215 protein-coding genes and 2 pseudogenes (2 of these 217 only partly in view) are annotated in these 224646 nt (G+C 64.5%); 108 read left to right on the top strand and 109 right to left on the bottom strand.

The genetic code is table 11. The features are described 5' to 3' along the window. Positions 1–199: the 3' end of a ligase-associated DNA damage response endonuclease PdeM gene (pdeM, locus tag R2N16_RS11395; protein WP_316665779.1), read on the top strand. 461 nt of this gene lie to the left of the window's left edge; 199 of the gene's 660 nt are visible here — the last part of the coding sequence; its start codon lies off the left edge, out of view; the stop codon is at positions 197–199. Positions 200–353: 154 nt separating this feature from the next. Here the strand turns inward: pdeM and R2N16_RS11390 are convergent, their stop codons facing one another. After that, positions 354–1556 carry a DUF2252 family protein gene (locus tag R2N16_RS11390; protein ID WP_316665778.1) on the bottom strand — a complete coding sequence of 401 codons (1203 nt, stop codon included), beginning with the start codon at positions 1554–1556 and terminating at the stop codon, positions 354–356. Between the two features lie 193 nt (positions 1557–1749). Between R2N16_RS11390 and R2N16_RS11385 the strand changes: the two genes are divergently transcribed. Further along, a complete protein-coding gene (locus R2N16_RS11385) occupies positions 1750–2157 on the top strand; it encodes an HU family DNA-binding protein (protein WP_316665777.1) in 408 nt (135 codons plus the stop codon). Between the two features lie 117 nt (positions 2158–2274). Here the strand turns inward: R2N16_RS11385 and R2N16_RS11380 are convergent, their stop codons facing one another. From R2N16_RS11380 to R2N16_RS11365, 4 genes are read right to left on the bottom strand one after another with little or no spacing between them, the layout of a single operon-like run. Then, entirely contained in the window at positions 2275–2919 is a 645-nt protein-coding gene (locus R2N16_RS11380; RefSeq protein WP_428984114.1) for a DUF2894 domain-containing protein, read from the bottom strand. Beyond that, a complete protein-coding gene (locus R2N16_RS11375) occupies positions 2897–3568 on the bottom strand; it encodes an OmpA family protein (RefSeq protein ID WP_316665775.1) in 672 nt (223 codons plus the stop codon). The genes R2N16_RS11380 and R2N16_RS11375 overlap by 23 nt, the downstream gene beginning before the upstream one ends. Further along, positions 3565–5871: a DUF802 domain-containing protein gene (locus R2N16_RS11370; protein WP_316665774.1), complete on the bottom strand. Its 2307-nt coding sequence runs from the start codon at positions 5869–5871 to the stop codon at positions 3565–3567. The genes R2N16_RS11375 and R2N16_RS11370 overlap by 4 nt, the downstream gene beginning before the upstream one ends. 18 nt (positions 5872–5889) lie before the next feature. Then, complete coding sequence (locus tag R2N16_RS11365) at positions 5890–6624, bottom strand: DUF3348 domain-containing protein (protein WP_316665773.1); 735 nt, start codon at positions 6622–6624, stop codon at positions 5890–5892. Between the two features lie 216 nt (positions 6625–6840). Here R2N16_RS11365 and R2N16_RS11360 point away from each other — a divergent pair, with 216 nt between their 5' ends. Continuing rightward, positions 6841–7986 (top strand): methyltransferase, encoded by a 1146-nt coding sequence (locus R2N16_RS11360; protein ID WP_316665937.1) that lies wholly within the window; start codon positions 6841–6843, stop codon positions 7984–7986. Between the two features lies 1 nt (position 7987). On the opposite strand, the gene R2N16_RS11355 is transcribed toward R2N16_RS11360, so the two are convergent. Beyond that, entirely contained in the window at positions 7988–9259 is a 1272-nt protein-coding gene (locus R2N16_RS11355) for a TIGR03862 family flavoprotein (RefSeq protein WP_316665772.1), read from the bottom strand. A 216-nt stretch (positions 9260–9475) separates the two neighbouring features. Between R2N16_RS11355 and R2N16_RS11350 the strand changes: the two genes are divergently transcribed. Then, positions 9476–10312 carry a class I SAM-dependent methyltransferase gene (locus R2N16_RS11350; RefSeq protein WP_316665771.1) on the top strand — a complete coding sequence of 279 codons (837 nt, stop codon included), beginning with the start codon at positions 9476–9478 and terminating at the stop codon, positions 10310–10312. An 84-nt stretch (positions 10313–10396) separates the two neighbouring features. Here R2N16_RS11350 and R2N16_RS11345 read toward each other — a convergent pair whose 3' ends face one another. After that, positions 10397–11869 (bottom strand): sensor domain-containing diguanylate cyclase, encoded by a 1473-nt coding sequence (locus R2N16_RS11345; RefSeq protein ID WP_316665770.1) that lies wholly within the window; start codon positions 11867–11869, stop codon positions 10397–10399. A 568-nt stretch (positions 11870–12437) separates the two neighbouring features. Between R2N16_RS11345 and R2N16_RS11340 the strand changes: the two genes are divergently transcribed. Further along, complete coding sequence (locus R2N16_RS11340) at positions 12438–14678, top strand: M1 family metallopeptidase (protein WP_316665769.1); 2241 nt, start codon at positions 12438–12440, stop codon at positions 14676–14678. 114 nt (positions 14679–14792) lie between these two features. Here the strand turns inward: R2N16_RS11340 and R2N16_RS11335 are convergent, their stop codons facing one another. The 15 genes from R2N16_RS11335 to R2N16_RS11265 all read right to left on the bottom strand — a co-directional run bounded on the left by R2N16_RS11335 (position 14793) and on the right by R2N16_RS11265 (position 33596). Beyond that, complete coding sequence (locus tag R2N16_RS11335) at positions 14793–15116, bottom strand: P-II family nitrogen regulator (RefSeq protein WP_316665768.1); 324 nt, start codon at positions 15114–15116, stop codon at positions 14793–14795. Further along, positions 15113–18262: an efflux RND transporter permease subunit gene (locus R2N16_RS11330; protein WP_316665767.1), complete on the bottom strand. Its 3150-nt coding sequence runs from the start codon at positions 18260–18262 to the stop codon at positions 15113–15115. The genes R2N16_RS11335 and R2N16_RS11330 overlap by 4 nt, the downstream gene beginning before the upstream one ends. Then, positions 18259–19479 carry an efflux RND transporter periplasmic adaptor subunit gene (locus tag R2N16_RS11325; RefSeq protein WP_316665766.1) on the bottom strand — a complete coding sequence of 407 codons (1221 nt, stop codon included), beginning with the start codon at positions 19477–19479 and terminating at the stop codon, positions 18259–18261. The genes R2N16_RS11330 and R2N16_RS11325 overlap by 4 nt, the downstream gene beginning before the upstream one ends. Beyond that, complete coding sequence (locus tag R2N16_RS11320) at positions 19476–20846, bottom strand: TolC family protein (protein ID WP_316665765.1); 1371 nt, start codon at positions 20844–20846, stop codon at positions 19476–19478. Before R2N16_RS11320 ends, R2N16_RS11325 begins: the two co-directional genes overlap by 4 nt. 113 nt (positions 20847–20959) lie before the next feature. Then, entirely contained in the window at positions 20960–21487 is a 528-nt protein-coding gene (locus R2N16_RS11315; RefSeq protein ID WP_316665764.1) for a hypothetical protein, read from the bottom strand. Positions 21488–21551: 64 nt separating this feature from the next. Then, a complete protein-coding gene (locus tag R2N16_RS11310; protein ID WP_316665763.1) occupies positions 21552–21965 on the bottom strand; it encodes a winged helix-turn-helix transcriptional regulator in 414 nt (137 codons plus the stop codon). 70 nt (positions 21966–22035) lie between these two features. Further along, positions 22036–23505, bottom strand: coding sequence for an NAD-dependent succinate-semialdehyde dehydrogenase (locus R2N16_RS11305; RefSeq protein ID WP_316665762.1), 1470 nt, complete (start codon positions 23503–23505; stop codon positions 22036–22038). Positions 23506–23532: 27 nt separating this feature from the next. Further along, positions 23533–24621, bottom strand: a complete 1089-nt coding sequence (locus R2N16_RS11300; protein WP_316665761.1) for a tartrate dehydrogenase — start codon at positions 24619–24621, stop codon at positions 23533–23535. 18 nt (positions 24622–24639) lie between these two features. Then, positions 24640–26277: an ABC transporter ATP-binding protein gene (locus tag R2N16_RS11295; protein ID WP_316665760.1), complete on the bottom strand. Its 1638-nt coding sequence runs from the start codon at positions 26275–26277 to the stop codon at positions 24640–24642. A 2-nt stretch (positions 26278–26279) separates the two neighbouring features. Continuing rightward, entirely contained in the window at positions 26280–27194 is a 915-nt protein-coding gene (locus tag R2N16_RS11290) for an ABC transporter permease (protein ID WP_316665936.1), read from the bottom strand. A 28-nt stretch (positions 27195–27222) separates the two neighbouring features. Beyond that, complete coding sequence (locus R2N16_RS11285; RefSeq protein ID WP_316665759.1) at positions 27223–28179, bottom strand: ABC transporter permease; 957 nt, start codon at positions 28177–28179, stop codon at positions 27223–27225. Between the two features lie 45 nt (positions 28180–28224). Then, positions 28225–29844 carry an ABC transporter substrate-binding protein gene (locus tag R2N16_RS11280; RefSeq protein WP_316665758.1) on the bottom strand — a complete coding sequence of 540 codons (1620 nt, stop codon included), beginning with the start codon at positions 29842–29844 and terminating at the stop codon, positions 28225–28227. A 77-nt stretch (positions 29845–29921) separates the two neighbouring features. Beyond that, on the bottom strand, positions 29922–31211 hold the full coding sequence (locus R2N16_RS11275) for an NAD(P)/FAD-dependent oxidoreductase (protein WP_316665757.1): 1290 nt from the start codon (positions 31209–31211) through the stop codon (positions 29922–29924). 33 nt (positions 31212–31244) lie between these two features. Next, positions 31245–31910 carry a haloacid dehalogenase type II gene (locus R2N16_RS11270; RefSeq protein ID WP_316665756.1) on the bottom strand — a complete coding sequence of 222 codons (666 nt, stop codon included), beginning with the start codon at positions 31908–31910 and terminating at the stop codon, positions 31245–31247. 204 nt (positions 31911–32114) lie between these two features. Then, positions 32115–33596 (bottom strand): aldehyde dehydrogenase family protein, encoded by a 1482-nt coding sequence (locus tag R2N16_RS11265; RefSeq protein WP_316665755.1) that lies wholly within the window; start codon positions 33594–33596, stop codon positions 32115–32117. A gap of 242 nt (positions 33597–33838) precedes the next feature. Here R2N16_RS11265 and R2N16_RS11260 point away from each other — a divergent pair, with 242 nt between their 5' ends. The 6 genes from R2N16_RS11260 (at position 33839) to R2N16_RS11235 (ending at position 39946) form a co-directional block, all read left to right on the top strand. Further along, positions 33839–34726: a GNAT family N-acetyltransferase gene (locus tag R2N16_RS11260; protein WP_316665754.1), complete on the top strand. Its 888-nt coding sequence runs from the start codon at positions 33839–33841 to the stop codon at positions 34724–34726. Positions 34727–34754: 28 nt separating this feature from the next. Further along, the gene (locus R2N16_RS11255) at positions 34755–35687 is read left to right on the top strand and encodes a 2-hydroxyacid dehydrogenase (RefSeq protein ID WP_316665753.1); all 933 of its coding nucleotides are present in this window, start codon (positions 34755–34757) and stop codon (positions 35685–35687) included. Positions 35688–35843: 156 nt separating this feature from the next. Then, a complete protein-coding gene (locus tag R2N16_RS11250; RefSeq protein ID WP_316665752.1) occupies positions 35844–37244 on the top strand; it encodes an aspartate aminotransferase family protein in 1401 nt (466 codons plus the stop codon). A gap of 92 nt (positions 37245–37336) precedes the next feature. Continuing rightward, positions 37337–37831, top strand: a complete 495-nt coding sequence (locus R2N16_RS11245; protein WP_039599256.1) for an Lrp/AsnC family transcriptional regulator — start codon at positions 37337–37339, stop codon at positions 37829–37831. A gap of 49 nt (positions 37832–37880) precedes the next feature. Further along, complete coding sequence (locus R2N16_RS11240) at positions 37881–38600, top strand: cupin domain-containing protein (protein ID WP_316665751.1); 720 nt, start codon at positions 37881–37883, stop codon at positions 38598–38600. A 20-nt stretch (positions 38601–38620) separates the two neighbouring features. Next, positions 38621–39946, top strand: coding sequence for an NAD(P)/FAD-dependent oxidoreductase (locus R2N16_RS11235; RefSeq protein ID WP_316665750.1), 1326 nt, complete (start codon positions 38621–38623; stop codon positions 39944–39946). Positions 39947–39984: 38 nt separating this feature from the next. Here R2N16_RS11235 and R2N16_RS11230 read toward each other — a convergent pair whose 3' ends face one another. Together R2N16_RS11230 and R2N16_RS11225 are read right to left on the bottom strand one after the other, a co-directional pair. Then, positions 39985–41178: a M20 aminoacylase family protein gene (locus R2N16_RS11230; protein ID WP_316665749.1), complete on the bottom strand. Its 1194-nt coding sequence runs from the start codon at positions 41176–41178 to the stop codon at positions 39985–39987. Next, complete coding sequence (locus R2N16_RS11225; protein WP_316665748.1) at positions 41175–41873, bottom strand: HAD-IA family hydrolase; 699 nt, start codon at positions 41871–41873, stop codon at positions 41175–41177. Before R2N16_RS11225 ends, R2N16_RS11230 begins: the two co-directional genes overlap by 4 nt. Before the next feature lie 311 nt (positions 41874–42184). Here R2N16_RS11225 and R2N16_RS11220 point away from each other — a divergent pair, with 311 nt between their 5' ends. From R2N16_RS11220 to R2N16_RS11205, 4 genes are all read left to right on the top strand, one after another. Then, complete coding sequence (locus R2N16_RS11220; protein ID WP_316665747.1) at positions 42185–42514, top strand: DMT family transporter; 330 nt, start codon at positions 42185–42187, stop codon at positions 42512–42514. A gap of 19 nt (positions 42515–42533) precedes the next feature. Next, the gene (locus tag R2N16_RS11215) at positions 42534–43178 is read left to right on the top strand and encodes an FMN-dependent NADH-azoreductase (RefSeq protein ID WP_316665746.1); all 645 of its coding nucleotides are present in this window, start codon (positions 42534–42536) and stop codon (positions 43176–43178) included. Between the two features lie 73 nt (positions 43179–43251). After that, entirely contained in the window at positions 43252–43689 is a 438-nt protein-coding gene (locus R2N16_RS11210; RefSeq protein ID WP_316665745.1) for an Rrf2 family transcriptional regulator, read from the top strand. A 98-nt stretch (positions 43690–43787) separates the two neighbouring features. Beyond that, positions 43788–44399, top strand: coding sequence for an NAD(P)-dependent oxidoreductase (locus R2N16_RS11205; protein WP_316665744.1), 612 nt, complete (start codon positions 43788–43790; stop codon positions 44397–44399). Here the strand turns inward: R2N16_RS11205 and R2N16_RS11200 are convergent, their stop codons facing one another. From R2N16_RS11200 to R2N16_RS11190, 3 genes are read right to left on the bottom strand one after another with little or no spacing between them, the layout of a single operon-like run. Further along, positions 44400–45020 (bottom strand): hypothetical protein, encoded by a 621-nt coding sequence (locus R2N16_RS11200; RefSeq protein ID WP_316665743.1) that lies wholly within the window; start codon positions 45018–45020, stop codon positions 44400–44402. It abuts the gene before it with no gap. Continuing rightward, on the bottom strand, positions 44980–46467 hold the full coding sequence (locus R2N16_RS11195; RefSeq protein WP_316665742.1) for an ATP-binding protein: 1488 nt from the start codon (positions 46465–46467) through the stop codon (positions 44980–44982). The genes R2N16_RS11200 and R2N16_RS11195 overlap by 41 nt, the downstream gene beginning before the upstream one ends. Further along, positions 46464–47141: a response regulator gene (locus tag R2N16_RS11190; protein WP_316665741.1), complete on the bottom strand. Its 678-nt coding sequence runs from the start codon at positions 47139–47141 to the stop codon at positions 46464–46466. Before R2N16_RS11190 ends, R2N16_RS11195 begins: the two co-directional genes overlap by 4 nt. A 233-nt stretch (positions 47142–47374) precedes the next feature. Between R2N16_RS11190 and R2N16_RS11185 the strand changes: the two genes are divergently transcribed. The 3 genes from R2N16_RS11185 to R2N16_RS11175 all read left to right on the top strand — a co-directional run bounded on the left by R2N16_RS11185 (position 47375) and on the right by R2N16_RS11175 (position 51121). Beyond that, on the top strand, positions 47375–48694 hold the full coding sequence (locus tag R2N16_RS11185) for an Nramp family divalent metal transporter (RefSeq protein ID WP_316665740.1): 1320 nt from the start codon (positions 47375–47377) through the stop codon (positions 48692–48694). 140 nt (positions 48695–48834) lie between these two features. After that, positions 48835–49935, top strand: coding sequence for a GGDEF domain-containing protein (locus R2N16_RS11180; protein ID WP_316665739.1), 1101 nt, complete (start codon positions 48835–48837; stop codon positions 49933–49935). A 52-nt stretch (positions 49936–49987) separates the two neighbouring features. Beyond that, positions 49988–51121: a mechanosensitive ion channel family protein gene (locus R2N16_RS11175; RefSeq protein WP_316665738.1), complete on the top strand. Its 1134-nt coding sequence runs from the start codon at positions 49988–49990 to the stop codon at positions 51119–51121. Here R2N16_RS11175 and R2N16_RS11170 read toward each other — a convergent pair. The 8 genes from R2N16_RS11170 to R2N16_RS11135 all read right to left on the bottom strand — a co-directional run bounded on the left by R2N16_RS11170 (position 51099) and on the right by R2N16_RS11135 (position 62938). Next, complete coding sequence (locus tag R2N16_RS11170) at positions 51099–51998, bottom strand: hypothetical protein (protein ID WP_316665737.1); 900 nt, start codon at positions 51996–51998, stop codon at positions 51099–51101. The two genes, R2N16_RS11175 and R2N16_RS11170, sit on opposite strands and share 23 nt — an antisense overlap. A 3-nt stretch (positions 51999–52001) precedes the next feature. Continuing rightward, entirely contained in the window at positions 52002–53714 is a 1713-nt protein-coding gene (locus tag R2N16_RS11165; RefSeq protein WP_316665736.1) for a DUF2334 domain-containing protein, read from the bottom strand. A gap of 23 nt (positions 53715–53737) precedes the next feature. Further along, positions 53738–54196, bottom strand: a complete 459-nt coding sequence (locus R2N16_RS11160; RefSeq protein WP_316665735.1) for a hypothetical protein — start codon at positions 54194–54196, stop codon at positions 53738–53740. Between the two features lie 9 nt (positions 54197–54205). After that, positions 54206–55465, bottom strand: a complete 1260-nt coding sequence (wecB, locus tag R2N16_RS11155) for a non-hydrolyzing UDP-N-acetylglucosamine 2-epimerase (protein ID WP_316665935.1) — start codon at positions 55463–55465, stop codon at positions 54206–54208. Between the two features lie 262 nt (positions 55466–55727). Beyond that, positions 55728–57461 (bottom strand): NfrA family protein, encoded by a 1734-nt coding sequence (locus R2N16_RS11150; RefSeq protein ID WP_316665734.1) that lies wholly within the window; start codon positions 57459–57461, stop codon positions 55728–55730. Then, a complete protein-coding gene (locus tag R2N16_RS11145; RefSeq protein WP_316665733.1) occupies positions 57458–59581 on the bottom strand; it encodes a glycosyl transferase family protein in 2124 nt (707 codons plus the stop codon). Before R2N16_RS11145 ends, R2N16_RS11150 begins: the two co-directional genes overlap by 4 nt. Before the next feature lie 718 nt (positions 59582–60299). Beyond that, on the bottom strand, positions 60300–62123 hold the full coding sequence (locus tag R2N16_RS11140) for a methyl-accepting chemotaxis protein (RefSeq protein WP_316665732.1): 1824 nt from the start codon (positions 62121–62123) through the stop codon (positions 60300–60302). Between the two features lie 101 nt (positions 62124–62224). Beyond that, positions 62225–62938 carry a glycine zipper 2TM domain-containing protein gene (locus R2N16_RS11135; RefSeq protein ID WP_316665731.1) on the bottom strand — a complete coding sequence of 238 codons (714 nt, stop codon included), beginning with the start codon at positions 62936–62938 and terminating at the stop codon, positions 62225–62227. 292 nt (positions 62939–63230) lie between these two features. Here R2N16_RS11135 and R2N16_RS11130 point away from each other — a divergent pair, with 292 nt between their 5' ends. After that, positions 63231–64163 carry a 2-hydroxyacid dehydrogenase gene (locus R2N16_RS11130; RefSeq protein ID WP_316665730.1) on the top strand — a complete coding sequence of 311 codons (933 nt, stop codon included), beginning with the start codon at positions 63231–63233 and terminating at the stop codon, positions 64161–64163. A 27-nt stretch (positions 64164–64190) separates the two neighbouring features. Here the strand turns inward: R2N16_RS11130 and R2N16_RS11125 are convergent, their stop codons facing one another. Further along, entirely contained in the window at positions 64191–65447 is a 1257-nt protein-coding gene (locus R2N16_RS11125) for a branched-chain amino acid ABC transporter substrate-binding protein (protein WP_316665729.1), read from the bottom strand. A 229-nt stretch (positions 65448–65676) separates the two neighbouring features. Between R2N16_RS11125 and R2N16_RS11120 the strand changes: the two genes are divergently transcribed. The 3 genes and pseudogenes from R2N16_RS11120 to R2N16_RS11110 all read left to right on the top strand — a co-directional run bounded on the left by R2N16_RS11120 (position 65677) and on the right by R2N16_RS11110 (position 67417). Then, on the top strand, positions 65677–66342 hold the full coding sequence (locus R2N16_RS11120) for a TetR/AcrR family transcriptional regulator (protein WP_316665728.1): 666 nt from the start codon (positions 65677–65679) through the stop codon (positions 66340–66342). Positions 66343–66419: 77 nt separating this feature from the next. Further along, positions 66420–66768 (top strand): annotated as a pseudogene (locus R2N16_RS11115) (MFS transporter); the annotation flags it as partial. Between the two features lie 214 nt (positions 66769–66982). Further along, complete coding sequence (locus tag R2N16_RS11110) at positions 66983–67417, top strand: HIT family protein (RefSeq protein ID WP_316665727.1); 435 nt, start codon at positions 66983–66985, stop codon at positions 67415–67417. A gap of 9 nt (positions 67418–67426) precedes the next feature. On the opposite strand, the gene R2N16_RS11105 is transcribed toward R2N16_RS11110, so the two are convergent. The 4 genes from R2N16_RS11105 to R2N16_RS11090 all read right to left on the bottom strand — a co-directional run bounded on the left by R2N16_RS11105 (position 67427) and on the right by R2N16_RS11090 (position 73478). Further along, entirely contained in the window at positions 67427–70627 is a 3201-nt protein-coding gene (locus R2N16_RS11105) for an efflux RND transporter permease subunit (RefSeq protein ID WP_316665726.1), read from the bottom strand. Positions 70628–70638: 11 nt separating this feature from the next. After that, positions 70639–71829 carry an efflux RND transporter periplasmic adaptor subunit gene (locus R2N16_RS11100; RefSeq protein ID WP_316665725.1) on the bottom strand — a complete coding sequence of 397 codons (1191 nt, stop codon included), beginning with the start codon at positions 71827–71829 and terminating at the stop codon, positions 70639–70641. A gap of 24 nt (positions 71830–71853) precedes the next feature. Beyond that, positions 71854–73023 carry a TolC family protein gene (locus R2N16_RS11095; RefSeq protein WP_316665724.1) on the bottom strand — a complete coding sequence of 390 codons (1170 nt, stop codon included), beginning with the start codon at positions 73021–73023 and terminating at the stop codon, positions 71854–71856. A gap of 101 nt (positions 73024–73124) precedes the next feature. Beyond that, complete coding sequence (locus tag R2N16_RS11090) at positions 73125–73478, bottom strand: hypothetical protein (RefSeq protein ID WP_316665722.1); 354 nt, start codon at positions 73476–73478, stop codon at positions 73125–73127. Positions 73479–73669: 191 nt separating this feature from the next. Between R2N16_RS11090 and R2N16_RS11085 the strand changes: the two genes are divergently transcribed. Together R2N16_RS11085 and R2N16_RS11080 are read left to right on the top strand one after the other, a co-directional pair. Continuing rightward, positions 73670–74344: a heavy metal response regulator transcription factor gene (locus R2N16_RS11085; RefSeq protein ID WP_316665721.1), complete on the top strand. Its 675-nt coding sequence runs from the start codon at positions 73670–73672 to the stop codon at positions 74342–74344. Continuing rightward, positions 74344–75762, top strand: a complete 1419-nt coding sequence (locus tag R2N16_RS11080) for a heavy metal sensor histidine kinase (protein ID WP_316665720.1) — start codon at positions 74344–74346, stop codon at positions 75760–75762. The genes R2N16_RS11085 and R2N16_RS11080 overlap by 1 nt, the downstream gene beginning before the upstream one ends. Before the next feature lie 8 nt (positions 75763–75770). Here R2N16_RS11080 and R2N16_RS11075 read toward each other — a convergent pair whose 3' ends face one another. Then, complete coding sequence (locus tag R2N16_RS11075; protein WP_316665719.1) at positions 75771–76133, bottom strand: DUF2917 domain-containing protein; 363 nt, start codon at positions 76131–76133, stop codon at positions 75771–75773. A 253-nt stretch (positions 76134–76386) separates the two neighbouring features. On the opposite strand from R2N16_RS11075, the gene R2N16_RS11070 reads away from it, so the two are divergent. After that, complete coding sequence (locus R2N16_RS11070) at positions 76387–77343, top strand: TauD/TfdA dioxygenase family protein (RefSeq protein WP_316665718.1); 957 nt, start codon at positions 76387–76389, stop codon at positions 77341–77343. Between the two features lie 2 nt (positions 77344–77345). Here the strand turns inward: R2N16_RS11070 and R2N16_RS11065 are convergent, their stop codons facing one another. Beyond that, positions 77346–78872, bottom strand: coding sequence for a M20 family peptidase (locus R2N16_RS11065; protein ID WP_316665717.1), 1527 nt, complete (start codon positions 78870–78872; stop codon positions 77346–77348). Positions 78873–79052: 180 nt separating this feature from the next. On the opposite strand from R2N16_RS11065, the gene R2N16_RS11060 reads away from it, so the two are divergent. Continuing rightward, complete coding sequence (locus R2N16_RS11060) at positions 79053–80471, top strand: aminotransferase-like domain-containing protein (protein WP_316665716.1); 1419 nt, start codon at positions 79053–79055, stop codon at positions 80469–80471. Between the two features lie 64 nt (positions 80472–80535). Further along, positions 80536–80961 carry a DUF3005 domain-containing protein gene (locus R2N16_RS11055; RefSeq protein WP_316665715.1) on the top strand — a complete coding sequence of 142 codons (426 nt, stop codon included), beginning with the start codon at positions 80536–80538 and terminating at the stop codon, positions 80959–80961. A gap of 67 nt (positions 80962–81028) precedes the next feature. On the opposite strand, the gene R2N16_RS11050 is transcribed toward R2N16_RS11055, so the two are convergent. After that, entirely contained in the window at positions 81029–81763 is a 735-nt protein-coding gene (locus tag R2N16_RS11050) for an NUDIX hydrolase (RefSeq protein WP_316665714.1), read from the bottom strand. Positions 81764–81859: 96 nt separating this feature from the next. On the opposite strand from R2N16_RS11050, the gene R2N16_RS11045 reads away from it, so the two are divergent. Both R2N16_RS11045 and R2N16_RS11040 read left to right on the top strand, forming a co-directional pair. After that, a complete protein-coding gene (locus tag R2N16_RS11045; protein ID WP_316665713.1) occupies positions 81860–82903 on the top strand; it encodes an SPFH domain-containing protein in 1044 nt (347 codons plus the stop codon). Beyond that, on the top strand, positions 82900–83832 hold the full coding sequence (locus R2N16_RS11040; RefSeq protein ID WP_316665712.1) for a diacylglycerol kinase catalytic domain-containing protein: 933 nt from the start codon (positions 82900–82902) through the stop codon (positions 83830–83832). Before R2N16_RS11045 ends, R2N16_RS11040 begins: the two co-directional genes overlap by 4 nt. Before the next feature lie 49 nt (positions 83833–83881). Here R2N16_RS11040 and R2N16_RS11035 read toward each other — a convergent pair whose 3' ends face one another. The 3 genes from R2N16_RS11035 to R2N16_RS11025 are packed head-to-tail and all read right to left on the bottom strand — an operon-like array spanning position 83882 to position 85976. Further along, entirely contained in the window at positions 83882–84661 is a 780-nt protein-coding gene (locus R2N16_RS11035; RefSeq protein ID WP_316665711.1) for an enoyl-CoA hydratase, read from the bottom strand. Beyond that, on the bottom strand, positions 84658–85092 hold the full coding sequence (locus R2N16_RS11030) for a MarR family winged helix-turn-helix transcriptional regulator (protein WP_316665710.1): 435 nt from the start codon (positions 85090–85092) through the stop codon (positions 84658–84660). The genes R2N16_RS11035 and R2N16_RS11030 overlap by 4 nt, the downstream gene beginning before the upstream one ends. Then, a complete protein-coding gene (locus R2N16_RS11025) occupies positions 85089–85976 on the bottom strand; it encodes an alpha/beta hydrolase family protein (RefSeq protein WP_316665709.1) in 888 nt (295 codons plus the stop codon). The genes R2N16_RS11030 and R2N16_RS11025 overlap by 4 nt, the downstream gene beginning before the upstream one ends. Positions 85977–86093: 117 nt before the next feature. Here R2N16_RS11025 and R2N16_RS11020 point away from each other — a divergent pair, with 117 nt between their 5' ends. Both R2N16_RS11020 and R2N16_RS11015 read left to right on the top strand, forming a co-directional pair. Continuing rightward, positions 86094–86450, top strand: coding sequence for an ArsR/SmtB family transcription factor (locus R2N16_RS11020; protein WP_316665708.1), 357 nt, complete (start codon positions 86094–86096; stop codon positions 86448–86450). Continuing rightward, positions 86434–87393 carry an SRPBCC family protein gene (locus R2N16_RS11015; RefSeq protein ID WP_316665707.1) on the top strand — a complete coding sequence of 320 codons (960 nt, stop codon included), beginning with the start codon at positions 86434–86436 and terminating at the stop codon, positions 87391–87393. The genes R2N16_RS11020 and R2N16_RS11015 overlap by 17 nt, the downstream gene beginning before the upstream one ends. On the opposite strand, the gene R2N16_RS11010 is transcribed toward R2N16_RS11015, so the two are convergent. Further along, on the bottom strand, positions 87383–87508 hold the full coding sequence (locus tag R2N16_RS11010; protein ID WP_316665706.1) for a hypothetical protein: 126 nt from the start codon (positions 87506–87508) through the stop codon (positions 87383–87385). The genes R2N16_RS11015 and R2N16_RS11010 overlap by 11 nt on opposite strands. Next, positions 87505–87888 carry a tautomerase family protein gene (locus R2N16_RS11005; protein ID WP_316665705.1) on the bottom strand — a complete coding sequence of 128 codons (384 nt, stop codon included), beginning with the start codon at positions 87886–87888 and terminating at the stop codon, positions 87505–87507. The genes R2N16_RS11010 and R2N16_RS11005 overlap by 4 nt, the downstream gene beginning before the upstream one ends. A gap of 103 nt (positions 87889–87991) precedes the next feature. On the opposite strand from R2N16_RS11005, the gene R2N16_RS11000 reads away from it, so the two are divergent. The 3 genes from R2N16_RS11000 (at position 87992) to R2N16_RS10990 (ending at position 90896) form a co-directional block, all read left to right on the top strand. Then, the gene (locus R2N16_RS11000; protein ID WP_316665704.1) at positions 87992–88846 is read left to right on the top strand and encodes a LysR family transcriptional regulator; all 855 of its coding nucleotides are present in this window, start codon (positions 87992–87994) and stop codon (positions 88844–88846) included. A gap of 77 nt (positions 88847–88923) precedes the next feature. Beyond that, positions 88924–89763 (top strand): AraC family transcriptional regulator, encoded by an 840-nt coding sequence (locus R2N16_RS10995; protein WP_316665703.1) that lies wholly within the window; start codon positions 88924–88926, stop codon positions 89761–89763. Between the two features lie 2 nt (positions 89764–89765). After that, positions 89766–90896 carry an alpha/beta hydrolase family protein gene (locus R2N16_RS10990; protein WP_316665702.1) on the top strand — a complete coding sequence of 377 codons (1131 nt, stop codon included), beginning with the start codon at positions 89766–89768 and terminating at the stop codon, positions 90894–90896. Between the two features lie 38 nt (positions 90897–90934). On the opposite strand, the gene R2N16_RS10985 is transcribed toward R2N16_RS10990, so the two are convergent. Beyond that, complete coding sequence (locus tag R2N16_RS10985) at positions 90935–92056, bottom strand: beta-ketoacyl-ACP synthase III (RefSeq protein WP_316665701.1); 1122 nt, start codon at positions 92054–92056, stop codon at positions 90935–90937. A 203-nt stretch (positions 92057–92259) separates the two neighbouring features. Here R2N16_RS10985 and copC point away from each other — a divergent pair, with 203 nt between their 5' ends. Both copC and copD read left to right on the top strand, forming a co-directional pair. Beyond that, the gene (gene copC, locus R2N16_RS10980) at positions 92260–92637 is read left to right on the top strand and encodes a copper homeostasis periplasmic binding protein CopC (protein WP_428984112.1); all 378 of its coding nucleotides are present in this window, start codon (positions 92260–92262) and stop codon (positions 92635–92637) included. Positions 92638–92641: 4 nt separating this feature from the next. Further along, positions 92642–93571, top strand: coding sequence for a copper homeostasis membrane protein CopD (gene copD / locus R2N16_RS10975; protein ID WP_316665700.1), 930 nt, complete (start codon positions 92642–92644; stop codon positions 93569–93571). Between the two features lie 96 nt (positions 93572–93667). Here the strand turns inward: copD and R2N16_RS10970 are convergent, their stop codons facing one another. Then, entirely contained in the window at positions 93668–94891 is a 1224-nt protein-coding gene (locus R2N16_RS10970) for a M20/M25/M40 family metallo-hydrolase (protein WP_316665699.1), read from the bottom strand. Between the two features lie 254 nt (positions 94892–95145). On the opposite strand from R2N16_RS10970, the gene R2N16_RS10965 reads away from it, so the two are divergent. Both R2N16_RS10965 and R2N16_RS10960 read left to right on the top strand, forming a co-directional pair. Next, positions 95146–95820: a histidine phosphatase family protein gene (locus R2N16_RS10965; RefSeq protein ID WP_316665698.1), complete on the top strand. Its 675-nt coding sequence runs from the start codon at positions 95146–95148 to the stop codon at positions 95818–95820. 47 nt (positions 95821–95867) lie between these two features. Continuing rightward, positions 95868–96632: an SDR family oxidoreductase gene (locus R2N16_RS10960; RefSeq protein WP_316665697.1), complete on the top strand. Its 765-nt coding sequence runs from the start codon at positions 95868–95870 to the stop codon at positions 96630–96632. A 1011-nt stretch (positions 96633–97643) separates the two neighbouring features. Here the strand turns inward: R2N16_RS10960 and R2N16_RS10955 are convergent. The 10 genes from R2N16_RS10955 to R2N16_RS10910 form a co-directional block, all read right to left on the bottom strand. Next, positions 97644–99041 carry a phospholipase D-like domain-containing protein gene (locus R2N16_RS10955; protein ID WP_316665696.1) on the bottom strand — a complete coding sequence of 466 codons (1398 nt, stop codon included), beginning with the start codon at positions 99039–99041 and terminating at the stop codon, positions 97644–97646. Positions 99042–99114: 73 nt separating this feature from the next. Beyond that, the gene (locus tag R2N16_RS10950) at positions 99115–100050 is read right to left on the bottom strand and encodes a hypothetical protein (protein ID WP_316665933.1); all 936 of its coding nucleotides are present in this window, start codon (positions 100048–100050) and stop codon (positions 99115–99117) included. A gap of 1897 nt (positions 100051–101947) precedes the next feature. Continuing rightward, complete coding sequence (locus R2N16_RS10945) at positions 101948–102106, bottom strand: DUF3309 family protein (RefSeq protein WP_316665695.1); 159 nt, start codon at positions 102104–102106, stop codon at positions 101948–101950. A 381-nt stretch (positions 102107–102487) separates the two neighbouring features. Beyond that, positions 102488–102670, bottom strand: a complete 183-nt coding sequence (locus R2N16_RS10940; RefSeq protein WP_316665694.1) for a CsbD family protein — start codon at positions 102668–102670, stop codon at positions 102488–102490. 292 nt (positions 102671–102962) lie between these two features. Further along, complete coding sequence (locus R2N16_RS10935; RefSeq protein WP_487384027.1) at positions 102963–103142, bottom strand: YMGG-like glycine zipper-containing protein; 180 nt, start codon at positions 103140–103142, stop codon at positions 102963–102965. A gap of 814 nt (positions 103143–103956) precedes the next feature. Beyond that, positions 103957–105933 carry an AI-2E family transporter gene (locus R2N16_RS10930; protein WP_316665693.1) on the bottom strand — a complete coding sequence of 659 codons (1977 nt, stop codon included), beginning with the start codon at positions 105931–105933 and terminating at the stop codon, positions 103957–103959. Between the two features lie 179 nt (positions 105934–106112). Next, positions 106113–106574, bottom strand: coding sequence for a PRC-barrel domain-containing protein (locus tag R2N16_RS10925; protein WP_316665692.1), 462 nt, complete (start codon positions 106572–106574; stop codon positions 106113–106115). Between the two features lie 65 nt (positions 106575–106639). Continuing rightward, positions 106640–106927, bottom strand: coding sequence for a hypothetical protein (locus R2N16_RS10920; protein ID WP_316665691.1), 288 nt, complete (start codon positions 106925–106927; stop codon positions 106640–106642). Positions 106928–107040: 113 nt separating this feature from the next. Further along, on the bottom strand, positions 107041–107409 hold the full coding sequence (locus tag R2N16_RS10915; protein ID WP_316665690.1) for a BON domain-containing protein: 369 nt from the start codon (positions 107407–107409) through the stop codon (positions 107041–107043). 858 nt (positions 107410–108267) lie between these two features. Beyond that, the gene (locus R2N16_RS10910; RefSeq protein WP_316665689.1) at positions 108268–110025 is read right to left on the bottom strand and encodes an ABC transporter ATP-binding protein/permease; all 1758 of its coding nucleotides are present in this window, start codon (positions 110023–110025) and stop codon (positions 108268–108270) included. 314 nt (positions 110026–110339) lie between these two features. On the opposite strand from R2N16_RS10910, the gene R2N16_RS10905 reads away from it, so the two are divergent. Further along, positions 110340–110612, top strand: a complete 273-nt coding sequence (locus R2N16_RS10905; RefSeq protein ID WP_316665688.1) for a CppA family protein — start codon at positions 110340–110342, stop codon at positions 110610–110612. A gap of 12 nt (positions 110613–110624) precedes the next feature. Here the strand turns inward: R2N16_RS10905 and R2N16_RS10900 are convergent, their stop codons facing one another. Further along, positions 110625–111491, bottom strand: a complete 867-nt coding sequence (locus R2N16_RS10900; protein ID WP_316665687.1) for a LysR family transcriptional regulator — start codon at positions 111489–111491, stop codon at positions 110625–110627. A 101-nt stretch (positions 111492–111592) separates the two neighbouring features. Between R2N16_RS10900 and R2N16_RS10895 the strand changes: the two genes are divergently transcribed. Next, positions 111593–112219 carry a LysE family translocator gene (locus R2N16_RS10895; protein ID WP_316665686.1) on the top strand — a complete coding sequence of 209 codons (627 nt, stop codon included), beginning with the start codon at positions 111593–111595 and terminating at the stop codon, positions 112217–112219. A gap of 207 nt (positions 112220–112426) precedes the next feature. Continuing rightward, the gene (locus R2N16_RS10890; RefSeq protein ID WP_316665685.1) at positions 112427–113482 is read left to right on the top strand and encodes a hypothetical protein; all 1056 of its coding nucleotides are present in this window, start codon (positions 112427–112429) and stop codon (positions 113480–113482) included. Between the two features lie 74 nt (positions 113483–113556). On the opposite strand, the gene R2N16_RS10885 is transcribed toward R2N16_RS10890, so the two are convergent. The 5 genes from R2N16_RS10885 to R2N16_RS10865 all read right to left on the bottom strand — a co-directional run bounded on the left by R2N16_RS10885 (position 113557) and on the right by R2N16_RS10865 (position 118214). Further along, positions 113557–114798 carry an MFS transporter gene (locus R2N16_RS10885; RefSeq protein ID WP_316665684.1) on the bottom strand — a complete coding sequence of 414 codons (1242 nt, stop codon included), beginning with the start codon at positions 114796–114798 and terminating at the stop codon, positions 113557–113559. Between the two features lie 747 nt (positions 114799–115545). Beyond that, on the bottom strand, positions 115546–116583 hold the full coding sequence (locus tag R2N16_RS10880; protein ID WP_316665683.1) for an AI-2E family transporter: 1038 nt from the start codon (positions 116581–116583) through the stop codon (positions 115546–115548). Next, entirely contained in the window at positions 116580–117251 is a 672-nt protein-coding gene (locus R2N16_RS10875) for a DUF1345 domain-containing protein (RefSeq protein WP_316665932.1), read from the bottom strand. Before R2N16_RS10875 ends, R2N16_RS10880 begins: the two co-directional genes overlap by 4 nt. 107 nt (positions 117252–117358) lie before the next feature. Beyond that, positions 117359–117661, bottom strand: a complete 303-nt coding sequence (locus R2N16_RS10870) for a hypothetical protein (protein WP_316665931.1) — start codon at positions 117659–117661, stop codon at positions 117359–117361. A 127-nt stretch (positions 117662–117788) separates the two neighbouring features. Continuing rightward, complete coding sequence (locus R2N16_RS10865; protein WP_316665682.1) at positions 117789–118214, bottom strand: hypothetical protein; 426 nt, start codon at positions 118212–118214, stop codon at positions 117789–117791. Between the two features lie 417 nt (positions 118215–118631). Between R2N16_RS10865 and R2N16_RS10860 the strand changes: the two genes are divergently transcribed. Further along, a complete protein-coding gene (locus R2N16_RS10860; protein WP_316665681.1) occupies positions 118632–118799 on the top strand; it encodes a DUF6726 family protein in 168 nt (55 codons plus the stop codon). A 28-nt stretch (positions 118800–118827) separates the two neighbouring features. On the opposite strand, the gene R2N16_RS10855 is transcribed toward R2N16_RS10860, so the two are convergent. Further along, positions 118828–119022, bottom strand: coding sequence for a hypothetical protein (locus R2N16_RS10855; protein WP_316665680.1), 195 nt, complete (start codon positions 119020–119022; stop codon positions 118828–118830). Positions 119023–119069: 47 nt separating this feature from the next. On the opposite strand from R2N16_RS10855, the gene R2N16_RS10850 reads away from it, so the two are divergent. Beyond that, positions 119070–119210 carry a hypothetical protein gene (locus tag R2N16_RS10850; RefSeq protein WP_316665679.1) on the top strand — a complete coding sequence of 47 codons (141 nt, stop codon included), beginning with the start codon at positions 119070–119072 and terminating at the stop codon, positions 119208–119210. 127 nt (positions 119211–119337) lie between these two features. Here R2N16_RS10850 and R2N16_RS10845 read toward each other — a convergent pair whose 3' ends face one another. Continuing rightward, entirely contained in the window at positions 119338–119874 is a 537-nt protein-coding gene (locus R2N16_RS10845) for a GNAT family N-acetyltransferase (RefSeq protein ID WP_428984120.1), read from the bottom strand. 168 nt (positions 119875–120042) lie between these two features. Here R2N16_RS10845 and R2N16_RS10840 point away from each other — a divergent pair, with 168 nt between their 5' ends. Continuing rightward, positions 120043–121020 carry a DedA family protein/thiosulfate sulfurtransferase GlpE gene (locus R2N16_RS10840; RefSeq protein WP_316665677.1) on the top strand — a complete coding sequence of 326 codons (978 nt, stop codon included), beginning with the start codon at positions 120043–120045 and terminating at the stop codon, positions 121018–121020. A gap of 427 nt (positions 121021–121447) precedes the next feature. Here the strand turns inward: R2N16_RS10840 and R2N16_RS10835 are convergent, their stop codons facing one another. From R2N16_RS10835 to fliF, 6 genes are all read right to left on the bottom strand, one after another. Then, positions 121448–123028, bottom strand: coding sequence for a flagellar hook-length control protein FliK (locus tag R2N16_RS10835; protein ID WP_316665676.1), 1581 nt, complete (start codon positions 123026–123028; stop codon positions 121448–121450). Between the two features lie 38 nt (positions 123029–123066). Further along, on the bottom strand, positions 123067–123531 hold the full coding sequence (fliJ, locus tag R2N16_RS10830) for a flagellar export protein FliJ (RefSeq protein WP_316665674.1): 465 nt from the start codon (positions 123529–123531) through the stop codon (positions 123067–123069). A 108-nt stretch (positions 123532–123639) separates the two neighbouring features. Next, a complete protein-coding gene (gene fliI / locus R2N16_RS10825) occupies positions 123640–125079 on the bottom strand; it encodes a flagellar protein export ATPase FliI (RefSeq protein ID WP_316665673.1) in 1440 nt (479 codons plus the stop codon). Beyond that, the gene (gene fliH, locus R2N16_RS10820; RefSeq protein ID WP_316665672.1) at positions 125069–125806 is read right to left on the bottom strand and encodes a flagellar assembly protein FliH; all 738 of its coding nucleotides are present in this window, start codon (positions 125804–125806) and stop codon (positions 125069–125071) included. Before fliH ends, fliI begins: the two co-directional genes overlap by 11 nt. 35 nt (positions 125807–125841) lie before the next feature. Beyond that, on the bottom strand, positions 125842–126834 hold the full coding sequence (gene fliG, locus R2N16_RS10815) for a flagellar motor switch protein FliG (protein WP_027679900.1): 993 nt from the start codon (positions 126832–126834) through the stop codon (positions 125842–125844). Continuing rightward, entirely contained in the window at positions 126831–128666 is a 1836-nt protein-coding gene (gene fliF, locus R2N16_RS10810; protein ID WP_316665671.1) for a flagellar basal-body MS-ring/collar protein FliF, read from the bottom strand. Before fliF ends, fliG begins: the two co-directional genes overlap by 4 nt. A gap of 283 nt (positions 128667–128949) precedes the next feature. Between fliF and fliE (R2N16_RS10805) the strand changes: the two genes are divergently transcribed. The 15 genes from fliE (R2N16_RS10805) (at position 128950) to R2N16_RS10735 (ending at position 141086) form a co-directional block, all read left to right on the top strand. After that, the gene (gene fliE, locus R2N16_RS10805; RefSeq protein ID WP_316665670.1) at positions 128950–129294 is read left to right on the top strand and encodes a flagellar hook-basal body complex protein FliE; all 345 of its coding nucleotides are present in this window, start codon (positions 128950–128952) and stop codon (positions 129292–129294) included. 35 nt (positions 129295–129329) lie between these two features. After that, positions 129330–130439: a glycosyltransferase gene (locus R2N16_RS10800; protein WP_316665669.1), complete on the top strand. Its 1110-nt coding sequence runs from the start codon at positions 129330–129332 to the stop codon at positions 130437–130439. 10 nt (positions 130440–130449) lie between these two features. Beyond that, positions 130450–131223, top strand: a complete 774-nt coding sequence (rfbF, locus tag R2N16_RS10795; RefSeq protein WP_316665668.1) for a glucose-1-phosphate cytidylyltransferase — start codon at positions 130450–130452, stop codon at positions 131221–131223. Then, positions 131217–132314 (top strand): CDP-glucose 4,6-dehydratase, encoded by a 1098-nt coding sequence (gene rfbG / locus R2N16_RS10790; protein WP_316665930.1) that lies wholly within the window; start codon positions 131217–131219, stop codon positions 132312–132314. Before rfbF ends, rfbG begins: the two co-directional genes overlap by 7 nt. After that, on the top strand, positions 132311–132904 hold the full coding sequence (gene rfbC, locus R2N16_RS10785) for a dTDP-4-dehydrorhamnose 3,5-epimerase (RefSeq protein ID WP_316665667.1): 594 nt from the start codon (positions 132311–132313) through the stop codon (positions 132902–132904). The genes rfbG and rfbC overlap by 4 nt, the downstream gene beginning before the upstream one ends. Beyond that, complete coding sequence (locus R2N16_RS10780; RefSeq protein ID WP_316665666.1) at positions 132901–134052, top strand: DegT/DnrJ/EryC1/StrS family aminotransferase; 1152 nt, start codon at positions 132901–132903, stop codon at positions 134050–134052. Before rfbC ends, R2N16_RS10780 begins: the two co-directional genes overlap by 4 nt. Then, positions 134037–134879 carry a phytanoyl-CoA dioxygenase family protein gene (locus R2N16_RS10775; RefSeq protein WP_316665665.1) on the top strand — a complete coding sequence of 281 codons (843 nt, stop codon included), beginning with the start codon at positions 134037–134039 and terminating at the stop codon, positions 134877–134879. The genes R2N16_RS10780 and R2N16_RS10775 overlap by 16 nt, the downstream gene beginning before the upstream one ends. Before the next feature lie 2 nt (positions 134880–134881). Beyond that, positions 134882–136069, top strand: coding sequence for a class I SAM-dependent methyltransferase (locus tag R2N16_RS10770; protein WP_316665664.1), 1188 nt, complete (start codon positions 134882–134884; stop codon positions 136067–136069). Next, positions 136066–136581 (top strand): GNAT family N-acetyltransferase, encoded by a 516-nt coding sequence (locus R2N16_RS10765; protein WP_316665663.1) that lies wholly within the window; start codon positions 136066–136068, stop codon positions 136579–136581. Before R2N16_RS10770 ends, R2N16_RS10765 begins: the two co-directional genes overlap by 4 nt. Beyond that, the gene (locus R2N16_RS10760; RefSeq protein WP_316665662.1) at positions 136578–137294 is read left to right on the top strand and encodes a WbqC family protein; all 717 of its coding nucleotides are present in this window, start codon (positions 136578–136580) and stop codon (positions 137292–137294) included. Before R2N16_RS10765 ends, R2N16_RS10760 begins: the two co-directional genes overlap by 4 nt. Continuing rightward, entirely contained in the window at positions 137287–138561 is a 1275-nt protein-coding gene (locus tag R2N16_RS10755; protein WP_316665661.1) for a glycosyltransferase family 2 protein, read from the top strand. Before R2N16_RS10760 ends, R2N16_RS10755 begins: the two co-directional genes overlap by 8 nt. A 17-nt stretch (positions 138562–138578) precedes the next feature. Beyond that, positions 138579–138908: a flagellar hook-basal body complex protein FliE gene (fliE, locus tag R2N16_RS10750; protein ID WP_316665660.1), complete on the top strand. Its 330-nt coding sequence runs from the start codon at positions 138579–138581 to the stop codon at positions 138906–138908. A 156-nt stretch (positions 138909–139064) separates the two neighbouring features. Further along, entirely contained in the window at positions 139065–139487 is a 423-nt protein-coding gene (locus tag R2N16_RS10745) for an organic hydroperoxide resistance protein (protein ID WP_316665659.1), read from the top strand. Between the two features lie 76 nt (positions 139488–139563). Continuing rightward, on the top strand, positions 139564–140007 hold the full coding sequence (locus tag R2N16_RS10740) for a MarR family winged helix-turn-helix transcriptional regulator (protein WP_024977608.1): 444 nt from the start codon (positions 139564–139566) through the stop codon (positions 140005–140007). After that, the gene (locus R2N16_RS10735) at positions 140004–141086 is read left to right on the top strand and encodes a glycosyltransferase family 2 protein (RefSeq protein ID WP_316665658.1); all 1083 of its coding nucleotides are present in this window, start codon (positions 140004–140006) and stop codon (positions 141084–141086) included. Before R2N16_RS10740 ends, R2N16_RS10735 begins: the two co-directional genes overlap by 4 nt. Here R2N16_RS10735 and R2N16_RS10730 read toward each other — a convergent pair. The 4 genes from R2N16_RS10730 to R2N16_RS10715 all read right to left on the bottom strand — a co-directional run bounded on the left by R2N16_RS10730 (position 141080) and on the right by R2N16_RS10715 (position 145060). Then, positions 141080–141436 carry a flagellar protein FliT gene (locus R2N16_RS10730; protein ID WP_316665657.1) on the bottom strand — a complete coding sequence of 119 codons (357 nt, stop codon included), beginning with the start codon at positions 141434–141436 and terminating at the stop codon, positions 141080–141082. The genes R2N16_RS10735 and R2N16_RS10730 overlap by 7 nt on opposite strands. Positions 141437–141494: 58 nt before the next feature. After that, on the bottom strand, positions 141495–141932 hold the full coding sequence (gene fliS / locus R2N16_RS10725; RefSeq protein WP_316665656.1) for a flagellar export chaperone FliS: 438 nt from the start codon (positions 141930–141932) through the stop codon (positions 141495–141497). 60 nt (positions 141933–141992) lie between these two features. After that, positions 141993–144041: a flagellar filament capping protein FliD gene (gene fliD / locus R2N16_RS10720; RefSeq protein WP_316665655.1), complete on the bottom strand. Its 2049-nt coding sequence runs from the start codon at positions 144039–144041 to the stop codon at positions 141993–141995. A 197-nt stretch (positions 144042–144238) separates the two neighbouring features. Continuing rightward, on the bottom strand, positions 144239–145060 hold the full coding sequence (locus R2N16_RS10715) for a flagellin N-terminal helical domain-containing protein (RefSeq protein WP_316665654.1): 822 nt from the start codon (positions 145058–145060) through the stop codon (positions 144239–144241). A 409-nt stretch (positions 145061–145469) separates the two neighbouring features. Between R2N16_RS10715 and R2N16_RS10710 the strand changes: the two genes are divergently transcribed. After that, the gene (locus R2N16_RS10710; protein WP_316665653.1) at positions 145470–146105 is read left to right on the top strand and encodes a response regulator transcription factor; all 636 of its coding nucleotides are present in this window, start codon (positions 145470–145472) and stop codon (positions 146103–146105) included. Between the two features lie 5 nt (positions 146106–146110). Here the strand turns inward: R2N16_RS10710 and R2N16_RS10705 are convergent, their stop codons facing one another. Beyond that, positions 146111–147847 carry a sensor domain-containing protein gene (locus R2N16_RS10705; protein ID WP_316665929.1) on the bottom strand — a complete coding sequence of 579 codons (1737 nt, stop codon included), beginning with the start codon at positions 147845–147847 and terminating at the stop codon, positions 146111–146113. Positions 147848–148362: 515 nt separating this feature from the next. Between R2N16_RS10705 and fliL the strand changes: the two genes are divergently transcribed. From fliL to R2N16_RS10660, 9 genes are all read left to right on the top strand, one after another. Further along, a complete protein-coding gene (fliL, locus tag R2N16_RS10700) occupies positions 148363–148860 on the top strand; it encodes a flagellar basal body-associated protein FliL (RefSeq protein ID WP_316665652.1) in 498 nt (165 codons plus the stop codon). Position 148861: 1 nt separating this feature from the next. Further along, on the top strand, positions 148862–149872 hold the full coding sequence (gene fliM / locus R2N16_RS10695; protein ID WP_009240000.1) for a flagellar motor switch protein FliM: 1011 nt from the start codon (positions 148862–148864) through the stop codon (positions 149870–149872). After that, positions 149862–150314, top strand: coding sequence for a flagellar motor switch protein FliN (gene fliN, locus R2N16_RS10690; RefSeq protein ID WP_316665651.1), 453 nt, complete (start codon positions 149862–149864; stop codon positions 150312–150314). Before fliM ends, fliN begins: the two co-directional genes overlap by 11 nt. A 73-nt stretch (positions 150315–150387) precedes the next feature. Beyond that, complete coding sequence (gene fliO, locus R2N16_RS10685) at positions 150388–150780, top strand: flagellar biosynthetic protein FliO (RefSeq protein ID WP_316665650.1); 393 nt, start codon at positions 150388–150390, stop codon at positions 150778–150780. Then, positions 150777–151526, top strand: a complete 750-nt coding sequence (gene fliP / locus R2N16_RS10680) for a flagellar type III secretion system pore protein FliP (RefSeq protein ID WP_316665649.1) — start codon at positions 150777–150779, stop codon at positions 151524–151526. The genes fliO and fliP overlap by 4 nt, the downstream gene beginning before the upstream one ends. Before the next feature lie 19 nt (positions 151527–151545). Then, positions 151546–151815: a flagellar biosynthesis protein FliQ gene (gene fliQ, locus R2N16_RS10675; RefSeq protein WP_004631435.1), complete on the top strand. Its 270-nt coding sequence runs from the start codon at positions 151546–151548 to the stop codon at positions 151813–151815. 33 nt (positions 151816–151848) lie between these two features. Further along, positions 151849–152643, top strand: coding sequence for a flagellar biosynthetic protein FliR (gene fliR / locus R2N16_RS10670; RefSeq protein ID WP_316665648.1), 795 nt, complete (start codon positions 151849–151851; stop codon positions 152641–152643). Positions 152644–152731: 88 nt separating this feature from the next. Then, the gene (locus R2N16_RS10665; protein ID WP_316665647.1) at positions 152732–153460 is read left to right on the top strand and encodes a 3-ketoacyl-ACP reductase FabG2; all 729 of its coding nucleotides are present in this window, start codon (positions 152732–152734) and stop codon (positions 153458–153460) included. Then, on the top strand, positions 153460–153705 hold the full coding sequence (locus R2N16_RS10660) for a hypothetical protein (RefSeq protein ID WP_316665646.1): 246 nt from the start codon (positions 153460–153462) through the stop codon (positions 153703–153705). The genes R2N16_RS10665 and R2N16_RS10660 overlap by 1 nt, the downstream gene beginning before the upstream one ends. Here R2N16_RS10660 and R2N16_RS10655 read toward each other — a convergent pair. From R2N16_RS10655 to flgB, 12 genes are all read right to left on the bottom strand, one after another. Next, positions 153618–154361 (bottom strand): YoaK family protein, encoded by a 744-nt coding sequence (locus R2N16_RS10655; protein ID WP_316665645.1) that lies wholly within the window; start codon positions 154359–154361, stop codon positions 153618–153620. The genes R2N16_RS10660 and R2N16_RS10655 overlap by 88 nt on opposite strands. A gap of 67 nt (positions 154362–154428) precedes the next feature. Continuing rightward, positions 154429–155388 carry a flagellar hook-associated protein FlgL gene (gene flgL / locus R2N16_RS10650; RefSeq protein WP_316665644.1) on the bottom strand — a complete coding sequence of 320 codons (960 nt, stop codon included), beginning with the start codon at positions 155386–155388 and terminating at the stop codon, positions 154429–154431. A gap of 66 nt (positions 155389–155454) precedes the next feature. Then, positions 155455–157392, bottom strand: coding sequence for a flagellar hook-associated protein FlgK (gene flgK, locus R2N16_RS10645; RefSeq protein ID WP_316665643.1), 1938 nt, complete (start codon positions 157390–157392; stop codon positions 155455–155457). A gap of 115 nt (positions 157393–157507) precedes the next feature. Further along, positions 157508–158593: a flagellar assembly peptidoglycan hydrolase FlgJ gene (flgJ, locus tag R2N16_RS10640; protein WP_316665642.1), complete on the bottom strand. Its 1086-nt coding sequence runs from the start codon at positions 158591–158593 to the stop codon at positions 157508–157510. A 17-nt stretch (positions 158594–158610) separates the two neighbouring features. Continuing rightward, positions 158611–159729, bottom strand: a complete 1119-nt coding sequence (locus R2N16_RS10635; protein WP_316665641.1) for a flagellar basal body P-ring protein FlgI — start codon at positions 159727–159729, stop codon at positions 158611–158613. A 10-nt stretch (positions 159730–159739) separates the two neighbouring features. Next, a complete protein-coding gene (locus tag R2N16_RS10630) occupies positions 159740–160492 on the bottom strand; it encodes a flagellar basal body L-ring protein FlgH (protein WP_092971054.1) in 753 nt (250 codons plus the stop codon). Between the two features lie 32 nt (positions 160493–160524). Then, complete coding sequence (flgG, locus tag R2N16_RS10625) at positions 160525–161307, bottom strand: flagellar basal-body rod protein FlgG (protein ID WP_009240010.1); 783 nt, start codon at positions 161305–161307, stop codon at positions 160525–160527. A 40-nt stretch (positions 161308–161347) separates the two neighbouring features. Continuing rightward, entirely contained in the window at positions 161348–162085 is a 738-nt protein-coding gene (gene flgF / locus R2N16_RS10620) for a flagellar basal-body rod protein FlgF (RefSeq protein ID WP_316665640.1), read from the bottom strand. Positions 162086–162130: 45 nt separating this feature from the next. Next, complete coding sequence (gene flgE / locus R2N16_RS10615; RefSeq protein ID WP_316665639.1) at positions 162131–163339, bottom strand: flagellar hook protein FlgE; 1209 nt, start codon at positions 163337–163339, stop codon at positions 162131–162133. A gap of 37 nt (positions 163340–163376) precedes the next feature. Then, on the bottom strand, positions 163377–164033 hold the full coding sequence (locus R2N16_RS10610; RefSeq protein ID WP_316665638.1) for a flagellar hook assembly protein FlgD: 657 nt from the start codon (positions 164031–164033) through the stop codon (positions 163377–163379). Between the two features lie 28 nt (positions 164034–164061). Further along, complete coding sequence (flgC, locus tag R2N16_RS10605; protein WP_316665637.1) at positions 164062–164469, bottom strand: flagellar basal body rod protein FlgC; 408 nt, start codon at positions 164467–164469, stop codon at positions 164062–164064. Between the two features lie 197 nt (positions 164470–164666). Then, positions 164667–165122: a flagellar basal body rod protein FlgB gene (gene flgB / locus R2N16_RS10600; protein ID WP_045203514.1), complete on the bottom strand. Its 456-nt coding sequence runs from the start codon at positions 165120–165122 to the stop codon at positions 164667–164669. 423 nt (positions 165123–165545) lie between these two features. Here flgB and flgA point away from each other — a divergent pair, with 423 nt between their 5' ends. The 4 genes from flgA to R2N16_RS10580 all read left to right on the top strand — a co-directional run bounded on the left by flgA (position 165546) and on the right by R2N16_RS10580 (position 168625). Continuing rightward, entirely contained in the window at positions 165546–166403 is an 858-nt protein-coding gene (gene flgA, locus R2N16_RS10595) for a flagellar basal body P-ring formation chaperone FlgA (RefSeq protein WP_316665636.1), read from the top strand. A gap of 122 nt (positions 166404–166525) precedes the next feature. Beyond that, on the top strand, positions 166526–166846 hold the full coding sequence (flgM, locus tag R2N16_RS10590; protein ID WP_316665635.1) for a flagellar biosynthesis anti-sigma factor FlgM: 321 nt from the start codon (positions 166526–166528) through the stop codon (positions 166844–166846). Positions 166847–166979: 133 nt separating this feature from the next. After that, a complete protein-coding gene (locus tag R2N16_RS10585; protein WP_004631399.1) occupies positions 166980–167441 on the top strand; it encodes a flagella synthesis protein FlgN in 462 nt (153 codons plus the stop codon). 458 nt (positions 167442–167899) lie between these two features. Further along, positions 167900–168625: a LuxR C-terminal-related transcriptional regulator gene (locus R2N16_RS10580; RefSeq protein ID WP_316665634.1), complete on the top strand. Its 726-nt coding sequence runs from the start codon at positions 167900–167902 to the stop codon at positions 168623–168625. A 124-nt stretch (positions 168626–168749) separates the two neighbouring features. Here R2N16_RS10580 and R2N16_RS10575 read toward each other — a convergent pair whose 3' ends face one another. The 3 genes from R2N16_RS10575 to R2N16_RS10565 form a co-directional block, all read right to left on the bottom strand. Further along, on the bottom strand, positions 168750–169811 hold the full coding sequence (locus tag R2N16_RS10575) for a porin (RefSeq protein WP_316665633.1): 1062 nt from the start codon (positions 169809–169811) through the stop codon (positions 168750–168752). 261 nt (positions 169812–170072) lie between these two features. Continuing rightward, positions 170073–170801: a GntR family transcriptional regulator gene (locus R2N16_RS10570; RefSeq protein ID WP_316665632.1), complete on the bottom strand. Its 729-nt coding sequence runs from the start codon at positions 170799–170801 to the stop codon at positions 170073–170075. A 110-nt stretch (positions 170802–170911) separates the two neighbouring features. Continuing rightward, complete coding sequence (locus tag R2N16_RS10565) at positions 170912–171202, bottom strand: H-NS histone family protein (RefSeq protein ID WP_316665928.1); 291 nt, start codon at positions 171200–171202, stop codon at positions 170912–170914. Positions 171203–171674: 472 nt separating this feature from the next. Between R2N16_RS10565 and R2N16_RS10560 the strand changes: the two genes are divergently transcribed. Together R2N16_RS10560 and R2N16_RS10555 are read left to right on the top strand one after the other, a co-directional pair. Then, positions 171675–172034 (top strand): hypothetical protein, encoded by a 360-nt coding sequence (locus R2N16_RS10560; RefSeq protein ID WP_316665631.1) that lies wholly within the window; start codon positions 171675–171677, stop codon positions 172032–172034. Positions 172035–172173: 139 nt separating this feature from the next. Next, positions 172174–174846 (top strand): putative bifunctional diguanylate cyclase/phosphodiesterase, encoded by a 2673-nt coding sequence (locus R2N16_RS10555; protein WP_316665630.1) that lies wholly within the window; start codon positions 172174–172176, stop codon positions 174844–174846. A 74-nt stretch (positions 174847–174920) separates the two neighbouring features. Here R2N16_RS10555 and R2N16_RS10550 read toward each other — a convergent pair whose 3' ends face one another. Further along, positions 174921–175124, bottom strand: a complete 204-nt coding sequence (locus R2N16_RS10550) for a YMGG-like glycine zipper-containing protein (RefSeq protein ID WP_009277078.1) — start codon at positions 175122–175124, stop codon at positions 174921–174923. A 736-nt stretch (positions 175125–175860) separates the two neighbouring features. Between R2N16_RS10550 and dapA the strand changes: the two genes are divergently transcribed. The 7 genes from dapA to R2N16_RS10515 all read left to right on the top strand — a co-directional run bounded on the left by dapA (position 175861) and on the right by R2N16_RS10515 (position 184558). Then, positions 175861–176757 (top strand): 4-hydroxy-tetrahydrodipicolinate synthase, encoded by an 897-nt coding sequence (gene dapA / locus R2N16_RS10545; RefSeq protein WP_316665629.1) that lies wholly within the window; start codon positions 175861–175863, stop codon positions 176755–176757. A 34-nt stretch (positions 176758–176791) separates the two neighbouring features. Then, complete coding sequence (locus R2N16_RS10540) at positions 176792–177961, top strand: iron-containing alcohol dehydrogenase (RefSeq protein ID WP_316665628.1); 1170 nt, start codon at positions 176792–176794, stop codon at positions 177959–177961. Continuing rightward, the gene (gene pdxA / locus R2N16_RS10535; RefSeq protein WP_316665627.1) at positions 177958–180258 is read left to right on the top strand and encodes a 4-hydroxythreonine-4-phosphate dehydrogenase PdxA; all 2301 of its coding nucleotides are present in this window, start codon (positions 177958–177960) and stop codon (positions 180256–180258) included. Before R2N16_RS10540 ends, pdxA begins: the two co-directional genes overlap by 4 nt. A gap of 113 nt (positions 180259–180371) precedes the next feature. Then, complete coding sequence (locus R2N16_RS10530) at positions 180372–181802, top strand: sodium:solute symporter family protein (protein WP_316665626.1); 1431 nt, start codon at positions 180372–180374, stop codon at positions 181800–181802. 42 nt (positions 181803–181844) lie between these two features. Further along, positions 181845–183020: a sialidase family protein gene (locus R2N16_RS10525; protein WP_316665625.1), complete on the top strand. Its 1176-nt coding sequence runs from the start codon at positions 181845–181847 to the stop codon at positions 183018–183020. 63 nt (positions 183021–183083) lie between these two features. Then, positions 183084–183848 carry a DeoR/GlpR family DNA-binding transcription regulator gene (locus tag R2N16_RS10520; RefSeq protein ID WP_316665624.1) on the top strand — a complete coding sequence of 255 codons (765 nt, stop codon included), beginning with the start codon at positions 183084–183086 and terminating at the stop codon, positions 183846–183848. 2 nt (positions 183849–183850) lie between these two features. Continuing rightward, positions 183851–184558 carry an SDR family NAD(P)-dependent oxidoreductase gene (locus R2N16_RS10515; protein WP_316665623.1) on the top strand — a complete coding sequence of 236 codons (708 nt, stop codon included), beginning with the start codon at positions 183851–183853 and terminating at the stop codon, positions 184556–184558. 15 nt (positions 184559–184573) lie between these two features. On the opposite strand, the gene R2N16_RS10510 is transcribed toward R2N16_RS10515, so the two are convergent. The 4 genes from R2N16_RS10510 to R2N16_RS10495 all read right to left on the bottom strand — a co-directional run bounded on the left by R2N16_RS10510 (position 184574) and on the right by R2N16_RS10495 (position 188446). After that, on the bottom strand, positions 184574–185170 hold the full coding sequence (locus R2N16_RS10510; RefSeq protein ID WP_316665622.1) for a nucleotidyltransferase family protein: 597 nt from the start codon (positions 185168–185170) through the stop codon (positions 184574–184576). Then, complete coding sequence (locus tag R2N16_RS10505; RefSeq protein WP_316665621.1) at positions 185170–185604, bottom strand: organic hydroperoxide resistance protein; 435 nt, start codon at positions 185602–185604, stop codon at positions 185170–185172. Before R2N16_RS10505 ends, R2N16_RS10510 begins: the two co-directional genes overlap by 1 nt. Before the next feature lie 119 nt (positions 185605–185723). Then, on the bottom strand, positions 185724–187967 hold the full coding sequence (locus R2N16_RS10500) for a xanthine dehydrogenase family protein molybdopterin-binding subunit (protein WP_316665620.1): 2244 nt from the start codon (positions 187965–187967) through the stop codon (positions 185724–185726). Positions 187968–187987: 20 nt separating this feature from the next. After that, positions 187988–188446 carry a (2Fe-2S)-binding protein gene (locus R2N16_RS10495; protein ID WP_316665619.1) on the bottom strand — a complete coding sequence of 153 codons (459 nt, stop codon included), beginning with the start codon at positions 188444–188446 and terminating at the stop codon, positions 187988–187990. Positions 188447–189085: 639 nt separating this feature from the next. Between R2N16_RS10495 and leuA the strand changes: the two genes are divergently transcribed. The 3 genes from leuA to cadR all read left to right on the top strand — a co-directional run bounded on the left by leuA (position 189086) and on the right by cadR (position 191804). Further along, complete coding sequence (leuA, locus tag R2N16_RS10490; RefSeq protein ID WP_316665618.1) at positions 189086–190798, top strand: 2-isopropylmalate synthase; 1713 nt, start codon at positions 189086–189088, stop codon at positions 190796–190798. 126 nt (positions 190799–190924) lie between these two features. Continuing rightward, positions 190925–191311, top strand: coding sequence for a four-helix bundle copper-binding protein (locus R2N16_RS10485; RefSeq protein WP_316665927.1), 387 nt, complete (start codon positions 190925–190927; stop codon positions 191309–191311). Between the two features lie 16 nt (positions 191312–191327). Beyond that, the gene (cadR, locus tag R2N16_RS10480; protein WP_316665617.1) at positions 191328–191804 is read left to right on the top strand and encodes a Cd(II)/Pb(II)-responsive transcriptional regulator; all 477 of its coding nucleotides are present in this window, start codon (positions 191328–191330) and stop codon (positions 191802–191804) included. 357 nt (positions 191805–192161) lie between these two features. On the opposite strand, the gene R2N16_RS10475 is transcribed toward cadR, so the two are convergent. Further along, positions 192162–194546, bottom strand: a complete 2385-nt coding sequence (locus R2N16_RS10475) for a heavy metal translocating P-type ATPase (protein WP_316665615.1) — start codon at positions 194544–194546, stop codon at positions 192162–192164. Positions 194547–194602: 56 nt separating this feature from the next. Next, a complete protein-coding gene (locus R2N16_RS10470) occupies positions 194603–195151 on the bottom strand; it encodes an RBBP9/YdeN family alpha/beta hydrolase (RefSeq protein WP_316665613.1) in 549 nt (182 codons plus the stop codon). A 205-nt stretch (positions 195152–195356) separates the two neighbouring features. On the opposite strand from R2N16_RS10470, the gene R2N16_RS10465 reads away from it, so the two are divergent. From R2N16_RS10465 to R2N16_RS10435, 7 genes are all read left to right on the top strand, one after another. Beyond that, positions 195357–196655: a CitMHS family transporter gene (locus tag R2N16_RS10465; RefSeq protein ID WP_316665612.1), complete on the top strand. Its 1299-nt coding sequence runs from the start codon at positions 195357–195359 to the stop codon at positions 196653–196655. 4 nt (positions 196656–196659) lie between these two features. Beyond that, a complete protein-coding gene (locus R2N16_RS10460) occupies positions 196660–198015 on the top strand; it encodes an acyclic terpene utilization AtuA family protein (RefSeq protein ID WP_316665611.1) in 1356 nt (451 codons plus the stop codon). Between the two features lies 1 nt (position 198016). Further along, entirely contained in the window at positions 198017–198328 is a 312-nt protein-coding gene (locus tag R2N16_RS10455) for an AtuA-related protein (RefSeq protein WP_316665610.1), read from the top strand. 26 nt (positions 198329–198354) lie between these two features. Further along, the gene (locus R2N16_RS10450) at positions 198355–199254 is read left to right on the top strand and encodes a LysR family transcriptional regulator (RefSeq protein ID WP_316665609.1); all 900 of its coding nucleotides are present in this window, start codon (positions 198355–198357) and stop codon (positions 199252–199254) included. Between the two features lie 90 nt (positions 199255–199344). Beyond that, positions 199345–199812, top strand: coding sequence for a universal stress protein (locus R2N16_RS10445; protein ID WP_316665608.1), 468 nt, complete (start codon positions 199345–199347; stop codon positions 199810–199812). Positions 199813–199927: 115 nt separating this feature from the next. After that, complete coding sequence (locus R2N16_RS10440) at positions 199928–200371, top strand: nuclear transport factor 2 family protein (RefSeq protein WP_316665607.1); 444 nt, start codon at positions 199928–199930, stop codon at positions 200369–200371. Positions 200372–200426: 55 nt separating this feature from the next. Then, entirely contained in the window at positions 200427–201431 is a 1005-nt protein-coding gene (locus R2N16_RS10435) for an NAD(P)H-dependent flavin oxidoreductase (RefSeq protein WP_316665606.1), read from the top strand. A 28-nt stretch (positions 201432–201459) separates the two neighbouring features. Here the strand turns inward: R2N16_RS10435 and R2N16_RS10430 are convergent, their stop codons facing one another. Then, complete coding sequence (locus R2N16_RS10430) at positions 201460–201996, bottom strand: PadR family transcriptional regulator (protein WP_316665605.1); 537 nt, start codon at positions 201994–201996, stop codon at positions 201460–201462. 727 nt (positions 201997–202723) lie between these two features. Here R2N16_RS10430 and R2N16_RS10425 point away from each other — a divergent pair. Next, entirely contained in the window at positions 202724–203431 is a 708-nt protein-coding gene (locus tag R2N16_RS10425) for a succinate dehydrogenase iron-sulfur subunit (protein WP_316665604.1), read from the top strand. 245 nt (positions 203432–203676) lie between these two features. After that, complete coding sequence (locus tag R2N16_RS10420; protein WP_316665603.1) at positions 203677–203985, top strand: hypothetical protein; 309 nt, start codon at positions 203677–203679, stop codon at positions 203983–203985. Between the two features lie 90 nt (positions 203986–204075). Here the strand turns inward: R2N16_RS10420 and soxR are convergent, their stop codons facing one another. After that, positions 204076–204555, bottom strand: a complete 480-nt coding sequence (gene soxR / locus R2N16_RS10415) for a redox-sensitive transcriptional activator SoxR (RefSeq protein WP_316665602.1) — start codon at positions 204553–204555, stop codon at positions 204076–204078. A gap of 116 nt (positions 204556–204671) precedes the next feature. Here soxR and R2N16_RS10410 point away from each other — a divergent pair, with 116 nt between their 5' ends. Continuing rightward, complete coding sequence (locus R2N16_RS10410) at positions 204672–204986, top strand: antibiotic biosynthesis monooxygenase family protein (protein ID WP_316665601.1); 315 nt, start codon at positions 204672–204674, stop codon at positions 204984–204986. Positions 204987–205907: 921 nt separating this feature from the next. On the opposite strand, the gene R2N16_RS10405 is transcribed toward R2N16_RS10410, so the two are convergent. Continuing rightward, on the bottom strand, positions 205908–206396 hold the full coding sequence (locus R2N16_RS10405) for a hypothetical protein (protein ID WP_316665600.1): 489 nt from the start codon (positions 206394–206396) through the stop codon (positions 205908–205910). Positions 206397–206540: 144 nt separating this feature from the next. On the opposite strand from R2N16_RS10405, the pseudogene R2N16_RS10400 reads away from it, so the two are divergent. After that, positions 206541–206771: pseudogene (locus R2N16_RS10400) on the top strand (LysR family transcriptional regulator); the annotation flags it as partial. Between the two features lie 190 nt (positions 206772–206961). On the opposite strand, the gene R2N16_RS10395 reads toward R2N16_RS10400, so the two are convergent. Further along, positions 206962–207288 carry an EthD family reductase gene (locus R2N16_RS10395; RefSeq protein WP_316665599.1) on the bottom strand — a complete coding sequence of 109 codons (327 nt, stop codon included), beginning with the start codon at positions 207286–207288 and terminating at the stop codon, positions 206962–206964. Between the two features lie 171 nt (positions 207289–207459). Further along, positions 207460–208437 carry a transcriptional regulator GcvA gene (gene gcvA / locus R2N16_RS10390; RefSeq protein ID WP_316665598.1) on the bottom strand — a complete coding sequence of 326 codons (978 nt, stop codon included), beginning with the start codon at positions 208435–208437 and terminating at the stop codon, positions 207460–207462. A 137-nt stretch (positions 208438–208574) separates the two neighbouring features. Here gcvA and hglS point away from each other — a divergent pair, with 137 nt between their 5' ends. The 3 genes from hglS to R2N16_RS10375 all read left to right on the top strand — a co-directional run bounded on the left by hglS (position 208575) and on the right by R2N16_RS10375 (position 212732). Next, a complete protein-coding gene (gene hglS, locus R2N16_RS10385; protein WP_316665597.1) occupies positions 208575–209984 on the top strand; it encodes a 2-oxoadipate dioxygenase/decarboxylase HglS in 1410 nt (469 codons plus the stop codon). Beyond that, positions 209981–211231 carry an aminotransferase-like domain-containing protein gene (locus R2N16_RS10380; protein ID WP_316665596.1) on the top strand — a complete coding sequence of 417 codons (1251 nt, stop codon included), beginning with the start codon at positions 209981–209983 and terminating at the stop codon, positions 211229–211231. Before hglS ends, R2N16_RS10380 begins: the two co-directional genes overlap by 4 nt. A gap of 61 nt (positions 211232–211292) precedes the next feature. Next, the gene (locus tag R2N16_RS10375) at positions 211293–212732 is read left to right on the top strand and encodes an FAD-binding oxidoreductase (protein ID WP_316665595.1); all 1440 of its coding nucleotides are present in this window, start codon (positions 211293–211295) and stop codon (positions 212730–212732) included. Here R2N16_RS10375 and R2N16_RS10370 read toward each other — a convergent pair. Then, entirely contained in the window at positions 212717–213559 is an 843-nt protein-coding gene (locus R2N16_RS10370) for an IclR family transcriptional regulator (protein WP_316665594.1), read from the bottom strand. The genes R2N16_RS10375 and R2N16_RS10370 overlap by 16 nt on opposite strands. Positions 213560–213746: 187 nt before the next feature. Between R2N16_RS10370 and R2N16_RS10365 the strand changes: the two genes are divergently transcribed. Genes R2N16_RS10365 through amaB form a run of 8 tightly spaced genes read left to right on the top strand, consistent with a single transcriptional unit; the run spans position 213747 to position 222049 of the window. Then, entirely contained in the window at positions 213747–214811 is a 1065-nt protein-coding gene (locus tag R2N16_RS10365; RefSeq protein ID WP_316665593.1) for an ABC transporter ATP-binding protein, read from the top strand. Next, complete coding sequence (locus R2N16_RS10360; RefSeq protein WP_316665592.1) at positions 214808–215665, top strand: ABC transporter permease; 858 nt, start codon at positions 214808–214810, stop codon at positions 215663–215665. The genes R2N16_RS10365 and R2N16_RS10360 overlap by 4 nt, the downstream gene beginning before the upstream one ends. 9 nt (positions 215666–215674) lie before the next feature. Next, the gene (locus tag R2N16_RS10355; RefSeq protein ID WP_316665591.1) at positions 215675–216469 is read left to right on the top strand and encodes an ABC transporter permease; all 795 of its coding nucleotides are present in this window, start codon (positions 215675–215677) and stop codon (positions 216467–216469) included. A 13-nt stretch (positions 216470–216482) separates the two neighbouring features. Continuing rightward, on the top strand, positions 216483–216809 hold the full coding sequence (locus R2N16_RS10350; protein ID WP_316665590.1) for a (2Fe-2S)-binding protein: 327 nt from the start codon (positions 216483–216485) through the stop codon (positions 216807–216809). Then, positions 216809–218239: an FAD/NAD(P)-dependent oxidoreductase gene (locus R2N16_RS10345; protein ID WP_316665589.1), complete on the top strand. Its 1431-nt coding sequence runs from the start codon at positions 216809–216811 to the stop codon at positions 218237–218239. Before R2N16_RS10350 ends, R2N16_RS10345 begins: the two co-directional genes overlap by 1 nt. Further along, the gene (locus R2N16_RS10340) at positions 218232–219365 is read left to right on the top strand and encodes an NAD(P)/FAD-dependent oxidoreductase (RefSeq protein WP_316665588.1); all 1134 of its coding nucleotides are present in this window, start codon (positions 218232–218234) and stop codon (positions 219363–219365) included. The genes R2N16_RS10345 and R2N16_RS10340 overlap by 8 nt, the downstream gene beginning before the upstream one ends. Positions 219366–219391: 26 nt before the next feature. Beyond that, positions 219392–220456, top strand: coding sequence for an ABC transporter substrate-binding protein (locus R2N16_RS10335; protein ID WP_316665587.1), 1065 nt, complete (start codon positions 219392–219394; stop codon positions 220454–220456). A gap of 60 nt (positions 220457–220516) precedes the next feature. Continuing rightward, positions 220517–222049 (top strand): L-piperidine-6-carboxylate dehydrogenase, encoded by a 1533-nt coding sequence (gene amaB, locus R2N16_RS10330; RefSeq protein ID WP_316665586.1) that lies wholly within the window; start codon positions 220517–220519, stop codon positions 222047–222049. A gap of 70 nt (positions 222050–222119) precedes the next feature. Here the strand turns inward: amaB and R2N16_RS10325 are convergent, their stop codons facing one another. Next, entirely contained in the window at positions 222120–223385 is a 1266-nt protein-coding gene (locus R2N16_RS10325) for a serine hydrolase domain-containing protein (protein WP_316665585.1), read from the bottom strand. Positions 223386–223570: 185 nt separating this feature from the next. Here R2N16_RS10325 and R2N16_RS10320 point away from each other — a divergent pair, with 185 nt between their 5' ends. Continuing rightward, the gene (locus tag R2N16_RS10320; RefSeq protein WP_316665584.1) at positions 223571–224488 is read left to right on the top strand and encodes a LysR family transcriptional regulator; all 918 of its coding nucleotides are present in this window, start codon (positions 223571–223573) and stop codon (positions 224486–224488) included. 9 nt (positions 224489–224497) lie between these two features. On the opposite strand, the gene R2N16_RS10315 is transcribed toward R2N16_RS10320, so the two are convergent. After that, positions 224498–224646, bottom strand: partial view of an alpha/beta fold hydrolase gene (locus R2N16_RS10315; RefSeq protein WP_316665583.1) — the 3' end only. 760 nt of this gene lie beyond the right edge of the window; 149 of the gene's 909 nt are visible here — the last part of the coding sequence; its start codon lies off the right edge, out of view — the gene reads right to left on this strand; the stop codon is at positions 224498–224500.

The raw sequence follows: 224646 nt of genomic DNA, 5'->3' as shown, positions 1-224646 counted from the left end.
CGCCGGTCACGTGCACCCGGGCGTCGTCATCAGCGGCCGTGGAAAGGATCGGCTCCGGCTGCCGTGCTTCCGCTTTGGGCCGAGCGGCGGGCTGCTACCCGCATTCGGCGAATTCACAGGCTTGTGGGCCGCACCCGTTGCGCCGGGGGAAGCACTCTATGCGGTGGCTGACGGCCGGGTCTGGCCGCTGCTCAGCTAGACGCAACGGCTTGAAGCCCGAGTGCATCGGCGCGAGTTGTTGCGCCCCCGCGCCGAACGCGCTATCGGACACACCGCGCGCGAGTGGCATGAGCGCCTCAGGCCCGAATGACGCTACACCCGGGCCTGAGCGCAGATGGATGCGGCGCAGCGGATCAGCCGGCCCAGGCACGACAGTGCTCCAGATACTGGCGCTCGTGCAGCCCTAGCAGATTCACAATCGAAGACCAGAGCCAGAGCGGCGCGTTGATGGAACGTCCGGGGCGCGTCTTCAGCTCGCGGTGCCACGCCATGGCCACATCCCGCGGCATCTGGCTGCCATGTGCGAAGCCGACGACGTTGCCCAGATAGGCGGCCAGTACCGTGGCGTCTTTGTGCTCCAGCTTGTCGACAGACAACTTCAGATCTTGCGGTTGCAGCTCGCGCATGAAAAAGCTGCTGCCCAGCATGCATCCCCATGCCATTCGATCACCCAGGCCGGGAGACAGACGGCGCGCGCCCGTGACCACGCGCTCGGCATTCATCCACGGCATCTCGCCTGCAGAGGCGCTGGGCGCCGCAGCCTTCGACGCCTCCTTGATGTCAATGAGCCGATACCGCGGCCCGCGATCCTGATCGACCGCAAGCAAAACCGCGTAGCGCCGCTGCCCGAGCGAGCTGCACCCTTTGACCCAGTAAGCCGCATCCACAATGCTCGCAGAGGCTTCGCCGGGCATCTCGTACAGGCGCGCCGCCAGGGCAAGCACCTCGTGCTGGCTCACCAGGTGTTTCAGTTCGCGCTTTTCCTCTCCTGAGAGGGGCCAGAAGCGGCGCCCCAAAGGAATGGATGGAGAGGTGTCGTCAAGCCGCTCCCTGGCCAACTGTTTCCACGTACGCGCTGTCGCCGCCTTCATGGCAGTGCGCACCGATGCGGGGCGTGGCGGCAGGTGCACCGCGGCATCCGGATCGATGCCGTGCAGGTAGCCCGCCATCAGCGCTTCCACCATGCGTGCGGTCACGATGCCGGGAAGGTCCGAGCCGCGAGCGGCCGTTGCCAGCGACACGCCAAGCCGAATCAAGTCGTGCGCGGGGTTGCCAAGCACCGTCTGGTCGAGATCCCGGATTTGTATGCGCGTGGCGCCGGACGCATCGCCAACCGGACCCAGGTTACCGACATGGCAATCGCCGCAAATCCAGATGACGGGCCCTTCGGGGAACGTGTTCGGCTGTACCTCGCTCAGCCACTCGTAGAACTTCACGGTGCTGCCGCGAACGTACGCATGGGTCGAGCGCGTCATCTTGGATTGACGCAGCCGGGCAAGCACGGGGGCGCGGTTTTTGGGGCTCACCGCTCCCTGCGACGATTTTCGTTGGGCCATGTTGGCGCTCACCTTGGGACGCTTGCGCTGATTGATAGGCGCCCCAAACCCCTTGCAATAAGCGTTCCCTGGCCACGAAACAGCGGAGATATCGCCTCAACGGCACCGAACCTTTGCTATGCTTGCTCGAAGCGCGCTGCACAGGCGTTGCTTCCATTGAATGGTCAACTTTACCCAACCATCTATTTCCACTATGGCCACCAAAACCAAGACTGCTGCCAAGACCGCTGCAAAGAAGGCCTCGCCGGCAAAGAAGCCTGCCGCAACGACGCCGACCATCAAGCCTTTGAAGGACACGTTCACCAAGGCGAGCCTGGTGAGCCATCTGGCTGAACAAGCTGCCGTCGACGCCAAGGCGGTGAAGGCGGTGCTGCTCCATCTGGAGAACACCATCGTGGCTTCGCTGCACAAGAAAGGCGCCGGCGAATTCACGCTGCCGGGCCTGTTCAAGGTGACGTCGGTCAAGGTGCCGGCAACCAAGCGCCGCTTCGGCAAGAACCCCTTTACCGGCGTGGACCAGTGGTTCGAAGCCAAACCGGCAACCGTGCGCGTCAAGGTCCGCGCACTGAAAAAGGTCAAGGACGCAGCGGTCAACAGCTAATCACCGCCGCAAAGGAAAAAAAGGGAGCTTCGGCTCCCTTTTTTGCGTCCATGTCGGTTGGAAAAACCGGGCGGGTGGGCTTATGCCACCTCAACGCACGATGTACCGCCGTGGGCCCTAGCGCACCTTGCCCCGCGCCGCCTTCCCGCCACCGCGAGCGGCATCCAGACCACCAGCGGTGCCGTCGCCGCTCATGCGTTCCAGCCACGAAAGCGCATCCACGTACGACAAAAACTGCCGCAGATAATCGGGGGACACCTCGCGCATCAATCGCAGCGACCGATGCACAAGACTGCTCGAATTCAGCGGACCGGCATTCACGGGCACCTTGTCCAGGGCGTCACGCAACTGTTTCTCGGCGCTGACGCGGGACCAGGTGTCCCGCACGTCTTCCAGAATCTTCAGCTCCGGTGATGCGTGTAGATGACGCGCAGAACCGCCGTCTGCAGCGCCGCCGACGTCCATGCGTGTACGGCTGGCAATGTCACGCAGCAGTTCGGCCAACGCGCTGCCGGCAGGCGCACTCGAGTCGCTCGCATCGGACGTCGCTGTTGCGCGATCGACGTCTTCGGCGTAGGCCGCGACCAGTTCGTCCAGCCGCGCATCGAGAATGCGCCGCGCCTCGCCGGTTTGACTGGCCGTACGTCGATGCAGCGCCTCGATGAAGCGAAAGCGCACGCGGTCCAGCCGATCCGCGCCGCTTGCGCGCCAGCGGTCGAGCGTGACCTGCGTGGGCACGTCAGTGCGGCTCACGACGTCCACCGTTGGAAGCGGCTTGCCTGGGCACAGGCGCAATCTCCACGCGCCGGTTCTTGGCGCGGCCCACATCGTCTGCATTGGAACTGACGGGTTGCTGCGAGCCAAACGCTGCCGCAAACACGCTGGATGCGGGAACGCCTTCGTCAATCAACGCGCGCGTCACAGTCAAGGCGCGCTTGGCAGACAACTCCCAGTTATCCGCAAACTGGCGATTGCCGGCACGCACCTGCTGGTCGTCAGAAAACCCGCTCACCATCAGAAGCTCTTCACGCGACGTGAGATACGCAGCCAGCGGCCCCGCGAGGCTCTTCATTAGCGCGCGGCCCTCGGGCTGCAGCTGATCGGAGTTGATCGCAAACAGCACGTTGCCGTTGATGCCGATGCGCCCGTTGACCAGCGTCACGCGCCCGGCCGCCAGCGGCCCGGCAAGCGCCTGCTCCAGCGTCTTGCGGCGCTGCGCCTCGACCTCGCGCTGCTTGACCTCGTTTTCCAGTTTGGACGACAGCTCCAGCTGCACGCCAATCACGCCCACCAGAATCAGCACGAAGGCGCCCAACAGCACCGACATCAGGTCGCCAAACGCGGCCCAGACCGGTGCTGTGGCCTCAATGCCACCGCCGCCGTCCACACCGCCGTCAATCTCGTCGCTCATGCCGCTTCGGTCCCGGCCAGCGCGCGCTGGTCACCCAGCCGTTGCAGGTCTTCCAGGATCTGCTTCTGAGACAGCATGCTCAGATCGATCACCTCACGCGCCTGCGCCACGTAGTAGGCAAGCTGTTCGTCGCTGCGCGTGAGCGACTTGTCGAGCGCGGCTTCGATGCGCTGCAACTGTGCCGCAAGCTTGTCGTTCGACTCGCCAAACAGCTGCACAGCCGCGCCAAACGTCTCACCCAAGCTCGCCACCTCGACTGCGCTGCCGGTCACCTGCGCCGCCACCGCGCCGAGCTTGCCGGTCTCGGCCTCCACCCGATCGGTGAATCGCACGCCCACGCGCTCCAGCAGATCCGCCGACGTGACCACCAGCGCATCCACCGCTGTGCGTTGCTCGGTCGATGCATGGTTGACCGCGTCGAGCAGCGTTTCCAGCGTGCCCAGCAGGCGCGCGCGCTCGTCCAGCATCGCGGTATCGCGCACCATGCTGTCGGACAGCTTCTGGCGCAGCTCGGCCACCACTTCGGCGGCCGCCTTGGGCGCTTCCGATGCGGCCTGTACCAGGCGAGAAATCTCGCCAATCGTGGCGTTGGCGTGCGCCTGCGTTTGCGCAGAGATATCGCGCGCGGTCTGCGCCAGTGCGTCGCAAATCTCTTGCTGGCGGCTCGCCGTGTCGGCGCCCGCCTGCTCCCATGCCTGGCTCAGCTTGGCGCCCATCGCACCGAGGGCATCGGTCCAGGCAGCCAAGCGTTGCTCGTCTCGCGCTTCCAGCGCGGCTTGCAGCGCGCTATGCGATTGGCGCGCCGCGTCCTGCTGCGATGCGATATCGCGCGCGGTCTGCGCCAGCGCATTGCAGATTTCCTGCTGACGGCTCGCCGTGTCGGTGCCCGCCTGCTCCCACGCCTGGCTCAGCTTGGCGCCCGTCGCACCGAGGGCATCCGTCCAAGCGGCCAAGCGTTGCTCGTCTCGCGCTTCCAGCGCGGCTTGCAACGCGGTGTGCGATTGGCGCGCCGCGTCTTGCAGCGACACGGCGTGCTGTTCGAACGTCGCGGCAGCAGCCTCCAACGCGCGCTGGTTCTGGCCCGCCAGCTCTACATGGGCGTGTGCTTGCCGGGCAAGCGCATCGTTCCAGGCGCCGGACAAGCCGCCCGCCGTGGCGTCCAAGCGCTCGGTCACGCCGTCGAGCAATCGAGCCGAGCGTTGCTCGAATGTTTCAGCAAACCGGTCGAGCGAGGTGCCGACCTGCCCAACCAGCGCTTCGCTGGAACGTTGATGCGCCGACAAGGCGTTGTTCCAGATGCTGGAAACCGCCTCGGCCGTGGTCTCAAAGCGCGTCGACAAGCCATCCAACTGGCGCTGCACCGCGTGCGTGACCGTCTCCTGCAGCGCGGCCGATTCACGCGCGAGCCCGGCCATCGTCGTTTCCACCACGGGTTGCAGCGCCGCGCTGGCAACGCGCGCGCTTTCGGCGGCGCTGTCTTTCAACGATTGGCCAACCGAGGAAGCGAGCTGACTGTAGGCAGCTTCCGTCTTGTCGAGAAATGCTTGCTGGGCGGCGATCTGCCGCTCGCTGCTGGCTGCGCCCTGCTGTTCCAGCGACACCATCATCGCCTGCAGTCGGTCAACCAGCGCTGGCATCACATCGGATTGCCGTTGCAAGAGCTTGAACGCCTCTTCACGTTGATGCGCGTGCGAATAGATGCGCAGCGTGGTGGCGATCTTGGCGTCGAGCGCCTGGACTGCCTGCAGCCGCTCGCGCCGGCACAACGCCGAGAGCAACCCCAGCATGGCGGACGTCGCCACACCGGCAATCGACGTACCGAACGAGAACCCCAGCCCCTTGATCGGGGCGGCCAGCGATGCGCGGATCGCCTGCAAGTCCGTCGCACTCTCCAGCGCCGCGCCCGTCCCCTTGAGCGTCACCACCATGCCGAGCAGCGTGCCCAGCATGCCAAGCAGCACCAGCAGGCCCACCAGATACGGCGCCAACGCGGGGGCGGGCAGCGCAACGCGCTCGCCTTCCACACGCAGGCGCACGGCATTGCGCAGGCTGGGGTGCAATTGCTCCAGCCACGCGCCGAGCTGGGGCGGTGGCTCGGACAGCCCCTCCACGGCCTGCGTGACCGTGCCCGTGGCCTGCCGATAGCGGCGCAGTTCCAGCGCGCCCGCCGCGTAGGCGGCACCAATCACAAGCGTGACGGCCAGCGCCAGCAGGTTCCCGCCGGCAAGGTAGCCGACGGCAATCCATCCCAAGGCTGCCAGCCCGACAGAAAAAACGATGAGATTCAGGTGATGTCTGGACATGAATGGTGTCTGTCCCGCTTAGCGGGGGCGAAGAGCTGCAAGCAACCCGTCGACCGGTTGAAAACGAACATCAAGCTCGGCCAGGAGCACGCTCTGCATATCCTTGCGGAACGCATCCAGCCAGGCGCGGGATGTGGATTGGGTGGCTTGGCCCTCTGCGGGCAGATCGGCCTGCCGCTGTTGCTCGGCCGCGCGCAAACGCTCGAAGTACGCCCCGAGCATCTGCGGAATGGTGCCCAGCAACGAACGTTCGCGCCCGCTGAGCGCCTGCTCCATGCTGGCATCCAGCACAGCAAGCCGCGCAAGGTCGGGCGTCTTCGCGGCCAGCAGGCGTCGCAGGCGGGCACGCAGGTCTCCGATCTCCAGCTCCATCGTCTGCTGCATCAGCACGTAGCGCTGCCGGAAATCGGCATAGTCGACCACCACCGGCACCGACGGGTTCTGGATCGGCGCGCGAGGCCCAGGCCTGGCATCAGGCGCGCAACTGGACGCGATGGACTTCGTCAGCGCGGCACGGACACGGCCACCGATGGTTTCGGCGTCCGGGCCCACGGACCGCGTGCTGGACGCAATAGCCGGCGCAGCCGCGCTCAATGCCGAGGAAAGCGTGATGGCATCCGTCCAGCTGAGCCATTGGCTCAACCGGTCAGAAAGCGGCTGCGCGGATGCGGAAACGTCGACGTCCGTCAGGCGAGCAAGAATGCGGATCAGCGCAGGGCCGCTGAGCGCCCTGCGTTGCTGGGCGTGCGCCATGCTACGAGTGCCGAAAAAAGGCTGGAGTTTACACTGCCTGCTCGGCTGGACAGCCGTCTTTGGGTGTATTGAAAATCACTTATTGCAAGAAGTCTTGCTGCAAGCGGCCCAACACCGTGGGTACGGAATCGCCGCTTAACCCCCGGCTCCCGCCGAAAAAGCGGTATCGTGTCGCCCACTACCGCACCCTCCCCCCGCTTTCCTGCCATGTCCCCCGTGACCGATCACCCCACCCTCACCTGGACCGACGACCGCCCTGAAGTGGGCAGCGGCGCCGTCCATACCACCTTCTGGCGCTCGGAAGCCGGCAATCCGCCGCCCAAGCGCGTGGTCATTGCAGACGATCGCACCAGCGCCGACACGGCCTACCGCCTCGCCTGCGAAGGCACGGCCCTGCTCTGGCAAGGCGATTTCCAGAACGCGCGCCAACTGCTCCAGGCGATGTCCCGCCGCACCGATCGCAAGCCGCGCAAGGAAGCCGCCTCGCCCATCGATGCGTTCAACCTGCACCGCCAGGCGCAATCACAGCGCGCCCGCACGCTCGGCATGCTGCTGATTCCGCTGGATGCGGATTACGCGATCCCGCTGCGCCGCGCACCTGACATGCGCGAAGCCTGCACCGAGGCCTACGGCACCAGCGACGTCGCTTCCGTCGTCTCGCTGCGTGAGTTGCTTGGCCTGATCGGCGCACATGAATGGCGCAAGAAAGGTGTGGAGATTCCCGCGCTCGGCGGTCAGCGCATTCACCCGCACTACGGCGTGTTCTCGCCCGTGCGCGGTGAATACATCGAACTGGTGGCGAATGCGCCGTTGCCTTCAAAAGCGCTGGCCTTCGACATCGGCACAGGCACGGGTGTGCTGGCGGCGGTGCTGGCCAAACGCGGCGTGAAACGCGTAGTCGGTACCGATCAGGACCCGCGCGCCCTGGCCTGCGCCCGTGAGAATCTGGCGCGTCTCGGGCTGCAAACCCAGGTCGACATTGTTGATGCCGATCTGTTTCCCGAAGGCCGTGCGCCGCTGATTGTGTGCAACCCGCCGTGGCTGCCGGCACGGCCCAGCTCGCCCATCGAGCGCGCCGTCTACGACCCGGACAACCGCATGCTGCGGGGCTTTCTGGATGGGCTCGCCGCACACCTGGAGCCCAATGGCGAAGGCTGGTTGATCCTGTCCGATTTTGCCGAGCATCTGGGCTTGCGCACGCGCGATGCCCTGTTGGCGATGATCGACGCAGCCGGCCTGCAAGTGGTCGGCCGTGAAGACATCAAGCCAAAGCACCCGAAGGCGTCCGATGAAAACGACCCGCTCTATCGCGCCCGTGTTGCAGAGGTGACGTCGTTGTGGCGCCTGAAGGCGCGCCAGTGATTCAGCGCGCTATCGTCGACATATTCGCCAAGTAGTCGAGCGCGCCCTGCCCTGCTGCGGCGCCGCTCGCAAAGCACGCCGTCAGCAGATAGCCGCCCGTCGGCGCTTCCCAATCGAGCATCTCGCCTGCGCAGAACACGCCCGGCAAACGCTCGATCATCAGCTTCGCATCCAACGCCTCGAACGCAACGCCGCCTGCGGTGCTGATCGCCTCGTCGATGGGGCGGGTGCGTGTCAGCCGCAACGGCAATGCCTTGATGGCCTTGGCCAACTGTGCGAGGTCGGCAAACGCTTCCTTGCTCAGGCACTCGCGAAGCAAACCAAGCTTCACGCCCGTGATATTTAGCTTGCTCTGCAGATGGCTCGACATCGAGCGCGCGCCGCGCGGGCGCATCAGTTCATCGCTCACACGTTGCGCGCTCCAGCCCGGCGCCAGGTCAAGCCAGATCGTCGCTCCACCTTCTGCAGCCACCGCATCGCGGATGGGCGCTGACAACGCATAAACGAGGCTGCCCTCAACGCCCGTCTGCGTGACAACGAACTCGCCTTGGCGGAACTGCAGTGCGCCGTGATCGCCCGAGGGCAAACCGATGGCGACCGACTTGACCGGTTGCCCCGCAAAGCGCTCCTGAAAATGCGCGCTCCAATCGGCATCAAACCCGCAGTTGGCGGGCTGCAAAGGCTGCACCTGCACGCCCCGCGCCTCCAGCAAAGGTATCCAGGCGCCGTCCGAACCCAGGCGCGGCCAACTGCCGCCGCCCATGGCCAGCACCACGGCATCGGCTTGCACGAGCCGTTCAACATCGGCGGTTTCAAAGCGCAGCACCTGCGCGCGGCCCGACGGTTCCGCCCACCCCACCCAGCGATGCCGCATGTGCAACTGCACGCCCGCCTCGCGCAGGCGGTGCAGCCAAGCGCGCAGCAACGGCGCGGCCTTCATCTCGGTCGGAAACACACGGCCCGAGCTGCCGACAAACGTGTCGATGCCAAGCCCATGAATCCACGCGCGCAGCGCATCTGGGCTGAAGCGGCCAATGAGCGGCGCCAGCGCGTCGCGCCGCGTGCGATAGCGCCCGAGAAACGCGTCGATCGGCTCCGAATGCGTGATGTTCATCCCGCCAATGCCCGCCAGCAGAAACTTGCGCCCGGCCGAAGGCATGGCATCGAACACCTCGACGCGCACACCGTTGCGGGACAGAACTTCAGCGGCCATCAGCCCGGCGGGGCCGGCGCCGATGACGGCAACGAGGGGGGCATTGGGTGTTTCAGGCATGCGGGGATGGACGGCTCACGCGGGGCGGACAGGCGGGGCGCTATTGTCACATCCTGACTGAGCGCGGGCAAACGGCAGAGCCGCATGGCGCCCGGTGGGGTGCGCTTGCCGTCGCCCACTCCGCTTTTCGGTAAACTGACGCCCTCTTTCCGCTTTTTCTCCGCGCTGCCGCACCGATCCCATTCCGTGCGACATGTCGCCCAGGCTGTCCTGACGATGTCCAACAAGACCCACGAAATCCGCCCCAACCAGTCGATCGAGCTGCTCAAGGAACTGCACATCCTGACGCGCGACGGCAAGATGAACCAGGACAGCCGCCGTAAGCTCAAGCAGGTCTATCACCTGTACCAGTTCATCGAACCCCTGATGGCCGACGTGCAGCAAGCCAAGGGGCATGTCACGCTGGTCGACCACGGCGCGGGCAAGTCGTACCTGGGCTTCATCCTGTACGACCTGTTCTGCAAGGAGCAACCCGGCGACGGCACCTCGCATATTTACGGCATTGAGACGCGCGAAGAGCTGGTCGCCAAGTCGACCGAGCTTGCCGCGCGGTTGGGCTTCAAGGGGATGTCGTTCCTGAACCTGTCGGTGGCCGAATCGATCACGTCAGACCGCCTGCCGGCCACCATCGACGTGGTGACCGCACTGCATGCGTGCAATACCGCCACGGACGATGCGATCCGCTTTGCGCTCGAAAAGCATGCGCAGTACATCGTGCTCGTGCCGTGTTGCCAGGCGGAGGTGGCCGGCGTGCTGCGCAAGAACAAGGGCAAGTCGCTCGGCAATGCGCTCACGGAAATCTGGCGCCACCCGCTGCACACGCGCGAATTCGGCAGCCAGGTCACCAACGTGCTGCGCTGTCTGCAGCTTGAAGCGCACGGCTATCAGGTCAGCGTGACGGAACTCGTCGGGTGGGAACACTCGATGAAAAACGAGCTGATCATCGCGCAGTACAAAGACCTGCCGCGCCGCCGCCCGACCGAGCGGCTGAACGAGGTGATCAGCACGCTGGGGCTGGGGGAACTGCACGAGCGGTTCTTTGCGCCGGCTTAACGCACTTGCGGGGCGAGGCCACCGCGCCGGCGCCAGATCGCTCGGGCCTCAGGGTCTGTGCACGGCGCGCACAGATCGCCGCGATTATGCCGAGCGTCTGCCTTCGTGCTGGATGCGCTTGTCCTCATACATCGCGACATCCGCCTCACGCAATGCGTCTTCCAGGCGCCCGCCTTCGTGGCAGGTGGCGCAGCCCATCGAAAACCCGAGCATCGCGCCCGGATAAAACTGGTTGTTGAGTTCGACCAGCTTGCGCAGGCTTTCCACGAGCGCCGCACCGGCCTGTGCGTCAGCGCCGGGCAGCAGCACCGCAAACTCGTCGCCGCCAATGCGCGCAGCGTGCGCAGGCTTGTCGATGGCCTTGCCGAGCACCTCGCCGGCGCGGCGCAGCAGCGCGTCGCCTGCGGCGTGGCCGAGCTGATCGTTCACGCTCTTCAAGTCGTTCAGGTCGATCATGATGACCGTCACCGGGAACGGGCCCTTGCGCTCCAGCCGGTTGATTTCGTCCACGTAGAACGAGCGGTTCTTCAGCTTGGTCAGCACGTCATGCTTGCCGAGATATTCGAGGTACGACTCGGCCTTCTTGCGCGCAGTGATATCGGTCAGCGCCAGCAGCACCATGTCCCAATCCTGCTCGCGCCCCGGGAAGACGGAGAACTGCAGGTGGATGTTCAGCGCGTTGCCATCGAGCCCATAGTTGACCACCTCGCGTTGCTGGAAGAGCCGGCCATCCCAAAGGTCGATCAACTGCTCGCGGAAGTGCGAGCGCATGTCGTCGCGAAAGACTTCCGGCAAGCGGCCAAGCAAGTCATTGCGGTTGCGCGCCTTGAACATCTCCAGCGTGAAGCCGTTGACGTCGAGCACCTGAATCTCCTGCATGCAGCGCTCGACAAACTCGGGATGCACGTCGGTAAACGTGCGGAAATCGGTGATGCCCTGCATGCGCACTTCATCCAGCAGCATCTTGATGGTGCTGAAATTCTCTACCCACAGCGACACCGGCGCGTGCTCGAACACGCCCCGCGCGTAGAGCTGGCTGGCCGCGGCACGGCGGCGGGCGTCTTCGAGTTCGGTGATATCGTCCACGGCCACAAGCACGCGGTCCCACGGCTGATCGTGGTCGGGCAGAACAACACCCTTGAGCAGGATGTCGAGGCGGCGGCCGTTGAGCGTGTAATTGACGCTGCGGCTCTCGAACGACGGCTCGCCAGACCAGAGCTGGACGAGTTCGCCCACGTGGGCTTCGAGCATGTCGTCGCGCAGCACGTCGGCCAGGCGCGCGGTGAGGGTTTCGGCATCCGGGGCGGCATACATGGATAGCGTGCGCCGGTTCACGCGCAGCACCTTGATGCAGGCAGAACACGCCGCCACGCGTGATACGTCCTCTTCCAGAAAGCGCTGCAGGTCAGTCACGCCGGCGGCGCGCCATTGGGCAAACAGGCGGTGCAGATCGCTGTAGTCCTCCAGCCACAATGACGTGGGGGTGACATCGAAGAAGTCGATCAGGTTGACACCCACAGCCGCTGGGCTGTTGACGCTATCGGATGCGGATTGCATGAATTGCTCTACCGGAAACAGAAAACACTTCGCAAACCTTGCGAGCGTACCGGTTTTGTGTAAAGCCGCGCACAGCGCCAGCCTCATCCGGAAGGATTACCCCCAGGCAGGCGACCCGCATTCCGCTGCTGCAGCGCAATACCTTGCCGAATACCTAGAAAGTTCCCGGGCGGGATTTTCCATCTCCGCCCCGCATTTAGTTTTGCTTTATCTGCCGTTGTAAAAATCGCCGCCTCGATTTTTAAGAGATTTTAATGAAGCGGGACATGCATTTCGTTTTTTCAACGCGCTTTGCAGAAGTCACCCACCACCCACAAGAGCGCCCGCAGCTTTGGGCAGACACACACCAAAAACTGCAAATTTCGGGGCGCATTCCCTCGGACGTGATTTAAAAAACTTCGTCTCGATTCGCAGGCCGTTTCCTCCAGAATCCGTGCATCCCGTGCGCGGGCTGTGATTTGCACCGCGCAAGAAGCGGGTAATTCCTTGTCCCGATTCTGCGGCCTGCCCCCCAATTTTCTCTTTGAGCTTTGGGCCGCCGATTCGTTTCCATCTCAGGAGAAATGCAATGCGGGATTCGACAACCTTCCGTCGTACGGCCACGACACGCACCGGGCGCGCGCACAACGCCCGGACACGTCGCTCGTTCAAGCTGGCCCTCGTGGCCCAGGCTGCGGCCGCGCTGATTCTGGCCGCGTGCGGCGGCGGCGGAGACGACGCGCTCACCCCGGCCGGCGGCAAGCTGGACGCAAACGGATCGCAGCAGCAGGGCAATACCAATACCGGCAACACCAACGCACCGGCGCCGGCCGTCGACGCCTCGGTACCCCCGGTTGAACTGCCGGACTACATCAAACCCTTCAACTACAAGCTGTGGTTCCGGCCGAGCGCAGACCTGAACAGCTTCTCTGGCCGCGCTGACGTGGAGATCAAGGTCACCAAGCAGACCGGCGCCGTGACGCTGGCCGTGCGCGACCTGAAGTTCGACGCCTCGCGCCTGACGCTCACGCCCACCTCGGGTAACGGCGCATCGCGCGTGCTGGTGCCGATTCCGCAATCGCAAGGGGCCTTCTACGACCTGCGCGACCCCACCGGAGACATCAAGCCCGGCAACTACGTGCTCCATATGGAATGGACGGGCACCATCAACTTCACAAAGGCCGAGGGCATCTTCAAGCTGGGCCTGCAGGCGGCCACCGGCGAAAGCTCCGACGCCATCGTCACGCAGGGCGAATCGAACTTCGCGCGGGAGTGGTTCCCGAGCTGGGATGAACCGGCCTTCCGCAACACCTTCGAGGTGACGGCGGAGATTCCGGGTGACTGGAAGGCCGTCGCCAACGGCAAGCAGACCAGCGCGACCAAGCTGCCGGACGGCTATCAGCAAGTGTCGTTTGCCAAGACGCCGTCGATGCCCGCGTACCTGCTGTTCTTCGGCGCCGGCAAGTTCGACATTGCCGAAGACACCTTCACCAGCCCGCTCGACGGGAGCAGCATGCGTCTGCGCTGGTGGGTGCCGCCTGGCGAGGCGCACTCGGCAACCGCCGGCATGCAGTTCACGAAGGAAGCGCTGAACCACTATTACAACTACTTCCAGATCCCGCTGCCGTTCGACAAGATGGACACCATCGCCGCCAACGACAGCTACGACAACAAGAACGCCGGATTTGGCGGCATGGAGAACTGGGGCGCCATCTTTGAGTTTGCCGACCAGGTGCTGGTGCCGCCCGATGGCGTGCCCACTTCCGTGCACACGATGGGCAAAGCGCGCTCGTTCGTGGTGGTGTCGCATGAACTGGCACACCAATGGTTTGGCGACCTCGTGACCCTCGACTGGTGGGACGACATCTGGCTCAACGAATCCTTCGCCAACTGGTTCGAGAACGTCACCAAGATCACGCTGCACCCCGAGTTCCCGGGCAACACCTGGGACGGCTACGCAGCAGTCAAACAGCGCGTCTACACGCTCGACCTGCAACCCACCTCGGTGCCGGTGCAGCACAACCTGAGCGATGCCGGCTCGATGGACTTCCTGGACCGCTTTGCCTACAACAAGGGCGGCCATGTCCTGCAGATGATCGAGAACTACGTCGGCAAGGACGCCATGCGCCGTGGCCTGCAGAGCTACCTGAACAAGTACAAGTTCGGCAATGGCACGCCGCCGCGCCTGTGGGCCGAGCTGGAAGCCGCCAGCGGCAAGCCGGTCGGCAAGGTGGGTGACAGCTTCGTGCGCCAGACCGGTGTGCCGCTCGTCAGCATCGACGCGCAGTGCAACCCGGCCACCAACCAGAACGTGCTGACGATCACGCAGAAGGCCTTCCCGAACAAGAACGTCTATTCCGGCTATCAGTGGAACATTCCGCTCACGATCGCCTACGGCGATGGCCTGGCGCAAACGCAGACGGTGGTGCTGGACCAGCAGACCGCCCAGGTCACGCTGCCGACGTGCTCGGCCGTGCTGGCCAACCCCTCGGGCCTGGACTACTACGTGACCAACTACAGCCCGACACTGTGGAGCGCCTTGCTGGCGCAGGCGGGTGCCATCACCAACAAGGCGGCGACGACCAACATCGCGGGCGACGCGACGCAGTTGTACAACGCGCAGATCATCGACAAGGCGCTGTATGACCAGATCGTCGGCATCCAGAACTTCCAGCCCACCATCGCAACGCTGCGTGCCCAGGGCGTCACGCCGACCGGCTCGCTGCGTCCGCAAGCGGTGCAGCTGCAGGAAATGCAGTCGATGGATCGCCCGATCCACAAGTTCCGCTACGAAGGTCTTATGAAGCATCTGACCGACATCAAGCGGTAGGCACCCAAGCAAACGGGCCGCTTCCCGTGTGTTGGGAAGCAGCCCGCTGCAACGTTGGCTCCTGATTTCCGGCGGACATGGTCCGCCGTTTTTCATCTGCGCATCACACGATCCTCAACCGGTTCGATGCAGGAAGGTGGCCTGAATCACGTCGGTCATCCAGATGGCGCTGTCGCCAGTCTGGCCGTGCTCCAGCACCTTGACGGCGCTCTCGAACAGCACGCTGGCCAGCGCGTCTGACGCCACGATCTCGATGCGCAAGCGCGGCACGAACTCCGTCAGGTCTTCCTTGATGGAATGGGCGCCAACCTGTGAAGCCGCTGGCGGGTAGGCATTCACCTCGCCCACCGTCATGCCCGGAAAACCGGGGCAACTACGCAGCGCTTCATGCATGCGTTCGAGCAGTTGCGGGCGTACTACGATGCGGATTTCCTTCATGCCTTCGACTCCTCATCAAACCATTTGTACAGCGTGGGCAGCATCACCAGCGTGAGCAGCGTGCAGGTCAGCAGACCGCCGATCACCACGATGGCCAGCGGCCGTTGCACTTCCGAACCCGGTCCCGTGGCAAACAGGAACGGGATCAAACCCAGCATGGCCACCGTGGCCGTCATCATCACGGGGCGGAAGCGCATGCGCGAGCCCAGTCGCACGGATTCCTCCACCGACATGCCCTGCTCCCGCAAACTGCGGATCGTGCTGACCAGCACCACACCGTTGAGCACCGCGATGCCCCATAGCGCAACGAAGCCGACCGATGCCGGCACCGACAGGTATTCACCCGTGACGAACAGACCGATGATCCCGCCCACCGAGGCGAACGGCAGCACCAGAATGATCAGCGTGGCGTAACGCACCGAGTTGAACAGCAGGAACAGCAGGAAGAAGATGGCGGCCACCGTAATCGGGACAATCACCTTCAGGTGCCCCATGGCGCGCTCCATGTTCTGGAACTGGCCGCCCCACTCCAGGTAGTAGCCCTCGGGCAGCTTGACCTTCTGCGCCACGGCGCCCTGCAACTCGGCAACGAAGCCACCCAAGTCACGGTCGCGCACGTTCACACCCACCACGACGCGGCGCTTGCCCAGTTCGCGGCTGATTTGCGCAGGGCCGTCGGTGACATCGATGCGGGCGATGCTTTCCATCGGCACTTGTGCGCCGTTGGGCGCAGCCACGATCAGGTTGCGGATGGCTTCCACGCTGCCGCGATACGCCTCCGGCAGACGCACCACCGCGCTGAAGCGGCGCTCGCCTTCGAAGATTTCCGTGGCTTCCTTGCCGCCGATGGCCGTTTCGATCACGTTGTGCACGTCCGCGGCGTTCAGGCCGTGACGCGCGATGGCCTGTCGGTCAATCGCGATCTGCAGATATTGCTGCCCGGTAATGCGCTCCACGCGCATGTCCTGCGCACCCTGGATGCTCTGCGCCACCTTGGCAATCGCTTCGGCCTTCTCGCGCAGCGTGTTGAGGTCGTCGCCAAACACCTTGATGGCCACGTCGGAACGCACGCCGGTCACCATCTCATCCACGCGGTCGGAAATCGGCTGCGCCATGACGATCTGCACGCCGGGCAGCACCTGCAGTGCGCGGCGCATCGCCTCGGCAATGTCGTCCTGGTTCCAGCCCTTGGGCCACTCGTCGCGGGGTTTCAGCGACACGATCGGGGTCGATTCATTCTGGCCTTGCGGGTCGGCCGGTGATTCGCCGCGGCCCACGCCAGAGACCGCCGACTTCACACCCGGAACCTGCATCACCAGGCGCATGGCTTCCATCTCCATGCGGATCGACTCTTCCAGCGAGATGTTCGGTGCGCGGTTGATGCCCGGCACCACCGAGCCCTCCTTCATCTCCGGAATGAACGCCGTGCCCAGGAACGGCATCAGCGCGCCGGTGGCAAGAAACACCGCCACCGCCACGATGACGGTCTTGCGGCCGTTGTTCAGGCTCAGCTCCAGCAAGCGCAGATACGGCTTCTTCATCTTGCGGATCAGCCACGTATCGTGTGCATCGTGCTCGGCGTGCGGATCATCGCTGTGCTCGCCTTCCACGTGCTTGTGCACCTTGGGCTTGAGCAGGTACGACGACAGCACCGGCGTGAGCGTCAGCGACAGCACCAGCGAGAAGAACAACGCAATCGCAATCGTGAAGGCCAGCGGCGCGAACATCTTGCCCTCCATGCCCTCCAGCGTCATCAGCGGCAGGAACACCAGGATGATGATGCCCACGCCAAAGATCACGGGCGTCGCCACCTCAGTCACGGCATGCAGGATGACGCGCGCGCGGCTCTCGTTCGGATCGCGCGGCTTGGCCAAGTGCGCAAAGGCGTTCTCCACCACCACCACGGAGCCGTCCACCATCAAGCCGATGGCGATGGCCAACCCGCCCAGTGACATCAGGTTGGCCGAAATGCCGATCTTGTTCATCGCCATGAAGGTCAGCAACGGCGTGAGGATCAGCGTGCCGACCACGATGAGCGACGAACGTATGTCGCCCAGGAACAGCAGCAGCACGATCACCACCAGCACCACACCTTCGGCCAGCACCTTGATGACGGTTTGCAATGCCGAATCCACCAGCTCCGAACGCTCGTAGTACGGCACGATCTTCAGGCCGTCGGGCAGCATGCCGTCGTTGTTGATAGCCTTGACGCGATCCTGGATGCGCGCGACGACTTCCTTCGCGTTGCCGCCACGCATCATCATCACCACCCCGCCGACGGATTCCGTCACGCCGTTCTTGACCACCGCCCCCGCGCGCACCGCGGTGCCGATCTTCACCTCGGCCACGTCGCGGATCGTCAGCGGCGTGCCGTTGACCTCCTTGAGCACGATCGCGCCGATGTCGTTGGTGTCACGCACCAGGCCCACACCGCGAATCAGGTACTGCTCCGCAAAATGCGGCAGCACGCCACCGCCCGAGTTGGCATTGTTGGCGGCCAGCGCCTCGAACACCTGCTTGACGGTCACGTTGTGGTGCCGCAGGCGTTCCGGGTTGACCAGCACCTGATACTGCTTCTCGTAGCCGCCCTGCGAATTGATCTCGGCCACGCCCGGAATGGAGCGCAGCAGCGGACGTACCACCCAGTCCTGCGCGATGCGGCGCTGCGTGAGTTCCTCGACCGAAAGCTCCTTGTCACCGTCATCCGGTTTGTCCAGCGTGTACTGATACACCTCGCCCAGGCCCGTGGACACGGGGCCGAGCACCGGCGTCACGCCCGTCGGCATGCGCGACTGCACCTCGATCAACCGCTCCATCACGAGCTGGCGCGCGAAGTACACATCGGTCTCGTCGGTAAAGACGAGCGTGATGAGCGACAGGCCTGGCTTGTTGAGTGAGCGCATCTCGGTGAGCGCCGGCAGGCCGGTCATCGCCATTTCCACCGGCACGGTCACAAAGCGCTCCACCTCTTCCGGCGAGCGCCCCGGTGCTTCCGTGGCGATCTGCACCTGCACGTTGGTCACGTCCGGGAACGCATCGAGCGACAACTTGCGTGCGGCGTCAAACCCGAAGAACAGCAGCACGGCAGCGATCACGGCCACCACGAGCCGCTGCTTGAGCGCGCCGCGAATCAATGCGTCGATCATGCGCCCTCCATCTCGGCGCGCTTGCGCTCATTGTTCAGATGGAAACCGCCTTCGACCACGATGGGCTGGCCGGCCTGCACGCCCGAAACGACCGGGCGCACGCCGTTCGATTCATCGCCGAGCTTGACCGGCGTGAGCTGGTAGTTCGTATCGCTGGCGCGCACAAACACGTAGTCGCGGTTGTCTTCACGCACCACGGCGGAAGTCGGCACTACCACACGTTCTTCCGGGCGCGATTGGATGAGCAGCGTGGCCAGCATCGACGGCTTGAGCGTGCGCTCTGCGTTGTCCACTTCGGTGCGCACCGTGACCGTACGCGTTTGCGGGTCAACAATATCGGACACCCAGATCAGCTTGCCGACAATGCGGTCGCCCGCGCCGGTGTCGATCTCCACGGCCTGGCCTGCACGCACGCCAGCGGCGGCGTTTTCGGGCACTTCCCCCACCACCCACACGCGCGACAGATCGGCCACGGTGAACAGCTCATCGGCCGGCTGCACCACCTGGCCGCGCGTGACCTTGCGCTCCACCACCGTGCCGCTGATGCTCGCCACGACGGGCGAGATCGACGACATACCGCCCGTGCGCATCTTAGCCAGCGTGCCCGGCGACACGCCCATCACACGCAATTGATCGACGGCCGCGCGCACTTCGGCATCGGCCATCGCCAGTTCGCTCTGGCGCTTCTGCAGCTCGGCCGAGCCGATCACGTCGGCGGCCAGCAGGAGCTTGGCGCGTTCCAGCGCACGCGCCTGCAAGTCGCGCTGCGCGGCGGCCTTCTGATAGGCGAGCTGCGCGGCCCCCAGTTCCGTGCTGTGCAGTTGCGCGAGGATGTCGCCCGCCTTGACGCTCTGGCCCGGCGTGGCAACCAGTTCTGTCACACGGCCCGTGACGGTGGCGCCGATGCGCGCCACGCGTTGTTCGTCAAACGCGATCTGCCCCGGCACACGCAGGCGCTCCGCAATCGGCTGCTTGCCGACCGGTGCCACTTTCAGGCGCTGCACCAGCGTGGGTTGTGCAACAACGAGGTTCGGGTCGACGGCCTGTTGCGCGGCCTTGGCGTCGTCGGCGGCGTCTTTGCCGCAGGCGCCCAGCAATAGCATCGCCGCCAGGGCAACGCCGGCCAGCCGGATCGAAGAAGAGAAAGAAGAAGGTGCGTTCATGGTCAGGCTGGATTCGTGGGTTCGGGAGGCAACGCGGCGGCTCGGGCGTGTCATTGGGCCTCCGGGCGCAGGCGGTCGAGTTCAACCGCAGCGGTGCGCAGGTCCGCGCGTGCGGCAATCAGGTCATTCCGTGCCTGGCGAAAGACGCGCTGGGCATCGAGGTAATCGAGAATCCCGCGCTCGCCGTGGCGGTATGCAGCCTCGGCCACGCGCAGCGCCGATTCAGCCTGCTTGATGACGCCCGATTCGAGCGCGCTGACTTGCGACTCCGCAATTTCGTATTGGCGATAGGCGGATTCCACCGCCTGGCGCGTGCGCAACTCGCGGTCGCGCAACAGGGCGCGCGCGCGTTCGCGTGCGGCCACCGCTTCGCCCACCGGACCATCGCGGCGGTCGAACAGCGGAATCGACATCACCAGGCCCACGCGGCTGTCCTGCAGATCGGGTTGGCGATCGACCGACCCCCGCAGCGCGAGCGACGGCCAACGCTGGCTGCGCTCGTGCGCCAGACGTGCATCGGCCTCGCGCACGGCAGCGCGGTCGGCTTCCAGCTCAGGATGCGTGGCGACGACCGTGCTGACCAGGTCGGCCAGGGGCGGCAGATGCGCCACGGAGGGCGTCTCCGTGCCGGCATCGACATCGAACATCGGCGGCAGATCGGCGCCCACGGCGCGGCGCAGTTCAGCCAGCGCCTGTTGCACACGCAGTGCAGCGGCCTGTTCGTTGCGCTGCGCGTTGAGCAGCTCGGCGTCGCCACGAATCAGTTCATAGCGCGGGGCTTCGCCGGTTTCCACACGCACGGCCACGCCACGGCGGATCTGCTCGACCAGCGTCACATCTTCGCGCGCGTTGCGTTGCTCGGCCTCGCGGCGCACCACGTCGTAGAAGCGCAGCTTGAGGTCGGCCTCCACGTCGCGTGCCTGTGATCGGGCGCTCGCCTGCGACGCTTCGTACGCAGCATCGGCGGCCTGGGTACGGGCGGCGCGCTGCCACGGCAGGTCGAGTTTTTGCGTGATCGACACGCTATTGGTGCGGCCTTCCGCCGCACCCGGCATGCGGGCACGCTGGCGGCCCGCCATGGCTTCCACCTCGGGGTTGGGCCAGGCGCGGGCGGTCGCAATGCCCGCCTGCGCTGCCTGCACCTGGGCCTGTGAAGCAGCCAGCGCCGGGTGGTTGGCGCGGGCCAGCTCCAGCAACTGCGGCAAGGTGTAGCGCGGCTGCGGAAGCGCCTCGTCACGCTGCGGCTGAAGAGCCCGCACAGGGGCAGCCTGGGCACCCTGGGGCGAAGACGCCGGGGGCGCGGCATTGGCGTGGACCGCCGTTGCGGCCATGGCGGCCAGCACAGCGGAGAGAACAGCACGTCGCGACGCGCGCGCGAGCGCTGCGGGGTGCGGGGTGGCCGCATCCTGATTGGACAACATCCGAAATCATCCTGAAAAAGAAGAACAGGCAAGCGCGGACGCCCGGCCGGTCAACAGACCAGTTGGCGCAGCACTAGCAACTCAAGGGGATGGTTTCCGGCGAATGCCGGAGATCAGGCGCGTGCGGGAGGACGCAGCATGGGGGCTGGCGTGGGGCCGGCCTGGAACGGCGGAAGAGAGACACGGACGCGCGCGACACGCAGGCCGGGCGTCAACACCATGGGCGGCGGCGGCAGCCAGAGTTCCGGTGCGTCGCTGGGATGATCGGGGGCGGCGGCGCTGGTCGTGGGCACGTCGGGCGCATCGGTTGCATGCGCAACCCAATGCTCAACGCTGAAGCACTGGCCGGGCTGCTTGACCGACTTGCCGAGCGCGACCTTGATGGCACGCTCGAAACCCTTGCTGGGCTTGGCAGCGGGCAGCGCATCACCCGGCACGTCGTCGACCACGGCTTCGATGGCTTCCAGCGCGTCATCGGCAGCCTGGCCATCGGGAAAATGCGTGGCCGAGAACACCGAGACCGTGAACAACAGACACCAGATCGTGACGATCCACCGTACGCCGCGCACGCGCGACAGCACGCCCCGCGCGGTGGCGCGAGACAACGTCGGCAAGGCGGAGGAGAGATTCGTCACTGACATGGGCCCCGAATACTATCGGAAAAATGCTGCATCTGCACACAACGTCTGGCAGATCGCGCGGATGTCAATCGGAATCGACCTGTGTTTTGCGAATCCGTTCCATTTCGGGCCAATGCGCATGCACCCAGTCGTCCAGGCCGACGAGCGTGCGGTTGAGCGATTCGCCCAGCGGGCTGAGCCGGTATTCGACGTGCGGCGGCACGCTGTCGTAGATGGTGCGCAGGATGAGACCGTTGGCTTCCAACTCGCGCAGCGTTTGCGTGAGCATTTTCTGCGAGATGCCGTCGCCCACGCGGCGCAGGAGTTCGTTGTTACGCACGGGGCCGTTTTCCAGTGCCGGAAAGATGCGCAGCGCCCATTTACCGGCCACCAGTTCAAGGGCGCGGGTTGAGGGACAGGCGCCGACGGTGCCTTCAGGGCGGCCATCGGCCGTTGGGGATGAGGACGGAGATGGGGATGAGGCCATGTTGTCCGCCATGGTGCCTCCAGAGCATGATTGGGATACGCGTGACCGTACCGCCAATCGTGCCGCCCCGCAACGCGCCCCCTCAGTCGAGCTGGCCCTGGCAGACGTACTTGGTGTGGAGGTAGTCGTCCAGCCCGTGGACGGAGCCTTCCCGGCCGTAGCCCGATTCCTTCACGCCGCCAAACGGCGCGGCCTCTGCAGCCAGCGCGCCTTCGTTGATACCGACGATCCCGCTCTCCAGCGCTTCGGCCACGCGCCAGATGCGGCGCACGTCCTGGCTGTAGAAGTAGGCGGCCAAGCCAAACGGCGTGTCGTTGGCGGCGGCAATCACCTCGTCTTCAGTGGTGAAACGCGTCAGCGGCGCGACGGGGCCGAAGGTTTCTTCGCAAGCGCAAGCCATGGTGGCATCGGCGTCGATCAGCACGGTGGGTGCGTAGTAGTTGGCGCCGAGCTGGGTCAGGCGCGCGCCGCCGGTCAACACCTTGGCGCCCTTTGCGATGGCGTCCTGCACATGCCGGTCGATCTTCTCGACCGCGCGCGCGTTGATCATCGGACCGATCTGCGAAGCGGGGTCGCTTGCCGGCCCAACCTTCAGTGCGGCAACGCGCGCCGCCAACTTGGCGGCAAACGCATCGTGCACCGCGTCGTGCACGAACACGCGGTTCGGGCACACGCAGGTCTGCCCGCCGTTGCGGAACTTGGCTGCCATGAAGCCATCCACGGCAGCGTCGATGTCAGCATCTTCGAACACGATAAAGGGCGCATTGCCGCCGAGTTCGAGCGAGAGCTTCTTCAACGTGTCGGCACTGCGGCGCGCCAGATGCTTGCCGACCGGCGTCGAGCCCGTGAACGTGATCTTGCGCACGCGGGCATCGTCCAGCCAGACGTCCACCACCTCGGGCGTGCGTTCGCGCGAAGCGGTGACGATGTTGAGCACACCCGGCGGCACGCCGGCTTCCTGCGCCAGACGCACGAGGGCGAGCGAGGTCAGCGGCGTGTCTTCGGCGGGCTTGCAGACGACGGTGCAGCCCACTGCGAGCGCCGGGGCGATCTTGCGCGCGATCATCGCCGCCGGGAAGTTCCACGGCGTGATGGCCGCTACTACGCCCACCGGCTCCTTGAGGGCAAGCATGCGCCGGCCCGGCACCGGCGCGGGAATGACCTCGCCGTTCATGCGTGTGGCTTCTTCCCCAAACCACTCGATGTAGCTCGCGGCGTAGGCGACCTCGCCCTTGCCTTCCGCAAGCGGCTTGCCCTGCTCCAGCGAGATCAGTTTGCCGAGATCATCCTGATGCGCCAGCACGAGATCATTCCAGCGTTTGATGATCTGCGCGCGCTGCTTGGCGGGCACCTTGCGCCACGCCGGGAAGGCGGCATGCGCGGCGTCCAGGGCAGCGCGTGCCTCATCCGCGCCGGAATCGGGCACGCGTGTGATGAGGGCGCCAGTGGCCGGGTCTGTCACATCCAGCAGCGGGCCGGTTGCGCTCAGCCATTCGCCGGAAATGCAGTTGGCGCTGCGGATCAGGTCCGCACGATCGAGTGAGAGAGACATCGTCTTTTGGTCCACAGCAAATGAAAATCAGGCACCCGCAACGTGCGCGGCAATCGCCTCGCCCACCTGCGTGGTGCTGGCGGTGCCGCCCAAATCCGGCGTGCGCGGGCCGTCCTTGAGCACGGCTTCGATGGCCGCGACGATGGCGTCGTGCGCGGCGCGGCCCGCACCTTGGCTCTGCGTGAGGAAATCGAGCATCAACGCGCCCGACCAGATCATCGCGATCGGGTTGGCGATGTTCTTGCCGTAGATGTCCGGTGCCGACCCGTGCACCGGCTCAAACAGCGACGGGAATGTGCGCTCCGGATTCAGGTTGGCCGACGGCGCCAGCCCGATCGTGCCGGTCGTTGCCGGGCCAAGATCGGACAGGATGTCGCCAAACAGGTTGGTGGCGGCCACCACGTCGAAGCGCCCCGGCTGCAGCACGAAGCGCGCGGTCAGGATGTCGATGTGTTGCTTGTCGAGCGTGACATCGGGGTAGCTTTGCGCAACTTCGTCCGCGCGCTTGTCCCACCACGGCATGCTGATGGCGATGCCGTTGCTTTTGGTAGCGAGCGTCACGTGCTTGCGCTGGCGGCTCTGAGCGAGATCGAAGGCGAACTTGAGCAGGCGCTCTGCGCCCTTGCGCGAGTAGACCGACTCCTGGATCACGATTTCGCGGTCGGTGCCTTCGTACATGATGCCGCCCAGCGACGTGTATTCGCCTTCGGTGTTTTCGCGCACGACGTAGTAGTCGATGTCGCCCGGCTTACGATTGGCCAGCGGGCACGGCACGCCTTCAAACAGGCGCACAGGGCGCAGGTTGATGTACTGGTCGAACTCGCGGCGGAACTTGAGCAGCGAACCCCATAGCGAGATGTGATCGGGCACTGTGGCCGGCCAGCCCACCGCGCCGAAGAAAATCGCGTCCATGCCCTTGAGTTGGGCTTTCCAGTCGTCGGGCATCATCTTGCCGTGCTGCTGGTAGTAGTCGCAACTGGCCCATTCGATGTGGTGGCACTCCAGCTCGAAGCCGAAGCGCTCGGCCGCCGCCTGGATGACACGCAAGCCCTCGGGCATGACCTCCTTGCCGATGCCGTCTCCGGGAATGATCGCGATGCGGAATGCGGGAATCATGTCGTTCCTTTTTTTCTGTTAGACAGAGACCGCCACGGCATGCGCCATCGTGCGGTCCCGCTCGTCAAGCCAGCCCTGGCGCAGTTCGGGCACCGAGTTGGCGAGTTGTTCGTAGTACGGATGGTGTGGGCCGCGATCGAAATCGGCACGCGCCACCTGCGTGAGCTTGCGGCCGTGCTGCATGACGACGATCTCGTCGCACACGGCGCGCACCGTGTGCAGATCATGGCTGATGAAGAGGTACGACACGCCCAGATCGCGCCGCAGGTCTGCCATGAGGTTGAGCACCGCTGCACCCACCACGGTATCGAGCGCGGAAGTCACCTCGTCGCAGAGGATCAGATCCGGCTCGGCCGCCAGGGCACGCGCAAGATTCACGCGCTGCTTCTGCCCGCCCGACAGCCCGCCCGGCAACCGTTGGGCCACGCTGTGCGGCAAACGGACGAGATCCAGAAGCTCGCGGATGCGCCGCTGCAACGCCTCGCCCTTCAGGCCTTTGTAGAACTGCAGCGGCCGCGCCAGGATGCGCTCGATGCTGTGTGAAGGGTTGAGTGCCGTGTCGGCCATCTGGAAGACGATCTGGATACGGCGCAACGCGTCGGGCGCACGTTTTGCGAGCAAGGGCTCGAGCGCCTTCCCCCGGAATGTCATGCTGCCTTCGCACGGCGCAATCAACCCGGCAATGGCACGCGCCAAGGTGGTTTTGCCCGAGCCGGATTCACCGATCACGCCGATAGCCTGCCCGCGATACAGCTTGAAACTGATGTCGTCGAGAATGCGCGTGGCAGGCTGACCCTTGGCATCCACCGCCCCGTAGCCCGCACCCAATCCCTGCACGTCGAGCAGCAGTTCGCCCTCGCCCAGGCAGTGCTCTGCCGGGCGCGCCTTGGGCCGCGCCGCCGCCAGCAGGCTCTTGGTGTAGTCGTGATCGGGCGTGGCGAGGATGTGCGCGGTGGGGTTGATCTCCTGCATCTGCCCGCCGCGCAGCACCAGGATGTGATCGGCCATCTGGGCCACCACGGCCAGGTCATGGCTCACGTAGACGGCCGTGGCGCGGCGCTCGCGCACCACGCGGCGGAACGCACGCAGCACTTCGATCTGCGTGGTCACATCCAGCGCGGTGGTCGGCTCATCCAGGATCACGAGGTCTGGATCGATGATGAGCGCCATGGCAGCCATGAGCCGCTGCAACTGCCCGCCCGACACCTGATGCGGATAGCGCTCGCCAATGGTTTCGGGATTGGGCAGCGCAAGTTCGCGGAACAACTCCACGGCCTTGGCCTCGGCTTCCGCACGCGACATCGTGCCGTGAATGCGCGCGGGTTCCACCACCTGATCCAGGATCGTGCGTGACGGGTTGAACGACGCCGCCGCACTCTGCGCGATATAGGCCACGGTGCGCCCGCGCAGGGCGCGTTGCTCGGCAGGCGGCAGGTGCAGAACGTCGATTTCGCCAATGCGCACGCTGCCTGATGCGATCTCGCAGCCATGGCGCGCATAGCCCATCAGTGCCAGCGCGGTCGTGGTCTTGCCGGAACCGGACTCGCCAATCAGCGCTAGCACCTCGCCCGGCTGGATGGCAAAGCTGAGGTTGTCGACGAGGGTCTGTTCGCCTGCGGTAATGCGCAGGCCCTCTACGATGACGGACGCTCCCATGTTCAACGCCCTCCGCGTTCGCGGGCCCGAGAACGACCTCGGCCCGGCAGGTTGTCGATGACGATGTTCACGGCGATGGTCAGGCTCGCAATGGCCAGCGCCGGCACGATGACCGAAGCGCCCGCATCAGGCAGCGCGCCGATGTTCTCGCGCACGAGCGAGCCCCAGTCGGCCGAGGGTGGCTGAATGCCGAGCCCCAGGAAGCTCAAGCTGGCCAGCAGCAGCACGACGTACACAAAGCGCAGACCCAGATCGGCCAGCATCGGCCCGAAAATGTTCGGCAGAATCTCGCGCAGCATGATGTAAAGCGTGCCCTCGCCGCGCGTGCGCGCCACGGTCACGTAGTCCAGCGCATTGATGTTGACCGCCAGCGAGCGCGCGATGCGGTACGCCCCCGGCACGTAGATGATGGCGGCTGTCAGCACGAGCATCGTCACCGAAGAACCGAAGCCGGCCACCATCAGCAGCGCGAACATCTTGCTCGGGATGGCGGTGAGCGTATCGAGCACGCGGCTCAATGTGGCATCCACCAGCCCACCCATGGCCGCGGCAAACAGCGCCAGCAACGTACCCGTGCCGCTGGCCAGCACGGTGGCCACGAGCGCCACCCCAACCGTGTAACGGGCGCCTTCCACCACACGGACGAACATGTCGCGGCCAAGGTAATCGGTGCCGAACCAGTGGGCCGCGCTCATGGGCCCGAACACGTCGCCGTTGCCGTCGCCGCTGGTGATCAGATGCGCGGGCAGCAGCGCGGGGCCGACCGCCGCCGCCAGCAGCCAGAACACCAGCACGGCCAAGCCGATGAGGCCCGTGACACCGAAGCCGCTCAGCACACGCCGTATGGGGTGGCGCGGCGCGGGCGGCGCAGGGGGCGTGCTGGCCGGCAACGTAGGGGAAGTGGGCGTGGTTTCCATCGTCAGGCTCTTGTTCATAGGATCAGCATCAACGGTGGCGCAGCCGCGGGTTGGCGACAATGCCCAGCACATCGGCGGTGGTCACGAGCAGCAGGTAGCCGGCGCAGAAGATCATGGCGCAGGCCTGTACCAGCGGCATGTCGCGCTGCGACACGCCATCGACCATCAACTTGGCTATGCCAGGGTAGTTGAAGATCGTCTCGATGATGATCACGCCGCCCAGCAGGTACGACAGCGACAGCGCCACCGCATTGGCGATCGGCCCAACCGCATTGGGCAAGGCGTGCGCGAGCACCACGCGCATCGGCGAAGCACCTTTCAGGCGCACCATTTCGATGTACGGCGCTTCGAGCTGATCAATAACGGCGGCGCGGCTCATCCGCATCATCTGCGCGACGATCACGCAGCACAGGCTCAGGACAGGCATGGCAAAGGCCTGCAGCATCTGGCCGATCGATTCGATGTCGTTGACGTACGACAGCGCGGGCAGCCAGTGCAGCTTGACGGCAAACACCAGCACCGCGAGTGTCGCCACCAGAAACTCCGGCACCGACACGACGGCCACGGATGTGGTGGAGGCCAGCCTGTCGAACCACGAGCCGCGCCATACCGCCGAGGCTATGCCAAGGCTGAGCGCGATCGGCACCGAGAACAGCGCCGTCACCGCCGCCAGCAAGAGCGAGTTGGGCAAGCGGCTTGCCACGAGTTCGGCCACCGGCATCTGCGTTGTGGTGGATTGCCCGAGGTCACCGCGCGCAATGCCGGCCAGCCAGTGAACATAGCGCTGCGGCGCCGGCACGTTCAGGCCCATCTGCGCGCGCAATGCCGCCAGGGCTTCGGGGGTGGCGTCCTGCCCCAACTGCTCTTGCGCGGCGTCACCTGGCAGTACAGCGGTGATCGAGAACACGATGACCGACACCGCCAGCAACGACAGCAGCGCCAGCGCCACGCGCCGCACCAGCAGCTTAAGGATGACTCGATTCATGACAGCCCCTTCATCGCCTTTCGCAAGAACGCCCCCAACCCGCCGTCAGGCTTCAAGCCAGACGTTCTCGGCAAACGAATAGCCCATCAGGCCACCCAGCGGGATCGGTGCCAGGCCCTTGAGCTTGGTCGTGTGCCCGTCGATGCTGGCCAGGAACAGCGGAATGCCGATACCGGCCTCCCCGTGAATCATCGTCTGCATGTCGGCATACATCTGCTTGCGCTTCGCGAAGTCTGTCTCGGCGCGGGCAGCGATGAGCAGCTGGTCGAACTTCGGGCTCTTCCAGCGCGATTCGTTCCACGCCGCGTCGGACTTGAAGAACTGCGTGAGGATGGTGTCGGCACTCGGGCGCGGGTTGACGTTGCCGAAGCCCACGGGGCTGCTGAGCCAATGGTTGGACCAGTAACCGTCGGCCGGCATGCGCTTGACGTCAAGGTCCAGGCCGATGCGCTGCCCGGTCTGTTGCAGCACCAGAGCGATTTCCACCGAATACTGCGCCGCCGGCGATGCCACCACCGGAATCTTGCCCGTCACGCCCGACTTCTGCAGGTGGAACTTCGCCTTCTCGATGTCGAACGCGCGCTGCGGCAGCTCCTTGAAATAGAAGCGGTTGGTCGGGTCGATCGGCTGGTCGTTGCCAAGCACGGCGTAGTCCAGCGCGATGGTCTTCTTCATCTGCTCGCGGTCGAACAGGTACTTCATCGCCATGACGAAATCGGGGTTCGCACCGGGGCCCGTATCCTTGCGCATGATCAGGTCGGAGTACTGGCCTGATTGCGTGGTGAAGATGGCATAGCCCGGCGTGCTCTTCACGCGTGCCACCGCGCGCGGGTTGACGGACGCCACCAGGTCCATCCCGCCCGACAGCAGCGCGTTGACGCGCGCGCTTTCGTCGCCAATGCCAACGAACTCGATCTCGTCCAGATACGGCTTGCCCGGTTTCCAGTAGCCGTCGTTGCGCACGACGACGGTACGCACGCCCGGCTTGAACTCCTTGATCTTGTAAGGCCCGGTGCCGATGCCGGCGTTGAAATCGGTCGTGCCGTCCTTGACGATATGGAAGTGGAAGGTGCCCAGAATCACCGGCAAGTCGGCGTTCGGGGCAGTCAGCACCACCGTGACCTCATTCGGGCCGGTCGCCTTCACGCTCTCGATCTGGTCGGCCAGCACCTTGGCCTTCGACGCGGTGGCCGGGTCCTTGTGGCGCATCACGGAATACACAACGTCCGCCGGGGACAGGGCCTTGCCGTCGTGGAACGTCACGCCGCGGCGCAATGTCAGCACCCAGGTCTTGGCATCCGCCGTGTGGTACGACTCGGCCAGCCCGGGGCGCGGCGTCAGGCTGCCGTCCAGCACAAACAGGCCGTTGTAGACCATGTTGCAGCGCACGTAGTCGTTCTGGTTCGACTGCTTGGCCGGGTCGAGCGTGTCGGTTGCTGCCGCCGTGGCCGCCGCCACGCGGATGCGCCCACCACGGCGCGGCGTCTGCGCATACGCGCCGACGGCCGTGCCCGCCAGGCTGCCGGCCAGCGTGGCCTGCATGCCGCCTGCCATCAACATCTTCAACACGTCGCGCCGCGAGGCACCGCGCTTGAGTGACTCCATCACGCGCAGACTTTCGGCGGGACCGACAAGGTTCTCGAACTCGTTACGGCTGTCGCTCATGGTGGGGCTCCTGATGGATCTAATTGGAAAGCGTTGCGATCGTTGGAAACAGCGGAAGACTGCGTTTGCTGCTCAGCTCAGGCAAATCGGTCCTTGAGCTGGTAGTACATGCCAACCGCCGGCAAAAACCAAGGCGGGCCAAAGTGACCGGGAATGGCGCTCCACGCGCGATCGCGCCACGGGTTGGCGGCGGCGTCGCCGGCCATGACCGCAGCCATGCGTTCGCCCATGTGTACGGACATCTGCGTGCCGTGCCCGCTGTAGCCCATGGAATAGAACAGGCCGTCACGTTCACCCGCATGCGGCAGGCGGTCTTGCGTCATGTCGACGAGCCCGCCCCAGCAGTAATCGAGACGCACGTCGCGCAACTGCGGGAAAGTTTCCGTCAGGCCGGCGCGGAGCACCTCGCCGCTCATCGCATCCTGCTGCGGACTCGACACCGCAAAGCGTGCGCGGCCGCCGAAGACCAGCCGGTGGTCTGGCGTGAGCCGGAAGTAGTGGTGAATATTTGCCACCGTCACATACGTGCGGCGCGCTGCCAGCAACGCGTGCGCGCGCTCTGCACCAAGCGGTTCGGTGGTGACGATGAAGCTGCCGATGGGCACGATGCGCCGGCGCAGCCAGCCGAACGTGCCGTAACCGCCGTGGCGCGAGGCGCCGGTGGCAAGCAGCACCTGCTTGGCCAGCACAGTGCCGCGCGTGGTGTGGATACGATGCACCTGCCCCTGCACACGCTCGACGCGTTGCACGCAAGTGCGCGTATGAATCTGGGCGCCCTGGCGTTGCGCAGCCATGGCCAAGCCTTGCGCGAAACGGCCCATATGCATCTGGCCGCTGCGCTTGTAAAGCAAGCCGCCTTGGAAGCGCTCGCTCTGCACCTCCGCGCGCACGCGGGCGGCATCGAGTATCTCGACATCCCGATCCACACCATCCGCAATCAGCCGGTCCGCGCTGCGTTGCAGGGCGTCCATCTGATACAGCTTGGTGGCGAGCTTGAGCTTACCGTTGCGCTGGAAGTCGCAGGCGATGCCTTCGTCGCGCACGATGCGCTCCACCGTATCCACGGCGGCGTCGTAGGCGTGATACCAGGCGCGGGCACGGTCTACGCCAACCTTGGCAGCCAAGTCGGCGTAGTCGACGGCCAGGCCGTTGTTCACATGGCCGCCGTTGCGCCCAGACGCCTCGGGCGCCACCATCTCGCCCGCTTCCAGCACGACCACGCTGGCGCCGCGGCGGGCCAGCGCCAGCGCCGCCGACAACCCCGTGAAACCGCCGCCGACGATGACCACGTCTGCCTGCGCCGGCAGATCGTGCGCGTCCAGCGCCAGCGCGGGCACCGAGTCGTTCCAGTAGGAGTCGAGTTTCATGGAAGTCATGTGTGGTGGCGATCGAGACGCGGCTTAGAGGCCAACAACACCGGGCAAGCCGCCGATGTCCTGGATCTCGGTGTAACGGTACGCCGGGTTGCCCGGGCCGTGGCCGCGATTGACGAACACCTTGTTGACGATGCCGAGGTCATCGGCCGACATCAGGTCGTAGCGCAGGCTGGACGACACGTGCAGCACGTCTTCCGGGTTGCAGCCCAGCGAATCGAACATGTATTCAAACGCCTTCAGACGCGGCTTGTAGGCCTGTGCCTGCTGCGCGGTGTACACGCGGTGGAACGGCGCACCGAGCATCGCCACGTTCTTCTGGATCTGCGAGTCATCGGCGTTGGACAGGATCACCAGCGGGATTTCCTTGGCCACCTTGGCAAGACCGGCCGGCACGTCGGCATGCGGGTCCCACGTGGGAACGGCATCGTAGTAGGCCTGGCCGTCGGTGTCGAAGTACTGAATCTTCCACTTCTTGCACAGGCGGCGCACGGCGTTCTTCAGCACCACCTCGTACGGTTGCCAGTCTCCCAGCACCTCGTCGAAGCGGTAAGCCGTGAAGTCGGCAATGAACTGCTCCATCTGCTCGGCCGCAATGCGGTCGGCAAACAGCTCGCGCGTCATCTCGCCCATGCGAAAGCGCGTGAGCGTGCCATAGCAATCAAAGGTGATGTACTTGGGGCGGAAGATCATGGTTTGAGGTCCTCTGGTCCGGGATGTGGCGGCCCTTATGCACTCTCTGCAACAGGGTTATGACGAAATCATTGAAGCACGCAGACTCACAACGGTTGTAGGGAAATGCGCAGTTTCACGTGAGAAAGCTGCTGTTTCCGATGGCACTCTCGGCATGCCATGCGGTCTGCACCGCTGGCGTGCCGCACGCACCGCGAAGGCCCACTAGTGCGTTGCAGCAAAATCGATCAGCACACTTTTGAAGCGCAGGTTGGCTTCCACCGCTTGCCGGCCCAGATCCTTGCCGATACCCGATTGGTGGTAGCCGCCGGTGGGGATGACGAAATCTGCGCTGCGCCCATAGCGGTTGATCCAGACCGTGCCCGCCGCGATGCCGCGCATGGCGCGCAGCGCGCGTCCGATGTCTGCGGTGTGTACGCCGGCGGCCAGGCCGTAGTGTTCGTGCGCAGCGAGTGCCAGGCCTTCCGCTTCGTCATCGAAGGTCTGCACCGTCAGCACGGGGCCGAAGATTTCCTCCTGCACGGCCGGGTTGTCGGCGCGCACGCCCTCGAGCAACGTGGGCTGGAAATACGCACCGCCCGGGCCCTCGCCGAACAGGCCGCCGCCGCAACGCACTTGGGCGCCGGCATCGCGCGCACGCTCCACGATGTCGAGGATGCGCCCTGCCTGCGCTGCCGAAATGATCGGCGGCAGCGTGGCGGTGTCATCCCAGGTAGCGCCGGGCCGAAGCGCCGCAAAGCGTGCCGCGATGCGCTCGATCAATGCCGGGGCAATCCGCCGTTGCACGATCAGGCGCGAGCCGGCCACGCACACCTGCCCCGCGTTGCCGGTGATGGCGCCCGCGACAATGCCCGCCAGCCGGTCGATGTCCGGCGCGTCGTCAAACACGAGTTGCGGGCTCTTGCCGCCCAGTTCCAGCGTGACGGGCTTCGGGCCATGCGATGCGCAGGTCGCCATGATGGCGGCGCCCGTGCGGGTCGAGCCGGTAAAGGTCATTTTGGAGATCAGCGGATGCCGCGTGAGGGCGTCGCCCGTGGTGCGGCCATCGCCCTGCACCACGTTGAACAGGCCCGGTGGCACACCGGCCTCAATGGCCAGTTCGGCCAGTCGAACGGCGGAATATGGCGTCAGCTCGGACGGTTTGAGCACGACTGCGTTGCCGGCTGCCAGTGCCGCACCGACCTTCCACGAAACCATCACCAATGGGAAATTCCACGGCGTGATTGCACCGACCACCCCATAGGGCTCGGCCACGACCATACCGAGGTTGTCGTGCCGCGTGGCCGCCACGTCGCCGCCGAGCTTGTCGGCGTATTCGGCGAAGAAGCGCAGGCCTTCGGCGGTGAATGGCACATCCCATGCGGCGGCATCGCGCACCGGGCGGGTGGAACACACCGCTTCAAGCGGGGCCATGTGTGCCACGTCGGCGTCGATCAGATCGGCCCAGCGGCGCAGCACACGCGCCCGCTCACGTGGGGCGCGGCGCGCCCAGTCAGTCGTGCGCCAGGCCTGCCACGCATCTTGCACGGCAGCGTCCACAGTGGACGCGTCAGCCAGCGGCAACTCCGCATGCACTGCGTTGTCGGACGGGCGCCGCACCGTGATGCGGCCCGCATCGGGCACAAGCCTGCCGCCGATGAAATGGCCGGAGGGCACACGGATGGTCTGAGGGTCGAATTTGGCCACGAATTTGGGGGGCGCCGAAGCCCGGCACCCATATCGAAATGAGGTCATTGATGCTAGGCAGGAAGCCTCGGCATTTGTGTTCGTAACCAGGGGCGCTACCGCATCGAATTGCGAAACCGACACCCGCGACAGACGATGCTTGCAAATTGCGGGCAAACCCGAATTCGATCTGGCTCCGGGCCGCGATGTCGTCCAAGATAAGTACCGGTGCCAACCCCATCCTTCGCCAGAAGGAACCTCCCATGTCTTCTTCGTCCGTATCTGCCCAAAACCTGCCCGCCGACGACGGTGTGGTGCTGCGCCCCATGACTGCCGACGATCTGCCCCAGGCGCATGCCCTCTCGGAAGAGCAGCGCTGGCCGCACCGCCCGGCCGATTGGGCACAGAGTTTTGCGCACGCTGAAGGCATCGTCGCCGAGCGTGACGGCGAAATCATCGCCACCGCACAACGTTGGCGCTGGGGGCCGCGCCACGCCACCATCGGGCTGGTGATCGTGACGCCGGCATGCCAGGGCAGGCGCATTGGCCATCGCCTCATGAGCGCGCTGCTCGACGGTCTGGACGACCATACAGTGCTGCTGCATGCCACCGCCGAAGGGCGTGGCTTATACGAGCGCCTGGGCTTCGTGCGCACCGGCGAGATCCGCCAGCACCAGGGCATTGCGCAGCCCACGCCGCTGATTGCCCTGCCCGCCGGCTGGCGCCTGCGCCCCGCAGGGCTCAATGAATCGGAGGTCTTGCGCCGGCTCGACGCCCAGGCGCGGGGCATGCCGCGCGATGCCTTGATCGATGACCTGCTTGCCAGCGCTGATGCCTGCGTCGTACTGGACGACGACGGTGAAGCGCGCGGCTTCGCGATGCTGCGCCGATTCGGACGCGGCCACGCCATCGGCCCCGTGGTCGCCCCGGATGCCGAAAGCGCCAAAGCGCTGATCGCGCATCTGGCTGGTATCAACGCGGGCCACTTCACCCGCATCGACATTGATTTCGACAGCGGCCTGGCCGAGTGGCTGGAGAGCATCGGCCTGCTGCGCGTGGATGCCCCCACCACCATGGTGCGGGGCGAGCCGCTGGCCACACCGCCCGGCGCGCCCGCGCTGTTTGCCATCGTGACCCAGGCGATGGGTTAAGCCTCGAACCTTGTGCCGACACCTCATCGTGACAACCACCTTCCTCTACAAGTCCGACCCTGTTCGCGGCCGGCAATGGGCCGAGGTTTTTCGCCAACACGCGCCTGACATCGACTTCCGCATCTGGCCCGATATTGGCGATCCGCTGCGGGTGCGCTTTCTTGCGGCTTGGGAGCCGCCCGCCGATATCGCGACGCAGTTCCCGCATCTGGAGGTGCTGTTCTCCTCGGGCGCGGGGGTCGATCAATTCAATTTTGCGGCGCTGCCGCCCACGCTGCCCGTGGTGCGCATGGTGGAGCCGGGCATCGTGCGGGGCATGGTGGAGTACGTCACGCATGCCGTGCTGAGCCTGCACCGCGATATTCCCGCGTACCGGCGCCAGCAGCAGGCGGAGCAGTGGCGTGCGTTGCCGGTGCGGCCCGCCAGCGAGCGCCGCATTGGCGTGCTGGGGCTGGGTTCGCTCGGGCAGGCCGTGCTTGCGCAGTTGCAGGGTTTCGGCTTCGATTGCGCGGGCTGGAGCCGATCGCGCCATGCCATCGACGGCGTGCAGTGCTTTGCCGGGCAAGAGGAACTGCCGGCGTTCCTGGCGCGCACGGACATCCTGATCTGTCTGATGCCGCTGACCGATGCTACGCGCGGCGTGCTGAATGCAGCGCTGTTCGAGCAACTGCCGCAAGGCGCCGCGCTGGTGCATGTGGGGCGCGGCCCGCAGCTTGTGAGCGACGACCTGATCGCGGCGCTGGATCGCGGGCAGCTCAGCGAAGCCATGCTGGACGTGACCGAGCCCGAGCCGCTGCCCACCGGCCATGCGCTGTGGCGCCACCCGCGCGTCCACATCACGCCGCACATTGCCAGCATGACGCAGCCGCTTTCCGCCGCAGCGGTGGTGATCGACAACCTGCGCCGCTTCACCGCGGGCGAGCCCATGGTCGGGCTGGTGGACCGCTCGCGCGGCTACTGAAACCACAGGTAACGCCGCACGCCGCACGATCTGCTGCTGCGCGCCGAACAACAGCAGCCTGCTGCGTTCTGCCCGCGCAAAGCAGCACCAAGGCCAGGCTCGCCCGGCCTACTCTTGAGTGCATTGATTGCCTTCACTGCACGAACGGACTCTGCCATGACCCAGCTCACCGATCTGCCCCAGCTTGCCTCGCTTGACGCCATCGACCGCGCACACCTGATCCACCCGGTCGCATCCTGGCGCACCCACGAGCAACGCGGGCCGACCGTGCTGACATCCGGACGCGGTTCATGGCTGACCGATGCGCACGGCAACGAGTTGCTCGACGCCTTCGCGGGCCTCTGGTGCGTCAACGTCGGCTATGGCCAGGAGAGCGTGGTGCAGGCCGCCGCCGAGCAGATGCGCCGCCTACCCTACGCCACGGGCTACTTCCATTTCAGCAGCGAGCCCGCCATCCGCCTGGCCGACAAGCTCGTGCAGATCACGCCGCGCTCGCTCAATCACGTCTATCTCACGCTGGGTGGGTCTGAGGCGGTGGATGCTGCGGTACGTTTCATCGTCCAGTACTTCAATGCCGTCGGCAAGCCGGCGAAGAAGCATTTCATTTCACTCGAGCGCGGGTATCACGGTTCGTCGTCGACGGGCGCGGGGCTGACGGCGCTGCCGGCGTTCCATCGTGACTTCGACCTGCCGCTGCCGACGCAACACTACATCCCCTCGCCCAACCCCTACCGCGCGGCCAAGCCGGCGGATGCGCAGGGCATCATCGCGGCCTCGGTGGCGGCATTGCGTGCCAAGGTGGCCGCGCTGGGCGCGGACAACGTCGCCGCGTTCTTCTGCGAGCCGATCCAGGGCTCCGGCGGTGTGATCGTGCCGCCCAAGGGCTGGCTCAAGGCCATGCGCGACGCTACCCGCGAGCTGGGCATCCTGTTCGTGGTGGATGAAGTCATCACCGGTTTTGGTCGCACTGGGCCCATGTTTGCCTGCGATGCCGAAGGCGTCGACCCCGACATCATGACGATGGCCAAGGGCCTCACGGCGGGCTACGTGCCGATGGGCGCAACGCTGATTTCCGACCAGATCTACGCGGGCATTGCCGACGGCGCGCCCGCCGGGGTGCCCATCGGCCACGGCGCCACGTATTCGGCCCACCCGGTGAGTGCGGCGGTGGCACTGGAGGTGCTGCGCCTGTACGAAGAAGGCGGCATCCTCGCCAACGGCCAGCGCGGCGCGGCAAGTTTTGCGGCGGGGCTGGACGGGTTGCTCACGCACCCGCTGGTGGGCGACTCACGCCATCGTGGCCTGCTGGGCGCCCTGGAACTCGTGAGCGACAAGGCCACCAAGCGCGGCTTCGACGCTGCACTTGGCCTGCCCAACTTGATTGCCTCGGCTGCCTATGGCCACGGCCTCGTGTTCCGGGCGTTTGGCGACAACATCCTGGGCTTTGCCCCGGCGCTGACCTACACCGAAGACGAGTTCGCGCAACTCTTCGCACGCCTGAAGAAGACGCTCGACGACGTGCTGGCCATGCCGGCCGTGCGCGCCGCGCTCGCCTGATGCAACACCCGTAGCCACAGGCCGCAACAAGCTGACACAAAAGATACTGGCTACAGCAGAATCGGATCTATCTTCCACGCACGCGTCCCGCCATGACCGAAGCCCTCAAGATCGATCGTCTAGACCTGCGCATCCTCGCCCAGCTGCAGAAGAACGGGCGCATGACCAACGTGGACCTGGCCGATGCCGTGGGCCTCTCGCCCAGCCCGTGCCTGATCCGCGTCAAGCGCCTGGAGCAAGCCGGCTACATCTCCGGCTATGGCGCACACATCCGCCTGGAAAAGCTTGGTGACACGCTAACCGTCTTCACCGAGGTCACGCTGTCGGACCACCACCGCGAAACCTTCGTGCGCTTCGAAGCCGCCATCCGCGAGGTGGACGAGGTGCTCGAATGCCACCTGCTTTCGGGCGGCTACGACTACCTGCTGCGCTTCATCACCCGGGGCGTCAATCACTACCAGGAAGTGATCGAAGACTTGCTGGAGCGCAACATCGGCATTGCCAAATACTTCAGCTACATCGTCATCAAATCGCCGTTCATCAAGACGCACTGCCCGATCGAACGGCTCTTTCCCAATCAACGCTGACGCCGCGCGAAACCAAGGCCGCGCTTCGATACGGCAAGGAACCACCTGCATGACAACCGCCCTGATCCTGCATCGCGCCGACGGCGCCCAAATCTCAACCGCGTTCCGGCCTGCCGCCCTGAGCCCTGACGATCCATTCGCGCAAGAACGGGAGATTGCCTGGGAAGGGCCAAACGCGATGAGCGCCGGCCGGGCAAGCTTTGTTGGCGAACTGGATGTCGCGAGCTTTCCCCATACGGAAACGCTCGCCGTCGTGGATGGCGAGCTGACGCTCACGGCACCGGGCTCGACGCCGCACGTGATCGGCCCGGGCGCCGGCGCGGTCATCGCATCCGGCACAGCTGTGCGCATCGAGGCTGCTGCCGGCGTTCGATTCGTCTTCTGCGCTGCGGCCAGCAACACGCCCACGACGCCAGCGCTCATCCCGCTGCATGCGGATGCAGACTTCAAACCCTCGGGCGGCCCGGCGCAAGAAGTGCTGATCGGACCTGTTCCTCAGTGCCGCAGCGACAACGTCTTCACCGACGAGCCAACGCAGTACCGCGCAGGCACCTGGGACTCGACGCCCTACCACCGCATCGTTCGCGCACATCCGGTGAACGAGTTTATGTACGTGCTCGATGGCGGTGTGCAATTCGCGGGCCCCGATGGCAGCGTGCTGTCCGTGACCACCGGCGATGCCATCTTCGTGCCGCAGGGCGCCGATATCGGATGGCAGAGCACAGAGCGCGTCGCCAAGTTCTACGTGGTGCAAAACGCGCAGGCCTGAACGAACGAGGAACACGATTTATGTCTCAGCCGTTGCGCCTCATCGAGAGCGCCTCTTCCCTTCCAGCGCAGGCCGACGTCGTTGTGATCGGCGGCGGCATCATCGGCGTCTTTGCTGCCTACTACCTGGCCAGGCGCGGTGTATCGGTGGCCGTGGTCGAAAAGGGCCGCATCGGGGCCGAACAGTCGAGCCGCAATTGGGGCTGGTGCCGACAGCAAAACCGCGATGCGCGAGAGCTGCCGATGGCCACCCGGAGCCTCGAACTGTGGGAGCAGTTTGCCGCCGACACGGGAGAAGACACAGGTTTCCGCCGCTGCGGCCTGCTCTATCTCAGCAACGACGAAGAAGAGCTTGCCCGCTGGACGAAGTGGCGCGATTTCGCGAGAACGGCCGGCGTGACCACACACATGCTGAGCAGCCGTGAAGCCTCCGAGCGGGCCCGTCTCACCGGTCGCACGTGGAAGGGCGGCGTATTCTCACCCAGCGACGGCACGGCGGACCCCGCCAAGGCGGCACCGTCTGTGGCCGCTGCGCTCATGAAGCTCGGCGGCACCGTGCACCAAAACTGCGCCGCAAGGGGCATTGAAGTTGAGGGCGGCCGCGTCAGCGGCGTCGTCACGGAAGCCGGAACCATCAAGACTCGCACCGTGGTGTTTGCTGGCGGCGCCTGGGCCTCGTCGTTCTGTCGCCAATTGGGCATTCGTTTTCCGCAGGCGACCGTTCGCCAATCCATCGTGCGTGTGACGGGGGTGACCGAGCCGGTGCCTGACGCGCTGCATACCGCGCGCGTGTCCATCACCCGCCGCAGCGATGGCAGCTACAACCTTGCCATCAGCGGGCGCGGACGCGTGGACCCGACGGCACAGTTGCTGCGCTTCGCACCGCAGTTTCTGCCGATGTTCGCGAAGCGCTGGCGCAATGTGTTCCCCGGCGGGCTGGAAGGCATTCGCGCGGGGCACGAAACACTCGCGCGGTGGCGGCTCGATGCTCCTACACCCATGGAGCGCATGCGCATCCTCGACCCACGCCCGGATGCAGCGGCCGTCAGACAAACCTACAACCGCGCCGTCGAACTGCTGCCGGTGCTGGGCCAAGCGGGCATCGCCAACGCCTGGGCCGGCTTCGTCGATAACACACCGGACGGCGTGCCCGGTATCGGCGAAGTGCCGGAGATCCCTGGATTCATCCTGGCTGCGGGCTTCTCGGGCCACGGGTTCGGTATCGGCCCCGGCGCAGGCCATCTGATCGCCGATCTGGTGACAGGTGAAAAGCCGATCTTCGACCCTGCCCCCTACGACCCGGCGCGCTTCAAGCACTCGGCCTGGGGCAAGGTGGCGGATTTCTAAGGCAGCAATACCGGGAGGGTGACACGCATGGCCGCAGTTCAAGAACCGTATGAAGCGGCCGCCAACGCGCGGCGGGCGACTTCGCAGAACCAGCGCACGCCCAGCGGCAGCGCGTCATCGTTGAAGTCGTAACAGGGGTGGTGCAAGGGGTATTCGCCATCGGGGCCGGCGTCGGAGCGGCCCTGGCCAAGCCAGAGATAGGCGCCCGGCTTGCGCTGCAGCATGAAGGCGAAGTCTTCTGAAGTGAAGGCAGCGCGTGGCGCCTCCACGGCCTGCAGGCCAATCGCTTGCGCCGCGTGTAATGCGAGCATCGCTTCGGCGGGCGTGTTGATGGTGGCCGGGTAATAGCGGCGGTAATCCACCTCCACCTGCGTGCCGCTGCCCAGCGCGATGCCATTGGCCGTGTCGCGCAACGCCGCCTCGATGCGATCCTGCGATACGGCATCAAAGCTGCGCACGGTGCCGGTAATCCGCACTTCGGCCGGCAGCACGTTATGGCTGTGCCCGCCTTCGATGCGCGTAACGGACAACACCGCCGACTCACTCGGGTCGATCCGGCGCGACACGATGGTGTGCAGTTGTGCCACAAGCTGGCTGGCCGCCAGGATGGCATCGGGCGTGTGGTGCGGTTGGGCCGCATGCCCGCCACGCCCGCGCACGGTGATGTCGAACCGGTCCGCCGCGGCCATGATCGGGCCCGGCCGCGTCTGCGCATGTCCGAGCGGCAGATCGGGCCAGTTGTGTAACGCATAGACGCTATCGCACGGAAAGCGCTCGAACAGGCCGTCTTCAATCATCCGGCGCGCACCGGCCTGGCCCTCTTCGGCAGGCTGGAAGATGAAGTGGACCGTCCCGTCGACGCCCGTTCGCGCGAGCTGGCGCGCTGCGCCAATCAGCATGCTCGTGTGCCCGTCATGCCCGCAGCCGTGGTGCTTGCCCTGCATGCGGCTCGCGTACGGTGATCGACCCAGTTCCACCATCGGCAGGGCATCCATGTCGGCGCGCAGCGCGACACTGCGTCTGCCCTGTCCGCCGCGCAGCGTGCCCACCACGCCCGTGCCGCCAATGCCCTCCTCCACCGCCAGACCCAACACCCGCAGCGACTGCGCGACGATGCCCGCTGTACGGTGTTCTTCGTAGGCGAGTTCCGGATTCGCGTGCAGGTCGCGGCGCAGCGCCACGAGGTCCGGCAGCAGATCGGCGACCGGCTCCGCGATGGCCTCGCGCCTCACTCGCCAGCCTCGACTGCGTCAGCCAACTGGGCCAGCGTGTGGAAGTGATAATCGGGCACGGTGTGCTCGGATTCGATGGTGCCGCCCGAGTCCTTCATGCCGTGCCGGCGCTCGATCCAGCAGGTGGCGAGCCCCAGGCGCTTGGAGATGCCGATGTCGTGGTACTGGCTCTGCGCCACGTGCAGATTGTCGGCTTGCTTGAAGCCCCAGGCGCCTTCATAGCGACCGCGTGCGTAGGCGAAATACTGCGCATCGGGCTTTTCGCACAGCGCATCGTCGCAGCTGAGCAGCAGATCGAACGGCGCGCCCAGCGTCCGCTGGAAATGCGCAAGCGCCCAGGACTGCGCGTTGGTCATGGTGACGAGCTTGAAGCGCTTGCCCAGCCGCTGCAGCGCCTCGACCGAATCGGGAAACGCCGGCCACTCGGCCACGGAATCGCGAAAGCCGCGTGCCAGCGCGTCGCTATCGGGCAGGCCAAGCTGCTGCGCGACGATGTGCCAGCACGGCACGAGATCATCGGGATACCACTCGGTCTGGCCGCGCTTGCGGGCCGCCCGGTAGGCGCCCAGAAAGTCCTCGTCCGTGACCTTGCTGTCGGGTGCCGCACGGCGCAGGTAGGCGAGCATGCCGCCCTCGAAGTCGATCAACGTTCCGACGACGTCGAAAGTCAGCACTTTGAAATCCCGAAGGGCCATGACAACGCTCCTGATTGGTTGAACGCCAGAATGAATCCGAGGTGGCGGCAAGCCACCGTGCATGGCGTCTAGCTTAGGAGCAGCGGCACCGACGATGGTACCGTTCGCGCGCCGCGGCACGGCAGCGAATTGCGTTTTTGCCAACGTGGCGCGCAGATCGTTTGGCGGCCCGCCCCTGGGCGCCGATACCCGCACCGCCCATGGTGGTTACCTCCAGGTGCGTACTTGTTGCCACATCGCCCCGTCCTTACTCTGGGTGCATCGCAACGCATCCGCTTGCCGCCCCGGCAGCGGACATTCCCGGAGGTTCCATGCTCAAAACCGCCTGGCTCTGGCTGCTGGCAGCCGGCGCCGTGGAGATCGCCATGGCGATCTCGCTCAAGTTTGCGCAGGGTTGGACGCGCCCCGTCCCCAGCGTGCTCGGCATCGTGACGGCGCTGGCCAGCGTGTTCCTGCTCACGCACGCCATGCGCGGCCTACCCGCCGGCACCGCCTACGCCGTCTGGACGGGCATCGGCTCGGTCGGCGTAACGGTGCTCGGCATCGTGCTCTTTGGCGAGAGCGTTCAGCCCGCGCGCATGGCCTGCATCGGGCTGGTGATTGCCGGCACCGTCGGCCTCAACTTCTTCAACGCAGCGTAAGACCGCATCAGGAGCCATCATGACCCGCCTGCTCTATATTGAAGCCTCGCCCATGAAGGCGCTGTCCCACTCCATCGACGTGGCAAGGCAGTTTCTCGATGCCTACTGCACCGCGCACCCCGACCACGAGATCGACACAATCGACTTGTGGAGCAAGGACATCGACCTGCCCGAATTCGACGCCGATATGATCGGCGCCAAGTTTGCGGTGCTGCGCACCCAGAACGCCACGCCGGAACAGCGTGCGCAATGGCAGCGCGCCGTGGCGCTGTCGCAGCGCTTCAACGCGGCAGATCGCTATCTCTTCTCCGTACCGATGTGGAATTTTGGTGTGCCCTATCGGCTCAAGCACTTCATTGATGTGGTGACGCTGCCGGGGCAGAACTGGAATTGGTCGCCGCCCACAGGCTATCAGGCGCTGCTCTCGGGCAAGAAGGCGGCGCTCGTCTACGCCAGCGCCGGTGCGTACCCAGCACACACCGAAGGTGCCAGCGAATCGCCAGACGATTTCCAGAAGCCCTATCTGCGCCGCTGGCTGCGCTTCCTGGGCATTGAAGACGTGACGGAGATCAGCGCCGCACCCACGCTCGCCACGCCCGATGTGCTGGCGGCTGCCAAGGCAGATGCCAAAGCGCGGGCCACGGCACTGGCGGCCGCCTTCTGAAGCGCACATCCGCCAACGGGGTTGACCGCACGCCAAAGTGTATCTATCATGGTTACACTTTGCATTCATCACCATGACCACCAGCAGCCGCTTCGCCGTCGCCGTGCATATCCTCACCCTGCTTGCCAGTGCGGAAGGGCCGGTGCCGTCGTCGCTCATTGCAGGCAGCGTGGGAACCAACCCGGCGCTCATCCGGCGGCTGGTGGCTCAACTGGCCGACGCCGGTTTCGTCACCTCGCAGATGGGCGCGACGGGCGGCGCCACGCTGGCACGGCCGGCAGACCGCATCACGCTGCTCGACGTATTTCGTGTGGTGGAATCTCCGGTGCTGATTGCGCTGCCGCCCAACGCGCCCAACCCGGCGTGCGAGGTCGGCCGCGAGATCACCGGCGTGCTGGAGCGCGTGACTGAACGTGCGCAGGCCGCGCTGGAAGCCGAGCTTGCTGCGCAAACCATCGCGAGCATCCTCAACGAGGTGGGACACGCCCAACGCCGCCGTCGCCGGGCTTAGCTGGCCGGCACGTCAGCGAATTTTTTTACCCCTATATGTAACTGTATTAATTACATATAACGTTTCAACCGCCCAGACCATTCCATAGGGAGTTGACTATGAAGATCGCAATCATCGGCGCCACGGGGCGCGTGGGCACCCGCCTGATCGACGAAGCACTGCGCCGCGGCCACCAGGTGACGGCCATTGCGCGCACGGCATCCAAGCTGCCGGCACGTGCCGGCCTGACCACCAAGGATGTGGACGTGGCCGACCAGGCTGGGCTCGTTGCCGCGCTTGCAGGCAATGATGTGGCCTACAGCACCGTGCGCTTTCTGCAAACCAATGCCGAACAGATCGTTGGTGCAGTGAAAAAGGCGGCCGTGCCGCGCCTGCTGGTAGTGGGTGGGGCCGGTAGCCTGGAAGTGGCCCCGGGCGTGGCGCTGATCGACACGCCGCAGTTCCCCAAGGAGTACTTTGACGAAGCCTCGGCCGGCCGTGATTTCCTCAACGCGCTGCGCAAGGAAACCGAGCTGAACTGGACCTTCGTGTCGCCGTCGGCCATCTTCGAACCGGGCGAGCGCACGGGACACTTCCGCGTCGGCAAAGATGCGCTGCTGGTGGATGCCAACGGCAAGCCCTGGATTTCGATGGAAGACTACGCCATCGCCTTCCTCGACGAAACGGAAAAGCCGGCACACCCGCGCCAGCGCTTCACGGTGGGCTACTGATCAGCGGCAGGTGGAAGGCACGGCCAGTGCCTTTTCAAAGGGGTCGCGGCGCAAGCTCGGGTCTTGCGCGCCGAGGCAGTAAGCGCCGCCTCCTACTTCCACGCGGGCCTGCCAACGGCCCGCAGCGCCACGCGACTCCTCAATCGATCTTGCGGCACGTGGTGTCGAAGCGGCCTCTGGCCCGAATGCGTGGCCGGTACCGTGTGCCGTGCTCTGGGCGATGTTGTTTTCGGCGTGGGACCGCCCACGCTGGCTCGGCATCGGCGGGGCAGCCAGATCGAGTGTGCGCGCGCTAACCGTGTCAACCGCGTCGGCCCCAACCGGCGCGGCAAACCTGGGTTGCTGCGCCGGTTCCATTGCATGTGGAATGGAACCTGGTTTAGGCGCCTTGGGTGCAGGTCGGGCGCCGCGCTCAGGCGGCAGCGTCGGCGCCTGCGGAATCTCGACACCGAGTAGCCGTCCTTGCAGCATCGGCGGGGCATGGGGCGTGGCGGGCATCAGGCGATCGCGCCACCACGCCAGCAGCACCAGGTGCCCCAGTACCACCAGTGCCGGGACAATCAACCGCGAGCCGCGCCAATCAATGGCGAGGCGTGTCGGCCATGCCCGGAGGAGCATCATCTGGCTCGATCGGTTCGGGCGCGGAATCCAGTGCCGGCAGGCGGATCACGATCGCGCAGCCTCTGCCGTCAGCATGGGCCAGGCCGTCTTCGATGGCCACCGAGCCATTCCCCAGTTCAACGATACGGCGCACGATTGCCAGGCCAAGGCCGCTACCCTGCGACTGGCTGGTGCGGGGGCGGTAGAAACGCTCGAATACGCGATCGCGCTCGTCGGGCGGGATACCGGGCCCGGAATCTTCAATGCGCAGCTCGACCATCGGCGTGCCCGCCTGGTCGATGCGCCTGACGGCCACGCGCACCTCGCCGCCGTTTGGCGTTTCGCGCACGGCATTGTCGAGCACGTTTTCCACCAGCGTCGCGGCGTCTTCATGCGACACCGATACCCACGCCTGATTGGCGCCGTCGTACGACAGCGTGATGTTGCGACGCTCGGCGCGCGAGGCCTGCTGGATCACGCCGCTGCGCGCGCAGCCGGCCAGATCGGACAACGCGCCCTGCGCGAGCTGCGCTTCCACGCGGCGCGCATCGAGCCGCGCAATGGCGAGCAGCTTGGCCAGCGATTGCGTTGCCCGTGAAATGCCGCGATCGAATTCGCGCAGCGCGGTAGAACGGTCGTCTTCGCTATCGGAATGCGACACGACGTACGCCTGCGCCTGAATAGCCGCCAGCGGCGTGCGCAGTTCGTGCGCGGCATCGGCAAAGAAACGGCGGTCCGCCTCGATGCCACGGCGCACACGCGCGAACAGTCCGTTCAAGGCTTCGACGAGCGGCTTCAGCTCGGCATGCTCGACACTCTGCACGGGGTCAAGGTCGGCAGAGTCGCGCGCCTCCACCTGACGCGTGAGCGTGCGCAGCGGCTTGAGGCCCTGGTGCGCCGCCCAACCGACCATCACCATCAGCGCGCTCGCCAGGATGGCCAGCGCCACCGCCACTTCCTGGAAGAGATCGCGAATCGCGCGCTCGTAGGCAGTCAGCGGCTGCGCCACCGTGGCGGAAAGCTTGCCGTCGACGCTGTCGACCGTGTAGCTGCGCCACGGCTTGCCCTCCAGCATGATTTCAACAACGGTGTCGTGCGCCTTGCCGCACGGCATGGTGGGTGCGCCGGGGAAGGCGGTGATGACGTGGCCGGCGCGATCGCACAGCACATAGCGGAATTCGCCCGGCAGGATGTTTGGCAGCGACAGGCCCAGCTTGATGTCGGTGAGACGGCGCAGGAATTCTTCGCGGCGCGGCACGTCATCCATGTTGAGCGTGGTGAGGTCCGCATAGGCCTGCGCCGACATGCGCAGATCGCTCACCACCTGGCGGCTGTTGGTGCGTGAGATCTCCAGATGCGCGATGACGAGCTGCACCAGCAGCATCAACACCAGCGCCAGCAGGATCAGCACGTACAGGCGGAACGACAGCGAGCGGACCCGCAGGATGGCTGGGACCGCCAGCTTCATTGGGCAGCCCCGCGGTTGCCGCCGATCATGTAGCCGACACCGCGAATGGTCTGGATGGTTTCGTTGCCGAGCTTGCGGCGCAAGTGGTGGATGACGACTTCGAGCGCGTTGGCGCTCACGCTGTCGCCCTCGCGATAGAGCGCGTCCATGAGCGTTTCGCGCGGCACCCAGCGGTGGGCGCGGCGCACAAGCTCAAGCAGCAGTTGGTATTCGCGCGGCGTGAGTTCGATGACCTGGCCCTCTTGCGTCACGCGCTTCTGCGAGGGCTCGACCACCAGGTTGCCGACGCTCCACTGGTTGGTGCTCTGCCCCGCATGGCGACGCAGCACCGCGCGCAGGCGGGCGATGAGTTCATCCACGGGGAACGGCTTGACGAGAAAGTCGTCCGCGCCGGAATCCAGGCCCTTGAGACGTTCGGACAGCGCGTCGCGCGCGCTCGCAATGATGACGGGCACGTCGCTGTGCGCGGCACGCAGTTCTTCGAGGAAGGTATGCCCCTCGCCATCGGGCAACCCGAGATCCAGCACGATGGCTTCGAAGGTGTTGGTGGTGATCCATTTTTGCGCGTCGACCAGGCGACGCACCCAGGTCGCGTTGTAGCCGGCCTGACGCAGCGCGCGGGCCAGCGCCGTGCCCAACGGCAAATCGTCTTCGATAAGGAGGATGGCGTTCATGCGCGGGAATCTCGGCGGCGGTAATGACGGTAAACGGACAACCGGCACCTTGAAAACAGGCGCCGGCGAAGGTCGAAATCTACCGCAACGGACTGAGCTTTGCCTTAAATGTGTGGAGAGATGTGACGAGGAATTCGCCCCTCGAACACGTACCGGGCGCGGTTCCGGGCGTGCAACGCGGTGTTTGGCTATCATCTCGGAATTCCGATTGTATTTTTCTTAATCACATCCGCATGTTCCGCCTGCCCACCACCGCCACCGCCCCGTTCTGCCCGTCCGAGGTGCGCGGCACCGTTGCCGTGCCGCCCGGCCTGCCGCTGTGGAAGAAGCTGCTGCGCTTTGCGGGGCCGGGGCTGCTGGTGTCGGTCGGCTACATGGACCCGGGCAACTGGGCGACCGACATCGAAGCCGGTTCGCGCTACGGCTATGCGTTGCTGTTCGTGGTCGTGCTCTCTAGCCTGGCGGCGATGGTGTTGCAGTGCCTGTCGGCGCGGCTGGGCATCGTCACCGGCACAGACCTGGCGCGAGCCTCGCGCAACCGCTATCAGCCCGGCGCGTTACGCGTGCAGTGGCTGCTGGCAGAGCTATCCATCATTGCGTGCGACTTGGCTGAGGTGCTCGGTTGCGCGCTGGCCTTCCACCTGTTGCTGGGTGTGCCGATCCTTTGGGGCGTGGCGCTCACCGCGCTGGACACGCTGATCGTGCTGGGCCTGAAGGGCAAAAACTTCCGCCAGCTGGAAGCCATCGTGCTGGGGCTCATTCTTACGATCGGGCTGTGCTACTTCGTTGAACTGGTGCTCATCAAGCCGCACTGGCCGTCGGTGGCGGCCGGGCTGATGCCCTCGTGGCAGGCCGTGAGCCAGCGCGAGCCGCTGTACCTGGCCATCGGCATCCTTGGGGCGACGGTGATGCCGCACAACCTGTACCTCCATTCGTCCATCGTGCAGACGCGCATGACGGCCAGCACAGAAGCCGCCAAGCGCGAGGCCATCGGCCTGTCGCGGCTCGACACCATCGCGTCGCTGGGTCTGGCGCTGCTGGTAAACGGCGCGATCCTGATCCTTGCGGCAGCGGCATTCAACGCGCATGGCCATCAGGACGTGGCCGACATCCAGGATGCCTATCACCTGCTCGAGCCCATCGTCGGAACGGCGCTGGCAGGGCTGCTGTTCGGCATCGCGTTGCTAGCGGCGGGGCAAAGCTCAACCTTTACCGGCACCATCGCCGGGCAGATCCTGATGGAGGGCTTCCTCGACCTGCGCATCCCCTGCTGGCTGCGGCGGTTGATCACGCGGGCGCTGGCGTTGATCCCCGCCTTCATTGGCGTGGCAATGCTGGGCGAACACGCCATCGGCAAACTGCTTGTCATCAGTCAGGTGGTGCTGGGCCTGCAACTGCCGTTTGCGATGTTTCCGCTGATCCGCATGACGGGCGACCGCACGCTGATGGGGGTGTTTGTTAACAGCCGATTAACATCGCTGCTGGCGTGGGGGCTGTTCGTCGTCATCGGCGTCGCCAATGTGTGGCTGGTCTGGCAAGTGCTGGCGGGCTGAGAAGCGCCCTGCAGGATTCCCCCCACTAAAAATCCGCGCACGGGGTTGCCTACCGCCATTAGAATGCGCGCTTTGTTGCGCAATCCGGCCCCGCGCGCCCGCAGCATCCCGTCGCGCCAAAAGGCCTCTCTTGCCCTGCCTTGAGCGCGAACCTGCCTACCGCCTCCGACCTGCCCGACGCACACACGCCCTCGCGCGATTACCAGGCGCGCCATTTCGTGCCGATGATCCTCGCGCTGAGCAAATGCGGCGTGCTCGGTTACGGCTTCGCGATCATGCTGGGCTGGTCGGTCGGGCTGCTGCATCGGCCCGAGCCGCTGCTTGCGCTGCTCGCGCTGCTGATGGCGATCGTGCTGACCGCGCAGCGGTATCGGCATACCGGCTGGTGGGCGCCGCTTGCGCTCACGCACCTTCTGGCGGAAGAAGTGGCCATCATCGCCTTCGGTCATCAGGCGGGGCTTCAATGGGTCTTGCCGGCGTTCTACCTGATGCCGCTCGCCACCAGCCCCGCGTGGCTCACCCGGCGCGATTTCTGCATTGCCATGGCGCTGTGCACGGCCGGGCCCATCGTCGCGCTGCTGATTGCGCCAGAACCCGCCACAGCAATCCGCCATGGCTGGCTGGGGCTGGTGCTCTATCTGCCGATCTGCATTGCCGCAGCCGCGGTCATTCACCACTACCTGCTGCGCGCCATGGCGCGGCACTTTGCTGCCGAACGTAGCCTGGCCGATCGCGCCAACACCGACCACCTGACCGGCATGCTGGCGCGGCAGCGCTTCTTCGAGTTGGGCAGCTTTGCGGTAGAGCGCGCGCAGCATCATGCCGAGCCGCTGTGCGCGCTCTACCTCGACGTCGATCACTTCAAATCCATCAACGATGCCTGGGGACATGCCGCCGGTGACGAAGCGCTCGTCGCGCTGTCCGATGCGCTGGCGGCCGTGCTACGCCCGGCCGACCTGTTCGGCCGTCTGGGCGGCGACGAGTTTGCCGTGCTGCTGCCGGGCTGCGGCCTGACCAGCGCGCTTGCCGTGGTCGACCGGCTCAAGTCTGCGGTGGCCGACACGCAAACGCCCGTGGGGCCGCTGACCGTGAGCGTAGGCGCCGCACCGCTGCGCCCCGGGCAAGACCTGGCGCGCCTCCTGGCCGATGCCGATCTCGGCCTGATGGAGGCCAAGCGCCAGGGCCGCAACCGCGTGTGCGTGCCGACCGACGCGCAGCCGGCGACAGCTCCGCGGCAGTAAGGCTGGCACGCTATGTGCGGCGCAGCATCCGTGTTCCTGCACGGAGATGCCCATGGAGTGGCTCAACGCCCACACCTTCCTGCGCGTGCCGGCCCGCGATTGGGCCGCCGCCGCGTTGACTTTGATCGCTGCATACGCGGTGCTGTCGAGCGTATTGCACCTGATCTGCAACCGGTTTGAAGCACGTGCCCGCCGTACCGGTTATCGGTTCGACATTCTCGTCACCGCGGTGCTGCGCGATACGCACCCGCTCTTCATTGCGCTGGCGGCATTGCTCGCGGGTTCGTACTTCATCGACCTGCCCACGCGCATTGCCAACAAACTCGACCACATCTGGTTCGTCATCATCGGCTTCCAGATTGCCCTGTGGCTCAACCGCGGCGTGAAGCTGTGGTCACGCGATCGGCTGTCGACACAGACCCACGCTACACGCAACCCCGTGATCACCTCGATGACCGCCTGGGTGCTGCGGTTTGCGTTGTGGTCGATGCTGGTGCTGGCCATCCTGGCCAACGTGGGCGTGAACATCACGGCCTTCGTCGCCAGCCTGGGCGTCGGCGGCGTGGCCGTGGCGCTGGCGGTGCAAAGCATCCTGAGCGACTTGTTTGCCTCACTCGCGATCGGGCTGGACAAGCCGTTCGAGATTGGCGACTTCATTGTCTTCGAATCGATTGCCGGCACGGTGCAGCACGTGGGGCTCAAGACCACGCGCATCCGCAGCCTGTCAGGCGAAGAGATCATCGCTTCCAACACGGCGCTGCTCAAGAGCACGATTCACAATTACAAACGGATGTCAGAACGACGCATCGTCTTCGCCTTTGGGGTGACCTACGATGCGCGCGCCGCGCAACTGCAGAAGATCCCGGACATCGTGCGCCGGGCGGTGGAAGCCGCCGGCAACACGCGCTTCGATCGCGCCCACTTCAAGGAGTTTGGCGAGAACGCGCTGAACTTCGAGGTCGTGTACTTCGTGACCGATCCGGACTTCAACCTGTACATGGACATCCAGCAGCGCATCAACCTGACGATCCTGGAAGGGCTGGAAAATCTCGGTACCTCGTTCGCCCTGCCCACGCGCACGATCCAACTGGTGCGTCGTGACGGTGAGCCCGTTGAACCCGAAGACCTGGCAGACCGCAAATCAACGGCAACCACCCAACGTGTCAGCGCGCGGGCGAGCGGCTGACCGCCGAAGGCATGCTGAGGAACGCCGCATCGAGGCTGCGCCACAGCGGCCTTGAGCGCGGCACCATGTCTTGCCGGAAGTACCACCAGAAGTAGCCGCCCACGAAGCGAGGATGCGTAATCGCGAGCCCGTAGTAGTGCATGACCAGTGCCGTCTTGCGTGCGGCATGCCGCGTCCCGACCTCTCCAAAACCCAGTGCCGCGTGCGGAAACAGTTGGCCCAGGCGACTGAACACGTCGTTCCAATCGGGCGGAGCGATCTTGCAGTCGTCTTCATAGAAACTGATGAACACGTAGTCGAGCCCCTCGCGCAGGCGTAGCGGCAGGTTGCGTTGCGCCCAATCGAACATCGCGCGTGATGGCTGCTCGGCGCATCCTTCGTTGTAGTAGAGCGTGAGTGCCGTACGGCCGCCGCCGGCTTTGATGACCTCATAGGCGGCCATGGTCTTGTCAACCACGCCGCGCGTGGGGCCGGTCCAATCCCCGTTGATCTCGTTGCCGATTTCCCAGACGTCGACGTTGCTGCCGAGCGTGTGCAAATACGCGGCGGCGCGCTCACGCACTTGCGGTGTGGTGTATTGCTTGAGCGTGGACGAATCCACCAGTTCGCCCATCACGTAAGCCACGGGCCGGATGGCAGCCACGGGCCCAACGTAGTGCGGCGCGTCCATGCCCTCATCAAAGACGACGCGCACGGTAGGCGTGCGCGACAGGTGCGATAGCGCATCGACCACGGCGGGCACGTTGTCCACCGCATCGACCGTCACGCCATACAACGGCACAGGGCCGGAAGGCATGACGCCCGCCGGCCCTGCGGCCTGGGTGGATGCGCCGTATACCAGCATGGCCGCTGCCAGTATCCAGCGCATCCGGAGCATGGCTTACTGCGCCATGCTGGCATCCACCCAGGTAAAGCCCAGTGCGGTGATGCCGGTGATGATGGTTTGGAAATCCGTATAGCCCGGCGTGCCGACCTCCGGTTCCAGCCAGAACGGATGGAAGAAGAACGAGGCAAAACCGTCTCGCACCACCTGCGCATACGTCGCATTGGTCAGGATGTCCTGTGCGGTGTACGTCAGGCATGACGACGGATCGATATTGCAGATGTTGTATTCCACGTTGCCGAGGTTTTCCGGAATCACGCGCTGGTTGTAGTAGTCCTTCTGAATGATGTAGGGGAAGAACTGGCCAACCGAGAAATCGTGACCCGGTGTGGTGGCGTTCAGCGTCTGCGGATTGTCAGACGTGTAGTACACCACGCGCTGGTACGTGTTCTTGAAGTACTGCGGCACGGCCTTGATGGCTAGCGGAGACGATTGATAGTGCGGTGCCTCCCAGGCGAACGGCGCGTAGCCATTGAGCTGCAGCTCCAGCAACCCGGAAGACAATCGCCCCGCTGCCCATTGCGTTGAGTCCTCGTTGACGGGGCGGTTCTGCGTGGCGAGCCAGAACTCGAAGTCGTTCGCGCTGACGGCGTTGATGAGGTTCGGGATGTTGCTGTACTGGTGCGTGTAGCCGTGCATCAGGATCTTCCCGCCACGTGGCAACGCATGGTTCAGCGCCGACTTGAGCCCCGTCGCATTGACCAGGTGGATGGTCTGCGACACGCCGCCGTTGTAGACGCCGTTCGGGTCCTTGTACAGCGGAATGGTTGCGATCGAGAACGGAACCTTCATGCTGTACAGGTAGTCCGTCAGCGTGTTGATAGACGTCACGGTATTGGTGGCGTTGACGTCTTCCAGACGCACGAGCGCACGGTGCAACGTCGGTGCATTGGTGCCCAGGATGTCATGCAGCATGTCGCACATCACCAGGTAGCGGTCGCGCGGTCCGATGTACGAGAACGGCATGTCGGCGAAGTACCAGAAGTTGCCCGAGCGAATCACATACGGTGCTGTCGCCTTGGTGACCGAGTTGGTGATCGTCACCAGGCTCGTCGCCTTGGTGGCATCGGCCACCGCCGTCACGCCGATGTCGGGGTCTGCAGTAACGACCCCGGTCGTGGCGTTGAAGGCGTAGTACTTGGTCATGGTCTGACCCTTGTACGTGACCGTGTCAAAGAACCCCGGGTTCGGTGCGCTGGCCGACGGTGCCGCATTCATGCCCGCCAGGCTGGTGAACGTGATGCCGTAGCGCGAGGTGAACGGATACGCCGTGTTCCAGGCGAGTTCCCACAGGTTGTACTTGAACCAGACCACGGTCTTCTGCGTCGTGGTCACATCCGACAGGAACGCCGCCGGTATGGGGTTGTTGTAGTAACTCCCCATGTAGAAGATGGCGGTGTACTGCTCGGTCATGCCGGCCGTGTAGTTCTGTATGGGCAGCAGGGTGATGGTGGTGTTGAAGTGTGCGAGCAGGTTGTACAGCATGATCGCGTACGCCTTGCCCAGGTTGGTGTACTGGTCGTTGGCGGGTGCGTCGTACAGGACCAGCATCGGGGCTGGCGTGCTGGTTGTCGTTCCACCCACCGTCACGCAGATGGGCCCGAGCCCGATCGTGCAGGTAGCCGCCTGCGCTGACCCTGGCAGCGATATGCCAAGCAGGCCGCCCGCGAATACGAGCGCGCACAGGAACTTACGTAGCAATGTCTTCATGATGACTCTCCGACTCATGGCAATCATGGGCGATAGAACGAGCCGTCCGCTTGGCGGTAGAGCCCGAGGTTGAAGTTGGGGCCACGATCGTGGCCACGGTCTGTACCTGTCGTCTCGTTTTCCGGCGTGCCGGGGCGGACTTCGGTCATGACTGCCGGGCGCGGCGGTGGGATGACCTGTCCGTTCTCATCCATGACGCCGTAGCCATAGGCGCGTGCGCCTCCGGTCACGGGCCTGGGTGTTGCTGTCGCCACGAGGGTGGGCTGCACGGGTTGCGCAACCGTGGCCATCGCCGTCGCTTTTGAAGATGCGGGCGCGGGGGCTTTTTTGTCAGTGTCGCTGCCGGGGCTGCCCTGGTCCGTCCCACCGGCCACGACAGCGGGCACGCCCGCATTGCCGGCCCATGGTGGCGCGACGATCAACCACCCGGCAACAAGTGCGGCGGCAACCAATACGCCGCCCCCGATTTTTTTCGCTTTCATCAAAGCCTCCTAACCGTTCAGGCGGTGCTGCGTGGACGATCCTTGCACGGTGGTGGCGCGCGCCGCTTCCAGATCGATGATTTCGGCCTCGGTGGCCGGTTTGCGAATGAGTTGCGGGCCGCGCGCCACCTTCTGCGGCTGCGTGGTGAAAGCTTGCCTCAACGCCTCGACAATGCGCCGGCAGGCCTGCCCATCGCCGTAGGGGTTATGTGCCTGGGCCATGCGCTGGTATTCGGCGGCGTCGTGCAACAGGCGTTCAGCTTCGTCGACGATGCGCTGCGTATCCGTGCCGACCAGGCGCGCGGTGCCCGATGCCACAGCCTCCGGCCGCTCGGTGGTGTCGCGCGTCACAAGTACCGGCTTGCCAAGCGCGGGCGCCTCTTCCTGAATGCCGCCGGAATCGGTGACGATCAGGTAAGCGTGGTCCATCAGGTAGACGAATGGGAGGTAGTCCTGCGGCGCAATCAGGTGAACGTTGTCGTGGCCGGAAAGGATGGCGTTGACCGGCTGCTGCACGTTCGGGTTCAGGTGCACCGGATAGACGACCTGCACATCCGGATGACGCGCCGCCAGCAGGCGCAGCGCCACGCAGAAGTTCTCGAACGGCTCACCGAAGTTCTCGCGGCGATGGCCGGTCACCAGGATCATCCGACGCCCGGCCTCCAGGAACGGATACCGCGCCGCCATCTGCGCCGACAATGCGGCATCGTCGTCCAGCCGTTGCTTCACGCTCAGCAGCGCATCAATGACGGTATTCCCGGTGAGCGTGACCTGCTCCGGGTCGACGCCCTCGTCCAGCAGGTTCTGGCGCGATTCGGCCGTGGGCGCGAAGTGCCAGGTGGACACAGAATCGGTAACGCGCCGGTTCAACTCTTCCGGCCATGGCGACCAGATGTTGCCGGTACGCAAACCCGCTTCCACATGCCCGACCGGAATGCGCCGGTAGAACGCTGCGAGGCTTGCCGCCAGCGTGGTCGTCGTGTCGCCATGGACGAGCACGGCGTCGGGCTGATAGGCGTCGAGCACGCCATCGATGCCGCCCAGCACATTGGACGTGATGTCGGACAGCGTCTGCCCAGGCCGCATCAGGTTGAGGTCAAACTCCGGCACGATGCCGAAGAGTTCCAGCACTTGATCCAGCATCTGCCGGTGCTGCGCACTCACGCACACCGCCGACGCGAAGCCTGCCTCGGCCTGCAATGCCTGCACCAACGGCGCCATCTTGATGGCCTCCGGGCGCGTGCCGAACACGGTCAATATTTTTCCCATCATCACTGCACTCCCCTGTCATCTGCTCCGACGCACCTGCAAAGCACGCAGGCGCGCGGGCGCGCGTGTCGCTTCTGACGCCGGGCAGACCTCACCACTGAGCGAAGGCCGTGCCATGCGTCCCGCTTTGACTCGCCATGGCGCCGCGACGCCATCCTGCGGACGCCACTGACGCTTCTCTTTGTTACCCGTTTCCCTCGGCGGTCAAAAACGTTTCATCTGCGACACCTCTGACTGGGGTCTGCTTGAATCCAGGGTTGCTTTAGAACCAAAGAATGGCTCGCGCGACCACCCCCTTTGCTCGATCCGCGTGCGTCAATGGCAAGCGGTATTGCACGGTCAAGTCCAGCCAACTGGCCGGCGCTGCGTATTGCGACTCACGAAACCAGTAGCGGAAGTTGATGCCTGGGCCGACACCCAGCGCAAGCTGCTGGCCGATTGCCTTGTTGTCATGGTCGCCCGCCAGCACGATGTGCGGATACATCGTCAGGCGGTCGCTCACGGAGGTCACGCGCCACGTGTGTCCATAGCGCATTTCCGTGCTGATGATCATGCGGCCCTGGTTGACGAAGTACGCGCCCTCGCCATACACCTGCCAGGTCTGCCAGCGCGGCTTGGTGACCTGCAGGTCGAGCCCCTGGTCGGTCGAGAAGCCGATGCGCAGCAGCGTGTCGTTGGTGGTCAGTTGCCCGATGCGGAAGAGGCGCTCGGCGGTGAACACAAGGTTGATGTCCTTGATCGGCTTGTAGCGCGCACCCACCGAGCCCTGCGCAGTGGGTAGGCCGGTGTTGCCGTTGCGGTCGTACACGCTATCGTAGCCGCGCACAAACAGTTGGAAGATGCTGCCGTCGCGGTAGCCGATGCCTGGTGGCTGCCAGTACACCTCTGCGCCAGCCTGCCCTGCGCTCACGGTGTTGGGCAAACCGAACGCCGAGGTCTGATACGCGCCCGAGAGCACCACGCCGAAGGTGCGCTGCATCTGTTCGACTTCGCGCCGGTAGCCGAAGCGGCGGTCTGGCTGAAGCTGATCATTGCCATTGCCGCCGCTGTCGTTCTTGGCGTCGGCATCGGCGTAGTCAAGGCTTTCCCGGAAGAGCTTGATGGCGGTCGGGTTGTCACCCAGGCGCTTGGCCGCATAGGCGGCATCCGCGTAGTGGGTCCAGTTGCCCTGCCCCGTGGCAAAGCCGCGCTGGAAGGCCGCCAGCGCAGCGCGGTCGTCACGCGCGCGCAGGTGGCTGTAGGCCTCGTTCAACTCACGCTGGCCGATCACCCGCGGGTCATTGGCGGACGTGGCCTCGCCCTGCGCTTCGGGCGCCATCGCCTGGGCAAGCAGCGCCTTGGCGTAGCGCTGGCGCGCCGGGTCCGTCGCGTGCTCGGCTGCCAGCGTGGCGGCCTGGGTTGCGCCATCCCGGTCGCCCAGTTGCAGGCGTGATTGCGCCAGGCGCAGTTGCACGTCGGCATCGGGTTCGTCCTTCAAGCCGCTGAGCGCATCCAGCGCGGCCTGCGGATGCTTGGCGGAGTACGCGCTGTCCGACCAGGCCAGATGCAGGTTGCGCTGTTCCTGTGCGGTCCAGTCGGTGCCTTGCACGGCGTGCGCAAAGTCTTGTTCGGCGACGGCGGGGTCGTTCGCTTTCTGCGCGAGAAACCCGTGCTGGGCGTACACGCGCGGCTCGTCGGGATACTTCTGCAGCAGCGCGTCGGCCTGCGCGCGTGCCGCACCCAACTGCCCCTTGCGCGTGAGCACATCCAGCAGCAGCAGGTTCAGTTGGAGGCTGTCAGGCTGCACGGCCAACGCCGCGCGCGTGGCGGCTTCTGCATCGTCAAGCTTGTTGCCGTCAATGGCGCGATAGGCGCGGTCGGCGCGGAAGTAGGCATCGGGCTGCAACGGCGCAGGCTGCTGCGCCAGCGATACACCATGACACAGCGCCCACACTGCCGCAGCAATCGGCCAGCGCAAACGGCGCACGGTTAAACGGTTGGCTCTCTCGGGTTTCATGCCACACCTCCCACAACAGATGGATTGGGTCGCGCATCCGGTCCAGGAGTCAGCCCGGCAGGCAGGTCCGGTGGCGCGGAAATGGGGGGGATGGTGGAAGCCTCGGGTGCGGGTGCCGTGCCGGCTGCAACACCTGGGCCGGCGCCCGTCATGGATTCGACGGCCAGCATGGCCGAATGCGCCGCCGGGCCGAACACGACCGTGGTACGGCGGTTGGGGTCGGCCATCTGCGCAAGCTCGGCCGACATTTCGTGGTCGCACGCCATGAAGCACGCGACCTTGCGGCCGGCCGCACGGGCCAGCTCTTCCAGCACTTCGCCGTCGGGCAACTCCGACACAGCGATGTTGAGCGAGCCGTCCTCGCCAATCGAGAACGGCACCACGTGATGCCGCACCGCCAGGTCACGCGGCAGGCAATCGGCCAGCGCACCGAGCACGACGTTGGTCAGGCTCACACGCGGCAGGTCGACCTGCTCCGCCAGCGCATCGGCCAGCGTATCGGCCGTGATGAGGCCCTGCTGGACCAGCACTTGCCCAAGCCGGTGTCCGGTTTGCCTCTGGACGGCGAGTGCCGCATCCAACTGCTCCAGGGTGAGCACTTCCCACTTGATGAGTGTCTCGCCCAGCTTGCAGCGCGTGCGGCCCAGCGCGTCATTCGACAGATAGGTGTGCTGCGTCTTGTCCCAGGCAATGGGCTTGCCGGTCAGGCAGTAGATCAGGAAGATCTTCCACGCCCGGCACACCGAGAAGAAGTTGATGAAGTTGTTCACCACGAGCCTGGGCAGACAGAGCACGCCTTGCAGCGGACCGTTGAGCCGCCCGACAAAGTACACACGCTGCGCCAGCCGGTTGAAGAGCAACGCCGCGTTGACTGCCAGCAGATCCTGCATCCAGATGCTGCCGACCGCGAACGTGCCATCCGGAATGGCGACCGCGCCCTTGGCCATCAGCATGCCCAGCGCCAGATAGTTGAGCGACAGCACATAGGCCAGGATCGAGAACAGTGCCGTCAGCACGCCCTTGCGGTCCCGGAAGAACATGTAGCGCGTGATGAGGTTGCCGTTCCAGCCCATCTGCAACCAACCCTGGAACGCGATGCCAAGCACCCAGCGCGCGCGCTGCCGGTAGGCCGTGCGGAAGGTGCTCGGAAAGTATTCGCGCGTGGCCAGCAGTTGCGGGCGCGTACCCTTGCGCCGCCCCAGGCGCCAGCGCGTGCGCGTCTTGCCCTCGGCGTCCTCAGTGGGTTCTTCATTTTCGCAGATCGGGAAATGCACGAACGCTTCGCGCATGCCCAGTTCGCGCAGGCGGAAGCTGAAATCGTAGTCTTCCGTGAGCGTGCTGGTGTTGAAGGGAGCGTCGCCGCGCACCTTCATCACCGCTTCGATCGCACGGCGGCTGTAGCACAGCGCGACGCCCGCCCCGGGCACGGTGCCGGTCAGTGCCTGGCGCGCCACCAGGTCTTTCTGGTGCGTTTCGGAGAAGTCATCCATGTACGTGCCGGCCACCCACTCGTACCACTTGCGCTCAAGCGACAGCACCGGCAATTGCACCAGATCCTGATCGCGAATGAAGTAGTTGAAGTACTTCAGCTCCAGCGGATGGATCACGTCTTCACAGTCGTGCATGATCACGCCCGCAAAGCGGATGCCGTGCCCTGCCTCATGCCGGAGGATGGTCTGGATGATGGTGTTCAGGCAGTCGGCCTTGCACGTCGGGCCATCGTGGGTGACGGCGGCGCGCACCACGCGGCCGGGATAGCGGCGCACCATGCGCTCGACTTCGGTGGTGGTCTCCGCATCGTTGCGGTACGCGCCGGCAAAGATGATGAAGCGCGTGTACTCCATCGTCGCCAGGGTGTTTTCGACCATCTTGGCGATGACGTCGTACTCCTTCCACGCCGGCACCATGATGGCGAGCCATTGCTCTTCGCGCTCGCGCAGCGATTGCGCCGAGATCGTGACCGGCGTGCGGCCACGCTGCGGCCAGAGCCACAGCTCCCGCACCCAGTAGAAGGCGTCCAGGAAGAAATCGTCGGCAGTGCTGATGAAGATGACGAGCGTGGTCGCCACCGTCAAGGTGTTGAGCAACGCCAGGTAAAGCTCCCATGGCAGATCGCTCACGGCTGCTCCCCTGCTCCCGCTCGACGGGCGCGTTGCCAGTGTCCGGCGTACCCCCCGCCTTGCGCTGTGGCGCTCATGCTTCCCCCAAGGTCTTTTCGACGTGCGACGCAACCGCTTTGCGCCGTGGCATCCGACCCCATCGTCTGCTGTCGACCGGGTTGATGCGTCGCCCTCTAGCCTGCTTCCCGCGAGGAGGAACGCGAGGACCATACCAACCCCCGCCAAGGCGCGCGGTTATGCGATGCAGCGCACAACATGGGCCTTCAGACACGTGCCGGATACGCCAGGTTGTTGCATGGGTGAACGCAAGACGCGGGCAGTGAGGGGCGCGCGCGGTCTAATGGGGTGGGACAGTCCTCCGGGCAGTGGACGGGGCCTCCCTACGAATGACGGAGGCGCTCAGTGATCAAGTGCAGGGTGTTTGGGTTAGGCGAGCGGGAGCGCGCCGGGCCGGCACGGCGCGCATGTTGTCGCATGCACTGCGGCGCGCAACGGGATGCGGATTGCAAAGCCTTGTGCGTAAAGGATCCGCCAGACGAAGCACGCGTCAGATGCGGCCAGCCGCGTAGCCTGGACCCTACGCCGGCGACGTTGCCGCGCGAATCGCCGGCAGGACCGGCAACATCGGCCCAAGCAATTCCGCAAATCGGTTGCAACGCTGAAACACAAAGCCGCGCTCAGGGCGCGGCTTGTTGGGACGAACGTGTCGGCTTGCGCGTCAGAACTGTTCCCAGTCGTCGGCATCGTTGGAGACCGCAGCCAAGGCAAGCTTGGGCGGCTTGGGCTCGGCTGCCACGGCAGTCGCTGCCTTCGCGTTCTGGACCGGTGCAGCAAGACGCTTGCGTGCCGCACGCGCCGTCGCCACGGCAGGTTTGCGTGCCGCCGGTTTAGCAACCGGGCTGGACACGGCAGATGCAGCCGAAGCAGCGGGCGCAGCCTTCGCAACGTTCACCGCCTTCGCGGCAATGGATGCCGGGGGCTCCGCATGCACACCCGCCGCGGGCAGGCGGAACGACGCCACCGCCTCGCGCAGCACACCGGCCTGCTCTTCCAACGATTGCGCGGCAGCCGCTGCCTCTTCCACCAGCGCAGCGTTCTGCTGGGTCACCTCGTCCATCTGCGTGACCGCCTGGTTGACTTGCTCGATACCCGCGCTTTGTTCGTCCGAGGCGGAGCTGATCTCGCCCATGATGTCGGTCACGCGCTTGACTGCCACCACCACTTCGTCGATCACGTCGCCCGCTTCCGCCACCAGCGTGGTGCCGTTCTCAACACGGCCCACTGAATCGCTGATGAGTTCCTTGATCTCCTTGGCTGCCGTTGCCGAGCGCTGCGCCAAGCTGCGCACCTCCCCCGCCACCACGGCAAAGCCGCGGCCCTGCTCGCCTGCGCGTGCAGCTTCTACCGCGGCATTCAACGCGAGGATGTTGGTCTGGAACGCAATGCCTTCAATCACGCCGATGATGTCGGCGATCTTCTTGCTGCTGTCGTTGATGCCCGACATCGTCTCGATCACGCGGCCCACCACCTCACCACCCTTCACGGCGATGTCCGATGCGTTGCCCGCAAGCTGGCTGGCCTGGCGCGCGTTGTCGGCGTTCTGGCGCACGATGCTCGTCAGCTCCTCCATGCTCGACGCGGTTTCTTCCAGCGACGAAGCCTGTTCTTCCGTACGTTGCGACAGGTCCATGTTGCCGGCCGCAATCTGCTTGGTGGCGCTGGCGATGGACTCGCTGCCGCCGCGCATCGTCACGATGGTGCGGATCAGCCCGTGCTGCATGTCGATGAGGCCTTGCGTGAGCGCGCCCATTTCGTCCTTGCTGCTGACGGTGATGCGCTCAGTCAGGTTGCCCTGCGAGATCGCGCTGAAGTGCCTCAGCATCTTAGACAGCGGCACCGAAATCGCGCGGTGCAGGCCGAATGCGCAGCCCAGCGCCGCCGCAATGCCCACCACGATGGCGCCAATGATCAGCATCAGAAAGGCGTGCGAGCGAGCGACCGCGCTTTCGTAGGCGGCCTTGGCCTGCTCAGCCTGGCTGCGGTCCAGTGCGTCCACAGCAGCCGACAGTGCGACGAACTGCGGCGGAATGATGGTCATCACCACCTTGTCGGTGGTAGCGGCATCGTGCGCGCGCAGGGCGCTCATCAGCGGCTCGATGCCATCGCGGAACAACGCGGCGCGCTTGGCTTCAACGTCGGCGGCCAAGCGTGCTTCCTCCGCGTTCATGGGCAGCGCCTTGTATTGCTTCCACGCGTCCTCCGACTTGGCACGGTAACCATTGGCCTTGTCGATGATGGCCGGCACGTCGGCCGCATCCGGATGGAAGACCGCACGATCGAGCGTCGTACGCACGATCGCCGCATTCAGTTGCGCCTTGCCCATCAGTGATGCCGAAGCGAGCTGGTTGGAGTAGATCTCGTTGATATTCGCGTCGGATGCGCGCATCCCGATCACGCCAATGGCGCCGGTAATCACGAGCAGCAAGGCGAGCAGCGCCAGCGCTGCATTGAGTCGGAAACGGATGGAAAGTCGATTGAGCATGGGAATCACCGCGGGGTTATCGCCTCCGCTATATCGGTCGGCCCGCGCCGTTTCTGAAGCCCGTTACAGGGCCCGGCCGGGCGACCTCCCCATGCATGTGGTTAGTAAGGCACTGCCATGTTGTTTTCGATGCGGGCGCGATCACCCGCGCGCAGACCGTTCGGGTTGTTCTGCGTCAGCGTCACGCGCGAGTTGTCGTTCAGCCGCATGGTCACGCGGTAGGTCTGGCCGACCACCGTGTTGCCTTCCACTGCGTTGCCCGCCATGGCGCCCGCCACCGCGCCGCCGATGGTGGCCACGGTGTTGCCGCGCCCACCGCCCACCTGGTGGCCAAGCAAGCCGCCCACCACGCCGCCGAGCACAGCACCCACGCCGCTCGACTGGCCGCGCACGGGCACGGCTTCGACGTATTCAACAACGCCGTAGCGGTTGTCCGCCGGCGCTTGATATGACGGATCGCCGTTGTTCGGATACGGCGAATAGTTCGGTTGCGAGTAAGTCGGCTGTGGCTGCGAATAGGTCGGCGCCGGCTGCTGCGGATAGGGCTGCGGCGCGTTCTGGTCATAGCTGCCGTAGCCGTTGTTGTACGTGTTGTCATACCCGCTGGTATAGCCGCTGCTGTAGGTGGTCGGGCCGGTGCTGTTGCCGTAAGCGTTGCTGCCCGCGGCATAACCTGCGCCATAGCCCGCGCCGTAACCGGGGTACGCCGGTGCAGTCACGCAGCCCGCCAGCCCCGCTGCCACGGCAGCCAACGCGGCCACTGTCACCCAACGCGCCGCGCGCCCTGCGCGGTCCGACTTGTTCGTTGCTTGCATGATGGATCCCGTCCTGTGAACGAGGCGTCTGGGCCCGACCGGCAGTCTGCCCCGCGGCCTGCGGCCATGCGCCTCTTGCCGCAAAGTCTATGCCGCAGCCCCGCAAACCCGTGCAACCAAACCTGCTCATCGGTAACGGGGTGTAACCGCATGGCGGCCGTGGCTTTCAGCAAGGCGTGGTAGGTGCGCGTTATCATCGCCAGGCGTCGTGCGACGCACCTCTTTGTCCTCTTTGCCGTCTTTGCCGACGGGGGTCTCACCCCATTCTTGCGGCCCGCCTCCTCTCCTCACCATGCAACCGACCCTGCTGCTCCTCATCGCGATGACGCCCGAGAATGTCGCGCAGATCGCTGAACATTTCCGCGTCATCCACGCGCCCACCCGCACCGAACGCGACGCCGCCATCGCGCGCGACGGGCACGATATCCGCATCGTGCTGACCAATGGCTCGACGGGCCTGACCGGCGCAGAGATTGCCGCGATGCCTAAGCTTGAACTCGCCTGTGCGCTGGGTGCCGGCTACGAGAACATCGACGTGGATGCCGCCCGCGCGCGCGGCGTGGTGGTGGCAAACGGCGCCGGCACCAACGACGCCTGCGTGGCCGACCACGCTTTCGGCTTGCTGCTGGCCACCGTGCGTGGCATTCCCAAGCTGGACCGTTCCACACGCAACGGCGTCTGGCGCGACGACATTCCGCTGCAACCGGGTGTATGCGGCAAGCGTCTGGGCATCGTCGGTCTGGGCACCATCGGCCTGCAGATCGCGCGCCGCGCTGCCGGCTTCGACATGCAGATCGGGTATCACAACCGCAAGCCGCGCGAGGGCGTGTCGTACCGCTACTTTGAGGCGCTCAAGGACATGGCCGAGTGGGCCGACTTCCTGATCGTTGCCACGCCGGGCGGCGCGCAGACCAGGCACCTCGTCAACCAGACGATCCTGGAAGCGCTGGGCCCGAACGGCTACGTGGTCAACATTGCGCGCGGCAGCGTGGTGGATACGGCGGCGCTGGAAGCGGCCATTCGCGCTGGCAAGCTGGGTGGCGCGGGACTGGATGTGTATGAGAGCGAGCCCAAGCCGCCGGCCGGGTTGCTGGACCTGGAGCCGGTCGTGCTGACGCCGCACATTGCCGGCTGGTCGCCGGAATCGGTGCAGGCCACGGTGGATCGTTTTCTGGAGAACGCCCGCGGACACCTGGCGGGCGCAGGCGTGGTGTCCCCGGTCTAGGCCAGGGACACCTCGATCATCAGGCGGTTACGACGCCGGACGCTTCATCTGGCACGACGTGGGCTGGGCCGCAAGGTGCGGTTCCAGCGTGACGTCGGTACGCCAGCCATAGCCGGTGTTTTCCTGGTCGTACTTGATCTTCTTGCCGTCCGCCTTCACCCAGGTGGTCACGTACAGCGTCTGCTGTGCCTGGTGGTCGGTCTTGCGCATCTCGATCGGGCCATTGAGGCCATCGACCGTCATGCCTTCCATGACCTTCGCCACCTTGGCAGGCTCGGCCGAACCGCTGGTCTTGATGGCCTTGGCCAGGAAGGCGATGCCGGTGTAGACATCGGCGTTGAAGAAGTCGTCGTTGTACTTCTTCTTGAAGCCGTCGAGCACCGCGCTCGTCTTGGGGTTGCCGTCGTTCGGTGCGAAGTAGCTGATGACCTTCACACGGTCTGCGCCGGACGCCCCCATCGCCGTGGGCACACCGGTGGTGCCGGCGTAGTACGTATAGAAATTGGTGGTGAGGCCCGCATCCTTCGATGCGCGGATCAGCAATGCCAGATCGCTCCCCCAGTTGCCGGTAATGACAGTATCGGCGCCGGATGCACGAATCTTCGCGACATACGGCGAGAAGTCCTTCACCTGCGCAAGCGGATGCAGGTCTTCACCCACCACCTGGATATCCGGACGCTTGCGCTTGAGATAGTCCTTGGCCGCGCGCGCCACCTGGTGGCCGAACGAGTAGTTCTGGTTCAGCAGATAGACCTTCTTGATGTTCTGGTCCTTGGCAAGGTAGCTGGTCAGGGCCTCCATCTTCATGTCGGAGTTGGCGTCCAGGCGGAAATGCCAATAGTTGCACTTGCTGTTGGTCATGTCCGGATCGACCGCGGCGTAGTTGAGATAGATGATCTCCTTGCCCGGGTTGCGGTCGTTGTACTTGGCGATGGCGTCCTGCAGCGCCATGCCCACGCTGGAGCCGTCGCCCTGCGCGACGTAGCGGATGCCCTGGTCGGTGATCTGCTTGAGGATCGTCAGGCTCTCTTGCGGCGAAACCTTGTTGTCAAAGCCGACCACTTCAAACTTGGTGCCGTTACCGCTCCAGTTCTGCTGGTTGGCCAGATCGGCCGCGTATTGCCAGCTGCGCAACTGGTTCTGGCCCAGTGCGCCCATCAGCCCGGACAGCGGATCAATCCAGGCGATCTTGACGGTCTCGGCGTGGACGGTGCTCGGGCAAAATGCGCCCGCGAATGTGCCAACTGCTGCCGCCGCGCACAGCGCGAGTCGGAATGCCTTCATGCAAATGTCTCCTGATGTCTTATCGTTTGACGCCGTGCAGAAGGCATCGTCGAGCATGGTTCTTGCACAAAACTGCAAACCGAGGCTTGCAGTAGCTCGATCCTTCCATACACAAACGTATGTGCATGGTAGGAGTGCGTTTATTGCTGTGTCAACCCGCGCAAACCTGGGGGGCTCAGCATGATTTAAGCGCTGGACAGCCCTGCCAGCGGGACTAGAATCCGCCTTCATGCCCAAGCCCTCCCTGATGATCGACGAACACGACGCTGCCGCCGACGTCGATGCCGATTCCTCTTCCCCTGCGGCGCCGCGTGCGCAGCTCACGCCCGACGACTGGGTGCGCGCGGCCACCGATCTGCTCGTCACCAAGAGCATCGATGCCGTGCGCGTGGATGTGCTCGCCAAGCAGTTGGACGTGACGCGCGGCAGCTTCTACTGGCACTTCAAGAACCGCGACGACCTGCTGCACCAGGTGCTGCAGGACTGGAGCGAGCGCACGCGCGTCGGCCCCAAGCTGGAGCGGCAGAACCCATCGGTGCAGGGCCTCGTACGCGACCTGCTCGCGCTGCCGTTTCGCGGACGCAGCGCCCGCCGCACGGCGATGATCGAATTCGCCATCCGTGCCTGGGCGCGGCGCGACCCGATGGCGCAAGAGGCCGTCGAAGCCGTCGACGAGCATCGCATGGACTACTACGTCCAGCATTTCCAGGCGATCGGCTTTACGCGCAAGGACGCCAAGACGCGCGCCTTCATGCTTTACGCCTACCAACTCTCAGAGGCCTCGCTCTGGCACCAGGGCAGCAAGCCCGACAAGGACGCCCGCCGCCGCTTCTTTGAAGACACGCTGCTCTCGGGTGCACCGCAAGAAGGTTCGGCCGCACCTTCGCGGGAATAAATCGTGTTGCATCGTGCGCATTCCTCTCCGAGTGCGCCGCGATGCCCGAATCGCCTGCCTTCCACACATCCGGCCTGGAAAGCCCGCGCTGGCTCATCACGCGCGGCCGGCATGAAGAAGCGCAGACCATCGTGCGCAGGCCGTCGATTCGATACCGCGCCGCTGCCCGCATTGCGCATGCGCAGCCGCGCCCATCCACGCTTGATCCAAGTCGCGCGGGTGCTGTTCGTGCAGCACCGCCAACGCGCTCTGGTGGGCCTCGTACGGATGGCGGCGCAGGCGTTTTTCTACAACGCGATCTTCTTCACTGATGCGCTGGTGCTGACGGATTTCTACGATGTGCCCGCGACGAAGGTCGGCACGTACCTGCAGGCGTTCGCGCTGGGCAATTTTCTCGGGCCATTGCTGCTGGGGCGGTTGTTTGATTCGGCGCGATGCTGATGCTGCTGGCGGCCGTCGTGCAGGCTTGCTGGGGGGACGGCTGCCGAGCGCAAACCGCTCGAACACGTGGCAGCGCCGCTTTCGGTGGACGACCGCCCGGCTTGATCTGCGCCAAACCTGCGCCACGCGCGCCGCCGCCGGTGGCCTATATACTTCGCGCAGCGCTTTCCTGTGCCTTTCTTGCTTACTGGAGCCCCCTATGCCTGACGCGAATTACGACAACCAGAACATCTTCGCCAAGATCCTGCGCGGCGAGCTGCCCTGCATCAAGGTGTACGAAGACGACCACACCATTGCCTTCATGGACATCATGCCGCAGGCCGACGGCCACGTGCTGGTGCTGCCCAAGGAAGGCGCAGCGCAACTGTTCGACCTGTCCGACGAAGCCGCAGCGGCCGCCATCCGGACCACCCGCAAGCTGGCGCGCGCCGTGCGTGCTGCGTTCACGCCGCCGGGCATCGCAGTCTTCCAGCTCAATGGCGCCGCCGCCGGCCAGACCGTGCCGCATGTGCACTTTCACGTGCTGCCGCGCTACAGCGATACCCCGCTGCAACCGCACGCCCGCGTGCAGGCCGACAGCGACAAGCTGAAAGCCCACGCCGAGAAGATCATCGCCGCACTGCAAGCCGAGTAGACGCCAGGCCTACGGCGCGGCGGATGGCATTGAGGCACCCGCCTGCACCGTGGCTTGCCTTCCTGCTTCACGGCCGGCGTCACGCTTTGCATCGCGCCGATAAGCAAGGCGATACAGCACGGGCAGCACCAGCAGCGTCAATGCCGTCGACGACAAAATCCCGCCGATCACCACCGTCGCCAGTGGGCGCTGCACCTCGGCGCCGGTGCCGGTGGCCAGCGCCATCGGCACGAAGCCAAGCGAGGCCACCAGCGCCGTCATCAGCACCGGGCGCAAGCGTGTGAGCGCGCCTTCGCGCACGGCCTCGTCGACTGACTTGCCGTCCTCGCGCAAGCTGCGGATAAAGCTCAGCATCACCAGCCCGTTGAGCACCGCCACGCCCGACAGCGCAATAAAGCCCACTGCCGCGGAAATCGACAGCGGAATGCCGCGCAACACCAGCGCCAGAATGCCGCCCGACAACGCAAACGGAATGCCCGAGAACACCAGCAAACCGTCCTTCAGGTTGCCGAACATCATGAACAGCAGCGTGAGCACCATGGCCAGGGCCAGCGGCACCACGATCTGCAGGCGCTCGGTAGCCGACTGCAACTGCTCGAACTGCCCACCCCACGCCATCCAGTAACCGGCCGGCAGACGCACCCGCGCATCGAGCACGGCCTGCGCTTCTTCGACAAACGAGGCGATGTCGCGCCCACGCACATTGGCGCTGACAACGACGCGGCGCTTGCCGTCTTCGCGACTGACCTGGTTGGGGCCGGTGACTTCATTGAGCGTGGCCACATCGGACAGCGGCACGTAACCCTGCCCGTTGGGCAATGCCAGCGGCAAGCGGCCCAGCGCAGCCGGGTCGCTGCGTAAGGTTTCCGGCAGGCGCACGACAATGCCGAAACGACGGTCGCCCTGGAACACCGTGCCCGCATCCTTACCGCCGATGGCAGCAGACACCGTGTCCTGAATCGCACCGATGGAGAGGCCGTAACGTGCAGCCTTGTCGCGATCGATGTCGACGTTCAGGAACGGCAGGCCGCCGGTCTGCTCGATCTTCACCTCGGTGGCGCCTGCCAGCTTGCCGAGCTGTGCGGCAATGATCCTGGCCTGCGCCTCCAGCACGTTCATGTCGTCGCCGAAGAGCTTGACGGCTACGTCGCTGCGTACGCCCGAGATCAGCTCGTTGAAGCGCAACTGGATCGGCTGCGAGAACTCGTACGCGTTGCCGGGCAGTGCTTCCACCGTGGCGCGAATGTCTGCGAGCAACTGATCGCGGTTGCGACGTTTGCCGTCGGGGCCGGCGGGCCAGTCAGGCTCGGGCTTGAGCATGATGTAGCCATCGGAGATGCTCGGCGGCATCACGTCGGTCGCGACTTCTGCAGTGCCGGTGCGCGCGAAGACACGCTCGATCTCGGGAAACTTCGCCTTGAGCGTGCGCTCGATCTGCATCTGCATGTCCAACGACTGCGCCAGGCCGGTGCCCGGCACGCGCATCGCCTGGATGGAGAGGTCGCCTTCGTTCAGGTTAGGGACGAACTCTGCGCCCAGGCGCGTCGCCGCCACCAGCGAGACCGAAACAGCTACTGCTGCAAACGTCAGCACCACAGCGGGAGCGCCCAACACGCGTTCGAGCAGCGGCGCGTACATCCGGCGTGCCCAGCCCATCAGGCGGTTCTCTTTCTCGGCCACGCGTTCGCCAATGAACAACGCCACGGCAGCCGGCACAAACGTGATGGAGAGGATCATGGCGGCGGCCAGCGCCAGCACCACCGTGATCGCCATCGGGTGGAACATCTTGCCCTCCACACCCGAGAGCGCAAAGATCGGCAGGTACACCACCATGATGATGAGCTGGCCATACAGCAGCGGGCGGCGCGCCTCGCGAGCGGCTTCAAACACCTCTTCGAAGCGCTCGGCACGCGTGAGTGGCCGACCTCGTGATTCCTGCGCGTGCGCAAGGCGCCGCACGCAGTTCTCGACGATCACCACGGCGCCGTCAACGATGATGCCGAAGTCCAGCGCGCCCAAACTCATCAAGTTGGCGCTCACCTTGGCCGACACCATGCCGCTGAACGTCATCAGCATCGACAGCGGAATCACCAATGCAGTCAGCACCGCAGCACGCAGGTTACCCAGGAACAGGAACAGCACAGCCATCACCAGAACCGCACCTTCCAGCAGGTTCTTCTTGACCGTGGCGATGGCCTTGTCGACGAGCACCGTGCGGTCGTACACCGCCTCCACGCGAATGCCCGCGGGTAGCGTCTTGCGAATCTCCTGCATGCGCTTATCCACCGCCTGCGAAACGGTACGACTGTTTTCGCCCATCAGCAGAAACGCCGTGCCGAGCACAACCTCGCGGCCGTTGCTGGTGGCGGCACCGGTGCGCAGCTCGCTGCCGCTTTCGATGGTGGCGACGTCACGCAAGCGTACCGGCGTGCCGTTTGGACTGGCGAGCACGACGTTGCCGATGTCGGCCACATCGCGCAGCTGGCCGGGTGCACGCACGAGGTATTGCTCGCCCTTGCGCTCGATATAGCCGGCACCGATGTTGGCGTTGTTGCGCTCAAGCGCGGCCACCACCTCGGCCAGCGTGAGCTTGTACGACGCCAGGCGTTCGGGGCTTGTGGCCACCAGGAACTCCTTGGCGAAGCCCCCGATGGTGTTCACCTCCGTCACGCCCGGCACGTTTCGGATCTGCGGACGGATCACCCAGTCCTGCAGTTCGCGCAAGTCTGCGGGGGTGTAGGCGGTGCCGTCGGGCTTGCGCGCGTTGGCCTCGGCCTCCACGGTCCACAGATAGATTTCGCCCAGGCCGGTGGAGACGGGCCCCATGCTCGGCGCAATGCCATCGGGCAACTGCTCCTTCGCGGCCTGCAAGCGCTCGCTCACCAACTGGCGCGCGAAGTAGATGTCGGTCCCTTCCTTGAAGATCACCGTCACCTGAGACAGGCCGTAGCGCGAGAGCGAGCGCGTCTGCTCCAGCTTCGGCAAGCCGGCCATGGCGGTTTCCAGCGCATAGCTGATGCGCTGTTCGGTCTCCAGCGGCGAATAGCCCGGTGCCGGCGTGTTGATCTGCACCTGCACGTTGGTGATGTCGGGCACCGCATCGATGGACAGGCGCGTGTAGCTGTATGCGCCGAAGGCAGCGGCGGCTAGCACGGCCAGCAGCACCAGCCACCGCTGCGCGATGACGGTACGCAAGAGGCGTTCAAACATGGTGCCTCCTGTTAGTGACCGTGGTCGGCGGACTTGCCGGCTTCGGCCTTCAGCACGTAGCTGTTGGTGGCCGCGTAGCGCGTGCCGACGGGAAGGCCCTCGAGGATCTCCGTCCATGTGCCGTCGGTGCGGCCAGTCTTGACGGGGCGCACTTCAAAGCCGGCCGGCACAGGTACGAACACCGACGGCTTGTCGTCGACGGTCTGCACGGCATCGGCACGCACCGCCACGGGCACCTGCACCCGCCCCGATTCGACCGACACGTTGACGAACATGCCCGGGCGCCAGGCCAACCTGGGGTTGTCGAGCGTGACACGGGCGGGCGCGGTGCGGGTCTGCTCGCCCAGCAATGCGCCAACGTACGAGACCTTGCCTTGCACGGCGGTGCCGGTGGCCGTGGCGTGCACGGTGGCGGCGGCGTTCGTGGTCACCGCTTCCAAATCCTTTGCCGTGACGGAGAAGTCCGCCCAGACGGTGCGCAGGTCGGCCACTGTAAAGACGGCCGTCTCCGCCTGCACCGCTTCACCCTGCGACAGATGCTTGGCGACCACCACGCCGTCAAACGGAGCGCGCAACTCGAAGCGATTCAACGCCGAACCCGTCGGCGCGGCGCCAATGGCGGTCAGTTTCTGACGGACGTTGTTCGCCGCAATGTGCGCTTCCTGCAGCGATGTACGCGCTTGCTGGTAGTCCTGCTCGGCAGCGATACCCTGCTCCCACAGGCGCTTTTCGCGCGCGTGCGTTTCCTGCGCGAGTGCAAGGCGTTGCTGGGCGGCCTGCAGTTCGCTGCGCTGATCCGACAGCGCGGGGCTGGACAGCACGGCCAGCAGTTGGCCACGCGTCACCGGTTGGCCCAGCTCCACCATGACCTTCTCAGCCACACCCGCCACACGCGGCACCACGTGCGCGGTGCGGTCTTCGTTCAGGCGGATTTCGCCGGGCAGCACCACCTCCGTGCGCAACTCGGTGGCACCTGCGGTTTCCACGCCGATCTTTGCATTGGCGACGGCTTCGGCCGTCATGGCAAGCGTTTCGGCGTGGGGTGCCTCGGCCTGCGCGGTGGCGGCAGGTGTGGGTGCCGCCTCGGCCTCGGCGCTTGCCGCCTGGCGCGCACCCAAGCCGAACCACAGCCCGGCAGCGGCCAGCGCGCCCAGCACTACGATGAGCGCGATGGCGCGCCGTTGTTGCGGAGGAAGTGTCATGTCAGCAGAAAGAGAGGGGCCGCACTACCGGCCGAGGATGCGATCGATGCCGGCTGCCGCCTGATGCGCGCGAGACAGCGCGGCCAGGTATTGCGCACGTGCCTGGAACAGCGTGCGCTGGGCATCCAGCACATCGAGAAAATTGAACTTGCCGGCATCAAAGCCGATACGTGCGGCGTCATATGCGCGCTGCGCGCCGGGCAACACGTCTTGCCGCAGCGATTGCACGGCGGTGCGTGCCGCGTCGAGCCGCGCCACGTCCTGCGCCAGCGTGGCGTTCTGTTCAAGCTGCAGGGCGCGATAGTCTTCAATCGCCTTGTCGGCCAACCGCTGCGCTTCAAGCTGGCTGCCCTGGTTGCGGTCGAACAGCGGCAGCGGCACAGCAATGCCAAGCACCGCCATGTTGTTGTTCGCGGCGCTGTCGCGCTTGGCGCCCACCGTGAGCGTCACATCGGGCACGCGCTTGCTGCGCTCCACATTGGCGAGTGCCTGGCGGCGGTCGATCTCCAGACGGGCGCGCACGGCGCGGGGCGTGTTCTCCAGCGTGCCGGCGGCTTGGCGGGCTTCGGGTGGCACGACGGGCAACGTCTCTGCGCTGCCGTCGGCTTCGGGCGCGGCAGAAGCGGCGCCCCAAAAGGCCGCCAAGCCGCGCTGTGCGACCAGCAGTTCGGCATTCGCGTCACGCAATTCGATGGCGGCACTGGCGCGGGCCACGCCCGCCTTGGTCTGCTCCACCGGTGACACCTTGCCCGCCTGCACACGCCGCGCGGCGGCGGATTCAGCCTGTGCGGCCAACGCGTCCGACGCCTGCGCGAGCGCCAGGCGCTCCTGAGCAATCACCAGATCGAAAAAGGCCCGCGTGACATCCGCACGCAACTCGGCCCGCAGCACGGCAGCATCTTGCGCGGTGGCGTCTCGGGCGATTTCCGCGGCGCGCGTGCGGGCACCGCGTTTGCCGCCGAGTTCCAATGGGATATTCAATTGCGCCGTCATCGTGGCACGGTCGCGGCGGACGTCTTCGGTGGCGAAGGCGGCTTCGGGATTGCGCCGCCGGCGGGCCTGATCGAGCGCACCTTCGCTGGCAGCCACTTCATAGCCAGCAGCCGCCAGCGCCGGATGCGTCTGCAACGCGCGTTCGACGGCTTGCTGCAGCGTCACGCGTTCGGATGGCGTGGCCGCAAATCCGCCGGGCATAGAAAGGACCACCGGAGCGACGGGGTCAGTCACCGCTGCGGTGGCCAACGGGGCAGCCAAAAGACACGCGAGGGCTGCCCCGACAGGCTGGAAACGGCCCATTACGCAATCGCGCCGTCGGTGTACGGATCTCGACCGCGCGGGCTCGTCAGGCCACCGTCGGTGTAGGGGTCGCGTGAGCCGGCGCGGGCATCGAGCGCAGTTTGTACTGCCCCGTCCGTGTACGGATCACGGGCGCCGGTCTTGCCGCCATCGGTGTAGGGGTCACGCGTACTGGACCTCGCGCCATCGGTGTACGGATCGCGGGTGCCGGCCTTGGCCAGCGGCGCGGACATCGACTTGATTTGCGTAGCGCAGCAGGCATCCTGATGGTCTTGCGCGGCCACGGCCGTGCCGGTTGCCAAGATTGCGGCCAGGGCCGCCAGGGGAAGCACACGTTGGAATCGAATCGCCATGAGAATCTCCTTGGAAAGGCCTGACATCAGCAAACAGGGAGGGGGCGATGTCAGTGGGGCCAGTCTAGGGAGGGGTGCACCACGCGGGCATGACTCGAAGATGACAAACTTGTCATCTTCGTGCCCGCACCGGGGGTTTTGGCATATCGTGGCGGCATCGGCGAAGCATCAAGCGCACGCCACTTTTCATCATGCGACTGCTCATTGTTGAAGACGAACCCAAAGCGGGCGATTACCTGCTCAAGGGCTTGACGGAATCTGGTTTTGTGGCCGACCTCGCCCGCACGGGCCCCGATGGTCTCTTCCAGGCCATGGAACACGATTACGACCTGATCGTGCTCGACGTCATGCTGCCCGGCATGGACGGCTGGCAGGTGCTGCAGGATCTGCGCCGCCGCAAGAGCACGCCGGTGCTGTGCCTGACCGCACGTGACGAACTGGCCGACCGACTGAAAGGCCTGGAACTGGGCGCGGACGACTACCTCGTCAAACCCTTCGCCTTTGCCGAGCTGGTGGCGCGCGTGCGCACCATCCTGCGGCGCGGCCCGCTGCGCGAAAGCGAGATCCTCGAAATTGCCGACCTGACCATCGACACGATCAAGCGCCGTGTCACACGTGCAGGACAACGCATCGACCTGACCGCCAAGGAATACGCGCTGCTGCATCTGCTGGCACGCCGCGCGGGCGAGGTGCTCTCGCGTTCGCTGATCGCCTCGCAGGTGTGGGACGTGAACTTCGACAGCAACACCAACGTGGTCGATGTGTCGATCCGGCGTCTGCGCGCCAAGGTGGACGACCCGTTCGAGCACAAGCTGATCCACACGTTGCGCGGCATGGGCTACGTGCTGGACGCGGTGGGCCGCTGATGGGCCTGCTCATGCGCTGGCCTGCATCACTTGCCAGCAGGCTCGTGCTGGCGTTTGTGGTGGTGGCGTCGGTCTCGCTCACGGCGGCTGGCACGTATCTGTACTTTGCGCTCAACGCGCAACTGCGCGCGACCGACGATGCGATGCTCCTGGGCAAGATCACGCAACTGCGCCACCTGGCCAGCGAGGCGCTCAGCGCCGACGACCTGGCACGCACCGCGCACCGCTATACCGATGTGGTGTCGGGCCACGACGGGTTGATCCTGCGCATCGCCACACCAGAAGGCCGCACCCTGTTGGAGGTGAACCCCGAGGGCGAACAGGTGACGATGCCGCCCGTGGTTCGGGCGGCGGTGTCGCCGTCGGAGTCTTCCGTACACACCTGGATGTCGATGACCGGCATGGCATCGCGTGCCGTGGCCGCGGAGGCGTGGCTGGGGCAGAACAACGCGAAAGTCCTCGTGCTGGTCGCGCAGGATGGCGACAGCCGTGCGGCGTTGCTGACCCAGTACCAGCGCCACATCGTGTTTGCCGTGATTGGGGGCGTGGCCGCGGTGGCGCTGCTGAGCCTGCTGCTCGTGCGCGGCACGCTGCGGGGCTTGGCACGCATTGGCAATCAGGCAGCGGCCGTGGTGCCGAGCCAGCTTGACACGCGCCTCACGCTGCAGGGCGCGCCGCGTGAGTTGGCCGACTTGCTGGCGTCGCTCAACGCCATGCTTACGCGCCTGCAAGATGGCTTTGCGCGGCTCTCGCAGTTCTCTGCAGATCTCGCGCACGACTTTCGCACGCCACTGGCCAATCTGGTCGGCCAGACCGAAGTCACGCTCGCACACCCGCGCACGGGCGAGGAATACCGCAGCGTGCTCGAATCCAACCTGGAGGAATACGCGCGCCTGTCGCACATGATCGAAGACATGCTGTTCCTGGCACGCGCCGACCATGCACGCGTGGCGCTATCTGTTGCGGCGCTGGATGCGCGGCACGAGGTGCAGGTGCTGGTCGACTACTTTGAGGCGGTGGCCGCCGATCGCGACATCACCATCGACGTGGGCGGCGATGCGCAACTGCGCGCGGATGCCACGTTGCTGCGCCGGGCGATCAACAACCTGCTGGATAACGCGCTGCGCCACACGCCCACCGGAGCGCGCATCGACGTGGCGATCGAACCGATGCCGCACGGGATCGCGATTGCGGTGCGCAATCCTGGGCCAGGCATTCCGGCTGCCGCCCTGCCTCTGCTGTTCGAGCGGTTCTACCGGGGCGACCCCTCGCGAGCGCAATCCGGAGCACAGTCGAGGCAGTCCAACGGGTTGGGACTGGCCATCGTCAAAACCATCATGGACCTGCACGGCGGTAGTGTGCAGGCCAGCAGCCCGCCGGGTGGGCGGACCGAGTTTCGGTTGGTGTTTCCGGCTTAACGCAGGACTTACGTACCAATCCGCAGTGCCGACGGCGTACGCGCTGCATCCTGCCCATCGTCACGCAGAATCTGCCGATACGCAGCCACCACCAGCAAGCCGATGAAGCGCAGCAGGCGGCGCGGCGCGTTGATGTCTTCGGTCACGGCAAAGCGCGCCGGCGTGCCTTCGACGGGTTCACCGGACAGCCAGAAACGCACGCCCGCAGGCACGTCGATCGATTGGCCCGGCTTGAGCCAGATGTCCTGCCGCTGATGCTCTTGCGTGACCCACAACAGCCCGGTTTGTGCGGCGATGGTTTGGGCCCGTGCCGACCGCCAGCTCACCGGCACGCCCGGCCGGTTCAGTTCGAAGATCCTGATTTCGCGCATGATTGAGACTCCTGTGCCGGGGGTTCGTGGTGGATTTTTATGGGGACTGCGGATCGGCACGGTTCCATCTTGCGCGGCAGTTCAAACCGTTGACATGAACAGTTGTGAACAGTTTGGCTGAACTGTTCAGCATCTTTCTCGAACAGTTCAGTGGAATGACGGACAGAACTGCATTTGGATATGTCAAACCGTTCGTTTTCCGCCGGGCGCGGGCTGGCTAGCATGGTCCATCGCCATTCCTGCCGGAGCCCCCATGCCACACGACCACAACACCGCTATCGACACCACGTTTGGCGCCCTGCGTATACGTCGGGTGGCCGGCCACATCGGCGGGGAGGTTCTCGATCTCAAGCTCGGCGCGGAATTGACGGAAGACACGTTCGCGAACCTGTATGCCGGGCTGCTCAAATACAAGGTGTTGTTCTTTCGCGACCAGCAGCATCTGGACGATGGCCGGCACCAGGCGTTCGGCAAGCGCTTCGGCCGCATCGTCGCCCACCCGACCGTGCCGGCGCCCACCGGCACGCAATTGTTTGAACTCGACGCATCAAAGGGCGGCGGCCGTGCCGACTCCTGGCACACCGATGTGACGTTTCTCGATGCGTTTCCGAAGGTGTCCATCCTGCGGGCGGTGACGATTCCCGCTTACGGCGGCGACACGGTCTGGGCCAACACCGCCCGCGCCTACGAGCAGTTGCCCGACCCGCTCAAGCAGCTTGCCGAGCAGCTCTGGGCGGTGCACACCAACGATTACGACTACGGTGCCGAGCGCACGCAGATCGACGGCGCACGTCTGCAGCATCACCGCAATGTGTTTACTTCCTCGGTGTATGAAGCCTCGCACCCGGTGGTGCACGTGCACCCCGAGACCAGCGAACGCGCCCTGCTACTCGGCCATTTCGTCAAACGCTTCACCGGCCTGCCGGGTAGCGAATCGACGCGGCTGTTCGAACTGCTGCAGAACCGCGTGACACGGCTGGACAACACCGTGCGCTGGCAATGGCGCCAGCACGATGTCGCCATCTGGGACAACCGCGCCACGCAGCACTACGCCATCAACGATTACGGAAACCAGCCGCGCCTGGTACGCCGCGTGACCGTGCACGGCGACACGGCCATCTCAGTGGACGGCAGCCGCAGCACGCAACTGCGCCGCCCCGAAGCCACCAACGACGCCCACATTGACACGCTGCTGGCCGGCGCGCACTGACATCAAGCCCCGGCTGCCTGCTGCACCAACCGGTGGTAGAACCGGATCAGCTCCACCAGGTTGGCCTCGGTGATCCGCTCGTTGGTACCGTGAAAGCGCGGCAAGTCTTCAGGCTTGGCCCGCACCGGCGAGAACCGATACACGTGGTCGGCAATCTCGGTCATGTGGCGCGAATCGGTCGCACCGATCATCAGCCCCGGCGCCACGATCGTGCCCGGGAAGAGTTCGCGCACCGTCTTGTTGATCAGTTGATACGACGCCGATTGCGTGGGCGACACCGGCGAGGCCTCGCTTGAACCGGGCAGCCGGCTCAGCTCGAACTTGCCTTGGGGCACGACAGCTTTGGCGGCATCTTCCACGTGCGCGGTGACGGAGGCGATGGTGTCGCCGGGCAGCAGGCGGAAATTGACCGTGGCCTCGGCGCGGCCGGGCAGCACGTTGTCCTTGTTGCCGGCCTGCACGATGGTCAGCGCGGTGGTGGTGCGCAGCATGGCGTTGGAGCTGGCCGACGCCTCCAGTTGCTTGCGCACCAGTGGCCCGAACAGCCACAGGTTGGACAACGCCACGCGGCCAAAACCCTGCATCTCGGGCGCCAGGGTTGCAAACATCTCCTGCGCAACCCCGCGAATGCCGGCGGGCAATTGATCGTCATCCAGCCGCTTGAGGGTGGCGCTCATCATGGCGATGGCGCTCTGCCCGTGCGGCGGCGGCATCGACGAATGCCCCGGCGTGGCCGCCACCTTGAGCTGCACCGAGAGGAAACCCTTCTCCGCCACCCCGATCAGGGCGGCCGGCTTGGCCAGCCCCGGCAGCACGCCTTCGGTAATCAGCAGCCCTTCGTCGATCACGAAGTCGAGACGCTCTCCGCGCGATTTGAGCAGCGCCGCGATCTGCTTGGCACCGCGCTCGCCGCCCACTTCTTCATCGGCGCCGAAGGCCAGGTGGATGGTGCGGCGTGGCTTGAAGCCGCTGGCGGCCAACAGCTCGATGGCTTCCATCTGCGAGATCAGGTTGCCCTTGTCGTCCCACGCACCACGGCCCCAGACCATGCCGTCCTTCACGACGCCCTCAAAGGGCAGCTGGGTCCAGTCGCCTTCGGTGCCGGGGGCGATCGGCACGACGTCCTGGTGCGCCATCAGCATGATGGGCTGTAGCGACGGGTCGGAGCCTTTCCAGGTGTAGAGCAATGCAAAATCGCCCACGTGCTCACGCTGCAGCACGGCGTGCGCCTTCGGGTAGCGCGCCTCAAGCATGGCGTGCAGCTGGCGGAACTGGTCGGCGTTCAATTGCGCATCGGTAACGCTCGATACGGTGCGTGCGCGTACCGCTTCGGCCAAGTGCGCCGCAGCCGCCGCGCCATCCACTGCGACCGGCGTGACAGCGGGCACGTCGAGCTGGCGCGAGCGGTGCCGCCAGGTGTTAACGGCTACGGCGGCCGCCAGTGCCAGCAGGACGACGACAACCGCCAGCAGCAAGCGGCCGACAACACGGCCCGCCATCCCATTACGTCGCTTGAACGAAGCCTTCATTCGTCTCCCCTCTCCCTTGGGTATGCGCAGTTGATGAATCTGGAACGCAAGTATCACTGCAACTCGGTGCATTCGCCACTTAGCCAAGGGACGGGTTTCCCAGGATTACAATGCACCGAACAGTTGTGAACAGTCATTACCGACTGTCCCGCAGTTTTCGCCTCTCCTGCCGTCCGCACCATGAAACTCCAGATCGATCCCGCCACCCGCGTACCGATTGCCGACCAGATCGTGGCCGGCGTGCAAGCGTGGATTCGCGACAACGACGTGCGCCCCGGCGCCAAGCTGCCGTCGATCCGGCAACTGGCAGCCGACTACGGCATTAGCCGCTTCCCCGTGATCGAGGCCTATGACCGATTGGTTTCGCTCGGCCTGCTGGACTCGCGCCACGGCTCGGGCTTCTATGTGGCCGAGAGCAACCTGACCGGGCGCGACGGGCGCGGCTGGTCTGACCCGCGCAGGGCCGAGGCCGAGTCAAAACACATCTTCGAGCAATTCAGTTACCCCGACGGCATGCTCAAGCTCGGCGGCGGGTTCGTGCCAGCCGACTGGCGCGACGTAGAGGGCCTGACGCAGGCCATCCGCCAGGTCTCTCGCACCGACACGCATGCGGTGATCGACTACTCCTCGCCCCTTGGCAACACCGCGCTGCGCCATCAGGTCATGATGCGTGCACGCCAGCTCGGTATTCAGGCGGAGCAGCCCAATGTGCTGATCACCGCTGGCACGAGCCAGGCGATCGACCTCGTGATGCGGCATCTGCTCAAACCCGGCGACACGGTGTTTGTGGAAGACCCGGGCTACTACACCGTGTTCGGCCTGCTCCGGTTGCACGGGGTGAAGCTGGTCGGCATTCCGCGCAGGAGCGACGGGCCCGACGTGGAGGTCACGGAAGCGATGCTGCGCGAGCATCGCCCCAAGCTGTTCTTCATCAATAGCGTGCTGCAGAACCCCACCGGCTCGGTCGTGTCGCCGCCGGTAGCGTTCCGGCTGCTTGAGCTGGCGCGGCGCCACGGTTTCACGTTTCTGGAAGACGACATCTTTGCCGACCTTCAGGCCGATCCGACCGCGCGCCTGGCAACGCTGGACCAGCTTGACCATGTGATCTACGTGGGTGGGTTCTCCAAGACGGTGTCGGCATCGTTGCCGGTGGGTTACCTGATCGCCAAGCGCGAGCTGGTGCATGACCTGACCAACGTCAAGATGCTTACCAGCGTGGGCGGCTCGCGCTTTGCCGAGGCCGTGGTGAGCACGCTGCTGGAGCGCGGCGCCTATCGCAAGTATGTGGAGCGGCTGCGCCAGCGGGCGGGTGACTCGGTCATCGCATCGCTCGACGTGCTGGCCGATGCTGGCTGGGAGGTGTTTCATCATCCGTCGGGCGGCAACTTTCTGTGGGCGCGTGTGCCGCACGTAGAGGATTCACGCGAACTGGCTGCCACGGCGGAAAAACACGGCGTGACCCTGGCGCCTGGCCATTATTTCCGCCCGAACCTGGAGGTATCGCCGTGGGTGCGCATCAACAGCGCGTACGCAACGGAGCCGCGTGCGCGAGCGTTCCTGCAAGAGGCAGGCAGGCGGCCCGCTCGCAAGCGCGCATAGTTACTGTTCCCGGGCATGACGGTTGCGGCATCTCTGCCGTCTGCTCTCACTCAGGAGTCCCGTCATGCACGCCGACAAGTTCCGGTCTGCCCGCCCGCCGCGGCGCCGCGCCACCACCTACGTTGAAGGCCCCAGCCCAGCCGACCCCGTGCAGCAGGCGTCACAGCGCATCCGTTCCGTAGACGCCTGTGGCACCGAGGCTTCCGACAGCACGGTCGACACCGACGGCAAAAGCCAGGAGGCGGTCAAGGACGCGTCGCTGTGGCAAGACAACGTCATCTATTCCAACGCGTCGCTGGTCAACACCCACCCCGAGTCTGATCCGCAAGGGCCGATTGCGGGCATCGACAGCCGCAGCAGCCACGGGCAGCCAACGGTCGCGCCCGACGCCGGACACAAGGTGGTGCATCGCGGGGTGGTCGAGGAGACCGTGCGCAACGGCACGCGCGCAGCGCAGCGGTTTTCCTTGGAAGACGATGCCCAGCCTTAGCATGGCGCGTTGACACGCCCTGTTCTTCTGCAGCACCCGTTGGAGGGGTGCTGCGCCAAGCCGGCGCTCAGGTGTTTGAATCGCCGCCGCGGGGGCTGAAGGTGCGCGGGAAGACGACTGGCGCGCTGCGGTCAACCAGGCGGTAGCCCTTGGCGGGGCGGTACGAATCTCCTTCCGCCACGCCCGCTTCTTCCAGAAAGTTGGCGGCCAGCATCCGGGTGCGGAAGCCGCTCTTGTCGACAGGGCGGCCCAGCACGATCTCGTACATGCGCTGCAACTGCGGCAGCGAGAACGGCTCGGCCAGCAGAAACGCCGGCAGCGATGTGTATTCGACCTTGCTGCGCAAGCGTTCGACGGCGGTGCGCAGAATCTCCGCGTGGTCGAAAGCGAGTTCGGGCGCGCGCAGAACATCGTCCACCGCATACCACGCCACGTCAGCCGCATTGGCGCCCTTGGCGAGCACCACGCCCTGCGCGGGCATCAACGCAAAGTAGACATGCGTGGCCGACCAGCCGCGCGGATCGCGCGTGGCGCCGCCCCAGCTGCCCAACTGCTCCAGATATGGGGTGCCAACACCGGTCTTCTCGAGCAGCTTGCGGCGCGCGCAGTCTTCCAGCGTGGCATCGACTGCCGTATCGACAAATCCGCCGGGTAGCGCCCATGTGCCCGGAAAGGGCTCCCCTTCCGCGTTGGGGCGTTGCACGAGCAGCACGCGGAGCACGTCATCCAGCACGGTGAAGATCACGACATCCACGGTGGTGAACGGCAGCGGGAAGGTCTTGGGAGAAGCTCGGGTGGCCATGGCGGATCACAAATCTCTTGACGGCCCCAATAGTAAGTTGTATTGTCCAACTCATACAAGTTGTACTGTACAACTTATGCAAACAAGGAGGTCACCATGTTCGGCATCCGCTTCATCAAGTCGCAGCCCACCGTTCACCTCATGCAGTTCCGCGCAGGCAAGGTCGTGCGCGAAGGCTCGGGCCTGTCCTTCTTCTATTACGGCCCGACCACCACGCTGGTGGCCGTGCCGGTGGCCAGCCAGGACCGCCCGTTCATCCTTGAGCTGGTGACGGCCGATTTCCAGAGCGTGACCTTGCAGGGCCAGGTGACGTACCGCATCAGCGATCCGCGCCGCACTGCCGCAATGATGGATTTCTCGCTCGCCAGGAACGGCCAGAGCTATGTATCGGAAGACCCGAAGCGCCTGGGCGACCGCGTGGCGCAGCAGGTCGAGGTGATCGTGCAGCAAGCCGTGCAGGCGATGGAGTTGAAGGCCGCGCTGCGCGCATCGGCAGCCATTGCGCGCACTGCCCAAGCCGAGCTGGCCGCGCAGCCGGAAGTTGCTGCGCTGGGGCTGGAGATCCTGGGCGTGTCGGTCATGGCGGTCAAGCCGACGCCCGACATCGCCCGCGCGCTGGAAGCCGAAGCACGCGAATCCAACCTCAAGGCCGCGGACGACGCCGTCTACCTGCGCCGCATGTCGGCCGTGGAAAACGAACGCGCCATCCGCCAGAACGAGCTGGACACCGACATTGCCGTCGAGCAGAAGAAGCGCCAGATCCGCGAGACGCAGATGGAAGCCAAGGCCACGCTGATGCGCAAGGAAAATGCCCTGCGCAACGAACAGATGGCCGCCGATGTGGAACTCGAAGGCCAGCGCAAGGCCTTCGTGGCCGGCCAAGCCGAGAACAGCCGCACGCTGGCCGAAGCCGAGGCCTACCGCGTGGCCGCCGTCATGCAGGCGCTGGAGAAGGCCGACCCGCGCATCGTCAACGCGCTGGCTGCGGCCGGCATGCAGCCTGGCCAGCTCATCGCCCAGGCCTTTGGCGGCATTGCCGAACGCGCAGAACGCATCGGCCAGCTCAACGTGTCGCCTGACCTGCTGCAAGGGCTCATGAACGCAACCGCCACCAACACACCCGCGAGGGTCGCATCATGAGCACCGACGGCCGCAAGGTCGTGCTGGTGACGCGCCGCACCCGGCTCGAAGAGCTGGTGGCGCGCCACCACACGCTGGCGCAGGCAAAGTTCTATCTCGAACACCTGGGCGCCGATTTCTCCGACTACCTGGCCGAGAACGCCGCCTACGCGCGCAGCCTGGAGATCACGGTGCGCGCGCTGCAAGCGTGGGGCCGCTATCAGGTGGTGGACCGCGGCTATCTGCCCAACTTCATCTTTGCGCCGGACGACATCGTCGTGGCACTCGGGCAAGATGGGCTGGTCGCCAACTCGATGAAGTATCTCGACGGCCAGCCGCTGATCGGCCTGAACCCCGAGCCCGGCCGCTGGGACGGCGTGCTGCTGCCCTTCGAGCCGAAAGACCTCGGTACCGTGCTGACCGACGTGGCACGCGACAAGCGCCCCACCAAAGCCGTGACGATGGCTGAAGCGCGTCTGTCCGACGGGCAGGTGCTGCGCGCCGTCAACGACCTCTTCATCGGGCCGCGCACGCATGCGTCTGCGCTGTATGAAATCGAGGTGGGCCAGCGGCGTGAAGCGCAATCGTCGTCAGGAATCATCGTTGCCACCGGGCTGGGTTCGACAGCGTGGCTGAAGAGCATCGTGACCGGCTCGATGGGCGTCGCGCGCGCCATGCATGCGGGCGGCGATGGCTTCCACTACGAACCCGAACCGTGGGACACCCCGCAACTGACGTTCGCCGTGCGCGAACCGTTTCCGAGCCGCGCATCGCAGGCCACGCTCGTGTTCGGGCATGTGGATGCGGATCAACCGCTCAAGCTGCGCTCGCGCATGCCAGAGAACGGCGTGATCTTCTCGGATGGCATGGAAACCGATTACCTGCGCTTCACCGCCGGCATGGAGGCGACCATTTCCGTGGCGGCAACGCAGGGGCGATTGGCGGTTTGAATGAAAAAAGGCGGCCGGACCGGGGCCGCCGAAGGAGACACCGCCGCGCTCAGTGCGCCACGGCGTTGAAATTGGGCGGCCGTCGATCGACGAACGCCCGGAAGGCTTCATGCGCCTCCGGCGACTTCAGGCGCTGCGCAAAGCAGGCGCTCTCTGCATCCATCTGCTGCTTGAGCAGCTCAGCATCGCGCATCAGGCGCTTGGTTTCGGTCAGGGCGCCGAGCGGCTGGCGCGCCAATCGCGCCGCAATCACCTGCGCCTCCGCGCCAAGTTGGTACAGCGGCACCACCCGATTCGCCAGCCCCCACGCGAGCGCCGATTCCGCGCTCACCGCGTCGCCCAGTGCGAACATCTCGAACGCGCGCACGTGGCCCAGGCGCGCGGGCATCAGCAGGCTCGATGCGGCTTCCGGCACCAGCGCCAGATTGACGAACGGCGTGGAGAGCTGCGCGTTGTCCGCCAAGAGCACGAAGTCGCAATGCAACAGCATGGTCGTGCCGATGCCGACCGCGCGACCCTGCACTGCCGCCACCAGTGGGCGCGTGGCGCGTGCCAGCGCATGCAGGAAGCGGATGACGTTGCGCTCGCCATCGCCCTTGCCGCCGGCCATGGCAGTCGATGCGAATTCGCCGATGTCGTTGCCGGCGGAGAACATGTCGCCTTCGGCGCGCAGCAATACGACGCGCACGGTGCTGTCACGCTCGGCGGCGTCCAGCGCATCGGCCAATGCGCCGTACATCGCATCGGTGATGGCGTTCTTCTTGTCGGCGCGCGCCAGGGTAAGCGTCAGCACGCCATCGGCGTTGCGGCTCTGGATGTGTTCACTCATTGCTCGTCTCCGGTGGGGAACTTGGTTTGCAGGCTGGCCAGCCAGCGTGCGACAACGTCGATCTCGGCGTCGGTAAAACCTTCGGTCAGCCGCGTGTTCAATTCGGCCAGGCCGGTGCGTGTTTCAGCCAAGGCTTCGCGGCCGGCGGGCGTGATCCAGAGTTGCCAGGCGCGGCCATCCTTGGCATCGGCGCGGCGCTCGATCAGACCGGCGTCGGCGGTGCGATCCACCAGGCCGCTCATGGCAGAGGGGCCGAGGTCCAACGCGGCGCCGGCTTCGCGCATCAACGCGCCGTCGTTCTTCTCCAGGAAGAACAGCAAGCCGGATTGCGCAGCGGTTACGCCCTCGCCGGTGCGCGTTTGAATCCAGCGCTGCAAGCGGCGTTGCCCGACGCTGATCAGGTAGACAAGGCGGCGGTCAGGTGCAGTCATGCAGCCACCGCTTCCGTACGCGTGGCCGCTGCACGCTCGCTCAACCAATCCACCAGACCTGGCCACAGCGTGGCGGCAAACTGCGAGCGGAAGAAGCCCATGTGCCCCACCGCGCCGCCCGCCTGCGCGGGCGTAATCTGCCGGCGCTCGACCCAGGTGTTCGTGAAGTGCATCGTCAACGCGTTGATGGCAGCGGGCGTGGCCCACGGGTCGTCGTCAAAGCCGTACACGAGCACCGGATGCTTCACGCGGTTGAATCGCTCGATGGCGCCGAGCGTCGGGTCATCGAAGAAGTAGCGCTGCATGCCGGCCCATGCGCCCCATTCGATGGCAACGCCGCCCGGCAGGTCTTCGCCCAGGCCCATGCGCTTGCCGGGCACGTAGCCGATCAACCGCGCCATCAATGGGCCAACGCCGCGCAGGATCAGCGCCACGCGCCAGCGTTCGCCGCGCCGGCGTATGAAACGCGCGTTGCCCGTGTGGCAGGCCACTTGCACAACGCCAGCGACATCCCAGTCTGCGCAGCACAGGCCGATGGCGTGGCCGCCCACTGAGTGCCCGACCGCCAGTTGCGGCAGCTCGGGGTAACGCGCCCTCGCCCATCGCATCACGCCTTCTGCGTCGAGCAGCGCCCAGTCGCGCATGCGCGCAGCAAAGCGGCGCAGGCTCTTGGGCCGGGATGCACCGATGCCGCGGTAGTCATACGTCACGGCATGGAAACCCCGTTCCGCTAGGAACCTGGCAAAGGCTTGATAGATGCGTTGCGGCACGCCCGTGGCCGGATGCATGACCACCACGCCCTGTGGCGTGCCGGCAGCCGTCCATAGCATGGCGCCCAGCGGGTAGCCGTCGGTGGAGGGAATGGTTTGGGGTGTGCTGTCCATTGCGTCGATTTAGTTCGCATGCAAAGTGTTTTACTTTGTATGCGAAGTAAATCGGCGTGTCAACGCTAGAAAGATAAAGTACTTGCTTAACTATTCGGAGCCACTATAGTTAGCAACATGCTTAACCATGACACCTCCCTCGATCTCGCCTTCCAGGCGCTGGCAGACGGCAATCGGCGCGCGATGCTGGTGCAGCTCGTGCGCGGGCCGGCGTCTGTGAGCGAACTCGCCCAACCACTCGATATCTCGTTGCCAGCTGTGATGCAGCACCTGTCGGTGCTGGAGAACTCCGGTCTCGTACGATCGGAAAAGGTGGGCCGCGTGCGTACTTGCCGTATCGAACCCGCCGCGCTGAGCCTCGCAGAGCAGTGGATCAACCAACGACGCCTGGAGTGGGAACAGCACTTCGACCGCCTCGGCGCCTATCTGGACACCCTGAAAACCCAAGGAGACCTGCATGACGACGACCATTGAAAGCCCCGCCGGCACGACCCTGCGCCCCCTCGTGATCTCACGCAACTTTCCCGTATCCCGCGACTGGGTCTTCAAGGCCTGGAGCACCGCCGAGCACATCAAGCGCTGGTTCTGCCCGACGCACTACACGGTGCCCGACGCGACAGTGGAGTTTCGCGTGGGCGGCAAGTTCGATGTGTGCATGCGCTCGCCCGAGGGGCAAGACCACTGGTCGCGCGGCCACTTTCTTGAGATCGTGCCCAATGCGCGCCTCGTTATCGACATGAACGTCGTTGACGGCGACAACCGCCCGCTGATGAACGCGCACACCGTCGTTACCTTTACCGAAGAATGCGGTGGCACGCGCATGGAAGTCACGCAGACCCACACGCCGCTCGCCCCGATTGCCGAGATGATGATCAAGGGCGCACCCGAAGGCTGGAAGCAAACGCTGGACAAGCTGGAACGCGAAGCCGCACGCGTGCCGCTGGCCGATGGCATCCAGCGCTCGGTCGTGCATGCAACCTTTACCGTGGAGCGCACGTACGACGCGCCGCGCTCACGCGTGTTCAAGGCGCTGACCGACCCGGCCGCCAAGGCCAAGTGGTTTGCCGGCGGCAACGGCTACACCCTGCTCGTGCGTGAAATGGATGCCACGCCCGGCGGCCGTGAAGTCGTCAAGGGCCGGTGGGACAGCGGTGTCGTGTCCAGCTTCGAGGCCCTGTACCACGACGTCATCCCCAACGAGCGCGTCGTCTATTCGTACGTGATGCACCTGGATGACCGGAAGATCTCCGCCTCGCTCGCCACGCTGGAACTGCGCGATCCCAAGGACGGCTCTGGCGGCACGCACCTCGTCATGACCGAGCAAGGGGCCTTCCTCGATGGCTACGACGATTCCGGATCGCGCGAGCGCGGTACGCAGTTCCTGTTGGACATGCTGGGCAATTCGCTCAAGGACTGAGCATCTGCAATACGTCGCGCGCGACGGTCGCCACAGTGACCGCCGCGCCGACGATGAGTAACATCCCCCACAACAGGCCGGCCACATAGGCGAACAGGATCTGGCGCGGGGTCATTTCGCGTACTGCGCTACGCCGTTGCCGAACGACCAGTTCTCGGGCAGCACCTCCACCAGATTGATGAACACGTCTTCTGGCCGTACGCCGGGCTTGTCGCTCAGCAGCTCGACGATGCGGCGATAGAGCGCCTGCTTCTGTTCGAGGTTGCGCGTGTTGTTGGCGGTGATCTGGATGATCACAACGTCGTCGCTACGCGCGATGCCGAGGTAGTTCGGGCTGACGCTGAAGGTACTGGCGTCGTACTCGGTAACCGTCATGAAGCGATCGTCTTCCGGCACGTTGAACGTCTCGCGCAGGGCGCGGTAGACGCCGTCGAAAATGGCCTGGTGATAAGCAGCCGGCTTGCCGCGCCGCAGTGACACCTGAACGAGGGGCATGGTGAACTCCGTGGTTTGCAGTGACCACAGCATGCCTTACGTTGATCATTTAAAAAATACATCCTACGATATTTCAATCATTCGATTTCAAAATGATTGAACCATGAGAATGCTCGACCTGGAGGCCGTCCAGGCCTTCGTGCTGACCGCCGATCTGAAGAGCTTCACGCGCGCGGCAGAGGCCATGGATTCCACGCAATCCACCGTGAGCCTGAAGATCAAGCGGCTGGAAGATACGCTGGGCCGCCGCCTGCTGGAACGCACGCCGCGCCTGGTGCGGCTGTCGCAAGATGGTGCAGCGTTCCTCGCGGCGGCGCGCGAGCTGGTCGCCGCACACGAAGGCGCGCTCGGCTCGTTTGGCGTGGAACGGCGGCGGTTGTCGGTCGGCATGAGCCACCACATCGTCGGGGCCGACCTGCCGCGCCTGCTGCGTCAGATGGGGCGGGCCGAACCGGCGCTCACGCTGGAAATCCGCATCGACAGCTCGCGTGAAATCCTCGATGCATTTGAGCGCGGCCTGCTGGATGCCGCAGTCGTGCTGCGCCACGACACCCGACGCACGGACGGCGAAGTCCTCATGGATGAGCCTTTCGGCTGGATGGCCGCGCCCGACTTTGAACACCGCAGCGGCGAGCCGCTCTACCTGGCTACCCAGGCCGAGCCGTGCCGCGTGCGCGAGATGGCGGTGACCGTGCTGGATGCGGCGGGCATTGCGTGGCAGGAAGTCTTCGTCGGCGGGGGGGTGGGCACCATCGGCGCTGCCGTTGCGGCCGGCCTGGCCGTCGCCGCACTGAGCCGTCGCGTGGCGCCGCCGGGCACCATCGACGTAGGCGAAACACTCGGCCTGCCGCCGCTGCCGCCGCGTAGCGTGGTGCTGCATTCGCGGCTCGCTGATCCAGTCGCAAAGAAGGCGCTGCGCACGTTCGCCTCCACCTTGCGGGCAATGGGCGGACGATAGCGCCCCCCCCTCCGACCCGCACATTTTGCGCAATCGCTGCACCGCGCACAGCCTGCAGGGCGACTATTCTTTGGCGCATGAAGCCCCGCACCGAACACGACTACTACCGCCGCATCGCCCGCGTGATCGAAGCGATCCTGGCCGACCCTGCCGCCCCGCACACCCTGCAGAGCCTGGCGGCGGTGGCGCACCTGTCGCCATTTCACTTTCACCGCATCTACCGGGCACTCACCGGCGAAGGCGTGTTCGAGACTGTCCAGCGCATGCGGCTGGCGCAGGCCGCCCAGCGTTTGAGCGGCGCGGAAGACTCCGTCACCGATGTCGCCCTCAACGTCGGCTATGGCAGCCCGCAAGCATTCGCCCGCGCCTTCCGCGAGTTCACCGGCGTGAGCCCGCGCGCGTTCCAAACCCGGCAACAGGCGCTGAGCGTGCACAGCACCGATGCCGCAGAGCTGCCACCGATCGAGCTGATCGAACAGCCGCCGCTGCACGCGCTCTGCCTGCGCCACGAAGGGCCGATCGCAACCATCCGCCAGACCTTCGTCATGCTGCGGCAGTTGCTCGGCATCGACCCGGAATCTGCGGATGCGCCCGACCGTATTGGCGTCTGCTATGGCGATCCGGAAACGCCTGGCTCGTTCGAATACTTCGCGGGCGTCATCCTCGATGCGCCGCGCGCCATGACCGGCCGCCTGCAGCCGATGCGCATCGAAGCCGGCCTCTACGCTTGCCACCGGCTGATCGGCCCCTACGCGCTGATCGCGCCCACCATGCAGGCGCTCTACGGCGGCTGCCTCCCGAGCTACGGCTTCGAGCCGGACGACCGGCCGGCGCTTGAGTTGTATCGCAGCCCCGGGCGACACCACCCGCCGCGTGCCTGCGTGACCGATCTGATGATTCCCATCTGCAAGGAGTAACGATGTTGCGTCGTAGCGTTACCGCCGCGCTGGCGGCCTTTACCATGGGCGCCGCATCTGCAGCTTCGCCCGCTTCTGTCGATTCCGCGGCCGAGCCGGCTGCTCCGTACCACGTGGGTGAAACCAATCGAGCGTTCCACCCGCAGGCTGAGCGTAATTGGCGCGGGGCGCGCACGCAGGCGCTCATCACCAACGTCTGGTATCCGGTGGAGGTTTCTGTGCCGGAGGTTTCGCACAACATCGATGCGCCGGGCCGGTCGCCGTTCCGCATGCAGGCCTCTGCGAGCGAAGCAGCGGTCGCGTCAACGCATGCGCAGTATCCGCTGTTACTGCTTTCACACGGCACCGGCGGCACGGCGGCAAGCCTCGACTGGATGGCCGCTGCACTGGCTGCGCACGGCTACATCGTCGCGGGCGTGAACCACCCGGGCAACACCGCCCTGGAGCCGCTCACGCGCGACGGCTTCATGCTGTGGTGGGAACGCGCGACCGATATGAGCGAAGTGCTGGATGGCGTTCTCGCCGATCCGGTTTTGGGCGCCCATGTGGATCGCACGCGCATCGGCGCGGTGGGCTTTTCACTGGGGGGCTATACCGTGCTGGAACTGGCTGGCGCGCGCACCGACTTCCTGGCCTTCATGGCGTTCTGCGGCTCACCCAGCGCCGATGCGATCTGCCATCCGCCAGAGATGGCCCGCGCACAGATCAACCCCGCCGCCGACACAACGCGGACACCGCAGACGGAAGCGTCCCTCGCCCGCTCCGGCGCGTCCTACCGTGATGCGCGAATCAAGGCCGTCTTTGCGATGGCGCCTGCACTGGGCATGGCGATGGACGCCACGTCGCTTGGCAACATCGCCATACCGGTCTCGCTGATGGCCGGAGATGCGGATGTCACCGTGCCCATCGACACCAACATACGCCGTGTCGCCAAGCTGTTGCCCAAGGCGGATCTGCTGCTCGTGCCTGGCGCGTCGCACTACACGCTCATGGATACCTGCCTGCCCGGCGGCGCAGCCCAGGTGCCGCTGCTGTGCAATGACAACCCCGGCGTGGATCGTGATGCGGTGCATGCCCGGGCCGTGCGCCGGGCGCTGGATTTTTTCGGGGCGACGCTACCGGGTCAAACCTGAGCGGCGCGCGCAAGTGGATGCGGGTCGTTGGGGGTCGGCTACAGCTTCTGCACCGCTACGCTGCCGATCGAATAGCCCGCACCAAACGAGCAGATCATGCCCAGGTCGCCCGGCTTGAGGTCAGCACGGTGACGATGGAATGCAATGATGGAACCCGCTGATGCGGTGTTGGCGAACTCATCCAGAATGACGGGCGCCTCGTCCGCCGACGCATCGTGCCCCAGCAGGCGCTTGCCGATCAGCTGGTTCATCGCCAGGTTCGCCTGATGCAGCCAGAAGCGGCGCACGTCGGCCGGCGCATGGCCCAGTTGGTGCAGATGGCCGGCAATGTGCTCGGCGGCCATCGGGCAGACTTCCTTGAAGACCTTTCGGCCTTCCTGGTGGAAGAGCTGATCGCGGTCTTCCGGGTTGCGGTCTTCGCTGCGCGAGAGGTAGCCGGCGTTGTTGCGGATATTGTTGGAAAAGCGCGTCGCGCATTGGGTGCCGAGCACACGCCAGGCGTCGGCCGAGCGGGTGTCTTCCGCGCGCTCGACCAGCACGGCCGTGCACACGTCGCCAAAGATGAAGTGGCAGTCGCGGTCTTTCCAATCGAGGTGGCCGGAGGTGATCTCGGGGCTCACCACCAGCGCGGCGCGCGCTGTGCCGCTGCGCACGGCGTTGATGGCCTGCTCCAGGCCGAAGGTGGCCGACGAGCATGCGACGTTCATGTCGAACGCATAACCGCCCGCGCCGATGCCGTTCTGAATCTCGACGCCCAGTGCCGGATACGGGCGCTGGAAGTTGGACGTTGCGCAGATCAGCATGTCGACGTCGGCGGCATCGCGGCCGGCAGCGGCCAATGCTTCGCGTGCGGCGGCCACGCCAATCTCGGCTTGCAGCGACAGCGCATCATCCGGGCGCGGCGTCAGATGCGGGCGCATGCGCGTCGGGTCCAGCACGCCGGCCTTGTCGATCACGTAGCGCTGGCGAATGCCCGAAGCCTTCTCGATAAACTCCGCCGACGACTCCGCCAGCGCAGCCAGCTCGCCCGCGGCAATCGCCGCTGCGTGCTGTGCGTTGTAGCGCTGCGCGTAGGCGTTGTAGGAGGCGACCAGCTCTTCGTTGGTGATGACCTCGGGCGCGACCCACAGGCCCGTGCCGCTGATGACGACGTCGTGCATACCCGGAATGTGTTCATTTTTCGTGGCGGCGACGATAGCACATCGGCCCAGCAATGCGGGTTGCGGCATGTGGTCGTTTACATATAGTCCGGCCTTGCGTTGCCGCGCGCACATGGGCAGGCGGGCGCGTCCCCAGTCAGCGCCCGAGCGCAAAACAATGCGTTACGCTAGCCGCCTGCCCCGAACTTCGCAGGAAATCTTGCATGCCTATGCTCAGCCCTTCCCGAATCGCCCAAGCGTGTGTGGCCGTGGGTGCCGCCCTCGCCGCCTCGCTGGCGCTGGCCCATCCGAAGCTGCTCTCGGCCAATCCCGCCGACCAATCCGTTGGCCCTGCGCCGGCCCAGATTGCGCTCCATTTCTCGGAAAAACTGGTCGCCCAGTTCTGCGACGCCACGCTGGTCACGACGGCGGCATCCGGAACGACAAATGTCGCCGCCAAGGTCGGCACCAGCAGCGACGGGCGGACACTGACCGTATCGCCCACGCAGCCGCTCGCGCCCGGGGCGTATCGCGTTGACTGGCATGTTGTGGCCGCAGACACGCACCGCGTGGCCGGCAACCTTACGTTCAAGGTCAAGTAACGCAATGCCGGAGGACTGGCTGGCCGTCAGCCTGCGCTTTGCGCTGTATCTGGATTTGATGGTGCTCTTTGGCGTATCGCTCTTCAGCGTTTATGGGCTGGGCACAGCCGACCGATCGTCGGCCATCTCACGTTTGTATGGCGGGGTGGCCGAGGGATCGGCGTTGGCCGGCATCATGCTGTCGATCTGGAACGTGGTGACGATGGCCGAGTCGATGACCGGCGCCACCCGCTACGGCCAACTGACCAGCCACGTCTTCAATATGATCCTGACAGGCACCGCCGTCGGCGCGGCGTGGCTGGTGCGCGTGGCGGCGCTTACGTCGGGCCTGCTCATGGCAATCGCATGGCGCCGAGGTGCACGCCACCAACCGATCAGGCTTGCGGCGTCTGGCGCCATTGCCCTGGCAACACTGGCATGGGCCGGACACGGCGCCATGGACGATGGCTTGCGCGGCGCGCTCCATCTGGCCGCCGACATTGTGCATCTGCTGGCGGCTGGCATGTGGGTGGGTGCGCTGGTCGCCTTCGTGTTGCTGTCGTCTGCCGAACGGGCCAGCACGCCGGATACGGTGCAAACGCTCAGCCGCGCCGCCAGCGGCTTCGCGACCATCGGCACGTGCATCGTGGGGATGTTGATCGCCACGGGCGTCGTCAACTACGTGCTTGTCGCAGGCACATCGTTCGACGCACTCTTCACCACGCCGTATGGATGGTTGCTGCTCGGCAAGCTCGCGCTGTTTGTGTTGATGCTCGCGTTGGCTGCAGGCAATCGCTATCGATTGAGCCCTCGGCTTGCGGCCGCGATCCGCGCGGGCGACTCCACACGCGCGGTCAAGGCACTGCACAACAGCCTGCGGGCGGAAACCTGTCTTGCCATGCTGATCCTGGCGCTCGTGGCATGGCTTGGCATGCTTTCGCCCCTGCCTGCTTAGTGGCCGTAGTGGCCGTAGTGGCCGCGCGGGCAGCAAAACAAAACGGGTGACAGCACCGCTCTGTCACCCGTTCATTGCGTACCACCGGCACGCAGCTTACTTGCTCGAAGCAAGCTCCATGATCATGCGCGACAGCAGATACAGACGCGGCACGACGCTCTCCACTTCCGCGTATTCGTCCGGCGTGTGAATGCCGCCGCCGACGATCCCGAAGCCATCGAGCGTGGGCGTGCCGACACCGGCCGACAGGCTGGAATCGGCCGCGCCGCCGCTGCCTTCAAGCGTGAGCTTGCGCCCGATCTCGCCGTAGATGGCTTGCGCCTTGGCGGCAAGCTGGTCCGACGCGGCATTGCGCGGCATCGGGGGGAAGCCGCGCACCAGCGAGGTCTTCACGTCCGTATCAGGGATCAGCTTGTTGGCGGACACCCGCGTGAGGTCGCGCTCCACCCGGTCGAACTCTTCCGGCACGGCCACGCGCACGTCTGCGTAAGCCGTTGCATGGTCGGGGATGACGTTGGTTGCATCGCCCGCCTTGAGCACCGTGACGTTGAAAGTCGTCTGCTTGGTGCTGTCGCCCAGCTTGCCGAGCTGCAGCACCTGGTGCGCCAGTTCGGTCGCGGCGTTGCGACCCGATTCGGGTGCGACGCCGGCGTGCGCGGCCTTGCCTTTGATGCCGATCTCCGCCGTGCCGCTGCCCTTGCGCCACACGACCAGCCCATCGGCGGGCCGGCCCGGCTCCAGGTTGAGCGTCACGTCATGTTGTTTGGCCTCGCGCTCGATCAACGCGCGCGTGCCCTTGGAGCCGGTTTCCTCGTTGGTGTTGAGCAGCAGCGTGACTTGCCCGTATTGCTTGAAGTCGAGCTGCTGCAGGATCTTCATCGCGTACAAGCCCGCCACCACGCCGCCCTTGTCGTCCATCACGCCGGGGCCGTAGGCGCGCTTGTCCTTGATGGTGAACGGTTTGGCGCGGGCGGTGCCGTCCTTGAAAACGGTGTCCATGTGGGCCATCAGCAGGATGCGCGTCTTGCCCGTGCCCTTCCATGTGGCGAGGATGTTGTTGCCCACGGCGGGCGATGCGGACACCGTTTCCACCTGGGCGCCGGCCTTGCGCAGTTCGCCGGTGACGATGGTGCCCATCTGGCTGAGCCCAGCTTCGTTGCCCGTTCCCGAATCGATGTTCACCAAGCGCTCAAGCAATTGCAGCGCATCGCCACGGTAGCCCTCGGCAGCGGACAGCACCTTGGGATTGGCATCGGCAGCGCAGGACAAACCTGAGGCACACAGCAGCAGCGCAGCAACGGCAAGGCGGGACGGTTTCATGTGGGACCTTTGTAGCGGAGTGGCAAAACGGCCATTACACACAAGATCGGTGCGGCGCGGGCGGCCATGTTGCGCAAGGAGCACGGGTGTCACCCGCAGCTTGTCCTTGGGGGCAAGTCATGCAGTGGCGCCGTGGAGGGGCCCGGTAGCGGCCAGACTATTTACGCCATGCATTACCGGTCATTCAAAGAATAAATTTCACAAATAATGCACGCGCCGCTAATCTGATCCCCCTTTGATTTGGCGAGCAGGCGATGGCGGAGCTTTATCTCGTACGGCATGGACAAGCCTCGTTTGGCGCCGCAGATTACGATCGGCTCTCCGAACGCGGCGAGCAGCAGAGCGTCTGGCTCGGTGAATATTTCGCGCGGCAAGACATCGTTTTTGATCGCGTCATCTGCGGCACATTGCGCCGCCATGGCCAGACCGTTGACGGCATCCTGCGCGGCATGGGCATTTCGGGCACCGCGCACGAGCAGCATGCCGGGCTGAACGAATACGACTTCCAGGGGCTGTTTGCCGCGCTGGGCGAAGATTTTCCGGCGCTAACGCAACTGGCGTCGGGCTCGATGCGCGACCACTACCGGGCGCTCAAGCAGGTGCTGCATCTGTGGTCGGAGGGCAAGATCCGCGGGCCGCTGCCCGAGACCTGGGCGACGTTCCAGCAGCGCGTGGCCGATGCACGCACGGCCATCCAGGCCGGCGGCGGACAGCGTGTGCTGGCGGTCAGCTCGGGCGGTCCCATCGCCGTCACGGCGCAACAGGTGCTGGCCGCCCCACCCACCAGCGCCATCGCGCTGAACCTGCAGATCCGCAACAGCAGCGTCTCGCAGTATTTCTTCAACGCCCAATCGTTCCAGTTGGCCACCTTCAACGGCATCCCGCATCTGGACGAGCCCGCGCGGCGCGCATTCCAGACATACGGCTGAACGCCCAGGCGTACGCCTACAACACACCACCATTGGAGGAGCACACCATGAGCACGAACCTGTTCGACCTGACCGGAAAGATCGCCCTGGTGACCGGCGCCAGCCGCGGCATTGGCGAGGAGATTGCCAAGCTGCTTGCAGAACAAGGCGCGCACGTGATCGTGTCCAGCCGCAAGCTGGCGGATTGCGAAGTCGTGGCGGAGCGCATCCGCGCGGCAGGCGGCAAGGCCGAAGCGCTCGCCTGCCACGTCGGCCGCATGGAAGACATTGCGGCGGCGTTCGACACCATCCGCCGCACGCACGGCCGGCTCGACATCCTCATCAATAACGCGGCGGCAAACCCGCACTTCGGCCACATCCTCGACACGGACCTGGCAGCCTATGAGAAGACCGTGGAGGTGAACATCCGGGGCTACTTCTTCATGTCGGTCGAAGCCGGCAAGATGATGAAGGCGCAGGGCGGCGGCGCGATCGTCAATACCGCGTCGGTCAACGCGCTGCACCCGGGCGACAAACAGGGCATCTACTCCATCACCAAGGCCGCCGTGGCGCATATGACGCGCGCGTTCGCCAAGGAATGTGGGCCGTTCGGCATTCGCGTGAATGCGCTGCTCCCGGGCCTGACCAAGACCAAGTTCGCAGGCGCCCTCTTTGAAGACAAGGCCACCTACGACCGCTGGATCAGCGAGATCCCACTGCGCCGTCACGCCGAGCCGCGCGAGATGGCCGGCACGGTGCTCTACCTGGTGTCTGACGCAGCAAGCTACACCAACGGCGAGTGCATCGTCGTCGACGGCGGCATGACGGTCTGACGCCGGCCCCGCCGCTCGTCTCCAGCCAAGTCGGCCCCGGGTTCGACGCGACCCAACTGGTGATGATGGGGCGGCTCACGTTTGGTGGGCATCGCTGATGACTTTGGAGACGAACACCTCCGTCAGGCGATCGTCGACGCAGCTGAGGCTGACGAAACCGTTGGCATCCCCGGATCGTTCAAAGTTAAGCGAACCACACGTTCAAGATTGGCCGGGCAACTTCGCCGGGCAGGTCCATCCACCAGGATCCACCGGTCCGATGCCGGCGGGTGCACGTTGATGCCATCCGAACTATCCGCAAAACATGCCCGTTAGCGTACCGACGATGAGATCGCCCTCCTCTAGCGTTACGGGTGAGGCGGTCCGTTATTCCTAAGCCCTCCAAGGTCACGAAGACACGAAAGCAGCGGTTGCCAATCTTGTTGTCTGAAGATGCCTGAGTCCCTTGCCTGCTGCAGCTCGATATCGGTTGCGCGTGATCCGCCTGGAAAATTGCCTGCAATTCCGTGGGCGGTTCAAGTCAGCAAAGGGGAAGTAATCATCATGAAATATTCGAATCTGATTTTCGCAGCGCTGATGGCACTCGCCACGATGGCGTGCACCGGCCCGGCCGGACCGCAAGGTGCGACCGGCAACACTGGCAATACCGGGTACACCGGACCCATGGGACGTGTTGGGGCGACAGGCGGGACTGGCGCAACCGGAGACACCGGTGCAATGGGATACACCGGGGCAACCGGTGATACGGGTGCGACCGGCAATACCGGCGCAAAGGGCAACACCGGCAGTACCGGCGCCCGGGGCGTCGCAGCAGACGGCACCGTGATCATCGTCCCACGTTGAATGCCGCAGAGCCCGTCTTGGCGTGGGCTCAACGATCCCGACGCCCGCGCCACGTCACGCCCGATGCAGGGCGATCGTGAATGGGTGCGCTCAAACTCTTCTGGCGTTTGGCCCGGACATACTGCGGGCCACGGTGTTCCTTGCGCCCGCAGTGGTCGCTCTGCTCGGCTAAAGAAGGCGTCCCCACAATCGGGCGGTCCATTCTTTCATGCGCAGCAGCAGGGATCGTTGCTTCCAGCTGACTTGCTCGATCTCGTCGGATGTCGCCATGTCCTTCGCAAACGCAGCTTCCATTTGCCGTGCGAACGCCTGCCCTAGCATCACGGCGTTGATCTCGTCGTTGTCCAGCGCGCTGCGCCAATCCAGGTTGCTGGAGCCAACGCACGACCAGACGCCATCCACGATCGCAGTTTTGGCGTGCAGCAGAGCACCTCGGCGCTCGTAGATCTTCACGCCTGCCACCAACAGATCTTCGTAATGCGAGCGGCCCGCATAAAACGCGGATGCCGAATCGGAGTGGCCAGGCAGAATCAGCCGGACGTCCACTCCGCGCTTGGCTGCCTCGACCAGCGCCTTCACGAGTTGCGGATCGGGGACAAAGTAGGCGTTGGTGAGGTACACATACTTTTCGGAATTGCTGATCGCCGCGATGAGCATCAGGTAGATAAGACTGAACGCATCATTCGGCGTACTGCCGACTGCGCGAACGATCTCCGTGCCCTGGGGCGACAGATCGGGAAAGTAGTTTCGCGGGTCCAGTGGCTTGCCATGCTGTGTGCTCCAGGTTTGCATGAAGAGCTTCTGAAACTCAGCGACGACCGGGCCGCTGATTCGCACGTCCGTGTCGCGCCACCCGAGCACTGCATCAGCCTTGTCTGATGCTCCAGACCGCCGCCGAAAGGAGGAGCCGCTCGAATAGACGCCGCTGATGTTGATACCGCCAAGAAACGCCGTGCGCCCATCGACGATCAAGAGCTTGCGGTGATCTCGATGGCCAAGCGCCCAGGGTCTAAACCTCGTCAGCGGATTCACCGGATTGAATTCCAGAACATGCACACCGGCTGCCCGCAGGCGATCGAAGTACGCGTTGGTAGTGTGGAGCGCGCCCACGCTGTCGTAGATCAGGTTCACCTGGACACCACGCGACTGCTGGGCGATCAGCAAATCTGCGAATTGCTGCCCGACTTCGCTGTCGTCGATGCCGTAGGTTTCCAGGTTGATATGGTCTTTCGCCGCGGTCATGGCAGCGAACATGGCGCGGTAGGTCGCGGGGCCATCTTGCAACAGGCTGACCTCATTGCCGACCATGAGTGGGCCGCCGCCGATGTCTTGCTCAAGTGCGATCTGCTTGTCCAGAAGCGCGGTATCGCCGGCATTGCGCTTGAGGTTGGCGACGATGGCAGCACTGTGCTTCGCCGATAGCGGGCCCCACGCGCTTCCAAATCGCGCGGCATGGGTGGCATAGCGCTCGCTCAGGAACTGCGTGTCGGGCAGGCTTGTGCAACCGGCCGTGATCGAGAGGGAGCAGGCTGCCACCGCAACCTGCTTGAGCAAGCGAATCATCATCGATTCCTAGGAAACGCGAGAGAGTCCACTCCACGGGCACCGCAGCGCAGATCGCTTCCGTTCGATTCACCCACTACGGCGTGGTCCGTTGCCGCCGGTATTCGTCATATTTCATCTGCATATAGGGCTGCCGCTCCATTTCATGCAACTGCCGCGGATATTGCTCGCTGGCGTTGAACCAGTTGCTCAGACTTTGTTCCAGTCGCTTGTCTGGCGGGCTCGACTGCGCGCCGAGGTACGCATCGACAGCCAAGTAGTAGCGCATGGTGTTGCGCTCCATGAGGCCGCGCGCTCCGCTGACGTATTCTTCTTGCGCGGCCGACGGATCAGCAATGTTGGTAAAGCCAACCTTACCGCGACCGAATGTCGCCAGATAGGCTTTCATCGCAAGGCGCCCGATCATGTCGTAGCTGTAGGCATAGGTCAGATGCAAGAACGTACGGTCGCCGCCGAGCGACACCGCTTCCAGCACGATCCGGTAATCCCGCGTGTTCAACGGTCCGCTGTCGGCGTGCAGCTTGACCTGCAGGTATCCCGGGCTGGCGTTCGTTGCGTCGTAATCGAACTGCACCAGGTAAGTGGACGCGAGGTTTTCAGCGACCGGCTTCCGGCTGATGTTGACGATCAGTGTGTTTCCGTTGCCACCGCCGGACACACGGCAATGCTTGATGTTGGGGTGCAGCATCAACGCATCGCACCAGTTCACTGGCCCCTGCAACGGATCATTGAAGGTGCCGTTGACGGTCGCGAAGGGGTAGTCCATCACCGCGTAGATTTCGCCCTTGACCACGGATCGCGACTCTTGCGAATCGAGATACAGCTGCCGATGAAACGCGTTGCGGTCGAACCGTGGAATCAGGCGCTGGTATGTCTCCCGCATGCGGGCGGCGTCGTCTGCCCCTTGCGCTGCGAGACCTTGGTGTAGCCAACAGCACGCCGCCAGAATGGTGAGCACGCGTCCGCGATTGCGCGGCGGGTGGCTGACTGGGCTTCTGACAGGTGAGCGCATCATCGTGCTCCAGCTCGTGTTTTTCGGGAGGCAAACGTATCTTCCGTCTTCACGACTGATGCATGGCATTGGGCAGAGCGGTATGCACGCGGCTATCGTGACCCGGCTCATTCATTCTAGGGCGCCCGTGGCGAGGCCAGACACCGCCACTTCATCGGATCTTTTAGCGCAGCCGGCAAGCAGCGCATCCACTGCTCGTTAACATCGGTTGTTCCGTCCATTCCGAAGACATTGAGCTGTTCAAGGCTATTCCAGAAAAGCCGAACGGGCGTGCTTGGCACAGCAGCATCGTCTAAATTCCGCAGTCCTCGGTATTAATCTCTACTACGCTCCCCAATGCGTATCTCGGATGCCCCCCTATACTAAAAAGATGGTGCTTCCACGTCAGATCGATGGAGATCTGGCAATTGATCGCCGCACTTTCGCTCCACAACGGCATAGCGTTCGCGCGCCTCTTGCACCTCCCAGTCCTTGCCGGCCTGATCTCGATATGGCTGCGGCTGTATCGGGTAGGAGAATCGAAAATGCGCTCCCTGCTCTTTGCCTTGTCAATACTGCTTTGCCCACTGACTTTGGCTCACGCCGAAGTTAGCGTCAGCATTGGCATTAACTTGCCGGGGTATCCGGAACTTGTCCCTGTTCCAGGCTACCCCGTCTACTACGCGCCTCGCGCGCAGACGAACTACTTCTTTTACGACGGGCTGTACTGGGTGTACGAAGAAGACAACTGGTATGCAAGCAACTGGTACAACGGGCCATGGGAATTTGTCAGGCCGGAGGAAGTGCCGCTGTTCGTGCTCCGCATTCCAGTGCGCTACTACCGGAAGCCGCCTGTGTATTTTCGTGGGTGGAATGGCAACGCGCCGCCACACTGGGGAGAACATTGGGGCCGCAACTGGGAAGAGCGTCGCGGTGGATGGGACCAGTGGGACCGTCGGTCCGTGCCACCTCCAGCGCCGTTACCGGATTACCAGCGCCGGTATTCTGGAGACCGCTATCCTCGCGCGCCAGAGCAACAGAACTTGATTCGCTCCGAGAACTACCGCTACCAGCCGCGCGAGAGCGTAACGCAGCAGCACTTTGGCGGACAGGGTAATAGCCCAGGCGCCGCACGCCCCGCACCGCAACCGCAGGCGCCTGAGCCAAGGCGGTCGCTGAATCAACGCGAGGATGCGTTCCCCGGTCAGCGGCGGCAGCCTGAGCGGCCCACCCAACCCGAGTTCGGGCAACCCGCGCAACGGATGCCTTCACCCCAACCAATGCAGCCTCCGCCGACACGACCGTCGCAGGAGGCAATGCCGGAACGTACTCAACCGCACGGTAACGCAGCAGGTAGTCCGCGCCCCGAGCCGCAACGAGAGGCGACCGGTCAGCAACGATTGCCGGATCAGCAGCGCATGCAACCAGATCGGCCACAGCAGCCACAGCAGCCGGCACGGTCACAAAACCGGCAACCCGGGCAGCAGCCTCCCGCGCAAACGACACGTGAGCAGCGCTCCGAACCACCACCTTCGCAGACAGAAGGGCGTGAACAGCGTGGGGAGAGAAGGAACGAGGAACGCGGTCAGAGCGACCGCTAGTTGCAGGACATACGCGTGGCGCAGCGCGTCATTGCGCCGCGTCACCGTGCGTCGAAAAGGCATGCCTGATGGTGGCATCTCCAATCTTGACGCGCTTGATACTCAGTATGCAGGCGCTGCCGGCCCTCGCCCTAGCCGCGCCTTGCGTCTATGCCCCCGTCTTTGTCCCCCCTCTTTGTCCCCCTTTCGTCATCGCTGAGCGCCGCACAATGTGTCGGCGCAATTCTTATTTTGGACTTCAGTCCAGGAACAGTACGTGCCCGCAATAAAGAAAGGCCGCCCAAGAATGGCCAGAGAATGCGGGGAGAATTGATGCGCTATAGCTTGCCCAACACAAACAGAACGATGACCACGAGCAGTATGAACCCGAGAATGCCACTGGGGCCATAACCCCATCCTCTGCTATGTGGCCAGGTCGGAATCGCGCCCAGTAGCAACAGCACCAGAACAATCAGCAGAATGGTTCCTAACGTCATTTAGAGTCTCCTCAATATGCCTTAACGAAGGCGGGTTGTGTATTCGGCGTGACCCGGGTCCATCGCTGAGCATCCCAAAGCCGTGGAGGATGGGAACAGTACATATAGGTTTGTTTTAGTTCTGTTCGACAGGAACGAATTGACCTGAATCAATGACAAACGCGCCAACTCAGGCGCCCTCGGCGTATCGCTTCAGAGCACAACGTCGAGGAGCCGGGCCGGCGTTTAACCGTCCAAACTAACCGCCAATATCGCCGCACCATTTCCCTGTATTGGACTGACAGCGCGCGCGGGGCCTACGGTGCGCGTTCGCTGCCAGCTCAAGCTTCGGTGTGAGGCATCGGAAACTGCACTTGTCTGCATGTCGACTGCGATACTCGCTCAGGGCTTGCGCTGCTTCTTGAGCTGCGCCTTCGCATCGCCGTACGCGGCTTGCCCTTTCCCCGCAGCCTGTTCGGTCTTTCCCTTCACTACGGTCGCGTCGTTTCCGGTGACCTTACCAACAGCTTCTTTCACCTTTCCCTTCGCTTGTTCAATACGCCCCTTCACTTGGTCCTTGTTCATGACAATGCTCCTTGCAAAGTCGATACCCACATTGGTCGCCGGGCACGCGTATCTTGTATCTTGATCGCGCCATGCGTGGAGTTTTGAACGCCGGCGCGATGTCCGCAGAAAGCAGCCCCGTCCAACGAGCAAACATTCTTGCTCCGCAGTCGTGATGCGGTCTGTACGGTTGCTGACGATGGCGACACGTTAACGCTAGCTACACGCCGCCTTCCATCCACCGAGACGGCATGGAAATCAGCGTTCCCATGACGAGGGGGACGCCGACTTTCTCTCCATCGCCACACCCAGGCTATTTGCCAACCTGGTTGCCCACCACCCCGCCAACGACGGCACCGCCCACTGTCCCTACCGCACTGCCGCCTGTCAGCACCGCGCCCGCGACTCCGCCGACACCGGCACCGATGGCCGTATCCGTACCGCGTCGAGACATCCCGGCACACCCCGTCGCAAGCGTCACGATCAACAACATCGCGCCGCACAGTCCTGCTATTCGATCGTTACGCATTTTGTGCACCTCCGTCTCGATCGCATCCCAAGCATCTTGTTGCAGAGAACGCTGACGCGAGACTTGAATTTTCTGTACAGACCATGAACGGCGTACAGCCCACCAAGTCACCCTCGCGGCCCTAGGTATGTGTCGCGCGAATGCCTCAAGCCTCAATATCCTCGCTCGCTGGACGGGTGTCGGTACGGCGGCAGACGCAACGATCACGCAGCTTGAGGCTCGATTGTCTTCGTGTCTTCGCGCAGGTGGGCGGGCGGCGCAACGGGGTCGCGAGGGGAAATCACGAACCGGGTTTTGTACGGTACCGGGCCGACAGCCCCCCGTCATCCCGTTACGCTGCAGTCACAAATTGCAGTGAGCCGGCACACCCCGGCATACCGAGGCAAACGCCACGAGGATTTCTATGAACAGTTCGCTCAGCCTGTCAAACGGAACGCTTGAAATACGCACGACGCAGCGTAGTGACCGGCGATGGTTTTCTGAATATCGCTTTACGCCCAACAATGGACGTGTCACCCCTTGGGCACAGGCGGCCATTCCGGAGGGATTCGTTTCTCCTGGCCTGGCATTCAGCGCGGGGATACTACTGGGGCAACAATGCGCGGAGCTTGCCCGCTGAAGCAGGCATTGCCATTGCGGCAGAGCTACTGCCGCAAGAGGCCAACCTCGACATGTGCATCACGTGTTTGCGTGTCGATGCCTATAGCAGGAACATCGCCATGGCGGCAACGCCCATGATCGCCGTGGCTGTCCCCCTAAGGACGTTCAGAGACGGGCCCTAGGTTTCCACGACCCCCGCATGTGGCTCAGGATCCACCGCATTCTCGGTTCTGATCGCAGCCAGACATGCGTCCACCATGCTCCGAACCGAAGTGGCATAGTGATGGGCACCGATCGCGGACTGGAGCGCCTCACTCCAATGATCCGTATCACCGCTTGTCCAGAGACCGACGACGATCGACGCATCCGGGAAACGCTGCTGCACGCGCCGAACAAGGTAGCGCAAGTGGGACGGAATGCCATCAATATTCAAATAGAAAATACACACAGTGGTCGGCGCGGTGACGGCCATCCCTTGCATCCCGGCACGCGAGGCCGTGTCATGCGGGACAACCCGGCAATCCAGATCGTGCTTTCCCAGGAGCTGGACGAGAATGGTCGACGCCAGTTCGTCAAGTGGGCCTCTTCCGGCGATACAAAGGACGTGGCCGTCCGTGCTTCTAGCCGATAGCATCTCGACACTCCGCAACGGGGACGTGGCATCCGGCGAGGGCGAACCCAGTTGAGCGGTGGATGGAGCCAGCGCAGCGGCGTGGTCGTCAGGCTCATCTGGACTCGGTTCAACGTCTGCAAAGCTCTCCAGGCCCTCGACGAGATCGTTCACCACGGTTTCTATTCGCACCAGTTGTGCGGCGGTTACCACGCCGCGCGACACGTCACTGGCTGCAAGCTGCAGTCCCTTGATGGCGACTTCATCGTAGTACGAGGAGAGCGATCGGTCGCGCAGCAGAACTTCGGCTTGCTCTAGCGCCCCATCCGGATCACCGGCTAGCGCTCGCTGGTAAAAGGTCTCCACTGGCGTGAGCGTGGGCTGATCACCCAGCAGCACGTCGAGCACTTCGAGTCTCCCGACATGCCGGCCGAGTACGACGAGGCAAAGCGTCAGCGGGGTGGACAGGATCAGCCCGATCGGGCCCCATATCCAGCTCCAGAAGATCGCGGCGACCACAACGGAGAATGGGGAAATACCGGTGCTATGGCCATATAGCATCGGCTCGATGATCTGACCGGCCAATAGTTCGACGGACACGAAAAGCGCCAGGGACCAGATCGCCATCGACCATTCAGGACTGACGGCTGCGCCCAGGGCGGTAGCCAGAACGGCGACGATCCAGATTCCCACATAGGGCACCAGGCGCAACAGTGCAGCCAGCATGCCCCACAGCACCGGACTTGGTATGCCAATCAGGAAGAGCCCGGTCCCGATCGCAACCCCCACGCTAGCATTGACGGTGAATTGCAAAAGGAAATACCGGCTGAGGCGGAGCGCAGCGTCATCCATCGCAGTGGTGGTCCGATGCAAATCGCCTGACCCGAACAGCCGGATGGCTCGATTCCGGAGGTCGTCACGCTGCAGCAGGATGAAGATCGTTACGATGAATACGATGAACGCGGTCTCAAGCGGCCTGACAACCGGGGCGAGCACCTGCCGTGCCAGATGAAACGCGCTCGGAGTCGGCTCGACCACCTCGACCGGAAGCGCGGTGGGAGGCTTGGCCTGCGGTACGGCAGCGCGAGGCTCGCTCGCTTGTGGCAAATCAACGGTTGCCCGCTGAAACGCCCTGTCAGCGGTGCCGGCCATACTGCTGAGCTTTCCAATCGTCAGACGATGCGCGGTGTTGAGCCTCTGTTCGATGGTGGCCTGATAGCGCGGCATGTCGATGGCCAGCGCGGTGATCTGGGCCGCGATCACGCCGCCTAGCAAGACCAACCCCGAAACCGAAATTGTCACTGCAACCAGGACCGAGACGATCCGGCCGAGCTTGATACGGCAAAGAAAACTCACCAGCGGCGTTACCAGGACGCTGAGGAAGACAGCGAGGGTGATGGGGATCAGAACGTCTCGCCCCACATAGAGCCCAGCGACAACGGTCACCCCGATGGCGAGGTTGACAAGGCTCTGCAGGCTGGAGGGCTCGGAAGGCTTCAGATGCGCCACATGCCTCAGCGGACGCGGTTCAACCGGTTCTGGCATCTCGGACTCGCAGAAAATCTGTCGCACCGCATATCGCCCGCCTGCTGGCACGGATCAGGAAGATGTGCGTGCCGGCGGCCAGGTCTGGATGGGCCACGGAGACGATGCGGCTGGGCTCCGGGCCCGGTGCGGGTGATCGTCCGCTGAGAAGCGGTTCAGGATGCGTTTCTCAGGTGCAATCAGGCATGCAGTTCCCGCGCGTGCCGGTCTGCCTGCCAATACGGGGGCGTGCCGTAGTACTCGTGGATACTGGTGGCCCATTGCGAGTCCGCCATGCTCGGCCAATGGGTCTGATCAAAGCCTGGCGCGGCTTCCAGCCGCTTCTTGTCGATACCCAGTACAAAGCTCTTGCGCACAGTGTCCAGTGTCAGCGCCGACCAGGGCACGGCGAACAGTTTGGTTCCTACGCCTAGAAAACCTCCGAACGACAGCACCGCATAAGCGATTTGCCCGCGGGGAACATCGAGCATGATGTGATCGATCTTGCCGAGCTTGTCGCCACTCGGACCGACAACCAGATTGCCGACAAGCGTGTCGGCGGCCATGATCACAGGGCCGGGGCCAGAGGTGTTCAGTTCACTACTGCCGACGATGACAGCGCGTGGCCCGGTGCTTTGAGGGTCCAGTTCATTGACGTTCATGGTGTGACTCCAGGTAGAGCAGGTGGCCCATCGGACCAGCGTCGGGCGCTGGCCTGGGCACGCTGTCATTGCGCACGGGTTTTGCCCTTGCGTTGTGTTGCCGGCTTGACGCCGGAAGGTGCTTTCTTGCTGCCGACAGCGAGGCTCCAGTCGGTCCTGTCGCGAGGGGTACTGACCTGCTGTTCCGCGTACATGGCGGCGCTCGGCGAGATGGGGTCGCTCGCCGGAAATGTCATCTCCAGCGAGGCGTCCACAATGGACTGATAGGTATGCCCACCCTCCGGCGCAGGCTTGGATGCGTGACCGCGAGGCTTCGATTTGCTTTGCTGTGCGGGGGTAATGACTCTGTGCATGGATCCCTCCTGCGTGACTGTGACTCGGCCGCTCACGGCCGCCGGCGCACGCCGTCAAGGTGCCGCCCAACTGTTTCCGGCCAACAAGGACGCCTCAGAAACCAGGCAAGCGCTCAAGACTTGTGGAGGCCCAAATGGTTCTCCACCGACGTCACGCCAGTGACGCCCTTGGCCACCTCAGTTGCCATCCGCCGTTCCGTAGCGGTAGGAACACTGCCGGTCAGGCGTACCACGCCGTCGCGCGTACGCACGTGTATGTGCATGGAACTCAGCTTCTTCTGATCGAGCAGGTTGGCCTTGACCTTGGTCGTGATTGACGTATCGGAAACACCTGCGCGCACCGTCTCATGTGTGGGGTTGGGGTGCATGACCGACGCAGAGGGTGCATAGCTTTGCCCCCGACCAAGGGGCGCATAAAGGCCAGTTGCAAGCGCGAGCAACGCTGCGCTGGTGGTGAATGTGATGGCGCGGGTGGGTTTCATTTGAACGACCTCGACTCGGACGGACAGTTGCAGGCGCGGAGTGTCACTAGGTGCATGCCAACCACCTTGAACAGGCCGCCGCGCGCCGGGGCATTCAGAAGAAAACATGTCTTCATCATGCAGCCCTGACAAATCAAGGATGACTGCCGTTCACGTTGAAGTCGGTACGCTGGCGAACACGTCCCTTTCGCCGCAACGGGCTGTGCGTATCGACCATTCAGGCAACACGCGTCGCTGATTGGGGCCATCCTCAGGGCTTGGCCTGAAGACTCACTTACCCCGTCTATCCCATGCGGCTGACGCGACGGTTTGGGCAACGATCAGCCTCAGAGGTCCATCCGATGTCCAGACGGCTCTATCTCAATCCGAAGTATCCCAGCACGAACAAAACGATAACCACGGCACCGACAAGCCAGATGATGCTATTCATGATGCGCTCCTTAAACGCCGCCCCTGCATGAACAACGGGCGCGATGCGAAGCTTGTCTGTGAAGACCCGCTATGCGAGGGCGCCCGTCGCCTTTCGCGCAAGGGTGCCGCCACGTTGACACACCTGACAGGGAAGCGTCTGTACGGTAGCGGTCAGCCATGCATGGGGAATTGTCAGCGGCAAGGCGATAGCGTGGTGGTGGCGTGCAGGATCAGCGCGCGTGGCAACGTGCTCTGCGCTGGAGGGGGCGGAATTCCAGCGCTATCCCGCGTACGCATGGCACCGTGCAGCGTCATCAGCAAACGGATGTACGCCATGAGTGATGGATGTGCGGCCCCTCATGGCCGATCAAAGCGCCGCACGGGCGCGATCGTCGTGGAAGTGTCGCGGATGCGGGCGCGAATCCACAATTCTCCGGCTCGGAACGATCAGTCGAAGCGGTAGTTCCTGGACGGATGCAGGTGCCATCTCCCGTCCCCAGGTAGTTCCAGAACTTGGTGATGATATTTGAGGAGTGTGGCTCGATGGCTGACGCTGACAAGCGTCATCGGCATGCCGGCCAGTTGCAAGTAAAGGCCTTCCTCGTTGCCGATATCCAAGGCGCTGGTTGCCTCATCCAGCATCGCATAGCGCGGCTTTGCGAGCAGTACACGCGCGATTGCCAGGCGCTGCTGCTCCCCAACGGACAACACTTTCCCCCAGTCCAGCTCCGCATCTAGCCCTCCAAATCTGCCGACGATATTCGGCAGGTTGACCCTCTTCAACAGTCGAAGGAGTTCCTCGTCAGAGACGTGCTGACCCTGGTGGTTCGGATAGAGCAGTTGGTTGCGCAGGCTGCCAATCGCCATGTAAGGGTGCTGCGGCAAAAACATCATTTCGTCTGGCTTGGGCCGCACGATGCATCCCGTGCCGCAACTCCACAAACCCGCGATCGCGCGCATCAGAGAACTCTTCCCGCCCCCGCTGACACCGACAATGAGCAGCCCCTCTCCCGGGTTGATCGACACGGTCAAGTCCTTGACCAGCGTCCTCTCACGGTTCGGTGTCTGCAAGGTGACATGGGCCAGCGCCAGGCGGGAGTCCTGCAAGGCTTTTATCGTGCCCTCCGCATTCGGGGGTGCTGCCGGCCTCCCTGTTAGGGAGATGGAGAATGTGTCCAGCCGATCGAGCCCCGCCACAAATCGGCTCAGGCTTTCAAAGTTGTCAACAATCACGGCCAAGGCGCTCAGGATGGCCGCAAATGCGCCCGCAGCCTGGATGGCCCGACCGACTTCGAGTTCCCCCGAAAGAACGCGCGAAGCGACAATGGCGCTGGGCAGCATGATGGTCAGGAAGCCATAGCCATACTGAAAAAAATTCAGTTTCAGCTGCCAGTTGATGAGCTTGTTGAAGTTATGGAAGACACGCTCAAAACGCCCTTTCACATGAACATATTCCTGATCCTCACCACGATAGAACGCAATGGATTCAGCATTCTCGCGAATCCTGATCAGGCTGAAGCGGAAATCCGCCTCGCGCTTTAACTGATAGAAATTCAGCCCAATCAAGACGCGCCCGAAGAAAACGATCGATATCAACGTGCCCGCAATGGCGTAGATCACAAGAAAGAGGACGAGCAACCTGGAAATCGACCACAGGACGCTGCTGAACGCCATGAGTTGCAGAATTGCACCAATGCTCACCAGCAAAAAATAGAGAGACTGCTGCGTAAACGTATTGATGTCCTCTGTCATCCGTTGATCCGGATTGTCTATCGCGGCATCTGAATTGAGTTTGTAAAAAACCCGATCCTTGAAATAACCCTCCAGGTAATGACTGGTAAGCCAGCGCCGCCAGAGAATTCCCAACTTGTTTCTAATGAAATAGTAAAATGCGTAAATCGGCACCGCCACGATCAAAATATAAATGCATTTTACGATGGAGGCCCAGAAACGATCCGCATCCTTGGCCGCCAATGCCGATGTAAATTCACCGGATTGCTCATTGAACAGTACATTGGTTTCGGTCTGCCCCAACAGCAACACGATCAGAAGAAAAAGCAAGCCAGTCGCCATCCATTTGTCCTGAGAGAACCAGTAAGGCTTCGCGATAGCCCAGAATCGAGTCCACAGGCGACGGCTGGAAGTGTCAATAGTGCTCTCAGACGCCAGGCCGCCGTGCGGTCTCTGATCATTGGCGCCGCCCATGTCACGACTCCCAGAACGGAACGAATCAAATGCCATATTCAGCACATTGATGCTGGCGCGGTCACGTTGCGGGATGGCACCAGATCACTACCGAACTATAGGCGAGCAAGATGGGGCCATACGCTCCATACGGGAAGCGAGGGGCTCTTCTCTCAAAGGATGGCCGCCACGGTTTCATCCCGTCATTCGTGCCTGCGGTTCTCACGAACGGCGTCGCCGGTCTCAGGAGTAAGTCACTCGACGCAACATCGCCCTTGAAATCCGTGAACAACTGTATATATTCACAGTAACTGTAAATTTATACAGCACTCACCATGGACGACCTGATCCGCATCGAAAACGAGTACGACCGCCAGACGGTGCTCTGGCTGCGTGAGCGCCTGGGTGAACAGGCCCTGAACGAAGTCGTGTTGCGCATGGACGTGCGCGGGCGGCCGTATGCGTCGGAAGTCTGCCGCACGCTGGGCCTGACGCCGCCACCGCGCAAACGGGCGACAGCGCGGGCGCGACCGCTCAACCGGGCGGTTGGCGAGGCATATCTGGCCACCATTCGCGGCATCCTGGGCGGCGGGCATGCGGCGGCGTAAGCCCGGCTTGGGTTAATCCGCCAGTGTGGCGGCCGTCTCTTCGCGCAGCCAGGCGAGCCAGGCACCGGCCGGGCTGTCCGGAGCAATAGGCGCATCGGCCAGCAGGTAGTAGCCCGAACCGTCACGCCGGAACCCTTCGGGCGCAATCAGCCGCCCGTCTTTCAGGTCGTCACCGGCCATCAGCCTTGACGCGATAGCGGTGCCCTGTCCCGCCAGGGCCGCCTGCAAACTTAGATAGAAATGTTCATAGCGCGCCTCGGGTAACCGTCCGCGCGGCCGCGCCGTGCCGCTCGCCCGCCACCACGCCTGCCATGCATCGGGGCGCGTGGCGGTGTGCAGCAGCCGTCGGCGCACGGCGACATCCGCTTGCGGGGCGTGTACCGGGCCGATCCACTCGTCGCAAATGGGTACCGCATGCACGTGCGCGGGCCATGCAAAGTCATCGCGGCGCAATGCGACGTCAACACCGGTGCGTGCGAAATCGATTAGCCCACCCGCCGCAAACAGATGCACCTGAATGGCAGGATGCCGCGCCTGAAAGCGCGAGAGCCGCGGGATCAACCAACGCATCGCCAGCGTCGGTTCGCATGACACCACGAGCGCCGAGGACGTTGCCCGACGGGCAATCCGGTCGATGCTATCCGTGAGAATTGCGAACGCATCGGCAGCAGCCGCATGCAACTGCTCGCCCGCCGGTGTCAGGAAGACTGCCCGGTTGCGCCGCTCGAACAGATCCACCCCTAACGATGCTTCCAACTGCCGTATCTGTCGGCTGACAGCGCCGTGCGTCACATGCAGTTCCTGCGCCGCACGCACGAAGCTGCCATGCCGTGCAGCAGCGTCAAACACACGCAGGGTATTGAGCGGAGGCAGCGCCATCTGTCAGTTTTTCTCACCAAAAAACGGCATCATAAATCGATTTTCAGCGATGGCGGACACATCCAGAATCGGCGCACCTTCACTTTGCGATTGCGCCCGACATGACCGAACTCCTTGCTGTTGCCGTCATCACCGTCCTGGCCGTGATCAGCCCGGGCGCGGACTTTGCCATGGTCACGCGCAACAGCCTGCTGCATGGGCGGCGCGCCGGCGTGCTATGCGCGTTGGGCATTGCGCTGGGCGTGCAGGTGCACGTGCTCTACACGATGTTCGGCGTGGGGCTGCTGATTGCGCATGCGCCGGCGCTTCTGCATGGCATCAAGCTGGTGGGCGCAGCGTATCTGGTATGGATTGGCTGGAAGACGCTGTCGGCCCAGGCGTTGCCCATCGGCGAGACATCCGCTGAGAGCGCCGGCACCCCGACGCTATCGGCCAGCGCCGCGCTGCGCGTGGGCTTTCTCACCAATGCGCTCAATCCAAAAACGACGCTTTTCGTCGTCAGCACGTACACGCAGGTCGTGCATCCAGGGACGCCGCCGGCGGTGCAGTTCGGCTATGGCGTGTTCATGTCGGCGGCGCATGCGGCATGGTTTGCGTTGGTGGCGGTGGTGTTTGCCTCAGGTGCGTTGCGACGTTCGTTGCTGGCACGGCAGCGCATAGTGGACCGCGTGATCGGCGTGACCCTGATCGGGCTGGGATTGGCACTGGGGCTCGCGCGGCTTGCGTGATGTCGCACACACCGCCCTCCCCTTCCATTCAAAACGCAGCCGGCCCATGCCTGTGCCCCTGCCGTCTGCCCCAGGTCTTCTGCTGCATTAACAGGCGCCATCCCGTTTGAGACAGTCCCCTCGCGCCCTGCCCGTCGCCACGTGGCGATGGAGGCCATCGCGCAAACCCGCTGACTCGCAGCACAACCTCGTACCTGGAGTGCAACCATGCAATGGAATCGCGCCTTCACTGATCTGATCCGCAACGGCCGCGCGGCTTACTGGGGCAACTGGACACTCGCCCCCGCCATCAAACCCGGCGCCGTCGGTTTTGTGTCGCCCGACACCGGCGACTTCACGCCCGTCAAGCCGGAAACGCCGGGCGTGGCGATCAACACGCGCACCGTACCCAACCAATGGAAGCTATCGACCAACAACGTCCACCGCACCGAGAGCAACGTGAAACTCGATGGCTCGGCCACCGATCCCGAAAGCGGCACCAAGATCAACGCGGGCGTGGAAGTGAAATGGGAGTTCTCCTCGGTCGGGTCGATCGCATCGGAATTCGGCATTGCCTCGGAGTCATACATCAGCGACCTGACGCAGCTCACGCGGCCCGAGACGATCAAGTGGCTGGCCGAGCAGGCGCAGTCCGTCAGCATGGGTTCGGGCGGCAACATCGCGCAGGGCTTCGGCGTGGTGACCAGCGTGATCCTGGCCAACAGCGGGCTGAACGTGGGGTCGCAGGACAACAACTCATCGTTCTCGATCACCGGCTCGGCCGGGGCCGTGCATGACATGCTGGGCAGCGCCACCGGCAAAGGGTCTTTCGTGTCGGTCAACCAGACCAAAAGCGTCGACCAGCACCTGTGGCCGTTCGAGCCTGGCACGCAGGCGCCGGCACCCATTCCGGTGGCCTACACCTTTGCGTCGTTCGACGGCAACCTGCTGATCCCGAACTGGATCACGCGCCTGGGCGGCTTCGAGATCTACTTCAACAACAAGCCGGGCTGCACCTACGTCACGCACATTAAGCTGCGCTACAACACACCGCAAGGCCCGCGCAGCGATGAGTTCTCGCTCAGCGGCGGCATCTCCAAGACGGTCGCGAACATCCCGCTCAACGCCACCAATATCCAGGTCGACGTAAAGTTCCAGGGTGTGGTGAACAGCGACAACTACTCGTTCAACTGGCCCAGCCCGCTCGGCCAATGGCTGACCGGCCGGCGCGAGATCGAGATGACGGGCGTGTGGCCGGGCAAGACCCACGCCATCGAGAAGTAACGCCAAAAGCAACGCGGCGGATCGTCCGGGAGGAGACGTCCGCCGCGCTGTATCTGTATGCGGTGCGTGGCGAGTTACGCCGCCTGCTGGCGCTTGCGCTCGATATCCGGCAGAAACACCGTCAGCAGGCCGATGAGCGGAAGGAACGAGCAGAGATGATAGACGTTGTAGATGTCGGTCGCATCGGCCAGCTTGCCGAGCACCGCAGCGCCAATGCCGCCCAGCCCAAACGCAAAACCGAAGAACAGGCCCGACACCATCCCGACCTTGCCGGGAATCAGCTCCTGCGCATACACGAGGATGGCCGAGAACGCCGAGGCCAGCACCAGCCCGATGATCACCGTGAGCACGGCCGTCCAGAACAGGTTGGCGTACGGCAGCAGCAGCGTAAACGGCGCAACCCCAAGGATCGACACCCAGATCACCGCCTTGCGGCCCACGCGATCACCAATCGGCCCGCCCACGATCGTGCCCACCGCCACCGAGAACAAGAAGAGGAACAGGAACAGCTGCGACGTCTGCGCCGACAGGTGGAACTTGGTGATCAGGTAGAACGTGTAATAGCTGTTCAGGCTCGCCAGGTAGAAGTACTTGGAGAAGAGCAGCACGACCAGCAGCGTCATCGCAAACGCCACCTGCTTGCCCGACAGCCTGATCGCGGCATGCGCGCGACCACCGGCCTTGCGGCCATGGCCCGCCGCACGTTCACGCTTGTACCAGCCGCCCACGTGGTACAGCACGAAAATGGCGACCAGCGCCGCAATCGAGAACCAGGCCAGGCTGTGCTGCCCATAGGGCATGATGATGATTGCCGCGAGCAGCGGACCCATCGCGCTGCCCACATTGCCCCCCACCTGGAACAGCGACTGCGCCAGCCCATGGCGGCCGCCCGACGCCATACGCGCCACGCGCGACGATTCCGGATGGAAGATCGACGAGCCCGTGCCCACCAGCGCCGCCGCCAGCAGCACCGTGCCGAAGTTGGGCGCCACCGATAGCAGCACCAGCCCCACCAGCGTGAAGCCCATGCCCACCGACAGCGAGTATGGCTTCGGATGCTTGTCGGTATACAGCCCGACCATCGGCTGCAGCAGCGACGCCGTGATCTGGTACGTGAGCGTGATCAGCCCGATCTGCGAGAAATCGAGGTGGAAGTTGCCCTTGAGCAGCGGATAGATCGCCAGGATCAACGACTGCATCATGTCGTTGAGGAAGTGCGCGAAGCTGATGGCGCCGATCACGCCAAAGCCGGTCTTGTCGGCCTGCGCGGCGGAAGTTGCCGACGCAGCAGCCGTGCCGTTTGCGGTGGTTTGCATGATGGTTTGAGGTCACGATAACGAGGCGAGGAAGCGCTCAATCTTGCGCCTAAACGGTGCAGGCGTGTTACCGCAAATTCGACAACGATTAGCGCAAACCGGACAAATTACTGTCGGGGCAAAAGCGTCAGCCCGCGCGGCGCCGTTTCCACCAAACCACCTACCCTCTTCCCACAAACCCTTGCCCAGCTTGCCCTGGCAGGCAGCTAACCTGTTAGCCATATTCGCGCGCAGGGCTACTCCGTTCGGAGCATGGCCGCTCAGGAGACGCTTTCTATACTCGCCAGCATGGACTGCAGCACGACGCCGGAAGCGCCAGCGCGGCGCCAGTGCCGACGGCCTGTCGGACTCCGATGCGTGGGCAACTTCACACGCACAACAAAGGTCCGCAACACGAACCGATGACCAGCATCGACGATGCCGCACATCGGCCAACATCGGAGGGGAGAACCATGATGATCCTGCTAACGGGAACGCTCTGCCGCGCGATGGGAGACCTCTTCTATCAGGCCCTGCTCGACGACCGGGTCGTCTGCTGCTTCGTCACCTCCGAAGCCGTGGATGTCACCGGCAACGCCACGCGCCCGCCGCCCGCTTCGTTCCCGTGTACCGACCCTCGGCTCGCTGACGTCTCTCGGTCAGCGAGTTATTGCGCGCCCCTCGTCCCGTAGGGCGCGCTCTTTTCTGCCGATGCCGTCAGCGCGGGGGCGCTGGCGGGTCACCCCGCGCATCAACACGAGAAACGCGTCAGCCGATCAGCCCGGCGTCCGTCAACTCGCGCTTCATATAGGCGTACAGCACTGGCGCGGCAATCACGCCGCCGACGCCAAACAGCGCCTCCATCACAATCAGCGCGAGGATCAACTCCCACGCGCGCGCATCGATGCGGCTGCCGATGATGCGCGCGTTCACGAAGTACTCCAGCTTGTGCACCACCACCAGGAAGATGAGCGACGCCACCGCCAGCTCCAACGATGCGGTCACGCTCATCACCACGATGGCCGTGTTCGAGATGAGGTTGCCGGCCACCGGAATCAGCCCCGCCACGAAAGTCAGCAGGATCAGCGATTTGGAATACGGCACATGCTGCCCAAACAAGGGCAGCGCGCCCAGGAGGTAGATGGCGGCGAGCGCCGTGTTGAGCGCGGAGATCTTCACCTGCGCAAACACCACCGCCTCAAAGGCATCGGTCAACCGGCTCAGCCGGCTCACCAGTGCTGCGGCCAGCGGCTTGTGGTGCACGGAATCCGGCGTTTCCGACCACGCCACCATCGCCCCCAGGATCAGCCCAACCAGCATCAATGCGCTGGCACGCAACCCGTCGATACCGAGAGTCGAAACCTGATGGCCGTGCTCCTTGATCATCTGCACAAGCTGCACACGCAGCTCAGTCACCGACTGCGGAACGTAATTGACCACCGCCGCCGGCAGCGATTCACGCAGGTTGTCGAGCACGTCGGCAGTGCGCGTGAGCATGCCTTCGAGCCCGTGCCCGTGCTCGACCAGGCGACCGATCCCGATACCCAGTCCAGCAAGAATCAGGGCGGCGATGACGGACACGCAGATCACCGCAATCGCCTTCGCGCCCTTGGACAGCGGGCGCCGCTCGAGCAGGCGCGCCTCCAGCCTGCGTGCCAGCGCGTAGACGAGGAAGGCGGCAATGGCGGCCGGCAGCAAGTGCAGCCAGAGCACGGCCCCAATCATGGCCGCCACCAGCACATAGCTGACAGCGTTGATGGGGCGCGTGTGTGCGCTGGGAGGAAGTTCGGAAGGCAGCATCGTCATGAAAACAGACCGGCAGCAATGTTGATGGAGAGCGCGAGGATGCTCGTATTGAAAAAGAACGACAGCAGCGATTGCCCCAGTACCGCCCGCCGCATGGCGCGCGAACGGATGCTGATATCGGCCGTCTGGCTGGCGACCGCGATCGTAAAGGAGAAGTAGAGGAAATCCCAGTAATCGGGCTCGAGCTGCTCGTCGGGAAACCGCAGCGGCGGCTCGTGGGGCGCACGGTAATACAGATGAGCGTAGTGCACCGTGAACATCATCGGCACCATGAACCACGCGCCCAGCACCGTGATGCCGGTGAAGACGTAGTGCGACGTCTGCGCATGCCCCGCCGACTTGGCTGTCGCCAGTTCAAACGCAATTGCCACCATGCTGGCCACCACACCGAGGCAGATCACCGCCAGCACGGCAGAGGCGCGTTCGTCCTCACGGCGGGCGACGGCCCGAATGCGGAGAGGGTCCGCCCGCAACATCATCGCGGTGATCAGGATCAGGTACGCCCACACGGCGATGTCCCAGCCGAGCAGCAGGCGCACGAGCCACCCGTGCACAGGCACAACGGCGGCGGCAACGGCACCCAGCGCAAACGACGCCAGCAGGCGCGGCCGTGTCGCCGCAAAGCGGGAAACCTGGGAAATCTCGGAGGACTCGTCTTGCGGGTTCACATGCGTCTCGGGTGCGTGTTCGGGGTGTTCACACAAGGCCGGCAACGCCAGCCGATGAGGCGACATGGTAGCCGCTTCAGCGCGGCATCAGGACGATCAGGACGTCATCAAGACAGCGAGAGCATGGAAGCAAACGAGCGCTTGCAGCGCTCCTGCAGGCGTTCGTGCGTGGAGAGCTGCTCTGCGGTCACGGTGGCTTCCGGATACACGCGGCACATGCCGATCATGGCCGTCTCAAGCGACCCCTGCGACCCGGCCTGGAACTGGAATTGCTCCAGCACCGTGTCATCGGCATCGCGCACGGTGATCTGGAATGGGCCCGGGGTGACGGTCGCACAGCCGGCCAGCATGGCGACCGCCACCAGCGTAAGGCTCAGGAGGGAGCGGGTCGGACGACGGAAACGAATCATCATGGCTTCCTGATTGCGATGAGAGTGAGACGCGGCAATGGCGACTCGGTTCGCAATCATCGCGCTTCCCGGTGACACAAACAAAAACGCCCGCAGTGTGCGGGCGTTCTTGCGGGAGGAACCAGGCTCAGGCCACGGCACCTTCGGTGTACGGATCAAACTTGCTGCCGGCCTTGGCACCTTCGGTATAGGTGTCGAACTTGCCGGCGCGGGCCAGTGCACCTTCGGTGTACGGGTCGAACTTGCTGCCAGCCTTGGCACCTTCGGTATAGGTGTCGAACTTGCCGGCGCGGGCCAGTGCGCCTTCGGTGTACGGGTCAAACTTGCTGCCGGCCTTGGCACCTTGGGTGTACGGATCGAACTTGTCGCCGGCCTTGGCACCTTGCGTGTACGGGTCAAACTTGTCGCCAGCCTTGGCGCCATCCGCATACACGTCGAAGCGTTGGCTGACTTGCGCAGCACCTTGCGTGTACACGTCAAACTTGGCTGCTGCCAGGGCCGGCACACTTGCCAGGGCGATCAGGGCAGCAATCAGGGTACGTTGGGCTTTCATGATGTCTTCTCCAGATGGGCGCAGCGCGTCGGGCAGGTGATCCGGACATTTCCTGATCTTCTTTTCGCTGCGGCGCCGCATTCGATGAAGTCATCGTAGGCCAGCCTGTCCAGACAATAAATGTCGCGACAGACAATTTATTGTTGCGATATGTGAAATTGCGGGAAAACCCGCATCAACAGTGACTTTGCGGCCTGCAGCAAAGGCTGGCGAGTCAATTTGCGCAAACGTCGGATGTGACTTTTTTGCTCAAAGTCAGCGTTGTGCGACCCTCGAACCGGTTTTATGGGTGCGTTCTGACGCATCGCATCATGGCTTTCCAACGCCACAGATTGTCATTTCCCGATACAAACGCGCACAGGCTGGCGAATCACTCTGTGTCACACTGCGCGGCATTCGCTTTCAAACCCAGCCACGATGAAACGCCTTCTGCTCGCTGTGTCGCTCCTTGGTGTTGCATTCCTTTCGGGCTGTGGCGTGGTGGCCGCGCCGTGCCGCGTGGCATCGGCGGGCCTGAAGATGGTGCCGCTGGTGGGGCATGTGGCGGCCGCACCCACCGACGCCTGCGCCGACATCATCGATTGAGCGTCATTGGGCGCAGCACGCCCAACATCTATTGAGGCTTCGCAGCCTCCCTCTGCTGCATCACCCAATCCTGCAAGTCTTTCAGTTGCTGGGCGTTGCTGTGGAAAGCTTCGGCTTCGCGCTCGTGCTGGGCTTCAACGTCAGAGAGGACAACGCCACTGGCGGCTTCATCAAGGAGGCCGGCGGTGGTGGGAAGCTCGGCGCGGTTGGCGGAGTTCCACATGCCGACAAAGCGGCCAGGGATGCGCACCTCCTCTGACGGAGACCCTCATGGAGCATGACCCGAACGCCGATCCAGGGCCTGCGACCAGCGGCAACGCGACCTTTGTCGACTGGCTGCTCGTCATCGGCATGGGGTTGCTTGCCGGCGGCGCGATGTATCTGGCCGTGCTCGTGCGCACCACCACCTGAACGCGCTGCGTTCAGCCAACCTGACGCAAACCGAATGACTGAAACCGAAACACTGCACCGTATTCTTGAAGCAACCTGCAAGGCATGGGGCCTGCCGAACGTGCGACGCGGCCGCCCTTCCCTTGCCTCACAAGGCCCGCTGCATCAGCAAACAATCCAGCCAGCGCCCAAACTTGTAGCCCACCGCCTCCAGCACGCCCACCTCTCGAAACCCGCAGCGCGCGTGCAGCTTGGCTGACCCTGGGTTCTCGCGGCCGCCGCCCACCACCGCCACCATCTGCTTGAAACCGCGCGATTGGCATTCACCGATGAGTGCCTCCAGCAGCAACGTCCCGACGCCCCGCCCCTGCGCGGCGCCGTCAAGGTAGATGGAGTCCTCCACTGTATGGCGATACGCAGGCCGCGCGCGATGCGGGCCGGCATACGCATAGCCGAGCAGCACGCCGCCCGCTTCGGCCACAACGTAGGGCATGCCGGCCTCCTGCAGCGCATGAAAGCGGCGCGTCATCTCTGCCAGATCGGGGGCGTCGATCTCGAAGCTGGCGGTGCCGGATCGCACGTGATGTGCGTAGATGCCGACGATAGTCGGCAGATCCGCCACCGTAGCCGGGCGGATGGCGACAGCACCGGATTCGTGCACGGAAGCCGAAGCGTGGGTGGGCATTGCAGAAGACATGGCGCGGGTTTCGGAAGCGGTGTGAGGCATTCATTGTCACGCCGATTACACACGAACCGCATATTGCCGAGCGCATTCGGGTGACATGGCTATCGGGCGGCGGCGGAATGCGGTAACTTGGCAGCCGCATTTGCCCCCTGCCGCGCCCCTCCTGCCATGCATGACCTGTTTCCCCTGATCGCCGAATACGGCGCGTTTGCCGTGTTCCTCAATGTGCTGCTGACGCAAGCCGGCGCACCACTGCCGGCCGTGCCGACGCTGCTGGTGGCCGGTGCGCTCACCTTCCATGGGCCGCTGTACGTGATGGAGCTGGCGCCCGCCGCCGTGTCTGGCGCGCTGCTGGGCGACGGTCTGTGGTATTTCGCAGGCAAGCGCTACGGCCGGCACGTCATGGCTCTGCTGTGCCGCGTATCGCTGTCGCCCGATTCCTGCGTGCGGCGCACGCGCACGCAGTTCGAGCGCTGGGGCGCGCCAATGCTGCTGGTTGCGAAGTTCATTCCGGGCTTGTCGACCGTGTCGTCTGCGCTGCTTGGCACGATGCGCACGCCGTTCAGCACGTTCGCGCTGTACAACCTGGTGGGCTCGGCGGTGTGGGCCACGCTCTGGCTGCTGCTGGGCCGCGTGGCGCATGACAGCATCGACCAGGCGCTGCGCCAACTCGACCTGCTCGGCACGCGTGCCGTGCTGCTGATCGCTTTGCTGGCGGCGGTGTATGTGGCGGCGCGCTGGCTGCAGCGCTGGCGCTTTCGCAAGATGCTTGAGATGGCGCGCATCTCGCCCGACGAGCTGCACGCGCTGATCGAATCCGGCGCGGCACCCGTCATCATCGATGTGCGCGCTGACAGCTCGCGCATGCTGCAACCGCAGCGCATTCCGGGGGCGATGCTGTATGACATGTCCAGCAGCCACCGCGCGATCGAGATCGACGGCCCCGACCGCGAGATCATCATCTATTGCGCCTGCCCCAACGAAGCGTCTGCCGTGATGCTGGCGCGCACGCTCATGGGTCGCGGCTTCAAGCGCGTGCGTCCCCTGCATGGCGGTATCGATGCGTGGGTCGAGCGCGGCTATGGCGTGGAGCACGTGGTGTCGGTCACGCCCGCCACACTGGCGACGGCGGAAGCGGGCGCCTGAGGCTTTCGGCTTTCGGCTCTCCGCTTTCCGCTTTCCGCTTTCCGCTTTCCGCTTTCCGCACATGCGCGCGCCTTGACGACGAAGCCGGCGCACAAAAACAAAAAGCGCGCCTCGCGGCGCGCTCTCCCGTAAGTACGGCAAACATGCGGTGCGCCAGCCCCCCGGCTCGGACACCCCGCATCGGTCCGTGTGCATCCGCCCGAGGACGGATGTGGCGAAATGATCCCCGTTTGATCCCTTCTTCGCCAGTCGGACTTGACCCCCTTGTTATTCATTGGCAACGCTGCCGCGTCAAACGTATGCGCGGCGTGCTCGCGTTGTTATTTCCCGCCCTTCTTTTCGTTGCCTTGCGGCTGGCCATTTTTGCATGGCACTCCTGCGTACTAACGGCAGGGTTGCGTCGAACTTTAGGCGCTGCCGGCAAGCGTCAGGCAAACGTATCGATCGCGCCTTCGTGGCTGGAAACACGGCGCGGCGCCACCGTCAGCGTATCGGCGCGGTCTTGCGAGCCGCTGCTGCCATAACGGCTGCCGCTGCCCCCGTTGCCCGAACCGCCACCCTGGTTTTGCGCCGACGTGCCTTGCCCCGCGCTCTGCTGCTGGCTGAAGTCGCCCGTGCTGACAGACGTTTGCGCAAGCTGCATCCCGCCTTGCTGCATGGCGTCGCGCAGGCGCGGCATGGCGTCCTGCACGAGTTCGGCCACGGCCTGGTGCTGGCAGACAAAGCTCGCGTTGACGGCGCCGTTGTCCACTTCCAGCTTGACGTGCATGCCGCCCAGCTCGGCCGGATTCAACTGCAGTTCGGCCGAGGATTGGCGATGCACTTGCATGAAGGCGAGCTGGCTGGCCATGCTCTGGGGCCACGCGGCATCGCCAAAGGTGGGCAGCGTGTGGACTGGCTGCGGCGTGATCGATGCCGCTGCGCCAGCGTTGGCGCCGCCCACCGCAAAGGTAGGCGCGGCCATGCCCGCGTCGGCATTGGCACGCGACAGCACGCCCTGGAACTGCGTACCGCCGCCCTGCGCATTGGCTTGCGTACCGGCGTTATCCGTGTTGCCAGTGTTGCCGGAGTTGGCGCCATTGCTGGCGTGGCTGGTGGCATCGGTTACCGCGGCCGTGGCCGTTTGCGTGGCGGCGTTGTGTGCGTTCAGATCGCTGCGGCGCGGCAGGCCGTGGTCGGCATTGGCGCCCTGTGCAGACGATGTGCTGCCGAGTTGGCGCACGGCGGCCGGCGTGTTGTCGGCAACGGCGCGCGTGCGGGCCATGGTCTGGGCCAGCGTGCTGCCGTCGGGCAGTGCGGTGGCGGGCGGCGTCGGCGTGTTTGCGGCGTTGGCCTTGGTGTCCTTCGCGGCGGGCACGCTGGCCTGGCCGGCTTGCGCCGTCGTGGCCGGGTCAGCCGCGCCCTGCGTGCCGGTAGCGGCAGCACTGGCGGCGGCCAGTGCGGCGGTGTCATTTGCGGATGATTTGCCGGCAGCCTGCGTCGCCGTGTCGGTATCGGCGTTGGTATTCGATTGGGCTACAGGCTGGGCAACCGGCTGTGGCACGGCCGTGGCCTGCTGCGCGGCTTGGCGCGCGGCCTCGATCTGGGCGGCCAGTTGAGCCGCCGGATCGACCACCGCCTGCTGCGCGGCGGTATCCAGATCCTTGGCGCTGGCAGGCTGCGCCGGCTTGGTGCTGGCCGTATCTGGGGTGCTGCTGGCAGGCGTGGTGACAGCCTGTGCCGGCGTGTTGCCGTCGGCCGGTTTGGCGTCCTGATCGTTGCGCGCAGCGCCCACGCGCGCGACGTCCTTGCGGGCGAGATCGACGCGGCGGCCGGCATCGTCGGCGGCGGATTGTGCGTCGGCGCGGCGGCGCGCGGCGTCCTGGGCCATGCGGTCCGACAACAGGTTGCCGAAGGTATCGGTGCCCGAGGTGGAAGCCTGCGTTTTGTCGGCGGCAGCAGTATTGCCAGCCGACAGCATGGCGCCCAGGTCTTTGGCAGCGGCGTTGGGGGTGGCACTCAAACCCACGTTGACTCCATCTTGCGACTGCGTGTTCGCGTTGGTCTTCAATTGCCGCCCTGTGCCGCACGCATGCGGATCACCTTGGCGGCGTGTTCGTCGTTGTCGCGCTGGGCTCGGCGTTCTTCGTCCAGGCGCTGCTCTTCAATGTGGCGCTGGCGCAGGATGTCGAACGACTGCTCGCGGCGCTGCTTTTCAAGCCAGTTGGCGCGGCTCATCGCAAGCTGCTGCTCCAGCGCGTTGATGGTGCCCTTCTGCTGGTGCACGGCATTGCCCAGGCGGTCGATAAAGGCTGCGTAGTTGCGCAGGCGCGTAACGTCCATGCCGCCTTCGGCCGTGCTCAGCATTTGCTGGTGATAGTTGTTGCGGTAGTCGGACAGCAGCGCCAATTTTTGCGTGGCGACCTCGCGTGTGTTCATCAGGCGGCCGACTTCCTGCGTGGCTTTTTCGGTGTCCTTCTGGGCCAGTTCCAGCACGGTTTCGAGGCGGAACGGCTTGTTCAGGGTGGTCATCGGTAGACCCTCCAGTTTCCCGTTACATCAACCCATCGGACGCAAACCCGGCGGCTTTAGCCACCGTCTTGCGCAAGGCTTGCGTCTTCACACTGTCAAGCGCGCATGTCATGCGAGCACTCCCTGCATTTTTTCCAGCGTGTGCTCGCGGCTTTCGTTCTCGAACATGCCCTGCTGCAGGAACGCTTCCATGTCGGGGTAGCGCGCGATGGCCTGGTCGGTCACCGGGTCGCTGCCACGCGCGTAAGCGCCGACCGCAATCAGGTCTCGGTTGCGCTGGTAGCGGGCGTAGAGCTGCTTGAAGCGGCGGGCCGTGTCGAGCTGCTCGCGCGGCACGATGGCCGACATCACGCGGCTGATCGACTGTTCGATATCGATGGCCGGGTAGTGGCCCTGTTCTGCCAGCTTGCGCGAGAGCACGAAGTGGCCGTCCAGAATGGCGCGCGCCGCATCGGCAATCGGGTCTTGCTGGTCATCGCCTTCGGCCAGCACGGTGTAGAACGCGGTGATGGAGCCGCCACGGCCGTTGGCGTCCACCATGCCGTTGCCGGCACGTTCAACCAGCGCCGGCAGCTTGGCAAACGCCGAGGGCGGATACCCCTTGGTGGCCGGCGGCTCGCCGATGGCCAGGGCGATCTCGCGCTGCGCCATCGCATAACGCGTGAGCGAATCGACGATCAGCAGCACGTTGCAGCCGCGGTCGCGGAAATACTCGGCAATGGTGTGGGCGTAAGCGGCGCCCTGCAGGCGCATCAGTGGCGACGTGTCGGCCGGCGCGGCCACCACGGCCGAGCGTGCCAGGCCTTCGTCGCCAAGAATCTCGTCGATGAATTCCTTCACTTCGCGGCCGCGCTCGCCAATCAGGCCCACCACCACCACGTCGGCTTGCGTGTAGCGGGCCATCATGCCCAGCAACACGCTCTTGCCGACGCCGGAGCCGGCGAACAGGCCCAGACGCTGGCCCTGGCCAACGGTCAACAAACCATTGATGGCGCGCACGCCCACGTCGAGCACATGCTCGATCGGCTTGCGCTTGAGGGGGTTCAGCGGTGCCGGGTTCAATGTGCCCCAGGCGAGGTCTTCATGCGCGCCCAGCGGCCCCTTGCCGTCGAGCGGCTCGCCGTTGGCGTCCACCACACGGCCCAGCAGGCGCGGACCCACGGGCAGGAACTTGCTGTGCGAAATCGTCGGGTCGGCAGCGTCGGCCGGCAGGCGCTGCGGTTCCAGCGGAAACACGCGCGCGCCGGGCACCACGCCCACCAGATCTGTCTGCGGCATCAGGAAGGCGCGTTCTTCGGCAAAGCCCACCACTTCAGCGAGCACGTGACGGCCATGCGGCAGTTCCACCCGGCAGGCGCTGCCCACAGGCAGCTTCAGGCCCACGGCCTCCATGACCAGACCTGCCACGCGCGTGAGCTTGCCGCACGTCACCACCGGACGCGCCACGCGCGCACGCTGAGCCGTCTGGCGAAGGTGGGTCTGCCACATGCGCACGTTGGAATTGTCTGCGGCGGCCTGTACCGGCGGCCGCACGATTTCAGGCGACATGGAGCGCACCTCCTGCCACGCGCTCGGCTTCGGAGCGCTCGCTGGCCAGCCACGCGGTATCGCGGCCAAGCGCCCGGGTCAGTTCAGCCCAGCGGGTTTGCAGCGTGGCATCGGTTTCGCCAAAGCGGGTCTGCACGCGGCAGCCGCCGCGCTCAATGGCGGCATCGGCGATGAGCGTCCAGCCGGCGGCGGCCAGCTCGGTGCCCAGCGTCTGTCGGATCAGCTCGGCATCGTCGGCATGCACGCGCAGCATGGCAGGCGCCGGTGCGGTGGGCGCATCGCCCAGCACCTCGCGCACGAGCGGCAGAATGCGTTCCGGCTGCGCGTGCAGCGCGCCGTGCAGGAACTGCTGCGCAAGCTGCAGGGCCAAGTCGACCAGTTCTTCAGCAACGCTGCCGTTCAGTTGATCGATCGCCTCGCGCACCGATTGCATCAGCACAGCGATGTGCCTGGAGTCTTCCTCGCCCTGGCGGCGGCCCTGCTCGAAACCATCCTGAAAGCCCTGCGCAAAGCCATCGCGACGGCCTTCGTCGCGAGCGGTGGCAAGCTCTGCGTCAAGCGCCGCCTGCCATTCCTCTTCGGAAATCGGCGGCTCTTCGGGCTCGGGCGGCGGAGGCGGCGGCGCGGCTGCAGCGGCGGCCAGCGCGGCCTGCCGCTCGAAGTCGGTCGGCTCCCACGGCTGGTATTCGACCAGCGTGTCGCGCGAGATGATCGGCGGGCGCGGCATCTCAGCGCCCCATCACAGCAAAGCGGCCAGCACGGTCAGACATACGCGTCCTCCGCCTTGCGGCCGATGGTGATCTCGCCTTCGTCGGCCAGGCGGCGCGCAACCACCAGGATTTCCTTTTGCTGCGCTTCGACTTCCGACACCTTGACCGGGCCCAGCACTTCCAGCTCTTCCTTGAGCATCGTGCCGGCACGCTGCGACATGTTGGCGAACACCTTGTCGCGGAACTCCTGCTTGGCGCCCTTGAGGGCAACCACCAGAACGTCCTGGCTGATCTCACGCAGCAGCGTCTGCAGCGCACGGCCGTCCAGGTCGATCAGGTTGTCGAACACGAACATCTTCTCGACGATGGCATCGGCCAGTTCCGGATCGCGCGAGCGCACGCCTTCGATGACGGAGCTTTCCACTGCGCTCGGCACCAGGTTGAGGATTTCCGCTGCCGTGAGCACACCACCCATTGCGTTCTTTTTGCGATGGTCGTTGCCTTGCAGCAGCTTGGTCAGCACGTCGTTCAGCTCGCGCAGCGCGCTGGGCTGAATACCGTCGAGCGTGGCGATACGCAGGATGGTGTCGTTGCGCAGGCGCTCGGTGAAATAGGTCAGAATTTCCGAAGCCTGATCGCGGTCCAGGTGGACCAGGATCGTGGCGATGATCTGCGGGTGTTCGTTGCGGATCAGCTCCGCCACCGACGATGCATCCATCCACTTCAGGCCTTCAATGCCGCTGGTATCACCGCCCGAGAGGATGCGGTCGATGATGTTGGCGGCACGGTCGTCACCCAGGGCCTTGCGGAAGACGGTGCGGATGTACTCGTTGGAATCCACGTCCAGCGGCAGGTCTTCTGCTTCGACAAAGAAGGCGTCAAAGGCGTCGAGCACACGCTCGCGCGAGACGTTCTTCAGCGCGGCCATGGTCGCGCCCAGCTTCTGCACTTCGCGCGGGCCCAGGTGTTTGAGCACTTCGGCGGCTTCGCTTTCGCCCAGCGACATCATCAGGATGGCGCTGCGTTGGAGTCCTTCGGCGCTCATTCGTTATTCACCCATTGTTTGATGACGGCCGCGACTGCGCGCGGGTTGCTCTGCGCCACGCGGCGCATGGTCTCGAGCTTCTTCTCGAAGTCGTTGTTCTTGAGTTGCGGCAGCGCGTCCGGCAGCTCTTCGGAATCGGCGCCGACAATCGCCGGACCTTCCAGCTCTGGGCCGGCCGAGGCCGCGGCGCCGGTGATGATCGGGGCGTTCGGATCTTCGCCTTCGCGGCCCACAAAGGTGGGCGTGGCCGGCTCGTCCTTCTTGCTCATCGAGCGGATCGCCGGACGGATCACCGCAAACACCAGGATCAGGAAGCCGACTGCCAGCGCCAGATACTTGGCTGCCTGAATGGCGTACTGGATCATCTCCGGCTGCTTCCACAGCGGCAGGTCGTCCTTGGACATCGGCAGCGTGCCCGAGAACTGGCTGTTGACCACGTTCACGGAGTCGCCGCGCTTGGCGTCAAAGCCCACGGCATCCTTGACCAGCGCGTTGAGGTTGGTCATCTCGGCTTCGGACAACGGCTTCCAGGTCTTGCCGTCGCCGCGGTAGTTGACCACCACGGCCACCGACAGGCGGCGCACGGTGCCCACTGCGGCGCGGGTGCGGCGCACGGTCTTGTCGACTTCGTAGTTGGTGGTGGTGTCGCGGGTGCTCGACGCAGTGCCGCTGGTCGCGGTGCCGCTCGTGTTGGCAGCCCCCGGTTGTTGCGCTTGGCCATTCGGGCCGGTTGCCGCCGGTTGCGACGCCGAGGCCGGGGCCGGCGCGGTCGGCAGCATGCGCGGCGCGGTCGGGGGTTGATTGGACAACGCACCCGGAACGCCGCCCTGGGCGTCGGCCTTGTTCTGCGTTGCTTCCGCGGTGTGCGTGCTGCGCACGGCTGCGTTGGCCGGATCCTGGTTCGGACGGTATGTCTCGGCCATCTGCTCGGTGTTGTCCAGATCGACGTCGGCCGTCACCTGCGCACGCACGTTGTCTTCGCCCACCACGGGGCCGAGGATGGCCTCGATGCGCTTGATGTAACCCTGCTCGACGTCGCGCACATAGCTGAGTTGCGTCGGGTCAAGGCCCGAGGCGTTCTCCTGGAACGACGACGACAGCAGGCGGCCGGATTGGTCGACCACCGTCACGTTGGCCAGCGGCAGATTCGGCACGCTGCTTGACACCAGGTGGCCAATGGCCTGCACCTGCGAGCGGTCGAGCATGCGGCCCGGATACAGCTTGAGCAGCACCGAGGCGCTGGGCTTGGCCTGCTCGCGCACGAACACCGACGGCTTGGTCATCGCCAGATGCACGCGGGCGGATTGCACCTCTTGCATGGCCTGGATGGTGCGGGCCAGCTCGCCTTCCAGGGCGCGCTGGTAATTGACTTGCTCGGCAAACTGACTGGTACCGAATTTCTGGTTTTCCATCAGCTCGAAGCCGGCCTGCCCCCCCTTGGGCAGACCTTGCGAAGCGAGCTTCAGGCGGGCTTCATGCACGTTCGTCTCGGGCACCATGATGGCGGTGCCGCCTTCGGCAAAGCGGTACGGCACGTTCATTTGTTGCAACGCAGCGATGATCGCCCCACCGTCACTGTCGGACACATTGCTGTACAGGACGCGGTAGTCCGGAGCGCGGCTCCACAGCATCGCGGCGGCAATGACAGCCACCAGCGCCGCACCACCGATCATCATCAGCAGACGCGGCGACAGACGGCCGAGCGGGCCCAGTGCGTCCAGCGCACCTGCACCTCCCGCTTTCTGGCGCGTCATCGCGCCCTGGCCTACCGCTGGCATATCCACCGTACCGAGCGTGTCGGCGACAGCAACCGAATCGGCTGTCGTTGGCATCCCAAATCTCCTGACTGACTACGTTGCTTGAGCGCTTACCCAAAGTCTGGGCATGGCTCCGTGGTTGCCATTATCGGCAGTGGGTGCGCAAGCAAATCGGCAAGAAGAGGGCGTTTTCCCGCTCTTTTGGGCGCTTGGGAACGGCGGGCGGGCGGCTACCTTTGCATCACCGTGGCGCCATAGCGACCAACCGGCCAGGGCGGAAAACACCCCCCGGAAAGCCGGCCAAGGCAACCAAGCAGCAGCGCCGCAAGCAATACCAGCAAAAAGGAGTTGTCTTCACATGGATATTACGAACGCCAATTCGGTGGTCTCGCTGATGAACAGCGTGCTGGCGCCGTCCAGCACGGTCGGCGGCATTGGCGCAGGCGTCGGTTCGGCCGCGGGGGACGGTGCCAAGGTCAGCGTTGACTTTGGCGCAGTGCTCAAGTCGTCGCTGGACCGGGTCGACGCGTCGCAACAGAAAGCCGAATCCGTTTCGCGCAGCTTCGAAATGGGCAACAACGACGTCGATCTGCACGACGTGATGCTCTCGCTGCAGAAAGCCAACATTGACATGCAGACCGCGGTGCAGGTGCGCAACAAGTTCGTCTCGGCGTACCAGAGCATCATGAGCATGTCGATCTAACGTCACTTTTATAGGTTTCCCTTTCTTCGCGCCGCATGTCCAAACACGCCAAACACCGCGCCCACCCCGCCAAGGGCAGTCTGGCGCTGGTCGTCATTGCCCGCGACGAGGCCGCTTGCATTGAGCGCTGCCTGATGAGCGCCAAGCCGCACGTCGACCGCATGATCGTGCTGGACACCGGCTCGACCGACGACACCGTGGCAATTGCCAAGGCGTGCGGCGCCCAGGTGCACCATTTCACGTGGGTGGACGACTTCTCCGCCGCCCGCAATGCCGCGCTGGCCGCCGCCAATGCGGACTGGAACCTCGTGCTGGACGCCGACGAATGGATCGAGGCCGGCACGGACGAGCTGCGCAACGCTTGCACCTTCGGCCCGCTGCTGGGCGTGGTGTGCATCCGCAGTGAATACGACATTTCCGGCCACGTGGAGCATTCCAACAGCTGGATCGCCCGCCTCTTGCCGCGCGGCGTGCGCTACAAGGGCCGCATCCACGAGCAGCCCAATGCCAACCTGCAGCGTGTGCGCCTGCCGCTCGTGATCGGCCACGATGGCTACATGAACGCGAAGCTGGATCAAAAGCGCGGGCGCAACCAGACCCTGTTGCAACTGGAACTGGCCGCGCATCCGGATGACCCGTATGTGCTCTACCAGCTCGGCAAGGATTTTGAGATCAACCAGGCCGACCCGGCCCAGGCCGCAGCGCACTACCAGCGCGCGCTGCCCATGGCGCCCAAGACGGCGCCGTATCGGCATGACCTGTGCATCTGCCTGCTGGCGTGTCTTTCCAAATCGAAGCAACTGGACGCGGCCATCACGCTGGCGGGTGAATGGATGGAAGAGTGGTCCGGCTCGCCCGACTACTTCTACATGCTCGGTCACCTGATGTTCGAAGCCGCCGCGCAAGACCCCGCGCAGGCCGAGAAGCAATGGCTGCCGATGGCGGAAAACGCCTTCCTGAAGTGCCTGGAGATTGGCGAGCAGCCCAAGCTGGACGCCGCCGTATTCGGGCGCGGCAGCTTTGCCGCCGCAAAGTACCTGGCGCTGACCTACCGCGCCCTGGCCGACACGCTGGCCATCAAGTCGAACCAATATTCCGACATCGCGCGGCAGATGCAGGAACGCAGCGCAGTCGCCGCCGCATGAGCACGCAATCATGAAGACAGTCATCCTGGCCGGGGGCCTCGGCACGCGCATCAGCGAGGAATCGCACCTGCGGCCCAAACCGATGATCGAAATTGGTGGGCGCCCGATCCTGTGGCACATCATGAAGATCTATGCAGCCCACGGCATCAACGACTTCATCATCTGCCTCGGTTACAAGGGCTACGTGATCAAGGAGTACTTCGCCAACTACTTCCTGCACATGTCGGACGTGACGTTCGACATGTCGAAGAACGAAGTGACCGTGCACGAACGCCATGCCGAGCCCTGGCGCATCACGCTGGTCGACACCGGCGAGCAATCGCAGACCGGCGGCCGACTGAAACGCGTGGCCGCGTATCTGGACCCGAACGAGCCGTTTTGCTTCACCTACGGCGACGGCGTGTCCGACATCGACATCACGAGCAAGATCGCCTTCCACCGCGAGCACGGCAAGATGGCCACCGTGACGGCCGTGCAGCCGCCGGGGCGCTACGGCATGCTCCAGCGCGACGGCGCGCGCGTGACCGGCTTTACCGAGAAGCCGCCCGGCGACGGAGGCAGCTGGATCAACGGCGGCTTCTTCGTGCTCAATCCGTCCGTCATTGAATACATCGCGAGCGAAGACACCCCGTGGGAAGGTGCGCCAATGGCACGCCTGGCTGAGATGGGGGAACTGAACACGTTCGAGCACCACGGTTTCTGGCAGCCGATGGACACGCTGCGCGACAAGAACAGTCTGGAAGCCCTGTGGCAAACGGGGAGTGCGCCGTGGAAGAAATGGTGACGCTCACGCCGTCTGCGTGGGCCGGCAAGCGCGTCTTCCTGACCGGGCATACCGGCTTCAAGGGCAGTTGGCTGGCACTGTGGCTGCGCCAGCTTGGCGCCGAGGTGTACGGCTACAGCCTGGCGCCGCAAACGCGCCCGAATCTCTTTACGCTGGCCGAGGTGGAATCCGCCATGGCAGGGCACACGCTGGGCGATATCCGGGACGCGGATGGCCTGCGTGCTGCCATGACCGCGGCACGGCCCGACGTCGTCTTTCACCTTGCGGCGCAACCGCTGGTGCGCGCGTCGTATCAGGACCCGGCCGGCACCTACGCCACCAACGTGATGGGCACCGTGAACCTGCTGGAAGCCGCGCGTGCCTGCACCGGCCTGTTGGCCATCGTGGTGGCCACCACCGACAAGTGCTACGACAACCGCGAGTGGGCCTGGGGCTATCGCGAGACCGATGCACTCGGCGGCCATGACCCCTATAGCGCATCCAAGGCCTGCGCCGAACTGGTGGCCGCGAGCTACCGGCGCGCCTTCTTTGCCAACGGCCCGCTGATGGCCACCGGCCGCGCAGGCAATGTGATCGGCGGCGGCGACTGGTCGGAAGACCGGCTCATTCCCGATGCCGAACGTGCCATGCGTGCCGGCACACCGCTGATCATCCGTTCACCGCACGCCACGCGGCCGTGGCAGCACGTCCTGGATTGCCTGCATGGGTATCTGGTGCTCGCGCAACGCCTGCTGGCCGGTGACGCCGCCTGTGCAACCGCCTGGAACTTCGGCCCGGACAGCGCCGCCACGCGCACGGTCGAGCAGGTGCTGCAAGGCTTGCAACAGCATTGGCCCGCGCTGACCTGGCAACTGGACGCTAATGCCGCCACCGGCCGTCACGAAGCCGGCATGCTGCATCTCGACGCCAGCCGGGCGCGCCAGCAACTGGGCTGGCAGACTGCGTGGCCGTTCGAGACCGCGCTGGAACAGACCGCCGCGTGGTATCGGCATCTGCATGAAAAGACTGCGGACGCGCGCGCGCTCTGTGACCAGCAGATTGACCGCTTCACCGCCGCTGCATCGACTGCCACATCCAGGAGCGCCGCATGAGCCGCTTCAATATCCAACCGACACCACTGGCCGGCGTGGTTGAAATCACCCGGCAGGTCATGGGTGACCACCGCGGCTTCTTCTCGCGCTTCTTCTGCGCGGACGAACTTGCCGCCGCGGGCTTCGACAGCCCCGTCGCGCAAATCAACCACTCCTATTCCGCCAAGCGCGGCACCGTGCGCGGGCTGCACTTCCAATACCCGCCGCATGCCGAGATCAAGCTGGTGAGCTGTATGCGTGGCCGTGTGTTCGACGTGGCCGTTGACCTGCGTGCAGACTCGCCCACGTTCTTGCAATGGCATGCGGTGGAGTTGTCTGCCGAACGCCGCAACAGCCTGCTGGTGCCGCGCGGGTTTGCCCACGGCTTCCAGGCGCTGGAAGACGATTGCGAGTTGCTGTATCTGACCTCGACGCCGTACGCGCAAGCCGCTGAAGACGGCCTCAACCCGCTCGACAGCCGCCTGGGCATTGCCTGGCCGCTCGCCATGACCGAATGCTCCGACCGGGACCGCAACCACCCGCCGCTGACCGACGCGTTTGCGGGCATCACGTTGCGGGCCCTGAATCCTGAACTGCAGGAACAGCCATGACCCAGAAGATTCTGTACTCCAAGCCGTCGATTACCGAGCTGGAAGTCGAATACGCCACCGACGCCGCGCGCAACGGCTGGGGCGACCAGTGCTACGCCTACATCAACCGCTTCGAGAAGCAGTTTGCCGAGTTTGTCGGCACGCACTACGCCATTGCCACATCAAGCTGCACCGGCGCCATGCACATGGGCCTGGCCGCGCTCGGCATCGGCGCGGGCGATGAGGTGATCCTGGCCGACACCAACTGGATCGCCACGGCATCGCCCATCACCTACGTGGGCGCCACGCCGGTGTTTGTCGACATCCTGCCGGACACCTGGTGCCTGGACCCGGCGCTCGTGGAAGCGGCCATCACGCCGCGCACGAAAGCCATCATCGCCACGCACCTCTACGGCAACCTGTGCGAGATGGACCGCCTGCTGGAAATCGGCAAGCGCCACGGCATTCCTGTCATCGAAGACGCGGCCGAAGCCGTCGGCTCGCGCTGGCACGGGCACGCAACCGGGGCGCAAGGCATCTTCGGCACGTTCTCGTTCCATGGCACCAAGACCATGACGACGGGCGAAGGCGGCATGTTCGTCACCAACGACCGCGCGCTGTACGACCGCGTGATGACGCTGAACAACCATGGCCGCGTGCCCGGCGGCAAGCAGTTCTGGTCCGACTTCATCGGCTTCAAGTACCGCATTTCCAACGTGCAGGCCGCCATCGGCTGCGCGCAGCTCGAGCGCATCGACGCGCTGGTTGCACGCAAGCGCGAGATCTTTGCGGCGTATCGGGCGCACCTTGGCGGGGTTGCCGGTCTCGCCCTCAACCCCGAGGCGCCCGGCACGCTCAACAGCTACTGGATGCCCACCGTTGTGTTTGACGAAGCGCTGGGCATTACACGCGACGGGCTGCTGGCCGCCTTCTCGCGCCGCGGCATCGATGCACGCGTGTTCTTCTATCCGCTAAGTCAGACGGAGTTGTTCGGCACATCTGCCGACAGCGCACGCAACAACGCACCCAACAGCTATGCGATTGCCGAGCGCGCCATCAACCTGCCGTCGTATCACGACATGTCGAGCGAGAACATCGAGACGGTGTGCAACGTGGTGCTCGATCTCGTGAAAGAACATCAGGAGACGCTCACATGCCTGGCATCCTGAGCCGTGATCAAATCGAGACCTTCCAGCGCGACGGCCTGCTGATCCTGCGCGACTTCTATGCGCCGTCGCAGGTCGAGCCGATCCAGCGCGCCATCTACGACATCATCGGTCTGGTGATCGACAAATACCGTCTCGACATCGAGCGCGCACCGTTTGCGCCGGAACGGTTCGACGACGGTTATCAGGCGGTCATCAAGGCCAATCGCAAATATGGCGCCGAGGTGTATGACGCGGTCAAGCAGATCCCCGCGTTTGTCCGCCTGCTGGGCGACGAGCGCCATGAGCAGCTCGTTCGCAGCGTGCGCCCTGGCGCGCTGCCGGGCATTGCGCACGCCGGCTCCGGCATCCGCATCGACAACCCGCGTGAAGAGAAATTTCGCGCCAACTGGCATCAGGAATATCCGGCCCAGTTGCGCAGCCTGGACGGCGTGGTGTTCTGGAGCCCCTTGGTGGAAATCACGCCCGAGATCGGGCCGGTGGAGTTCTGCCCCGGCTCGCACGTGGAAGGGCCGCTGCCGGTGTTCAGCGCCGACCCGGACAACGCCGGCAAGCAAGGCGCCTATGCATTGCTGATCAAGGACGAGGCGAGCTATCTGGCGCGCTATCCGCACGTGCAACCGCTGACCAAGCCGGGCGACCTGGTGATGGTCGACTTCCTGGTGCTGCACGCATCGGGGCACAACTCGAGCCAGCGATCGCGCTGGTCGATGCAGTTCCGCTACTTCAATTTCTGCGAGCCGACGGGGCGCTCGCACGGTTGGAAGGGCTCGTACGCCAACGGCGTCGACTTCCGCACCGTCCATCCCGAACTCTCCGTGGAAGCCTGACCATGACCCAAGGTGCACTGCCATGCAATGTCTGCCAGCTGCCGCTGGCAGAGCCGATTTACCGCGCGGCGCCGCAAAGCTCGCTGTCTTCCCTGCGCCGTGCCATGGACGGCACGCTGGAGGTGTTCTGCTGTGCCGCGTGCGGCCATATCCAGACCGTCGAGCTGTGCGATAACGGCAGCTTCTACGACACCGAGTACGACATCCTCGTCAACAGCGAGGAGGAAGATCAGATCTACGCTGTCGAGAACGGCCGGAAGATCTTCCGCGCCGATCACCAGGCCGCCACGTTCCAGCACAAGCTGGCGCAGCAGGGCGGGTTACACGAGGGCGCGCGCGTGGTCGACTTCGGCTGCGCAAAGAGCGCGACCATGCGCCTGCTCAAACAACAACGCCCCGACGTGGACGTCCATCTGTTCGACATCAGCGACCGCTATGTCGGCTTCTGGGAGAAATTCCTGAGCCCCGGGCAATGGGCCACGTACACGATCCCGCCGGCATGGCAACGTTCGTTCGATGTGGTCAGCTCGTTCTTCTCGCTTGAGCACATCCCCGACCTGACGACCGCGCTGCGCAACATCCATGGCCTGCTGCGTGACGGCGGCCTGCTGTACGCCATCGTGCCGAACACGTTCACCAACTCGGTGGACTTTCTGGTGGCCGATCACGTCAACCACTTCACGCACACGTCGCTGCAGACGCTGCTGGCCAACCACGGGTTTGACCTGCTCGAAGCCGATGCGCAAAGCCATCGGGGCGCATTCGTTGTCACCGCCGTGCGCCGGCCTGGCGACAGCAAGGTCGCGCCGGTGCTCGATGCACAAGAATTGGCCGACACACAGAGCGCAGCCAACAAGCTTGCCCGCTTCTGGCAACAAGCCTCCAGCCATCTGACTGACTTTGAAACACAGCACGGCAGCGCGCCCGCCGTGATCTATGGCGCCGGTTTCTACGGCGCCTACACCGCAAGCAATTTGCAACAGCCGCATGCCCTGCGTGCGTTTGTGGACCAGAACCCGTACCTGCAAGGGTCCTCCCTGGCGGGTAAGCCAGTTGTGGCGCTGGACAGCATTCCGGATGAGGTCGAGGTGGTGTACCTGGCCGTCAACCCGGTCATTGCCGATGAAGTGCGGCACACCGTGGAAGCTGCGTATCCGAATCGCTTCCGCTATTTCCGCTTCCAGCCATGATCGCGCGCGGCTCACTCGTCCTTCGGGAATGGCGCGAAAGCGATATTGCGCAACTGCTGCCGCTGCGCAACGACATACCGATACAGTTGCAGCTCATGACGCGCCCGCGGCCAAACTCGGCCGCGAGCGTGCGCGACTGGCTGATCGCGAAATCGAAGCAGAGCGACCTGGTGCTCTTCATCATTGCCAGCCCGGCAGATGACAGCGTGCTGGGCTACCTGCAGCTGAACCACATCGATGCGGTCAACCGGCACGCTTCGCTCGGCATTTGCCTGGCGCCGTCGGCGCAAGGCAAGGGCCACGGGCGTGCCGCCTGCGAGGCCGCATTTGCCTACGCCAGCGAGACGCTGTGCCTGCGCAAGATCACGCTGGAAGTGCTGGCCGAAAACACACACGCCATCGCGCTGTACGAGAAGCTCGACTTCCGGACCATCGGCACGTTGACCGGCCATTACCTGCAAGACAACCGCTGGCACGACGTTGTCCTCATGGAGCGGATGCTGGCGCCATGAAGGTCGTGATCACACAACCGATGCTGTTCCCGTGGGTCGGCCTGCTTGAGCAGATCATGCTGGCGGACGTGCTCGTCAATTACGCCGACGTGCAGTTCTCCAAGGGCAGCTTCACCAACCGCGTGCAGATCAAGGAGCCGAGCGGCACGCGCTGGATGACGGTACCGCTGGAGAAGTTCCACCTCGGCGCGCGCATTGACGAGGTCAAGCCCGCCACCAACGTCGACTGGCGCGCACAGCATCTGCGCATGCTGGAGCAGGCCTACGAGGCCGCGCCGCATGCAAGCGACATGCTGGCGTTGGTGCGCTCCGTATACGAGGCCGACTACACCAACATGGGCGCGCTGGCACTGGCGTCCATGCGCGCAGTGTGCCGCTATCTGGGTATCGAGCTGGACCGCAAATTTGTCGACTCGCCCGACCTGAACATTCCCGGCCGCAATACCGATCGCGTGCTGGCCATCGTGCAGAAGCTGCAAGGCGACACCTACATCACCGGACACGGCGCCAGGAACTACCTGGCCCATGCCGAATTCGAGCAGCATGGCGTCGCCGTCGAATACATGAACTACGCCATGCGGCCGTATCCGCAGTTGCATGGCGCGTTCACTCCCTTTGTGAGCAGCCTGGACCTGATTGCCAATCATGGGCCGGCCAGCAAGCAGTACATGTGCCCTCAGACCCTCAACTGGCGCGAGTTCATCCATGAGTGAGATCGAAGCAATCCAACCCGAAGTGCTGCGGGACGTCGCGCCCGTGAAGCACGACAAGGTCATCCAGCAGGTTGCATTGAGCGTCTGCATCCCGACCTACAACCGCGCCCGCTATCTCGACAACCTGCTCGCAGAACTGGTCTCGCAGATTGGCGAACTGAAGTTCAGCTACGAACTGCTGATTGGCGACAACTGCTCGACCGACGCCACCGAAGACGTCGTGGCGCGCTATCAGGACAAGCTGAACATCCGGTATTTCCGCCGCCCGTCCAACCTGGGCTCGGCGGAAAACCTGAACCAGCTCTACCGCAGTGCGCAGGGCAAGTACGTGCTCTACCACGCCGATGACGACCTGCCGATCCTGGCCGAGATCAACAACAACATCGACATCTTCGAGCGCAACCCGGGTGTGGATGTCATCTTTGCGCCGTGGTTCATTCACGACTTGCCGACGCGGCAGGACGTCACCGCGTTCTACCGCCAGGACGACAACTACCTGATCGAGCAGCACGACTACGCCAAGCTGCTGGCGCTGGTCTTGTCGCACCACCTCTTTCCGGAAATCTATCTGGCACGCCGCGAGGTGATGGACCGCATCTACTTCAGCGCGCCCGAGCCTGCGTTCTACGCTTTCGTGCACGCCGCTGAAATGCTCGGCTCCAGCGCGGTGTACTTCAGCAAGACGCCGTTTTATCGCTCGGTCTCGCGCTACTTTGCCGATGAGACCCGCGCCCAGGCCGGCAACGAAGAAGTGAAATACGCGTGGGACCGCTATCGCGGCGGCCTGGAATACCTGTTCGGCAAGTTCTCGCACACGCTGCCGGCCGCCGAGCGCCCGGAGTGGCTGAACGCGATCAACCAGTTCGTGCTGGCGCGCATGAAGGTCGCGCTGCGCCTGCGCACGCATGAAGGCGGCAACTGGATCGACAACTACTACATTGCCAACCGCGTCCGCGCGCTGGGTGATGTGTCCGATCTGCCCGCGCCGTATGACCTGTACCGCGTCAACGCCGCGTTCGAATACGTGACCAAGCTCGACCCGTTCAAGCCCGAGCCGCCCAAGTACGCCACCCTGCGCCGCGCACCGCTGCAGGTCTTCCACCACGCGCACGGCTTTGCCGACACCGAGTTCTTGGTGCTCGACGACGATGCCGCCATTCCGCATCACACCATCGTCGTGACGCCGATTCCGATGGACATCCCGGTGCCGGCCGGCCGCGAAGTCCGCTTCGTGTCGGAACTGGAAACGCTCGCCAAATTTCCCTGATTCACTGACCGCTCCACATGGATCTCTCCAACGCCAATTCCGTGGTCTCGCTGATGAACAGCGTGCTGGCACCGTCAAGCGCCGTCGGCGGCAGCACCGCCAGCGGCGATGCCGGCAAACCGAGTGTCGACTTCGGCTCCGTACTCAAGTCATCACTGGACCGTGTCGACGCTTCGCAGCACAAGGCCGAAACCATCTCGCGCAGCTTTGAGATGGGCAACAACGACGTCGACCTGCACGACGTGATGCTCTCGCTGCAGAAGGCCAACCTCGACATGCAGACTGCCGTGCAGGTGCGCAACAAGCTGGTCTCGGCCTACCAGAGCATCATGAGCATGTCGATCTGAGATCACCCTCTTCTGCCCTTTTCCACGTTGCGGAGAAGGGTTTCCGGTCGCCCTTGCTATTTATATTGTGCGCAATATAATTGCGTCATTGATTTTTAGATCGATCTCCCGGCCGACATGTCGCCGACCGGGTTTCCCACATAAGAGGACCCGACCATGAAGACGCTCTACCAGACCCAAGTCACCGCTGAAGGCGGCCGTGCCGGCCATGTTCGCAGCGCGGACGGCACGCTGGATATGCCCCTCTCGCTACCGCGCGAACTGGGCGGCGCAGGGGGTGCCGCCACCAACCCCGAGCAACTGTTTGCCGCCGGTTATGCCGCCTGCTTTGAAAACGCTGTGCTGCATGTTGCACGTGGCAAGCAGATCAAGCTGGCGTCGACGTCGGTTACGGCGACCGTGGGCATTGGCCCGCGCGAAGATGGCGGGTTTGCGTTGACGGTGTCCCTGACCGCCACCCTGGGCGGCGTGGACGAGGCGACGGCACAAGCGCTTGTGGCTGCCGCGCATGGCGTATGCCCCTATTCGCATGCCGTCCGTGGCAATATTGACGTCCAATTAAACACGGTCACGCGCTGAGCCTCTCGCTTAGCCCTTGTTGGGCCGATGCGGCACTCGCCGCTCGGGCGCCAGACCGTCCCCCCGGGAGTTTTCCGTGAACGACGTGCTGGCGCTCGATCAGCAGCTCTGCTTTCCTTTGTATGCCGCCGGCCATCTGCTGACGCGCCTCTACCGGCCGCTGCTGGATGAACTGGGCCTGACCTATCCGCAATACCTCGTGATGCTGGCGTGCTGGCAGCAGGCGCCGTGCGCCGTGGGCGACCTCGGGCGCACGCTGTACCTCGATACGGGCACGCTTACGCCACTGCTCAAGCGCCTGGAAGAACAGGGCCTCGTCACCCGCACACGCGACCCCGATGACCAGCGCCGCGTCGTCATCGAGTTGACCGATGCCGGCCGCGCACTGCGCGAGCGCGCCGCCAAGGTGCCAGAAGCACTCGCCTGCAAGATTCCGCTGGAACTCGATGAAATTGGCGCCACGCGCAATGTGCTGCGCAAGCTGCTCGACGCACTTGCTACGGCGGACGACCGCGAATGAGCACGCCGTCCGCTTCCGCCGATCTGGCGCTGGTTGTCATTGCCCGCGATGAATCCGCCAGCATTGCACGCTGCCTGCTCAGCGCCAAACCGTTTGTCGACCGCATGGTGGTGCTGGATACGGGCTCCACGGACGACACCGTGGCCATTGCCCAGTCGTGCGGCGCGCTTGTCAGCCAGATGGCCTGGACGAACGACTTCTCGGCCGCGCGCAACACCGCACTGCAGGCGGCCAATGCCGACTGGAACCTCATCCTTGACGCAGACGAATGGCTGGAAAGCGGCGGCGAACACCTGCGCACGCTCAGTGGTGCGGACCCGGCAGTCGGTGTGGTGTGCGTCAAGAACGATACCGACGAGACCGAATCCGCCAGCCAGCTGATTGCGTGGATCCCGCGTGTGCTGCCGCGTGGCGTGCACTACACGGGGCGCATTCACGAGCAGCCGGTGTCGTCATTGCCCGCAGCACGCGTGCCGATCGTGATCCGCCACGACGGCTACACCGCGGCCAAGATGCAAAAGAAAGGCGGGCGCAACACGCAACTGCTGCTCGATGAACTCGCGCATCGGCCGGACGACCCGTATGTGCTGTATCAGCTCGGCAAAGAAACCGAGCTGCATCACGAGGACTACGCAAAGGCCGCGAACTACTACGCCCGCGCCTTCAGCCTGGCGCCGCAGGATGCGCCCTACCGCCGCAACCTGGCGCTCCGATATGTGTACAGCCTGGGCAAGGCCGATCGCGTTGAAGAGGCGCTGGCGCAAGGCGATGTCGGCATCCAGACGTGGCCGGACTTTCCTGATCTGTGTTTTGCGCTGGGATTGGTCTTGCTGGATGCGGCGGCCAAGCACCCTGATGAGGCGGGCGCCCGGTGGCTACCGCTGGCAGAGCAGGTCTTCAACCGCTGCCTTGAGATCGGCGATCAGCCGGAGATGGACGGCAGCGTCATCGGCCGGGGCAGCTTTCTTGCTGCCCAGCAACTGGCGATCGTGTACCAGATGCAGAGTCATGCGCTCGCACGCAAGTCCGAGCACTACCTGACGCTGTCAAAACAACTGCAAGACGCCTCGTCTCAATAACGCGCCATGCTGCCGTAGGCGTTGCTTGCGGTGGTGGCACGGCGTGCCGTGTCGATGCGCTTTTGCAGGCGGTCCAGGCGCGGATACACCATGGCGCGCACGCGGGCGTCATCTTCGAGAATGCGCACGAGCAGCGTGCGCTTGCGCTCCACGTCTGCACGCGAGAGCTGCGGATGCGGTTCGGAACGGCGCAGCGCATCCACATAAGCGGCGCTCTCGCGTTCAAGCGTACTGACGACTTCCCAGTTACCCACTTCGGCCGCGTTGACCATTTCGGCGGTCAGGCGTGCGATGGCTTCGTAGCAGGTGAACAGACTTTCGCTGTCCTTGATCGGGAGGTTCCGGTGCATATTGGCTCCAGTTGGGCCGAATTCAGTCAAAAGTCGCTTTACTAGAAACGACGGGCAATCAACTCACAACGCTCAGGTGGCTGTTCGCCACGGCGGCGCCAGGCTGACCGATCTGGCCAATGGCGAGCCACGCATCCTGCAGGGGGACGAGCAAAGCGTCCACCTCGGCGAGGATCGTCAGATCGTTGTTGCCGTTGGCCACCAGCAGGCGGCGCAGCATGTAGTCGTACAGATTGTTCAGTTGCACGGCGATGTCGCCGCCGCGCTGGTGATCGAGGCTGGCCTGCAGGCCCTGGCCGATGATCGAGATGGCCTTGTCGAACGCGCGCACCTTCGCCAGCACGTCGCCGCGCTGGATGGCGGCGCTGGCCAGGTTGATGGCGGCGCGCGCGCCTTCAAACAGCATGGCGATCAGGCGGTGCGGATTGGCGTCTACCACGGACGTCTCGATGCCGACTTGCGCATAGGCACCGATGGCACGGCGTGCAGCGTACATGGAAAAGGTCCTCGCTGTAGTCTGTTTTGTTATGGGTCTTGCTCTAAACGTAAACTTGGCTTAGTTGCTGCTCGAGGTCTGCTTCGCAATGGCCGCGAGCTGCGTCGTCAGGTAAGTGCTGGTGTTCGTCATGCTCGCCACCGCTGCCGACAACGCGTTGAACTGCGTGTAGTACAGCGCCTGCTTGTTTTCCAGCCGCGTCTGCATTGCGGTGATCTGGCTGGCAAGCGAGGTGAGCGAACTGTTGATCGAGTCTGTCTCGTTCTGCACCATGCCGCTGGACGACAGCAGGTTGGTCATCACCGTGTTGAGCTGGGCAGCGTAACCGCGCTGCACCGTGACCGTGCCGCGGGCACCCAGCGGGCCGCCGGCCACCTGCACGGTCAAGCCGTCGGTGGCGGAGCCGCTGATCCCATACAGGCTCTGCCCCGAGCCGGTGGCAGCAACGCCGTTGATCGTGCCCTGCACATCCACACCGTTGGCGGCCGTCGGGCTCGCGCCGAAGAGCGACGAAGCACCACTGCCCGACACCGACACCGCCGACACCGAGCCGAACTGGCTATCGGTAACGCTCAGCACGCCGCTGGCATTGGCCGACACCGATGCGTTGACCTTGGCGTTCTGCAGCGTGGTCGATGCGTTGATCTGGCTTTGAATCTGCGCAGCCAGGGTCGTCGCGGTGTAGCTGCCGGCCGCCAACGTCACGTTGACGGACATACCGCTGATGTTGAACGCGAGCGTGTCGTTCACACCCGCCGTGATGGTCGTGTTGGCGGCGGCCGAACCCGTGAGCGTGCCCTGCGTGGCCAACTGCGTCACGTTGACGGCGTAGCTCCCAGCCTGCGTGGAATCCGAGAACGTCGGCACGCTGACGAGCGAATCGGTGGCCGTGCCGGTACCGGCAAACAAACCGGCAACCTGGCTGGGCGACTTTGCAATGGCAGCTGACAGCTTGGTGTTGTCCACCGACAGCGTGCCGTCGGAGTTCATCGTCACGCCCACGCTGCCCAGCGATTGGTAATTGCCGTTGCCGACCGCTTGGCCGAGCACGTCGGTAATCTGGTTGATGAGCGTCTTGGTACTCACATCGCCCGCCAGCGGGCCGTTGTTGGCGCTGTTGCTGGTGTCGATGTTGGTGAGCGTGTTCAGTTGCGAGCGCAGCGCGTTGTAGCCGTTCACGAAGTTGGTGACGGCGGTGGTGGTGGCGGTCGGGTCGTTGGCCACCGTCACGTTGGTGCTGCCGGTCTTGGACAGCGTGAACGACGTGCCGTCCACCACGTTCGACAACGTGTTGGTCGGGCTTTGCACGGCAATGCCGTTGATGGTGGCCAGGGCGTTCTGGCCCGTGGTCACCTCGGTCATGTTCTGCGTGCCGGCCGGGTCTTGCGAGAGCAGCGATTGCAGCGTCGAGTCGCCCGACACCGAAATCTTCATCTCCGAGCTGGAGCCGCCCGCGGTGGACGTCAGCACCAGACGGTACGGGCTGCCGCTGCCGTCGTTCACGATGCTGGCCGAGACACCCAGGTTGGCCGAGTTAATCGCATCACGGATACCCGCGAGCGTGTTGTTGGACGAATCGATCGTGATCGAGCCACCGGCCAGGTTGCCGTTCTGCGTGAACGTCGAGCCGGTGTACTTGCCGCCGGAAAGCGAGCCACCCGACACCGAGCCGAACGAGAACGAAATCGTGGTCGACGCGCCGCTGCCGATGGCGGTCGTGGTGGACGCCTGCCCCTGCGCCGCCAGCACCTGCGATTGCGCAAGCTGCGTGACATTGACCGCGTAGGAACCTGCCGGCGCCGAGCCCGTCACCGACGCACTCAGCATCGAGGTGTCGTAGCCGCTGGCCTTCATCGCGCTGTAGTTCGACGCGCTGGTCAGGTTCGACAGCGCGGTCTGGAACGTCGACAGCGCACTCTTGAGCGTGCCCACGGCCGACAACTGCGTCTGGTACGAGCTTTGCTGCGTCTGCAACTGCGTCAGCGGCTGGCTTTCCACCTTCATGAGGCTGGTCACCAGCGAGTTGACGTCAATGCTCGTCCCGATGCCGGGAATCGAGATCGGCGGAACGTAGTTGCTGGTCGAAGAGGTGGTAGTGGTGGTCGCCATGATCGGGTCTGATAAGCGTCTGCGCCGGCGGAAGTCTCTCTACACAACGGCACGGGCCGCAGCTTCTTTAGGGCAGGTTATGCAAACGCCACCCACGAAAAAGTGGGGTATCCGACAAAAGAAAAAAGGCCGGCGCCCCGAGGAGCGCCGGCCTTTGGCCCAACCGCCAGGCGGCTGGGAGGCATCCAATTTACCGATTAGCCCTTCAGCAGGCTCAGGATGCTGTTCGGTGCCGAGTTGGCTTGCGCCAGCATCGCCGTACCCGCTTGCTGCAGGATGTTCTGGCGGGTCATGTTCGACGTTTCCGACGCGTAGTCCGTATCCACCATGGCCGACTTGGCAGCCGACAGGGCGGTGTTCGACGAGGTCAGCGTGTTGATGGTCGAGCTCAGACCGCTTTGCTGTGCACCCAGGTCAGCGCGGGCGGCCTTCAGGCTGGCCAGATCGGTGTCGATCTTGCCCTGGGCTGCCGTTGCGTTGGCGGTCGACGTCACGCTCGTGCCGCTCAGCGTGCCGAAGCTTGCCAGGTTGGCGTTGGTCACGGTCGCCACATCGGTCGATGCGTTCTGGCCGTACTGGAACGTCGTCGAGGTCACCGAACCGTCGAACAGCTTGGCGCCGTTGTAGTTGGCGTTCGTCTCGATGTTCTTGTTGGCGGTGGCCAGCTGTTGGTATTCCTTGTCCAGGTTAGCCTGGTCGGTGGTCGACAGACCGCCGTTGTTGGCTTCCACAGCCAGTTGGCGCATACGTTGCAGGTTGTTTTCAACCTGGCCCAGGTACGAGTCAGCCGTTTGCAGGTACGACTGTGCGTTGTTGGCGTTCTGGATACCCTGGGTTTGCGAGTTCAGCGTGGTGGTCAGGCTGGAAGCCACAGCGTAAGCAGCGGCATCGTCCTTTGCGCTGTTCACACGCAGGCCGGTCGACAGACGTTGCAGCGACGTTTGCAGAGCGGACTGCGATTGCGACAGAGCTTGCTGCGTTTGCAGGGACGAGATGTTGGTATTGAGGCTGAGGGACATGACGGCTCCTAAGTTTCCCGATGGTTTGTTGCCCGTGTTTGCTAATTCCGGCTAGGCCGGGCAACGTGACCTGCAACTTGAAGGGGATCAGGTCTGCGTTGTACTCAGGTTATCGGTGGCCTCTGAGGAAAGTTTAGGGTCGCCTTGACAAATTTGTGCGTCGGCGGCGGTTTGGGCTTGCGGCCGCCTGACATCCGACACCCCTCCAAAAGAGGCGGCGTGCCTGCTTCTTGGCCTTCGGGCCCTCAGCTATACTCGTTCGACCAGTTCATAGGCGCCAGCATCTCTCTATATATAGAGCGCCGCACATTGCACAGATGGGGAGTTGCAAGCCCGCCAGTACGGCCTAAAGCCTGCCGGCGGAAAGACGAGCTCGAAACGAGCCCGCGTTTGACCCGCAACACCCACCATGCTCAATGTACTGATCGTCGAACCGCACGATATTGCCCGTGTCGGCCTGCGCCAGATCCTCAAGGATTCGCGCCTGGCCCGGCAGATCGAGGCTGTGCCGGACCTGCGCGATGCCAACAACGACTTGCTCGCCCAGCGCGAGTGGGACGTCATGCTGTTCTCGGTGGAATCGGCCACCGGAGACGAATTCCAGATCATCAAGGCCGTGCGCCAGCAGCATGCGCGCCTGGCCGTGCTGGCACTGGGCCGCCACCCTGAAGCGCTGCTCGCCGTGCGGGCGCTCAAGGCGGGCGCCGCCGGCTATCTGCCGATGGACGCCAGCCAGCCGCAGTTGCTGGCCGCCGTCAACGCCATCTCCAAGGGCAAGAAATACCTGCCTTCGGACCTCGTGGAAGTCCTGGCAGACAACCTGAATGTCGACTGGGACAAGCCCCGCCACGACATCCTCTCCGACCGCGAATTCCAGACGCTGCGCATGCTGGGCTCGGGCCGCACGCTGGGCGAGATTGCCGAGGCGCTGCAGATCAGCGTCAAGACGGTCAGTGTGTATCGGGGGCGCGTGCTGTCGAAGATGAAACTGCGCAACAACGCAGAGCTGACCATGTACGTGGTCAGCAACGGCCTACAACTCTGAGCACGCTATAAGAACCGCGGAATGCGCTCGCCGTAACGGCGCGCGTTCTCGCGCACGAGGTCCTGCACCGCTGCCGGCTCCAGCGGCCGCGTAAGCAGATAGCCCTGGAACTCGTCGCAGCCGACTTCGCGCAGGAATTCAAGCTGGCCGGTGGTCTCCACGCCTTCGGCCACGGTCTTCATGCCCATGGCCTGCGCCATCATGATGATGGCCCGCGTGATGGCCGCGCGCTCCGCCACATGCGGCAGGTCTTGCACGAACGAGCGGTCGATCTTCAACGTATCGATCGGGAACCGGTGCAGATACGACAGCGACGAATATCCGGTACCGAAGTCGTCCAACGCCAGTGACACGCCCATCGCGCGCAGCTCGGTCAGCAGCGCATGCAAGGACGGGTCGTCGCGAATCAGAATGCCTTCGGTCATCTCCAGTTCTACCGCGTTGCCGGGCAAGCCACTGGTCGATAGCGCGCCACGCACCATCCCGCTCAACTGCCCCGAGCTGAATGCCTGGCCCGAGAGGTTGATCGACATGCGCAAGTCCGGCAACCCGATGCGGCGCCAGCGTGCAAGCTGGTCGCAGGCGGCGCGCAGAATCCAGCGGTCGATCTCGACGATCAGGCCGGTTTCTTCGGCGTCCTGAATGAACTGGCCAGGCATCATGTGGCCGAAATCGGCCGAGTTCCAGCGGATGAGTGCTTCCACGCTGACGATGCGGCCGCTCCTGACGTCCACGCGTGGCTGGTAGTCGGCGTAGAACTCGTTGCGGTCGCTCGCGCGGCGCAGGCCCGCTTCAATGCGGAAGCGGCGCGAGACGCGGTCATCCAGGTCGCTCGTGAAGGTCTGGAAGTTGTTGCGGCCCCGCTCCTTTGCCAGGTACATGGCGGCGTCGGCCTTGCGCAGCAGCGTGTTCGGGTCGTCGCCGTCGTGCGGCGCCACGGCAATGCCGATCGACACCCCCAGGTACAGTTCCTGCCCTTCGATATAGAACGGCGCGCTGATGGCCGAGAGAATGCGCTCGGCCACGCGCCGCGTGCCCAGGCCATCGAGCGCTTCGAGCATGACGACAAATTCATCGCCGCCCAGGCGTGCCACGGTGTCGGCTTCGCGCGCACAGGCCTGCAGGCGGGTGGCCACTTCGCGCAGGAGCATGTCGCCAAACTGGTGGCCCAGCGTGTCGTTGACGTTCTTGAAACGATCTAGGTCGAGGAACATGACCGAGACGCGCGAGCGGTTGCGGCGCGCGATTGCCAGCGCATGCTCCAGGCGGTCTTCCAGCGCGGAGCGGTTCAGTAGACCGGTAAGCGTGTCGTGCGTGGCCAGATGCCGGATGCGCTGCTGCGCTTCGCGGATCTGCGTGATGTCGACCAGCGACACCAGCACCGAATACGGCGTCGCACCGGCTTCCGACGCCCGCGGCGAAGCCGTCATCGAATGGCCGCCATCGGCATACAGCGGCGTCCAGTTGCTGGAAACCCACACCGTGCGGCCATCCACACAGTGCATCCCGAAAATCTGGTTCAACTGCGGCTGGCCTTCGGCGATCACATCCTGATCGGGCCAGTCGGCCTCGTGGATGGACGCATCGAACTCATCGACGGCGGCGTTCACCACCGTGGGCAGCAGGCGCCCCACCAGCGCGTCCACCGGCAAACCCAGCAGCCGCGCGGCGCTCGGATTGGCGTAGGTGACGCGGCGATCTGCCCCGCACACGAGGATGCCCTCTGTCAGCGCGTTGACCATCGACAGCAGATCCAGCTTCGGGCAGAAGCCCGGCGGCTCGCCGCGCGCAGGACAGTCGGCCGGCAAACCGTCGGCATCGACTAGCGCAAGGTCAACACGGGTGGGAAAGGGCAAAGAATTCAAGGCGGCTTCCGGCAAGGCAACGCAGGTATGCAGGGCCGGAACGCGCCGGCGCCTTCCTTCATTACAACGGCAGGCGCGGGCAAATCTTTCGGACCCACGTCACTTTTGTGGCGGGACCAGCGAGCCAAGCGACGGGGAAGGCGCACGAGGCAACGTAGCCAGCACATATAAGTGCACCAAGAAGCACTTAACACCTATATACCGCCCCGCCCTGCGCAGCGCAAACGCCCGAGATAAGCGGGATTGACCGCGTTTCTTGCTGGAATGCGCTGGACAGAGATGGGGAAGAATGCCATCCGAGAACCCGACTCTGTGCCCTGCGCTGTTTTACGTTGTTTCGCGCGACGCGAGCCGGGAAAGCCCACCCCCCCCTTTGTCCCCGAGTGATCCCCATGGCCGAAGCCGCTGCCGCCACTACCGCCCCCGCCCCAGCAAAGGGCGGCTCCACCAAGCTGCTGCTGATCCTCCTGATCGTGCTCGTGCTCATCGGCATGGGCGGCGCCGCTGCCTGGTTCTTCCTCGGAGGCGGCAATCACGCCGCATCCGCCACCGCTGCACCGCCCAAGCCCAAAGAGCCGGTGTTCGTGCCGATGGAAACCCTGACCGTCAATCTGCAGCCCGAAGAGGGCAACGACCGTTACCTGCAGATCGGCATCACGTTCAAGAGCTTCGACAAGCACGCCGAAGAAGAGATCAAGACCTATACGCCTGAGTTGCGCAGCAAGGTCCTGATGCTGCTGGCCAGCAAGACGCCCACCGAGCTGTACCCGGCGGAAGGCAAGGTCAAGCTGGCCAAGGAAATCGTTGAACTGTGCGAACACGTCTTCAAGGCTGTCGGCAAGGAATCGCCGGTGGCAGATGTCTTGTTCACCAACTTTGTGATCCAGTGACATGCTCAAGGAAGAGTTTCTTTCCCAGGAGGAGATCGACGCGCTCCTCAAGGGCGTGTCCGATGACGCGGACGACGACCCCGTCGAAGCCGCCGACCCCTCGGGCATACGCTCGTACAACCTGGGCTCGCAAGAGCGCATCGTCCGTGGGCGCATGCCCACGCTGGAAATCATCAACGAGCGGTTCGCGCGCAACTGGCGCATCGGCCTGTTCAACTTCATGCGGCGCAACGCGGAGATCTCCGTCGGGCCGGTGAAGGTGCAGAAGTACAGCGAGTTCATCCGCAACCTGGTGGTGCCGACCTCGCTCAACCTTGTGCACGTCAAGCCGCTGCGTGGCACGGCGCTGTTCGTGTTCGACCCCAACCTGATCTTTCTGGTGGTCGACAACCTGTTCGGCGGCGACGGGCGTTTCCACATGCGTGTGGAAGGCCGCGACTTTACGGACGTGGAGCAGCGCATCATCCAGCGCATGCTGCACCTCGTGTTCGAGCACTACGCCAAGGCCTGGCAGCCGGTCTACCCGATCGACTTCGAATTCCTGCGCATGGAAATGCACACCGAGTTCGCCAACGTGGCCACGCCCAATGAAGTGGTGATCACCACCAGCTTCAGCATCGAGCTGGGCAGCAACGGCGGCGACGTGCACATCTGCATGCCCTACACCATGATCGAGCCCATCCGCGACCGGCTCACCTCCGCCATCCAGGGCGAAGCGCTGGAAGTGGACAAGCGCTGGCTGCGCCTGCTCTCGCAACAGGTGCAGACCGCCGAGGTGGAGCTGATTGCCGACCTCGCCACGGCCAAGGTGCAGGTGTCCGACATCCTGAACATGAAGGTGGGCGACGTCATTCCGCTGGAGCTGGATGACTGCGTGACCGCCAAGGTCGACGGCGTGCCCGTCATGGAATGCAACTACGGCACGTTCAACGGCCAATACGCGCTGCGGGTCAACCGCATGCTGAATATGAGCGGCAGCGAGTCTGCCACGGAGTCTGACGATGACAACTGAACCGACCATGAACCCCGAAACCAACGCCGACGACATCGATGTCGAGATGACGATGGAAGAGGCCATGGCCCTGGAAGCCGCGCAGCGTGCTGCGGCCAACCCGCCGGCCGCCGCGCCCGCCGCCGAGTCCAGCCCGGTGTTCAAACCCCTGACGGCCGACGGCCTGGGTGGCACCCAGCGCAACGACATCGACATGATCCTGGACATCCCCGTGCAGTTGACGGTGGAGCTGGGTCGCACCAAGGTGCCCATCAAGAACCTGCTGCAGCTTGCGCAGGGTTCGGTGGTGGAACTCGATGCGCTGGCCGGCGAGCCGATGGATGTACTTGTCAACGGCTACCTGATCGCCCAAGGTGAAGTGGTGGTGGTCAATGAGAAGTTCGGTATCCGCCTGACCGACATCATCACGCCGTCGGAACGCATCCGTAAGTTGAACCGTTAAGCCACACCACACAATTGCGCCGTCAATCGGCACCCTGACAGCAACCAGTGCTCCCCCCGGGCAAGGTGTTGAAATGAACCATGCAGTCGATTGGGCCCGCACCTTTGGCGGGCTGTTTGTAGTGTTGGCGATGATCGTGGCGGCCGGCTGGTTGCTGCGCCGTCTGCAACAGCGCGCGGGCATGGGCCCCGGCGGTCGCCGCAGCCAGGTGATCACCGTGGTCGCGCAGCAGATGCTGGGCGCCCGCGAGAAGGTCGTCGTCGTCGATGTGGAAGGCACGTGGCTCGTGCTGGGCGTCACTCAGCAGCACGTGCAGACGCTCCACACGCTGCCGCGCCCCGCAGAAGCCGCCTCCACGCCGGATGACACGTCCGGCGATGGCACCTCAGGCCCCAGCAAGCCGCCCCGCTTTGCCGACGCGCTATCCGTCCAGCTCAAGCGTCACCTGACGGGGAAGTCGGAATGAACGTGCGCGCCCTCTTCCGTGGCCTGATTGCACTGGCACTGCTGAGCGCTGCACCCGCCGTGTTCGCACAGGCGCAACCCGGCCTGCCGCTGCTCACGGGCACCGCCGGCGGCCAAAGCTATTCACTGCCCGTCCAGACGCTGGTCTTCCTGACTTCGCTCGGGTTTCTGCCGGCCATCATCCTGATGATGAGCAGCTTTACGCGCATCATCATCGTGCTGTCGTTGTTGCGCCATGCGCTGGGCACGCAAACGACGCCGCCCAACCAGGTGCTGATCGGGCTGGCGCTGTTCCTCACGTTCTTCGTCATGTCACCGGTACTCGACAAGGTGTACACCGACGCCTACGTGCCGTTGCGCGACAACAAGATCACCGTGGAACAGGCCATGGACACGGCCGCGACGCCGCTGCGTCAATTCATGCTCAAGCAGACGCGCGAACCTGACCTCGCCCTGTTCGTCAAGATGGGCAACATGCCGGCCATCGCCGCGCCCGAGCAAACGCCCATGCGCGCGCTCATCCCCGCCTTCGTCACGAGCGAGCTGAAAAGCGCGTTCCAGATCGGGTTTGCCATCTTCATCCCATTCCTGGTGATCGACATCGTGGTGGCAGCGGTGCTGATGTCGATGGGGATGATGATGGTCACGCCGTCGATCTTCTCGCTGCCGTTCAAGATCATGCTGTTCGTGCTGGTGGATGGCTGGCACCTGCTACTGGGCTCGCTGGCCCAGAGCTTTGTGCAATAAGCGCCGATAGGAGCCCGACATGACACCCGAGTACGTTCTGGATATGGCCCGCCAGGCCATGCAGGTTGCCATGATGGTGGGCGCGCCGATGTTGCTGGTGTCGCTCGTCGTCGGCCTGCTGGTGGCGGTGTTCCAGGCCGCCACGCAGCTCAACGAGCAGACGCTGTCGTTCATCCCCAAGCTGCTGGCCGTTGCTGCCACGATGGTGCTGGCCGGCCCGTGGATCGTCGCCGTGATCGTCGACTACACGCGCGGCGTGCTGACCAATATCCCCAACTACGTGAATTGACGTAACCACGCTGACGTCGCCGCCAAATCAACGATGATCCAATTCACCGCCACGCAGCTCAACGGCTGGATCGCCATGTACTGGTGGCCGCTGGTGCGCGTGCTGGCGTTCATCGCCATTGCGCCCCCGTTTGCCAATACCGAGATCCCGACGTCGATCAAGGTGGCATTTGGCGTGGTCATCACGGTGGCGCTGGCGCCCATGCTGCCGGTGCCCGCAGGCGTGTCGGTGGGCTCGTACGAAGGGCTGTGGATCACGCTGGTGCAGGTCGCGATCGGGCTGGCGCTGGGCTTTTGCGTGCAGCTTGTGTTCTCGGCCATCAGCGGTGCCGGCGAAGTGATGTCGGTGCAGATAGGCCTGGGCTTCGCCTCGCTGCTCGACCCGACGCAAACTGAGAGCAGCATGCTGCTCGGCCGCTTCCTCAGCCTCACGGCCGTCACCGCGTTCATTGCGGGCGACGGGCATCTCGTGCTGCTGCACGCCCTGTTCGACAGCTTTACCGCCCTGCCCGTCTCGGCGGCGCCGCTGGCCAATCCGGGCTGGCAGACGCTGGCCGGCGGCGGCACGATCGTCTTTGCGCTTGCCCTGCGCATCGCCCTGCCCATCATCGCGATCATGATGATCGTCAACCTCGGCTTTGCCGTGCTCTCGCGCACGGCACAGGCGCTCAACCCGTTTGCGGTGGGTATCGCCGCCACGCTCGTGGTGGGGCTGATGCTGGTCATGGTGATGATGACGTCGCTGGCGCCAGTGGTGGAGCGGTCCGTGATGGATGCGCTGGACCTGGGTGGGCGGGCGTTCGGTCAGTTCGGCACGCTGGCTCGCTAGGCATCCCGCGCCGCGCTTGCGATCAAGCCCGCCGCCCGTGCGATGATCGCGGTATTCAGCCGACCGATCTTCAAGGGAGTCTCACCACATGAGCCGCCGTGTTCTTGTGACGGGCGCCAGCCGCGGCATTGGCCGCGCCATCGCCTACCAACTGGCGTCCGACGGGTTTGAGGTGTCCGTGCATTGCCGTAGCGGCCGTGCCGAGGCCGAAGCCATCGTCTCCGACATCCAAGCAAAAAACGGCAGCGCCCGCGTGCTGCAGTTTGACGTGCGCGACCGCGCCGCGTGCCGCACCCAGCTCGACGCTGACGTTGACGCCCACGGCGCCTACTACGGCATCGTCCTCTGTGCAGGCGTCACGCGCGACGCTGCCTTCCCTGCCCTGACCGACGAAGACTGGGACATCGTTCTCGAGACCGGCCTGGATGGTTTCTACAACGTCGTCCACCCGCTCACCATGCCGATGGTGCGTGCACGCAAGGGCGGGCGCATCGTCACCATCGCGTCCGTCTCGGGGGTGATGGGCAATCGCGGGCAGGTGAACTACAGCGCCGCCAAGGCCGGGCTGATCGGCGCAACCAAGGCGCTGGCCGTCGAACTGGCCTCGCGCAAGATCACTGTCAACTGTGTAGCGCCGGGCCTGATCGAGACCGACATGCTGGCCCACATGGAACACGTGGATCAGGCCCTGCAAGCCGTACCGATGCAGCGCGTGGGCCAGCCTGCGGAGGTGGCTGCGGTGGTCGGCTTCCTGATGTCAGACGCGGCGTCATACGTTACCCGGCAGGTGATCGGCGTGAATGGAGGCATGGTGTGATGGGCCGCAAGGCTGCCGCACTGGGCGCGGAGCCCACGCTCAAGCGTCACCTGGCCCGCCGGCTCGCGAGCCGCTTCGCGCTGCGCGTGCACGTCGTGCTGATCCTGCTGGGCTGCGCCATTGCGATCGGCCTGCTGCTGCGCTGGGCGGCGCCCGCTTACCGCCTGCGCGCCAACAAATCATCCACCACCGGCACAACGGCCAGCAGCATCAGGATGGACGCCAGCGGAATCGTGGCGGCATAACCCAGATACTTGAAGCCCAACGCACCCGCCACGCCGCCCACGAAGAACATCCCCAGCAGGGACGCCAGCAGCCGCAGCTTGGGCCGGTTGGCCACGACGGCCGGCAGGTTGCGGTGCCCATGGTTCCAGTACAGCGCCTTGCCGACTTCGATGCCGATATCGGTGGCCAGGCCAGTCACGTGCGTGGTACGGATCTCGGCTTTCGAAATTTTGGTGATGATGGCGTTCTGCAGCCCCATCAGGAAACACAGCAGTGCCACGGTGGCCGGCACGAACACGACCCGGTATTGCCCCAGCGATGTGCCCATCAGGCCGAACAGCAACAGCAGCGCGGCTTCGAGCATGAGCGGCAACGCGAATTCGCTCTGCGTGCTGCGGCGGCGGCCCCAGTTGACGAGCACCGCCGTGCAGGCGGCACCACAAAGGAATGCCAGCAGCGAGGCGAAGCCGGCGAGCACGAGGACGATATCGCCCAGCACGAGCGAGTCGGCCATCGCCGAGACGATGCCGGACATGTGCGAGGTGTATTGCTTGACGGCGAGAAATCCGCCTGCGTTGGTGGCGCCTGCCACGAAGGCCAACGACTGACCGAGGCGCCGATTGGCATCTTCTGAGCGTTCGGGGCTGGTCAGGCGGCGAAGATACTGGATGGGCATGACCAGTCCTGACGGTAGGTGAGCCGACATGATACGCCGCGCCCTCCGACCGCCTACCCGCGACTGATCAAGGATTGATGTACTGGAACAGCGACATGCCCTGCATGGCCGTGAACGTCTTCTGCGCGGCCTGCAACGACACCTGCTGCTGAGAAAACTGCGAGATGGCGGTGGTGTAGTCCACCGACTGCAGCTTCGAGATCTGCTCTTTCAACTGCTCGCCGTAGTTCGATCCGCTGCTGTTGAGCGTGGTGATCTGCGCTTGCTGCGTGCCCACCGTCACCTGCGCTTGCAGGGCGACCTGATAAGCGTTGTCCAGATTGCCCTGCGCCGTCTGCACGGCCTTTTGCAGGTTCGCAACGTCAGTGCCCTGGGTGGCCGCGTTGATCGGGGTCGACAGGGCCGTGATCAGGTTCTCGTACGTCTTGAAGATGCTCTGGTTGGTGTTCGGGTTGGACGTATCCGAGTTGGGGATGCGCACGAACACCGAATCGCCCGACACCGAATTCGGCATCGAAATGTTCTGTGACACCTGCACCGTGGGCGGCTGGCCGCTACCGACGTACTGCACGGAACCACTGGTGTTGGTGAACGGATCGGTCGTGCCGTTGGCGCCGCCAAACAGGGCCACGCCCGAGGCATCGCGCTGGTTGGCCGTCGACAGCAACTGCTGATACTGCTGTTTGACCTGCGCCAGCACGCCAATGCGCTGCGAATCCGTCATCAACGAGGTGTTGGCCCCCACCAATGTCTGCTTGCCCTGCTGCAGCGTGGTCACCAGGTTGGTCAGCGCAGAAGACACACTGGTCAGGCGCGCGTCTGTGGCGTCGCGGTTGGACTGGTATTGGTCGTTGGCGTCCTGCGTTTGCTGCAGTTGCGCCATCTGGCCAAACGCGCTGGGGTTGTCGCCCGCGCTGTTGAGCGCGATGCCGCTCGCAATCTGCTGCTGCAGCGTGAGCAGGTTCGATTGCGTGTTCTGCATCGAAGCGGAAGACGCTGCAAAGAATTGGGCGGTACTGACTCGCATGATCGGTCCGGACGGTAGGGCTTGAGGACGTTATCGGCAGGCGGGGCGGTTTCTTCAGTTGCCCGATCAGCCGCCGGCAATCGACAGCAGGCTGTCGAACAGCGAATTGGCCGTCTGCATCACCTTGGCGGAGGCCTGGTAGGCCTGCTGATACTTCATCAGGTTCATCGCCTCGTCATCGAGGCTCACCCCCGAAACCGACTGCTGCTGTTGCGTGGAGCTGGCCAGCAGCGCCTTCTGCGAGGTCAGGTTGGTGCTGGCGCGGTTGGCCTGCACACCCACCTGGGTGACGAGGTTGTTCCACGCCGTACCGATCGAGGTCGTACCGCCGTCCAGCAGGTTGCTGTTGCGCAGCTTGGCCAGGGCGCTGGCGTTGCCGTTGTCCGTGCTGTTGGCGGTGTTGGCCGAAATGGCGAACGTGTCACCGTTGCCGGGCGAGCCCGACAGCGTCATCTGCACGCCATTGAACGCGTACGTCGCGCCCTGGGTGTACGGCGCCGTGCCGCCCGTGTACGTGGTGGACGTGCCGCCCACCGTGACCGTCACGCTGCCCGGGAACCCCGACAGCGAGCCGCCGACGGCCGAGTTGTACGTCAGGTTGACAGGCGAAGCGAGCGGCGAACCGGCATACGTGCTGTCCACGCCCAACGACGACACCGTGGCGCTGCCCGTATTGTTGCTGCCCTGGTTGAGCACCACGGGCGAGGCTGCGGCCACGTTGTGGTAGTCGGTGGTGAGCGTCTGCATGGTGGCGGCAGCGTTGGCAGTCGGGCGCACCAGGAAGGAGTCGCCGCTGTTCATCGTGCCCGACAGGTTGAGCGTGACACCGTCAATCGTGGTCGGCCAGCTCGTCACCGTCACCGAGGCGGAGCCGTCCGGGTAGTGCGAAACGGTGTAGGCGCCGCCCTGGTACTTGACCTGATAGTCGTAGCCCTGCCCCGCATTGGCGTTGGTGATGCTGGCAGTGAGCGCGCCGCTGCCGGTGTTGTTCGTGCTGGGCGCGACGCTCGGGCTGGCCACGGAGAAGAGGTCCGTGCCCATCTTGCCGTTGGCGTCCATGCCGAGCTTGTTCTGCGCGTTCACGTCGGCCGACACGGCCGTGGCCAAGCGGCCCAGGCTGTTCTGCGCCGGAATGAGCGTGTTGTTGCGGAAGTCCATCAGGCCGCCCAGCGCACCGCCGCCGAGCTGGCTGTCGTCGATGTTGACCGTACCGCCCGGGCTCTTGTACCCCACCGACAGCTGCGTCGGGTCGTACTGCGACGGCACCGCCGTCAACTGGTAGCTCTGGTTGCCTTGCACCAGCGCCTGGCCGTTGCCCACGTAAATGTTGAACTGGCCGTCGCCGGTCTGCACCACGCTCGCCTTGATCGACTGGTTGAGCGTCTGCACAAGCTGGTCGCGCTGGTCACGCAGGTCATTGGCCGGCTGGCCGGTCGACGCTTCCGCCTTGGAAATCTGGTCGTTCAACGAGGCGATCTGCTGCGCAGTGCCGTTGACCGAGCTGATCTGCGTCTGCACCTGCGTGTTGACCTGGTTGTTGAGCGAGCTGAGCTGCCCGGCAATCGAGTTGAAGCGGCTTTGCAGGCCCGCGGCCGCGTTCAGGAAAACCTGGCGGGCGGTGGTATCCGACGGCTTGGAGGCCAGGCCATCGGCGGCGTTGAAGAAGCTGGTGAGCGACGAAGTCAGGCCACTGTTGCTGTCCGACATGTACTTGCTCAGGCCCGACACCAGGCTGTTGAGCTGGTCGGCCGCGCTGGTCGAGGCCTGGCCGCTTTGCACCTGCGCAGTCAGGAACTGATCGTAGATGCGCTTGACGGTTGTGACGTTGGCGCCCTGACCGAGATAGCCCACACCGGCGTACAGCGGAATGTTTTCCGTCTGCACGGCTTCCTGGCGCGAATAGCCGGGCGTGCTGGCGTTGGCAATGTTGTTGCCGGTCACCTGCAGATTGATATCGGCAACCCGCAGGCCGGACGCGCCAATATTCAGAAGGGAGCTGCTCATAGTTGTCTCGGTGCGGGCAGCATGAAGCCGCCGAAATAAGCTCTAGAAACAACATCGGCCGGACAAGAACAAACTTGAGCCGGCCGTTGCCGCAAAAATATGATTCCTAGATCACTCAAGCGATCTGCTTGAGCACCGCCATGATCTTGTGGGCGTAGTTCGGATCGGTGGCATAGCCCGCGCGCTGCAAGCCCTTGGCGAACGAGGCCGCATCGTTACCGTTGCCGGCTGCCACCACGTTGCTGTAGCGCGGATTGTTGGCCAGCAGGTTGGCGTAGTCCTTGAAAGCCTCGGCATATGAGCTGTAGGCGCGGAATTTCTCCTGGACCTTATGGGCGACGCCTCCGACGTATTCGGTGGTGGTCACCACTGCGGTCTTGCCCGTCCACGCGCCGCCGGCCTTGATGCCGAACAGGTTGTGCGTATTCGTACCATCCTTGGCCTTGATCTCGCGGCGGCCCCAGCCGGACTCCAGCGCGGCGTGGCCGATCATGAAGTTGGCCGGAATGCCGGTTTCCTGCGCGGCCTGCGATGCGTGGCCGATCAGCTTGTTGTAGAAGCTGCTCATGCGCTCGCCGCGCGGCTCCGATGCCACCGTGGACAAGTCCACCTCGGCCGGCGCGCTCGGGGTCTGCGCCTGCGCGTCCGCCTGCTTGCGCAGGGCGGCCAGTGCGCGCTGCACGCGCTCTTCCAGGCCCGGGCGCGGCACGGTGCTGATGCCCGAGCCGTCGTCTTCCGTGCCGGGCGCCACTGCGGCGGCCATGCTGTTGAGCGACGAACGGGCGATGGCCTTGGCGGCATCGCTCGTGGCGCCGCCGGCACCGGGCAGCGCGGTATTGGTGGCCGTCGTGTTGGACAGCGCGGTATTCACCTTGCCGCCCGCATCCGGGTTCACGTGATTGGCCTGACGCAGCATCTGCTTCAGAAGCTGATCTGCCACGCCCACGCCACGCGAGGCCATGGTCTGCGAAAGCTGCTGGTCGAGCATCGACGTATACATCTTGCTCGACGACGAATCGAGCGGCCCGTTCTGCGGCGATGCATCGCGCATCTGCTTGAGCATCATGTTCACGAAGATCGCGTCGAACTGCTTGGCGACGGTCTTGGCCGCGCCGGTCGGGTCGGTGCGCGCCGTCTGCTTGAGCGACTCGAAACCCTTGGAATCGAGCGCCAGGCGGCTGGTGAGGTCTGTTTGGTTCATCGCGGCCTTCCCCAGCGTCAGATGATTTCCAGATCGGCGCGCAGCGCATTGGCCGCCTTCATCGCCTGCAGGATCGAGATCAGATCTTGCGGGTTGGCGCCGATCGCGTTGATGGCCTTGACCACGTCTGCCAGGTTGGTGCCGCCCTTCACGTTGATGAGGCTGCCGCCTTGCTGCTTGACCTCGATGTTCGAGCGCGCCGCGGCCACCGTCTGCCCTTGCGAGAACGGCGCCGGCTGGCTCACCACCGGGTCCGTGCTGATGGTGACCGACAGGCTGCCGTGCGCCACCGCGCAGGGCTCGAGCTTGACGAGCTGGTTCATGACCACCGAGCCCGTGCGGGCGTTGACCACCACGCGTGCCGCGGCCAGCGCCGGCGTCACGTCAATGTTCTGCAGCTTGGCCAGAAAGCCGACGCGGTCCGACGCCAGGGCCGGCGCGCGCACGTTGATCGTGCGGCCGTCCGCGGCTTGCGCCGTATCCGAGCCGAACTGCTTGTTGATGGCGGTGACGATGTTCTGCACGGTGCCGAAGTCTGTCGTGCCGGTATCGAGCTGGATGCTGCCGGCTTCGCCCACCGTGGCCAGCACAGCACGCTCGACCGTGGCGCCATTGGCGATGCGGCCGGCGCCGAGCTGGTTGATCTGCACCTTGCTGCCATTGGCCGATGCGCCTGCGCCGCCAATCACCACGTTGCCTTGTGCCAATGCGTAGAGCTGGCCGTCCACACCCTTGAGCGGCGTGAGCAGCAACGTGCCGCCGCGCAGGCTCTTGGCGTTACCGATGGACGACACCGTCACGTCGATGGTCTGGCCCGGCCGCACAAAAGCGGGCAACGTGGCCGTCACCACCACGGCGGCGGTGTTCTTGAGCTGGATGCTTGCGCCTGCCGGCACATTGATGCCGAACTGCGTGAGCATGTTGTTGAAGCTCTGGACCGTGAACGGGGTTTGCGTGGTCTGGTCGCCGCTGCCGTCCAGGCCGACGACAAGGCCGTAGCCGATCAGCGCGTTGTCGCGCACGCCGGCAACGGTGGTCAGATCCTTGATGCGGTCTGCGCGAGCCGTAGTTGGAACAACCGCGGCCATTGCGCTCAGTGCCACCAGGGCCGCGCCGATGATTCGATGCATAGTCATGGCAGATCCCTTAGAACGGTGACACGGTCAGGAAGAACCGCGACAGCCAGCCCATCTGCTGGGCTTCGGCCACATAACCTGTGCCGCGGTATTCCATACGTGCATCCGCCACCTGGGTGGACAGCACGGTGTTCTGGTTGTTGACGGTCGTGGGGTTGACCACGCCCGAGAACTTGATCGACTCGGTACCCTGGCCCACGGCCATCTGCTTCTCGCCGCTCACCACCAGGTTGCCGTTGCCCAGCACTTCCACCACCGTGACGGTAATCGTGGCGGTGAAGTTGTTCTGCGCACCGTTGGCGCCCTTGCTGTCGAACTTGTTGGCGTCGCTTGCCGACACGCCCAGCAACGACAGCACGCCCGGGTTCATGCCCGCAAAGGTCGGCACGGAAGCGCTCATGCTGCCCGTGCGGTTGACGCTGCCGGAGGTCTGCTTGCTGGCCGCCGTGTTCTCGGTGATCACGATGGTGATGGTGTCGCCCACCATGTGGGCGCGGCGGTCTTCAAACATGCCGCGAAAACCACCGCTGCCCGATGCCACTTCCTGGTAGATCGCCCCGTTCTGGCGCGGCGCCATCACCGGCATCGGCGGGCGCGCGGTTGTCGGGCCCTGCACGATCGGGGCCGGCGGCGGCAGCATGCCGCACGCCGTAGCGAGCAAGGCGGCCGTGCCAAGCACAGCCAATCGAACGACTCGAACAGCAGACACGGCGCGGCCGCTGTGCTTGCCATTCTGGAGCGAATAAACCGGGGGGGTATGCATCGCACTACATCCTCAAAAACTGCGCTGTCAGCTCAAAGCTGTGACAGCTTCTCCAGCATCTGGTCCGACGTCTGGACCGACTTGCTGTTGATCTCGTACGCGCGCTGCGTCTGGATCATGTTGACCATTTCTTCCACCACGTTCACGTTGGACGTTTCAACGTAGTTTTGATTGAGCGCGCCCACGCCATTCGAGCCGGGGTTGGCGAGGTTGGCGGTGCCCGACGCTTCGGTTTCCGCGTACAGGTTTTCGCCCATGCTGCGCAGGCCGGCCGGGTTGATGAAGTTGGCCAGTTGGAACGTGCCCACCTGCGTGTTGTTGACCGTGCCGGGCGTGGTGACCGTCACAACGCCGTCCTTGCCGATGGTCAGGCTGGTGGCGTTTTGCGGCACCGTCACGGCCGGCTGGACCGGGTAGCCGCTGGAGGTCACAAGCTGACCCTGCGCGTTGATCTGGAAGCTGCCGTCACGCGTATAGGCCAGCGTGCCGTCAGGCATCTGCACCTGGAAGAAGCCGTTGCCGTTGATGGCCACGTCGGTCGAGTTGCCGGTCTGCTGCAGGTTGCCCTGCGTGTGCAGACGCTCGGTGGCGACGATGCGCGTACCGGTACCGATCTGCATGCCCGAAGGCAGCGTGGTCTGTTGCGACGACTGCGCACCCGGCTCGCGCACGTTCTGGTACAGCAAGTCTTCGAACACGGCGCGCGAGCGCTTGAAGCCCGTCGTGTTGACGTTCGCCAGGTTGTTCGAGATGACATCCAGCTGCGATTGCTGGGCGTCCATCCCGGTCTTGGAAATCCACAGGGAGCGAATCATGTTCGAGTCCTTGGTTGATTCAATTCATTGCGCCGGCCGCTCAGGCGTGGCGCAGCAGTTCATTGGCCGACTGGGCGTTCGTGTCGCTCGTGTGCAGCGATTTCATCTGCATTTCGAGCTGGCGCGAAATTTCGATCATGTTGACCAGCGAGTCGGTCAGGTTGACGTTGCTGCCTTCCAGCGCCCCGCCGGTCACACGTACTTTTTCATCCACGTCGGCGTCCTGGCCGTCGCGCTGGCGGAACAGGCCGTCGGCGCCGCGGTCGATGTTCGACGGGTCGATACTCACCAGCTTCAGACGGCCGAGCGACACGGGCGGCGTCCGGCTGTCGGCGCTGATCGCGTTGACCGTGCCGTCCTTGGCAAACTGCACCGTGGTGTCGGGCGGCAGCGTGATCGGGCCGCCGTCACCCAGCACGGGCTGGCCGGAGAGCGTCTGGATCGTGCCGTCGGCACCGAGCTGGAACGTACCGGCGCGGGTGTAAGCCTCGCCGCCATCCGGCGTCTGCACGGCAAAGAAGCCCTGTCCGTCGATGGCCACGTCCAGGCTGCGGCCCGTGGTCTCGATCGGGCCGGGCGCGAGGTCCGTACCGATGGCCGAGGCCATCACGTAGCTGCGCGTGGGGGAGCCATCGCCTTGCACACCCACCGTATGGAACGCGTCGATCTGCGCCTTGAAGCCGGTGGTGCTGGCGTTGGCGAGGTTGTTGGCACTGGCAGCCTGTTGGTCAAACAGGTGCTTTACGCCAGTCATCGACACGTAGATCGAGCGGTCCATGCGAGTGTCCTTGGTGTGCGGTCAGTCAGCTTCAGGCAACGGCAATTACATCGTCACCAGGGTCTGCAGGATGGTGTCCTGCGTCTTGATGGTCTGCGCGTTGGCCTGATACGAGCGCTGCGCAATGATCATGTTGACCAGTTCGGCAGACAGGTCCACGTTGGACTGCTCCACCGCCGACGACTGCAGCAGGCCGAACGACCCCATGCCCGGCGTGCCCAGGTTCGGAGCGCCCGAGTTGGACGTTTCCACCCACTGGTTGCCGCCGATGTTCTGCAGACCTTCCGGTGCCTTGAAGTTGGCCATGGCGATCTGGCCCAGCGTCGCCGTGCGGCCGTTGGAGTAGCGCGCGGTGACGGTGCCATCGGTACCGACCGCGTAGCTGGCCAGGCGGCCGGTGGCGTAACCGTCTTGCGTCACGCCCGGGGCGGTGTCGTTGTAGCCGCCGCCGTACTGCGTGGTGCCCGTGAAATCCATGCTGGCGATGCTCATGCCGGCGAAGGCCGTGGCAATCTTGCTCGGCGACGAGGTGAGCTGGCCGCTGCTGTTGAACGTGAGCGACGTGACCGGGTTGCCGCCGGTCGGGTTGTTGCCGTCCACTTGCGAGTACACATCCCAGCCCGAGGCGGTGCGCACGTAGTAGTTGGTCAGCATGTGGGCCGTGCCCGTGCCGTCGTACACCTGCTCCGAAACCGAGTGGTTGAACGTGGCCGAGTTGGTGGCCGAGAACGGCGTGGTGGTCGGCACCGTGGCCGCGGCATCCAGGTTCACGCCGAATGCGGTGTTGGTGGTAGCCAGCGGCGCCAGGTCGTTGACGGGAATCTTCAGGTTGGTCAGCACGGCGGTGTTGACCTTGCCGGTGGAATCCACGCCGTAGCCGGTCAGGTTCTGGCCGGTGGCCGAGATGATGAAACCGTTCTTGTCGGTCTGGAACTGACCATTACGCGTGTACGACACCTGGCCGCTGGACGCATCGACCATACGGTAGAAACCCGTGCCGTTGATCGCGATGTCCAGCGGGTTGCCGGTGTTGGTCACATTACCCTGCGTGAACGACTGCGAGACCTTGGTCACGCTCACGCCCTGGCCGATCTGGTTGTCGGACGCACCCACCAGCGAGCGTGCGTACACGTCGCCAAATTCGGCGGTCGACTTCTTGTAGCCGACAGTGTTGGCGTTTGCCACGTTGCTGCCGATCACGTCGAGGTTGGCAGCGGCAGCGTCGAGACCGCTCAGGCCTTGCTGGAATCCCATAATGTTCTCCCGTAGAAAAGAAAGCGGGTTCGACCCGTTACTGAATAGTGGTGACGTCCGACAGCTTGGCCGTATTGCCCGAGGCCAGTTGCAGCTGCGTCGTTCCGTTGGTGATGGTCACGCCCGTGACCTTGTCGGCGCCGGTGGCGTTGGCCGTGGTGGTCTTGCCGCCGAGCGTGGCGGAAACCGAGATGGAGTACGTGCCGTCTGCCACCGTGGTGCCGCTGTCGTTCTTGCCGTTCCAGGTGTAGTTGCCGCTGCCGGCAGCCATCTGGCCCAGATCGACCGAACGCACGGTGTTGCCGTTGGCATCCTTGATGGTCACGACCACGTCGTCGGCACCGTTGGGTACCGAGATGCCGAAGTTGGCCGTGCCGGAAGCCAGTGTCAGGTTGGACGACGGCACCTGCACGGTGCGGCCGATCAGCGACGAAGCCTGCGTGGCCGCGCTCTGCGTCGCCATGCTCGACATGGTGGTGTTCAGTTGCTGGATACCGTTCACAGTGTTGATCTGCGCAAGCTGCGAGGTCATCTGCGAGTTGTCCATCGGGTTGAGCGGATCCTGGTTCTGCAACTGCGCAACCAGCAGCTTCATGAACGTGTTCTGCAGATCGGAGCCGCTGGTGATGGCAAGCTGGTTTCCGGAGGTCGTGCTCGAGGTGCCGGTGGTGCTGCTGGTTGAGCTGACGGTCATGTTCGTGTCTCGCTATGAATGGAGCCGCTTACTGGCCCAGGGTCAGAGCCTTGGAGGCCATCGTCTTGGTGGTGTTGGCGACTTCCACGTTGGCCTGGTACGAGCGCGACGCAGAAATCATGTTGACCATTTCGTCCACCACATCGACGTTCGGCATGGTCACGTAGCCGTCGGCATCGGCCAGCGGGTTGCCCGGCTGGTGCATGCGCTTCATGGGGGTGACGGTGTCTTCCACCACGCGGTCGACCGACACGCCGGTGGCGTAGTCGTCAGACTCCTGCGCGGGCGTGAACACCACCTGCTTGGCGCGGTACGCCTTGCCGTCCGGGCCGGTCACGCTTTCGGCGTTGGCCAGGTTGGAGGCGACCACGTTCATGCGCTTGGACTGCGCGGTGAGCGCGCTGCCAGCTACATCCATCACCTTGAATAGCGACATGTTGATTCCGATGTCTTCAAACACTGTTGCCGGCACTGCTGCCGGACCGATCCGGTGTTCCGTATGGCGGCTTGCTCCGGACCGATATTTCCCGGCCCGGAGCGCCACACAGTTCCCGCCCCTCTTTCGCCGCGCGTGATTGCTGCGCGGTCGTCTTAATGCCTGTCTGCTGCTCTTGCTGCTCTGGCTACGTCGCGCTAGCTGTTCTGAATGGCCGCCAGCATCGACTTGATCTTCTGCGTCACGATGCTCAGATCGGCCTCGTAGCGCACGGTGTTATCGGCAAAGCGCATGCGCTCGCCGTCCATGTCCACCGTGTTGCCGTCGATGGACGGCTGCTGCGACGTGCGGTACTGCACTTCGCCCTGCAGCGCCTTGGTCTGCTGCGACAGCGAGGCCTGCATCAGCGACACATCGCCGGCCGGTGCGCCATCCACTGTCAGGTGGCCAGCAGCCGTTGCCGTCATCGGCAGGCTGTTACCGCTTTGCTGGCCGACCGCCTTCTGCAGCGCCGACTGAAAATCGAAGTCGCGCGCCTTGTAATTGGGCGTATCGGCGTTGGCGATGTTCGAGGCCAGGATCTGGTGCCGCTGCGAGCGCAAGTGCAGCGCCTGCTCCTGAAAACCGAATAACTGATCCAGTTTGTCGACCATGTCTGTCATTCCTTGCGCGTGGCGCCCTGTTTACGGCGGCCACCCGCCGGGGTTGCGTTCTGTACTGCGTTTGCGTGTTGCGTGTTCCCTTGGGCCGGAGAACTCGGCATCAGCGGCCCCTTCAAAACCGCCGATGCCGTCTCCAAAAACCGCTGAACCGCTTGTCATGCTGAGTTGCCGTCATGCAACCTCAGTGGAAAAGACCTGTCTGCGAATCCGAAAGCCAGCCGGGAAACCGTCTACCGGGGCAGGCTGTGCGGCCAGGAACCGCACAACGCCAGGGACTTCACCACGTTGCAAAGTCTAGGGGCCGGTGTGCAAGACCATTCGTCCGAATAAGGGGGGGATTGGCCGACATTTCCGCATTTGGCGCTCGCGCAGGCGTGGCTACACTTCACCGGACTTTTGATGAAGGGGCTTTCCATGTCCACGCGGTTTGCACGCAGCGCGCACCACCCGATCAGACCTGCCGCCACGGCCGCGCCGCTGGCGGCGCGCCAGCGCAAGCTGTTGCTGATCCTGGCGCTGGGCCTGCTGGCCAGCGTTGTGCACCCGCTCCTGGCGCATGCACAGGGCATGACGCGCGTCGGCTACCCGCCGGCCCAAGCCGTGCCACAGCCCGTGCAGCCCACCACCATCCAGGGGCCGAACGCCCTCCAGATGCAGATTCAGCAACAGTTGCAATCGCAACTGGACATCCTGGGCGGCACGAATGAGGGGGGAGCGCCACGTGCGTCGGTGGAAGTTGGCCCGGTGGATGCACGCGTGGCCAACCAGCCCTGCGACCAGATCGACCTGATGCTGCCGGCGGCCAACCGCCTGCGCGGCCGCATACAAGTGGGCGTGCGCTGCCGCTCGCCGCACGCCTGGGCGGCCTGGGTGCCGGCCACGATCCAGATCACGGGGACGTATTACGTCGCCTCACACCAGCTGCCGCCGGGCAAGACGCTCGATATGGGTGATCTGGAAGCCCGCACGGGCGATCTTTCGATGCTGCCGGCCTCCGTTGTGCAACAGCCGGCCGATGTGGTGGGGCGTGTACTGCTCACCAGCGTGGCCGCCAACCAGCCGCTGCGCGCAGAAAGCCTGCGCTTGCCCATTGCCGTGCAGGCCGGTCAGACCGTCAAGCTCATTGCCGAGGGCGGTGGCTTCCAGGTCAGCAGCGACGGCCGGGCCTTGAACCAGGCGGCCGTGGGCCAGGTGGCGCAGGTACGCACCGCCAACGGCAATGTCGTCTCCGGCATTGCACAGTCCGCCGGCGTCGTGGCGATCCAGTTTTAAGACCGAATTGATATCGATAGATCACTTTCACACTGTGATGCGTTATCGATACCTGCCGCTAAAGTTTGGGCCGGGGTTGGCCGATATGGGTGTTAGGATGAACGCGCTCTTCGGAGACACCCGTGAAAATCAACCATATCGTGAACAACACGCCGGCCGTTGCGCCGACCAAGGACGCAGCGTCCGGGTCGACGCGCGCGACCGGCTCGTCCTCGGCCGCTACGACGGTTTCGGGCACCACGCGCCACAGCGGCGATTCGCCGTCGCTGTCGGTCCAACAAGTCTCGCGCCAAGTGGGCAGCGGCGACTTCGACGCCGCACGCGTCGAGCAGATCCGCAGCGCCATTCAGAACGGCACGCTCAAGATGGACGCCGGCAAGATCGCCGATGCGGCGCTTTCCGACGCGCAATCGCTGCTCTCCACGCGCTCCAAGAAGGTCTGACGGGGGTTTCCCGTCGTCCGTCCCCTGTATTTTCTGACGCCGCCGGTCCGAGGGTTTTCGACTCTCGACTGATCGCGGCGGGGCGGCGTGCCGGCCGGCGGCTGCCCAAGCTTCCCAGCCTGAGGTAGTCACCATGGACAACACACTGCTGATCCGCACCCTTGCCGACGAGCAGGAACTCCTGCGCGCAGCCACCCTCACCCTGGATGCCGAAGCGCAGGCGTTGCGCGATGGCGACATGGTCGAACTCGAGCGCATTACCCAGACCAAGCAGAAACAGCTTGCCGCGCTGGGCGAGGCCGACCGCGACCGCCGCCTGTGGTGGGCCCAGCACGGCGGCGCCGATCCGTACGGGCTGGTCAAATACCTGCGCACCGATGAAACCGCCAGCCGACTGTTCGACGAGAACTTGGCCCTGGCCCGCCTGCTGCGCCAGCGCAACATCGACAACGGCACCCTGATCGACCTGCGCCTGCGTGCCACGCAGAACGCGCTGTCCGTCCTGCATGCCGCCAACAACGGCGGCGGCACACCCTATGGCCGCGATGGCAAACAACCGCTGTCGATGCCGCGCTTCTCGGTCGTCGCGCAATAAGCCACCACAACACGTTTTTGGGTACAAAAGCCCCGCTTTACGCTCACGTCAATGGGCGTAAAGTGGGGCTAGCTGCTGCTGCCTGATCCTGCTATCTATAGGGGGGTCCAGCACACCACCGATCGGGGTAAACAAAAAGGTTTACATCCCATTGATGGGTGCAACAAGCATGCTGGGGATTTATTCTGCGATTTTGGCGGGGTTAATCCTCCGCGCCTGGCGACATAAACAAGAAAAACCGGAAGGAATTTGCGCCTGAATGGCGTGCCAAGGTTTCGGCCCGGCGGCACCGCACTGCGGTGACTGCCGGTTGAACGGGGAAATATACCGAGACCGCACGCCAGAAGCATTTCCACAGGCACGGCTGCATTGATTTTTGGACCGGCTGGTCCAAATAGACGCGGCAACAAGCTGATTCCGGGAATGGGCAAACAAACCATAACCAGACAGGCGGCGCAGTGAAATCAATCGTAGTGGAGGCACACCCTTTGGTGCGTGCCGGCGCGACCCATGTGTTGCAATCCTTGCCGGCCATCACTGAAGTGGTCAGCGTCGAGCCGGACGAAGCCCTCTTTGAAAATCTTGCGGCGCATGCGGACGCCGAACTGGCCCTGATCGGCCTGCCCTTACCGGGCATCGACGATCTGCCGGCCCTCTCCCGGCTGTTGCAACAGCCGCACCCCCGACATGTCGCCGTACTGGGCGAAACCGATTCCGCTGCGCATGTGCGTACGCTGATGCAATTGAATGTCTCGGCGTATCTGCTGAAAAGCTATTCCGGCAAATTGATTGCAGCGGCATTGGAATTGGTGCTTGCCGGCGGCCGTTATGTGCCGGCGTCGATCGTGCTGACACGACCCGAAGCCATTGCAGCAGGTTCGGCCCATGGTAATGACGATTGCGCGTTGCTTGGCCTGACGCAGCGCCAATATGAGATTCTCGTGTTGCTCTCGCGCGGGCACCCGGTCAAAACCATCAGCCGCATGCTCAGCATTTCCGAGGCGACAACCAAGGCGCATATCAACGCGCTGTATCGCCGGCTGGAAGTGCGCAGCCGTACCGAGGCCGTCTTCGTTGCCACACAGCGCGGCGCCATGCTGCTGAATCATCCGAAAATTGGAGCCGAGTCCTCATCGCCGGTCTCGCCGCTCTCGCCGCCATTGCGCCTGGCGCGCACCGGCTGACGCTCCGCCCTTTGGGCTCCTCAGCACAACAAAAAACGGCGCCCGGAATCCGGACGCCGTGGCAAATGCCCGCCCACGCTGTCGAGACGCGGGCGGTGACAAGGAAAAGCTGAACGCGAAAGGCTTAGAACTTTGCGCGGATGCCTACACCGAAGGTGTCGGCCGTCGACAGGTCCGACACCTTGTCGCGGAAGTACGCAGCATACACATCGGTGCGCTTGGACAGCGAGTAGTCGTAGCCCACCGCCCAGGTGTTGCGCTTCACGTCAGCCGCACCTGAGGTCTTCGTGTAGGCATACGATGCCAGCACGGCGCCCGGGCCCACCGGAATCGACACGCCCAGCTGGCCGCCGTTGCTCTTCGCGTCGCCGGTGCTGATGGTGTTCTTGATGTACTGGTATTGGCCGTACAGCTTGACCACGCCAAAGTCATACGTGGCGCCCAGCTGCCCCGCCGTCTGGCGCGAGAAGCCAGCCACCAGGCTGTTCAGGTCGCCCGGCGCGCCGTCGTAGCGCACCTGCTGAAACGCCGCCGTGGCCGCAAAATTGCCGCGGAAGTACAGCAGGCTGCCGCCCCACTTGTTCTGACCGTTGTGACCAGCTTGCTCGCCGGCGCCGTAGATCAGGTTGGCCGTCAGGCCGCCCATGTCCGGCGTGGAATACATGATCGAGTTGTCCCAGCCCGAATCGCCCACCAGGCCCGAAATGCCCGCAGCACCCGAACGGCCGTTGCCGAGGTAGGTGTGGAACACCATCGGCGAAAAAGTGTACGAATCGATAAACGGGTTAAACAGGATCGTCGAAACGAAGTACGGCGGCGTGTTGCGGCCGAGCTTGATCGAGCCCCAGGTGTTCGACTGCAGGCCGACAAACGAATTACGTGCGAAGAAGTGGTCGCCATCAAAGCGGCCGGACTTGCCCGTATCGGGGCGGAAGAACGCTTCCAGCGTGAAGATCGCCTTCAGGCCGTTGCCCAGATCTTCGCTGCCCTTGAGGCCCCAGTACGAAGTCGACATGCCGCCCGAGTTGACACCCCAGGCGCGGTCCTGGCCCAGGTTCTTGGTGGCGCCCGCCCAGGCGTCTACCTGGCCGTACAGCGTCACAGACGATTGGGCCTGCGCCGCGCCTGCGGTCAGACCCGCAGCGGCAGCCAGCACGGCCAGCGAAAAACCTCGCTTGAATTGCATCGTTGATTTCTCCCTCTTGTGGTTCCGGTGTGTTGAATCGACTGAATCAGCTTTAAGGCAGCAGGTGGCTCAACCCGCCGCTGCTGAGATGGCGCCGTGAATGCAACAGCCGTGCCAATACGTTGTCGGCAAAGCAATCGCTTCACAAATGAATACGTTTTCCTGGGAAGGGGCGCAGACTAGCTTGAATACCCTAGGCGGACAAGTCCCCATTGCTGGGTGTGTGGCGCCGTTTCTGCACCGGTCTGGCGCAGTGCGCTTTCAGTCGTTTTGGAGCACGCGGATATCCACTTCGCGCGTGTAGCGCTCGGGGGAAAAGTCGCAATACGTGAGGGAGATCGGCACGTCGGCCACGCTGTAACCGATGCGGCGCACGCGCACCAGTGGCACGCCCGCTTCCACGCCGAGCTGCGCGGACTGGTGGGCATCGGCCACACAGGCCAGCGGCGCCTCGCGCGAGCGCGCGATGGTCAGGTTGGCGCGCTGGAAGACCTGCACGAACAGGCGATCTTCAAAGTCGCGTGCCTCAAGCATCGCCGCCAGCCGGGACGTCAGCCAGGTCCGGAGCAACATGATGGGCTGCCCCTCTACTTGGGCGCGGCGCTCGACAAACGCCACCTGCGCGCCCACCGCCAGGTCGAGCGCGGCGGCCACGGTCTCGTCGGCCGGCTCCAGTCGATATGCACTGACCGTGTAGACGGCGCCCGGCACGTATTCCAGCGCAGCGTCGGACTGGCCCGGCGCGTACAGCACCGGCCGATGCGGCCCCACGCGGTCGAGCACCACGCTGCGCTGCCCACGCGAACGCTTGAGCAGCCCGCGCGCCGCCAGCTCATTCAGTGTTCGGCGCGCCGTCAGACGGGATACGCCGTAGCGCTGAGCGACTTCGTTCTCGCTGGGCGCGATGCTGCCGGCCGGCAAGGTTCCGTGCAGGATGTCGAGCCGAATGCGATCGGCCAGTTCAAGATATTTGGGCAGGCGGGGTGTCATGCCGTTGTTATACAGGAACGATCATCACGCGCAGCAACGCAAATGGCCCACCGGGCGGGTGGGCCATTTGCGTTGCACGCTTGCGCGCGCGTCAGGCAGTGCCAGACAAATCAGGCGATCAGGAACTTGTCGCGGTTCTTGCCGATCCAGGCCGGGGCACGGCCGCGGCCGGACCACGTTGCGCCCGTCTTCGGGTCACGATACTTGGCCGGCACCGGCGCCTTGGCACCAGCACGGCGGCCGCGACGTTGGGCCAGCCCCAGGTCTTCAGCCGTCAGGCCATATTCGGCAACCGTCTGACGCACTTGCTGGATAACTGCTTCCAGTTCTTTGGCGCGCGCCGTTTCGATCTGCTCTTCCAGTTTGGCCCTTTGTGCAACCAATTCCTTGTATGTCGCCATATGCGCTCCCAATAAAGTTTCGTGTGAAATCTGGTGTTGACCAGATATTAGATCAATTGTATTCATAACTGAAATCAAATTCCAACGTTTTTGATGGCAACCCCTCAAACTGCGCCACTAAGCCAGGAATCAACTCGTGGCACACCGGATGCTCAGGTTTCAATCGGAAAGTCAGATTGACGCATCGGATTAGCGTACGCGATCATGCAAGGCCACAAACCGGTATCGCGCTGCATTTCAGTGCCACCACCATAGCAAGCGTTGCCGGGTCCCGCAATTCTGGCTTTTGCCGCAAGCAGCAATCTGCAGCATCGCAGCAGTACAGCAAACGCAATATCAATTCATACGCAGGCCGCCGCGCGCCGGGCATGCCATTGCACCGCGATTGCACCTGTCATGGCATGCCCATTCGAGCTGGCGGTAAAACGATTCAAAGCAACAAGCCCCTTGGCTGCAGTTGGATGAGACAACGATGAATCCACCCTTGCCGCGTCGTTTTTTCTTTCTGCTTTTGGTCTTTGGCGTACTGGTAGGTACCCTGTTTGCCGCCGCGACCTTTTTCTTTGCGGAACGTTCAGTTGAACGGATCAGCGCATATTTCATCCTGACAATGGGAACATGCGTTTTGATGTGTGCAATCGGGTTAGCACTGACGCATCGTTGGATCGATCAGCATTTCGCCGCGCGGGAAAATTGGAATGGCGCGGATACCGCAATAGAAACACCGCCCGCAGCCGAGCCGCAGCAAGCCGTTTTGAAACCCGAGGCGCAAACGAACAGCAGCGCGACCGTCAAAGCGAATTCACAATGTGTTGTATCGGCCACAAACTAGACTTTGCGCCGCGCCCGACTTTTGCGCATCATGAAGAACATTGCCCCAACTTCCGGTAGCCGGCCCGCGCTCTCCGCCAGCTTCGCCCGAAGTCCATGCGTAGTGAGATGTCGGGCAATACCTCAGGTTGGAGCGTGGGATGCAAGACGAAATTTCCTACCCGTTGTCGGCGCAAAGCCTTCCGGTTCCGCTCTATGTGGTGCTCGAAGGCCGCATCGTCTTTGCCAATGCTGCCGGCGTTTGCATGGTGCGTGCGCTCTCGGCCGACCAACTGCTCGGCGAGCCGTTCTCACGCTTCTTCCAGGACGTGCCCACGTGGCTGGAAGTCGGCACCGGAGAAGACGCCGATACGACACCGGCCGGCACCCGGGCCATCCCGGCGGCACAGCTCATCTCGGCCCTTTCCGCCGGCGATTCCAACGAGGTGGTCAGCGTTCGGCTGACGGTCACGCCTACCCGCTTTGATGGGCTGCCGGCGCAGCAGGTGGTCGTGCACGGATTGCCTCTGCCGCTCGATGCGCAACTGCCGGGCAAGGCCAGCGAGCGCGTGCTGAGCGCCGAAGCCATTGGCGCAGCGCTGCCGCACGAGCATCTCGATCATCTGCTTTCCACGCTGCCGTCCGCTGCTTCGCTTGGCGAGCGGCTGCATGCTGCGCTGCGGGCGCTGGAAGCGACCTTGCCGTCAGCACTATGCGTGGTGGTGCGTGTCATTTCAGGACGCGCGCGGCTTTATGGCACGCAGCACGCCCGGGCGCGGCTGACATTGCACGACGCCCCTGCGGCACACTTGCCCACCACAGCACAGGGCGAGCTTGATATCGAACTCGCCCGCATCGCTCCGCTGCTCAATGAGCTGGCGCCCATCGAACTGACTCGCGAAGCCAATGCGCCCATGGCTTTGCGCGCAGCGCTCGTCGGGGTGTTGGACACCGCGCAGCCGACGTGGCTGTGCCGCATCCCGGCCCAGCATGGCGGCATGGCCGTCGCCGACGATCTGCTCTGCCTGTTCTTCCCTGCCGGCACCACCCCACCCGACGACGCGACGCTGCGCGCAGAGTGCGGCCGCTACATCGCCGCCTTGGTCAAGCTGCTGCGCCTGGAAAACGAATATCGGCAGTCCCGCGAGCTGCGCGATCAGTATCGGCTGGTCGTCAATCATCTGAGCGAGGGCGTGCTGACGCTGTCGACCGATGGCCGTGTGCTGTCGTACAACCGCAGCGCGGCCGAGATCCTGCGCATGTCGGGCGCGTCATGGAAGGGCCGCCCGCGTGTGGCATTGAGCGACATGATGCTGGGCGAAGACGGCGCCATCCTGCCGCGCGCCGCATGGCCTTCCACGCTGGCAGCCCGCACGGGGCGAGCGATCAGCAACGTCGTCGTGGGCGTGCCGGCAGGCAATGGTCAGATCGTGTGGCTGCGCGAATCGGTGCTGCCGATGTTCTCCCCGGACAGCGCATCACCGCACGCAGTGCTGGTCATCTTTACCGACATCACGGCCGAGCGCTCCGCCTACGAGCAGTTGCGCCTCCTGGAGACCAAGGATTCGCTCACCGGCCTGCCCAATCGTGCGGCATTCATCGAGCGGCTCGATGCGCGGCTGGCGCTGCCGTCCACGGGGAAATCCGCGCTGCTGTATATCGGGCTGGACCACTTCAAGACGGTGAACGAGGCGATGGGGCACCACATGGGCAACCAGGTGCTGAACATGGCAGCGCAGCGAATCCGTGCCCAGGCGGGCCAGCGCGCGTTGCTGGCCCGCCTGGGTGGCGACCAGTTCTGCGTAGCCATTGATGACCCGAACGCCGCCGACACACTCGCGCAGCAGGTGCTCGACGCGCTGGCCCGCCCCTTTACCGGCGGCGAACGCGAAGTGCATCTGTCGGCCAGCATCGGCGTGGCGGCCTACCCTGAAGATGGCGGCGATGCGGCCACGCTGGTCAGCCATGCTGAAGCCGCCATGCACCGCGCCAAGGAAAACGGCCGTAACCGCATCACCCGTTATTCGCGCGCGCTGGAAACACAGATGCTGCGCCGCTTCACCCTCAACGAGCGCATGCGGCGTGCGCTGGGGCGCGGTCAGGTGCGGCTGGTGTATCAGCCGAAGTACGCACTGGACTCTGGCGAACTGGTGGCGGTTGAAGCGCTGATGCGGTGGTCCGACCCCGAACTGGGCGCGGTGTCGCCCACCGAGTTCATCGACGTGGCAGAGGAGTCTGGCTACATCCTCGAACTCGGCCGCTGGGCACTCATGCGAGCCTGCGCGCAGGGCGAGGCATGGGCACGCAAGTTCGGCTTCACGGGGCGCATGGCGGTGAATGTGTCCGCGCGGCAATGCGATGCGGGCGTGATCGAGCGCGACGTCGATGAAGCGCTCAAGGCCTCGGGCATGGCGCCGAGCCGGCTGGAGCTGGAATTGACGGAAAGCGTGCTGCTGGCCGACCGGCAATCGACGCAGCGTCTGTTGATGAGCCTGGCCGCACGGGGCGTGCGTATCTCGCTGGATGATTTCGGCATCGGGTTCTCGTCGCTGTCGTACCTGCGCAGCTTGCCGATCCACAACATCAAGATCGATCGATCGTTCATCAGCGGCGTACCCGGGGTGGCCGACTGCGTGGCGCTCACCAAGACCATCATCGCGATGGCGCGCGCGCTGAACATGACCGTCACAGCCGAAGGTGTGGAAACCCCCGAACAAACGGCCTTCCTGGCCGCACACGCGTGCGACGAAGTGCAAGGCTTTCTGTTTGGGCGACCGCTGGAAGTGTCGGCGCTGGAAGAGTTGCTGCGCACTCGCAGCCGCGCGCGGGCATAACAAAGCGGACCCAAAGGTTTAACCTCGGGTCCGCTTTTCTTTTCTTTTGGGTCGACGCCGAGGTCGAATCCAGATCAACGCGTCGATACGTTGCCCACCAGGCCGCCTAGTGCGGCGCCGCCCAGCGTGGCGCCCGGGCCGCCAATCAAAGCAGCGCCAGCCAACCCGCCCACACCCGCACCAATGGCGGTATTGCGTTGACGTGCCGTCATGTCGGCACAGCCGGTTGCCGTCAGCAACGTGGCACCGGCCAGCAGAATCGTCAGTACCCGAACCATGTTCTTCTCCTTGAATGCGTCGGTCGCGATGAAGCCATCGCATATCGGGAGTCTGGCCAACCGGCGCTCGACTTGCTGTTTCAAGTTGTAATCAATCGTTGCAATGCGCGGGCCGCCCGCTCCGGACAAGCCGTGCCAAATTCACGAGCAACGCCGATCAGAACCCGTCCCCACGCGGCTCGGATGGTGTTTCCCACAGACTTATCCACATGTTCTGTGCATAACCCGCGCCAACGGCGGAGACCCAAGTCACAAAAGGGCTTGACGGGTTTAGGCAAACATGCAGATCACGTAAAACGTGTGCGTGCAGCGGAAGTTATCCACATCAGGCGCAGCGGTTACATCGTGCAACAAACCTTTGTGCGTCAACTGCTTGCGGTCGCTTTTGCAAGCGATGTGCGCGGTGCTGTGGACAAGTTGCATTGACCTGAAAGCGGCACTTGATCCACTTTTGTCCCAATTTAGATCGAATCGATCAAAATTCGCCGCCGCTTTTTCCCGAATGACCGGTGCGTTCAGCAACCTGCGTGCCCTTTGTACCAAACAAACAGCACAGCATTGCGCCAAGTTGGCTGCGGCGGTCGGGGGAGATCAGGGTAAACAATGATCGATTCGATCATTTTTCTAATTACAATGACCGAATCGATCGATGCACGAGAAATTCAGCCGTGCATTCTTCCCAACTAAGCTGGCCTAAGGGCTGCCCTGCCCACCACGAAAACGAAAGGATCGCCACATGACCACGTCGTTCAAAGGGATCGTCCCGGCCCTGATCACCCCGATGACCCCGACCGAAGACGTGGACGAAAACGGCCTGCGTGTACTGGTCGATCGCCTGATCGACGCGGGTGTCCATGGGTTGTTCGTTCTCGGTACGAATGGTGAATTCATCGCGCTGAGCGAAGAAGAGAAGCTGCGCATTGCGCGCATTACCGTGGACCAGGCGCGCGGTCGTGTGCCCGTGGTGGCCGGCACTGGCGCTTATGCCACGCGCGACGTGATCGCGCTCAATCGCAAGATGCAGGACGTGGGCGTGGATGCGGTGTCCGTCATCACGCCGTACTTCAATGGCGCCACGCAGCCGGAGCTGTTTGCGCATTACGAGCAGATTGCGCACGCGACGTCGCTGCCGATCCTGCTGTACACGATTCCGGCCAAGGCCGGCGTGACGCTCACCGTCGACACCGTGCGCCGGCTGGCGGACATCCCCAACATCCGTGCCATCAAGGACAGCGGCGGCGACTTCGACCGCCTGCTGCAGCTCATCAACCTGCGCCGCGACGACTTTGCCGTGTTCACCGGCACCGATTCGATGATCCTCTGGACGCTGATTGCCGGTGGCGACGGCGCGGTGGCGGCCACCACCAATGCGGTGCCGCAGGTTGTCATGTCGATCTGGAACCAGTTCCAGGCGGGCAACATTCCGGCCGCGCGCGCAGCACAGGAATCGCTGCGCGCGCTGCGTGACGCGTTTGCGCTCGGCACCATGCCCGTGGTGCTCAAGACCGCTGCCGAGATGCTCGGCATGCCCGCCGGTCCGGCGCGCTCGCCGGCCAAGCCGCTCGATGCGAAGAGCCGTGAACGGCTGGCCGAAGCCCTCGCCATCTACCGTGACGCGGTAAACGTCGCCTGAGTCCCGCCGCCCGTCTTTTACACCACCAAACGCCATGTCCCAGACCTATCACTTCCAGACCGTCAAGCACATCGTCCACGGCGCAGGCAGCCTGGCGTTGCTGCCCGAGAAACTCGCTCTGCTCGACGTGCCCATCAAACGCATTGCGCTCATCACGCAGCCGGTGATGGAGCAAAACGGCGTGATCGGGCGTGTGGTGGAAGCGCTGGCCGCGCGTGACATTGAGGCTCGCATCGTGCGCGGCGTTGAGCCCGAACCGACCATTGAAAACGTCGAGACCGTCTTCCGCGAGCAAATCGCGCCGTTCGCGCCGGATGCCATCCTGTCGATCGGCGGCGGCAGCGTGCTGGATGCGGCCAAGCTGTTTGCAGTGCGCCTGACCAATGAACAGCCGCTGCGCGATTGGCTCGGCATTGATCTGATCAAGCGCCCGGGCATTCCGCTGGTGCTGGTGCCGACCACCGCGGGCACGGGTTCCGAAGTCACGCCCAATGCCATCGTCACGCTGCCCGATGAAGAACTGAAGGTGGGCATCGTCAGCCGGCATCTGCTGCCGCAACTGGTGATTCTCGATGCGGAACTGACCTTCGATTTGCCCAAACCGATCACCGCTGCCACGGGCATCGACGCGTTCGTGCATTCGCTCGAGTCGTATATCTCGACCAAGGCGAACCCGGTGAGCGACATGTTTGCGATGGAGTCGATGCGACTCATTGGCGCGAACATTGTCGAGGCGTATCGGAACGGCCGTTCGGTCAAGGCGCGCGAGGCGATGATGCTGGGCTCGATGTACGGCGGCCTGGCCTTGACTGCTGCCGGAACGGCTGCCGTGCATGCGCTGGCATATCCGCTGGGTGGCATGTTCGGCATTACGCACGGTGTGGCCAACGCGATGCTGCTGCCGCACGTGATGGCGTTCAACAAGGATGCCATCGTCGCGCGCCTGGCGAACGTGGCACGCGCGCTCGACATCAGCCGCCATGATGATGGCGACGAGACCGCCGCCGATGCACTCATCGAACGCCTGACCGAGTGGACCGACGTTGTGCAGATCCCGCAGGACCTGCGCCAGTTCGGCGTGTCGGAATCGCACCTGGACGCGCTGGCCGAGGCCGCCTCGAAGGTCAAGCGCCTTCTGGGCAACAACCCCAAGCCGCTGAGCCACGCCGACATTAAGGCCATCTACCTGCGCCTGCTGCCGTGAACACAGCCGCCCACACCGCTCCGAAGCTGCTGATTCTGGCCGACGACCTATCGGGCGCCGCCGATTGTGCGGTGGCCGGCGTGCGTGCCGGATTGCGCAGCGCGGTCATGTTGCGTGCCGATATTGCGCAACCGGCAACCGCCGATGTGCTCGCGCTGGACACGGACACGCGCCGTGCCAAAGCCGTCGATGCGGCTGCCCGGCAAGTGCAAGCGTGGCACGCGCTGGCCCGTCCGGCCACGCGCCTCTACAAGAAGATCGATTCGACGCTGCGCGGCAACGTGGCTGCCGAGGTGGCAGCGCTGGTGCCGCTGGCGGGGCTCGCCATTGTGGCGCCGGCATTTCCGGCTGCGGGGCGGACCACGCTCGAAGGTCGCCAGTGGCTGCATGGCCTGCCGGTCGAAGACACCGAAGTCTGGCGCAACGAGAGCATCGCCGGTCGTGCCGATCTACGAGACATGTTCGTGCATCACGGTTTGCAGACCGCGGTGCTGGCGCTCGCTGACATCCGTGCAGGTGTTGTTGCATTGGCGGGCCGCCTTACCGCATTGCAAGCGGCTGGCGTGCAGGCGGTGGTGTGCGATGCCGAAACCGATGAGGACTTAGCTTGCATCGCCGATGCCTCTGTACGGCTGGCGCACGCGTTCTGGGTCGGCTCGGCCGGCCTGACGCCGGTGCTCATTCGCGCGCTCGGGCTTGGCAGCGCCAACGCCACCGTCGACAACGATGCGGCAACCGCCATCGCAGGGCCGGTGCTGACGGTGGTGGGCAGCATGTCCAGCGTCTCGCACACCCAGGCGGGCGAGTTGAAAGCGGGCACCGGTACCGGATTGCTGTGGCTGGAGCTGCCCGTCGAAACGCTCGACACACCGCAGGCCGACATCACCCAGACCGTGATCGACGCGCTGTGCGACGGCCGCGACGTGCTGGTCACGCTCAGCCAACGTCAACGCGGCAACAACGCCGACGGCCTGCATTTCTGCCGCCGCCTGGCCACGTTGCTGGCGCCGACCCTGTCGCATGCCGGCGGCTTGATCGCCACTGGCGGCGAAACGGCGCGCGCCCTGCTGTCGACAGCCGGTGTCGACGCGCTGCAACTGACCGATGAAATCGAACCGGGCATGCCGTTGCTGCACGCCCGGCTCACTGGCGTCGGCCGCGTGCTGCCGGTCGTCACCAAAGCGGGTGGCTTCGGCATGCCCGGCTCCCTGCTTGCCGCCTGGCGACGGTTGGTCGAAACCGCGGGCGGCACCCCACCTAAAGGAACTCACGCAATGACCTATCGTCCTGTCATCGGCATCACCATGGGCGATGCCGCCGGTGTCGGCCCCGAGATCATCATGAAGGCGCTCACGCACCGCGCGGTGTACGAGCAATGCCGGCCGCTGGTGATTGGCGACACGGCGCGCCTGCGCGATGCCGCCCGACGCGCCGGGGTGGCGCTCGAAGTACGCTCGATCGAACGCCCCGCCGACGCCGCCTTCCGCTACGGCGTCGTGGACTGCATCGACCTCGGCCTCATCCCCGCCGACCTGCCCTACGGCAAGCTCTCGCCTATTGCGGGTGATGCGGCGTATCAGTACATCGCCCGCACCGTCGAGCTGACCTCCGCAGGCGAACTGGATGCCATCTGCACCGCGCCGCTGAACAAGGAAGCACTGCATGCGGGCGGTCACATCTTCCCCGGCCACACCGAAATGCTGGCGCACCTGACCGGCATCGATGAAGTCTCGATGATGCTGGTGGCGCCCAACTTGCGCGTGATCCACGTAACGACGCATATCGGCCTGCTCGACGCCATCCGCCGCATCGAGCCAGGCCTGGTCCAGCGCACCATTGAACGCGCACACGCCACGCTGGTACGGGCCGGCATCGACAACCCGCGCATCGGTGTATGCGGCATCAACCCGCACGCGGGTGAGAACGGCCTGTTCGGCCACGGCGAAGAAGAGGAAAAGATCATCCCCGCCGTGCAGGTGCTGCAGGCACGGGGTTGGCGCGTGGAGGGCCCGCTGCCCGCAGACACGCTGTTCTTCCGCGCCGGCCGTGGCGACTTTGACGTGGTGGTCGCGATGTACCACGACCAGGGCCACGGCCCCGTCAAGGTGATGGGGCTGGAGGCCGGTGTGAACGTCACCGTCGGCCTGCCGGTGATCCGCACCTCGGTTGACCATGGCACCGCCTTCGACATTGCCGGCAAGGGCATCGCCGATGAACGCAGCATGCTCGAAGCCTTCCGCCAGGCCTGCGAACTCGCCACCCGGCACGAAGACCGCGAAGCTGTTCGTGCCGCCTGAGGGCCGCCCAAACACCATGTAGCAACCTGCAGTATCGCGCCCCGCGCAAGGCCTGACCCGGCGGATACACGCCGGGCTGGCCGGAGCACCCCGCTCAAATACAGGAGACAAAGATGACCTCGTTTTCGAACTGGGACACCACCATGATCATCGCCATGGTCGTGGTCTATATCGTGGTGACCAGCGTGGCCAGCATCCGGCTGCGCAGCCGCAATTCCGAGCAGTTCATGGTGGCCGGGCGTTCAATGCCGGCCGTGGTGGTGGCCGTGCTGCTCATGTCGGAATACATCGGCGCGAAGTCGACGGTGGGCACGTCGCAGGAGGCGTTCAGCGTGGGCATTGCTGCGTCATGGTCGGTGATCTCGGCGGCGATCGGCTTCCTGTTCTTCGGCCTGTTCATGGCCCGGCGACTGTATGCGTCGGGGGAGTTCACCATCTCGGGTTTCATCGCGAAGAAATACGGCAACACCGCCAAACTGGTGGTGTCGGCCATCATGATCTATTCGCTGCTGCTGGTGAACGTGGGCAACTACGTGAGCGGCGCGGCCGCCATCTCCACCGTCATGCACATCAACCTGCCCACGGCGGCGGTCATCACGGCCATCATCAGCACGATCTACTTTGTGTGGGGCGGCCTCAAGAGCGTGGCGTACCTGACCATCGTGCACAGCGCGGTCAAGGTGGTAGGCATCGGCATCATCGTTGCGGTGGCGTGGAAGCTCTCGGGCGGCATCATGCCCATGGTGCAGACCATGCCGGAGCACTACTTCACGTGGAAGGGCGCGCTGTCCGGCGGCACCATCGGCGCGTGGATCATCGGCTCGGCCGGGGCGATCTTCTCGACGCAGTTCATCGTGCAAGCCATCTCGTCCACCAGGAGCCCCGAAGCCGCGCGCTCGGCGTCGTTGATGGCCGCGGTGCTGTGCGTGCCGATCTCGATTGCGCTGGGGTTCATCGGCGTGGCCGCAAAGTACCTGTTTCCGGGCATCAAGAGCCTGTACGCACTGCCGGTGTTTCTGCAGCACATGCACCCGCTGCTGGCCGGGGTGGTGACGACGTCGCTGGCGGCATCGATTTTTGTGAGCGTTTGCACGGTGGCGTTGGCCATTGCTTCGCTCATCGTGGCGGACTTCTATGTGCCCCGCTATCAGCCCACGCCCGAGCAGGAAATGCGTGCCACGCGGTGGATCTCGCTGGCGGTGGGCGTGCTGCCGCTGGTGTTCGTGCTCTTCGTGCCGCAAATTCTGGCGCTATCGTTCTTCACGCGCGCGCTGCGGCTGTCGGTGTCGGTCGTCGCGCTCATCGGCATCTACCTGCCTTTCTTCAACAGTAGCCGGGGCGTGGTCTGCGGCCTGATCCTGGCAGCGGTGACGACGACTATCTGGTACTTGCTGGGCAACCCGTTCGGCGTCGACAACATGTACATCGCGCTCGTCACCCCGGCCCTGGTGCTTGTGGTCGAGAAGCTGCTCTTTCGCGCAGCGGTACCCGCGCAGCCCGGTGCGTCGGTCGGCAGCATCAAGCCCAACAGCACAGCGCATTGATCGCCCAGACATTGAGCATTCAGCATTGAGTCGAGACACAATATGACCGCACTCCTTCCTGCCCACGGCGCCTTCGATTCCAGCGTGCGCGCCGCCTATACAGACGCCGAGCGCCGCGAAGCCTTCCTGCCCACACCCTGCGTGCAGAACCACGCGGCCAACCTGCACGCGCTGCCCAACGGCGATCTGCTGTGCGTGTGGTTTGGCGGCACGCAGGAGGGCATTCCCGATGTGTCGATCTATCTGTCGCGTTTGGCAGCAGGCACCACCGAATGGCAGCCTGCGACCAAACTGTCGGAAGACCCGACAAGATCGGAGCAGAACCCGGTGCTGTTCAGCACGCCCACCGGCGAACTCTGGCTGATCTACACTGCGCAGCTTTCCGGCCACCAGAACACGGCCATCGTGCGTCGGCGCATCTCAACAGACGGGGGCCAAAGCTGGGGGCCCATCGAAACCCTGTTCGACCAGGCCGGCACCTTCGTGCGCCAGCCCATCGTCGTGCTGCCCGATGGCGCGTGGGCCTGCCCCGTGTTTTTGTGCCGCACACAACCCGGTGAACGCTGGGTGGGCAACGACGACATCAGCGCCGTCATGGTCTCCGAAGACCAGGGCAGCACCTGGAACCGCTACGACGTGCCCAACAGCATCGGCTGCGTGCACATGAACATGCAGACGCTGGCCGACGGTAGCCTGCTTGCGCTGTACCGCAGCCGCTGGGCCGACCACATTTACGCCAGCCGCTCGCAAGACGGCCGCACCTGGAGCGCGCCGCAACCGACAACGCTGCCCAACAACAATTCGTCGATCCAGTTCGTGGCACTGCGCAACGGCCATCTGGCACTCGTCTACAACGAGAGCGATGCCTCGCACAGCACCGGCCGCCGCACCTCGCTGTATGACGACATTGAAGACGCCGAAGACCACGGCGAGCTGCGCGACCAGCAGGCGTCGCCACGCGGCACCGCGTTCTGGGGCGCCCCGCGCGCGCCGCTGTCACTGGCCATTTCGGAAGACGGCGGCCACACCTGGCGCCGCCGCAACATTGAAATCGGCGACGGCTACTGCATGACCAACAACTCCGCCGACCAGCGCAACCGCGAGTACTCGTACCCCTCCATCGTGCAGGGAAACGACGGCGCGCTGCACATCGCCTTCACCTACTTCCGCCAGCGCATCAAATACGTGACGGTGGACGAGACCTGGGTGCGCGGCTGACCCGAGTGGGGGCCGATTTGCTACAGTGGCTCCCCTTCTGAGGTCGGTTGGATATTTGCAGACATGAAAGTCACGAAGCGCCGCGAGGCCATGCTGAAAGCCGTGCTGGGCGGCATGAACGATGTCGCCACGCTGTGCGAGCATTTCGGCATGTCAGAAGCCACCGTGCGCCGCGACCTGCGCGCGCTTGCTTCCGATCGCCGCATCCTGCGCACGTATGGCGGCGCGGCAGCAGTCGGTTCGCACGAACCGGAAGCGCCGCTGGAAGAGCGCCGCGCCAGCGCACGCGAGCAAAAGGAAGCGATTGCCCGGTTGGCGCAAGCGCATATCGCCGATGGCGACACCGTCTTCCTCGACGGCGGGACGACCACCGCAGCGCTGGCGCGTCATCTGTCCGGCAAACAAGTCCACGTTGTCACGAACAACCTGATGGTGGTGACATCGCTGGCGGCCGGCGGCATCCCGGTCACGCTCATCGGCGGCGATGTGCGCCCATCGAGCATGAGCACGCTGGGGCCGCTCGCGCAGTTGTCGCTCGGCCGCGTGAGTGTCGACAAGGCATTTCTGAGCGCCGACGGGGTGGTCGCCACCAACGGCCTGTGTGAAGCCTCGGCCGATCAGGCGTATCTGAAGGAGTGCGTGATCCGCCAGGCCGCGCGGGTGTTCGTGCTGGCCACGGCAGACAAGCTCGGGCGCGCCAGCCAGCAGCACTGGACGCCCATCGAGCGGCCCTGGACACTCATCACCGACAACGGTGCGTCGCCCGAACAACTGGAGCCGTTCCACGAACGCGACGAAGTCAACGTGGAAATTGCTCCACTGGAATAAGCATGCCAACCCCCACCGCACAGCAACGTGCTACCGCTCGCCATGCCTTGGTGACGGGCGCCTCGTCAGGCATCGGCCGCGCCATTGCCGTACGCCTGCTGGCCGACGGCTGGCGCGTCACGGGCCTGTGCCGAACCGCACCCGCCGAGCCGGTCGAGGGCTTGGATATCGCACACGTGGATGTGACCAATTTCGAGCGGTTGGGCGAGGTGTGCGACGGCCTCGGCGCAGTCGACGCCCTTGTGCATGCTGCCGGCTTCATGCGCACTGCCCCGTTGGGTGAGCTCTCCGCCGCCGATGGGGCGGCAATGTGGCGCGTGCATGTCGATGCCGCCGCTTTCCTTGCAGACAAACTGGTGCCGCACATGCCGGCCGGCAGCCGCATCCTCTTGATCGGCAGCCGCACCGCCAACGGCGCCCCAACGCGCAGCCAGTACGCCGCCACCAAGGCAGCACTCGTGGGCATGGCACGCTCGTGGGCAGCCGAACTGGCGCCGCGCGGCATCACCGTCAACGTGATCGCGCCCGGCGCGACGGATACACCGTTCCTACACGACCCCGCACGCGCACAAACCCCGCCGCGCTTGCCGCCAATCGGCCGCTTCATCGCACCCGAAGAAGTGGCCGCCATGGCCGCATTTCTGGCAGGCGAATACGGCGGCGCCATCACCGGTCAGCAGATCGTGATATGCGGCGGCGCTTCGTTGTGAGCAAGCGCCGTTAGATCACGGGGCCAGATCGGCGGGCGTGTCGACATCGCGGAGGATGCCCGCGTCATCGGACTCGATGCGGACGAGCATGGCGGGATCGATCAGCCGCCGCGCGCCCTCGTCTCCGTCGAGCGATGTCAGGCTGCTGAAGAAATCGGCGCCGAAGCCGATGGGGTGGCCTCGCTGCCCGGCATGAAAGGGCGCAACGCAACGGTGGGGGCCGAGTGCGTTGGCGACTTGCGTGATGGTTTCGGGGGCAATCCACGGCATGTCGGCCAGGGCGATGATCCAGCCGCCGGCCTGCGGGCGCGCGGCCACACCGGCAGCCAGGCTGGCACCCATGCCACGTGTGGCTTCAGGACAGCGCAATACTTCGCAGCCTGCCTCAGCCAATAGCGCGGCCAATTGTTCGACCTGCGCGCCATGCGTGGCAGCGGCCGGCACCACCGCCACCACATCACCCAAGGCCTGCTTCAGGTGTCGCGCGGCCTGCACGGCCACGGATGTTCCATCGGGCAGCGGCGCCAGCAGCTTGTTGGCCACGCCCAACGCATCAAACCGGCTGCCGCGGCCTGCGGCCAGCAACACCCCAACAACAGGCCGCTGCGGCATCAGACCACCTCGGTCTTGAGCGTGACTTCCACGTTGTTGCGCGTGGCGTTGGAATACGGACATACCTGATGCGCCTGGGCCACCAGCTTCTCGGCATCGGCTTGCGACAGGCCGCTGATGCGTGCGGTCAGCCCGACCTTCAGACCGAAACCGCCTTCATCCCGCGTACCGATACCCACATCGCAGTGGATCTCGATGTTGCTCGGGTTGAGCTTGAGCATGCTCTTGGCAACAAAGTCGCACGCCGAACCAAAGCACGCGGCATAGCCGGCGGCAAACAGGTCTTCGGGCGTGGTGGTGTTGGGCTTGCCGGGGCCGCCCATGGCCTTGGGCACCGACAGGTCGTGCGAGACCTGGCCGTCTTCGGTTTGCGTGTGGCCGTTGCGGCCGCCTGTGGCCTTGGCGTGGGCGGTGTACAGGATACTCAATGCCATGACATGCTCCTTTGCTGGATGAACAACGCGTTGCCGGACGCAAAAAACGGTCCGCGGAACAAGAAAGCCGGCACACATTGCTGCATGCCGGCTCCCATCACATCACGTGACGATGACAATCACACCGTATCGAACGGCAGCTTGCGCTGACGCTTGCCGGTGAGGACGAACACCGCGTTAGCCACCGCCGGTGCAATCGGCGGCGTGCCGGGTTCGCCCAGGCCGGTCGGGTTGTCTTCCGACGGCACGAAGAACACGTTCACCGGCGGCGCGTCCGGCATGCGCACGGGTGGGAAGTCGGGGAAGTTGCTGTTCTTCGTCGCGCCGTTTTCGATGTCGATGGCAAAGCCCGGCTGAATCATCGCCAGGCCGAACACGCAAGCACCCTGGATCTGCGCTTCCGCACCCATCGGGTTGACCACGCGATTGGCGTGCACGCCGGCAGTGACACGATGCACACGTGGCTTGCCCTGGTCGATGGACACCTCCACCACATACGCCACCACCGACTCGAACGACGCATGCACCGCCACGCCCCAGGCCTGACCCTTGGGCAGCTTGCGCTTGCCGTAGCCCGACTTGTCGACGGCCAATTGCAGTGCCGCACGATGGCGCTCATGCTCCTTGCCGGTAAAGCGCGCCAGGCGGAAAGCCACCGGGTCTTGCTTAGCCGCGTGCGCAACCTCGTCGACCATCGTTTCCATCACGTAGGCCGTATGCGTGTGGCCCACTGAGCGCCACCACAGCACCGGCACGTTCACGTCCGGGTGGTGCACCGTCAGTTGCATCGGGAAGCCGTAGTCGTTTTCGACCACGCCCTCGACCATGGTCTCGTCCACCCCGTTCTTGACCATGAAGGCCTCAAACGGCGTGCCCTTGAGGATCGACTGACCGACGATCACGTGGTCCCAGCCGACGACCTTGCCGCCGTTGTCCACGCCCACGTTGACGCGGTGCAGATGCATGGGGCGGTAGTAGCCGCCACGGATATCGTCCTCGCGGCTCCAGATCACCTTGACGGGACCATTATGCCCGGCTGCCGCATAGGCCTTGGCCACGTTGGCCGCTTCCACCACGTAGTCCGACGTGGTGATCGCGCGCCGGCCAAAACCGCCACCCGCCATCATCGTGTTCAGCTCGATCTTCTCGGGCGATACGCCGAGCACCTTGGCGATTGCTCCTTGGTCGATGGTCTGGAACTGCGAGCCGACCCACACCTTCGCCCCCGTGGTCTTGCCACCGTCTTTCTGCAGATCGATCGTGCAGTTCAGCGGCTCCATTGGCGCGTGCGCGAGGTAAGGGAACTCGTAGTCGGCCTGGATGCGCTTGGCGGCAGATTGGATTGCGCTGACGTCGGCAGCCTTGGCCACCGTGCCGGGCTGGCCGGCAAGCTTCTTGTATTCCTCCATCAGCGCAGGCGTGGACACCGTCGAGCCGGCGTCTTCCCACGTGACCTGCAGCGCGTCGCGGCCTTGCTTGGCCGGCCAGTACCCGTCGGCGATGACGGCCACACCCGTGCCGCCACGGTCGGTCGGGATCTGCAGCACATCGACCACGCCCTTCACCGCCTTGGCTGCGGCCGCGTCGTACTTGGCAACCTTGCCGCCGAAGCGCGGCGGGCGGGCCAGCACGGCCACCTTCATGTTGGGCAGGCGCGTGTCGAGACCAAACTTGAGCGAGCTGTCGAGCTTCGCGCGTGCATCCAGACGCGGCGTCGGCTTGCCGACAATCCGGAACTGCGACGGGTTCTTCAGCGTGACTTGCGCCGGCACCGGCAGTGCCATCGCCGCCTGTGCAAGCTCGCCGTACGTAGCGCGGTTGCTGCCCGACGTGACCACGCCGTTGGCGGTACGGCATGTCGACGGATCGACCTTCCAGCGCTCGGCCGCCGCCGAGATCAGCATGGCCCGCGCCCGGCCGCCCAACTCGCGGTATTGCTGGAACGAGTGGTTCAGCGCGGTCGAGCCGCCCGTCATCTGGATACCGAAGCCCGGGTCCTTGTACGGATCCGCCGCCGGCGCGAGCATGCCGCGCACGTTGCGCCAATCCACGTCGAGTTCTTCGGCCAGCGCCATCGGCAATGCCGTGTGCACGCCCTGACCGAACTCGAGCCGATTCACCGCCACGGTGACGGTATTGTCCGGCGCAATGATGATGAACGCCTGCGGTGGCGAAGGCGGCTTTGCCTTCGCGTCCTGCGCGCCGGCCAGCATCGGTGCCACACCCAGCGCCAAGCCACCGCCGGCCAGCGTCGTGAGTTTCAGAAAGCTGCGGCGATCCAGCGTTGCCGTCCCGGCATCCGCAGACGCCGGTTGATGTTGCGCGCCGCCACCGGCGAGCGCTTCAAGATTTCGAATACGCATCGTGAGTTCTCCGGTTGGGCTCAGGCCAGCGATTTCGCTGCGTCATGAATGGCCGCGCGAATGCGTTGGTACGTCGCGCAGCGGCACAGGTTGCCGGCCATCGCGCTGTCGATATCGGCGTCGGTCGGCTTCTTCTTGGTGCGCAGCAAACCCACCGCGCTCATCATCTGGCCGCTCTGGCAGTAACCGCATTGCGCCACATCGTGCTTGATCCAGGCATCGAGCACGGCCTTGCCGACCTTGTCATCGGCGATATGTTCGGATGTGGTGATCTGCTGGCCGGCCACCGCAGAGATCGGCAGCACACAACTGCGCGTGGGCTGGCCGTTCAGGTGCACCGTGCAGGCGCCGCACGAAGCGACACCGCAACCGAATTTCGTACCAGTCAGACCGAGGTTGTCGCGCAACGCCCAGAGCAGCGGCGTCGACGGATCAGCATCAACTTCCACCGGTTTGCCGTTGATGTTCAACGTGACCATTGTGGGATTCTCCTTGTGGGGCGTGAGGGGGTCTTACCGTTATAAACCCTTTGATATAGCGGGCTGGCGGCATGGACGGGGTGTATTAAAGCAGGTTCGGATGGGTTCTGCTGGCGCCCACGTCACATGGTTTTGGCGGCTGGGTGTGCGTTTTTGTCGGCGCTGCTCCCCGGGTGTCCTCCCCCAAAAAAACCGCCCGGAATTTCGCCCGTATAACTTGACAACAATCCGCCTTCCACATCACTATCGACAAATGCACTTCCAGCAGACCACCCTCCAAACCGCTCCTGCCCGCACCCTCTCGTGCGTGCGCGGTCTGCTATCCGCTTCTCTACTACGCGTGTAAGCGCGTAGACCTCTCTTCCCCCTCGTTCCGGTGTTTGACCGGTCCGTGCCGTAACCGGCGACGGGCCTCGTGTGTGGCGCCCTTATTTGTCATATCAGGTGCGCCGAATCGTTGGAGCCTTCCATGCCCGCCTCGATCCCGCTTTCGCTACGACTACTGACCGGCCGCCAGACCACGCGCCCGTGGCTGTCTGGCCGCCCCGCCCTCAACCCGATCCCAGCCACGTCGGACGCCGCCCGCGCGGACGTCCCAACTGTCAGCAACCGATCTCGATCTCACAGGACGCACACACCATGTTGAAGAACCCCGCCACCAAGTACCGCCCCTTCCCTGCCATCGCCCTCACCGATCGCACCTGGCCCAACAAGACCATCACCCGTGCCCCGATCTGGATGAGCACGGACTTGCGCGATGGCAACCAGGCCCTGTTCGAGCCCATGAACGCCGAGCGCAAGATGCGCATGTTCAAGATGCTCGTGCAGATCGGCTTCAAGGAAATCGAAGCCGCTTTCCCCGCCGCCTCCCAAACCGATTTTGATTTTGTGCGAGAGCTGATCGAGGGTGGACACATCCCCGACGGCGTGGCCATCGAAGTGCTCACGCAGGCGCGCGAAGACCTGATCCGCCGCACGATGGAATCGCTGCGCGGCGCAAAGCGCGCCATCATCCACGTCTACAACGCAACGGCGCCGGTGTTCCGCCGCACGGTGTTCAACACCGACCGCGAGGGCGTCAAGCGCATTGCCGTGCAAAGCGCCAAGCTGATCCGCGAAATTGCGGAAACGATGCCCGAGACACAGTGGACGTACCAATACAGCCCAGAAGTCTTCAGCGGCACCGAGCTGGACTTCGCGCTCGAGGTTTGCAACGCGGTAACCGAAGTATGGGAGCCCACGCCCGAGCACAAGATCATCTTCAACCTGCCGGCCACGGTGGAGATGGCCACACCGAACATCTACGCCGACCAGATCGAATGGATGCACCGCAACCTCGCGCGCCGCGATTCGATCATTCTCTCCGTGCATCCGCACAATGACCGTGGCACTGCCGTGGCAGCGGCTGAGCTGGCCGTGATGGCCGGCGCCGATCGCGTGGAAGGCTGCCTGTTCGGCAATGGCGAGCGCACCGGCAACGTAGATCTCGTCACGCTCGCGCTGAACCTGTACTCGCAGGGCGTTGACCCGGAACTCGATTTCTCGCACATCAACGACGTGGCACGCACCTGCGAAGACTGCACGCAGTTGCCGGTGCATCCGCGCCACCCGTACGTGGGCGATCTGGTGTTCACGGCGTTCTCGGGCTCACACCAGGATGCGATCAAAAAGGGCTTTGCGATGCAGAAGCCCGATGCGCTGTGGGAAATGCCCTACCTGCCGATCGACCCGGCCGACGTGGGCCGCACGTATGACTCGATCATTCGCGTGAACAGCCAGTCGGGCAAGGGCGGCATCGCGTATCTGCTGGAATCGGGCTATGGCGTGGCTATGCCGCGCCGCCTGCAGGTGGAATTCAGCAGCACCGTGCAACAGCTGACCGATGCCAGCGGCCGCGAAGCCACGGGCGCTGATATCTGGGCGCTCTTTCAGCAGACCTATCTGCGTGGCGACGGCGCGATCGGCTACGTATCGCACCGCCTGACTGAACGTGATGACGGCAGCCAGCATATCCGTCTGGTGGTCAACATCGACGATCACGAGCACATTTGCGAAGGCACCGGCAACGGCCCGCTCGACGCACTGGTGCATGCGCTGTCGCAGGTGCTGACGGCACCTGTGTCGATTCATCACTACGAGGAGCGCGCGCTGGGCCAGGGCGCCAATGCCGACGCGATTGCGTTTGCCGAAATGGCGGCACCCGGCGTGGCGGGCAGCGTGTTCGGGGTGGGAGTGGATGCCAACCTGACGACGGCGTCGATCCGCGCCGTGGTGGGCGGCGTCAACCGGCTGATTGCACGCGCAGGCAAGGAGATGCTGCGCAGCGGCAAGAGCGCGGCGCACATCGCCTGAGTGCAGGTTCGCCTAACGCAGTGGAGCGCCAGTTGCTAGATTGGAGGAATGCGCCCGAGCGACGCCTCGGACGCATCCTTTCCGAAGCGCGCCTGCGTGCACATCCACTGCCAAAGGAGAACCGACATGACCACTCGTCCGACCGCGAAAGAGAATGCCAAGCGTTTTGCCAGTGTGATCCAGGCGCTGCAGTCGTGCGAGACCGCTTGCACTCATTGCGCGACGGAATCCGGCAAGAACGGCCACGCCGAAGTCATGGCGCGCTGCATCGGCGTGTGTACGGATTGCGCGGAATATTGCGCCCTGACGCGCAAATTCCTCGAACGCAACAGCGAATTCGCAGAACTGCTCCTGGAGGACTGCGCCGAGATCTGCAGCCAATGCGCGGAAGAATGCGATCATCACGGCCAAGGCCATTGCAGCGCCTGTGCAACTGCCTGCCGCGCCTGCATGGACGCCTGCCTGAAGGTGGCCGGCGTTGACGTGGCCACCGCCGAACCGACCGTCTTCTGACTCTTTTTCAACGCGTATGAAAATTGGCGAACTCGCCCAGCGTACGGGCATCAGCATCGAGACCATCCGCTTCTATGAAGCGCAGGGCCTGCTGCCCCCGCCGGCGCGCGCCGCCAACAACTACCGCGTCTACACGCCCGAGCATGTCGAGCAATTGGCCTTCATTGCGAAGTGCCGGTCGCTCGACATGGCACACACGGAAATCCGCCGCTTGCTCGAACTGCAGGCCAATCCGCAAGCCTCGTGCGAAGAGATCAATAACCTGCTGGACGAGCACCTGCGCCACGTTGAAGCGCGCATCGCCGAGCTGACCGACCTCAAGCGCCAGATCGAGGCGATCGGCCAGCGCTGCACGACGGCTGCCTCCGTGGCTGAGTGCGGCGTGCTGCAATCGCTGCACGAAGAGCCCGTCGCCGCCAATCATCACGGCCACAGCCATGAACATGGCGACGGCGAACACGCACACCGGCATATTCGCGGCGTGCACCGCTGACACGCACCCCGCTGCTGACAGCGACCCTTGGCCGCCAGCGCAAAGAGCGCCGGGGCACCAGACAATTCTTGATTTATAGTTCCGACCCTTGCTGCGACGAAGCAGCGGTCATTTCACTTTCGTGCATCACTTTCGGTGCCATGGAGAAAGTGGTCGAGGCGTGGAAACCTCTTAGCTAGCGGGCAGGTGCCAAGCATAGGCGCTTGTCCTCATATGCTATGGCCTGGCTTCGTCCCCTCAATGGGTGAGCCAGGCAAGAGCGGCTTCGGCCGCGCCGATCGCTAGCTATCGGTTTTCCACCTTGCCTGTGCTCGCCCACCCTCTTCCGCGTTCGTGCGGCGATCCACCTGAACGCACTCAGGCAGCGCGCACGCGCATCACGCGCAGGCCGTTGAACACCACCAGCAGGCTCGCGCCCACATCGGCAAAGATGGCCATCCACAGCGTGGCCTCGCCCGCCACGGCCAGGGCCAGAAACACCGCCTTAATGCCGAGCGCCAGCACGATGTTCTGACGCAGCACGGCCACCGTGCGGCGGCTGATGCGGATGAAGCTGGCCAGCTTGCGGGGGTCGTCATCCATGATGGCAACATCGGCGGCTTCCAGTGCGGTAGCAGTGCCCGCCGCACCCATGGCAAAGCCGATGTCGGCTCGTGCAAGTGCCGGTGCATCGTTGATGCCATCCCCCACCATGCCGACAAAGCCGTGTTGCGCCGCCAGTTCGCCCACCACGCGCTGCTTGTCTGCGGGAAGCTGTTCGGCGTGCACGCTGTCAATGCCGACCGTCTTGGCGATGGCCTGCGCCGCGCGGCGGTCATCACCGGTGATCATGACGGGCTGCACGCCCAGCGCGCGCAGGTCGGCAATGGCCGCGGCGCTTTCCGAACGCTCGCGGTCGCGCACTCCGAAGAGCGCCACGACGCCGTTCGCATCGCACAGCGTGACGGCGGACATGCCTTCCGCTTGCAGCGACTCGGCAGCGGCGCGCCACGCGGCGGTGTCGAAGCCTCGCTCTGCGACGAGCGCCGCGTTGCCCAGATGCCAACGCACACCGTTGAGCGTGCCCGCGACACCACGGCCCGGCAGCACCGACAAGTCTTCCACCGAATTCGCATCGACCGCACCGTGCGCCGCAGCCGCCTGCACGATCGCCACAGCAATCGGGTGCGTGGTGTTGGCATCGAGTGCTGCCGCCACTGCCAATGCATGCAACGGCGTGGCGTCGGTTACGGCGTTCAGATCGGCGACGGCGCGGCGTGGGCCATCAGGCAACATCACCGCATCCAGCACCGGGCGGCCTGCCGTGAGCGTGCCGGTCTTGTCCAGCGCCAACGCGCGCAGGCGCCGGCCGCTTTCCAGATACACACCGCCCTTCACGACGATGCCGCGGCGCGCGGCGGCGGCCAGGCCACTGACCACCGTCACCGGCGTGGAGATCACCAGCGCGCACGGGCAGGCGATCACCAGCAGCACGAGCGCGCGATACATCCATGCCAGCCAACCGTCCGCCGTGACCAGCGGGCCGACGACGGCCACCGCGAGCGCCAGCAACATCATCGCGGGCGTGTAGATCGAGGCGAACTTGTCGACGAAACGCTGCGTGGGCGCGCGCTGCGATTGCGCTTGCTGGATAGCCCCGGCGATACGCGCCAGCGTGCTGTCCGCAGCCACCGCCGTGGCTTGCGCCTCGACCACGCCGTCGGTGACGATGGTGCCAGCGAGGATGGTGTCCCCAATGGCTTTCTCCACCGGCAGGCTTTCGCCAGTGACGGGCGATTCGTCCAATGCGGCGCGGCCGCTCACGATGCGCGCGTCGACCGGCACACGGCTGCCGGTGCGCACACGCAGGCGCGCGCCGACGGCAACGCTGTCGACCGCCACATCACGCCAGCCGCCCACGCCGTCGGCCAACTCTGCGGTGTCTGGCGCGATGGCGGTGAGTGCACGCACGGCATCACGGGCGCGCACCAACGCGCGCGCCTCGATGGCTTCGGCCACGGCAAACAGGAAGATCACCATGGCCGCTTCGGCCCACTTGCCGATCAGCAGCGCGCCGATGACGGCCACCGCCATCAGGAAGTTGATGTTGAACGTGAGCGCGCGCACGGCAATCCAGCCCTTGCGCAGCGTCGGGCCGCCGGCCAATGCGATCGAGGCAAGCGCCAGGGCCAGCACCGGCCACGCATGATCGCCCAGCGACCAGGCGATGGCCTCGGCGCCGAAGGCGGCCACGCCACCGATACCGAGCAGCCACGTGCGGCGCGAGATGCGGGTCGGTTCCCCAGGTGCGGCCGCCACGCGGTCGCGCTGTTCGAGCACCTCGCCGTCCATGCCGATGGCACGCAGCGCCTCCAGAAAGGGCGCCACATCGTCAACGGTGTGGTGGATGGTGAGGTGACGCTCCAGCAAGTTGAAATCCAGCGCGACGACGCCGTCCGCGCTGCCCAGCTTGGCGCGGATCATGCGCTCTTCGGTCGGGCAATCCATCTGCTCGATGCGCACGACGGTGCGGCCGGTGGCGGCTGCGCGTGCGGCGGCATCGACGGGCGCCACAGCTTCGGGCGCGCGGCCGTGATCATGATCGTGGTGGGCAGGATCGTGATGATCGTGCCCATGATCATGCGCATGGGGGGCGGTGTCCCTTGCGACCGGTTGCGCATGACCGCAGCAACCGCCGCAGCCGGACGCTTCCGGCTTGGCGTGGTCGTGGACAGGCAGGGTGGAGGCGAGATCGGATTTCATGCCTCCATTCAAAACCCTGAAGAAGCTTCAGGGTCAAGCCCCTCATTCCGAGGACGTCAGATGAGGTCTTTCATCCACTTGGTGACGATGGCGCGGGCCTCCGGCCAATCGCCCAGGCTCGATTCGGCGTTGATATGACCGCGCGCCCCCACGTCGACGGGTTCTGCACCCCACGCTTCGGCCTGGCCGTGGCTCCAAGCCGCATCGCTGAACGGATCGTTGGTGCTGAAGACCAGCACCGCGGGAAACGGCAAACGCTGCTGGGGAATGGGTCGAAAGTCGGCCAGCTCGGGCGGCATGTCGGCGCGATCAAGCTGCGGCGGCGCGACCAGCAAGGCGCCGCGCACCCGCACGGCACGGGCGGAAGTGGCCGCCCAATGCGCCGTCAGCACACAGCCCAGACTGTGCGCCACGAAGACGACATCACCGGCGGCAGCGCTGACTTCAGCCTCCAGCGCGGCCACCCAATCCGCACGCTTGGGGGCAACCCAGTCGCGCTGTTCGACACGGCGATCACCGTGCAGGCGTTCCCAGCGCGATTGCCAATGCTCGGGGCCGGAGTTCTGCCAGCCGGGCAGGATCAGGACGGTTGGGGTAGCGCTCACGGTCTCTCCGGCAGAGGATTGGTGGATTTGGTGGATTGGATCGCGAGACATTCTGCCGGGATTTCGGGGGCGGCGTCGGCATCACTCATCGACAGATCCGCACAATCGATCCAAATATTCTGTTTCACAGGCAGATCACACACTTCTACAGTCGCTCCTAAATCCCGCCAACAGGGATTCCGAATCCAAAAACTCGGAGGAGACCATGCTCGCACTGCTCGGGCTGCTAACCATCGTCGCGCTGTTTGTCGTCATCCTGACCAAACGCATGTCGCCGCTGGTCGCGCTCATCGCCATTCCCGTCGTCGCCGCGCTTTTGGGCGGCTTCGGGCTCAACACCAGCAAGTTCATCATCGGCGGCATCAAAGACGTCGCCCCCGTGGCGGGGATGTTCATCTTCGCCATCCTGTACTTCGGCATCGTCACCGATGCCGGCATGCTCGACCCGATCATCGACCGCATCCTGCGCACCGTGGGCAGCCGCCCGCCGCGCATCGTGGTGGGCTCGGCGCTGCTGGCACTGCTGATTCATCTGGATGGATCGGGCGCGGTGGCGTTCCTGATCACCATTCCGGCCATGCTGCCGCTGTACGACCGGCTCGGCATGGACCGCCGCATCCTGGCATGCGTGACGTCGATGGCCTGCGGTGTCAACTTCCTGCCGTGGACGGGGCCGATGATCCGCGCATCCGCATCCCTGCATATGCCGGTAACGGACATCTTCAATCCGCTGATCCCGGTGCAGATTGCGGGGCTCGTTTTCGTGTTTGCATGCGCGTGGCTGCTGGGCAAGCGTGAAGAAAAACGCCTGGGCCTCGCCAACCACGCGGGCGGCGCGCACGTCGTCGCGCGCCCGCTGTCAGACGCCGAACAGGCGCTGCGCCGCCCGCGCAATTTCTGGATCAACCTCGTCCTCACCGTTGTGGTGATGGGCGTGATGGTGAGCGGCAAGGTCGACCCGGTGGTGATGTTCATGCTGGGCGTGGTCGCCGCGCTGCTGATCAACTACCCGAACGTCGATCAGCAACGCCAGCGCGTGGACGCCCACGCCAAGGCCGCATTGATGATGGCGAGCATTCTGCTGGCCGCGGGCGTGTTCACCGGCATCATGAGCAAGTCCGGCATGCTCACGGCAATGGCGAAGACGGCGGTCGATTTCATTCCGCCCGGCATGGCGCACCACATTCCGGTGGTGCTGGGCGTACTGTCGATGCCCCTGTCGCTGCTGTTCGATCCGGATTCGTTCTACTTTGGTGTGCTGCCCGTCGTGGCAGAGGCGTCGAAGATGCTGGGTGTTGCGCCGGTGCACGTGGCACAGGCAGCCGTGCTCGGCCAGATGACCACCGGCTTCCCGGTCAGCCCGCTCACACCGGCGACCTTCCTCGTGGTCGGCCTGTGCGGCATCGATCTGGCAGACCACCAGAAATTCTCAATTCCTTTCCTGTTCGGTGCCTCGCTGCTGATGACCGCAGTGGCCGTGGTGCTGGGCGTGCTTCCGTGGTGATGGCATGAAGACCGAGTTGAAAACATTACGCATTGGCGGCGGCGCCGGTTATTCGGGCGACCGCATCGAACCGGCGCTGGAACTCGCAGAGCATGGCGACATCGACGTGCTGATGTTCGAATGCCTGGCCGAGCGCACCATCGCGCTCGCGCAGCAGGTGCGCCGCAAAGACCCATCGCATGGCTACGACCCGCTGCTCGAAGCGCGCATGCGCGCCGTGCTGCCGGCATGCGCGGCGCGCGGCATCCGCATCGTGACCAACATGGGCGCGGCCAACCCGCAGGCGGCGGCCGAGCGCACGCGCGACATCGCTCGCGAGCTGGGCCTCAAGCTGCGCGTGGCGGCTGTGACCGGCGACGATGTGTTCGATCTGCTCCAAGCACGCGGCCACGACTTCACGCTGATGGATGGCGGCGCACCCGTCGCATCGCTGCACGCACGCATGGTGTCGGCCAATGCGTACCTCGGCGCCCAGGGCATTATTGATGCGTTGGCCCAGGGCGCGGATGTGATCATCACCGGGCGCGTTGCAGACCCGGCGCTGGCGCTCGGGCCGCTCGTCCATGCCTTTGGATGGCGCATGGACGACTGGCACCGCCTGGGCTGCGGCACGCTGGCCGGGCATCTGCTTGAATGCGCGGGCCAGATCACGGGCGGCTACTTTGCCGACCCCGGCGTCAAGGACGTGCCCAACCTAGCGCGCCTGGGCTTCCCCATCGGCGAGGTGGGCGAAGACGGCTCGGTGCTCATCACCAAAGTCGCCACGGCCGGCGGCCTCGTCACCGAAGCCACGTGCAAAGAACAGTTGCTGTACGAGATCCATGATCCCGCGCGGTACCTCACGCCTGATGTGGTGGCGGACTTCTCCAACGTGCGCATGCACACCGACGGCACAGACCGCATCGTCATTGAGGGTGCCACCGGCACGTCGCGCACGGGCCAGTTGAAGGTCTCGATCGGCTATCTCGACAGCTATGTCGGCGATGGCCAGATCAGCTATGCCGGCCCCAACGCAGTGGCCCGTGGCAAGCTGGCGCTCGACATCGTGCGCGAGCGATTGGCGCTCACGGGCGTGCAGATGACGGAAACGCGCTTCGAGCTGATCGGCGTGGATGCACTGCACGGCGCAGCCCTTTCCCGCACCGATGCCGATCCGTATGAAGTGCGCGTGCGCGTGGCCGCCCGCACCGAGTCGATGGCCGAAGCCGTGCGCATCGGCAACGAAGTGGAAACACTGCTGACGTGCGGCCCGTCCGGCGGCGGCGGCGCGACCAAGAGCGCGCGCGAGATCATCGCCGTGGCGTCGACGTTGATCCCGGCAGAACTCGCCCCGCACGCCGTGCACATTCTGGAGAGCTGACATGCCCCGCATCCTCCGCGACCTCGCCCACACCCGTGCCGGCGACAAGGGCGACATCTCGTGCCTGTCCGTCATCGCGCATCGGCGGGAAGACTTTGCCGTGCTCGAACAACACGTGACGGCCGAGCGCGTGCGCGCGCATTTCGCTGAACTCGTCCACGGTGATGTCGAGCGCTACGTGCTGCCGCAACTGGGCGCGCTCAACTTCGTGCTGCACGGCGCGCTGGCCGGCGGCGTGACGCGCTCGCTGGCGCTGGATGCGCACGGCAAGTCACTATCGAGCGCGCTGCTCACGCTGGAAATTCCCGGCTAAGCTGGCGCACCACGCCGGGCATCGCCATGAACCTCTCCGTCAAGCAGCTCCGCGCCTTTGCCGCGCTGCGCGAGCACAAGAACTTCACGCAGGCGGCACAGACTTGCCACTTGTCGCAATCGGCCTTCAGCGCGCTGATCCAGAACCTGGAGGCCGATGCCGGCGTGCGCCTGTTCGACCGCAACACGCGCCACGTTGAACTGACCCCCGAGGGCGAAGCCTTTGCCGAATCGGCACTGCGCCTGCTGGCCGATTTCGAGGCGACGTTTTCCGAGCTGCGCGATCGCGCCGCGGCACGCACCGGGCGCGTGACGGTGGCCGCGCTGCCATCGATCGCAGCGGGCATTCTGCCGGGCGTGCTGGCCGCGTTCTCGGCGCAGCATCCGGGCATTCAGTTGGCGCTGCACGATCAACTGTCGGACCCATGCATCGACATGGTCCGGCGCGGCGCGGCAGACTTCGCGATCGCGGCCATGGGCGCCGACATGGCGGGCCTGGCCGCACAACCGTTCTGCACGGACGACTTTCACCTCGTCTGCCACCAGGATCACCCGCTTGCGCGCAAGCAGGGGCTGGCGGTGGGCGATCTCGTCGATACGCCGTTCATCCACCTCGCGCGCAATACGAGCATCCGGCAATACCTCGATGCGGCGCTGCACCCGACCAAGCTGCGCAGCGGCATGGAAGTCGAACACCTGGCCACGGCGGCCGCGCTGGTGGCGGCCAACCTGGGCATTACCGTCATTCCCGCGCTGGCGCTGTTCCAGTTCCGCTTGCCCGAGCTGGTGGTGCGGCCGCTGCCGGCGCCGGGGCTTGTGCGCACGCTGTATGTCATCCGGCGCGACGGGCGCAGCCTGTCGGTGGCGGCCCAGGGGCTGCTGGACTTGCTGCTGGCGCACCCGGCGCGCACGACGGCAGCGGTTTGATGCGGCGCAACCCGGGCACATCCGGGGTGCAGCATCGCCCACGTGCGCTGCTACAGTGAGGCATTCCCATTCCAATTCTGCGGAGCGCCCATGCATCAACGCATTCTTGCCGCCTTCGACGGCACCCATGAATCCCACATGGCGGTGGAGGAAGCGGCCGCCCTCGCCCGCGCATTCAACGGCCGGGTCCGGGTCGTCTGGGCGATCGGCTCGCCGAACATGCCGGAATCGCGCGAAATCTACAGCGTCGACACGTTGCGCGAAGAGGCGCACCGGACGGCCAGCGCATCGCTGGTTGAACTGCAGCGCCGGTTCGACGCTGAGGGCACCGCGGCTGAAACCGGGGTGCTGATGCTCGACTCCACCGACGACGACATCGGCAACGCGCTCGAGCACGAGGCCGAGCGCTGGCAGGCCGACACCATCGTGGTGGGCTCGCAAGGCAAGCATGGGCTCGCGCGCCTTCTGCTAGGGAGTGTGGCCGAGCGCACGGCGCGCCTGTCGCACCGCACCGTCATCGTGGTACGTGCACAGCACCCCGAGCACGCTGCCGGCTGACATCGGCTGAAGTCGAATGGCTCCACTATGCAACTTGTTGCATAGAGAAAGTTGGCTGTGCTATGTTGCATCCCACATTGATGCAATCCGTTGCACTTTCTGCTCAGGAGCCAGCATGCCGCAGCCGATTCCCCAGACATTGAACGCCCCTGCACAAGCCACGCTCGAGGCTTGGCACGCCATGCTCGACAGCGGCAACATGGACGATCTCGACCGCCTGTTCGCCGACGAAGTCGTCTTCCGCTCCCCCGTGGCGCACACGCCTTATCCGGGCCGCACGGCGACCACGCTGGTGCTGCGCACCGTCAACACCGTCTTTGAAGACTTCCAATACCACCGCAGCTTCGCCACCGACGACGGCGCGAGCGTGGTGCTTGAATTCAGCGCCAGCGTGAGCGGCAAGGCCCTCAAGGGCATCGACATGGTGCGCTTCAACGCCGACGGCAAGATCGTCGAGTTCGAAGTCATGGTGCGTCCGGCCTCGGGCCTGCAGGCACTCGGCGCGGCCATGGGCGCCAAGCTGGGCGACAAGATCGGCCTGCTCAAAGCCGGCGCCTGAACACCCTTCCCCCGATTCCGATCCCGATTCCATATCAAGACCAACGGAGACTGCCATGTCGCTGCCGCCGATCCTGCAAAACCGCCTGTCCGTGCCCGTCGTGGGCTCGCCGCTGTTCATCATTTCCAACCCCGACCTCGTGATCGCGCAGTGCAAGGCGGGTGTGGTCGGTTCGTTCCCGGCGCTCAACGCACGCCCCGCCGAGCTGCTGGAAACCTGGCTGCAGCGCATCACCACGGAGCTGGCCGAATACGACGCGCAGCACCCCGACAAGCCGTCGGCACCGTTTGCCGTCAACCAGATCGTGCACAAGTCGAACGACCGCCTGGAGCACGACCTGGAGCTGTGCGTGAAGTACAAGGTGCCCATCGTCATCACCTCGCTGGGCGCGCGTGAAGACGTGAACCGCGCGGTGCACAGCTACGGTGGCATCGTGCTGCACGACGTGATCAACAACACGTTTGCCAAGAAGGCCATCGACAAGGGCGCGGATGGCCTGATCGCCGTGGCGGCGGGCGCGGGTGGCCATGCAGGCACGACCTCGCCGTTTGCATTGATCCACGAAATTCGTGAGTGGTTTGACGGCCCGCTGCTGCTGTCGGGTGCGATCGCCAACGGCAACGCCATCCTGGCGGCGCTGGCCGCCGGCGCGGACCTGGCCTATGTCGGCTCGGCCTTCATCGCTACGGAAGAAGCCAATGCGGTGGAAGGCTACAAGCAGGCCATCGTGGAATCCAACGCCACCGACATCGTCTACACGAACCTCTTCACGGGCGTACACGGCAACTACCTGCGCAAGAGCATCGAGAACGCCGGGCTGGACCCGAACGCGCTGCCGGAATCGGACCCGAGCAAGATGAACTTCGGCTCGGGCGGCGGCGCCAAGGCCAAGGCATGGAAGGACATCTGGGGTGCCGGCCAGGGCGTGGGCGCAGTCAAGCGCGTGGTGCCGGCGGCAGAACTCGTCAAGCGCTTTGCCGAGGAGTTCGAGGTGGCGCGCCGTCGCCTGAACAACATCGAAGCGCTGCGCGCTCCGACGGCTGACAAGGCGACGGTGTAAGCCGTCAGGCCATTAGCCCATTAGGCCACTAGGCCGTCACAGAGGCTGGCTCCAGCAACGGCAGCACATCGCCTGCCCACGCGAGCCAGCCTTCTTCGTAAACGATGCCGCGCTGAAGCACCGCGTGCTGCAACTGCTGCGCACGAGTGAGATCGGGCCGCGAAAAATCGCGCTTCTCGATCTCGCGGAAGGTGTTCAGGCGCGTGCGGTGCTGCTCCACCAGGCGCTGCATCTCATCGGCAAAACCGAGTGGGCCGATCACCGCCTCGGCGCGCAGCTTCACCAGCACTTCCTCGCGGTTGTCCGACGACACGGTCGGCTCCAGCACCCAGCGGGCGAGTTCGTCCCGGCCCGGCGGCAGGACGGTGTAGGTTTTCTTGCGGCTGTCTTCCTCTTCTTCCACGCTCACCCAGCCCGCTTCGGCCATGCGGCCAAGCTCGCGGTAGATCTGCTGATGCGTGGCGCTCCAGAAATAGCCCATCGACTTGTCAAAGCGGCGGGCAAGCTCATAACCCGACGAGGGCTTTTCCAGCAGGGAGGTCAGCAGTGCGTGTTGGATGGACATGATGGAATTTTTTATGTAAGCCATTGATTCTAAATGCAGAAAGCCCCTCAAGTGGAAGATTTTTTCCCACCGAATCAAGGCTTTCCTTGGTAATAGAATCCATGACTTGCCATGGCGTTTTGAACGGCAACCGGCCCCGGTTTCGCGCCCGTACCCGTTGCACAGGTACGACGTGATTGGCTCCACCACAGACGTGTAAAGCGCTGGGCGGGCCAGCGGATGTCCTTCCGCTGGAAGCATGCGACAAGAAGAGCAAATTGCGGATAGAAGCGGAAGTCCTGGAATACGGACCACAAGCTTGGTACTTGTTCTGAGAACGGCTGCGGTTGTCCCTCGACGTCAACTGCAATAACAGCTTTGCTGACTACAGCTTCACGATACAGCTCAACAGCGACGAGGCGGCGAAGTCGCGCGTACCTGGACAAACCGGCGCATGCCATCCAGTACTCGGCGCCGGGCGTGTCGGGAACTGGGTCGGTCTACAAAGACAGGCGGGTGTCACCTGAGGCGGTCGCCCAAGTCAATGATGCAATGAGGCAATGGCTGGCGACTTCCGGTCACTTGCATATGTACGACTGGAATAGCCTCGCCAGACTTTCTTAGTATCCGCTCATGACATATAAAAGTGAGCGCACGGCCCCTCTCGGCAAGGCGGGCTGATGCTAGTGAAGTAGCGTCCATGCTCCACATGGTTGTTGCGGTGCATGCAGCAAGACGGAGATACATCGTGAGCGAACTCAAAACGTTCGAAATCTTCCGTTACGACCCGGACCGTGATGCCAAGCCTCGTATGCAGACATTCGAAGTCGACCTTGCGTCATCTGACAGAATGTTGCTCGACATGCTGATTCGCCTGAAGGCGCTCGATGAAACGTTGAGCTTCAGGCGCTCGTGTCGCGAAGGTGTCTGCGGTTCAGACGCGATGAACATCAATGGCAAGAATGGCCTTGCCTGTACGACGAACCTTCGCGAGCTGCCGAGCCATACTGTCTTGCGCCCCCTACCAGGTCTTCCGGTCATCCGCGACCTGATCGTCGACATGACAGGCTTCTTCAAGCAGTATCACTCGGTCACCCCATACCTGCTCAACGATACGCCACCGCCCGACCAAGAACGTCTCCAATCACCGGAGGAACGCGACCAGCTCGATGGACTCTACGAATGCATCCTGTGTGCGTGTTGCTCGAGCGCCTGCCCATCGTTTTGGTGGAACCCCGATAAATATGTCGGCCCTGCAGGGCTGCTGCAAGCGTATAGGTTTCTCGTGGACTCCCGCGATGAGGGCACGAACGTGCGGCTCGATAATCTCGACGACCCCTATCGGTTGTTCCGCTGCCGCTCAATATTGAATTGCACGGACGTTTGCCCGAAGGGGCTGAATCCAGCGAAGGCGATCGGCGAAATCAGAGCCATGCTTGCCCGCCGCATCATTTGAATTCTTTCGACTAAAAATCGAGGACTGCGACGGCGACACCTCGCTCCGCCCCCTTAGCTTGCGGCGGACGCTTTGTACCGCAAGGCGCGATTGGCAATGGGGATAATCAGAGCGGCTCGATCAGCCCAACCGAGTTTCACGTTGTCACCAAGCACCGAAGCAATATCGCGGGCTATGTCGGCAGGCTCACCCCCACACTAGAGCCGAAGGCGAGATGCGTCAGAACATCACAACGAAGTGTTTGGATGGCGCGCAAGAAAGTCTTGATAAAAGATTTACCTCAAAATATCTACTTCCAAAGGGTGATCAATTTTTTTAACCAACCGCCGATATTCAAAATGCGCAGGATGCTCAATGGTCCCAACCTTTGCGTCGCCTGCGTTTTTATGATGCCTCTTTCGAGGGTGAGGGGGGTGTCGCGCCCGCGTGTGCAGGGCGCTTTTTTCCAGCTCGAAGCAAACGTTTTACAGAATCCGGATCGACACTTCGCCCTGGATGGACGTAGCCCGCTAGTGCCGCACGGACTCTTCGAGGGGATGCCGCACGACGGATAGCTCAGTCGGCAGGCGGAACTGCTAAAGCCCAGATTCACGCTGTGCGACTTCATCTGGCCGCCGGCTGAGCGCCTGGCAGTGGCCGCGTGATCACGGTTTCAAAGGTTTGATCATGAGTCGCCTCGGCCCCGCTCCCTCCTGTGCCAACTTGTCCAGGGGATTGCGCAGGCGGCACCGGTCAATCGACAAGCAGCCACAGCCGATGCAATCATCCAATGTGTCGCGCAGCTTCTTGAGTTGAGCGATGCGCTCGTCGAGGTCACTGCGCCATGCCGTCGACAATCGCGACCAAGCTTCGCGGTCCGGTGTGCTGCCCTTCGGCAGTTTGTCCAGCCCGGCTGCTATCTCCGCCAACGAAATGCCGACACGCTGCGCCACACGCACAAACGCTACGCGGCGCAAAACGTCGCGCGAATATCGGCGCTGGTTGCCACTGGTCCGGTGACTTTTGATGAGACCCTTGGCCTCGTAGAAATGCAGTGTCGATACGGGCACGCCGCTGCGGCGGGACACCTCCCCGACGCTCAACGTGAGCGGAATACCCATTTCTTCCAAGGGATGTTTCTTCATGCTCGAACCTCTTGACCTCAACCATACTTGAGATTTTAGAGTACTGCGGTATCTCCTACCCACTCCCATTGACGAGGTTCCGCATGACATACATACAAGCTTCCGACGACTCACACGTGGCGATTTTCCGCATCGGCCGCTTTGCCGTACCGCCGGCCGCGATGCCGGCTTTCATGGCGCGCCTCGAGCAAGCGAAGAACCTGCTCGCCGCCCAACCGGGTTGCTTGAAAAGCTTAGTGCTAACGCTCACCGCAGGCACCACCGAGTTCAACGTGGTGTCCTTCGTCGAATGGGCCAGCCCACAAGCCATGGAGGCCGCCAAATCCGCGATTGAGGCGCACCAGATTCAGGAGGGGTTCGATCCGGAAATGTTCCGCCGTGACCTCGGTATCCGCGCCGATACGGCTGTTTATACTGCCGCCACGTGCTAAGAAATACCTGGCCGGTTGCCGAAACAGCAGCACGCAGGGGAACAGCCCGGGATACTCGGTCGAACATCAGCCGCACTTGCTTTCACGCGCGGCATTTTTTTTGCGCTTGACTCGTACCCCCATGGGCAGGCCGGATAGGAGGGCTTCGGGCCTGCCGGTTGCTGAGTTCCGGTTCGCCAACCTGTTCGGTTCCACCCCACCCTCGCTTGGCAGCGAAGAGGCGGTCTACTCACCGCAACTGGGATCTGCCAGGGCTGGAAATCTCAGCAGCGCGTCGGCGTTCGCCCCTACCCGGAACACTTCAATTTCGAATCCCACTCGATGCGCGTTGTCATGCGCCACGGCGAGCCGTGGTTCGTTGCAATCGGCATTTGTGTCGCACTTGAAATTGCCAACGGCCGATCACGACCTCCCGCCGCGCCCCCATTGCCATGAGTAAAGCGGCCATCGTCAGGTATTGCTCCCTCTTGGTTGTCATCTGGCGCCTCCCTCGGATCGCTTTTGGGGGGACGGAACATGACAGCTTGCCGCGCCCCTCAATCAGAGGCTGCGACTGAATTAGCAAGTTCCACGTTTGCATTGCAGTACGGACAGCGATGGTGGAGCAGCCTTCCCGTGACAGCTTCCACAGGGAAGAACCGCTCCCGCAGCGCGCGCCAGGCTAGCGAGTCCGGTGGAGACTGGCACACGATCAGCATTCGCCCCCCACACTTTGGACACCTGACGGTCGCGGCTACTGCCAACGTGATCACCCAAAGTGAAATGGCAACAGCCAGGCCACCGAACACAAATCCAGTGTTGGGAAAGAACAGAACGCCCGTCATCCAGATAAGGGCAACCCAAGACGCCACCGCACCGAGCGACGCGGCCGCACGATAAGCCGTGGTCATCTTTGATGTGTTCATTGTCGCCCCGCCTTTGTCACCGGCGCCCTGCTCGTCTGTCCAGAATCTTGCGGTCGTCCTCACCTTTCTCACGCGCTTCTGAACTTGGTAACCATGACTCCGCAATGCCGAGCCTTCCGACGCTGTGGAAAATGTCCAGAGAGCGACGGTCTCCAGTCAGCCGGACGGAAACCCTCTTGATGTCGCGAAGCGGTACAACAGTGTTTCGTGGGGAAAACCCTGTAGGAACGGAGATTTCGGCAGTCGTCAGCTTTAGCGTCCGGTAGACCAAGGACGTGACCACAAACATTGCCCAAAAGGTCACCAGCGGAAAGACGAGAGCGACGACGATGCACCAGAGGATGCCGCGGATCGCAAGCGGCGCAGAACGGTCGTGAGTTGCTACGAAAATGAGCAAGGATTCGCTCACGCTTAAAGCAATGCCCGCTGCGAGTCCCTTCCAGAATTTGGGCTCGTATGGGGCTTCGAGTAGCAGTGTTGCCTCACTGCCGGCAGACGGATTCATGGCAGAAATGCACGGGTGCTGAAAGGGAGATCGAACCTGCTTCTTGAGACCGGTCCATCTCATTCAACATAGCCCCGGCAAGTTCGAACGCCAGTGAGCCGTTTTCTCTATCCCGGTAGCGGAATTTCGGCGATGCATGGGGTCATGGGCGCGGACGCGCGCCTCCCTCAGGACCACGTTACCAGCATTGCGCTCGGAGAGCTGGAAAAATCAATAGGTCTGCGCCTGTTGCATCGCACGACCCGAAGGATCGAACTGGCAGACGCGGGCCAGATCTATTACGAGAGTTCTCGGCGCATCGTTGAAGAGGCGCGCATTGCGCATGACCAACTGGGCGAGATGCGGGCCAGGCCAAGTGGCGTGCTACGCGCGTCGCGCAGAAGTCTCGTCTGGGTTTCTTGCGCAATACGCTTCGGACTACCCCGGGATCTTTATTTCCGCTTATCGACGATCCGGGTGATTGCGTCGAATGTCTCAAGATGGCCGAAAGCGGACATCGGTATCCGTTCGCTAGGGCTTGCGCACTTGATCCTCGCGCCAGCGTATGACTAGCGATCCGGTGCGTTCAACGATCCGACCTCTCGACGACGACCTCGCTGAACTGGACCACCGGCGTGATGTCGGTGTAGTTGGCGATGTCGCCCAGGATCTCGGCGCGGTGCGGTTGGATGGCGGCCTCGTAGCCTTCGGCTGAATCACAGATGAACGCGCACATCGCCACGAAGGCGGGCGGTTCACCGGGCACTCTGCCGGTCAAGCCTTTTGCGACGGTGTAGTACGCGCAGGCACTGCCCAGCCTAGCCTTCACCAGCGGCATGTGGCGCTCGCGGTAGTAGGTGTGGTCGAAGCGCGCGCCTTCGGTGTATGGGTACATCACGGTGACTTTGATCATGTGGTTCTCGTTGCCATCTTTGACGTCGTCGTCCCGAGATTCTCGTGACTGCCGACGATCATACCCATCTTGCGGTCAACGGAGCCTGGGACTTCCGTTCCGGCCGACGGAGTTCAGCGCCTCGCGACGGCTCAAGCGGAGGCAGGGCACCGTAAGGCGAGCGCAGTCGCCTTAGTTACCCTCTTGCCATCGTTTTGCCAGTGCGAACGCTTTACGCGATGGTTTTGTCGTACCGCCCGCCTGCGTTGACATGAAGTCTTGTGCCGCCTTCACCAGCCATGTCCGCAGGGCTTGCAACGGCGGATAGTCAGCGCGGCTGGTCGGCCACGCAAGGTAGTAGCGCTCGGCACTTTCCATCTCGGGCACATGCGGCAACGCCCGCACGAGGTCGCCCTGCTGCAGCTCGTGGGTGATCAGGAAACGCGGCAACAACGCCACGCCCAGCCCGGCAACCGCAGCTTGCGCGGCGGTGGCAAATTGGTCGAACAGCATGCCTTGGGGTTCTGCCCCCGCCACCTGATGGCTGGCCAGCCAACGCGGCCACGCATCGGGGCGCGAGGCGAGGTGCAATAGCGGCGCGTGCAGCAGATCGCGCGGCTGCGCAAAGCCGTACCGGGCCAACAGCGCCGGGCTGCAAGCGGGTACGACGGTTTCGCTCATCAGCAAGGCAAGCTCCGCCCCGGGCCAGTGCGGCGTACCGAAATGGATGGCCGCATCCACCGCCTCCAGTTGAAAGTCGAACTGCGACAACCGCGTCGTCAGATTGATGGTGATGCCGGGGTGCTGGTCGAAAAACGCCGGCAGGCGCGGCGCCAGCCAACGGGTCCCGAAGGTCGGCAGGATGGCCAGATTCAAGCTGCCGCCCTGCGGATTGGCACGAAACCCGACCGTGGCGCTGGAGATGCGCATCAACGCGCCGCGGATTTCCTCCGCATACGCCTGGCCCGCCGCGCTCAGGCGCACGGTCTGACGTTCGCGCACGAACAGTTCAGCACCCAGGCGGTCTTCCAGCGCGCGGATCTGGCGGCTCACGGCGCTCTGCGTCAGGTGGAGTTCGGCGGCAGCGGCCGTGAAGCTCTGGTGGCGCGCGGCGGCCTCGAACGCGCATAGCAAGGACATTGGCGGAAGAAAGCGGCGGGACAGATACATGTGAGCGCCTGGGTTGTGCGGTGCGGAAGTCGCGCAGTTCATTCTCAATTGGAATGACCTACGCCCGGATTATCGTTTGACCGGCCTTCATTCGCCACCCTAGCATCGCTTCATCCCTGCTAAACCCCGACCCAGTCATGAGCACTGCGCATCAACCTTCGGCCTCCAACTTCATCCACGCAAACGAAATCCGCTCGCGCTTTTCGCGCGCCATGTCGGCCATGTACCGCGACGAGGTGCCGCAATACGGCACCCTGGTCGAGCTGGTGTCCGACATCAACGCTCGCACGCTGAACGCCCAGCCCGCGCTGCGTGCGGAAATGGCGCAGTCGGGCGAGCTGGAGCGGCTGGATATCGAGCGCCACGGTGCCATCCGTGTCGGCACCGCGGCCGAGCTGGCCACGCTGCGCCGGCTGTTTGCCGTCATGGGCATGGAACCGGTGGGCTACTACGATCTGTCGGTGGCCGGCGTGCCCGTGCATTCGACGGCGTTTCGCCCGGTGGCCGATGCCGCGTTGCTGGCCAATCCGTTTCGCGTATTCACCTCGCTGCTGCGGCTTGAGCTGATTACCGACGCGGCCCTGCGCGACAAGGCCACTGCCATCCTGGCGCGCCGGCAAATCTTTACGCCACGGGTGCTGGAATTGATCGCCCAATGCGAAGCCGACGGCGGCCTGGCCGACGCGGATGCCGACGCCTTTGTGCGCGAGGCGCTGGAGACCTTCCGCTGGCACGGCTCCGCCACGGTCGACGCCCAGACCTACCGGGCACTGCAAGCGGCGCACCGCCTCGTGGCCGACGTGGTGTGCTTCCGTGGCCCCCACATCAACCATCTGACGCCGCGCACGCTCGACATCGACGCTGCCCAGGCCGCCATGCCCACACACGGCATGGACGCCAAGGATGTCGTGGAAGGCCCGCCGCGCCGCGACTGCCCCATCCTGCTGCGCCAGACCAGCTTCAAGGCGCTGCAGGAAGCGGTGCGCTTTACCGACGATGCAGGCGCCCACACGGCGCGCTTTGGCGAAATCGAGCAGCGCGGCGTCGCCCTGACGCGCAAAGGCCGCGCGTTGTACGACCAACTGCTGGCCGAGGTGCGCAGCATCGGCAATGCCGGCAGCGCCGCACCCAACTATGCAGATCGGCTTGCCCAGGCCTTCCGCGCCTTTCCCGACACCCATGACGCGTTGCGTGCGCAAGGGCTGGCGTTCTATCGCTACACCCTCACACCGTCGGGCCACGCACACGCCGACACCGCAATTGCGGCCGATGCTGCGTTAGATGAACTCCTCGCCAAGGGCTGGGTGCAAGCCGATCCCATCACGTATGAAGATTTCTTGCCGGTGAGCGCGGCGGGCATCTTCCAGTCCAACCTGGGCGGCGAAGAGCAGAAGCAGTATCAGGCCCACGCCGCACAGCAGGCGTTTGAGACCGCGCTGGGCACGCCCGTGCATGACGAGATCGCGTTGTACGAGGCGGCACAGCAGCGCTCCATTGATCAGGTGCGCGCCGTGCTGTGCGGCACGCCCGTCGTGGATGCCGCATGACTGACCTGCACGCACAAGCCGCCATGCCGGGCTTTGCCGCCCCGTTTGCGCACCCTACCGGCTCGCCCATCCGCGAACTGTTCCCATACCTCAGCCAGCCGGGGATGATCTCGCTGGCCGGCGGCTATCCGTCGCCAAGCCTATTCGATGCCCAAGGGCTGGCGCATGCCGCCGCCCAAGCCATGGCAGGCGATGCGCAGGCCTTGCAGTACGGCGCGACCGAAGGGCTGCCGGTCCTTCGCACCGCCCTGGCAGGGCTGATGGGCGAACGCGGCATCCAGGGCAGCGCCGAGCAGGTGATGGTGACCACGGGCTCGCAGCAAGCGTTCGACCTGCTGGTGCGGGCGCTGATCGAACCGGGGGATACGGTGCTGGTGGAAGTGCCCGCCTACCCCGCTACGCTGCAGGCCCTGCGCCTGGCACAAGCGCGCATCGTGCCCGTGCCGATGGACGAACACGGCCTGCAAACCGATGCACTGGCCGACCTGCTGCGCCAGTTGCCTGCCACGCAGCGCCCCAAGCTGCTCTATACCGTGCCGAATTTTTCCAACCCGCGCGGCACGTTGCTTTCTGCCCAGCGGCGCGAAGCCCTCGTGCAGATGGCCTGCACTCACGGCTTCTGGGTGGTGGAAGACGACCCCTACGGCGAGCTGCGCTTTGATGCGCCTCAGGGCAGCACCGCAGCCATGCCTCCAACCCTGCGCACCGTGGGCGACCGGCTGGCCGTGGGCGGCACGAACCCGGTGGTGTATCTCTCCAGCCTGTCCAAGACCGTCGCGCCCGCGCTGCGGATAGGCTGGATGCTGGCCGACAACAGCCTGCTGCGCCGCTGCGCCATCGCCAAGCAGACGGTGGATTTGTGCACGTCTCCCCTGGCGCAGATGGTGGCGGCGCGTTATCTGGAAACCGGCCGCTATCCGGCCACGGTGCAGCGCGCCCGCATCGAGTATCAGCGGCGTATGCAGGCCTTGGTGCAAGGCATCGCCACGCAGTTGGATGGTCATGTGCAGTGCGCAGCGCCGGCGGGCGGCATGTTTGTCTGGGCCACGTTCACACAGTCCCTCGACCCGCAAGCGCTCTTTGATGCTGCCGTGTCCCAGCAGGTGCTCTATGTGCCCGGCAAGGCGTTCTACCCGGACAACGCGCAACGCAACACCATGCGCCTGTCGTTTGCCGCGCCCGAGGTCCCGCAGATCGAGCAGGCCGTGCAGCGGCTGGCCGCAGCGGTAACGCTGGCCCTGCGCTGACGCGCACGCTCGTACAGACCACCGCATCGCCACCGTTCACGTTTCTGCATTGCCAATTGCCATGACACCCGAACCCCTGATCCCGACCCTGCACGACATCGTGGGGCCCGCCCACGTGTTGACCGGCGATGACTGCGCCGAATACGAATCCGATTGGCGCCAGCGCGTGCGCGGCAAGGCGCTGTGCGTGGTGCGGCCCGCCTGCACGGCAGAAGTGACCGAGATCGTGCGGGCGTGTGCCCATGCCGGCGTGTCCATCGTGCCGCAGGGTGGCAATACGGGTCTGGTGGAAGGCTCGGTGCCCGATGCCAGCGGCGAGCAGGTCATCGTGAGCCTGCGCCGCATGCAGGCCGTGCGCGCCATCGACGCCGCCAACATGACGATGACGGTGGACGCCGGTTGCGTGCTCCAGTCGCTGCAGGAGGTGGCCAGCGAGGCGGGCATGCTGTTCCCGCTGAGCCTGGGTGCGGAAGGCAGTTGCACCATCGGCGGCAACCTGGCGACCAATGCAGGCGGCACGCAGGTGCTGCGCTATGGCAATGCGCGCGAGCTGTGCCTCGGGCTGGAAGTCGTGCTGGCCGACGGACAAGTCTGGGACAGCCTGCAAGGCCTGCGCAAGGACAACACCGGCTATGACCTGCGCAATCTGTTCATCGGCAGCGAGGGCACGTTGGGCATCATCACGGCGGCCACGTTGCGTCTGTATCCGCAACCTGCCGCGCAGTTGACGGCGTGGGCAGCCGTGCCTTCGCTGCACGCGGCCACGGCGTTGCTGGCCTTGTCGCACCGGCATCTGTCGGCCGCGCTCACCGGCTTTGAGGTCATGAGCCAGGAAGGGCTCAGGCTGGTCGACACGCACTACCCCCATCTGCGTGTGCCGATGTGGCGCGAAACGATGTGGTGCGTCTTGCTGGAAGCGTCCGACAGTGAATCCGAGGCGCACGCCCGAGCGCAGTTTGAACACCTGTTGGAGACGGCGATGGAAGACGGCATCGTGACCGACGCGATCATCGCCGAGAACATCCGGCAGGCGCACGAGCTGTGGCACATCCGCGAGAGCATCACCCTGGCCCAGGCGGCTGAAGGAGCCAACATCAAGCACGACGTCTCGGTGCCGATCTCGCGCATCCCAGACTTTGTGGCGCAGACCGATGCGCAGTTGCAAGCGCTGGCACCCGGGCTGCGGCTCATCAACTTCGGGCACCTGGGCGATGGGAACCTGCACTACAACGCGCAAGCTCCGGCGGGGGCGGATGCCGCTGCGTTCGTTGCCGCGCATGAGGCTGCGATCGGCGATGCGGTGTACCAGTCCGTCCACCGCTTTGGTGGTTCGATCTCAGCCGAACATGGCATCGGCTCGCTCAAGCGCGACCACCTTCCCCACTACAAGACGCCGGTGGCCCTGCAGTTGATGCGCACCATCAAACAGGCGCTCGACCCGCAATGCCTACTGAACCCGGGACGCGTGCTCGAACGATCGCCGGGTCAGATGGCGCGATAGGTATCGCTCACGGCCATCGATTGCATGGGGCGGCGCAGCGTCGGATCAAACGGGTTGATCTGCGTGCTCAGGCGATTGGCCTCGCGCAGCAGCATGTCGTACACGATGGGCAGGCGATCGGCGCTCAGGCGGTTGGCGAGCGTACCCACGGAAAGCGCGGCGACGACGTTGCCATTGCGATCGAATACCGGCACGGCAATGCCTGCCATGCCTTCGAGCAGCCCGTCCGTCTTGGCGCTGTAGCCGAGTTCGCGCGCCTTTCTGACCTCGGAGCGCAGATACACCTCGTCGTACACGCTGTAGTGCCGGATGCGCGGCAGGTTGTAGCGCAGCACCTCCTCCTGCTCGGCCTCGGGCAGGTGCGCCAGGATCACCAGCGCGCCCTGGCCCACCCCGAGTTCGATCCGGCCGCCCACATCGCCCGTGAAGGTGCGAATCGGGTATTGGCCTTCCACGCGATCCAGGCATACCGCATCGAAGCCCGAGCGCACCAGCAGCAGCACCGTGTCGCCCAGGCTGGCGTTCAGGCGCAGCAGGGCCGGCCGGGCTACCGAGCGCAAGTCGTTCACAGCGCCGGCCTGGGCCGCCAGGCAGAACAAATCCAGGCTCAGCCGGTACAGCTTGTTCTGCTGATCCTGCTCGACCATGCCTTCTTGCGTCAGCCCCTGCAGCAGCCGGTGCGTGGTGGCGGGGGTCATACCCAGTGTCTTGGCCAGGTAGGTGACGCGCACACCTTGGTGCTGCTGCTCCGCCATGGTGCGCAGGATCTGGAAGGTGCGGTGCATGGCGCTGCGCTGATGCGCGTCGTCGTCGGAATCTACGGACATAAAGCTGGAACAGACTGAATTGGGTTAATCGATTGTATTCCGATGAACGGAATAAATAATAGAAATATTCCAACTACAGCGTATACACCTAGGTTTGATCGATGTTTTGGCATGCCTGTTGCAATAGCATATCCATATTGTTCAAATGGCAGCGTCTGGCGACGCCCCCAGTCGCAAAGGATGACCGATGAGTTTTCTGCGCCTCAACCATGTCTCCAAGCAGTACGGCGACCTCCGGGTGGTTCAAGACTTCAACCTGGATGTGCACAAGGGCGAGTTCGTCTCGCTGCTGGGCCCGTCGGGCTGCGGCAAGACCACGACCCTGCAGATGATTGCGGGCTTCGCGGAGGTGACCGAGGGGTCGATCGAGCTGGACGGCAAGGACATCACCCGTGCCAAGGCCAACGCGCGCGGCCTGGGGATCGTGTTCCAGACCTACGCGCTGTTCCCGCACATGACGGTGCGCGAGAACGTGGAATTCGGGCTGGAGATGCGCAAGTGCCCGGCAGCGGAACGCCGCGAGCGCGCCATGCAGGCGCTGGCGCTCGTGCATCTGGACAAGCACATCGACCGCTACCCGCGCGAGCTGTCGGGCGGCCAGCGCCAGCGCGTGGCCCTGGCGCGCGCACTGGTCATCAAGCCGCCGGTGCTGCTGCTGGACGAGCCGCTGTCGAACCTGGACGCCAAGCTGCGCGAGGAGATGCAGTTCGAGCTGCGTGAAATCCAGCGCAAGGTGGGCACCACCACCATCATGGTCACCCACGATCAGGCGGAAGCCATGTCGATCAGCGATCGCGTGGTAGTCATGGAAGCGGGCCGCATCACCCAGGTCGATACGCCGCTGGCGGTGTACGAGCATCCGCGCAACGCGTTCATCTCCACGTTTGTCGGCAAGGCCAATCTGCTGCATGCGGCGGTGGTGTCCGGCAGCGATGGCGAACTTCGCGCATCGGTCGGGTCCGTGCAGCTGGCGCTGCCGCCCGGCACGCCGGCGGGCAGCAAGGTCTTGCTGGCGCTGCGCCCCGAAAAAATGACGTGCACCGCCGACGGCACCGGCCGCTGCGAAGGCCGCGTGACCGAACGCTTCTTCCTCGGCAACCAGTGGATGTACACCGTCGACACGCCGCTGGGCGAGATGCTGGTGTCAGCCGTCAATGATGGCGATGCCCCGCGCGAGGTCGGCCAGGCCGTGGGCGTGGATTGGCAGGACCGCTATGTGCGCGTGATCGGGCCAGAGGGGAACGCAGCATGAGCCGCAGACCCATCTGGGTGCCATGGAGCATGGCCGGCCCGGCGCTGGCCCTCTTTGCCGTGATGCTGTTCGTGCCGCTCGCGCTGAGCGTGATGCTGTCGTTCAACGCGTTCGATGCCGACAAGGGCCCCATTGCGGGCACCTTCACGTTCGCGCACTACCTGCACGTGGTGCAAGACCCGTACTACTACGAAATCTTCTGGCGCACGCTGCGCGTCTCGGCGCTCGTGACGCTGGTGTGCATCCTGATCGGCGCGCCCGAAGCCTACATCCTGAGCCGGATGCGCAAACCCTGGCGCTCGATCTTTCTGCTGGTCATTCTGGCGCCGCTGCTGATCTCGGTCGTGGTGCGCGCATTCGGCTGGAGCATGCTGCTCGGGCCCGAAGGCTTGATCAACGCCGCGTTCCGGGCCGTCGGCATCGGCCCGGTCAAGCTGCTGTACAACGAGACGGCCGTGGTGATTGCGCTGGTGCATGTGATGCTGCCGTTCATGGTGATCCCGGTGTGGACCTCGCTGCAAAAGCTCGACCCGTGGGTGGAAAACGCCGCGCTGTCATTGTCCGCATCGCACTTCACCACCTTGCGCCGCGTGGTGCTGCCGCAGGTCATGCCGGGCATTCTGTCGGGCAGCCTGATCGTGTTCGGGCTGGCGGCCAGTTCATTCGCCATTCCGGGGCTGCTGGGCGGGCGCCGCGTGAAGATGGTCGCCACGCTCATCTACGACGAATACCTGAACGAACTCAACTGGCCGCTGGGCGCAGCCATTGCGCTGATTCTGCTGGCGGCCAACCTCGTCATCATGCTGGGCTGGAACCGCATGATCGAAGGCCGCTACAAGAAGACGTTAGGGTAAGGAGCGCACATGCAAAAGAACGGACCCCTCGCGCTCCTCTTCAACGCACTCGTCATCACCTTCATGCTGGCGCCGCTGGTGATCGTGTGCATCGTCGCCTTCACGCCGGAAGAAACGCTCACGCTGCCGACCAGTCATTTCTCGCTGCGCTGGTTCGATCAAGTGCTGCATCACCCCGACTTCGTGCAGTCGTTCTGGAACAGCCTGTGGCTGGGCTTGGCGGCGGCCACACTGTCTACCGCGCTGGCGGTGCCGGCAGCCATGGCCATCGTCCGCCACCGCGCGCCGGGGTTGCAGATGCTGCAAGGCGTGTTTCTATCGCCGCTGATCATTCCCCACCTCGTGCTGGGCGTGGCGCTGCTGCGCATGTTCTCGCTGGTGGGCGGGCAAGGCAGCTTCGGCTGGCTGATCTTTGCGCACGCGTTGATCGTCACGCCGTACACCATGCGGCTGGTGATGGCCGCGCTGGTGGGCTTTGACCACTCGGTTGAGCAAGCGGCGTATTCGCTGGGCGCCAGCAGCTTGACGGTATTCCGCCGCATGACGCTGCCGATGATCCTGCCGGGCATCACGGGTGGGTGGCTGCTGGCCTTTATCAACAGCTTTGATGAACTGACCATGTCCATCTTCGTGGTGTCGCCGGCCACCGTCACGCTGCCCGTACGCATGTACATGTACGCCACGGAATCGCTCGACCCCATGATGGCCGCCGTCTCGGCGCTGATCGTCTTCCTCACGCTGGCGCTGATGCTGCTGCTGGACAAGGTCTACGGCCTGGACCGGATTCTGATCGGCAAGCATTGAGACCAAGATCACGATGAATGCTCCTGCAAATCGATCTGCCCGCGCGCAGCTCCAGCGTCTCAAAGAGCGCAATCGCCCCACGGTGGCCTTTGTGCTGGACGGCCAGCCCGCTCAAGCGCTTGCCGGCGACACCGTCCTGACAGCGGTGCTCATGCAAACGCGCCAGCTGCGCATCAACGAATTCAGCCAGCAGCCGCGTGCCGGCTTCTGCCTGATGGGCGCTTGCCAGGACTGCTGGGTGCGCCTGGCCAATGGCAAAACGCTGCGCGCCTGCCAGACCATGATCGAACCGGGCATGCACATCTGCACGCAACCGGCCGGCACCGGGGGAGCCGCGTGATGACGCAAGCAGCCCCCACTCTGCAACGACTGTCGCAAGCCGATCTGCAGCCCGTCGTCATCGGTGCCGGGCCGGCAGGCGTGCGGGCGGCGCAGACCCTGCTGGCACATGGCCTCAAGCCCATCGTGCTGGACGAAGCGCCGCGCGCCGGCGGCCAGATCTATCGCCGCCAACCCGATGGCTTTACCCGGAGCGCCGCAGATCTGTACGGCACCGAAGCCAAGCGTGCGCAGGCCGTACATGCCGCCTTCGACCAACTCCAGCCGCAGATCGATTACCGTCCGCAAACCCTGGTGTGGAATGCCCAGCCGGATCTGCTCGACCTGTTGCATGTGCCCACGCGCGAGGTCAGCAGCCTGCCCTGGCGCGATGTGATCGTCGCCACCGGCGCCACCGACCGCGTGCTGCCGATCCCGGGCTGGACACTGCCGGGCGTCTACACGCTGGGCGGCGCGCAAGTCGCGCTCAAATATCAGGGCTGTGCGATTGGCGAGGCCGTCGTGTTTGCCGGCACCGGCCCTCTGCTGTATCTGGTGGCCTGCCAGTACGCCAAGGCCGGTGCGAATGTCGTGGCGGTGCTCGACACCGCGCCTGCCACCGCGCGCTACAAGGCGGCACCGGCCATGCTGGGCCAGCCTGCCGTCATGGCCAAGGGTATGGCGCTGGTCGCGTGGCTCAAGCTGCACGATATCCCCATGCACCATGGCGTGCGGTTGCTGCGCGCCGAAGGCGATGCGGGCGTAGGGCAACTCGTGTGGCAAGACAGCGCCGGCCGCGAACAGCACACTGCATGCTCCGCTGTGGGCATGGGTTACGCCCTGCGGCCTGAGACACAGCTGGCCGATCTGCTGGGCTGCGCGTTCGAGTTTTCAGTGCTGCACCGCTGCCATGTACCGCGCATCGATGCCATGCGGCGCAGTTCGGTCGCGGGCGTGTATCTGGCGGGCGATGGCGCGGGCATCATGGGCGCCGACGCAGCCGAGTACTCCGGCGAATTGGCGGCGCTGGCACTGTTGCAGGATCGGCAAATCACGGTCGACACCCATCGCGTGCCTGCGCTGCATCAGCGCCTGCAGAAGATCGAGCGGTTCCGCCACGCGCTGGAAGTTGCCTTCCCCTTTCCCGAAGATTGGGCCGCGCACGCCAGCGACGATCTGGTGGTATGCCGCTGCGAAAACGTCACGGCGGGCACCCTGCGCCAGACGGCAGCCGAATGCGGCGTGCATGAGCTGAACCGGCTGAAGGCGCTGTGCCGCGTGGGCATGGGCCGCTGCCAGGGTCGGATGTGCGGCGCGGCGGCCGCGGAAATTCTGGCGCACGCGCAGTCGGTTCCGCTGGCACAGGTAGGCCGACTGCGCGGTCAGGCCCCGATCAAGCCGCTGCCGGTGGATGTGACCGAGGTGACGGAGCCGGAGGACCACCATGCGTGAGCAACTGGCGTGTGACGTGGCCATCATCGGCGGCGGCATCATGGGCAGCGCCACCGCCCTGTTCCTGCGCCAGCGCGGGCTGACCGTCACCCTGCTCGAGCGCGACCTGTGTGGCTCGCGCTCCAGCGGCGTCAATTTTGGCGGTGTGCGACGCCAGGGGCGCCCCATCCAGCAGTTGCCGCTGGCCCAGCGCGCTCACCAGATCTGGGGGCGCCTGACCGAGCTGATCGGCACCGAGGCCGAGTACGAGCGCAGCGGGCACTTCAAGATCGCCCGCAGCGTGGCCGACATGGAATCGCTGGCCGGCTACGCTGCGCGCAGCGAAGGCTTTGGCCTCGGGTTGCAGCTCATCGAAGGCCGGGCTGCGCTGCAAAAGTACTTTCCGATGGGCGGCGATCAGATCGTCGGCGGCTCGCTGTGCCCGGAAGACGGGCAGGCCAATCCGCGTCTGCTGTCGCCCGCATTTGCCCGCGCCGCGCAGGCCGCCGGCGCCGATGTGCGCGAGCACGCGCCGGTGCAGTCGGTCGAGCACGATGGCGCGCGCTTCGTCATCCATGCACGCCAACATGACCGCGACCTGGAAGTCAAAGCCTCCGCGCTGGTCAACTGCGCCGGTGCCTGGGCAGCGCAGTTTGCGGCGCAATGGGGCGAGCCCGTGCCCATGTTCACGATCCCGCCCACCATGGGCGTGACTGAGCCGCTACCGTTCTTCCTGCCCTGGAGCCTCGGGGTGGAAGGCGGCGGCATCTACTGCCGCCAGGTGCGGCGCGGCAATGTGGTGTTCGGTGGCGGGCGCGGCTACGTGCTGGACGACCAGCGCGCACGCTCATCGCACGTAGCCATCCTGCGCCAGTTACCGCAATTGGCCGCACTGCTGCCGCAACTCACGGGCGCCCACATCATCCGCACCTGGAGCGGCACGGAAGGCAACCTGCCCGACGACCAACCCGTGATTGGCCCCAGTGCGCGCCGCCCCGGCCTGTTCCACGCCTTCGGCTTTGCCGGCGCCGGCTTCCAGCTTGGGCCGGGCGTTGGCGACGTCATGGCCGAGCTGATTGCCGAAGGCCGCACCACCACACCGATCGAACCCTTTTCCATCCAACGCTTTCTGCCACCCGCAGCTTGATGCACTTGATGCCCCAGGAGACCACCATGCTTGTGAAACACGCGAAAACATCGTTCACGTCCTTCATTGCTGCGGCTGCCGGTACTGCGCTGCTCGCCGCCAGCACTGCCCACGCCGAAACCAAGACGCTGTACATCGGCATGAACGGCGGCAACATGGAGCGCACCTACACGCAGTTCGTGTTCCCGCCGTTCGAGAAGGCCAACAACGTCAAGGTCGTCGTCGTACCCGGCACCTCGACCGACATCCTGGCCAAGGCGCAGGCAACCAAAGGCAAAGCGCAGATGCACGTGATGACGCTGGATGACGGCGTCATGTTCCGCGCCATCGGCATGGGACTGTGCGAAAAGCTCAAGCCTTCGGCCAACCTGTCGGCCGTGCCCGCCATTGCCCACCTCAAGGGGGACTACGCGGTGGGCCTGTCGATGGGGCTGACTGGCCTGGCCTACAGCACCAAGATCTTTGCCGACAAGGGCTGGGCGCCGCCCACCTCGTGGGGCGATCTGGCCGACCCGAAATACAAGGGCAAGGTGGTCGTGCAATCCATGCCGGCTTCGTCGTTCGGCCTGGACGCCTTCCTGATGTTCAACCGGCTCAAGGGCGGCACGGAAAAGAACGTCGACCCGGCCTTCAAGGCATGGCCCACCACCATTGGCCCGAACGTGGTCGAGTACATCCCCAACTCGTCGAAGGTGGTGGAAATGATGCAGGCCGGTGATGCAGCGTTGTTCCCCTACACGCTCACGCAGGTGGAGCTGATGAAGTCCAAGGGCATCCCCATGGAATTCGTCGCACCCAAGGAAGGCGCGGTCGTTCTGCTGACGGCGCAGTGCGTGCTGGCCAACAACCCGGATGCCGAGCTGGCGCAAAAGCTCGCGGACTACCTGATCAGCCCCGAGGCACAGGCGCTCGCCATGGAAAACGGCTCCTACAATCCAGTCAACCCCAAGGCGCCGCTCAAGGGCAAGGCGGCGGACGAGCAGAACAAGATGAACGGCATTCTCAAGACGGCCGTTGCCCTGGACTGGGACGTGATCAACGCCGAGCGCCCCGAGTGGAGCAAGCGCTGGAACCGCATCGTCGAGCGTTGAGCACCACTGCAACGCAACAGTTTTTCGATTGAACACGAGAGAAGAGCAAGGATTCGCGCCATGTCAGATTCCCGAACACGATTGCAGACCGTCCTGAAGGCCCTGGGCCTGGACCTGAAGGCCTACGAAGGCACGGACTGGACGAGCCGCGCCCCGCGCGATGGCGCGGTATTGGCGACCGTGAAATCGCATACCGCCAGCCAGGCCGAGGCTGCCATCCAGAGCGCACATCAGGCGTATCTGGCGTGGCGTACCGTGCCGGCACCCGTGCGCGGCGAACTGGTACGCCGCCTGGGCGAGGTACTGCGCACGCACAAGGCGGCGCTTGGCGAACTGGTGTCGCTGGAGGCGGGCAAGATCGCCTCCGAAGGCCTGGGCGAAGTGCAGGAGATGATCGACATCTGCGACTTCGCCGTGGGCCTGTCTCGCCAACTGCATGGCCTGACGATCGCCAGCGAGCGCCCTGGGCACCGCATGATGGAAACCTGGCACCCGATGGGGGTGGTGGGCATCATCTCGGCGTTCAACTTTCCGGTGGCGGTGTGGTCGTGGAACGCTGCGCTCGCCCTGGTGTGCGGCAATGCCATCGTGTGGAAGCCGTCGGAGAAGACGCCGCTCACCGCCATTGCTTGCCAGCACCTGATGCAGCAGGTGATCGACGCGTTCAATGCAGAAAAGCCGGGCGCCATTCCTGCCGGCCTGAGCCAACTGCTGATCGGCGGGCGCGACGTGGGAGAAGCGCTGGTGGCCAGCCACCTTGTGCCGGTGGTCAGCGCCACGGGCTCGACCCGGATGGGCCGCCAGGTGGGCGTGAAGGTAGCGGAACGCTTCGGCCGCTCGATCCTGGAGCTGGGCGGCAACAACGCGATGATCGTCACGCCTTCGGCAGATCTGGAACTGGCGGCGCGCGCCATCACCTTTGCCGCTGTCGGCACGGCAGGCCAACGCTGCACGTCGTTGCGCCGCCTGATCGTGCACCGCTCGGTGGCCGACACGCTCCTGGGCCGCCTGGAAAAGATCTACCAGAGCATTGCCATTGGCGACCCGCTGGCCGATGGCACGCTGGTCGGCCCGTTGATCGACCAGGCTGCCTTCGACGGCATGCAACAGGCGCTGGCGCAGGCCCGCGCCGAAGGTGGCAACGTCCTGGGTGGCGAGCGCGTGCGTGAAGACCTGGGTGCTGACGCCTGGTACGTGCGCCCCGCGCTGGTCAAGATGCCGGAGCCGACGAAGGTGATGGAAAGCGAGACCTTCGCACCCATCCTCTATGTCGTGATGTACGACGGCGACACCGAGCAGGCCATCGCCATCCAGAACGGCGTGCCGCAGGGCCTGTCGTCTGCCATCTTCACGGCAAACCTGAGCGATGCCGAGCGCTTCATGTCGTCGGCGGGCAGCGACTGCGGCATCGCCAACGTCAACATCGGCACATCGGGCGCCGAGATCGGGGGCGCATTCGGCGGAGAGAAGGAAACCGGCGGCGGCCGGGAATCCGGCTCGGACGCGTGGAAGGGCTACATGCGCCGTGCCACCAACACCGTCAACTACAGCGGCGCGCTGCCGCTGGCACAGGGCGTTCGGTTCGACGTCTGATCGGCGCTTGATCGGCGCTTAATCGATGCGGTGTCAGGCCGCGGTGCGGCAGGCTCCGCCGCCCTGACACTCAACGCGCAGCGCCGCCCACGTCCGTGATCGCGCTATAGACGAGCGTGCGCAATTGCCGGCGCACTGGGTAGGCGGACGACGGCAGCACCTGGGTCAGGAACAGGCCGATGAGGTCTTCCTGCGGGTCCACCCAGAAGAAGGTCCCGGCCGCCCCGCCCCAGAAGAAATCGCCCGTGCTGCCGGGAATCAACGTGGCCGCCTGCGAGATCGTGGTCGCGAAGCCCAGCCCGAATCCGACGCCATCGTAGGCCGCCTCGCTGAACATCGAACGTGGCGACATGCTCGATATGTCGGCCCCGCCCGGCAAATGGTTGACGGTCATCAGCGCCAGCGTTTTCGGCGCCAGCAGGCGCACGCCTTCCAGCTCGCCGCCCTGCAGCAGCATGCGCGAAAAACGCAGGTAGTCCGCCGCGGTAGAAACCAAACCGCCGCCACCGGAAACAAAGCTGGGCGGCTTCAGGTAAGGGCTGGTGCGCGGATCATCCTGCAGGGCCGGCCCACGATCGGACACCACGTTCGAGCCAAGCGCCCCCACGGCATAGCACGCACAGAAGCGCGACGCTTTCTCCTGCGGCACATGGAAGGCCGTGTCGATCATGCCCAGCGGGTCGAAAATCCGCTCCTTCAGGAACGTCTCGAACGGCATGCCGCTGATCTTGCCGACGAGGTAGCCCAGCACGTCGGTGGAAACGGAGTAGTTCCACGCTTCGCCCGGCGAGAACTCCAGCGGCACGCTGGCCAGCTTCTCGATCATCTCGTCGAGCGTGCCATCGGTGGCGATATCGCCCAGCTTCAGCCGACGATACGCTGCATCGACATTGGTGTTCTGGTGGAAGCCATAGGTCAGGCCCGAGGTGTGACGCAGCAGGTCGACCATGCGCATCGGGCGTTTGACCGGGCGCGACTGGAAACCTTCCATGAAGCCGCCGGCGTGCACACCCAGGTGTTCCCACGCGGGGATGTATTTGCTCACCGGATCGTCCAGTGCGACCTTGCATTCCTCCACCAGCATCATGAACGCCACCGACGTGATCGGCTTCGTCATGGAGTAGATGCGGAAGATCGAATCTTCGGCCAGCGGCACCTGGCGCTCACGGTCGGCCAGGCCCAGCACGGAGTTCAAAGCCAGCTCGCCGCGCCGCCACACCTGGACGAGCGCGCCGGGCAGCTTGCCGGTTGCAATGTAGGCCTCATCGATGAAGCGCTCGACCCGTTCCAGCCGATCGCGGGACATCCCCTGCGTTTGCGTGCCCTGCCTGTCCATGCTCTCTCCTTGCATTGATGCCCCGCGCCAGGGGCGCAGGCTTGCCAGACTCCAATGCGGTCTACACGGTATTCCGATGCGTGCAGACCGGCCCAGCGACACTGTACAGCGCCGACCTTTGGCCGGCGAGCGTGTTCGGCCTGCGCCTATGCTTCAATGCGGTTCGACCGCAACCCCGTACCAACATGAAGCGCTTCGACGACCTGTACCTCTTCACGCGCGTAGTGGAAGCCGGTGGCTTTTCCGCCGCCGAGCGCGCCACGGGCATTCCCAAGTCACGGCTGAGCCGGCGCATTGCCGAGCTGGAGGTGCAGCTCGGCACGCGGCTGCTGCAGCGCTCAAGCCATCGCGTATCGGTGACGCCCGTTGGCGAGGCGGTGTATCGGCATGCGCGCGACATGGCCGATGCGTCGGCGGCCATTGAAGCGCTGGCCGGTGCGGCGCGCAGCGAACCGGCCGGCGTGCTGCGCGTCGGCACGTCGCCTTTGCTGGCGGAAACACTGGTGGCCGGTTGGCTCGCCGAATTTGCCGATGCGCATCCGAAGCTGCGCATCGAGCTGGACCTGTCCAACACGTACGTTGACCTGATCGAGCAGCGCATAGACGTGGCCATCCGCGCGGCCACGGGGCCGCTGCCCTCGCGCGATGTGGTGGCGCGGCATCTGGCTGTCTCGCCGCGCGTGCTGGTGGCCAGTCCCGCGTTGATTGCACGTGTGGGGGAACCCGACACGCCCGCCGCGCTGGAAGACTTCCCCTGCCTGGGGCAAGGCTCGCTCACACGCAGCCGCGATTGGGTATTGCAGGACACGCGTGGCCATCGGCTGGCGCTGCCGATTCGCCCGCGCTTTGCCAGCGACAACATCATCGCCCTGCGCGAAGCTGCCATCGCGGGTCTCGGCCTGGCCATCCTGCCGCAGCATTGCTGTCATGCGGCGCTTGCCAGTGGCGGCCTGCGTACCGTGCTGCCAGGCTGGACACCCGAGCCGGCCGACCTGCACGCACTCTATCCGTCGCGTGCAGGCGTGCCGCCTTCGGTGAAGGCGCTGGTGGCGTTCCTGCGCGAGCGCTTTGCCGCGGAAGCCACCATGCAACCGATGACTTGAACCCGCGCGTTACTTCATCACACGGCCGAGAAAGTCGAGCATGCGTGCGCCAATTTCCGCGTGGTGCGTCTCCAGCGCAAAGTGGCCGCTGTCGACAAAGTGCACCTCGGCATCCGGCAGGTCGCGCTGGAAGGCCTGCGCGCCGGGCGGAATGAAGA

Origin of the sequence: Ralstonia psammae (assembly GCF_958405935.1) — a bacterium.
Lineage (GTDB): Bacteria > Pseudomonadota > Gammaproteobacteria > Burkholderiales > Burkholderiaceae > Ralstonia > Ralstonia psammae.
Note: the sequence above shows the minus strand (reverse complement) of the source record. Positions and strands in the feature narration are given on the sequence as shown.

What these genes read in the sequence shown, in the direction of transcription:
- R2N16_RS11390 (WP_316665778.1), bottom strand. Translation starts at nt 1,556, where the DNA reads ATGGCCCAACGAAAATCGTCGCAGGGAGCGGTGAGCCCCAAAAACCGC.
- R2N16_RS11385 (WP_316665777.1), top strand. Translation starts at nt 1,750, where the DNA reads ATGGCCACCAAAACCAAGACTGCTGCCAAGACCGCTGCAAAGAAGGCC.
- R2N16_RS11375 (WP_316665775.1), bottom strand. Translation starts at nt 3,568, where the DNA reads ATGAGCGACGAGATTGACGGCGGTGTGGACGGCGGCGGTGGCATTGAG.
- R2N16_RS11370 (WP_316665774.1), bottom strand. Translation starts at nt 5,871, where the DNA reads ATGTCCAGACATCACCTGAATCTCATCGTTTTTTCTGTCGGGCTGGCA.
- R2N16_RS11365 (WP_316665773.1), bottom strand. Translation starts at nt 6,624, where the DNA reads ATGGCGCACGCCCAGCAACGCAGGGCGCTCAGCGGCCCTGCGCTGATC.
- R2N16_RS11355 (WP_316665772.1), bottom strand. Translation starts at nt 9,259, where the DNA reads ATGCCTGAAACACCCAATGCCCCCCTCGTTGCCGTCATCGGCGCCGGC.
- R2N16_RS11350 (WP_316665771.1), top strand. Translation starts at nt 9,476, where the DNA reads ATGTCCAACAAGACCCACGAAATCCGCCCCAACCAGTCGATCGAGCTG.
- R2N16_RS11345 (WP_316665770.1), bottom strand. Translation starts at nt 11,869, where the DNA reads ATGCAATCCGCATCCGATAGCGTCAACAGCCCAGCGGCTGTGGGTGTC.
- R2N16_RS11340 (WP_316665769.1), top strand. Translation starts at nt 12,438, where the DNA reads ATGCGGGATTCGACAACCTTCCGTCGTACGGCCACGACACGCACCGGG.
- R2N16_RS11335 (WP_316665768.1), bottom strand. Translation starts at nt 15,116, where the DNA reads ATGAAGGAAATCCGCATCGTAGTACGCCCGCAACTGCTCGAACGCATG.
- R2N16_RS11330 (WP_316665767.1), bottom strand. Translation starts at nt 18,262, where the DNA reads ATGATCGACGCATTGATTCGCGGCGCGCTCAAGCAGCGGCTCGTGGTG.
- R2N16_RS11325 (WP_316665766.1), bottom strand. Translation starts at nt 19,479, where the DNA reads ATGACACGCCCGAGCCGCCGCGTTGCCTCCCGAACCCACGAATCCAGC.
- R2N16_RS11320 (WP_316665765.1), bottom strand. Translation starts at nt 20,846, where the DNA reads ATGTTGTCCAATCAGGATGCGGCCACCCCGCACCCCGCAGCGCTCGCG.
- R2N16_RS11315 (WP_316665764.1), bottom strand. Translation starts at nt 21,487, where the DNA reads ATGTCAGTGACGAATCTCTCCTCCGCCTTGCCGACGTTGTCTCGCGCC.
- R2N16_RS11310 (WP_316665763.1), bottom strand. Translation starts at nt 21,965, where the DNA reads ATGGCGGACAACATGGCCTCATCCCCATCTCCGTCCTCATCCCCAACG.
- R2N16_RS11305 (WP_316665762.1), bottom strand. Translation starts at nt 23,505, where the DNA reads ATGTCTCTCTCACTCGATCGTGCGGACCTGATCCGCAGCGCCAACTGC.
- R2N16_RS11300 (WP_316665761.1), bottom strand. Translation starts at nt 24,621, where the DNA reads ATGATTCCCGCATTCCGCATCGCGATCATTCCCGGAGACGGCATCGGC.
- R2N16_RS11295 (WP_316665760.1), bottom strand. Translation starts at nt 26,277, where the DNA reads ATGGGAGCGTCCGTCATCGTAGAGGGCCTGCGCATTACCGCAGGCGAA.
- R2N16_RS11290 (WP_316665936.1), bottom strand. Translation starts at nt 27,194, where the DNA reads ATGGAAACCACGCCCACTTCCCCTACGTTGCCGGCCAGCACGCCCCCT.
- R2N16_RS11285 (WP_316665759.1), bottom strand. Translation starts at nt 28,179, where the DNA reads ATGAATCGAGTCATCCTTAAGCTGCTGGTGCGGCGCGTGGCGCTGGCG.
- R2N16_RS11280 (WP_316665758.1), bottom strand. Translation starts at nt 29,844, where the DNA reads ATGAGCGACAGCCGTAACGAGTTCGAGAACCTTGTCGGTCCCGCCGAA.
- R2N16_RS11275 (WP_316665757.1), bottom strand. Translation starts at nt 31,211, where the DNA reads ATGAAACTCGACTCCTACTGGAACGACTCGGTGCCCGCGCTGGCGCTG.
- R2N16_RS11270 (WP_316665756.1), bottom strand. Translation starts at nt 31,910, where the DNA reads ATGATCTTCCGCCCCAAGTACATCACCTTTGATTGCTATGGCACGCTC.
- R2N16_RS11260 (WP_316665754.1), top strand. Translation starts at nt 33,839, where the DNA reads ATGTCTTCTTCGTCCGTATCTGCCCAAAACCTGCCCGCCGACGACGGT.
- R2N16_RS11250 (WP_316665752.1), top strand. Translation starts at nt 35,844, where the DNA reads ATGACCCAGCTCACCGATCTGCCCCAGCTTGCCTCGCTTGACGCCATC.
- R2N16_RS11245 (WP_039599256.1), top strand. Translation starts at nt 37,337, where the DNA reads ATGACCGAAGCCCTCAAGATCGATCGTCTAGACCTGCGCATCCTCGCC.
- R2N16_RS11240 (WP_316665751.1), top strand. Translation starts at nt 37,881, where the DNA reads ATGACAACCGCCCTGATCCTGCATCGCGCCGACGGCGCCCAAATCTCA.
- R2N16_RS11235 (WP_316665750.1), top strand. Translation starts at nt 38,621, where the DNA reads ATGTCTCAGCCGTTGCGCCTCATCGAGAGCGCCTCTTCCCTTCCAGCG.
- R2N16_RS11225 (WP_316665748.1), bottom strand. Translation starts at nt 41,873, where the DNA reads ATGGCCCTTCGGGATTTCAAAGTGCTGACTTTCGACGTCGTCGGAACG.
- R2N16_RS11220 (WP_316665747.1), top strand. Translation starts at nt 42,185, where the DNA reads ATGCTCAAAACCGCCTGGCTCTGGCTGCTGGCAGCCGGCGCCGTGGAG.
- R2N16_RS11215 (WP_316665746.1), top strand. Translation starts at nt 42,534, where the DNA reads ATGACCCGCCTGCTCTATATTGAAGCCTCGCCCATGAAGGCGCTGTCC.
- R2N16_RS11210 (WP_316665745.1), top strand. Translation starts at nt 43,252, where the DNA reads ATGACCACCAGCAGCCGCTTCGCCGTCGCCGTGCATATCCTCACCCTG.
- R2N16_RS11205 (WP_316665744.1), top strand. Translation starts at nt 43,788, where the DNA reads ATGAAGATCGCAATCATCGGCGCCACGGGGCGCGTGGGCACCCGCCTG.
- R2N16_RS11200 (WP_316665743.1), bottom strand. Translation starts at nt 45,020, where the DNA reads ATGATGCTCCTCCGGGCATGGCCGACACGCCTCGCCATTGATTGGCGC.
- R2N16_RS11195 (WP_316665742.1), bottom strand. Translation starts at nt 46,467, where the DNA reads ATGAAGCTGGCGGTCCCAGCCATCCTGCGGGTCCGCTCGCTGTCGTTC.
- R2N16_RS11190 (WP_316665741.1), bottom strand. Translation starts at nt 47,141, where the DNA reads ATGAACGCCATCCTCCTTATCGAAGACGATTTGCCGTTGGGCACGGCG.
- R2N16_RS11185 (WP_316665740.1), top strand. Translation starts at nt 47,375, where the DNA reads ATGTTCCGCCTGCCCACCACCGCCACCGCCCCGTTCTGCCCGTCCGAG.
- R2N16_RS11175 (WP_316665738.1), top strand. Translation starts at nt 49,988, where the DNA reads ATGGAGTGGCTCAACGCCCACACCTTCCTGCGCGTGCCGGCCCGCGAT.
- R2N16_RS11170 (WP_316665737.1), bottom strand. Translation starts at nt 51,998, where the DNA reads ATGCTCCGGATGCGCTGGATACTGGCAGCGGCCATGCTGGTATACGGC.
- R2N16_RS11165 (WP_316665736.1), bottom strand. Translation starts at nt 53,714, where the DNA reads ATGAAGACATTGCTACGTAAGTTCCTGTGCGCGCTCGTATTCGCGGGC.
- R2N16_RS11160 (WP_316665735.1), bottom strand. Translation starts at nt 54,196, where the DNA reads ATGAAAGCGAAAAAAATCGGGGGCGGCGTATTGGTTGCCGCCGCACTT.
- wecB (WP_316665935.1), bottom strand. Translation starts at nt 55,465, where the DNA reads ATGGGAAAAATATTGACCGTGTTCGGCACGCGCCCGGAGGCCATCAAG.
- R2N16_RS11150 (WP_316665734.1), bottom strand. Translation starts at nt 57,461, where the DNA reads ATGAAACCCGAGAGAGCCAACCGTTTAACCGTGCGCCGTTTGCGCTGG.
- R2N16_RS11140 (WP_316665732.1), bottom strand. Translation starts at nt 62,123, where the DNA reads ATGCTCAATCGACTTTCCATCCGTTTCCGACTCAATGCAGCGCTGGCG.
- R2N16_RS11135 (WP_316665731.1), bottom strand. Translation starts at nt 62,938, where the DNA reads ATGCAAGCAACGAACAAGTCGGACCGCGCAGGGCGCGCGGCGCGTTGG.
- R2N16_RS11130 (WP_316665730.1), top strand. Translation starts at nt 63,231, where the DNA reads ATGCAACCGACCCTGCTGCTCCTCATCGCGATGACGCCCGAGAATGTC.
- R2N16_RS11125 (WP_316665729.1), bottom strand. Translation starts at nt 65,447, where the DNA reads ATGAAGGCATTCCGACTCGCGCTGTGCGCGGCGGCAGCAGTTGGCACA.
- R2N16_RS11120 (WP_316665728.1), top strand. Translation starts at nt 65,677, where the DNA reads ATGCCCAAGCCCTCCCTGATGATCGACGAACACGACGCTGCCGCCGAC.
- R2N16_RS11110 (WP_316665727.1), top strand. Translation starts at nt 66,983, where the DNA reads ATGCCTGACGCGAATTACGACAACCAGAACATCTTCGCCAAGATCCTG.
- R2N16_RS11105 (WP_316665726.1), bottom strand. Translation starts at nt 70,627, where the DNA reads ATGTTTGAACGCCTCTTGCGTACCGTCATCGCGCAGCGGTGGCTGGTG.
- R2N16_RS11100 (WP_316665725.1), bottom strand. Translation starts at nt 71,829, where the DNA reads ATGACACTTCCTCCGCAACAACGGCGCGCCATCGCGCTCATCGTAGTG.
- R2N16_RS11095 (WP_316665724.1), bottom strand. Translation starts at nt 73,023, where the DNA reads ATGCCCGGCGGATTTGCGGCCACGCCATCCGAACGCGTGACGCTGCAG.
- R2N16_RS11090 (WP_316665722.1), bottom strand. Translation starts at nt 73,478, where the DNA reads ATGGCGATTCGATTCCAACGTGTGCTTCCCCTGGCGGCCCTGGCCGCA.
- R2N16_RS11085 (WP_316665721.1), top strand. Translation starts at nt 73,670, where the DNA reads ATGCGACTGCTCATTGTTGAAGACGAACCCAAAGCGGGCGATTACCTG.
- R2N16_RS11080 (WP_316665720.1), top strand. Translation starts at nt 74,344, where the DNA reads ATGGGCCTGCTCATGCGCTGGCCTGCATCACTTGCCAGCAGGCTCGTG.
- R2N16_RS11075 (WP_316665719.1), bottom strand. Translation starts at nt 76,133, where the DNA reads ATGCGCGAAATCAGGATCTTCGAACTGAACCGGCCGGGCGTGCCGGTG.
- R2N16_RS11070 (WP_316665718.1), top strand. Translation starts at nt 76,387, where the DNA reads ATGCCACACGACCACAACACCGCTATCGACACCACGTTTGGCGCCCTG.
- R2N16_RS11065 (WP_316665717.1), bottom strand. Translation starts at nt 78,872, where the DNA reads ATGAAGGCTTCGTTCAAGCGACGTAATGGGATGGCGGGCCGTGTTGTC.
- R2N16_RS11060 (WP_316665716.1), top strand. Translation starts at nt 79,053, where the DNA reads ATGAAACTCCAGATCGATCCCGCCACCCGCGTACCGATTGCCGACCAG.
- R2N16_RS11055 (WP_316665715.1), top strand. Translation starts at nt 80,536, where the DNA reads ATGCACGCCGACAAGTTCCGGTCTGCCCGCCCGCCGCGGCGCCGCGCC.
- R2N16_RS11050 (WP_316665714.1), bottom strand. Translation starts at nt 81,763, where the DNA reads ATGGCCACCCGAGCTTCTCCCAAGACCTTCCCGCTGCCGTTCACCACC.
- R2N16_RS11045 (WP_316665713.1), top strand. Translation starts at nt 81,860, where the DNA reads ATGTTCGGCATCCGCTTCATCAAGTCGCAGCCCACCGTTCACCTCATG.
- R2N16_RS11040 (WP_316665712.1), top strand. Translation starts at nt 82,900, where the DNA reads ATGAGCACCGACGGCCGCAAGGTCGTGCTGGTGACGCGCCGCACCCGG.
- R2N16_RS11035 (WP_316665711.1), bottom strand. Translation starts at nt 84,661, where the DNA reads ATGAGTGAACACATCCAGAGCCGCAACGCCGATGGCGTGCTGACGCTT.
- R2N16_RS11030 (WP_316665710.1), bottom strand. Translation starts at nt 85,092, where the DNA reads ATGACTGCACCTGACCGCCGCCTTGTCTACCTGATCAGCGTCGGGCAA.
- R2N16_RS11025 (WP_316665709.1), bottom strand. Translation starts at nt 85,976, where the DNA reads ATGGACAGCACACCCCAAACCATTCCCTCCACCGACGGCTACCCGCTG.
- R2N16_RS11020 (WP_316665708.1), top strand. Translation starts at nt 86,094, where the DNA reads ATGCTTAACCATGACACCTCCCTCGATCTCGCCTTCCAGGCGCTGGCA.
- R2N16_RS11015 (WP_316665707.1), top strand. Translation starts at nt 86,434, where the DNA reads ATGACGACGACCATTGAAAGCCCCGCCGGCACGACCCTGCGCCCCCTC.
- R2N16_RS11010 (WP_316665706.1), bottom strand. Translation starts at nt 87,508, where the DNA reads ATGACCCCGCGCCAGATCCTGTTCGCCTATGTGGCCGGCCTGTTGTGG.
- R2N16_RS11005 (WP_316665705.1), bottom strand. Translation starts at nt 87,888, where the DNA reads ATGCCCCTCGTTCAGGTGTCACTGCGGCGCGGCAAGCCGGCTGCTTAT.
- R2N16_RS11000 (WP_316665704.1), top strand. Translation starts at nt 87,992, where the DNA reads ATGAGAATGCTCGACCTGGAGGCCGTCCAGGCCTTCGTGCTGACCGCC.
- R2N16_RS10995 (WP_316665703.1), top strand. Translation starts at nt 88,924, where the DNA reads ATGAAGCCCCGCACCGAACACGACTACTACCGCCGCATCGCCCGCGTG.
- R2N16_RS10990 (WP_316665702.1), top strand. Translation starts at nt 89,766, where the DNA reads ATGTTGCGTCGTAGCGTTACCGCCGCGCTGGCGGCCTTTACCATGGGC.
- R2N16_RS10985 (WP_316665701.1), bottom strand. Translation starts at nt 92,056, where the DNA reads ATGCACGACGTCGTCATCAGCGGCACGGGCCTGTGGGTCGCGCCCGAG.
- copC (WP_428984112.1), top strand. Translation starts at nt 92,260, where the DNA reads ATGCCTATGCTCAGCCCTTCCCGAATCGCCCAAGCGTGTGTGGCCGTG.
- copD (WP_316665700.1), top strand. Translation starts at nt 92,642, where the DNA reads ATGCCGGAGGACTGGCTGGCCGTCAGCCTGCGCTTTGCGCTGTATCTG.
- R2N16_RS10970 (WP_316665699.1), bottom strand. Translation starts at nt 94,891, where the DNA reads ATGAAACCGTCCCGCCTTGCCGTTGCTGCGCTGCTGCTGTGTGCCTCA.
- R2N16_RS10965 (WP_316665698.1), top strand. Translation starts at nt 95,146, where the DNA reads ATGGCGGAGCTTTATCTCGTACGGCATGGACAAGCCTCGTTTGGCGCC.
- R2N16_RS10960 (WP_316665697.1), top strand. Translation starts at nt 95,868, where the DNA reads ATGAGCACGAACCTGTTCGACCTGACCGGAAAGATCGCCCTGGTGACC.
- R2N16_RS10955 (WP_316665696.1), bottom strand. Translation starts at nt 99,041, where the DNA reads ATGATGATTCGCTTGCTCAAGCAGGTTGCGGTGGCAGCCTGCTCCCTC.
- R2N16_RS10950 (WP_316665933.1), bottom strand. Translation starts at nt 100,050, where the DNA reads ATGCGCTCACCTGTCAGAAGCCCAGTCAGCCACCCGCCGCGCAATCGC.
- R2N16_RS10945 (WP_316665695.1), bottom strand. Translation starts at nt 102,106, where the DNA reads ATGACGTTAGGAACCATTCTGCTGATTGTTCTGGTGCTGTTGCTACTG.
- R2N16_RS10940 (WP_316665694.1), bottom strand. Translation starts at nt 102,670, where the DNA reads ATGAACAAGGACCAAGTGAAGGGGCGTATTGAACAAGCGAAGGGAAAG.
- R2N16_RS10935 (WP_487384027.1), bottom strand. Translation starts at nt 103,142, where the DNA reads ATGTTGTTGATCGTGACGCTTGCGACGGGGTGTGCCGGGATGTCTCGA.
- R2N16_RS10930 (WP_316665693.1), bottom strand. Translation starts at nt 105,933, where the DNA reads ATGCCAGAACCGGTTGAACCGCGTCCGCTGAGGCATGTGGCGCATCTG.
- R2N16_RS10925 (WP_316665692.1), bottom strand. Translation starts at nt 106,574, where the DNA reads ATGAACGTCAATGAACTGGACCCTCAAAGCACCGGGCCACGCGCTGTC.
- R2N16_RS10920 (WP_316665691.1), bottom strand. Translation starts at nt 106,927, where the DNA reads ATGCACAGAGTCATTACCCCCGCACAGCAAAGCAAATCGAAGCCTCGC.
- R2N16_RS10915 (WP_316665690.1), bottom strand. Translation starts at nt 107,409, where the DNA reads ATGAAACCCACCCGCGCCATCACATTCACCACCAGCGCAGCGTTGCTC.
- R2N16_RS10910 (WP_316665689.1), bottom strand. Translation starts at nt 110,025, where the DNA reads ATGGGCGGCGCCAATGATCAGAGACCGCACGGCGGCCTGGCGTCTGAG.
- R2N16_RS10905 (WP_316665688.1), top strand. Translation starts at nt 110,340, where the DNA reads ATGGACGACCTGATCCGCATCGAAAACGAGTACGACCGCCAGACGGTG.
- R2N16_RS10900 (WP_316665687.1), bottom strand. Translation starts at nt 111,491, where the DNA reads ATGGCGCTGCCTCCGCTCAATACCCTGCGTGTGTTTGACGCTGCTGCA.
- R2N16_RS10895 (WP_316665686.1), top strand. Translation starts at nt 111,593, where the DNA reads ATGACCGAACTCCTTGCTGTTGCCGTCATCACCGTCCTGGCCGTGATC.
- R2N16_RS10890 (WP_316665685.1), top strand. Translation starts at nt 112,427, where the DNA reads ATGCAATGGAATCGCGCCTTCACTGATCTGATCCGCAACGGCCGCGCG.
- R2N16_RS10885 (WP_316665684.1), bottom strand. Translation starts at nt 114,798, where the DNA reads ATGCAAACCACCGCAAACGGCACGGCTGCTGCGTCGGCAACTTCCGCC.
- R2N16_RS10880 (WP_316665683.1), bottom strand. Translation starts at nt 116,583, where the DNA reads ATGACGATGCTGCCTTCCGAACTTCCTCCCAGCGCACACACGCGCCCC.
- R2N16_RS10870 (WP_316665931.1), bottom strand. Translation starts at nt 117,661, where the DNA reads ATGATTCGTTTCCGTCGTCCGACCCGCTCCCTCCTGAGCCTTACGCTG.
- R2N16_RS10865 (WP_316665682.1), bottom strand. Translation starts at nt 118,214, where the DNA reads ATGAAAGCCCAACGTACCCTGATTGCTGCCCTGATCGCCCTGGCAAGT.
- R2N16_RS10860 (WP_316665681.1), top strand. Translation starts at nt 118,632, where the DNA reads ATGAAACGCCTTCTGCTCGCTGTGTCGCTCCTTGGTGTTGCATTCCTT.
- R2N16_RS10855 (WP_316665680.1), bottom strand. Translation starts at nt 119,022, where the DNA reads ATGTGGAACTCCGCCAACCGCGCCGAGCTTCCCACCACCGCCGGCCTC.
- R2N16_RS10850 (WP_316665679.1), top strand. Translation starts at nt 119,070, where the DNA reads ATGGAGCATGACCCGAACGCCGATCCAGGGCCTGCGACCAGCGGCAAC.
- R2N16_RS10845 (WP_428984120.1), bottom strand. Translation starts at nt 119,874, where the DNA reads ATGCCCACCCACGCTTCGGCTTCCGTGCACGAATCCGGTGCTGTCGCC.
- R2N16_RS10840 (WP_316665677.1), top strand. Translation starts at nt 120,043, where the DNA reads ATGCATGACCTGTTTCCCCTGATCGCCGAATACGGCGCGTTTGCCGTG.
- fliJ (WP_316665674.1), bottom strand. Translation starts at nt 123,531, where the DNA reads ATGACCACCCTGAACAAGCCGTTCCGCCTCGAAACCGTGCTGGAACTG.
- fliI (WP_316665673.1), bottom strand. Translation starts at nt 125,079, where the DNA reads ATGTCGCCTGAAATCGTGCGGCCGCCGGTACAGGCCGCCGCAGACAAT.
- fliH (WP_316665672.1), bottom strand. Translation starts at nt 125,806, where the DNA reads ATGCCGCGCCCGCCGATCATCTCGCGCGACACGCTGGTCGAATACCAG.
- fliG (WP_027679900.1), bottom strand. Translation starts at nt 126,834, where the DNA reads ATGAGCGCCGAAGGACTCCAACGCAGCGCCATCCTGATGATGTCGCTG.
- fliF (WP_316665671.1), bottom strand. Translation starts at nt 128,666, where the DNA reads ATGCCAACGACAGCCGATTCGGTTGCTGTCGCCGACACGCTCGGTACG.
- fliE (WP_316665670.1), top strand. Translation starts at nt 128,950, where the DNA reads ATGGATATTACGAACGCCAATTCGGTGGTCTCGCTGATGAACAGCGTG.
- R2N16_RS10800 (WP_316665669.1), top strand. Translation starts at nt 129,330, where the DNA reads ATGTCCAAACACGCCAAACACCGCGCCCACCCCGCCAAGGGCAGTCTG.
- rfbF (WP_316665668.1), top strand. Translation starts at nt 130,450, where the DNA reads ATGAAGACAGTCATCCTGGCCGGGGGCCTCGGCACGCGCATCAGCGAG.
- rfbG (WP_316665930.1), top strand. Translation starts at nt 131,217, where the DNA reads ATGGTGACGCTCACGCCGTCTGCGTGGGCCGGCAAGCGCGTCTTCCTG.
- rfbC (WP_316665667.1), top strand. Translation starts at nt 132,311, where the DNA reads ATGAGCCGCTTCAATATCCAACCGACACCACTGGCCGGCGTGGTTGAA.
- R2N16_RS10780 (WP_316665666.1), top strand. Translation starts at nt 132,901, where the DNA reads ATGACCCAGAAGATTCTGTACTCCAAGCCGTCGATTACCGAGCTGGAA.
- R2N16_RS10775 (WP_316665665.1), top strand. Translation starts at nt 134,037, where the DNA reads ATGCCTGGCATCCTGAGCCGTGATCAAATCGAGACCTTCCAGCGCGAC.
- R2N16_RS10770 (WP_316665664.1), top strand. Translation starts at nt 134,882, where the DNA reads ATGACCCAAGGTGCACTGCCATGCAATGTCTGCCAGCTGCCGCTGGCA.
- R2N16_RS10765 (WP_316665663.1), top strand. Translation starts at nt 136,066, where the DNA reads ATGATCGCGCGCGGCTCACTCGTCCTTCGGGAATGGCGCGAAAGCGAT.
- R2N16_RS10760 (WP_316665662.1), top strand. Translation starts at nt 136,578, where the DNA reads ATGAAGGTCGTGATCACACAACCGATGCTGTTCCCGTGGGTCGGCCTG.
- R2N16_RS10755 (WP_316665661.1), top strand. Translation starts at nt 137,287, where the DNA reads ATGAGTGAGATCGAAGCAATCCAACCCGAAGTGCTGCGGGACGTCGCG.
- fliE (WP_316665660.1), top strand. Translation starts at nt 138,579, where the DNA reads ATGGATCTCTCCAACGCCAATTCCGTGGTCTCGCTGATGAACAGCGTG.
- R2N16_RS10745 (WP_316665659.1), top strand. Translation starts at nt 139,065, where the DNA reads ATGAAGACGCTCTACCAGACCCAAGTCACCGCTGAAGGCGGCCGTGCC.
- R2N16_RS10735 (WP_316665658.1), top strand. Translation starts at nt 140,004, where the DNA reads ATGAGCACGCCGTCCGCTTCCGCCGATCTGGCGCTGGTTGTCATTGCC.
- R2N16_RS10730 (WP_316665657.1), bottom strand. Translation starts at nt 141,436, where the DNA reads ATGCACCGGAACCTCCCGATCAAGGACAGCGAAAGTCTGTTCACCTGC.
- fliS (WP_316665656.1), bottom strand. Translation starts at nt 141,932, where the DNA reads ATGTACGCTGCACGCCGTGCCATCGGTGCCTATGCGCAAGTCGGCATC.
- fliD (WP_316665655.1), bottom strand. Translation starts at nt 144,041, where the DNA reads ATGGCGACCACCACTACCACCTCTTCGACCAGCAACTACGTTCCGCCG.
- R2N16_RS10715 (WP_316665654.1), bottom strand. Translation starts at nt 145,060, where the DNA reads ATGTCCCTCAGCCTCAATACCAACATCTCGTCCCTGCAAACGCAGCAA.
- R2N16_RS10710 (WP_316665653.1), top strand. Translation starts at nt 145,470, where the DNA reads ATGCTCAATGTACTGATCGTCGAACCGCACGATATTGCCCGTGTCGGC.
- R2N16_RS10705 (WP_316665929.1), bottom strand. Translation starts at nt 147,847, where the DNA reads ATGGTCAACGCGCTGACAGAGGGCATCCTCGTGTGCGGGGCAGATCGC.
- fliL (WP_316665652.1), top strand. Translation starts at nt 148,363, where the DNA reads ATGGCCGAAGCCGCTGCCGCCACTACCGCCCCCGCCCCAGCAAAGGGC.
- fliM (WP_009240000.1), top strand. Translation starts at nt 148,862, where the DNA reads ATGCTCAAGGAAGAGTTTCTTTCCCAGGAGGAGATCGACGCGCTCCTC.
- fliN (WP_316665651.1), top strand. Translation starts at nt 149,862, where the DNA reads ATGACAACTGAACCGACCATGAACCCCGAAACCAACGCCGACGACATC.
- fliO (WP_316665650.1), top strand. Translation starts at nt 150,388, where the DNA reads ATGAACCATGCAGTCGATTGGGCCCGCACCTTTGGCGGGCTGTTTGTA.
- fliP (WP_316665649.1), top strand. Translation starts at nt 150,777, where the DNA reads ATGAACGTGCGCGCCCTCTTCCGTGGCCTGATTGCACTGGCACTGCTG.
- fliQ (WP_004631435.1), top strand. Translation starts at nt 151,546, where the DNA reads ATGACACCCGAGTACGTTCTGGATATGGCCCGCCAGGCCATGCAGGTT.
- fliR (WP_316665648.1), top strand. Translation starts at nt 151,849, where the DNA reads ATGATCCAATTCACCGCCACGCAGCTCAACGGCTGGATCGCCATGTAC.
- R2N16_RS10665 (WP_316665647.1), top strand. Translation starts at nt 152,732, where the DNA reads ATGAGCCGCCGTGTTCTTGTGACGGGCGCCAGCCGCGGCATTGGCCGC.
- R2N16_RS10660 (WP_316665646.1), top strand. Translation starts at nt 153,460, where the DNA reads ATGGGCCGCAAGGCTGCCGCACTGGGCGCGGAGCCCACGCTCAAGCGT.
- R2N16_RS10655 (WP_316665645.1), bottom strand. Translation starts at nt 154,361, where the DNA reads ATGCCCATCCAGTATCTTCGCCGCCTGACCAGCCCCGAACGCTCAGAA.
- flgL (WP_316665644.1), bottom strand. Translation starts at nt 155,388, where the DNA reads ATGCGAGTCAGTACCGCCCAATTCTTTGCAGCGTCTTCCGCTTCGATG.
- flgK (WP_316665643.1), bottom strand. Translation starts at nt 157,392, where the DNA reads ATGAGCAGCTCCCTTCTGAATATTGGCGCGTCCGGCCTGCGGGTTGCC.
- flgJ (WP_316665642.1), bottom strand. Translation starts at nt 158,593, where the DNA reads ATGAACCAAACAGACCTCACCAGCCGCCTGGCGCTCGATTCCAAGGGT.
- R2N16_RS10635 (WP_316665641.1), bottom strand. Translation starts at nt 159,729, where the DNA reads ATGACTATGCATCGAATCATCGGCGCGGCCCTGGTGGCACTGAGCGCA.
- R2N16_RS10630 (WP_092971054.1), bottom strand. Translation starts at nt 160,492, where the DNA reads ATGCATACCCCCCCGGTTTATTCGCTCCAGAATGGCAAGCACAGCGGC.
- flgG (WP_009240010.1), bottom strand. Translation starts at nt 161,307, where the DNA reads ATGATTCGCTCCCTGTGGATTTCCAAGACCGGGATGGACGCCCAGCAA.
- flgF (WP_316665640.1), bottom strand. Translation starts at nt 162,085, where the DNA reads ATGGACCGCTCGATCTACGTGTCGATGACTGGCGTAAAGCACCTGTTT.
- flgE (WP_316665639.1), bottom strand. Translation starts at nt 163,339, where the DNA reads ATGGGATTCCAGCAAGGCCTGAGCGGTCTCGACGCTGCCGCTGCCAAC.
- R2N16_RS10610 (WP_316665638.1), bottom strand. Translation starts at nt 164,033, where the DNA reads ATGACCGTCAGCTCAACCAGCAGCACCACCGGCACCTCGAGCACGACC.
- flgC (WP_316665637.1), bottom strand. Translation starts at nt 164,469, where the DNA reads ATGTCGCTATTCAAGGTGATGGATGTAGCTGGCAGCGCGCTCACCGCG.
- flgB (WP_045203514.1), bottom strand. Translation starts at nt 165,122, where the DNA reads ATGGTCGACAAACTGGATCAGTTATTCGGTTTTCAGGAGCAGGCGCTG.
- flgA (WP_316665636.1), top strand. Translation starts at nt 165,546, where the DNA reads ATGTCCACGCGGTTTGCACGCAGCGCGCACCACCCGATCAGACCTGCC.
- R2N16_RS10585 (WP_004631399.1), top strand. Translation starts at nt 166,980, where the DNA reads ATGGACAACACACTGCTGATCCGCACCCTTGCCGACGAGCAGGAACTC.
- R2N16_RS10575 (WP_316665633.1), bottom strand. Translation starts at nt 169,811, where the DNA reads ATGCAATTCAAGCGAGGTTTTTCGCTGGCCGTGCTGGCTGCCGCTGCG.
- R2N16_RS10570 (WP_316665632.1), bottom strand. Translation starts at nt 170,801, where the DNA reads ATGACACCCCGCCTGCCCAAATATCTTGAACTGGCCGATCGCATTCGG.
- R2N16_RS10565 (WP_316665928.1), bottom strand. Translation starts at nt 171,202, where the DNA reads ATGGCGACATACAAGGAATTGGTTGCACAAAGGGCCAAACTGGAAGAG.
- R2N16_RS10560 (WP_316665631.1), top strand. Translation starts at nt 171,675, where the DNA reads ATGAATCCACCCTTGCCGCGTCGTTTTTTCTTTCTGCTTTTGGTCTTT.
- R2N16_RS10555 (WP_316665630.1), top strand. Translation starts at nt 172,174, where the DNA reads ATGCAAGACGAAATTTCCTACCCGTTGTCGGCGCAAAGCCTTCCGGTT.
- R2N16_RS10550 (WP_009277078.1), bottom strand. Translation starts at nt 175,124, where the DNA reads ATGGTTCGGGTACTGACGATTCTGCTGGCCGGTGCCACGTTGCTGACG.
- dapA (WP_316665629.1), top strand. Translation starts at nt 175,861, where the DNA reads ATGACCACGTCGTTCAAAGGGATCGTCCCGGCCCTGATCACCCCGATG.
- R2N16_RS10540 (WP_316665628.1), top strand. Translation starts at nt 176,792, where the DNA reads ATGTCCCAGACCTATCACTTCCAGACCGTCAAGCACATCGTCCACGGC.
- R2N16_RS10530 (WP_316665626.1), top strand. Translation starts at nt 180,372, where the DNA reads ATGACCTCGTTTTCGAACTGGGACACCACCATGATCATCGCCATGGTC.
- R2N16_RS10525 (WP_316665625.1), top strand. Translation starts at nt 181,845, where the DNA reads ATGACCGCACTCCTTCCTGCCCACGGCGCCTTCGATTCCAGCGTGCGC.
- R2N16_RS10520 (WP_316665624.1), top strand. Translation starts at nt 183,084, where the DNA reads ATGAAAGTCACGAAGCGCCGCGAGGCCATGCTGAAAGCCGTGCTGGGC.
- R2N16_RS10515 (WP_316665623.1), top strand. Translation starts at nt 183,851, where the DNA reads ATGCCAACCCCCACCGCACAGCAACGTGCTACCGCTCGCCATGCCTTG.
- R2N16_RS10510 (WP_316665622.1), bottom strand. Translation starts at nt 185,170, where the DNA reads ATGCCGCAGCGGCCTGTTGTTGGGGTGTTGCTGGCCGCAGGCCGCGGC.
- R2N16_RS10505 (WP_316665621.1), bottom strand. Translation starts at nt 185,604, where the DNA reads ATGGCATTGAGTATCCTGTACACCGCCCACGCCAAGGCCACAGGCGGC.
- R2N16_RS10500 (WP_316665620.1), bottom strand. Translation starts at nt 187,967, where the DNA reads ATGCGTATTCGAAATCTTGAAGCGCTCGCCGGTGGCGGCGCGCAACAT.
- R2N16_RS10495 (WP_316665619.1), bottom strand. Translation starts at nt 188,446, where the DNA reads ATGGTCACGTTGAACATCAACGGCAAACCGGTGGAAGTTGATGCTGAT.
- leuA (WP_316665618.1), top strand. Translation starts at nt 189,086, where the DNA reads ATGTTGAAGAACCCCGCCACCAAGTACCGCCCCTTCCCTGCCATCGCC.
- R2N16_RS10485 (WP_316665927.1), top strand. Translation starts at nt 190,925, where the DNA reads ATGACCACTCGTCCGACCGCGAAAGAGAATGCCAAGCGTTTTGCCAGT.
- cadR (WP_316665617.1), top strand. Translation starts at nt 191,328, where the DNA reads ATGAAAATTGGCGAACTCGCCCAGCGTACGGGCATCAGCATCGAGACC.
- R2N16_RS10475 (WP_316665615.1), bottom strand. Translation starts at nt 194,546, where the DNA reads ATGAAATCCGATCTCGCCTCCACCCTGCCTGTCCACGACCACGCCAAG.
- R2N16_RS10465 (WP_316665612.1), top strand. Translation starts at nt 195,357, where the DNA reads ATGCTCGCACTGCTCGGGCTGCTAACCATCGTCGCGCTGTTTGTCGTC.
- R2N16_RS10460 (WP_316665611.1), top strand. Translation starts at nt 196,660, where the DNA reads ATGAAGACCGAGTTGAAAACATTACGCATTGGCGGCGGCGCCGGTTAT.
- R2N16_RS10455 (WP_316665610.1), top strand. Translation starts at nt 198,017, where the DNA reads ATGCCCCGCATCCTCCGCGACCTCGCCCACACCCGTGCCGGCGACAAG.
- R2N16_RS10450 (WP_316665609.1), top strand. Translation starts at nt 198,355, where the DNA reads ATGAACCTCTCCGTCAAGCAGCTCCGCGCCTTTGCCGCGCTGCGCGAG.
- R2N16_RS10445 (WP_316665608.1), top strand. Translation starts at nt 199,345, where the DNA reads ATGCATCAACGCATTCTTGCCGCCTTCGACGGCACCCATGAATCCCAC.
- R2N16_RS10440 (WP_316665607.1), top strand. Translation starts at nt 199,928, where the DNA reads ATGCCGCAGCCGATTCCCCAGACATTGAACGCCCCTGCACAAGCCACG.
- R2N16_RS10435 (WP_316665606.1), top strand. Translation starts at nt 200,427, where the DNA reads ATGTCGCTGCCGCCGATCCTGCAAAACCGCCTGTCCGTGCCCGTCGTG.
- R2N16_RS10430 (WP_316665605.1), bottom strand. Translation starts at nt 201,996, where the DNA reads ATGTCCATCCAACACGCACTGCTGACCTCCCTGCTGGAAAAGCCCTCG.
- R2N16_RS10420 (WP_316665603.1), top strand. Translation starts at nt 203,677, where the DNA reads ATGGCGCGCAAGAAAGTCTTGATAAAAGATTTACCTCAAAATATCTAC.
- soxR (WP_316665602.1), bottom strand. Translation starts at nt 204,555, where the DNA reads ATGAAGAAACATCCCTTGGAAGAAATGGGTATTCCGCTCACGTTGAGC.
- R2N16_RS10405 (WP_316665600.1), bottom strand. Translation starts at nt 206,396, where the DNA reads ATGAATCCGTCTGCCGGCAGTGAGGCAACACTGCTACTCGAAGCCCCA.
- R2N16_RS10395 (WP_316665599.1), bottom strand. Translation starts at nt 207,288, where the DNA reads ATGATCAAAGTCACCGTGATGTACCCATACACCGAAGGCGCGCGCTTC.
- gcvA (WP_316665598.1), bottom strand. Translation starts at nt 208,437, where the DNA reads ATGTATCTGTCCCGCCGCTTTCTTCCGCCAATGTCCTTGCTATGCGCG.
- hglS (WP_316665597.1), top strand. Translation starts at nt 208,575, where the DNA reads ATGAGCACTGCGCATCAACCTTCGGCCTCCAACTTCATCCACGCAAAC.
- R2N16_RS10380 (WP_316665596.1), top strand. Translation starts at nt 209,981, where the DNA reads ATGACTGACCTGCACGCACAAGCCGCCATGCCGGGCTTTGCCGCCCCG.
- R2N16_RS10375 (WP_316665595.1), top strand. Translation starts at nt 211,293, where the DNA reads ATGACACCCGAACCCCTGATCCCGACCCTGCACGACATCGTGGGGCCC.
- R2N16_RS10370 (WP_316665594.1), bottom strand. Translation starts at nt 213,559, where the DNA reads ATGTCCGTAGATTCCGACGACGACGCGCATCAGCGCAGCGCCATGCAC.
- R2N16_RS10365 (WP_316665593.1), top strand. Translation starts at nt 213,747, where the DNA reads ATGAGTTTTCTGCGCCTCAACCATGTCTCCAAGCAGTACGGCGACCTC.
- R2N16_RS10360 (WP_316665592.1), top strand. Translation starts at nt 214,808, where the DNA reads ATGAGCCGCAGACCCATCTGGGTGCCATGGAGCATGGCCGGCCCGGCG.
- R2N16_RS10355 (WP_316665591.1), top strand. Translation starts at nt 215,675, where the DNA reads ATGCAAAAGAACGGACCCCTCGCGCTCCTCTTCAACGCACTCGTCATC.
- R2N16_RS10350 (WP_316665590.1), top strand. Translation starts at nt 216,483, where the DNA reads ATGAATGCTCCTGCAAATCGATCTGCCCGCGCGCAGCTCCAGCGTCTC.
- R2N16_RS10345 (WP_316665589.1), top strand. Translation starts at nt 216,809, where the DNA reads ATGACGCAAGCAGCCCCCACTCTGCAACGACTGTCGCAAGCCGATCTG.
- R2N16_RS10340 (WP_316665588.1), top strand. Translation starts at nt 218,232, where the DNA reads ATGCGTGAGCAACTGGCGTGTGACGTGGCCATCATCGGCGGCGGCATC.
- R2N16_RS10335 (WP_316665587.1), top strand. Translation starts at nt 219,392, where the DNA reads ATGCTTGTGAAACACGCGAAAACATCGTTCACGTCCTTCATTGCTGCG.
- amaB (WP_316665586.1), top strand. Translation starts at nt 220,517, where the DNA reads ATGTCAGATTCCCGAACACGATTGCAGACCGTCCTGAAGGCCCTGGGC.
- R2N16_RS10325 (WP_316665585.1), bottom strand. Translation starts at nt 223,385, where the DNA reads ATGGACAGGCAGGGCACGCAAACGCAGGGGATGTCCCGCGATCGGCTG.
- R2N16_RS10320 (WP_316665584.1), top strand. Translation starts at nt 223,571, where the DNA reads ATGAAGCGCTTCGACGACCTGTACCTCTTCACGCGCGTAGTGGAAGCC.